This is a genomic window from Vibrio tubiashii, from assembly GCF_028551255.1.
GTDB classification, from domain to species: domain Bacteria; phylum Pseudomonadota; class Gammaproteobacteria; order Enterobacterales; family Vibrionaceae; genus Vibrio; species Vibrio tubiashii_B.
On record NZ_CP117029.1, the window covers coordinates 115,344 to 346,029 of the forward strand.

The following is a 230,686-nucleotide window of genomic DNA, read 5'->3' on the forward strand; positions in this document are numbered from 1 at the left end:
TTCTCCAGTTCTCCAGTTCTCCAGTTCTCCAGTTCTCCAGTTCTCGCCTATCTACCTCTTTTCTGCTACTTTTGAGTCAGTTAAAGGCAGAGAAGTTAGACACTATGCGAGTTTCCCCTGCACGTCGTAGACGTTGGAACAATATCCTGATGTTAGGCATTATCGCGTTTATCGCTTTGCTTAACCTTCCTACTTTGATCAAAACCTATCTACTTGAGCCGACGGTGGTTGAAAGTCCTTATCCGTATTTATTAAACCCTCAGGCAGAGTTACAAGCATTACATTTTTCTGATTGGTCACTGGAGAAAAACCAAGGACGTTGGCGCAGTACTGTCAATACCGCTATTCCGGAACAAGAACTTGCCCAGCGTTGGATTGATTTAGTCGGCACAGAAGTGACTCAAGATAACTTCGATAGCTTAAAGCCTCAGCTTAGTAGCCCCAGTTCAATTGAAGCCTGGTATTTAGATCAGGAAGAGCCACAAAGGATCACTTATTACCAAACCCCACAATTTTGGTTGCTGAAAAACTGGCAAGATAAGTGGATAGCCATTTCAGTTGAACCTCGCTATCTTATGCCTGAGTAAATCCACACTACGTGTTGCATGCGATAGGAAGAATAGATGCCTGAATTACCTGAAGTTGAAGTAAGCCGAATGGGGATTTCACCTCACTTAATTGGTCAAACAGTGGCTAAACTGACATTTCGCACCCCGAAACTGCGTTGGGATATTCCTGCGGAGCTGAAAAAAATGGAAGGGCAGGTCATTCGCGGCATTTCTCGTCGAGCAAAGTATTTATTAATTGAAACAGATGCAGGTAGCGCGATTGTCCATCTTGGAATGTCTGGCTCACTAAGAGTTTTGGATGCTGAGATCTCACCGGCTAAACATGATCATGTTGATCTCAAACTCACTAACGGTAAGGTGCTGCGCTACAACGATCCAAGACGATTTGGCGCTTGGCTATGGACAGAAGATGGTACTCATGCAGCACTAGGTAGTATGGGGCCTGAGCCGCTAACCCCTGAATTCAATGCCGATTATATTGCTGAAAAGGCCGCAAATAAGCGCGTTGCGGTAAAGCAATTTATTATGGATAACAAAGTCGTGGTTGGCGTAGGCAACATCTACGCTAATGAATCGCTATTTAGTTCCAGTATCCACCCAACACGACCCGCTGGAAAGCTTACAGCGAAAGAGTGGGTATTATTAGTCAAAGAGATTAAGCGAGTGCTGGATACTGCAATCAAACAAGGTGGAACGACGCTAAAAGACTTCGCTCAAGCTGATGGAAAACCCGGCTACTTTGCTCAGGAGCTGCAAGTCTATGGTAAATCAGGTGAGCCATGCCCAACCTGTGGTGAACTCATCGAAGAGCAGAAGATCGGTCAGCGCAATACGTTTTTTTGTGGTCAGTGTCAGAAATAAAGGCAGGAGTGCTCCGCTGCGGGAAAGCGGGATCGGGCTCCGCCCTTCTGGAAAACTAGAGTTGACTCTTCAACTATCGCGGAGCAACTTCAGTTATCCATTAAACATGCGCTTTGGTTTTTAGCGCTTCCGCGACTACTTTTGGCACGAAGTTGGTCACGTCACCACCGTGAATAGCCACCTCGCGTACTATGGTTGAAGAGATAAAAGCATGCTCTTCGGCTGGGGTCAAAAATACGCTCTCTAATCCTGGCATAAGGCGGCGATACATATTTGTTAGGCCAAATTCGTACTCGAAGTCGACAGTGGTGCGCAGACCACGAATCAAGACATTAGCTTGCTCTTGCTTGGCAAAGTCGACCATAAGGCCTGAAAAACCCTTAGAGCTGACGTTGTCTAGGTGCTTTGTGACTTGTTGAGCGAATTGAACACGCTCATCCAAGGTAAACATAGTGTTTTTACTTGGGCTGGCTGCAACGGCGATGATGACTTCATCAAACATATCTGCGGCACGTTCAATCAAATCTAGGTGTCCGTTAGTAATAGGATCAAATGTTCCCGGATAGATGACTCGGGATAGGCGTTTTTGGCTCACTTTGCGCGTCTCTAATTTTTCCATCTCCTTCAATGTTAACAAAAAGGCTCACAATTACCCACTGAAGCCGTTATCATTGGAACAAAAGATAGATGTGGATTGAGTGATGAAAAAAATACTGGTGGTGAGAAACGACAAAATCGGTGACTTTATGTTGGCATGGCCGAGCTTTGCCATGCTTAAAGCCTCGCTACCAGATTGTCAGATTACAGCTCTGGTACCTAGTTATACGGTTGCTCTTGCAGAGCTATGCCCATGGATTGACCATGTGCTGGTCGACCCGACAAAGAAATCTTCAAAACATGCGCAGAAAAAGCTGATTGAGCAGATTCGTCACGAACAGTTTGATGCTTCGATTAACTTGTTTTCTACCTCTTATAACGCCAAGTTAGTTTGGAAGGGCAAGGTTCCTTATCGCTTAGCTCCCGCGACTAAGCTCGCGCAGATTTTCTATAACAAGCGCATTAAGCAAAAACGTTCTCAATCGGCTAAGCCAGAGTTTGAATACAACCTAGATCTTATTCGCGCCTTTTTAAGTGATATTGGCAAGCCTATCGTTGAACTTTCAGCGCCTTACTTATCGTTTAGTTCACAGCAGTTAGTGCAGCAAAAAGGCAAGCTGGCACAACAACTCGAATTGGATGTAAACAAGCCTTGGGTCTATGTTCATGCTGGTAGTGGTGGCTCAGCTAATAATCTTTCTTTAGAGCAGTATGCACAGCTTGTCAGTGGTTTAGCGGGTGAATTTGAAGTGGTATTAACCGCAGGGCCAGGTGAAGAACAAAAAGCCGCTGAGTTGCAGCAATTGATGGCTAGCCGCGGCAGAAATGCGGCGCTTTATGATAACAACGATGGATTGGTTGATTTCTCTTGCTCGATTGCTTGTGCCGATATGTTTATCGCAGGCTCAACCGGCCCGTTACATATTGCGGCGGCGATCGATGTGCCAACCATTGGTTTCTTCCCAAGTAAACGTTCTGCCACACCACTACGTTGGCAACCTATAAATTCAGACGGGAATCATATCGCTTTTTGCCCACCACAAGCTGAAGATAAAGCCAGTCAGGAAGATATGGCGCGTATTGATGTCGAAAAGGTGTTGGAAGAGTTACAGCCTTGGGCTAATGAAAAGTTAGTGTAGAAAAAGGCGACCTTATCGGTCGCCTTACAATTCAAGCGTTCAAAATTTTTCAGGCATCTTGTCGGTTTCTGTTCGAATCCATAAATCCGCATATTTGACAAAGGTAGAATGCGCAGAGAGTAGTGACAGCAGGAAGCCCTGTTTACCATCTAAGAAGCCGGCCTTAACGACATACATTTTCAAAAAGCAGCCCAGCGCATGAAGAATACCTTGTGAGATGCTGCTCTTTTTACCCTTTTTCTCTCTCTGCTCTGCCCACGCTTTCGCGTAGCCTGCTGATTTAACCAAGTAATGGTTCATATCATTGTAGGTAAAGTGAATCAGATCACCATTAAGGTTTTCAACCTTCATCTCCCCAGTTACTTCGACTTTCTCATGCACTAAGGCGTCATTGTACTGAGTTAGTTTCGTTGGATATAAGCGAAGAACACGATCTGGGTACCAGCCACAATGGCGAATATAACGGCCAAATACCCAACTTAAGCGCGCGGTTTGATAGATGGTTGAAGGCTCATTACTAGCAACCGCCGCTAAAATGCTCTCTTTCAGTTCAGGCGTGACACGCTCATCAGCATCGAGCCACAGAATGTAATCTGACTCGACATAAGATTGTGCGATACGGCGCTGAGGCCCAAACCCTGGCCATTCTTGATTGACGAAAAATTTGTCGGTAAAGGTTCGTGCCACTTGTTCTGTTTTGTCTGTACTTCCAGAATCGAGGACGACTATCTCATCAACCCAGTCATGGACGGTTTCCAAGCAAGCTTTAAGATGCTGCGCTTCGTTTTTTACGATTAGGGCAACGGCAATGGTTGGTTTACTCACTAGGATACCTCTGGAGTGGATGATGGAAGGTTTAAATCAGAGACTACTTTATCAAACATAGTGATAACTTGCTGAACTTCAATACGTTGCATGGCGTTTTTGTCTTTTACTCGTGCGCGCCAACTCAGTTCTTTAGATGTTTTGCCTGTCTCGGCTTGAATCGCTTCTTCATAAGCGGACACAACATACTGGCGATACTGATAAGGTCCCGTTCGCTCTGGATTATGATGAGCATAAAGGCCAATAATAGGAGTGTTAACCGCATTCGCCATATGGGCAGGGCCTGTATCTGGTGCAACAACGAGATTGGCTTTATCTAATAGCGCTAACATCTCTTTGAGAGAACTTTTGCCAACCAAGTTGTTCACTGGAACATCAATTAAATTCTCGATTTTCGCGGCAAGATCTAGCTCTACCTGAGCAGGGCTTCCCGCTAAAATAATATTCCAGCCTGTTTGATGAGCATGCTGAATTAGCTCTGCATAGCCTTCGGCTGTCCAGTTTTTATAGGCTTTACTTGCTGCTGGAACAATCACGAGGTTTGGCTTGGTCGCGTCAAGTTGAACGGTTGCCCAGGTTAAATCATTAGCAGAGTAGTCAATCCGCCATTTCGGCGACATATCTTGCACACCGAGCGTTTCACCAAAGGCAAGTAGTCCATCGAGAACATGCATGGTTTGCGGGGAAGGGACTTTGACATTGGTAAACAAGCTTTGAAAGTCTTGGCTACGCGTGGCATCAAATCCGAGTTTGTACTTCGCCTTTATTCCTAAAGTTGCAATGCTGGCTCTAAACGCGTATTGCATATGCAGGAGAGCGTCAAAGCGATAATCTTTTAGCTCGCGCCACAGTGATTTATAGCCTGACCAGCCCTCTTTTTTATCAAACACCACTACGGTGATGTTTTCTAAATCTTCAATTAGCTTTGCTTCCAGTTTGCCTGTTATCCAGACGACTTCAGTCTCAGGCCATTGGCGCTGTATCGCTTGTACAGCTGCAACGGTATTACAGACGTCACCAATCGCAGACAAGCGCAGTATGCAGAGAGATTTAGGAGCAGAGGAAAAAAGTGGCATAGTGATTTCAATTAGCATGTATCAGGGTCTATTGACCTTTTGCGGTTAAATTTTGTTCGAGATAAAAGCGTTTTAATCGCGGCGAGAGGTTTGCCGCCTAGTCATTCTAAGCAAAACACCTCTCAACAAAGAGTAAAACGCTTTTAGCCGAACCCTTCAGGCAGCGTTTGTGGCTCCTTTCTGCTGCGCTATCGGCTTATCAGGTAGAGCAACTACAATTCAAAGCCTCTGCCTTGCATAAAGAACCCACAAACTGCTGCAAAAATCAGCTCAAAAGGTCAATAGACCCTAGCCAAGATTATGCAGAGAGGCTCAATAAATGTAAAATGGCGTCGCAAATAAATTGAGAGATCACCACGCATGAAGACTTTGCAGTTTGATAATCAGACCATATGGTATGACGAAGAGCTACTTAAAGAAGACCCTAAACAAGTTTTCGAACCAGGTTACTGGCAGCAAAACGACAAAGTTATTGGTAGCGCTCAAGGACGTGGTACTACGTGGTTTGTACAAACAGAGTCAATGCCTGCAGCGCTGCGGCACTATCGTCGTGGTGGTCTATTTGGCAAACTGGTTAATGATAGCTACCACTTTTCAGGTTGGAAGCAAACGCGCAGTTACCAAGAGTTTCAGCTTTTGAATACGCTAATCCAAGCGGGCGTCAACGTGCCTAAGCCAATTGCTGCTCGTGCGATCAAAAGCAGCTTGAGTTATACCGCGGATTTGTTGAGTGAAAAGATACCCAATGCCAGAGATTTGGTATCGATTCTGGTAGAAAAGCCACTTTCTGCAGAGATATATCAGAAAATTGGCCAAGAAATCCGTAAGATGCATAACGCGCAAGTGAACCACACTGACCTCAATATCCACAATATCTTGCTTGATGAAGACGAAAAAGTTTGGATTATCGACTTCGATAAGTGCTCCCAACAATCTGGCGAAGAGTGGAAGAAAGGTAACTTAGATAGACTGAAACGGTCGTTTTTGAAAGAGGTGGGTAAGTCGGGTATTATTTGGACCAATGAAGATTTTGAGTTTTTGCTGCAGTCCATGGCATAAACTAGTAAAACTAAGAGCATAGTATGTTGAAAGCCTCTGTAATTATCTCCGTTTACAAAGATGTAGAAGCGTTGAACTCTATTTTGTACGCATTAAGTATGCAAAGTGAGCCAAATTTTGAAGTTGTTGTCGCGGAAGATGGTGACTCTAAAGATGTTGCTGATTATCTAAACTCACTCCCTTTTCCTAATCTGAACATTGTCCATGTGACTCAAGAAGATTTAGGATGGAGAAAGATGACCGCGGTGAATAAAGCCGTCGCTAAAGCTACGTCGGACTACCTTATATTTTTGGACGGTGATTGCATCCCTCATTTTAAGCATGTGGAATGTCACATCAAACATAGTGAGCCCGGGAAAACCTTGATTGGCCGTCGCGTGTTTTTAGGACGTCGATACTCAAACTTGGTTCGCACTGAGCCTCAAGAAATCGGCCCACTACAAAAGCCTATTTACTACTTGAGCAAGATATTTTCATTGCACCAAGACAAAGTGAGAAACTATGAGGTGGGCTTTGTTAACCCACTATTGCACGCTCTCTATAAGAAAAAATGGCTCAACTTAGTGGGATGTAACTTCTCTTGTTTCTTAGCTGACTTTAAAACTGTCAATGGCTACAACGAGGAACTACCTGGCGCAGGAGCAGAAGATGATGACTTGTGTCATCGTATGATGGCTATGGGTATTAAGATGAAAAATATTAAATTTCTCACCCCAGTTTATCATTTAGATCATCCAGTTCGTCGTGCGCTTGCTGACGAGAATGCTCGTATCACGGCCGAAAATCTAAAAAATGGCGTGTACTATTGCAAAAAAGGGCTAGATCAACATCTCTAGCCTTAGTCGCCTAGCATCGAAAAGTAATCTTCTGCTTCTGATAAAAACGTTTTTACGCACTCTGTAGAGCGAGCGTGTTCTCGCTCTATATGCTCTTCTACTAAGTGTCTTGTATTTTTGCACCACTCTATCTGCTTATCATCAAAGCCATAGGCTATTCCATATCGATCACTCTCTTTTGGATACCATTGTTCAATTGATACCCCTATCTCAGGGACAACTATGGATTGGCACCCGCAGAGCGTGGCAAAAATAGAATAAGCCGTATAGTCATCATAACTAATAAAGCGCCTAGCTTTTTTGAATACTTTAGCAACATCTTCATGGCTGAGTGAATCGATAAGTATAGAGTCTTCAGGGTGAACTTTTGGCTTGTGCTTTCCTTTCCGTAAAGCATGACAAGTTACGGTACGCTCATCTTTATCAACGCTACCTTGAGTATTATATAGGTCTACAGGGTAATAGATGACTTTAAGCTCATTTTCAGATGTTGTGGAACCTGGCCATTCGAAGTCTTTGATTGCGGAATTAAACTTATAAATAAGTTCCCTTTTTCCATATTCTACTTTGCCGCTGAAGTGTCCCGGTTGGTGCAATAACCATCTAACAACATTGTCAGCTTGCAGAGGATTACCGTTTATTATTTCTGGGTAAACAACGATAGAATCATTTATTTCATTCTTAGTTGGACTAGGTAAGAGCGGTGTTTGCCAAGACGTATTAGTTTGATAGCAGCGCACCTTTCTAATGTGTCTAAGTTTTTTACGCATCCGAGATAGAAGGCTAGTACTTTGAACTGATAAGTCGTAGCTTCTTGGTACTAAAAACGCTTGATGGTCGGTCTCTGAATTTATTAGGTGAGCAAGGCGATGCAGGACGACAACACCGCCATTCTTGCTGTCATATTCGGAAGTATATATTAAAACTTTCACAGCGTATTCTCGGCTTTATTGTTTAGGTAAAGCTTTGTGGACAAGAGTACTTGGCTAAACTCATCATCACTCATATTGAAGTAGAGCGGGAGGCGCACGAGCTTTTCACTCTCGATAGTAGTGTTCTCATCAGATCCATGAAATCGACTATAAGTTTGCCCTGCTTTAGTTGTGTGTAAAGGTAAATAGTGAAATACAGCGAGTATGTTTCTATCTTTCATGTATGAGATAAATTGACTTCGCTCATGTCCATTTTTGAACTTTAAATAAAACATATGAGCGTTATGTTTGCAGTGTTTTGGAATGAGCGGAGATTTTATAGAGTTACGTGATAAGCATTCAGCTAGCTCACTAAAATATTGGTTCCAGCGCTTAAGGCGAGCTTGATTGATTTGTTCTGCTGATTCAAGTTGAGCAAACAAATACGCTGCCTGAATTTCGCTTGGCAGCATGCTGCTACCCATATCAACCCAAGAGTATTTGTCTACCATTCCTTTGAAAAACTTACTTCGGTCTGTTCCTTTTTCACGCAAGATTTCAGCTCTTTCGATGAATTTAGAATCATTAATTAAGAGTGCGCCACCTTCACCACCTGATGTGTAGTTCTTGGTTTCATGAAAGCTGAATGCGGCTAGGTGTCCGATAGAGCCAAGTGGGCGGCCTTTATATTCAGACATCATACCTTGGGCTGCATCCTCAATAACAAAAAGGTCGTATTTGTCAGCAAGGTGCATTATTGTGTCCATTTCACAGCCCACTCCAGCATAGTGCACAGGAACAATAGCTTTGGTGTTTTGAGTTATAGCAGCCTCTATTTTAGATTCGTCTATATTCATGGTGTCAGGTCTAATATCGACAAAGACGATTTTTGCTCCTCGTAATACAAAAGCATTAGCCGTGCTAACAAAGGTATAGCTAGGCATTATCACTTCATCACCAGGCTGAATGTTGACAAGCAACGCAGCCATTTCGAGGGCGTGGGTGCACGAAGGTGTCAGCAAAACCTTTTTGGTTTTTGTCTTGTTTTCTAGCCAGTTTTCACATTTTTTTGCAAAGTGCCCGTCCCCTGATAGTTTCGAACTAGCGATAGCCTGCTCAATATAAGAAAGCTCACGTCCAGTAACAGGAGGGCGATTAAATGGTACAGTTAGTGATTCGGTGGGCTTATTCATCGTAAGTACTGCATTATCTAGAGCAAAATAAGGTACAATCTACCAGATTTATTATGTGATAAGTAGTTTTGATTCCTTAAGTATGAAATATCAAGTTAGAGAGTTCGATAGCGCTTTCTTTGAGCGCAGCATTTATGACGTAGATTGGTCTGGAGTGCATCATAATCTAGCCAATTCAGGTTTGGTTACTACAAAAGTTTCATCATTAGACACAGCTAAAATAGCTCAGCTCAATGAAAGTGAGTTTAAGTTCTGCGAAGGTGAGGTATCCTACTGTAAGGACATTCAGTCAGATAAAAATCGACAAAACTATTGCAACTATTTAGAGCAATCTCACCTAGAGGTTATGTCGGGTTTTCTAGACGACCTATACGTTAATAGCCGCTTCAAAATGCCGTGGTTCACATGTTGTGAGCGTGATAAGTTTTATAACGAATGGCTAAGAAAAGCTGTACTCAGCGAGTTTGATGATATTTGTTTGGCATATTGGGTAGAAAGTGAAATTGCTGGAATTGTAACTTTAAAATTTAACAAAGAATCTGCAACTATTGGTCTAATAGCTGTGTCTCCTGAATTCAATAGACAGGGTATTGGAAGGAAACTACTTGATAGCGCAGAGTTTGTGGCGAATGATATCTATGGGCTAAAAAAGATCTCGGTTGCTACACAGCTGAGCAACATTGGTGCTATGAGACTTTATGCCAAGCAAGGATATCAAGTAGCCACGACAGCTTATTGGTTCTACAAATCGTTATAATCCACGTATGGTTTTTTGTAGAGAGCCCTGAGACAAGCGGTATATCTTGTAGGCGTTTTCTGCCCTCTGTCGTCTTTTGGCTTCATCGCTAAATAGCTCACATACTCTTTTCGCGATTCTGTTTGCGGAGCATTCTACATACAAAGCGTTGTTGTCTATTAACGACTTTGCTATATCACTAAAATTAAAAAAGCTTGGTCCAGTTATGATTGGTTTTTTAAGTGCCGCCGGTTCGATGAAGTTGTGACCTCCCACTTTGTCTCCTATTAAACTCCCTCCCATAAAACAGATATCGCTTGCCCCAATGAGAGTAAGTAGTTCACCCATTGTGTCACCAAGATAAACTTGACTGCGGTTAGCGTCTTTCTGATGCTCAGTTCTTCTAAGAATAGAAAAACCCTGCTCACAACACAGATCAAAAACGGTGTTAAATCTTTCTGGATGTCTAGGTACAAGAATGAGCATTGCATCGGGATAACTCTCTAGTATTTCCTGATGAGCAAGTAATATGTTCTCTTCTTCTCCGGAGTGCGTGCTGGCAGCAATCCAAATCGGGCGTATCGAGCCTAACGCGATTCTTAACAATTCGGCTTTGGTTATAATATCGGCTTCAATGTTGATATCAAATTTTATCGATCCTGTAACACCTACTTTATGAGGTGCTACTCCAAGCTTTATAAAGCGCTCCGCGTCACTGGTATATTGGCATAAGACTTTGTGTAGGTTTTCACTAAGCAGTTTAAATATAGGTTGTACCTTCGCATAGCGTTCACAAGATCTCTCGGAGAGTCGAGCGTTGACAACGCTTATTGGTATGCCATTTTTCGCTACAATATAAAGGGTATTCGGCCATAGTTCAGTCTCCATAATGACCATCTTGCTAGGCTTTATGGCTTTGATAAAACCTCTAACTGCAAAAGGAAAATCGAGAGGCATATATCTATGTGTCGCTAAATCGCGTATTTTTTCTGCTTGTTCAGCTCCAGTTGGGGTCGTCGTAGTCAGGACGATTTCTAAGTCAGGATCTATAGCTTTTAGCTCTTTAATTAATAGTGTTGCTGCTATGGTTTCCCCAACAGATACGGCATGAATCCATATAGGTTGATTATCCGAGGTTAAAGTTGGTGTAATACCAAAATGTTCTTTCCATCGAGAACCAACACTAACTCTACCTTCCTTTTTTTTATACAAGCCAAACAGTAAGAATGGTGATATGCAGGTAAGTACTAATGTATACAACCAACGAATAAGCATTTTATTAAACCCTTACATACTTATTATTTTATTAATTCATTTGGATCTTTATGAATCCACTTTCCACGCGGCTTATCAATGTACTGAAAGTGTTCGTTTGTGAAAGCGCCCTGAATGCAAACGTAGCGACGACGGCGAGAGGTTATTGTTTGTTCGTCCAGTACATCATTAAATACCTTTGGCCCCGTAGTTCCATACACGCCTTTCTCTGGGTCATAGTTATTGATGTTGTACACAATCGCTTCCATCACTGTTTTATATTCGGGGTTATTTGGGGTAGTAGCAAGAAAGTAATTGGTAATTTCAGTGTCGTTTTTTATCTTTATGTATAAAGAGTTGTTCACCTCATTTAAGAGTTTCTTTAATTTCCAAACTAAAGTTGCATCAACATCCATATAAATGCCACCTTCTTGATAGAGCGTTGTTACTCGCCAAAGGTCGGCTTTTGCTGCTCCATCCGTTAGTTTTAGATAGGATTCATATACTTCCTTTGGAGCACGTTCTTTTAAATACTGCTCACAACCGTCGTTGTCTACGTAGTGGTAATCGTATTCCAATGATAACAGCCGATTAAAAAGGTAGTTGCAATAAACAGGTAGAGTCACTTTATTGGTAAAGTTTGTTAGCCATACTTGACGAGGGATATTGTTTGAATCAGACAGTTTGACCCTTGCAGGTGAATAAGAAGGAATAGTGAAACGCTTATTGGGAAACAAGTAGTGGAAAGGGTATGCAAGTACCTTGAAGATATTGCCAGTTAAACGAACTAATCGATTAGTTATCAGAATTGGAAAATTGTTCATATAGAATTACTCTAAAATTGTATTAATTGCGTCAATGACATGATTTGGAGATAGCTTTGTAAGGCACTCCTGATGTCCCAATGGACACTCGCGTTTAAAACACGGCCGACAGTCAATATCAGTATGAATGATGTGCAATTTTTTTGTTAATGGTGGCGTGTAATCGGGAGAACTTGATCCGTAAATAGCAATGACTTCAGTACCAACAGCGGCAGAAACATGCATCAATCCAGAATCATTTGAGACTACTGTGTTGCATGCAGCTAACAGGTCGACAGCCTCATTTAGGGACGTTTTACCTGCTAAGTTAAAACAGAGTTCACGGTGACTCTCTGGTAGAAGGTTACGGATACCCTCTGTTACTTCGTGATCTTTTTGCGAGCCAAACATCCAAATGTGGCCACCTTTTGAGATTACATATTTCGCGACTTCTGCATACTTAGCTTCAGGCCAGCGTTTAGCGGGGCCAAACTCCGCGCCTGGACACAGTCCTACAACTTGTTGATGACGAGAAAGCCCTAGCTTTTCGATGGTGTTTTTTTGGCTAGCTGGATCCTGTTCTAGTTTTGGGAAAGGACAACTATGTTTTATCGATACTTCCCCTTTCATCGAATTACGTGAATAAGCTAAGGCTACGTATCGTTCCACCATAAATTGGAATACTCGTTTGTCCGGTCGTAGGTCATTGAGTAATCCATAGCGCATTTCTCCTTTCCAGCCAGTTCTTACTTTTATACCGGCAAACAGAGGAATAAGGGCAGATTTCGCGGAGTTTGGCAGGATATACGCATGGTCATATCCTCTATTTTTTAGACTTCGACCTATACGCCAGCGCGCTTTAAAGTTAAAGCTACCATGCCCTACGGGCATTTCAATCGCTTCGCTGACTTCTGGCATACGTTCAAGGATGGGTTTACACCAGGCGGGAGCAAGAACATCGATCTGCGCGTCGGGGTATTTATCTTTTAAAGTGATATATAAGCTCTGTGACATCACCATATCACCTACCCAAGATGGCCCAACAATAAGTATTTTCATGGCAAAAAAATTATTATCACATTGTAAATAGAGAACGATTGTAACATAGCCTACTTTACTATGTTTAACCTACCTTATTGGTGTTTCCGAGCTTTGCGAAATACATAGTTGCCTCTTATTTTTCTCCATAAGCCCAAAACATCTGTTTTAGGGAAAATAGCAATTCTGCGAATTTGAAACTTATCTCTATGGGTGGCTAGTGGGCCACTATTGGTAGCCACTGCGAATTTATAGCCCAATTCTTGCACTATCTTTTTTGAATCTTCATTCAGATCTCCATAGGGGTAAGCAAAAGATGTGAGTGGCTCACCTAATAGAGTTTCAAGATGTTTTTTATTCTCTGAAATTTCTTGGTACTGCTCTTGATATGTGAGTTTGCTCAAAAACGGATGAGTTAAGGTATGTCCACCGATCTCTACGCAACCCGAATGGTGAAGTGCTTTGATCTGCGTTTCTTGCATTAATGGAACTGCCTTCTCAGGGTTATCCGGTGACTCAACATCCCAGCGGTTAAAGGCTTCACCTGTTACAGTATATATAACTGCTTTATAACCATACTTTTTCAGAAGAGGTAACATCAGTTCGTAGTTATCTTGGTAACCATCGTCAACCGTTAACATAATATAGCGCTTATTAGCCTGTAGGCGATGTATCAAACCTTTATCTGCTAAATCTTTAAAGGTGAGAGTCTCAAACCCCATCAGTTGTAGTAGCTTAAGGTGCTTCTCTAGCATATCGACATGGAGGTAGGTGCCATGGACCCCCTTTTCGGAATCATCACGAATAAAACGATGATACATAATAATAGGCATCTCTCGCTTTAGCTTGTGTACTATCAGGTCCTGATAAATATCTTCAAGGTGAGAGGCGACAGTATCAATATCGTAGTTCCGTTTGATGGCTTCGGTTACTTTTGCTGAACATGATCGATTAGTCAGCGCTATTTCAATTTGCTGATGAAGAGCCTTAAAATCAATATCTAAGTCTTTAGGCCCTATATCGCCGAAGTTGGTTGACATAGCATGAGTTAAATTGCTTTCATCGACGATACCCACACAGATGGCTTCCCCTATAGCGAGAGTCGGCCTACCGCACAATAAGGATTCCATTGCGACACGACCTGCCCCAATAACGAGATCGGATTGATGAAGGACTCTGGCTACATCATCGGTATAGCCGAGAAAAGAGGCTTTGCTCATGAACTTTTCGAATCTGTCCTCTTTTTGAGAACCTGTCAAAATCCGAACATCGTACTTATTGAGGTCGAGACACTCATTTAACAGCCGATAACACAGGTCACCCTTCGGACCAGTTAGACGTCCCACAATGGTGATAGTTGGTTTGTCGTTGTTTGGCAACTGGCTAGGAAAATAGGCGTTTGTTTCTATACCATTTCGACTGACCGTTAGTTGGGACGGTGGCACATCCAAGTCATTGATTAATTGCTGCTCTATCGCTTCACAAACGGGTAGTGCTTTATCACCCATGGCATGAAATGCTTTACGTGACCGATGCACTGGTTGGCGGCCATGGACCGTTGTAACCATGGGAGTGCTAGTGATTTTGCATGCAACGTGGCAGCTCCAACTGGATGCGCGCGAGTGAGCATGAACCAGTTGAATATTGTACTTTTTGATGAGGTAGACAAGATAAGCGACATGCCAAAAACGGCGAGGGATACTGCGTTTATTGAAGCGAAGTTTAAAGAACTGACCTAAGAATGGCTTAGTTAGTGTATCGGACACATAATGAACAGTATGACCGCGCTTGGTTAGCTGATTACCTACAGTTGTTGCATACACTTCTGCTCCCGTTACTTCTAACTGGGACAGTGCCATTAAAATATTCATTAGTCAGAATCTCTAGTTGAATGTTTAGTCTACGTCTTTAGCTTGATGATAACCATCTAGTGCAATGAATTGCTGGTTAGTTTGTGTCTCTTCAAAAAGCTGTGTCGCACGTTCTAGGCGAGGTAACTCTGGGTGAAGTATGTGGAGAACGATCGCTTGATGAAAAACGTTCTTTATACGTTTTCCTGTATTAACAAGTCGGTATTCAATGTCAGTGTCTTCGCCGACACATGGTACATCGTAGCGATTATCAAAACCATTAACTGCAATAAAGTCTTCTTTATGCAATGAGAAGTTACAGCCGACAATTCCCTTAGCTTTGCGGTTAAGAAACTTTAGTATCGCTTCGTTCGTGAAACGAATTCCCTTTTCGATATTTTTCCCTTTACCAAGCAGATATTTAAGTAGGATGGCTGGCGAGTTCTGCGAAAAAAAACACTCGGGTGTTGTGCTGCTGTATAAGTTAGCCTTGTACTCTGCTGCCATGTCGACACGACGACCATTAAGGAGCACGTTTTTAGCTTTGTTTGCTAAATGGTCGGAAACGAAGTGCTGTTGAGGGATACAGTCGCCATCAATAAAAATAAGATAAGAGCTAGAAGTATGCTTAACTGCTTTGTTGAGAATGCGTGTTTTACGAAATCCGTTGTCTTGTTGCCAGATATGCTTAATCGTTAGACAAGATTCATTTATCAGTGTATCCACTTGCGTTACAACATCTTGTCTAGAACCATCATCAGCGATAATGATCTCAAAATTATCATGTTGATTTTCTAATGAAGTTATAATGCATTTGAGTGCATTGATGTTGTTATAAAATGAAACAATAACACTAGCATCAAACATTAATCACCTCTCTTGCTAATATATAAGTGGTGCTGTGAGTGGCAAAGTACTAATAGCGAAAAAAAGACAGTCGTCTGATACTCGAGGCCACTTGTATAGAACATGGAGTTGACGGAATAGGTTAATATTAAGCATAAGCCACTAAATGCCCATGGGGACTCCTCGCTTTTGCAAAGTCGCACAAAATAACAGAGAACCATCGAGAGAAAAACTAAGTAAATTACCGAATAAACAATGCCTAACTTTGCTGCTAAATCTAAATACGTATTATGAAGATCCGTAAAAGAGAACTGATTCTTTGTTTTTTTTAGGATCAGTTCGATATCGGCATTATTTTCTAAGTACTGTGTGTAATTTTGTTCAAAAGAGCTTATGCCGGTACCTAGGAGAAATTGTTGAGGGGCACGTGAGGCGTTTTCGTATATGAAATGTGCACCTTGCCTCCACATCTCTAGTCGAGCGCTATTTGAAGGGTCGTGATGAAGTTCTGATATACTACTAATCCTTTCTGACACGGCTTTAATCTGTGGGATACCTTTTCCTAAAGTAAGCACTAGTACACTAGCGACCATGATGGTAAAAAAAGTTTTAGGTTTTTTAAATAGCATAAACAGAGATGAGGAGAGCAATACCGCAAGTAAAGGCCCTCTGCCACCAGATAGGAACAGGAATAGAATGCATACTATTAGCACTCCTAAGTTTCGATAGAACGTGCGTTTTTTTTGGCTATCATCAAACAGAAGTGGTATTAGCACCGCAATCATATAGCCTAACATCTCTCCCCAACGTCCAAGATCCCAAAAGCTGTCTATACGCTCTCCATGCCATGTGCCGTTAGCCACTTCAGACAGTTTTAGCGTTGAATATGCGATAGCAATAAATAAACTGATAAAGAGAGATATAGACGCATACCTACTATTTCTATTTACTTGAATTAGTAGTAACGGCAGTAATAGGAAAACTGCTCCTTTTCTAAAAAATAAAAGAGTATCGTGTAGTGAATTTGGGGAGATTAAGGCCGAACATAACCCTAAACTAAACAGCAGTAAACAAATTAATATGGCTTTGTGCTTGAAGATAAGCTTCACTACGTCCTTGTTATTCCACAAAAAGTAAAACTGAAGGAATAAGAGCAAGGCTAAGCTAGCATATATTCCTGCTTTGGAAATAAAGACAGATAAAAACAGCAAACATATAGCGAATGTTTCGCTTAGACGAAATGTATTGGACATAGAAGAAGAAGTTCGACCTTAAAGATATGTATGAAAGTAGACCCAATTAGCACATATTAGTGATTGACATATACTCAGCGACGCCTTCAGCTACAGTTTTGAACTTGTGATCACAGCCAGCAGCACGCAGTTTTGTTAGCTCTGCTTGCGTAAACTCTTGATAGGCACCTTTTAAGTGCTCTGGAAATGGGATGGTTTCAATTGTACCTTTGCCATGGAACTTTATAACAGCTTTAGCCACTTCTTCGAATGACTCAGCGTTACCAGTACCTAGGTTGAAAATACCTGATACACCGTTTCGCATAAACCAAAGGTTAACTGCGGCAACATCTCCAACATAAACAAAGTCGCGTTTGAAATTTTCGCTTCCTGCAAACAACTTAGGGTTTTCGCCAGCGTTCATTTGATTGTTTAGATGGAATGCGACAGAAGCCATTGACCCTTTATGTTGTTCACGAGGGCCGTAAACATTGAAGTAACGGAATCCGGTAACTTGAGATAGCTTCTCTCCGTGTTCTTCTGCGTCTTGCCAAATTCGGCGAACGTAATTATCAAATTGCTGTTTCGAATAACCATAAACATTTAGAGCGCCTTCGTACTCTTTCTCTTCTATGAAAGTCTCTGTCTCGCCGTATGTTGCGGCCGATGAGGCATACAAGAATGGAATCTCACGTTCTAGGCAGTAATGAAGAAGCTCTTTTGAGTACTCATAATTGTTGAGCATCATGTATTTACCATCCCACTCCGTAGTCGCGGAGCATGCACCTTCATGGAATACAGCTTCGATAGGGCCGAAGTCATCACCAGCCATAATCTGTGTAAGGAAGTCGTCACGATCCATATAGTCAGTGATATCGAGATCAACTAGATTCTGAAACTTTTTTCCGTTTTTAAGGTTATCTACAACAAGTATGTCGTTAATGCCTTTTTCATTGAGTGCTTTGATTATGTTGCTGCCAATCATGCCAGCGCCGCCAGTTACGATGATCATAACTTTTCCTTTTAAAGTTGTACTCGGGCATTCTAACAAGATTGCTCTACGGATAACATATCTAATAACTTATGTTCTGAACACAATGCCCAAAGCTCGCATACATATTCTGTATCATGTAAAATCAGACGTTATATTCTAATAGTCGGCCCAGTCTTATATGTAATGTATAGTATATGTTTTTGGTTCCGAATGAAGTAATGAGGAAAATTAGTGAAGATTTTAGTAACAGGTGGCGCTGGTTTTATTGGTTCAGCAGTTGTGCGTCACATAATTGAAAACACTAACGATAGCGTTGTGAACGTTGACTGCTTAACCTACGCTGGTAACTTAGAGTCTTTAGCTAGCGTAGAAAACAATGAGCGATATGTTTTTGAGCGAGTGAATATTTGCGATAGAGCAGAGCTTGATCGAGTTTTCTCTGAACATAACCCAGATGCAGTAATGCATTTAGCGGCAGAGTCCCATGTTGACCGATCTATTACCGGACCAGCCGCTTTTATTGAAACTAATGTAGTCGGTACTTATACATTACTTGAAGCTACTCGTGCTTATTGGAACGTTTTAAGCTCAGATGCAAAGCAATCTTTTCGTTTTCACCACATTTCTACCGATGAAGTGTATGGTGATCTTATGCACCCCGATGAGGTTGACTCTGGAACAGAGTTACCTATGTTCTTAGAGGCAACACCATATGCTCCATCAAGCCCGTATTCAGCTTCGAAAGCATCGAGCGATCACCTTGTTCGAGCATGGTTACGTACATATGGTCTTCCTACAATTGTTACAAATTGCTCAAATAATTATGGACCATATCATTTTCCTGAAAAGCTAATCCCACTTGTTATCTTAAATGCTTTAGAAGGCAAAGAGTTACCGATTTATGGTAAAGGTGATCAGATTAGAGATTGGCTATTTGTTGAAGATCACGCACGGGCTCTTTATAAAGTAGTGACTGAAGGGTGTATTGGTGAAACTTACAACATCGGGGGGCATAACGAAAAACGAAACCTCGAAGTTGTTGAAACTATTTGCTCTATCTTGGATGTTTTAGTGCCGAAAGATTCGCCTTATGCTGAACAAATAACCTATGTACAAGATCGCCCAGGGCATGATCGTCGCTATGCGATTGATTCTTCAAAGATGCAACAAGAGTTGGGTTGGACTCCAGTAGAAACATTTGAAACGGGCCTTAACAAAACTGTTCAGTGGTATTTGGAAAATCAAAAGTGGTGTCAGAATGTTCAGGATGGCAGCTATCAACGTGAACGCTTAGGAGTGGAGTAAAGGTATGAAAGGTATTGTATTAGCTGGTGGTTCAGGCACGCGTTTGTATCCTTTAACTCGAGGTGTTTCTAAGCAACTTTTACCGATTTATGATAAGCCAATGGTGTTTTATCCGATATCTACGTTAATGTTAGCGGGTATTAAAGATATTCTAGTCATTACCACGCCGGAAGATAACGAAGGTTTTAAACGATTATTGGGTGACGGTTCTGATTTTGGTATCAATCTAGAGTATGCCATTCAGCCAAGTCCAGATGGTCTTGCTCAAGCTTTTATTATCGGTGAGAAGTTTATTGGTGATGACTCAGTCTGTTTGGTTCTTGGAGATAATATTTTTTACGGACAGCACTTCTCAGAATCCTTGCAATCAGCCTCTCAAAACGATTTTGGTTCAACGGTGTTTGGGTATCAAGTCAAAGATCCTGAGCGTTTTGGCGTTGTTGAATTTGACAACAATATGAAAGCTGTGTCTATTGAAGAAAAGCCAACAGAACCAAAATCAAACTATGCAGTTACTGGACTTTATTTTTACGATAATCGTGTAGTGAACTTTGCGAAACAGGTTGAGCCCTCAGAACGTGGGGAGTTGGAAATTACGTCAATTAATGAGATGTACCTAAAAGATGGATCATTGAATGTTGAATTACTTGGGCGAGGCTTCGCGTGGCTTGATACCGGTACACATGAAAGCTTGCATGAAGCGTCTTCTTTCGTGCAAACCATCGAGCATGTTCAGGGGTTAAAAGTAGCCTGTTTAGAAGAAATTGCGTGGCGCCAAGGTTGGTTGAGTGACTCGCAGATAGAAAAATTAGCTAAGCCGATGTTAAAGAATGATTATGGCCAGTATCTCATGTCATTACTAGAAGGAAAGTAATCTGATGAAAATAATGATCACTGGTTGTAATGGTCAGGTTGGTACCTGTCTAGTAGAGCAGCTTAAGGGTAAAGCAGAGTTATTGGCTGTTGACTATAAAGATCTCGACATAACTCAACAGGAAGCAGTTATGGAGAGTGTCACGCAATTTAATCCTGATTTTATTATCAATGCTGCAGCGCATACTGCGGTCGATAAAGCAGAAGAAGAAATCGAGTCTTCCTATGCAATTAACCGTGATGGTCCAAAATATCTAGCGGAAGCTGCCCAGCAATGCGGAGCTGTTATGCTGCATATCTCCACAGATTATGTGTTTGATGGCCAAGGAGAGAAGGCTTATAGAGAATCGGATATGACTGGGCCACAAGGTATTTATGGTGAGAGTAAACTTGCAGGCGAGAAAGCTGTAGCTGAAGTCTGTGAGAAATATTTAATTTTGCGTACAGCATGGGTATTTGGTGAGAGCGGTAACAATTTCGTTAAAACAATGTTACGGCTAGCTGAGAGTCGCAGTGAACTGAGTGTTGTTGGTGACCAATTTGGGGGACCGACTTATGCGGGCGATATTGCATCTGCATTAATTAAAATGGCCGAAGTGGTGGACTCAGGGTCTAAAGTCGACTGGGGTATTTATCATTTTTCTGGCATGCCATATGCTAGCTGGTTTGAGTTCGCTAAGGAAATTTTCACAATTGCGCAAACACAAGGGGTTATAGAAAAACAGCCTAGTTTGCTATCTATCCCTACATCTGCTTACCCAACCCCAGCTAAGCGTCCTGCGAATTCACGTATGGATTGTGGTAAAATAGCACAGCAGTTTGATATTAAGCCAAGTGATTGGCAACAAGCTCTACAAAGTATTTCAGATTATAAGTAGTTATTATGAAAGTTATTGACACCAATATACCCGATGTGAAAATTATTGAACCAGCAGTCTTCGGTGATGATCGCGGATTTTTTATGGAAACGTGGCAACAGAAAAAGTTTGAAGAGCTAGTAACAGGCAAACCGACTCATTTTGTGCAAGACAATCACTCAAAATCGAAGAAGGGAATTTTACGTGGTTTACACTATCAAACAGAAAACACTCAAGGAAAGCTAGTAAGGGTTGTGAGTGGTGAAGTTTTTGATGTGGCCGTGGATGTTAGGAAAGACTCCCCGACTTTTGGTCAATGGGTTGGAGTCTATTTATCGGAAGAAAACAAAAGACAACTATGGGTTCCTGAAGGTTTTGCTCACGGATTTTATGTAACAAGTGAGGAGGCTGAGTTTGTGTATAAGTGTACCGACTACTACAACAACTCAGCGGAACACTCTATTTTGTGGAATGATAAAGAGTTAGCTATTACTTGGCCAATAAGCGAGAATGAGCAGCCTATTCTGTCAGCTAAAGATAGTATTGGTAATGTCTTTTTGGAAGCAGCTTACTTGTAATTGGTGTTATTCATGAGAGACGTAGTAAGAGATACAGATCAAAGCTTGCGTAATGGTTTTTTTTCTAAGTATATGAATAGGTGGCACTCTCATACTGGAAAAGATGATATTCAAGTTGGTATTTTTTCATACCATGTTTGGACAACATTGGGTTGGCATGACATAAAACAACGCTATAGACGTTCGGTGTTAGGGCCTTTTTGGTTCACGTTAAGCACATTGATAATGGTTGGTGTACTAGGAGTATTATACTCAACCTTATTAAACCAAGAGATAAAAGACTATTTACCTTATCTGGGGGTAGGCTTAGTAGTTTGGCAATATATTAGTACTTGCTTCAATGAAGGCAGTAATACGTTTATATCCTATGGCTTTATTATGAAGCAAGCAAGGATGCCTATTACGACTCATGTTATGAGAGTGGTATGGAGGAACTTCATTATTCTTCTCCATAGCCTACCTGTAGTAATCTTTTTAATGATTGCATTTGGTCATAATTTAACTATAGATTTTTTGTGGGTTGTACCAGGTTTGATTGTAGTATTACTTAATACAGTTTGGATTAGTATTGTTTTAAGTATTTTATGCGCTAGGTTTAGAGATATATTGCCTATTGTTGCTAATATTATACAGGTGGCATTTTTCTTTACTCCTATTATGTGGTCTAAAGACCTGCTTAAAGACCGATCTTGGGCTGCTGATATTAATCCATTCCACCATATGATAGAAATAGTCAGAGCACCAATTTTAGGTTCTGAATTAGAATTACTCTCATGGGTATTTGCTATTGTTACAATGGTTGTCGGTTTTTTATTCGCTCATTACTTGATGGTTAAATGTCGAGACCGAGTTCCATACTGGTTATAGAGAGATATCTATGAGTGTTAATCTTACAGCAGAAAATCTAACAGTAGAGTTCCCTATTTATGAGAACTCTCATCGTTCTTTGAAAAAAAAGGTTATAAATATGACTACTGGAGGCAAGATTGGCAGTGATGCTGGTAAGCATCCAGTAGTAAGGGCACTGGATGGTTTAAACTTTAATATAAAAGAAGGCGACCGTGTTGGGTTAGTTGGTCACAATGGGTCAGGTAAGACTACGTTGCTCCGTGTTCTCAATGGTGTTTATTCACCAGTACAGGGCAGCCTAAAGGCTACTGGCCGAATAGCATCATTGCTCGATGTTTCTATGGGATTAGACCCCGATGCAACAGGTTTTGAGAACATATTTATTAAGGGATTAATGGATGGTCTTTCCCCTGATGTTATCAAAGGGAAAATAGATGAAATTGCAGATTTTACCGAGTTGGGAGAATACCTAAACTTACCAGTTAAAACATATTCCAGTGGTATGATGCTTCGTTTGGCATTTTCAATATCAACTAGTGTTGAAGCGGATATAATTATCATGGATGAGTGGTTGAGTGTTGGTGATGCAGCATTTAACCAAAAAGCTTCTGAGCGTCTAACCTCACTTATAGATAAATCATCGATTTTGGTGATTGCTTCTCATGATCCAAATTTGATCGAAAATGTATGTAATAGAAAAATACATATGGAACATGGAAAAATAATTTCTGATGAGAGAGTTTAGAGTCTATTCCAAATATAGGTCATCAAATGAAGAGAGATAGCTTTATATTAAAAGCTTCGGAATATGGGTTTTCTAGACCTCCATTAAGTTTCTTAAAAGGTATGGCAAGTGCGTATTTGGCTTATCCAATAGCAGAGAAATTGGAAAAAAGGAATGTTACGAAAAAGCTAAGAGAAATGGAGTGTTATTACAAACTGTCTTTTATCGAAAGAGAGAGCATTCTTAGAAAGAATTTATTTAATACTCTAAGCTTTGCAAAAGAAAATGTTCCATATTATAGAGACTTATTCAAAAAAGTTTCATTTTGCCCTGAAAGTATCAATAAAGATATCAAGTATTTAAACGATGTTCCGTTTTTAACTAAAGATATAATCAGAGAGCAAGGGCCGCGACTTTTATCTAACCCTCTAGAGCAGATTAGACACCACGTTTGTAAAACAGGCGGTTCTACAGGTTTGTCATGTTTTATATACTATGATCAATATGCGGCAGACTATTCTTCAGCAGTAACGCTCTTTTCGAGAGCTAGTATTGGCAACACAAAATCTAAATCTGAATTACACTTTGCTTGTAGGTTTCTCGGTGAAGAGCAGCCTGACTGGCCAAATAGGGAGGATTTCAAGTGTTTTGCAATGAACCGAAGCAATATTTTCTTTTCTTCGCTAGACGAAATTGGCTTAGACGAAATTATTCGAACTTTGAAGAATAGAAGGCCGCACTTAATCCACGCGCACCCCTCAACTATATATTCTTTAGCTTGCTACATTGAAAGAAAACACAAGAGTATGCACCTTTTCGATGTATTTGAATCTAGTGGTGAACTACTAGAAGATTATATGCGAGATAAAATTCAGAAAGTTTTATGCTGTAAAGTGATCAATAGGTATGGGCTGGCTGAATTAGGGGTGATGGCTTATCAGTTTGAGGGGCGCTCTGATATGTTTGTTTATGATTCCGAGGGATACCCTGAAAGTTTTAGGCACGACAATAACCGAAATGAGCTTGTATTTACAGGTTTTCGTAATAGATTAATGCCTTTAATTAGGTATAGGACGGGAGATCTTGCTACCGTAGAAAAGAGGCCTGATGGTTTTTATTTGGCTAATGTAACCGGGCGCATTCACGATGTAGTTATACTTAATGGTAAAGAGTTTCCAACTCATCATATTCAGGATGTTTTAGATCATAGAGTTGGTGGAATTCAAGAGTTTCAGATCGATACGCGAAGCGCAAAACCAATTCTTCGATTAGTGCTGGAATTGACAGCTAACCGAGATGAAACCAAAGCTAAAATAGAGCATTATTGGCCAAACGCTTTTGATATTCAGTTTGTAGGCCATGATGACTTTATTCGTGTCGGACATCGCTCCAAATTCAGACATGTGGTTGATAGATGATAGGTGTAAAAAATACAGGCTCTAACGCCTTTAAATATGTAGTGAGTGCCTTGGTGCGCTCATTCACTAATTCCCAAGTAGTTGAGATCGATAAGCTTACTGATGAGCTTGGAGTGTTAGTACTAATCTCTCCGGACAATGGAGAGCTTAAGGAGGCAATGGCTACTAACAATATTCAGAAGATTGTCGTGTTTGGTACCTTACCCGAGGAATATTCAACTAAACTTGGCTTTGAATATAGATCTTGGCCAAGTGGTAATTGGCCAGATGCACCTACAGCAGAGACATACCAATATTCTGAAAGTCCAGCTAAAATAAACTACGTAAAGAATATAGATACCAATTTTTCGCCTATTGAAAGCAGAGCAATGGAACGCTTTGACTTTACAGACGAGTGGAATAATTTAGGTTTTGGTGCAGTTCGTCATCGAGGCGATATATGGTCACTATCTGCTCCTATCCATTTTGATAGTCAATATACAGTCGCAAATGTAGATGATGGGGGGGCAACTATCTGCACATACAGCGCATTAGTAGATTGTAGTGATAAATCTATATTGTGGTTCAATAGAGAAGTTGGTCCTCTGGACTCGTATGAGTGGCAGCTTGTAGAGATTTTTTTGTCATCCTATAAAGCATCGGCATTAATTTGCTATCCAGCGTTGCTAGAACTGCCTCAAGGGCATGATGCTGTGGTGACTATGCGGTTAGATTGTGATGAAGATATTGAGTCCAGTCGGGATCTTTGGAATGCTTATTGCGAAGAAAAGATCCCATTTTCACTCGCGGTTCATACAAGTAATTTGAATGACACAAGACACTTCGCCTTAATGCAAGAAGTTCAGCAAGGCGGAGGCGCGATCCTATCTCATACCGCCACCCACGCTCCTAACTGGGGAGGGACATATGAGAGTGCATTATCGGAAGCAAAAGTTTCCGCTCAGCTAATCGAAAATGTAATCAAAGAACCAGTTCAGTATGCTGTATCTCCATTCCATCATACTCCAATATATGCGCTTCAGGCTCTGAGCGATGCTGGCTATCTTGGATGTATTGGAGGGATTATTAAGAATGACCCAGAGTTTCTCACTTTTAATGGTGGGAACTTACCAGATCTTCCAAATACTTTTATTGCCCATTCTCAACAAGTGATGTTGCATGGAGATTGCCTTTTAAAGGATGGTGGAGACCCCATTAGAATATACAAAGAAGCATTCGATCTTGCTAAAAGCAGTTACACCATGTTTGGATATCTTGATCACCCTTTTTCAGAAAGATATCAATATGGGTGGGCTAGTGAAGAGCAGCGCGTGAAAGTCCATATTAAGTTAATAGAATACATACGAATGAACTCTACTTCACCTTGTTTTTTAAACGAAGTTCAAGCGATGGAATTCATTCAAGATAAAGCTAAAACTCTTGTGAGCACTCGAAATAATGAGCCTGTTATATATCTTGAGGCCGGGTACCATAAGGTTAGCCCTCTAGTACCAAAGTTATTGTATAAAGGAATTGTAAAAGAGGTCGCTTTTAGTGAAAGCTAGTGAAACCACAATAATACTTTTTTCTACTGCAGACTGGAGTGAACCATACTGGACTAACAAGCAGCATATGGCGCAGACTTTGACCTCTCTTGGTTATTCAGTAGTCTATGTGGAGAGTGTAGGTATACGCTCTCCAAAACTCAATAGCTCCAAAGATATAAAGCGCATCGTTAATCGAGTTGTTAGTGGGCTCAAGACAGTTTTTTTCGGAGGGAAGAGAGAGAAAGGCAACTTTGCTGTTTTATCGCCACTGGTTATTCCTAACCCTAACAACCATCAATTTCTTTCAAAGGTGAATAACACTCTTTTATCCTTTTTGGTCAATCGTGAAGTCAAGGCGTTTAAATTACCCAATATAATAACATGGACATATCATCCTTATATTCTAGATTTGTTAGAAACATTTGATAGTCAAAAAGTTATTTATCATTGTGTTGATGATCTGTCTCAAATTCCTGGGATTGATGAACTAAGCTTTAAGCAGCAAGAGGAACGCTTTCTTCCGGTTTGTGATACGGTATTTGTTACCACTAGAGCCTTAGAGGAAAGGTGTTCAGTATATAACAACTCAGTTCACTACCACGGGAACGTTGTAGATTTTAACCATTTTGCGTATCCAAAAAAAATATCTAATCCAATGCTAGAGTCAATTTCAAGTAACTCAAAGCGTAAGGTTGTATACCATGGCGTTTTATCTGACTTTAAAGTCGACTTTTCTCTATTTTATGATATAGCGCTTAATGCTCCTGAGTATGATTTTTATATCATTGGGCAAGAAAGGGAAGGGCAACGGAATCGTACGCTTCAAAGCATAGCATCATTATCTAATGTTCATCATATTGGATATGTATCTTATGAAGAGCTACCTTCATTCTTGAGCCATATGGACGTGGCTTTACTACCATCACAAATCAATGAATACACGCACTCAATGTTTCCGATGAAATTTTATGAGTATGTTGCAGCAAGGCTTCCAGTGATATCTACTCCACTGGGGTTTACTGAATATACTAAAAATGAAGCTTTAAGTGTTGCTTCCACTGCAAGTGATTTTACTATATTGATTGAACAGCATATTAAAAATGGGAAGCTTGACCAAGTTGTTTCTGAGAGTATTGTCGGTGAGAATACATGGTTAGGTAGGACGAATAAAATGCTAAGTGTTTTGAGGGAAGAGTAAGATGAAAGTTCTCTTTATTACATACCCAATGGCATTTCACACCCCCGGAGGTGGAGAAATTCAGTTATTGGCTTATAAAAGAACGCTAGAAAAAAAAGGTATTCAGGTCGATTTGTTTAATCCATGGGAGCCCAATTTCTTAGATTATGATGTCGTGCATTACTTTTCGTGTGTCGGTGGCTCAATTCATATTTGTAACTTTATAAAAACGCTGGGTATTCCTCTTGTTATTACATCTAGCCTTTGGGTTACAGAGGAAAGTAAACACTTATATCCAGTGGATGAAATTCGACATCAACTTTCTATGGCAGATGCTATTGTCACAAATTCAGATGCAGAGAGCGATGAGTTATCAAATGTATTGGATTTAGAGAGGGCTAAATTCAAGACAGTGTATAATGGGATAGATGATGTTTTTTTTGAGGAAGTCGATGGGAGCCTATTCAAAGATAAGTTTGATATTCAAGATGATTTTGTATTGAACGTAGGAAATATTGAGTCGAGAAAAAATCAGCTTAATCTCGTCAAAGCAATGCATCGAATACCGAATATAAAACTAGTGTTGATAGGGCATGTTAGAGACTCTGGTTATTTCGAGCTTGTAAAGAGCAGCGCGCTTCCGAGTCAGCTTATTTATCTTGGCCCACTTGAGTCTGATTCAGAGTTATTAAGAGCGGCTTACAAAGCCGCTTCAGTTTTTTGTTTGCCAAGTACATTGGAAACGCCAGGGCTTGCAGCACTAGAAGCCATGTCTTTAAGCTGCCCGTCCAGTGTTACCAAGATTGGTGCGACAAGAGAATATTTTGGGGAAAACATAGCTAATATAGACCCTAATGATATTGCTAGTATTAGTGATTCTATAATTAATCGTTTGAATATTGGTAATAACGAATGTGTCTCCGTCGAAAAATTTAGGTGGGATACGGTTGTAGATGACCTTATAGAAGTTTATAAGAGTGTTTTATGAAAAAAGAATTAACGAATGAAGAATTGAAAGAGGCTTTACAAGCTGGTTTTACCCAGGCTCAGGGAGTGAAAGGTTGGAATGTAGACTATGTACCAAAGGCTGAAGAAAAATTCTCACATGAAGAAATGGATGTAAAAGCCATTGCGTATTATTTACCGCAGTTTCACCCTATTGAAGAGAATAATAAATGGTGGGGGAAGGGTTTTACTGAGTGGACTAATGTTACAAAAGCGGTTCCCCAGTTTCTAGGCCACTATCAGCCGCGACTACCAGGAGAGTTTGGTTTCTATGACCTGAGGTTAGCTGATAATATTCGCGAGCAAGCAAAATTGGCAAGACACTATGGCATATATGGGTTCTGTATACATCATTATTGGTTTGATGGTCATAGGTTGTTGGAAACCCCCGTGAATCTTCTTCTAGAAAACAAAGACATTGATATCAATTTTTGTCTCTGTTGGGCAAATGAGAACTGGTCACGTCGTTGGGATGGATTGGATAATGATGTGCTTATTAGCCAAAATCATAGCGATGATGATGATATCGCCTTTATAGAATCGCTCTTTGAAGCGTTCAGAGACCCTAGGTATATTAGAGTTGAAAACAAGCCTGTCCTAGTTTTGTATAGAGCTACTTTGTTGCCAGATGCGAAGAAAACTGTAGAGCGATGGAGAGAAAGAGCGCTTGCTGAAGGTTTTGATGGAATTTATGTTGTAGCGGCTAAGTCGTTTGATATTGAGTCACCTGTAGAATTTGGTTGTGATGCTGCTGTTGAATTTCCTCCACATAAACTCAACCCTAAGATAGTTACGGAAGAACAAGTAATCTTGAATCCTGACTATGAAGGTACTGTATATTGTTATAAAGACGCCGTTAAAAATGCGAAGGCACTAGAACAAGGAAATTATACTAACTTTCGCTGTGTAATGCCTTCTTGGGATAATGAAGCAAGAAAGCCAGGAAAAGGTGTGTCTTTTGTCAATAATACTCCAGAAGAATACGAGGGTTGGTTGGATTTTGCTTGTAAAGAAGCTCAGAAGAATGGAAATGAAGAAAAATTTGTTTTTATTAATGCTTGGAATGAGTGGGCAGAAGGGACGCACTTAGAGCCTTGTAGACGACATGGTTACAGGCATCTTCACATCACAGCGAATACTATTAGGAATAATACCAGTTACCACGATTTCGTAAATAGTGTGAGTGAATTAAATAGTAGCTTTGTTCAGAAGAGTGAGTATGCTCTAATAGTTCATCTATATTATGAAGAATTACTAGAAGAGATAATTGGTAAGGTAAACGAAAATAAAGTTAAACCGGATTTATTTATTACTTTACCAAAATGGACTAAAAAAGCTACGCTGGAAAAAATTCATGAATCAAAGCTTAATTGTTACATACTGCCAGTTGATAATAGAGGTAGGGATATCAAGCCCTTTTTAGAGGCTTACTCTTTAATTCGTGACAAGTTTAACTACAAGGCTTGTTGTAAATTGCATACAAAAAAATCTCTGCATCGTGTTGATGGCGATACATGGAGAAGCAACCTATATTCAACACTTCTAAATTTTGATCAGATGTCTGAACAATTTGCTTCGAATGATAATTTGAAGTTTGCTGCGCCTAGTGATTCTATTCTCGACCTTTCGGTAGAGGCATATAATCTTGGGAATCGAGTTTGGCTTGAAAAGGTATTGTTAGCTTTAGGTTATGAGCAGTACTTAGATAATTATGCTTTTGATTTTTGTGCAGGCTCAATGTTTTGGTTTAAGCCGAGTTCATTAGTTTCTTTGAATAATTTAGAGAAATTTTACGATAGTTTTGAGCCAGAACTCGGACAATTAGACGGCACTTTGGCTCATTCTTTAGAGCGCTTATTCCTTTTAATTGCCACAAAATCAGATAAAGACCAGTTGCTTTTATTGGAAGCTAGCGAAACTTATATTGAACAGTTAGGTTGACTTATAAACTCTGGGTCATGTAAATGATCCAGTTATAATTATTAGGTATCTTATGCAAAGTATTCTTAATTATAAATCTGATGATGGTAAATTGCCTATTCCTGAATTTATGCGTTTTCTTGTCAAGTTTAGAGCGGATCTAAGGATTTACGATGATATGACCCTTGAGGATAGGCTTTGCTTATTATTTTGGTGGCAAGTTTATGGCAGTCATCTATATTCAAGTGTCGAGTGGAATATAGACGACGACTCAGATTTTATCAATTATATTAGATCGTTACGTGCAGGAGAGCTTATAGGAAAGTATCCTAAATTGGTCTTAGCTTGGATGAGATTCCCCTCTAACGGTGGGTTGTTGGTGTCAAAGGAGTCTGAGTTATTTGAAAGTCTTGTTGAAGATTCAACAGGGGTCCCTTGCTTTTTTTCTCTTATTTTTAAATTCAGACCCGACTTGGTGACATTGTCTAGCAATGACTTTAATTCAAAGTGCTCGTTACTTCGCTGGTGGTTTGACTATGGAGTATCTGAATACGTAAGAATGAAAGATGCTGTAAATTCGAAGCAAATATTTGGAATGTTTGATCTTGAAGAACCGTTCAATGAGCTGTCACTTCTTAAACTTGTTTACTCTCAACGAGATGATCTGAAAGAGGCTTTCCCAGACTATAATCTAAATTACACCTCTTTATTAAACTGGTGGAAAGAATACGGTGTTCGTGAATATAAAGTAGTTATCGACTTACTTAACGCCACATCAATCGAGACGGAAAAAACACTAAAGAGTAATGGTGTAAATGTTATAGGGTTTCATAAAGGTGTACTTGGTTTGGGTGAGGATGCTAGATTATCTTGCGCCGCGATACGTGATTCCGGTCGTCAAGTCGCAGCAATTACACCTCCTATTGCCGGACCAAGTAGTATTTTGGATTTAGCTCCAGAGTATATTGATACTAACCATAAATTATTCGATGTTAGTTTGTTTTGCCTCCCTCCTACTGAGATGTTCAGATTGGCTATAGAGGGAGGAAGTGAGTTATTACGTGGAAATGATTACAAAATAGGATTTTGGCCGTGGGAATTACCCGTATGGCCGAAAGATATGGAGTTGATATCTGATTTTGTAGACGAGGTGTGGGCTCAAAGTGAATATGTAAAGAGCTGTTTTGAAAGAATCGAAGGCTTGAAAGTTAAGAAAATGCCTATGGTTGTAGAGGTCCCCAAACCATCCCCACAAGCTTTATGTAGAGATAAATACAAGATTCACGATGATGCTTTTGTTTGCTTTATTATGTTTGATGGAAATTCTTGGCTTACTAGGAAAAACCCTGTAGCGGCAGTAAAGGCATATATTAATGCATTCGTTAGTGATGACTTAGAGAGTAAAACTAAGTTAGTCATAAAAACAATGAACTTGAATCATGATGATGTGAATTGGTTAGAAGTAATAAAACTAATTTCCGGGCGAAATGATGTGATCATCATTGATGAAGTCATGAGTAGACAGGAAACTGTTAATTTAATTAATGCGTGCGATTGCTATATATCATTACACCGTAGTGAAGGTTTTGGACGAATCATCGCTGAAGCAATGTTGCTTGGGAAATCTGTTGTAGTAAGTGACTTTTCTGGCAGTCAAGATTTTTGTAATGAAAATAATAGTTACTTAGTTGAAGGGAAATTAGTCGGCTTGAAAAGGGGAGACTATATCTTCGATGAAGGGCAATTTTGGTTTGATGCAAGTATAGATTCAGCGATTGAGCAACTAAGAATTGTTCATTCCGATGCTATATTACGTGAGAGAAAAGTTAAAGCAGCAAAAGAGTTTATCCAGAAAAAATACTCTTACAATAGTGCAGCTTCTTTTATTCACAATCGCCTTGATACTTTGTCAGAGGATCGTTAGGTATTCATGAAGTTACTCATATATGCTCCAGATATACACAAATTTGACGCTGTAGGTGAGCACTGTATTAGTTTGTTTAAGCTTTTCAAAAGTAATGGGGTTAATGTTTCTATTTTTTCAAAAAATAGTAGTTATGACTGTGGTGATATAGAGGTTTTACATAGCGATAATATGAAGAGCCACTGTTCTGATGAGTCTGTTATTATTTTTGCATATTCCATTTATGACAGCTTTTTAGATGAAATTATTCGTTTTGATGGTAAGAAGATCTGTTATTTTCACAATATAACAGATCCTCTAGTTGTCAAGGATTTAGACCCTAAAACAAAAGATCTATGTAAAAAAGGGTTTGAACAATTAGGTAGATTAACTGATGTTGACTACATCGTTTGTAATTCTAAATTTACCCTTTCCTTAGTTAAAAAGTTTAATAAGCATGTATCTGTATCTCCTCCCTTAGGTCCCGATTTTCTGAGTGAGTTAGATAGCGTTGAAATTCGGCCTGTAAATGATAAGGTCAAACTCGTCTATATTGGTCGAGTTTCTCCCCATAAAAACCTAGAGTGCTTATTAGATATATTAGTAACTCTCAAAGTTAACTATAAAATGAACGCTAGTTTAGAGATATATGGAGATACAATAAACCAAGAATACTTCGAAAAAATAATCAACCTTGCATATGAAAAGGGAATTATTAATGATGTCGCTTTTTTTGGGAAGGTTAGACGTCAGTTTATAACGGATGCAATTGACTGTTCGGATTTTATAGTGACTTCTAGTTTACATGAAGGCTTTTGTCTACCAATGTTGGAGGCTATGTATGCTCACAGAATTCCATTAACCATTTCAGGTACTGCGGCTGAGGAGGTAGTTGGAGATGAGCGCTTGGTGTTCTCTGGTGCAGAGAGAGCCGCAGATATCATTTATACGCTTTCGCACAACAATGATTTGAGAACAAGTATTATTCTCGAGCTAAAGGAACGGGCAAAGAGAATTATTTCTAATACTTCATCGCAATTTTGGGATTCGATCTTAGAAAGAATTTAACCATGTTATAGACGAAGCAAGTAGACAGTAGATTAGTAAACAGCGTATTACAAATATGTTTGCTTTCAATCATACACTATTAATTTAACGTTGCCGAAAAATTGTAGGTTCATTTCTTAACTGTCTAAACCTATGATTTTTAGTTGAATGGCTAGATAGGAGATTTATTATGTTAGTTCCCGTCATTATGGCTGGTGGTACTGGGAGTCGCTTGTGGCCGCTATCGCGTGACCTTTACCCTAAGCAATTTTTAAAGATTGCGGGTGAGCAATCAATGCTTCAACAGACTTGTGCCCGTTTGCAAGGTCTTGAACATCACCCCACACTATTAATTTGTAACGAAGAGCATCGTTTTATCGCAGCGGAGCAGATGCGCTCGGGTGGATTCAATCACTCTGGTATTATTCTGGAGCCCGTAGGTCGCAATACAGCACCTGCGATTGCTCTCGCCGCACTTCAGGCATTGAAGCAGGCGGAGCAAAGCGGTTGTAGCACTGAGCCTTTACTATTAGTTTTGGCTGCAGATCATCTGATAGAAGATAGATTGGCTTTTCAATCCGCAGTTAACACGGCAATGCCATTTGCGGAATCTAATCAATTAGTGACTTTTGGCATAGTACCAACAGTGGCTGAAACAGGGTATGGCTATATAAAGCGTGGTGCATCACACGGTGAATCAGCGTTCAAGGTTGACAGCTTCGTCGAAAAACCAGATTTGTCTACGGCAGAAGCTTACTTGGATTCGGGCGAGTATTATTGGAATAGTGGTATGTTTATGTTCAAAGCGACGCGATATATTGCAGAACTTGAAAAGCATAATCCAGCTATGCTTAAGGCTTGTGAAAAAGCAATGGCCGAAACACAACCCGACTTGGATTTTATCCGCGTTGATAAAGAAGCCTTTTCTGCATGTCCCTCAGATTCAGTTGATTATGCAGTGATGGAACCAGTATGCGCTTCCAATGATTCGGGTAGATTGGTAGTAATTCCTATGGATGCCGGTTGGAGCGATGTAGGTTCGTGGTCGGCATTATGGGATGTATCTGATAAAGACGAGCAAAACAACGTACACAAAGGTGATGTTTTAGCAGTTAATTCAAACAATAATTATGTACAATCAGAAAATAAGCTTGTTGCTACAGTTGGCGTGAGTAATTTAGTTGTAGTTGAAACAAAAGATGCAATATTGGTTGCGGATAAATCACAGGTGCAGGAAGTTAAAGCAATAGTTCAGCAGCTTAAAATCGCCGATCGTAGTGAGTATAGAATTCACCGCGAAGTTTATCGCCCTTGGGGAAAATATGATTCAATTGACTTTGGCTCGCGTGACCAAGTTAAGCGGATTACTGTCAATCCGGGTCAAAAACTGTCTATTCAGAAACATTACCATCGAGCTGAACATTGGATTGTTGTATCTGGAACTGCCCGCGTGACTAATGGCGACGAAGTACTTTTGGTTACTGAAGATCAATCAACGTACATCCCTTTGGGTACTATTCATGCTCTTGAAAATCCAGGGAAAATACCTTTGGAAATGATCGAAGTTCAGACAGGGTCTTATCTCGGTGAAGATGATATAGTGAGATTCGAAGATCGTTATGGGAGAGTTGATTAATGTTAACTAGCTCCCAAGTAATTGAAGATAGTGGCGTTGTCTTTGGCACTAGTGGCGCACGTGGTTTAGTCGAACAGTTTACTCCAGACGTGTGTGGTGCTTTTACCCATGCATTTATACAAACTATGCAAGGACAGGTTAAATTTCGCTCCGTTGCAATCGGTATTGATAACCGACCAAGCAGCCCCTTGATGGCTCAAGCCTGCATTAAAGCTCTAAGTCAGTTAGGTATAGAGGCGGACTATTATGGGGTTGTTCCTACCCCAGCATTAGCGTATGTAGCTATGCAAGATAATATTCCTTGCATAATGGTTACGGGAAGTCATATTCCGTTTGAACGCAATGGTCTAAAATTTTATCGACCAGATGGAGAGATTAGCAAAGCTGATGAACAAGCTATTGTTACTGCTAACGCGCAGTTCGCTCCATTAGATGATTTGCCACAGTTAGTCGTGAACCCAAATGCTGCTAACAAGTATATTGAACGCTATACAAACTTATTTAGTGATGATCTTCTAAGAGGTAAACGCATAGGGATATACGAGCATTCAAGTGCGGGTAGAGATTTGTATGCCACTTTATTTGCTAGCCTTGGTGCTAATGTTATATCGCTAGAACGTAGTGATGAATTTGTACCGATTGATACTGAAGCAGTATCTGAAACTGATAAAGGTAAAGCAAAAAACTGGTCAAAGCAATATAACTTAGATGCTATTTTTTCAACCGATGGAGATGGAGACCGCCCATTGGTTGCCGATGAACATGGAGAATGGTTACGTGGCGATATTCTAGGTTTACTGTGTTCACAAGTAATTGGTATTGAAGCTATCGTGGTTCCTGTTAGCTGCAATAGCATAATAGATGCTGGTGTCGGGTTTAGTCGTGTAGAACGCACCAAGATTGGCTCTCCTTATGTCATAGCTGAATTTGAGGTGTTAAAGGGTTGTTACCAATCAGTTGCGGGCTTTGAGGCGAATGGCGGCTACCTGCTAGGCAGTGATGTCTTGATTAACAACAATACGCTAAAGGCCTTACCAACACGGGATGCGGTGCTACCGGCTTTGATATTAATGTCAGCAGCAAAGGATAAGGGAATTTCACAATTGGTCAGCGCATTACCTAATCGCGTGACATATAGTGATCGGATTCAAAACTTTGCAACCGAGCGAAGTCAACGCATTATAAATCAAGGTATAGAGGATCCTCGGAGATTGCTAGATCAATTGGGCTTTAGGGATTTTGATGTTTTCCACGTGAACACAACTGACGGATTGCGCATAACATCATCAGATGACAGTATTATCCACCTTCGTGCTTCGGGTAATGCGCCAGAGCTTCGCTGCTATGCTGAAGCTGATAGCCTAGATAAAGCGCGCATGTATGTAGACACGAGTCTGCAAAAAATCTGCGATATAGAGCGTTAAGTATACGATAGAAGGAAGTTTAAGCGTCCATGTAGACCTAAATTTACATGGACCTATTTATAATGAGCGGTTAATGCTCAATCCCACCTTCCATTTAGCTGCAGTGTATGTGAACCTCTGTTGTTCGAAGTTTTTCTACCTCTATTCTTTAGTAAGCATTCTCTAGTTATCACAAACTACGAAATTTGCTAAAACACCATTCTTTAAACTCCTCGTGATTATATGAGTTGTGGGTCATATTAGTAGAACAATGCTCTAAGAAGCTCATCTAGTACAAAAATTTACCCCTATCCTTAGCTCAAATAGCCTCTTTCACTGTAGTGCTTGACTATATTCTTTGGTGAGAAAATGTTAGATTATGCACACCATATTGTACCGTTAAAGGGATAGTCGCTTTCATCCTCCTTTAACAAAATAAATTTCTCTGCCAGCCTTAAAAGATCAAAATGTATATTGAGAATAAACTAAAGGTTTTACACGTTTACAGAACGTACTTCCCTGATCCTCCCGGAGGTCTTCAGGAAGCGATTAAGCAAATATGTTTAAGTGTGCTACCTCTGGGTGTAGAGTCAAAGGTCTTCACACTCTCTCCTAAGCCCTACCCTAGTTCAGTTCATTTAGATGAGGGGGAGGTTATACGAGAAAAGTCGCTCATTAGTGTTGCATCTTGTGATATTGGCGGCTGGCAAAGCTTTAAGAAATTTAGAGAATTAGTTGAATGGTGCGATATCGTACAGCTCCACTTTCCTTGGCCGTTTGTTGACCTATTAAACCTTGTGATACCTAAAGATAAGCCAACTATAATGACCTATCACTCTGATATTGTGCGTCAAAAAATCTTAGGCAATATTTATCGGCCTTTGATGCATAAAACATTAAGTAGTGTGGATCGTATTGTTGCGACATCTCAAAACTATGTTGATTCAAGTGCAGTTCTTAGCAGGGAAGAGTATAAAACTAAGATCGAAGTCGCTCCTTTATGCTTAAAGGATAATTCAACAGCGTTTACTTCGCAGTACCAAGACGAAACTCTTTCTAAGTTTGGGCTAAAGAAAAAAAACTATGTCTTAGCTCTGGGTGTACTTCGTTATTACAAAGGTTTTCATACTTTGGTTGAAGCGGCTGTAAATCTAGATACAACCGTTGTTATTGCAGGCTCTGGCCCTGAATCAAAATCGTTAATGTCTTTAGCAGAAAAGCTAAGTTTAACGAATGTAGTGTTTACGGGGCAGTTAGAAGAAGACGAAAAACATGTGCTCATCCAAAATTCGATTTTGTTAACATTACCTTCTCATCTGCGTTCAGAAGCGTTTGGTGTTGTACTTGTAGAAGCTTTGATGCACTCCAAGCCTCTGGTGACATGCGAAATAGGAACAGGAACATCCTATGTGAATCAACATGGAGAGACAGGGTTGGTTGTTGAGCCGGAAAATCCTGCTGCACTCAGTAAGGCGATTAATGATATCCTTGGAAATAGTGATATGCAGCTTGAATTTAGCCAAAATGCACGTAAACGATTTGATAGTACATTTTCGGATAAGGTAGTGTGTGATAAGTATATGAGAATATATAAATCATTGTTACGTTAATGAATATTTATCTATATATGCGTTATTGAAATATACGCTAGATTATATTTTTATTGATATGATTGTATAAGATACATTGAGGTTATGGGTTGGACTTGTATTGCCCAAGTATATATTACATATTAAACTGGTCCGCTTTTTTATAAATAGGTAATTAATATGAAAGATATTGTTGTTTTATTTTTGATTTATACTGATAAACATCTTAATGATGGTATGTCAGAAATAAATAAAATATTAGGCAGAATGTTTGGTTCTTTCAATGCCAATTATGTCATTATCGACAATGCTAATTCTATAGAAGAAAATTCTAATAATAACCAACACTTTATACATGGCGATAATTCTTGTTTTGACTTTTCTGGATGGGATAAAGGGTATAGTTTTGCTAAAGAACAAGGTCTGATAAAAAGTGATTCAATTATTTTATTTGCAAACGACACATTTTTTCAGAGGAACTATGCTGATGGTGAAAACTTCTTGGATGTCTTTGATTCTAATATTATTCAGGGCAAAGATTTAGACGAATCAGCTATTGGGTATTTAGATGATTTCCCTAAAATGGTCACACTCGATGGTATCGAATATGATTCGTGGATAAGAAGTAATATATTTTTCATTCCACAAAAAGTGATGAAAAAACTTGGAACAATGGTTTTTGATTTTCCAAAAACTAGAATATTCTCTGATGATATCAAAAAGTTTTGGAGTGATGACCCCTTAATATCAGATAATTGGAAGGCGTACATTTCTAGCTGGCTTTTTGGTGTGGAAGATGAACAATTCCCTGAATACAAGTTGAATTGGCTCAAATCTCGACCGTTAGATGAGAGTAACTGGTTGTTTTTTCAAAGCAAGGCAATGACGATCTTATCTGAACACTACCTGACCGCTCGACTTTTTGATATGAAAGTTCCTATTATAGATACAAACGTTTTTCCTAAGGATGACCTACGACATATAAAAGATTATTACAAGGCGCAGTGATTATGAATAGTGTTTTAATTACAGGGGCATTTCGAGGTCTTGGAAGGTCGTTGACACAAGTTTTTCTATCTAAAAACTACAAGGTCATTGCTTGTGGTAGAAGTAGGGATAATGAAATAAAACATGAAAATCTGACTTTCTTAGAATTGGATTTAACAGATAATGAATCTATTTCGAGAGCGACTGAGCTGATCGAGAGTAAAAGCATCAATGTTGATATTTTAATTAATAATGCAGGTGTTTATCTTGAGAAGGAGTATGAGGAAACTTCTCCAATTGATATCGATTTTGAGTTGATTGAGAAAAGCATGCAGGTTAATTTTTATGCGCCCATGAAATTAATGCAGTCCGTGTGCAAGGTAATGAAGGAAAATCGAATTGGTAAAGTTGTAAACGTTTCTTCTGCTTGGGGGTCATATAGTCTTTCAGAACAACTTGAAGACTATGGTAAATCATTTGCTTACAGAATTTCCAAGCAGTCTTTAAACTATACAACCTTATTGCTTGCTGATGAGTTGAAAGACTATGAATTGATCGATGTGGTAGCATTTTGCCCAGGGTGGATGCGCACTGATATGGGAGGTGAAGATGGTCCGAAAAATCCTTTAGAATCAGCACAAGAAATCTTTGAACTGGCAACCTCTCATGTTGGAAGTGGCAAATTTTATAAAGGAAAAGAAAAAATTGACTGGTAAAGTTAAGTACTCAATAATTGTGCCATGCTATAACGAAGAGCATTATATTTCCAATATTTTAAAGTCCTTAGAATTGACTAAATACGATGTCGATAAGTTTGAAGTTATTGTGTCGTTAAATAATTGTAAGGATAGAACTGAAGAGGTTGTCTGTAATTATAAGTCAACGTCTAAAATGAATATCAGAGTAGTGCATGAGCGTACACCAGGTGTTTCTTATGCAAGAAATTTTGGAGCCAAATGTGCGGTTGGCGATTATTATATTTTCCTTGATGCTGATAATATAGTCCAAAAGTCTTTCTTCAGAGATGTAGATGATTTTTCTTCGGACCCTAACTTTTCTGTTGCCACAATTAAAACTATGCCCGATAGAAATAGCCTAAGAGGTTTTTTCTTCTTTTTCTTGCTGGAGTGGATAAAGGTAACTTTTCAAAAACCTTTTGGGAAAAGTATTATACGAAAAGATATATTTGAAGAAATCAAAGGGTTTGATACAGATATTAAACTTGGAGAAAATATTGACGTTCTTTTGAAAGCTAAGAGGGCGAGTAAGCAGAATGGCGGAATATACCAACATTTAAGTAACTCTATATACTGCTCATTAAGACGATTTGATGAGCAAGGGTATACAAAGATTGCGTTACCTTGGTTGGTGGCCTATCTAGGGGTGAAAACATTAGACTACAAGACTTTCTCTGAGATCGAAAAAGTTGATGTTAAACGCCGTAAATGGATACTTGATTCGCTTCCCGTTAGATACTTTCACTCATATTTATTGTATCCAGTGTTAGAGAAATTAGAAAATCGTAGTATTTCATCGAAATTGAATTGTTTCTCAGAGTTTGAAGAAGCTTTAGGTGCGAGGCGTGATGAAATCGTAAAGCAAAAACTTTATACGGTCTTAAAAGAAGCAGGTGAACATGTTCCTTATTATAGGCGACTATTTAAGGAATATAACTTCAAAGCGGAGGATATTCTAAAGGATATACGGAATATCGAGAAGCTACCTTATTTAACGAAAGATATAGTTCAGCGAGAAGGCAAGAACCTTATCGATGTTAGATATCAGAGTAATACCTTACATAAACGAAAAACAAGTGGTTCTTCAGGTGTTTCGACGTCGATTTACTATTCTCAAGAGGCGCTAGATTGGAGTTCTGCTTCTCATTTATATGTGAGCTCTTGGTCCGGAAAAAAACCTCATATGAAGGAAATACATCTATCAACTAAGTTCCCTGAGTCATTGCCTCTTCAAGAACGAATTAGAGAGAACGTAAAATGTAAAGCTCTTAATCGTGCCAACATAACGACACATTCTTTTGATGATGTAGATATGGAGCACATACTCAGAAGAATAACAGAAGAGAACGCTTATAGTATTGAAGGCCACCCTTCTACATTATATGCTTTGGCTCTCTATATCAAAAATAAGAACTTATTGTTTTCCAAGCCACCGTTTGATGTATTTGTATCTACAGGTGAAGTTCTTGACAGTAAGAAACGCGATGTGATTAAAAAGTATATTGGTTGTAGTATATACAATCGATATGGTAATGCTGAATTTGGTGTTATTGCACATGAAAGAGAGTGCTGTAATCAGTCTTTGAAAGTCATAGATAACATGGTGCTTCCTGAGTTATACAGTAGTGAACGCGACAATAGCGAACATTCCTCTTTAGGAAAAAGTGAACTTGTCTTGAGCACCTTAACGAATAATGCGATGCCTCTTATTCGATACCGGACAGGTGATTTGGTTGAGAGTTTAGTTAAGAACGACAATGGTTACCTAATTACTAATATTGAAGGTAGAGTTCACGATTTGGTTAATATTGGAAGTAAAATATATCCTACTCATTATATTCAGGATCTCTTTGGCAGACTAGGTGATATTACCGAGTTTCAGATTGAAGCTGTTGATGATAGCAAGATCAATCTTTATATAGTGGCACCTAATGTTGATGAACATCAAACAATAAGGTCAAAAGTCGAAAAGTGGTGGAATGAGTCAGTAGAGGTTCATTTTGTTCAACTCCATCAACTAAAGAAATCAGGGTGGCGTGATAAATTTAGATACGTTATCAGGCAATAAAAAGTATAAACATATGCTCAAGGGTGTACTTTAGTCTAGGTTAGTGTTTTCTCTAGCAAGGAATTTAATGTAGAATCAAGGATGATTTTTGATTCATTATTATATTTGTTTACTATTTAAATTCTTTGTAAATTGACGATCATTATCCTCTGGCGTACTTGTTATCTTCCTAGCAAAAGGCTTATATCGAATTAAGTATGCATTATATGCAGGTGTTTCCCACTAGATCTTGAATTAGGTTTTTATTCCGAAGTACGTTGCTTCATGCGACTCGCTTTGATTTCTAGTTTAAGCACCGAGACGACACGCTATTTCTTTTGTGTGCCCCGTGTTATTTAAGTCAAATAACGATTAACTCTTGAAGAGTGATTTTTCAAAGTATAAAACAAGGCCGATTGTGAAGTTGGATTTATTTTTGCAAGCAACATGCTTCATTGACGATCATGCTGATAATAAGTGAATTTCGGCCTCGTTAAGTTGATTGTCACCGTACATTCATTTAGCGTTTGTAATATGCTGATAGAGTAAATTAGATATTTTTTTTGAAGCAGTACCATCACCATATGGGTTATGTGCTTCACTCATTGTAGTATATGTTTTTTGGTCTTCTAATAATAAAGATACATTTTCGACGATAGATTTTTTGCTCGTACCTACTAGTTTAACTGTTCCTGCTTTTACGGCTTCAGGTCTTTCGGTTGTATCGCGCATAACAAGTACTGGCTTACCTAATGAGGGGGCCTCTTCTTGAATGCCACCTGAGTCAGTTAGAATTATAGATGATTGAGTCATGAGATAAACAAAAGGGCGATAGTCTTGTGGCTCGATTAAGAACACATTCGCTATATCTCCCAAATGCTCCTTAACCACGGATTGGACATTGGGGTTCATATGCACAGGGTAAACAAAATGAACTGTTGGGTGTCTGTGAGCGAGTTGAGCAATAGCGGAGCAAATGTTAATAAACCCTATGCCAAAATTCTCTCTTCTATGTCCAGTGATAAGGACCATCTTTTCACTAACAATATTTGAAAATTTATCAGAAAGTAGTTTGTGTTCATCATCATTACTCTCAATGCTTTTTTTGGTCATTAGCAGTGCGTCAATAACAGTATTTCCTGTTATAAAGCATTGACTAGAATGTATATTTTCACGGATGAGGTTATCCTTAGCTTGCTTTGTTGGAGCAAAGTGAAGATCTGCTATTGCTCCGGTAATGCGCCTATTTCCTTCTTCTGGCCAGGGAGACAATAGGTTTCCTGTGCGTAAGCCAGCTTCGACATGAGCTATTTTGACCTGGTGATAGTATGCAGATAATGAGGCAGCGCTAGTAGTTGAGGTATCCCCATGTACTAGAACATAATCTGGACGAAAAGACTCAAATGTTTGCTCCAATCCTAAAACTATAGCGGAGGTTATTTGAGACAAACTTTGGTTAGTGCTCATTACATTCAGGTCGAAGTCTGGAGTAATATTAAAAAGATTCAGTACCTGATCTAGCATTTCTCGGTGCTGCCCAGTTACGCAAACTCTACTCTCAAAGCGTTTGTCGGCCTCAAGCTGCTTAATTACTGGAGCCATCTTTATTGCTTCGGGGCGCGTGCCGAAGATAGATAAGATTCTGATTTTTCTAAGATTAGTCATTTTATCGCTAGTATTGTTTTGCATACGTAAGCCTTAAGGTAGTGAGTGGTACGAGCTTTATATCAGGCTATTATCTGAACTTTGGCGTTAAAAAGTGTTGAATTAATCATTTCACTTGCTTTCAAACGATATCAAATAAAAATTCTCATTTATTAATTGATTCATATAAAGTCTATGTGATTGACTGGTAAGCGGTTTTAGTGCTAGGGAGTCTCAAGAGTAAGCAATTTTGTATTGCGTTATCTTGAAAGTCTCTATTGAGAGCTTAAAGAAAAATATTTATTACTTTTTATTTTGCATTTGGTCGATAGCCTAGCGGAGCTTTTAATAATATATGTTTTATCCGTTTCACATTAAACTCATGGCAACATTCATTGAGCTCAAATAAGAGCTCCTCCATTTGAGTCCAACTGAGTTTTGCTTCTCTCGCTGTCATGATCTTCTGATGGCCAGTTCCTTCAACATTGTCTCCAATCAATAGTTCTTCATAAAGCTTTTCTCCAGGCCTTAATCCAGTAAATTTGATCTCAATATCTTCCTCTTGATCACTTCCCTCACTGTAACTTCGCATTCCCATTAAGTGGATCATTCTTTTTGCCAAATCGAGGATTTTCACTGGTTCCCCCATATCTAGAACAAAGACTTGACCATTATGACCTAGAGCGCTTGCTTGAATAACTAGTTGAGCTGCTTCAGGTATAAGCATGAAGTATCGAATGATATCAGGGTGTGTAACTGTAACCGGCCCTCCACAGCGTATTTGTTTTTTAAATAGTGGGACTACTGAGCCAGATGAATCAAGGACATTTCCGAACCGAACCATAGTAAATGTCGTACCTGTTTGCTTATCAGCCAGCGCTTGTAATACTAATTCTGCCAACCGTTTACTGGCCCCCATTATATTAGTTGGTCTTACGGCCTTATCTGTCGAAACTAGCGTAAAGTTGTCGACGCCACTGGAAATTGCAGCATTCGCACACGCAAGGGTGCCAAATACATTGTTCCGAATCCCTTCTATGATATTATTCTCAACCAACGGTACGTGCTTATAGGCAGCTGCATGGTAGACAGTCTCAACTTGATGAGTTTGCATTAATTTAGTTAAGCGATTTTCTTTTTGCACAGAACCTAAGGCTGAAACTAGCTCGGTTTTTAGGTTGAGGTTGTTTTTGATTGCGTTGAGTTCATGATCAATTTTATACAAGTTGTATTCATTGAGTTCGAATAACACCAGCTTTCTAGGCTTCTGAATCAAGATTTGGCGACTTAGTTCTGAACCAATTGAGCCGCCAGCTCCAGTCACCATTACACACTTGTCAGAAATGTTTTTCTCTAATAGCTTTTTGTCTGGGTCAACTGGTGCGCGACCGAGCAAGTCAGCGACATCTAGGTCCTTAACGTCTGTCGGACTGCCTTTTCCTGCTGCAATATCTTCAACTGAAGGCACTGACTGAACTTCTATCGGCCAGTTAGATAGTTTCTCTACTAAGCGCAGGCGTCGACCTTTGTTAATGTTGTTGATGGCTAGTAGCAATTTGACAGGCTGGTACAGGGATTGTAACTGGGAAAACTCGTCAGGATGGAAAACGCGAATACCAAACATGACTTGACCTGATTTAGACTTGTCATCATCAAGCATTGCTACTGGATGATATTCATCCCCTTGTATCAGAGCATACGCTAGATCTCTTCCGGTCGCACCAGCACCGTAAATTAACACGTTTGGCTTTTGGCGTTTGTAATAGTGGTAATAGATACTTCTAACAAGGATGCGAGGTCCCCCTAGGGTCAAAATTGCTAGACCTGCATATATAAATGGAACGCTTCTAGGGATAAAAGAGTGAAAAAAGAACCCACTAAGAGCAAGTGTTAGAGCTGATAAGAATACACCCAAAAAGATGTGTCCAACAGCTGGTAACATCATATATCTAAGTACCGCTCTGTACATACCTAGCTTAATAAAGCTATAAATAGTAACGAAGAGTGTCACTAACAAGCTAAAAAACTCATCTAATCCAACTTGAAAACTAGCTGTTCCTAGCCTCAGTGCAATGGCAAGGTACAACGAAAAAATGACAGCGATGATGTCATAACCAATGCTGATTAATCGTTTGTTTTTTCTATTTGTGTTTAGAAGAAGCCTGATCGGAGTGAACATATGCGTAAATAAAACCAGTGAGTGATTATCTTATGTTATTGTCGCCCGTATTTTAGAAAGCTTTAATGTTAATAGCTAGAAGAAAGCTGTATCATTTTTCTAAAGTATGAATGCAGATGTGTGATAGGCGAAGAGAGTAGGTATTGAAACTATTAGTTACAGGTAGTTCGGGGTTTGTTGGAGGTAGACTTGTTGAGCGGTGCGTCAATAACCAATGGGGAGTATGCTCAGTCTCTAGAATTAGGCCTCGAGGTGACAACCTTCCAAACACTTTTATCGTAAATAACATTGATGGTGATACCGATTGGTCTGGTGCATTCGAAAATGTAAACTGTGTGGTCCACTGTGCAGCCCGAGTTCATAAGATGAATGAGTCTAAAATGGACGCTTTGGAAGCCTACAGAGAGATCAATACGGCAGGTACGCTGAACTTAGCTAAGCAAGCAGTTACAGCAGGGATAAAGCGTTTCGTCTATGTCAGTTCGATCAAAGTTAATGGTGAATTTACTAAACCAAAACAACCATTCAGCCCAAGTTTGACTTATTTACCAGATGATCCTTATGGTCTGAGTAAGTATGAAGCGGAAACTCAACTTCACCAGTTAGCTAAAGAAACTGGGCTGGAGGTTGTTATTATCCGCCCTCCGTTAGTCTATGGGCCGGGTGTGAAAGCTAACTTTCTCTCAATGATACGTTGGGTGGAGAAAGGTATTCCGTTGCCGCTGGGTTCAATATATAACCTTCGAAGTCTGGTGTATATTGATAACTTGGTCGATCTTATTTTGACGTGTTGCAGTCACCCCAAAGCTATTGGTGAGACTTTCTTAGTATCTGATGACAAGGATATATCTACCACTCAGTTGCTAAATGCAGTCTCTGTAGCGATGGGTAAAAGCTCCCGCTTGTTGCCTATTCCTATGTCTTTTATTAGTTTCTCAGCCAGTCTTATTGGTATGCCGGAGATATCGAAGCGACTATGTGGTAGCCTACAAGTAGATATTTCTCATACCAAGAATACGTTAACTTGGGCGCCTCCTGTTACTTTTGAAGAAGGTATCAAAAGAACAGTCCAAGCTTATTTAGATTCCAGATAGCTCGCAATCGTTCCTAGAATAACGAGCTTAGGGCTCTTTGCTTTTCTTCATCATTCAGAACAGAGAAGATCGAGCATTATTCAGAATCTCTGTTGAGTTTATTAAAAGGTTTTAAGTTGATTCGTGTAATAGATTTTTTTGCCGCTTTCTTTGGCTTACTTTTTCTGTGGCCTGTTTTTGTAGTGATTTGCGTGTTGGGTTACTTCGATACAGGGTCGCCTGTTTTTAGGCAAACTCGAGTGGGTCGAAATCAACAGCCTTTTACTCTTGTGAAATTCCGTACTATGCCAATCGAAACTAAGTCTGTAGCCACTCATCTGGTAGGTGCTAGTTCAGTGACAAAACTTGGAGGGTTTCTTCGCAAGACAAAGTTAGATGAGTTGCCTCAGTTGTGGAATGTGCTAATAGGAGAAATGAGTTTAGTTGGTCCTCGCCCATGCTTGTTCAATCAAGAAGAGTTGATTAAAGAGCGAGAAGGCCGAGGAGTATTTAAGGTGCGTCCTGGCATTACAGGGCTTGCTCAAGTGAATGAAATTGATATGTCCACTCCTCAGGTTCTTGCTGAATGGGATGAACAAATGATTAGAACATTAACGCTTAAAGGCTACTTTGCTTACATTTTGCAAACAGTATTAGGAAAAGGAGCAGGGGATCGTGTGTAGCAATAGGTATGCTCTCAAGTAGGTGAGTTGGCTCTATCCTCTTTGTGGATAAGGTGATGAAACGGTGAACTTAATCAAAAAAAATGCCGTGTATCTGTATATCGTTCAAGGTGCTCAGTACCTTGTGCCGCTAATTGTGCTGCCGTTGCTAGCTCGTGCTTTAGGAACTGAAGGGGTGGGGTTAGTTTCCGTAGCCTTGTCTGTCTGTGCTCTAACGTTTGTCGTTACCGATTTTGGTTTTTCAATCTCATCTCCTGCTTTGATTGCTCAAAATAAGAAACTTTCTGGTTGGATAGATTGCTATCTTGGCTCGGTACTATTTATAAAGCTATTTCTGCTGACTGTATTGATTTTAGTTTTGCTTATAGTGGGTATGGCATACACTGATTTTGCAGTTGAATCCCCTTTAATATTTTGGTCGGTTATTCTGACTATTTGTCTCCAAGGTTTACAGTTTCAATGGCTTTTTCATGGGCTGGAGAAAATGTACTGTATTGTACTAAGTGTTGGAAGTTCCAAGTTTGTTTATTTGATTTTGGTTATTCTGTTTGTACGTCAACCAGGAGATGAAGGTAAGGTTCTTCTATTCTTCAGTTTTAGTCAGTGTGTGGCTTTGGCGCTAGGTGTCTTTCTACTTTATAAAGCAGGGTTTAAAGTAAAGTTTCCGACAGTTCATCAGTTAATACAGACACTCAAACTATCAGTCCCATTTTTTATGTCTAGAGGCGCAGTTAGCTTGTACACTAGCACTAACCCAATTGTTGTGGGTAGCTTCTCTGGATATCATCAAGCCGCCATATACACTAGTGCAGAGAAACTGTATCAAGCGATTCTCTCAATCTCTGGACCAATTACTCAGGCTCTATTTCCCCACCTAGCGCGAACGCGAGAAGATGAATTACTGATCAGGTTTTTATTGGGGGCATTGCCATTAGTAACGATAAGTGCTCTCAGTATAGGTTACTTTTCTGAGGAAATAATCGAGACTGTATTTGGTGAAGCTTTTATTGAAGCAGAGAAACTACTGAGAGTATTTGCGCTTACGTCTGTAGTTAGCTTTATAGCTGTTAACTTTGGTTACCCTGCGTACTCGACGATCAATCGCTTAGATATGGTTAATAGAAGTGTCTTTATTGGAGGCGGCTTTCAGGTACTTTTGTTGGGCGGGCTATTTATTTTTAACGCTATCAGCGCCATTAGTATCGCGCTTTCTTTTTTGGCTGTTGAAGTGCTGGTAATGCTTTATCGACTGTACTTTTTTTTCAGGTTGAGGGGGCAACATAGTGTTTAAAGTCATTCGCATTATCTTGGCGTTAGCAGACTTATTTTTCAGGAGGAATAGAAAACGAGTTGCTATTCCTTGTATCAATGATGACGAGTGGCAAGGAAACTGCGCTTTCTTGTATCAGCACCTGTTGAAGTATCAAGACAATTGGGGTATTGAAATTGTTGTGTTGTCTGGGCGGTATTCTAAGCTAAAAAACAATGCTGATATTGGTGATAATATTTATTCGCTCTATTCTTTTCGTGGGCTTGTTTACCTGTTCACATCAGGAGTGGTCATTTACCATCATGGACCATTAGCAGGTCGGGTCCCGATACTACCTTGGCGTCGTATTAGCTTTCACATTAATCACGGAGTTCACTATAAGAAAGTTGAATTAGCGTTGGATTCTAAGCCTAAACGTTTAGAACTTTCTTCTTTTGTAAAAACAAAATGGTTTAGTCCTTATCATTCGGTCTCATCTCATATAGATGCTCTATCATGTTGCACCTACTACCATACAAAACTGAAAGATATTTTTGTTACAGGTATTCCTCGAAATGATGCCTTCTTTCAGGGTGAGTCTGCAAATTTCCCAAGTACGCTTAGAAGTGATCTTATTAAGCTTGACGAAATATCACAAGGAAAGAAAATAATAGCATACGCTCCCACGTGGAGAAGCAATGGTGGCGGATATGATTTTTCCGGTGAAGAACTAAAAAAGCTAGTTGGTCTATTGGAGTCAAAAAACGCTATTTTGTGTTATGCGGGCCATCCATATTTGAAGTGTAGAAAGGTGCCAAGTAGTGAAGGTTTTGTTGATTTTAATTTTAATTTCAACGATATACAGTCTTTGCTTGTCAGGGCTGACTTACTGATTACAGATTATTCAAGCGTATGGATAGATTTTCTCTTAAGGGGGAAGCCTGTGGTGAGTTTTCAATTTGATAGAGCTACTTATCGAGATGAACGTGGCTTTCTATTTGACACCGACACAATTTTTCCTGGAGATATAGTTGAAGACTTTTCAGAGTTACTTGAAGCAATAGAAAAAAATTTGGTTCAAGAAAAGATTGAACACCCTCAATATGCTTATGTTAAGCATATGTTCCATGAATTTGAAGATGGAGATAATTGTCAACGCGTTGCTACCGCTATTGCGAGTCTAGCGGGATGGGATAGATGAAAATATTATTGATGACTACAGGCTTAGGGCTGGGGGGAGCAGAGAGGCAGGTTTGTGATTTAGCTGACGAATTTGTGAGGCAGGGTTATCGCGTAATTGTAATATCACTTAATGATAGGTTAGAGATTCGGCCCAATTCTAAGATGGTAAAGTTGTATACTCTTTCAATGCAAAAGTCTCTACTAGGATTTCTTTCATCTTTATGCCGCGCGAGACAAGTGGTGATTGATTTTCAACCTGACGTTGTGCATAGCCATATGTACCATGCCAATATCTTTGCTCGTATCTTACGGTGTATTGTTAGTGTGCCTAGATTGATTTGTACGGTACATAGTTCCTATGAAGGTGGGTGGTTTAGGGGTTTCATCTATCGATTGACCGATAGATTGGCTTCTCAAAATACAATTGTTAGTGATTATGCCCGACATATTTTTATTGAATCACGAGCAATCCCAGCCAATCGATTAATAACACTGAGTAATGGCATTGATACTACAAGATTCAAATTTCGGCCTTACATCAGAAGTGAACTTAGGTCTAAGTTTGGCATTAGTGATGATGACATTCTTTTGTTGTCAGTTGGGCGACTGGAGGAAGTCAAAAATTATCCGGAACTGATTTCTGCAATAGATTTGCTGCTTAATCAAGAAAGAATAGCTAGCAGTATCAAGTTATTTGTTCTGGGCCAAGGAGCGATGTTGGGTGAGTTAGAGCGTCTAGTGAAAGAAAAAGCTTTGAATGAAAGAGTACAGTTTATCGGTGCAAGAAACAATATAGAGGAGTGGCTTTCAGCTTGTGATATGTTGATTCTGCCATCTTTATTTGAGGGTTTTGGTCTCGTTGCTCTTGAAGCACTTTCCTGTGAACGACCAGTTGTGTCCACTAAAAACATAGGTGTTAAAAATGAAGTTGAACGTTTTGGTACTATCTCATCGACACCCTATGCCCCTAAGCTCGCAGAGAGCATTCGAAAGGCGATTCAGAATATCGGGTGTTTCAATGGTCAGGAAGCTAGGCGCTTGATCGTAGAAAAATATTCAATCCAATATGTCGCATCTCGGTGGATAGATGTTTATTTGGGTGCCAAATGATAAAGGTCGCTTTCTTAATTACTAAATCTGAAGTTGGTGGTGCTCAGTCATGGATGGAGCAACTAACGAAATTGCTTGAGAAAGACATAGATCCAATCATTATCACAAACCAACCAGGTTGGCTCTCGACAGTTTTACCAAATAGTCTATTTTATTTTGTTCCTGAAATTGAGCGTAGAGTTTCATTAGTAGCACTTGTTAAGATTAGCCATATCTTGAGCCTGCATAGGGTGGAAACGGTGGTTGCTAGCTCTGCCAATGCGGGACTATATGCTCGGATATTATCACTAAGACAATCATATAAATGTGTTTACGTCTCTCATGGGTGGTCCTGTATTTATAATGGAGGCAAGCTCAAATGGATATATTCTGCTGTGGAATTTCTTTTATCTATGGCTTCAGATGTGGTTTGGTGCATTTCTAGCAGTGATTACTTAAAGGCTAAAAATATTATAAAAGTACCAGAGAGTAAGCTCAGGGTTGCACCGAATGCAGTGTTCCCATTAAAGGTAAACAGTTCAAAAGATCTGATAGACGCGAAAACATTACGCCTAGTATGCGTTGCACGACTATGCCCACCCAAAAGGTTTGATCTCCTGATTGATGCAGTGAGTCGACTATCAGACGTTGACCTGACCATTGTAGGTGGTGGTTCCGAATACAGAGAAATGGTTAGTCGGACTCAATCACCGAACATCTGTTTTCTTGGTGAGGTTGCTGCATTTCGAGACTATGCTCAGTTTGATGCCTTTATCCTACTTTCTGATAGTGAAGGTTTACCTATGTCAGCAATCGAAGCTGGTAGTGCTCGTCTTCCCATGATTTTAAGTAACGTTGGAGGATGCGGAGAACTTGTAAATCTAGACTATCCGAATGGAATATTAGTTAATAACAATGAAGAAAGTGTTTGTAATGCTGTACTTGATCTTAAAAATAGGTTCTCTTTATACAAATTAGGTGCTGAAGCAATGGTAGATAAGTTTGATATACGTATGTATAAATCCGCTTATTTGTCCATACTGCGGTAAACTAAATTGCGCCCTTGCCAGTAACTATAACTCTTATCGTTTTTAGATATATTTCAAAGTCTAGCTGCCAGCTAAGATGCTTTAAGTAGTAGAAATCATAAGCGAGCTTTTCTATAGTGCTTTCAAAGGAGTGAGTGTAACCTTGTGTCACTTGCGCCCATCCAGTTATTCCAGGCTTTACTATATGTCGAAAGTTGTAGAATGGTATATCTTCGGCAAATTGGTTGGCAAAGCAAGGCTGTTCAGGTCTAGGACCGATAATTGACATCTCTCCTTTCAGGACATTGAAAAGTTGGGGGATCTCATCTAAGCGAGTTTTACGTAAAAATCGGCCAAATCTAGATATGCGATGTTGCTCTGTGGAGGCAAATTTAGCACTTCCTTCGCTAACTACGGGCACCATTGTTCTAAATTTATAGATTGTAAAGGTTTGATTGTGCTGACCGATGCGCTTTTGCTTGTATATTGCAGAACCATCTTGTTGAATTTTTATCATAAGATAGATAGTTGCCATTATTGGCAATAAAATCACAATTCCCATGAAAGCCAACAAAATGTCTAGTGTGGACTTTATACGGAAATAGTTAGATTCAGGATTGAGTGCTTGTATAGTTCTATCCGAAAGATGAATGCTCGATACTTTCTGTTCAAGACGTTCTTGAAGTTGGTTGATATGATAGATGGGTATCTGTGCAACTGAGCAATCAATGATTATTTGCTCTTCTTGTTTGGTTATTGGAGTCAGTACATCTATTAAAATGCCGTTTCCTAGTTCTCTTAGTCCTAAATTAGGTGTGTACTTTTTAATTATTAGCTTATCTTCAAATCTCTTATCATTGATATGTATGTTACCGACCATGTACAGAGTGGACTTTAACTTGCTTTCATGCCAAATGTAGAAGCTGATTAGCCAAATACAACTTAACCCTGAACCTATTAATAGTATAGGGCGAGAGTAGTCGATTCTAAAAATTATGAGCGTAAAAAAGGCAACCCCATAGCCTGTAAATAGGGTTGGGATAACCCGACTAACTTGTGAGTTAAGAATAGCTGAAGTTGGTGAAGGAACAATGATTGAAGTGAAAAGATAAACGCAGCCAACGACTACTAGACTGCTCGATATTGTGTTAGGAAAACTTGGAAAAAGAAAGAAGCCCCATAAGGTTAAAAGTGCAAGTATGCCGAAGATAAAACAACAATGAGAAAGTGTGTACTGGTACTTTTGCATACTTGTTAGAAGGGATTATGGGTAGTAGCTAGGATATTAACATAATGAGCTATTTGAAGGTGCTACTTGGACTGAGAGTTAGCTCGATATCTAGTCAAATCGAGCTAATAAAGGCGTTATCACAAAATCTGCTTCAACACCCGATCTGCACTCACCCTAGTAATCTTACGCATCAACTTCTGCACAGCTTCAGGGTAGTCTTCTGCTTTCTCTAACTGTCTGTAAGTACAAATTAGCTGAGTATGCTGGAGAATATTCTCCACCTCTTTCTCAAATTGAGGTGTTAGGTGGTGGAAGTTATCTTGGATAAAGATAGCGTTTTCCAAGTCCAAGCTCCAAGCTCTTGGGTTGAGATTATTACCCGTAATCAGCATGTAGCGCTTGTCTACCCAGATACCTTTTAGGTGAAAACTGTTTTCTTCATGTTTCCATAAATGGATAGACAGTTTACGACTGGCGATATTGGCTTCGTTCGATTTTGCGAACTGGCGCAAATTGCGTTCGTAAAGGTAAGGCAAGCCGCCGATGGTTTTAAACTCTTGCTCAGGTGAGATATAAAAGTCATTCGCAGTTTTATCACCGACGACGATAGTCACTTTCACACCACGCTTTAGTGCTTTTTTAACTTCCTTAGCCACGCTACGGGGAAAGTTAAAATAAGGTGTACAGATGAAAATCTCATCTTTGGCTTGTGCGAGTAACTGGTTGATGCCTTGATTGAGCTTATTGCGTTTTTTACCCACGCCGACGATAGGTGTTACAGCAACCTTTTCTTGAGATACCGTCTGTGACTCAAATTGATAAGAGGATTTAGCAAGAGAAGCTCGCAGTTGGCGAATTTGAGCTTTTATCTCTTTGGTCTCAGGCTTATTTGCACAAGCTAGATTGTTCACTGCAGGGTGGTCTATCATCTCTTTCTGAACGAAGTTGACCATACTATCGGCTAGTGCTTTGTTATTTAGCACATGATAGCGGTCAAAACGATAACGTTCTTGGTAGTTGAGATAGATGTTGTTAAGGCTTGCGCCACTGTAGATAACTTGGTCATCAATAATGAAGCCTTTTAAGTGCAAAACGCCGAATACTTCACGTCCACGAACCGGAACACCAAAGATAGGAATTCTGTGCTCGTAATTATCCGCGAAGCTTTTATACATAGAGGCGTTGGTTTCGCCAGGCTCTGCACCGATTAAGCCTCGCTGAGCACGATGCCAATCAACACATACATTGATTTCTAGACCAGGGTTGCGCTGTTTGGCTTCATAGAGTTCAGTTAAGATCTCTCTTCCTGCTTCATCATCCTCCAAATAAAGAGCAACCAGGTAGATTCGTTTACTTGCCTGACGAATCGCTTCTATTAAGCGAGTTCGAAAATCTTTAGCGGCATAAAGTGTCTCAAACTGAGCAGGGTCTTGCGCCAAAGTAGGAAGTTGTTCGAATAAGTTCCTATTAGTCATCATGTTGGATGGGTTACCTTTACTTAAAGTGGACAAGGATATTAGCAAAATGTGCTAGCAGTTCCTAGTTACCAGATCCTAGTTCGACAATGTGAGTTGTAAAACCTGTGATTTACTGATTAGGACGAAGACTGATTTCACCACCGATGAAGGTTTCTAAGCCATTTTCGGTTTCTAAAAGCACCGCGCCTTGTTCGTTGATGCCTCTGGCGATTCCGCTAATCTCCCTAGGTCCTATAAGCAATTTTACAGGTCGGTTGATAAAGTTATCTAAGCGATTCCATCTCTCGACAAAACCTGCCATCCCATACAGTTCATAATCATCTAAAGCTTTGTGGAGGGTGGTTATCATGATAATCGCCAGTTGGTTTCTATCAATCTGTTGGTTATCTGCAACTTCATCTAGGCTAGCCCAAGGCTGGGTAATGCCTTCTGTGGTCTCTGACATCATTAAGTTGAGGCCCATACCAATGACAAGATTGGCCGCTGCACCAGCTTGGCCTGACATTTCGACCAGAATACCTGCGAGCTTCTTGTCGTGATAATAGAGGTCATTCGGCCACTTTAGTTTTACCCCTGTCAGCCCAATCTCTTCGAGAGACTCAACGATTGCCACGCCAACTACTAGACTTAGTCCCATTGCGGCCGCCATACCAGCATCTAAACGCCAAAACATCGATAAGTATAGGTTTGAACCAAAAGGAGATATCCACTCGCGCCCACGGCGACCTCTGCCTTTGGCTTGATATTCCGCAAGGCATACTGACCCAGATTCTAAGCTATCGACTCGATCAAGTAGATATTGGTTGGTTGAGTCAATAATAGGTATCAGTTCTACTCGGTTCGTTAAACTATTTTGAAGGATCTCTTTGTCAAGCAATTGCATAGGCTTGGCGAGTTGGTAGCCCTTGCCCTGCACGCGAAACACATCGACGCCCCAAGCTTGGATGCCTTTAATATGCTTACTGATCGCGGCTCTGGATACGCCAAGCTTATCCCCTAGTTCTTCTCCGGAGTGAAAGCCGCCTTGTGATAAAGCCTTCAAGATAGCAAGTTTTACGGAATGTTCTTTCATTGCGGGCTCTCTAGTATAGTCTCTAGATTTGTCTCTGCATGAGAACCAATAAATCTCACTTCATGCTCTAATGCAATTTGATATTTTTCCAATATGGTTTGACGCACTGTCGCTGCTAATTTGATCACATCATTTGCTGACGCATCTTTTGTATTCACTAGTACTAACGCTTGCTTAGGGTGGACTTGAGCGCCACCGATTTGATGCCCTTTCAATTGGCATTGATCTATTAGCCAGCCAGCGGCGACTTTTACGCCATTTTGTGTTGGGTAGGCGGCAATATTGGGGAATTGTTTACTCAAACTTTCGAACTGCTGGTTCGAGATAACCGGGTTCTTAAAGAAGCTGCCTGCATTGCCTAGCCTGGCAGGGTCAGGCAGCTTTTCCATTCGAATTTGGCAAACTCGCTCAAACACTTGCTGCGCGGTGAGCGTTTCGCTCTGAAGAGATTGAAGCGGGCCATATTCGATATTTGCTGACCACTGTTTTGGGAGCTTCAAGCCAATTGCGACAACCATGACTTTCTCAAACAGCTCATGTTTAAAAATAGAGTCTCGATAGCCAAACTGACACTCTTCAGCGCTCAGTCGCTTGGTATTGAAGGTTTCTAAACAAAGTACGTCGACATATTCGCAGATATCTTTCAGCTCAACACCATAAGCGCCGATGTTCTGAATAGGAGCGCTGCCCGCACAGCCAGGGATCAGAGCGAGATTCTCTAACCCCAAGTAACCTTGTTCAACACTCCATTTCACTAGGCTTGGCCAATCTTCACCGCCAGCGATATGCAGGTGCCAATGCATGTCGGTTTCACTGACCGCCTTACCGAGCAATTTATTGATTACCACCACACCTTGGTAGGGCTGGGTAAACAAAACATTGCTGCCTTTGCCCAAAATCAGTTTAGGAAGGCTTAACCACTCTTGCTTTTGATAGACATGTTTGATTTCTTCAACGGTTGTGACTTCAACCAGATAAGAACAGGTTTGCGAGATAGAAAAGGTGTGAGAGCGACTAAGATCTGCGTTAGCTAATATTTGCATCGGATTTATCGAGTAATCTAAACTGCCTGCATTCTACCCTAAATTGAAGTTTGGTGATAATGAGCCCAATGCAGATTGAAACCTTAGACCCAATAAAGCTCCCCCTTATCTCGCGTTTGTACAAAGCCTACTATCCTTCAGGCAAGGCGAAAAAGGATGAGCTGACCATTGTTGGTACTATTGAGCAGCAAATCGTCTCACTGGTTCGTTTTAGAAGTATTGAACAATTCCGTTTACTAACCGGAATGCTAGTGATACCTGAACACAGGGGAAATGGCTTAGGGCATCAGTTAATGGCTTACTGCGCTCAGCATGTTTTATCGGAGCATGATTTCTGTTTTGCCTACGCACATCTAGAAACATTTTACGCTCAACATAACTTCAAGACGATTGACGCGAGTCAGTTACCCAACTCGCTAAAAGGACTGTTTGAACGTTATAGCCTTAAGAAGCAACTCGTAGCGATGAAGTACGTCAAACCATCTCGGTAAAGCGTTTGCTTTATAAAGCTGTTGCTCCATAATATTTTAGTGATTGAGGGAGCAAGCATGAAAAGCGCCGACAAAATATTACAAACCATAAAAAGAGAGGGGGCTGTTACCGCTAAGCAGCTTGCTGACGCACTCGATATGACCACCATGGGGGCGCGTCAACACCTACAAACTCTTGAGAATGACGATTTACTTACCTTTGAAGACCTAAAAGTTAAAGTAGGAAGACCTACGCGGCACTGGTCGCTGACAAAAAAAGGTCATGCGCAATTTGCCGATCGTCACAGTGAGCTGACCATTCAAGTCATAGAAGCGGTCGAAAACTTGTTTGGTCAAGAGGGTTTGCAAAAAGTGGCAGATGAGCGAGAAGCGAAAACGTTAGCTCACTACCAAGAAGAACTCAGCCTTTGTTCGGACTCCCTTGCTAAGCTGAAAAGGCTGGTTGAATTACGCCGACAAGAAGGCTACATGGCGGAGCTTGAAAAGACGGATTATGGTTACTTGTTGATTGAAAACCACTGTCCTATTTGTAAGGCTGCGACACGTTGTCCGAGTTTGTGTCGCTCAGAGCTAAGTATCTTTCAGACTCTGCTTGGTGACGAGTTATCTGTCGAACGCACAGAACATATCGTTGCTGGGCAGAGAAGGTGTGTCTATCAGATTAAAGGCATGCCAGTTTAAAGTGTCTCAAATCTGAGAAGGTGATTTGTAGGCTCACCAACTTCGTCTGAATCGTCTATCCTTACATTGCGGTGTTGATAATTTAATCATCACTAAGGGAGGCAGTATGAGTTCACCATTAATCAATCAAACCTTACCTTCTTTCGATGAGCTAATGGCACTGGCAGAGAACAATCCAGAAGGCTTTACTCAGCTAAAGCAGAATATGTGTAAAGAGATGATCCTTTCAGCTTCAGAGGAAATGCAAGACCGACTATGGGCGCAGCAAAGCCATATCGATCGTGTAGTCGGAAGCTGCAAAAACCCTAATCACGCTAATGTGCTTCTTATGCGCGAGCTCGTCTCACAAATGGTAAAATTCCAAGATGTGCTTGATGGTGATGTGAGCGATATGGGCTCTCAGTACAGTGCGCAGGTTATTCCTTTGGATGATTGGCGTTAATAAGGTTTTCTTGACTCAGCATTCCTCCAAGTTGGGGGGCATGCTTTACTTATCGGTTCTTCTCTGAACCAGATCACAAAAATCCACCCGCTCCCCCTTGGGTTTCCTGAATTTATCCCTCATATAGAAAGCACAGACTTTGAAGCCTTGTGCTTTCGTGCAATGCAATCATCAACAACATAATCATTTTCAGGAGAGACGACCGATGAACATTCGTCCATTACACGACCGAGTTATCGTAGAACGCCAAGAAGTTGAATCTAAGTCAGCAGGTGGCATCGTTCTGACTGGTTCTGCTGCAGAGAAATCGACTCGCGGTGTTGTACTAGCTGTGGGTAAAGGCCGCATCCTAGAAAACGGTACAGTGCTACCGTTGGACGTTAAAGTTGGCGACACTGTTATCTTCGCTGAAGGTTACGGCACTAAAACTGAAAAAATCGACGGTAAAGAAGTGCTAGTTATGTCTGAAAACGACATCATGGCAATCGTTGAGTAATAGCAATCATTGAGTAATTTTTTGCTCAGGTTCAGCTGAAAATCAAAACAAAGAATTTAGAAAAGGAAACTAAAGATGGCTGCTAAAGACGTTAAATTTGGTAACGATGCACGCGTAAAAATGCTTGAGGGTGTAAACGTTCTGGCTGACGCGGTAAAAGTAACACTAGGCCCTAAAGGTCGTAACGTTGTTCTAGACAAATCTTTCGGTGCACCAACGATTACTAAAGATGGTGTATCTGTAGCGCGCGAAATCGAACTTGAAGACAAGTTCCAAAACATGGGCGCGCAAATGGTTAAAGAAGTAGCGTCTCAAGCAAACGACGCTGCGGGTGACGGTACAACAACGGCAACTGTACTTGCTCAAGCTATCGTAAACGAAGGCTTAAAAGCGGTTGCTGCGGGTATGAACCCAATGGATCTTAAGCGTGGTATCGACAAAGCGGTTGTTGCTGCTGTTGAAGAGCTAAAAGCGCTGTCAGTTCCATGTGAAGACACTAAAGCGATTGCTCAGGTAGGTACTATCTCTGCGAACTCTGATTCAAGCGTCGGTAACATTATTGCTGAAGCGATGGAAAAAGTCGGCCGTGATGGCGTTATCACTGTTGAAGAAGGTCAGGCTCTACAAGATGAGCTAGACGTGGTTGAAGGTATGCAATTCGACCGCGGTTACCTATCGCCTTACTTCATCAACAACCAAGAAGCAGGTTCTGTTGATCTAGAGAATCCATTCATTCTTCTAATCGACAAGAAAGTTTCAAACATCCGTGAACTTCTTCCGACTCTAGAAGCAGTAGCAAAAGCGTCTCGCCCGCTACTTATTATCGCAGAAGATGTTGAAGGTGAAGCGCTAGCGACGCTAGTTGTAAACAACATGCGTGGCATCGTAAAAGTAGCGGCGGTTAAAGCGCCTGGTTTCGGTGACCGTCGTAAAGCTATGCTACAAGACATCGCTATCCTAACTGGCGGTACAGTGATTTCGGAAGAAGTAGGCCTAGAGCTAGAGAAAGTGGTTCTAGAAGATCTAGGTCAAGCGAAGCGTGTTGCTATCACTAAAGAAAACACAACTATCATCGATGGCATTGGTGAAGAAGCAATGATCTCTGGTCGTGTTGCTCAAATCCGTCAACAAATCGAAGAAGCAACTTCAGACTACGACAAAGAGAAGCTACAAGAGCGCGTTGCTAAACTGGCAGGCGGTGTGGCAGTGATCAAAGTTGGCGCAGCGACTGAAGTTGAAATGAAAGAGAAGAAAGACCGCGTAGAAGATGCACTTCATGCAACTCGCGCTGCGGTTGAAGAAGGTGTTGTTGCTGGTGGCGGTGTGGCACTTATCCGCGCAGCTTCTAAGATCACTGAACTTCAAGGCGACAACGAAGAGCAAAACGTTGGCATCCGCGTAGCTCTACGTGCAATGGAAGCGCCTATCCGTCAAATCACTAAGAACGCTGGTGACGAAGAGTCAGTAGTAGCGAACAACGTGAAAGGTGGTGAAGGTTCATACGGCTACAATGCTGCAACAGGTGAATACGGTGACATGATCGCAATGGGTATCTTAGATCCAACTAAGGTTACTCGTAGCGCACTTCAGTTCGCAGCATCAGTGGCTGGTCTAATGATCACCACAGAAGCTATGGTGACTGACCTACCTCAAAAAGATGCTCCAGCAATGCCTGATATGGGCGGCATGGGTGGTATGGGTGGCATGGGCGGTATGATGTAGCGCGGTAAGTAGTCGTGTTAGCCTACGGCCTCATTTTGTGAGGTCGTTCCCAACAAGCTACTAAATAATATAGTAGCTTGTCCTTGGAATGGGATTCCATATTGGTATCCCATTTGTTCAGTGTCGACACGCACAACTCACTGAACCGCATATCTGCGCTGTGTGTCATTTCAACCCTTCTCTGCTAAAGCAGACTTTTGTGTACGTCCATACACAACAATACCTCCCATACAGGGGCGTGCCTGACACCACGGATCTATCTTAATCCATCTGCTACTTATGTATTAGTGGCAAGAACTAGTAGACGCTGGAGTTTAGGTGAAAGAGTTGGGTCTCTCTCGCGCAAACTGTCCTTTTTAGAGTACTTTGCTACTCAGAACAATACTGACTTCCTTCCTGAAGTAACTCTCGCTAGAGAATCATTTTCCTGACATAACCCAATATGTCATCAAATTTGATGGAATGAGGAAACATGAACACTTGTTTCCTCCTATCAATTTTCTATTGACGAGGACATCTGCTTGAACGCCCGTTCAGTAGATGATTTTAGCTAACACACTTTAAGCTTGTGTTTGTATTGTCTTACTCTCAACAGCAGTTTGAGTTGATAAGACCTGCTTTGTAGCAAGTAGTAGCCTAGGGATAGTGCAACGGACTGGTGCGTAGCTTCCTGACAATGTACTCCCTTTCGAGGTGCGTTATTCGTGTGAGCGAATAGGGTAGATATCGGTAATGACAACCGATCGAGAGGCTTGGCTTGGTTATAAGGTTAACGTATGTGAACTACTGATAAACAACGTCAGCCGTGACGAGCGAAATGTCTTTGTTTGTGGTGATCAACTCTGTTTGAACACTGCAATGACGCTCTGACCAAAAGGTACGTGGACAGGTTATTCCTTTTACATCTGGGAATACGCTACTGTTGTGCCACCGTTGGATAGGTAGAACCTAAGTAACTAATTGTACAAACACAGGAACTTGGTAAGCCCAATTATCTGCCCTAGTGGCAGGCAACCCGTAAGGAGAGCTGTTGGGTAAGTGGGTATGGGAACGATGGATAAAGCGAATGCTTGGCTGTAATCGCCGAGATAGAGGTTCAGACTTTGCCTCAACTCGAAAGAGTGCAGACTTCCATTATGGTCTTTAATCGTAAAAAGGCTTGTAAAGCCGAAGGGCGATAAACGGTAACTATTACCGTTGGTCGATACTAGTCCCTTTAAGGGTGAATGATATTTCACCCTTAGGGGAGAACTGTCATCACTCCTGTAAGGGTCGCAACCTTGAGGAGAGCAAGATGAGTCAGACAAAGTGTCTACCTGCAACCTCATACTCGAATGTTAGCTGGCATACCATTGACTGGAAGCTGTGCTATCAAAGAGTAAAGAAGCTACAAGTTCGGGTTGCGAAAGCATTTAAACAAGACGACAACAGGCAAGTTAGAAGGCTACAGCGCATGCTAGTACGCTCTTTTTCTGCCAAAGCGATTGCGGTGAAACGGGTAACTGAGAACCGCGGAAAGAAAACACCGGGTGTAGACAAAGTACTTTGGAAAACACCTGCTTTAAAGTGGGAAGCGATCCAATCTCTGACGAGCAAAGGCTATAAGCCGATGCCGTTGAGGAGGGTTCATATCCCTAAATCCAATGGTAAAATACGACCTTTAGGAATACCGACAATGTGTGATAGAGCAATGCAGGCACTATACCTGTTAGCACTAGAACCTGTGTCTGAAACCAAAGCGGATCGCAATAGCTACGGATTTCGACCTCATCGCAATTGTGCTGATGCTATCGAACAATGCTTCGTGAATCTCAGTCGCAAGAGCAGAGCTCAATGGGTACTAGAGGGAGATATTAAAGGGTGTTTTGATTTCATAAGTCACGATTGGTTAATCGCCAATATCCCCATGGATAAGGTGATTCTCAAGAAATGGCTTAAAGCTGGGTTCATGGAATCTGGGAGTTGGAAACCTACAGAAGCAGGTACACCACAAGGAGGAATAATTTCTCCGGTGCTTGCGAACATGGCATTAGATGGATTGGAAGCGGTGCTTGAATCGCACTTTGGGAAGAAGAACACCAAAGCCAGTTACAAAACTAAGGTCAATTATGTGCGTTATGCGGATGACTTCGTAATCACTGGCATCTCGAAAGAGTTGTTACAGGATGAAGTTCACCCTCTCGTTGAAGCCTTCATGGCAGAGAGAGGGTTGTCTCTCTCGAAAGAAAAGACACTCATTACTCACATTGAAAAGGGGTTCAACTTTTTGGGTCAGAATGTACGTAAATACAATGGGAAGCTCTTAGTTAAACCGTCGAAGAAGAACGTGAAAACATTCTTAAGCAATATACAAGACTATCTCAATAGCCACAAAACGGCTCCAGTGAGTGCAATTATTGCCAAGCTGAATCCGATGCTCCGAGGGTGGTGTAATTACCACCGATGGGTTTGTGCTAGTGAGGCATTCAAGTATGTAGACTTCCGGCTTTGGAAAATGCTTTGGCGTTGGTGTCGAAGAATACACAATAACCGACGTAAACGCTGGGTTAAAGATAAATACTTTAGAACAGTGGGAACAAGACGTTGGGTATTCAGCGCGCCAAGACCGAAAGGCGAAGATGGCTACTATCGCTTGCTTTACGCAATGCAAGTAAAAATCGAAAAGCATGTAAAGATTATCGCTACAGCCAATTGTTACTTTCCCGAGGATGAACAGTACTTTGAAAGTTTAACGACTAGAAAGCTGAAGAAATCTTTAGGAGGTAGCTTGAGGCTTTGGAGAGTCGCTGAAAGGCAGGACTTTAGGTGTGCGGTATGCCATCAGCAGTTTGGCTCTGAGGATGAATGGGATGTTCACCATATCATTCGACGAGTTGATGGTGGCACTGACAATAGCTCAAATCTGATGTTGTTACATGTTAATTGTCATAGACAAGTGCATAATGATAAACATTATTTAGTTAATCATTAGCAGTTAAAATGACGATAAAGTTTTTGTATAGAGGGTTCAATTTGCATACATCGAAACAACGTGCACTTATTCCAAAGCATCCTGAGGGTGATATGGAACTGGGGGTAGAGTGTGGCGATGAAAGAGCTCAATGTGGAGATAGGGATTTTTCGAGTGGAATAAATATCGGAAATGCCATTCATTCACATGAGTATATGCAAAACGGGGAGAAAACTGCCTATAACGCTATTATCAATGGGGTTTAAGGTATTCTCTGTTAACGAACTAGTGCAAGAACCTGCATGCATAGAAGATAATGAACATTCGGTGTATATAGGTAATGCTGCTTTCCCTGATGAAGCAATCATTGAGGAAATTGAAGTCAGCAGAAACTAAACATGTGGGAAGACGTTGGTATTTGCTTCGGTAAATACTTATAAAGGCTTGAGCCGTATGCGGGGAAACTCGCACGTACGGTTCTTAGGGGGTGGTGGCGCAGCAATGCGCTACTGCTACCCGACATCCCCCGATCTACTTATAGCGATTTAAAAACGGAGACTTCGGTCTCCGTTTTTGTTCATAGACTTAAATCGTTAGCTTAAATACATGGTTATCATTGTTGAAGTATTATAAAGATTCTGACTTTGAGCGTAACTCAAGTGAGTGTCTAGTGGTATGATGCTAGCGTTTTGATTATTAGTGGGAATGTTGCTTAAGCTTTCCATCGCGTATAATGGAGTTTATCGTGAAAATAGCGGTTGCTGGTACAGGTTATGTCGGGCTATCAAATGCAATTTTGTTAGCTCAAAATCATCAAGTTGTTGCACTAGATGTTGTAGAAGACAAAGTAAGACTTTTAAACAACAAGCTTTCTCCAATTGTTGATAAAGAAATAGAAGAATTTTTAGCGAGTAAAGCGTTGTCTTTTCAAGCTACAACGGTCAAAGAAGTTGCATACAAAGACGCGCGTTTTGTCGTGATTGCAACGCCCACAGACTACGACCCAGTAACTAACTATTTTGATACTTCCTCTGTGGAGTCGGTGATTAAAGATGTCATGACGATTAATCCTCAAGCGGTGATGGTGATCAAGTCAACCGTTCCTGTTGGCTATACTGAACGTATCAAACAGGAACTTGGATGTAGCAATATTATCTTTTCGCCAGAGTTTCTTCGTGAAGGTAAGGCCCTACATGACAATTTACACCCTTCACGAATCATTGTCGGCGAGCAAAGCGAAAGAGCTCAAGAATTTGCCAACTTGTTAGTGGAAGGAGCGGAAAAACAAAACATCAAAGTGTTGCTGACTAACTCTACCGAAGCGGAAGCTGTCAAGTTATTCTCGAATACATACCTTGCGATGCGCGTTGCTTATTTCAATGAGCTTGACTCTTATGCTGAAGCTCATGGTTTGGATACTCGACAAATTATTCAGGGTGTTGGCTTAGACCCGCGAATTGGCAATCACTACAATAACCCTTCTTTTGGCTATGGTGGTTACTGTTTACCGAAAGACACTAAGCAATTGTTAGCCAATTACCAAGACGTACCAAACAATATTATTAATGCAATTGTTGAGGCAAACCGAACTCGCAAAGACTTTGTTGCCGAGTCAATTCTGCAATGCAAACCAGAAGTCGTTGGCATCTATCGCTTAATAATGAAAGCAGGTTCAGACAATTTCCGTGCCTCATCTATTCAAGGAATAATGAAGCGCTTAAAAGCAAAGGGCGTGACTGTGGTTGTTTATGAGCCAGTGCTTGACGAGGATGAGTTCTTCCATTCGGCAGTTATTCGTGATCTCGAAGAGTTTAAAGCGCAATCTGATGTCATTGTTTCCAACCGTATGGTCGATGAGCTTGCGGATGTCACAGACAAGGTTTATACCCGAGACCTATTTGGATCAGACTGATACATAACGGAGACTTCGGTCTCCGTTTTTGTTTTTATAGGTCTAATTGTTGGTGCACATAGCTGCGAATAAATGGAACAACTTCAGCTTCAAACCACGGGTTTTTCTTTAACCACAAAGTATTACGTGGTGATGGATGAGGCAGGGGAAGGTAACTAGGTGCCCAGCGTTGCCATTGCTGAACTGTCTCGGTTAGTGTTTTCGGTTTATCTGGCAAATAGTAATTCTGCGCATATTGACCGATGAGTAGTGTCATTCCTATGTTAGGCAGTTGGTCAAGAACGCGCTGGTGCCAGAGTGGCGCGCACTCTTTCCGTGGTGGTAAGTCGCCACTTTTGCCTTTGCCCGGATAACATAAGCCCATTGGCATAATGGCAATCTTATTAGGATCGTAGAATGTTTCTTTGTCGAGCGCTAACCACTCACGCAGCCGATTACCGCTTGGGTCATTCCAAGGTATTGAGGTTTCATGGACTCTTGTTCCTGGCGCTTGGCCTATGATTAATAGTTTCGCAGAACTAGAGGCTTGGATTACAGGGTTGGCCCCCAGTGGCAGAGAAGGCTCGCAGACCTTGCAAGCTCGGATCTCTTTTAGTAGCGGTTCTAACATCAGTAACCTTTATTTAGGTCGACCACGTTCATCAGCCCAAAGCCATCGCGCCAACGCTGATAGTTTTCGGCAAAAATGTCGATAACTTGTTCAGGAAAACTCAAAGCTGCGATATGGGGAGTAATAGTTATTCCCTTATGTTGCCAGAATGGGTGCTCTTTATTCAGTGGTTCTTGTTTGAAGACATCCAGATATGCATGACTGATGCTGCCATTATCAAGCGCTGCGAGCAACCCATCTTCATCGACTGCGCTACCTCGACCGACATTAAACAGAAGAGCACCGGAACAGTGACCCAAACTCTCAGCATTGAGGATATTTTCTGTTTCAGGAGTGTTTGGCAAGGTATTGACGACGATATCCGCCTGTTTTAACGCTGTAGCCAATTCTTGAACATGATAGGTCGCATCAAAAGGGGACTGTTTGGCAGGAATGCCACTTCTGTTTACGCCAATCGGCTCGATGGCAAACCCCTTAGCGACGCTCGCAAGATAAGCGCCTATCGAACCGGTACCAAGGATAACCATCTTCTTTTTCGCCAGAGATAGGTAAGGCTTGGGCTGCCACTGATTTTGTGTTTGCAGCTGTCTATAGTGATTAAAGTGACGATAGTGCTCAATGGTATAACCCAATACGTACTCGGCAATTTGCTGACCGAAGATTCCTTTTACATTGGTTAGTTCGCCTGAGAAGTCGTCTAGTTTGCTTACTAAGGCATCGACTCCAGCATAAATTGATTGAATCCACTCAAGATTCGGGAAATCATCAAGATGCTTAGCAGCGAGCGGGGGCGAAGCAAGTAGGATGGTTGCCTCACTGCGCGATGTAGTGAACTCGAGTTCAGGAAGTGCCGCTTGTTCGAGCAACTGTTGGTAGCGGCCATCATCTTCGGTAAGAAGATAAACTTTATGAGTGAAATTGTTCATCGCCTTGCTTTTTTCCCTGTTGGTTATCAAGTACACTTTCGCTGTCTAATTCAGCAACTAGGTCAACTGACCCAAAGAGTCTCTATGCTACAGAACCCTCTTCAGCTTCGTCTTGAGAAGTTAGAACCATGGCAACAGATTACCTTTATGGCGAGTCTGTGTGAACGTATGTACCCAAACTATGCAATGTTTTGTGATAGCACCGAGTTTGCCGAAGCGCATGTTTACCGTGATATTTTAGACAGCATTTGGGAACAGCTTACTGTCAAAACGGCAAAAGTGAACTTTGAGCGTCAGCTAGAAAAGCTAGAAGAGATCATTCCAAGCTCAGAAGATTTTGATTTTTATGGTGTCTACCCAGCGATTGATGCTTGTGTCGCCTTGTCTAACCTTCTACATGGCTTGCTAGATAGAGATTATCTGTTTGAAAACATGCACAAAGTAAGTCAACAGTCGGTGATGACGGTCGCTCAGCTTGAAGAAGCACAAACAGGTGAAGAGATTACTAACGAGAACCAAAAACAGAATGAAGCTGTGTGTGGTGAATGGGATGTGCAATGGGCGATCTTCCGTCCATTGAGAGAAGCTGAACAGCGTGACATTGAACTGATCAAAGATTTACGTGCTGAGCTTCGTGATGAAGGTGTCAGTAATATTGGGATCGAGCTATAGAGCACTCTTCTATAGTTAGGTAATCCCTACTTGAGTTTATTAAAATAGAAGAGGGTTGACGCTTTCACGTCAACCCTCTTTTTTATTATCCAGTTATCCAGTTATCCAGTTATCCAGTTATCCAGTTATCCAGTTATCCAGTTATCCAGTTATCCAGTTATCCAGTTAACTAGCTCTCGTCTTTATTGTCTTTCGGTTTATCTACTGGTTCTTCAACAACTTCTTCGTCTTCATCGTCATCACGATTTTCGATTACGCCGTGCTTTTCTTTCCACTTCTCCCAGCGGTCAAAAGCAAGTTCTTGCATGTCAGTGGTGCGGTCTGCTTCATCGACAATCTCTTCACCAACTAAGTGTTCAAACACATCTTCCAGAGTCAAAATACCTTGAATGGTGCCGTATTCATCGACGATCATCGCCAATTGCAGGCGCTTCGCCATCATCTGCTCAAACGCTTTTGGCAGTGCCATAGTGTTGAAGAGTACATGCACAGGGCGCATTATTGCTCCCAGTTGTTTGTCACCACAGCCCGCTTGTTGCAGCTTAAATAACTCAAGGCGGTGCACAAAACCAATGATGTTATCTGTCGACTGGCTATAAACCAGAGGGCGTGAGAACGGCGTCTCTTTATGTTTATCGAGAAACTCATTAATCGTCATTTCGGCATCAACGCGGAAAACGACAGGACGAGGCGTCATCACCTGAGTGACGGGTACATCTTGGATGCCGAGCAAGTTAGTCAGAATCTTAGATTCACCTTCCGCAAATTCGCCACTCTCTTTGGCTAAAATGGCCATAGCGGATAGTTCATCACGCATTTTTGGTGCTTCATGCCCACGAGCTAAACGCTTAGTGATCTGCTCTGAGAACCACACAAATGGAGTTAGCGCCCAAACCATCCAACGCAGAACCACAGCTGAAACTGGGGCTAGCTGACGCCAATAAGTGGCACCAATGGTCTTAGGCACGATTTCTGACAGCACTAAGATTCCTAGAGTGAGCACGCCAGAGAAAACGCCTAGCCACTCGCTACCAAATACAACCGCAGCTTGCGCACCTGCACTCGCCGCACCAATGGTGTGGGCAATCGTGTTCAAGGTCAGGATCGACGCCAGTGGGCGGTCAATGTCTGCTTTTAGCTTAGCCAGTTGCTCAGCCGCAGGGTGTCCTTGCTGGCGCAATTGGGCGATATAACTTGGTGAGATACTCAGAAGAACCGCTTCTAATACGGAGCAGATAAACGATACGCCAATCGCAACAGTGACGTATATGGTTAGCAACAACATAAGTGTCCTATGTAGATTTATACCCCTATCAATTCTTGCCGGAAAAGTGTGACTTTTCGTACCTGTGCATTATTGATATGAGTACTTTGTATTCGCTTTAAGTCCCGAAATATCAGGCTTTACGGGCTCTCGCATGTCTATAAATAAGGCCAAAATAGGTTAAAAACAAGTATTAAGTCTTGCTGACAGAGTAACAAATTGTGAGTTAATGCTCAGAATATGGTTAAAAGTGCGTCATGAGAGCTAAAGATCGCTTACAAACCTTTGCCAGATGGGGCATTTATGTTTTAGAGTGAGTTGAATTCGATAACATATGAGAAGGGAAACCTAATGAACAAGACCCAATTAATCGACTTTATCGCAGAGAAAGCAGACCTATCTAAAGCGCAAGCTAAAGCTGCTCTTGAAGCAACTCTTGAAGGTGTGACTGATGCACTTAAAGAGGGTGACCAAGTTCAACTAATTGGTTTTGGTACATTCAAAGTTAACCACCGCGCAGCACGTACTGGTCGTAACCCTAAGACTGGTGCAGAGATTCAAATCGCTGCGGCTAACGTTCCTGCATTTGTAGCAGGTAAAGCACTGAAAGATTCAGTAAAATAATTTATTGCTGATTTCAGAGTTTCAAACTCGGAATTGTATATAATACGCCAAGGTAGCTGCTATCTTGGCGTATATTTGTTTATGACGATGAAAAAACTTCTAGCACCTTCACTAATCGCTTCTTTATTGATTGGATGCTCTTCGAGTATTCCGACTCCCAACCTAGACCAGTTTACTGAGTATACTGGTGGTCAGAGTATGGGGGATGCGACCAGCTTATATTGGTACACCGAACGTTTATCTTTTCCTTACACCGCAGCGGACTATGTGAGCGCCGGAGACTATGGTTGGTATAAATCTGACTATCGATGGGAAGATGGCGAGATTCGAGAACTGATTCGTGAAGGGCAACAGCTAAAAGGCAATCAAGGCTTAGTTCCGTACCGTATTCATGTTCGCTTTAGCAAAGACGGTGAGGCGATCTATCAGCAGTATCGACTCGACGGGAAGGTCCTGCCGCTGAAAGCTGATAAAATTGCTTGGCTTAAGCAAGAAGCATTGACTATTCCAACCCGTACTAAAGAGCAGAGCAATTCAGGTGTTCGTTTGATTCAGGGCTATTGGGATGGCTCAAGCTTTGATACTTGTTCAGGACAAAGCTATGAGCATGTAGAGTTTAACGAGACATTACCTAGCTTTGTGATCAACCGCTTGTCGAGTGTAGACAGTTATGCGGCGTTTTTAGGCACTACGCAAAGCAAAAAGGTTATCGTAAACCAATTACTCATGCTGGCGGAAGACAGTCATGACTGCATCGAACGACCGGCTCTGATCGAAGAGTAATAACCGGTAAAAGATGGATAAAACAAAGGCGCCCAATGAGCGCCTTTTTTACATAAGCCAACTGATGTTGTTATTTACTGTTCTTGCTCGCGCGCAATCGCTCTGTAGCCGATGTCATTGCGGTGGAACATACCATTCCAGCTTACTTGCTTAGCTAGCGCGTACGCTTGCTCCTGAGCCTCAGAAACGCTATTACCAAGTGCTGTTGCACAAAGAACACGGCCGCCGTTTGTCACGATCTCACCTGATGTGTTGTTAGCAGTACCTGCGTGGAAGATTTTCTGACCAGAGACTTCTGTTGCTGGTAGAGAAATAACATCGCCTTTAGCGTAATCCGCTGGGTAACCGCCTGCAGCGAGTACCACACCGATAGAGGCGCGTGGATCCCATTTAGATTCAGCTTCATCTAGCTTCTCATCAATCGCCATTAGGCATAGCTCGACAAGATCAGATTCCATACGCATCATGATAGGTTGCGTTTCAGGATCGCCGAATCGGCAGTTGTATTCGATAACCTTTGGTGTACCGTCTTTATCGATCATTAGACCTGCGTAGAGGAAGCCTGTGTATGGGTGGCCTTCCGCATCCATACCGCGAACTGTTGGGTAGATAACCTCTTCAAGGATACGCTCGTGGATTTCTGGAGTTACAACCGGAGCAGGAGAGTAAGCACCCATACCACCTGTGTTAGGGCCAGTATCTTTGTCACCGACACGTTTGTGGTCTTGGCTGGTGGCCATTGGTAGAACGCTTTTACCATCGACCATCACAATGAAGCTTGCTTCTTCACCGTCTAGGAACTCTTCGATAACCACACGGCTACCCGCTTCACCAAACGCGTTGCCAGCGAGCATATCTTTGATTGCATCTTCAGCTTCTTCTAAAGTCATCGCAACGATAACGCCTTTACCCGCCGCAAGACCATCGGCTTTGACCACGATAGGTGCGCCTTGCTCACGAACGTAAGCCAATGCAGGCTCGATTTCAGTGAAGTTCGCGTAAGCCGCAGTTGGGATGTTATGACGAGCTAGGAAGTCTTTAGTAAACGCTTTTGAGCCTTCTAACTGTGCTGCTGCTTCGGTTGGACCAAAGATTGGCAGACCCGCTTCACGGAAAGCATCAACCACACCGATAACAAGCGGAGCTTCAGGGCCAACAATAGTTAGCTCGATTTTTTTCTCTTGCGCGAAAGCAACCAGTTCAGAAATCGCTTCAACACCAATGTTTACGTTCTCAAGCTTAGGCTCAAGAGCAGTACCTGCGTTACCAGGTGCAACAAATACCGCTTCTACGTTTGGGTTTTGTGCTGCTTTCCAACCTAAAGCGTGCTCACGACCGCCAGAACCAATGATAAGTACATTCATTTATTTATCCTTTGATAGCTGCGCCATATTGCTAATCTCTGTGTCGAGCTTGCTCATTTATACTTATAAACTCCGCGAGCTCTCCTTGACCTTATCAATATGGCTTTGCTCTAAAATGAAAGTTTCTAAAACTAAGAGTATTTCAAATTAGCTAAATTAGATTCGTTTTGCTCTTCTCGGAGCGCTCCCGTTTCCAGAAGCGAAGCGCTCTCGCTTCTTTCTAGTGGCGGAAGTGACGCATACCCGTAAAGATCATCGCCATGCCATGTTCGTCTGCTGCTGCGATAACTTCGTCATCACGCATAGAGCCACCCGGTTGAATCACGCACTTGATGCCCGCTTCTGCAGCCGCATCGATACCGTCGCGGAATGGGAAGAACGCATCCGATGCCATTACACAACCTTCAACTTGTAGACCTTCGTCAGCCGCTTTGATGCCTGCGATCTTCGCTGAGTAAACACGGCTCATTTGGCCAGCGCCAACGCCGATAGTCATGTCACCCTTCGAGTAAACAATCGCATTTGATTTAACGTACTTAGCCACTTTCCAGCAGAATAGGGCGTCTTTTAGCTCTTCTTCTGTTGGTTGGCGCTTAGAAACCACTTTAAGGTCATCTAGGCTCACCATACCTTGGTCACGGTCTTGAACTAGCAGGCCGCCATTAACGCGTTTCACGTCAAAGCCCGTCGTCTTAGTTGTCCACTCGCCACATTCTAGAAGGCGAACGTTCTTCTTCGCTGCAACCACTTCAATTGCTTCAGCAGATACTGATGGCGCAATGATGACTTCAACGAATTGGCGCTCAACGATAGCGGTTGCTGTTGCGGCATCTAGCTCTTGGTTGAAGGCGATAATGCCGCCGAAAGCAGACGTTGGGTCAGTTTTGTAGGCGCGATCATACGCTTCAAGGATGTTACCACCCAGCGCAACACCACATGGGTTAGCGTGCTTAACAATCACACATGCTGGCTCGTCGAACTCTTTAACACACTCAAGTGCTGCGTCAGTATCGGCGATGTTGTTGTAAGAAAGGGCTTTACCTTGGATTTGGCGAGCAGTAGAAACAGAGGCTTCTTCTGGATTAGCTTCAACATAGAAAGCTGCGTCTTGGTGGCTGTTTTCACCGTAACGCATGTCTTGTTTCTTGATAAACTGCTGGTTGAATGTGCGCGGGAACTTGCTCTCTTCGTCACCTTCTTTGTTCTCACCGTAAGATGGAACCATAGTGCCGAAGTAGTTAGCGATCATGCCGTCGTAAGAGGCAGTGTGCTCGAAAGCTGCGATAGCTAGATCAAAGCGCGTCTCTAGAGTCAGAGATGTCTCGTTCGCATCCATCTCAGCGATAACGCGGTCGTAGTCGTGCGCGTTAACGACGATAGTCACATCTTTGTGGTTTTTCGCTGCTGAGCGAACCATAGTTGGACCACCGATATCGATGTTCTCTACCGCATCAGCAAGAGTACAACCTTCTTTCGCTACTGTTTCAGCGAATGGGTAAAGGTTAACCACAACCATGTCGATTGGGTTGATACCGTGCTTTTCCATTACGTCGTCATCTTGACCACGACGACCTAGCACACCACCATGTACTTTAGGGTGAAGCGTCTTAACACGACCGTCCATCATTTCTGGGAAACCAGTGTAATCTGATACCTCAGTTACTGAGATGCCTTTTTCTGCCAGTAGGCGAGCAGTGCCACCTGTTGATAGAATATCAACACCTCGGTTAGCAAGAGCTTGGGCAAACTCAACAATACCAGTTTTGTCTGATACGCTGATTAGTGCGCGGCGAATAGGACGAGCGTTAGTCATGCTTCCATTTCCTCAAAGTCACAGAGTTAATACGTAAGATAAAGATATTTGCCAAAAGTGAACTTGTTCTTATGCTTTGATTGCAATCAGGCAGTAAGATATTGGCCAGTTTTGGTAAAGACCTTTCCAACATTTGTTGGTGGTAAACTAGTCTCTGAGTTTGATGGCGCACATTCTAACTAATTTATTACAAAAAAGCTCGCGCAATCGTTTGGCATCTCAAAAATAATTGTGAAAAGCTCAAGTTTAGGCTTAAAACGTAACGAAACAGTTAATAGGAAAAGTTATGTTCCAGATCGGAGAATTGGCTAAGCGCTGTAATGTCACAGCAGATACATTGCGCTTTTACGAAAAGAATCAGCTAATTAAACCTGCAGGTCGCAGTGATTCAGGTTACCGGCTCTATAATGAAGAAAACCAACATCAAGTCAGCTTTATCCTCAAAGCGAAAGACTTAGGCTTGAGTTTGGATGAGATTCGTGAACTTTTAGAGATAAAACTTGAGGCAACAGAACATAGCTGCGCCGAAGTTAAGGCGATCACTACAGCTAAGCTTTCTGTGATTGATGAAAAGATTATTGAATTAACTCGAATTCGCACCGCACTGAAGAAGATTAATGATGCTTGCTGTGGACACGTTGATGACGATGCTAGCCATTGCTCGATTTTAGGTGCACTTGCGAGCGAAGCACATCAAGACTCTTGCTGTGAGATAGAAAAGGGCGTTTAAGAAGCGCGGCGGATATTGGCTTTCAACTCAGTGGTTGACTTGATGTCCGGAAGATTCTCGTAGTAGAGAGTGACTTGGTTACGACCAGTTTGTTTAGAGTAGTACATGGCTTTGTCTGCTTGTACCATCAGTTCTCTAACGGATGACACATGGCCATTCAACTCGGCAATGCCAATACTCACGGTCGGCAAGATGATGTGGTCATCAACCTGACAGGGGGTTGTCTCAATCGAGTGACGGATGCGCTCCGCAATATCGTACGCTTGAATCGCGTTAGTGCGAGAAAGTACCACACCAAACTCTTCACCACCCAAACGGCCAATATAATCACTGGAGCGAATTAAACCTTGGCAAATATGCGCAACTTGGACGATGACTTCATCACCGGATAAGTGGCCCACTTGGTCATTAATTTCTTTAAAGTGGTCGATATCAATCATCAAGCAAGAGAGGTGCTGCTGGGTTGGACTATCGAACTCTCGTTCCAGTCTTAGCATAAAGGCACGGCGGTTTAATATGCCAGTCAACTCATCGGTTTCAGCCAGTTTCTTTAATTCAACTTGGTGAAGGTGAGCTTTGGTGATCTCTTGCTCTTGCCACAGAACATATTTGGCGCCGCTTGCTAATGTGATGGGCTTGAGAGAGGCTTCAAACCATCTCTCGTCGACGCCATTCCAAGCTTCAAGCTCTTCGATAGAAAGCAGCAGCTGTTGGCAAGGGGTCATTGAGTATTGCAGAGTTTTACGTTGACCTGAGGTTAACACTTGCTTGAAGTGTTGCTCCAAGTTCTCAGCAAGGTTTTCTGGAAGGATCTCGCTAAACGTGCGGTTGAGATACTTGTTGGTTAACTCGGGATCAGATTGAGTTGCTTCGCCAAAGCTATCTACGATACGTCCGTGCTCATCAATGATCAGCAGACGATCAGGTAGCTCGGAGAGCATAAGACTCAGCCATTCTTCCCTTTGCATATCAACCATGTAGATTCGTCCGAACGTAAACGTAATTGATTATTATATCGACCACTTTGAGGTTAGCAATCGCAATAGATCACAGATCGCTGAATATTCGTGCAACTAACACTGGGTCTAATGATAAAAAAACCGGGATTACTGACGTAAGCCCGGCTTCTTAAAATCAAAATATCGAATGAACGATTAGTTCATGCCGTATTTTTTAAGTTTCTTGCGAAGAGTACCGCGGTTGATACCCATCATAGTTGCTGCGCGAGTTTGGTTACCGCGAGTGTACTGCATGATGGTATCTAGTAGTGGCTGTTCAACTTCAGCTAGAACTAATTCATATAGTTCTGTTACTTCTTGGCCATTTAGTTGAGCCAAGTAGTTTTTAAGAGACGCTTTAACAGAGTCACGTAGTGGCTTCTGAGTAATCTGGTCCTGTGACGTTACTGTAGTTACTGTTAATGCTTCTGAAGTCAGATTTTGTTCGAACATATTCGGTCTAGCTCTTCTCTTAATTATGATGCAACGTTTACCTGTCGTAGTTGGGGCGAAAGCACAACTAGTTAGGCTTTATCAAAATACTCTTCAAGCGCTTCAAGCTGCAGCTCAGCTGCCTCAATGGCGTTGAAGGTACGGCGAAACTCACTCGCTTGTTCATGCTCTTTTAGGTACCAACCTACGTGCTTACGCGCGATTCGTGGACCTAAATACTCTCCATAGAAAGCATGCAGTGCATTCACATGGCCAAGCAGGATGTCTTTCACTTCCGAATAAGGAAGCTCAGGCATCGTGGTGCCGTTTTCCAAAAAGTGTTGGATTTCCTGAAAAATCCACGGACGACCTTGGGCAGGGCGTCCAATCATTAAAGCGTCAGCACCGGTATATTCCAGTACATGCTTGGCTTTCTCTGGGCTATCGATATCACCGTTAGCGATAACCGGAATTGAGATAGCTTGCTTGACCGCTTTAATGCTGTCGTATTCGGCCTCACCTTTGTACATACACGCTTTTGTTCTGCCATGCAGAGCAAGAGCCTGAATGCCGCAGTCTTCGGCTAATTTAGCGATTTGGACACAGTTTTTGTTATCTATATCCCAGCCAGTACGGGTTTTCAATGTCACAGGGACATCGACTGCATTGACCACAGCCTTCAGAATATCTTCAATGATATCTGGATACTGAAGCAGGGCAGAGCCGGCTAGCTTCTTATTCACTTTTTTGGCTGGACAGCCCATGTTGATGTCGATGATTTGCGCACCGTTTTCAACACTGAACTGAGCAGCGTCGGCCATAAGCTGTGGATCAGCGCCCGCAATTTGTACAGAGCGAATGCCCGATTCGCCTTCATGTACCATGCGTTGCTTTGATTTGGACGTTTTCCATAGCTTTGGATTGGATGACATCATTTCACTGACGGCCATTCCAGCACCATAGCGGAGACACAACTCACGGAACGGTCTATCAGTCACACCTGCCATAGGGGCAACGATGAGATTATTCTTAAGTTGGTAGTTTCCGATTTTCAAAACGTCTTCACAGCTTAGTACCAGCAAGGGCGCGCATTTTACGCATTTTTTAGCGCTGTGAAAAGACTAATATTTGAGCATTTACAAATTGTTTTCGCAAAATGCCCCAAAATCAGTCAATTAGCTCGCAAAGTCTTGTCTAGCCTTGCTTTCGACCAGAGATGCGACACCATTCACTTTGCTCTTTGATAGGATCAATGTGAAGCTCATCACGGTAATAGTTAGCCACATCTTCAGCTTGAGTATCAAGCACACCTGACATCGCAAGCTCGCCGTTTGGCTTAACTAAAGACTTAATGATTGGTGAAAGTTCGCGTAACGGACCTGCTAAGATGTTAGCAACCACCACGTCAGCAATCAGACCTTCTGGCTGATCTTGAGGAAGGAACACTTCTAGTTGGTCGGCAACACCGTTACGCTCAGCGTTGTCTTTAGAGGCAAGCAGTGCTTGAGGATCAATATCGATCCCGATAACTTTTTCAGCGCCCAGTTTGATCGCAGCGATCGCAAGAATGCCAGAGCCACAACCAAAGTCGATCACGGTTTTGCCCGATAAATCTAAGCCTTCTAGCCACTCAAGACATAAAGCGGTAGTTGGGTGGGTACCAGTACCAAAGGCAAGGCCCGGATCCAGCATCACGTTCACCGCCTCAGGCTCAGGGATCTCACGCCAGCTAGGGCAAATCCACAAACGTTCGCCAAACTTCATTGGGTGGAAGTTATCCATCCACTCGCGTTCCCAGTCTTTATCTTCCAACTGCTCGATTTTGTAAGCGAAATCATCTGCCAGTAGACCGCTGAGTTTGGTTTGCTCAATGATAAAGTTAGTATCCGCTTCCGCGTCATACAGCGCTAGGATATCCGTATCACCCCAAAGACGAGTTTCACCAGGTAGAGGTTCGAATACAGGCGTATCCTGCGCGTCTAAGAAGGTCACAGACAGCGCACCAGTCTCTTCCATTAGCATATCGCCGATCTGTTCAGCGTTTTCATTGGTCGCATTGAGTTTGATTTGAATCCAAGGCATGAGTATGAGCTCTTTACATTGATTGATGTGATTTGGCGCAGAGTGTAGCAGAAAAGGCTAACAAGTGCGCGAAAACAAAAATGCTCACCGAAGTGAGCATTTTCATTATGACTAAAGCGGAAATCGCTTATTGTAGGCCTAGTTTCTTCTCTAGGTAATGAATGTTGGCACCACCGTGTTGGAAGTTCTCATCATTCATAATGCTTTCTTGTAGAGGAACGTTAGTCTTGATGCCTTCAACGATCATCTCGCCTAGTGCGTTCTTCATACGTGCAATAGCCACATCGCGGTTCTCACCGAAAGTGATCAGCTTACCGATCATTGAATCGTAGTGAGGAGGCACTGTGTAGCCTGTGTAGATGTGCGATTCCCAGCGAACACCCATGCCGCCTGGGGCGTGGAAGCGTTCAATCTTACCTGGTGAAGGTAGGAAGCGCTCAGGATCTTCTGCGTTGATACGACATTCGATAGCATGGCCGCGGATCTTGATGTCATCCTGAGTGAATGACAAAGGTTGACCTGCTGCTACACGCAGTTGCTCTTTGATTAGGTCTACGCCCGTTACCATTTCTGTTACTGGGTGCTCAACCTGAATACGAGTATTCATTTCGATGAAGTAGAATTCGCCGTTTTCGTATAGGAACTCAAACGTACCTGCGCCGCGGTAACCGATTTCTAGACATGCACGTGTACAACGTTCACCGATGTACTTACGCATCTCTTCAGTGATACCTGGTGCTGGCGCTTCTTCAACAACCTTCTGGTGACGACGCTGCATAGAGCAGTCACGTTCACCTAGGTGGATAGCACCGCCTTGACCATCAGCAATCACCTGAACTTCAACGTGACGAGGGTTTTCTAGGAATTTCTCCATGTAAACCATGTCGTTGTTGAACGCTGCTTTTGCTTCGGCGCGTGTCATAGCGATAGCTTCAATGAGCTCGCCTTCAGAACGAACAACACGCATACCACGACCGCCGCCGCCGCCAGACGCTTTGATGATTACTGGGTAACCAATGCGCTTAGCGTGTGCTTTGTTTGTTTGCTCATCGTCATCTAGCGGGCCATCAGAACCCGGTACACAAGGTACGCCAGCTTTCTTCATTGCCGTAATAGCTGAAACCTTGTCACCCATAATGCGGATTGTTTCCGCTTTAGGACCAACAAAGATAAAGCCGCTGCGCTCAACTTGCTCAGCAAAATCTGCATTTTCAGATAGGAAACCGTAACCAGGGTGGATTGCCACCGCGCCAGTCACTTCCGCCGCTGAAATGATGCGTGGAATATTTAGGTAGCTATCGATGCCACGTGCAGGACCGATACAAATCGCTTCGTCTGCAAGTAGTACGTGTTTTAGGTCACGGTCAGCAGTTGAGTGAACAGCTACTGTTTTGATGCCCAATTCTTTACATGCGCGAAGAATACGAAGTGCAATTTCACCTCGGTTCGCGATGACTAATTTATCTAGCATAAGAGAGAGCCTCTATTATTCGATAACAACAAGTGGTTGGTCGAATTCAACTGGTTGGCCGTCTTCAACTAGGATAGCGGTTACAACGCCAGACTTGTCTGCTTCGATTTGGTTCATCATCTTCATCGCTTCAACGATACATAGTGTGTCGCCAGCGTTTACTGCTTGACCAACTTCAACGAAAGATTTCGCGTCTGGGCTTGGAGAACGGTAGAAAGTACCTACCATTGGAGAAAGAACTTGGTGGCCAGCTGGAGTTGCAGGAGCCGCTGCCGCTTCTGGCGCTGCTGCAGGAGCAGGTGCCGCTGCTGGTGCAGCCGCTACAGGAGCTGGAGCTGCTGCGTATTGAACTGGTGCTACAGGTGCAGCAGTACCGTTACGGCTGATGCGTACCGACTCTTCACCTTCAGAGATTTCTAGCTCAGCAATGCCAGACTCTTCTACTAACTCGATAAGCTTCTTGATTTTACGGATATCCATCTTTTCTTTCTCTTTTATCTTGTGAATAAGACAGCTCAAAACGAGCTGCAGAGTGTTTATTTACGTTGAGCATCTGCGAAGGACTTCAACGTCAGTTGGGTTACTTTGCCTGCAGCTTATTCAGCGCGGCAGACAGAGCGAATTCGTATCCTTGCGCACCTAAACCACAAATCACGCCCTCAGCCTTATCTGAGAGATAAGAGTGATGACGGAATGGTTCACGAGCATGCACATTGGATAAATGTACTTCGATAAACGGGATAGCCACACCTAATAGTGCATCTCTAAGTGCAACACTGGTGTGGGTAAAGGCGGCAGGGTTGATGATAATAAAATCCACCTTGTCGTATGCCGCATGGATAGCTTCGATCAGCTCATACTCACGATTGGATTGAAGATGTTGGAGTTCAACATTGGCTTCATTCGCTTGCTTAGTTAATGTGTCGATAATCTGTGGTAGTGTTGACGAACCGTAATGTGCGGGTTCGCGTAGACCTAACAGGTTTAAATTTGGACCATTTAAGACAAGAATGCGTGATTTTGCTGTCATTGTGCTGCCATCTTCCTACTTCATGATATGAACTGGAATATTCCCATATTATCTCGGATTCATCATGCAGTTTTTACTAAAAATAGCAGTGAATCTTTGAAATAGACCCAGATTATAGCTAATTCAGCGCATTTAGCAGCAATTTACTGGTCTAATCTCCCAGCTTGAAGCCGGATTTTTGTAACCGAGGTAACATTTTTTGCTCAATGAGAAAGGGCTAGAGAGGAGTACTTTAGACGGTAAAAACACAAAACCGCCACATAGTGTGACGGTTTGAAGTTCTACATAGTGGTGCTGATAATTATGCTAATTCCGCTTTTTCTGCAATCAGCTTATCAACCACACTTGGATCCGCTAGGGTTGAAGTATCGCCTAAGTTGCTAGTATCGCCTGTAGCAATCTTACGTAGAATACGGCGCATAATCTTACCAGAACGAGTCTTAGGTAATGAGTCTGTCCAGTGCAGTACATCAGGTGTTGCGATAGGGCCAATCTCTTTACGCACCCAGTCTTTCACTTCTTTATGCAGTTCTGCACTTGGGAACTCACCGTCATTGAGCGTGATGTAAGCGTAGATTGCTTGGCCTTTAATATCGTGCGGGATACCAACAATCGCTGCCTCAGCAATCTTATCGTGAGCGACGAGCGCCGATTCGATTTCTGCGGTACCCATACGGTGACCAGAGACGTTTAATACGTCATCCACACGACCTGTAATCCAGTAGTAACCATCTTCATCGCGACGCGCGCCGTCACTGGTGAAGTACATGCCTTTAAATGTAGAGAAGTAAGTTTGCTCGAAGCGCTCATGGTCGCCATATACTGTGCGCATCTGACCTGGCCATGAATCAAGGATGACTAGGTTACCGTCAGTCGCACCTTCGATGATGTTACCCATGTTATCAACCAGAGCAGGCTGAACACCGAAGAATGGACGAGTCGCAGAACCTGGTTTAAGGTCCGTTGCACCTGGTAGTGGAGCAATCAAAATGCCGCCTGTTTCGGTTTGCCACCAAGTATCGACAATAGGTGAATCTTCATTACCGATGGTTTTGTAGTACCACTCCCACGCTTCAGGGTTAATAGGTTCACCTACCGAGCCCATTATACGTAGGCTGCTACGTGACGTTCCTTCTACCGCTTCATTGCCTTTCGCCATAAGTGCACGAATCGCTGTTGGTGCCGTGTAGAGGATATTGACTTGGTGTTTATCAACCACTTGGCTCATGCGGTTTGTGCTTGGATAGTTAGGCACACCTTCGAATAGGATTGTTTTTGCACCGTTGGCCAGTGGGCCGTAAATCAGATAAGTGTGGCCGGTAATCCAACCCACGTCAGCGGTACACCAGAAGGTTTCGCCTGGCTGATAATCAAATACGTACTTGAATGTCATGGTAGCGTAGACAAGGTAACCGCCTGTGGTGTGCAGAACACCTTTTGGTTTACCTGTCGAGCCAGAGGTGTAGAGGATGAAAAGAGGATCTTCTGCTTTCATCTCTTCTGGTGGGCAGTCAGCAGAAACATTTGCGGTTGCTTCATGCCACCAAACATCACGATGCTCATGCCAATCAATGTCACCGCCAGTACGTTTCATGACGATGACTTTTTCGATGGTTTTGACTTCTGGGTTAGTCAGTGCTTCATCAACATTCTTTTTCAGAGGAACAGCACGACCACCACGCACGCCTTCGTCAGCGGTAATCACCACTTTAGCGTCTGAATCAATAATGCGGCCAGATAGCGCTTCTGGAGAGAAGCCACCGAATACAACAGTATGTACCGCACCAATACGGGTACAGGCTAGCATGGCAACCGCTGCTTCAGTCACCATTGGCATGTAAAGACAAACCACATCACCTTTACGCACACCTTGCTCTTTCAGTGCGTTCGAAAACTTACACACTTCTTTATGCAGTTGGTTAAAGGTCAATGTTTTATCGTCGTTTGGATCATCACCTTCCCAGATGATGGCGACATCATCACCACGTTCAGCAAGGTGACGGTCAATACAGTTTGCAGATACGTTTAGCGTACCGTCTTCGAACCAACGGATATCAACGTGGCCAGTATCAAATGACGTGTTCTTTACTTGAGTGAAAGGCTTCATCCAATCGACGATTTTTCCGTGCTCACTCCAGAAACCAACAGGATCTGTCACAGATTGTTGGTACATAGCTTGGTAGGTATCGTTATCCGCGTGGGTATTTTTTTTGATGTTTTCTTTTACCGGATAAATATGGGCTTCACTCATTGCTTATCTCCTTGTGCTTAATTCCTTGTGAATTGAGCAAGTGTCCGTTTAAAACGATAAGGTCACCTGACCCTGACGTTGTAAAATCCCTATACCCATAACTTTCAAGCACAGGCGAGAATTCGACAATTAGACTTTAGGATGAGAGAGATAGATCTGCTTTGAAATGAAGGAATTAAAACGCAAATTGAGAACTTGGTCGTAAGTTGGGTTAGCGGGTATAGGGCAGATTTAAGCTAGGGAGGTCACCTTTTGTTAATCGAACAAACACCAAGGCGGCAGAAATCGCATCTTGTAGGGCATCGTGTTTATCCTGCAAAGGCAAGTCAAGGTGCTTACAAATGGCGTCCAAGCTGAGGTCAAAGTAAGCGTTAGGTAGGTGCTTTTCTAGCTTGTCATGATAGATCTGGCTGACTTCGATTAAAGGGTTGGGTAGAGGAAAGCCCAGCTGTTTGCGACAAGCGAGATCGAGAATTTTTTTATCATAGCGAATGTGATAGCCGACTAATGGACGGTTACCAATAAACTCTAGCAGTTGCATCAAGGCTTGTTTTTCATCAATACCATCAACGAGATCCTGATGGCGGATGCGGTGGATTTTGATTGAGCCAGAATCCAGTGATTGCGGGGCTCTAAGCCTGACTTCAAACGGTTTGCTGGTAATAATGCGATTGTCGATGATTTTGGTCGCCGCAATGGTGACGAGTTCGGCACGATTAGGGTCGAGGCTAGTGGTCTCACAATCTAACGAGACGTACTCACCTTTTTGCACCGAGGCAAAAAGAGGCTGGTAAGGAGAGCCCTTGAGTTTGTAAAACCAATAACGGCGTTGCAACCAATTCATACACCAGCCTCTAATCTCTTATCTGATAATGATAGCCCAAGAACTGCTTAAACTTTTTCACTACATGCAAACTATGACGTAGTAAATCTCGCTCGGTACGCTCTATCTGTTTCAGGTCGATGCGATTGTGGCTGTGTTGATTTGTCAGTTGTTGATTAAGGCGCAGCTTGAATAGCAACTTGAGTGCTTCACTGAGGTTGTCGGCGGTCTCTGGTTCGAGTATCCGCTTCAATCTTAAAGCTTCTATGCGTTCAAAGGTGTTTTTCTCTTCAATGCCGTATTCTAGCGACAAGGTACGGATACCATGAACGATAGGGAAGATACCGCCACTTTTTACGTCCACACCTTGTTTGTCTTTCTTAACATTGCCAAATAGCGTCAATGGTAGAGAAAACTGCAACGCAGGACGCGAGAAGTCTTGCAGCGCGAGCATGTTGTTGAGCATGGTTTGCTTAAGGTGTTGCGTGATGGGTTCGAGTAACGTTTTGTTGCCTGCGACTGCATGAGCATCGGTGAAAATCGCTAGATCCATGATGTTTTCTGCACTGCTAGGCTTAGACCATTGGCTGATAGTGCTTTTCCATTCTGACTGGGTTTTGACCCACTTAGGGTTATTGACCATGACATTGCCAGGGCAAAGTGGATAGCCAAGTTGTTGTAGCGTATGGGTTAGTTGACCCATAACTGTTTCACATTGGTGCCAATGGAGACCATCTTTGATGATCAGTGCGTTGTCTTGGTCAGTTTTCAGTATTTGTTCCCCACGCCCTTCTGAGCCTAGAACGACCAAACAGCAGTGATCGTGAAGGGCAGGAGGAACAATCAGTTCAAAGGCTTTCTCTATGATCTGCTCGTTGACCGCTGAGATCAGTTCCATGATAAAGCGGGTGCGAATGCCGTTGTTCAGTAGACTTTCGACTAAGTTTCGCTGCCTGTTGGAGGCGAGGGCCAACTCTTCAATACTGGTCGAGCGGGCAATACTTAACGTTAATACGTGCGAGTGGGTTGAGAAAGCGCTGAGGATCTGGGTCATATCGAGCATACCGACCGCTTCTTTACCATCGGCGACCATCACGCGTTTCATTCGATGACGAGTCATTTTAATCATCGCATTAAAAAGAAACTCACCGTCCTCAACGTGCACCACAGGGAAAGTGGCAATTTTGCCTACTGGAGTGTCGAGTGGATGACCTTCAAGCATAACGGCATGCAGCATATTGGTTCGAGTAATGATCCCATACGGCATTGAGTGCTCATCTTCAACGAGGCGGATGTCAGAGTCGTTTAGTCGCACTAAAGCAGAGTCGATACCATTTTGCTTGAGTGTCTGCGTGACTTCATTCAGCGGCTGTTCGGGAGAGAGTATCATCGGCGGGTGATAGATCTCTTTGTCGACTTTGGTCAGGATAAACTCAGCTAGGTTCTGTTGTTGCTGGGCCGCATCGATCAGCTCTTGGCGCTTGGCAAGGTTGTTGTCGAAATAGGCGGCAAACTGACCATTCTCGTTATATAGCTCAATGAAAACGGACTTGGGCAATAGATAGCAAAGGGTATCTTCTAATGCGATGTAGCGATGTTTTACCGTCTCTTCAGATAGAGCACGCACATCAAACAAATCATCATTAGCGTAGTGAGCAAAGATTTCTTTGTCGTCTTCCGAACGCTCTTCGACTGCTCCCTTGATCAGGATGTGAAGATGCTGGCTCTGTGTGCCGGGCTGAAGTAAGGTTTCTTTGGCACGGAAGTAAGCAACATCCAATGAGCTACGCAGCCGGTTCTGCTGCTGGCTGTCCAATCGATCAAACGGTGGGGAGTGCATATTAAATTTATCTGGCATTGCGGACCCTACTTCATTGCCACTCTATAGGTTAAGTGTGCAGGATTGGCATAATTGTTCCAGACGACTTTGGTCGAATCTATTAATGAAACAAGTCCGGCCACTTCGTTGCTAATGATGAAAATAGTGAGAATAGGGAAACGCAGTTGTGACGATTATTCCCTTTTTATTCTCAGCAAAGCAAACGATAATATCGCCGCTTTGTTCCAATTTATTCACGCATTCAGAGGTAATGATGCTCACCCCATCTCCATATGGCTGGATTTCCCAGTATTTTGTCGGTTTCTTTTTCGCTTATGGTGTTTATCTACCATTTTGGGCGTTGTGGTTTGAAGAGCAGGGGGTATCGGCAACAGATATCGGATTACTGGTCGGTATTGGTTTTGCTACCCGATGTGTCGCCAACATGGTGCTAACACCACGTATCCATAAAGTCGAACACTTGATGCCAGCACTGCGATGGCTCAGCTTTGCCTCTATTCTTTTTGTTGGTTTCCACTTCTTTACAGGTGGTAGCTTTTGGTTAATGGCATTGGCGACTGTGTTGTTCAACTTGTGCTGTGGCCCTATTGTTCCCTTGTCTGATGCGATGGCGAACTACTATTCACGTTTGCAAATGTTGGATTATGGCCGCACTCGCCTGTGGGGTTCGATTGCCTTTATTGCGGGTTCAACGGTGGTTGGCTTCTTAGTTGCGCAGTATGGCAGTGACATGATTATCTTCACCGCGCTGGCTGGTGTAGTTGTGGCTTTGTTGTTCTCGATGCGCAACATCAATCCAATGCCCGTTACGACGGAAGATGAAGATGCCGAGCGTCCTAAGTTGACAGAGCTGCTGCGTGAACTTCCCGTGGTAAAGTTCCTGGTTTTGGTTTCTCTTATTCAAGGTAGTCACGCTGCGTACTACAGCTTCAGTTCGATTTATTGGAAAGAGGCGGGCTATTCGGAAGATATCATCGGCTATTTATGGAGCTTAGGTGTCGTGGCTGAGGTGGCGATTTTTGCTTTGAGTAAACGTCTGTTCTCGGGTTGGACGCTTCGAGCATTGTTTATGGTCGCTGCACTTGGTGTGGTGGTACGTTGGGGTTTGACGGCTTCTACAACAGCTTTAGTAGCATTGGTAATGATCCAGCTTCTGCACGGTGTGACCTTCGCAATCGCACATATTGCCGCGATTCAATATATCCAACACTCTGAGCAAAGAAAAATGGTGGCGCTGCAAGCGCTGTACAATGCGATTCCTTTAGGGGCATTCATCGCCTTGATGACCACGTTAAGTGGTTGGGGCTATGAAAACTGGGGGGCAAACGTCTTCTGGGCGATGGCCGCTATGGGTGTCTTGGCTCTATTTATCAAAGTTGACCCTCAAAAACATCAAGTTAGCGATATGTCGAAAGCGGAGCCTAATGCACAGAATTAAGCCTAGCTGATTGAGTTGATAGCATATCCTTAGTTAAATGAAACCTCTCCAATATGGAGAGGTTTTTGATTGGCGCATGATAAGGATATCTGATGCAAGGCTGGCTAGTGATCACCGTATCACTGATGTATCTCGGACTACTGTTCCTCATTGCTTGGTATGGCGATAAACAGCATAACTGGTTGGCGAAATGGCGACCTTGGATTTACAGCCTATCTATCGCAGTGTACTGCACATCGTGGACATTTTACGGCACCGTCGGACAGGCCAGTAACAATCCTTGGGCATTCCTGCCTATCTATATTGCTCCAATACTCGTCTTTACGCTTGGTTGGCGAATTCTGGCTCGACTGATTATTACCGCCAAACGAGAACATATTACCTCTATTGCTGACTTTATCGCTGCGCGTTATGGCAAATCACAAGGCTTAGCGGTGGTCGTTACCTTGATTGCAGTGGCTGGTATTTTGCCTTACATCGCCCTGCAACTGCGCGGTATTACCATGGGGTTAGAGATCATTTCACCAGAACTGCCGCGAAGTTTCGAAGGCTCAAGCCTTGATGTATCTTGGTTCGTGGTCGGGGCATTGGCCATTTTTACCATGCTGTTTGGTACTCGCCATATTGATAACACTGAGCATCACCGTGGCATGATGATGGCGATTGCGTTTGAATCTATTATCAAGCTGGTGGCATTTCTAGCCGTTGGTCTGTTTATTCTGTTCTTGGCACTGAATCGCAATGACGTTGAACTGGCACAGATTGCACGTCAGACCTACCAATCACCGAACATACCGACTCTAGTTATTCACACCGTGCTAACCATGTTGGCGATTGTCTGTCTGCCACGCCAGTTCCATACCATGGTGGTGGAAAACGAACGCGCGCAAGACCTGCATACTGCGCGTTGGTTGTTTCCTCTTTATTTGATTTTGATGGGCATTTTTGTCTTGCCGATTGCTTGGGTCGGGCAATCTCTGCTGACTGACGCCAGCCCAGATACTTATGTGATTAGCTTACCTATGGCGGTTGGTGCGCAGGATATCGCCTTGCTCGCTTTTCTCGGCGGCACGTCTGCGGCCAGTGGCATGGTGATTGTTTCAACCATCGCTTTGGCAATCATGGTTTCCAATGATTTAGTCATGCCATTGCTGCTGCGCCGAATGCGACTCTCACAGCGCAATCACAGGCACTTCTCTGGTCTGCTACTGATTATTCGCCGTGGGCTCATACTGTTGCTACTGCTCGGAGCTTGGGGTTTTTATCAAGCTCTGGGTAATATTCACTCCCTTTCTGCGATTGGTTTCCTCTCCTTTGCGGCGATCACTCAGTTTGCCCCCGCTTTGATAGGTGGCATGTATTGGCGTCAGGGTAACCGCAAAGGGGTATACGTTGGTTTGGCGGTCGGCTTTACCTTATGGCTGATTACCTTAATGAGCCAAACAGATATGTTGGCGGGTAGCGCGCAAGACAACTTCCTATTGTGGGTGATCACTCCGCCTGAATGGCTGCAAAACCTTAATGTTAAGAATTCAGACTGGGGTATTGTGCTCAGTGTCGCGCTCAACACGCTTTGTTACGTCGTTGTCTCGCTGCTTACTCGTGCCAGTCTAAGTGAGCGCTTGCAGTCGGCTTCGTTTGTGGGTACGCCTCTACCTGAAAGTGAAAACATGAGCTTGTATCAAAGCCGTGTCACAGTGGGTGAGTTAGAGATGCTGGCGTCGCGTTTTGTTGGCAGGCAACGGGTGCGAAGTGCATTTAGGCAATATTGGCAACAGCAAAGAGAAACCTTACTGCCCAACCAACAAGCACCTTCTACTTTAATTCGCCATACCGAAAGGGTGTTGGCTGGGGTTTTTGGTGCCTCATCGGCTAAGTTAGTCCTTACTTCTGCGCTACAAGGCAGAAACATGCAGCTGGAAGAAGTCGCTACCATTGTCGATGAAGCTTCAGAGCTGTATGACTTTAGCCGAGGACTACTGCAAGGGGCGATTGAACATATCGGTCAAGGTATTGCTGTGGTCGATAAGCAGCTTCGTCTTGTGGCATGGAACCAACGTTACTTAGAGCTGTTTACGTTTCCGGCCGGCTTGATTCAGGTAGGTAGGCCGATTGCCGATGTGATACGACACAATGCTGAGTGCGGGTTGTGTGGCCCGGGTGACCCTGAGGAGCATGTGCGCCGACGGGTTTATCATCTTGAACAAGGGACGCGTCATACTTCTTCGCGTGTACGACCTGACGGTCGAGTGATTGAAGTACAGGGCAACCCAATGCCAGGTGGCGGGTTTGTGATGAGCTTTACCGATATCACCGTCTTCCGCGATGCTGAACAAGCCCTAAAAGATGCTAACGAAACCCTTGAAGAACGCGTCCAAGAGCGTACTCAAGAGCTAGAGCAACTGAACAAAAAACTGGTCTCAGCCACTCAACGCTCTGAACATGAATCACAATCCAAATCGCGCTTTTTAGCGGCCGTAAGCCATGACTTAATGCAGCCACTCAATGCTGCTCGTCTGTTCGCCTCATCTTTATCGGAAGTGGCAAAAGAGCCTGAGACCAAGCAGCTTTCCCATCATATTGAAAGTGCCTTAGGGGCCGCTGAAGATTTGATTGGCGATTTACTGGATATCTCGCGTCTAGAATCTGGCAAGCTAGATATCAACGTACATGGTTTTGCGATTAACGATGTTTTATCCAACCTCAATGCGGAGTTTAGTGCGCTTGCCAAGCAGCAGGGTATTGAGTTCACCATGATTCCGAGTCAGCTATTGGTTCAGTCTGACCCGAAACTCTTACGTCGTGTGGTACAGAACTTCTTAACTAATGCGTTTCGCTACAGTCCAAAAGGTAAAGTGGTTCTCGGCGTAAGACGAGTGGGAAGCCAAGCGCGCATCGATGTGTGGGACAATGGCATGGGCATTGATGAGGACAAGCAGCAAGAGATATTTGAAGAGTTTAATCGTGGGACTCAAGTCCGTTCTGATCAGGGCTTAGGACTTGGTCTGGCAATTTCTAAAGGGATAGCTCATGTTCTTGGTCACCAAATCACTATGCGTTCGTGGCCGGGTAAAGGCAGCGTGTTCTCGATTACACTCGCGCGCAGCGAAAAAGCCCTTGAACCTGTAAAAGCTGCACCGGCAAGTTCTACTTCAGACTTGAGTCATTTGAAAGTTCTGTGTGTGGATAACGAAACCGATATATTGGTTGGTATGGAAACCTTGCTCGGCCGCTGGGGGTGCGACGTACGCACTGCTGTTGACTTGGTTAATAGCTTGCAGGCAATAGAAGAAACCTGGGTGCCGGATGTGATTTTGTCTGATTATCGACTCGACAATGGACGCACAGGCTTAGAAGTGCTGCAGCAATGTCGCCTGCGTTTAGGCGATAGCTTTATCGGCGTCATTATTAGTGCAGACCGCACTGATGATATGCTAGATGGTATCAAGTCGAATGGATTTAGCTTTATTCCCAAGCCTGTCAAACCGCTAAAACTCAGGGCGGTGTTGAATAGGGTTTAGAGGAAACAGAACCGGGAACGGGCTGCGCCCTATGGAAGGTTGGATCGCTACGCTGCTGGATAACGGGGTCGGGCTTCGCCCTTCTAGAAACCTAGAGTTGATCTCTTAACCATTGCGGAGAACTTTAGTTATCCAGTTATCCAGTTATCCAGTTATCCAGTTATCGTAAGACAAAGTCCTTTCCCGTATCCAACGAAAAAGGGTTGACGCAAAACGCCAACCCTGAAAAATTCTCCAGCTCTCCAGCTCTCCAGCTCTCCAGCTCTCCAGCTCTCCAGCTCTCCAGCTCTCCAGCTCTCCAGCTCTCCAGCTCTCCAGCTCTCCAGCTCTCCAGCTCTCCAGCTACTCCGTAAACAAAGTCTCGTATTTAACAAACGCAGTTTGAGTTTCGCCGTAATACAAGGTGCCTTCAGACTGAATCGCGACGCGTAGCCAGCTTTCAGCGGATGTTGGTTTCGCTACAGAGATTGCCCAGTGTTGGCCAGTACTATCTGTTGGCTGCATATCCAAAGGTTGAGCACTTTGTTCTTGGCTATCGACAATGGATAGCTTTACACCTTCTAAAGGGAAAGCCGCTTTTAAAGATAAGTCCAAACCGTTCGCGGTTAACTTCTCGGAACGAAACTGCACTTTAAAGTCGCCGTTGGTCATATCACACAGTCCACTGGTGTAGCGGCAGTTAGATTTGGCGGCTAACTTATAGGTTTCGCCTTCTTTCGCGGCATGAGGCTTTTCACTCAGCGCCATATCTGTCCCAAAGTAGGCAATCAGAGAAAGAATTGGGGCAATCAATAATGCGATTAGAAAGTGCTTATTTTTGAACATAAAATACTAATTCCATCAATTATCTGTTCATTTTTACTGGCTAAAATCGCTGATAACTTCGTTAAAGATTTTGAAGGTAGAGCAACTAGCTTGCTGCAATCTTTGCCTTGTTCTAAGCGATTTTTTCTGCGTAACCCCTGAACTTCTAATGAATGGCATTAGTATGCGTCCTTGCTACGGCTCAGGGAATTTCTAATTATTAGAATAAGTTAAGCGAATAAAAAAGCCCCCGAGGGGGCTTTTGTGGCTTAGGTATTATTTTAGTGGTCTACTGCACCGCCAGCGCCTGCTGGTACACGTACGTGTTCAACCAAGTCTTTCACTTCTTGTGGTGTTTCTGCTGTTACTTTCGATACAGCGAATGCGACTGCGAAGTTAAAGACTGCACCAATTGCACCGAATGCGTTTGGTTCAATGCCTAGGAACCAGTTGCTGCCCCAGCTTTCTAGGTAAGTCCAGTCAGCAACAAACAGGATGCCTTTGTGCTGGAATACGTAGAATAGAGTGATACTGATACCTGCAATCATACCCGCGATTGCGCCTTCCTTGTTGATACCCTTGCTGAAGATACCCATCATCAGTGCCGGGAAGATTGAGGAGGCCGCAAGACCAAATGCCAGTGCTACCGTACCTGCTGCAAAGCCTGGCGGGTTGAGGCCGAGATAGCCTGCCACCGCAATCGCCACCGCCATGGAAATCCGACTGGCGAGCAGCTCTTTCTTCTCGGATATATTCGGATTGATGACGCCTTTGATTAAATCATGGGATATCGCAGAGGATATTGCGAGCAATAGACCTGCCGCCGTTGATAGTGCTGCTGCCAGACCACCGGCTGCCACCAAGGCAATCACCCAGTTTGGAAGCTTAGCAATCTCAGGGTTAGCCAGTACCATGATGTCACGGTCAACTTTCAGTTCGTTAGTCGCTGGGTTTGACGTGTATTCAATCAGACCATCACCGTTCTTATCATCAAAGCCTAGTAGACCTGTTTTCTCCCAGTTTTTGAACCAGTCAGGACGCTCATCATAAGCTAGGTGCTGACCTGGAGCTGGGTTTACGGTATCCATTAGGTTTAGACGAGCCATCGCTGATACTGCTGGTGCAGTTGTGTATAGGATAGCGATGAAGACTAGTGCCCAACCTGCTGAAGTACGTGCGTCACGCACTTTAGGTACCGTGAAGAAACGGATGATTACGTGTGGTAGACCCGCAGTACCGATCATTAGCGACATGGTGTAAACAAACATATTGAGTGTGTCGCCACGGACTTGAGTGGTGTATTCACTAAAGCCGAGTTCGGTGACCACTTGGTCGAGCCTATCGAGTAGATAGACGTCGGTGCCTTGGATGGTACTACCGAGACCAATCTGAGGAAGAGGGTGACCAGTCAGTTGCAGAGAGATAAAGATTGCAGGAATAGTGTAAGCTAAAATGAGTACGCAATATTGAGCAATCTGCGTGTAAGTAATCCCTTTCATGCCACCCATTACAGCGTACATGAATACGATACACATACCGATCAGAAGACCAGTAGAGTAATCAACTTCTAGGAAACGACCGAACGCAACACCAACGCCTTTCATCTGACCGATAACATAAGTGACCGACGCGATGATAAGACAGACAACTGCTACGATACGTGCTGCGTTTGAGTAGAAACGCTCACCTACGAACTCTGGTACAGTAAACTTGCCGAACTTACGTAGGTAAGGTGCAAGTAGTAGTGCAAGAAGTACGTAACCGCCAGTCCAACCCATTAGGAATACGGAACCGCCGTAACCCATAAATGCAATCAGACCTGCCATAGAGATAAATGATGCGGCTGACATCCAGTCTGCTGCGGTTGCCATACCGTTGGCGATTGGGTTTACACCACCGCCTGCAACATAAAACTCTTTAGTTGACCCAGCACGTGCCCAAATCGCAATACCGATGTAAAGGATAAAGGTCGCACCAACAACGAGGTAAGTGATAGTTTTCAAATCCATCTGAGTTACTCCTTACTCATCTACGCCGAATTCACGGTCGATTTGGCGCATTTTCCACGCGTAGTAGAAAATAATACCCAGGAAGGCATAGATAGAGCCTTGTTGAGCAAACCAGAAACCAAGCTTGTACCCGCCTAGTTGAAATTGATTGAGTTCATCTACAAATAAAATGCCGCAGCCGAAAGAAACGACAAACCAGATAACCATAAGGCTAACCATTAGTTTTACGTTCTTATCCCAGTAGGCTTTGGCTTTATCCTGACTTTCAAACGCCATTGCCGTCTCCTTACGTGTTCGTTGTTAAGAAAATGTTTCAATATCTACATTAGCAAGGGTGGGGCAAGAACTCTTTTCAACTTTAGTCGCGGTGAGAAAAACAAAAAGCGCCTAAAAATAAGGCGCTTAAGTATTAATGATAGATTTTTGTGATGTTAATGGTGTGTTAAATTAGCCTAAAGTCTAACGTTTTATTGTTAGTCTTATCGATTTTCGTTATCCGGCGTAAAAATCTTTGATCCCCATCAGCAGGTTGCTTACTGCTACAGCCGCAAGAATAAGCCCCATAACACGACTGATAATGGCGGCACCGACATTGCCAATCCACTTCTGAATATGTGTCGCACCAAGAAGTAACAATAGGGTGATAAGTAAAACCGTCACCATGACAGCGGCAGTAATTCCCTGATCGACAAGTGCGTATCTATGATTGTCCGTCAGCATGACAATCGCCATCATCGCTCCCGGAGAAGCGATAGAAGGAATAGCTAAAGGGTAAACCGCCAAATCAGCGAGATCGGAATGACTCACTTCTTCAGAAAGCTTGGTTTCTTGTTCAGGTTTAGACTCGCCAAAGATCATGGTTAGGGCAAACAGTAGTAGCACTAAGCCACCTGCCGCCTGAAATGCAGGCAGAGGTATCTGCATCGCTTCAAGGAGCAACTGACCTGCGACGAGGAAAAACAGTAGTACGCCCGTTGCAATAGCTACGGCCTTTAACGCGACCAAACGGCGCTGTTTAGCGGTGAGATGCTGAGTTTGAGATAAGTAAACCGGGACTGAGCCAATAGGATCGATGACAGCCCACAGGACGACGAATTGAGTAATTAGAACGCTTAGCAAGAGAAGTACTCCCAGAGTTTGTTGAACAGAGGGGTAAATCAGATTGTTGCCTGATTCCTCAAGTGTAGCAAAATTCTAGGAGTAACTTTGTCAGAAACTGGTGAGTTAAGCCTCTGATTCGAGTTGTTGAAGTAAAATAACCGCTTGAGTACGATTTTTTACACCTAACTTACGGAATATCGCCGTCATATGAGCCTTTATTGTTGCTTCTGATACATTTAACTCATAAGCAATCTGCTTATTCAGCAAGCCATCAGATAGCATTCCTAAGACTTTATATTGCTGTGGGGTCAAAGTGGCAATTTTTTCTGCTAAATCATTACACGCTGCGTTGTTGGTAATGGAACCTTCAGGGAAGAAAGGTTCGCCATTGAGCACCTGATTGAGAGCACTGACGAGCTCACGCATATCACTGGATTTAGGAATAAAACCGAATGCGCCATGACTCTTAACCTGAGTCACTACTGACGGTTCTTCACTAGCTGAGACGACCACAATGGGTAAATCAGGATATTCAGCACGCAGTTGAATCAAGCCTGACATGCCGTTTGCTCCAGGCATCTTTAAGTCGAGCAGAAGTAGGTCCGGTTCGTCTTCTTTAGCGAGCAGGGTAAGAAGGGCATCTAACGAGTCGGCTTCTAGCAGATTTGCGCCACTCACCGCCATATGCACCGATTGAAACAGAGCATTGCGAAACAGCGGATGATCATCCGCAATGATAATGGTGTAGGTCGAATCCATGACGTTAACTACTTATGACGGTTTAGTTAATAGAATTATTGTCATCTTTGCGATTGTGGACAATGTTTATCCGCTAAAAGTCTGAACTGTATCGGGTTTTATTAGCGAAATTGCATATAAATGTATGTTGTGACGGAGGAATCTGGAGTGCATCATTGTTCAATGAAAAATTGAAGCGCCAGTGGATAACTGGCGCTGTTTGAAAGCTTAGAGGTTATGGGTGTCCAAATGCTGCAAGAATGTCTCTGCGTTCATAAAGCCAGTAATGCGAGCGTTTGAAACGGACTCTCCATTAGTATCCCAGAACTCGATAGTAGGAAGCCCTAGCACGCTCATCTCTTTCAATAAGGCAATGTCTTGTGGTTGGTTTCGTGTCACGTCTGCTTGCAGTAACACAAAATCCTTGAGGCGCGACTCAACATCAGGCTGGTGGAAGGTGTATTTCTCAAACTCTTTACAGGCGACACACCAGTCGGCGTAGAAATCGAGCATGACCGCTTTGCCGTCCGCTTTTGCTTTAGCAAGTTGTGTGTTGAGCTGTTCAACATTGGCGATACGGATAAACTCTATCTGATTTTGTTTCTGTGCTGTGCTGATCGCGCTCTTACCAAAGTAGTGGTTCAATGCAGGTTGAGCTGAGGCAAATAGACCCAGCACGGCGATGATTCCTACCACGCTCTGTTTCCAGCCACCAAATGGCAGTGAGTTCTTAACATGATATAGCCAACCAAACGCTGCGATGCCGAGCACTGACCATAATCCTGTCGCCCACACCTCAGGCAAGATGCGCTCAAGTAAGAATATTGGCGCAGCCAGTAGAATGAAGCCAAACAGAGTCTTGACTCGGTCCATCCAATTGCCCGCTTTTGGTAGCAGCTTGTTGCCAAAGACAGCGACTAGCATCAATGGGATCCCCATACCTATAGCTAGTGCGTATAGAGCGATACCACCAGTGAGTAGATCGCCACTTTGTGCAACGTACAACAGAGCACCAGAGAGCGGCGCAGTGGTACAAGGTGAACAAACTAAGCCAGAAATCGCTCCCATGGCGAATACGCCCAGTGAACTTCCACCTTGCTGTTTATTGCTTAAATTGTTCAACCATGTCTGAACGCTGCTAGGCAGTTGCAAGCTATAGAGACCAAACATGGAGAGTGCCAGAGCGACAAATAAAACACTTAAACCAACTAAGACATAAGGGTGCTGCATGGCCGCTTGAAATTGCATACCAGCTGACGCAACAACTAGGCCGAGTAAGGTATAAGTCAGTGCCATGCCTTGCACGTAGATAAAGGCCAACCCTAGGGCACGTCCATGGCTAAGCTTACCGCTACCCAAAACAATACTGGTTAAAATTGGGTACATTGGCAGTACGCATGGTGTAAAGGCAAGACCAACACCTAAAGCCAAAAATAGTAGAGGCGTCCACCAGTTGTCACTGAGCTTAGAAGCAAGGTTTGATTCGCTTGAGACAGGTGTTTGCTTTGTTGCTGTTGTTGAATTTGCCGGTTCTTTTTGAGTTGGAATGACAGCATTCGCTTCTTGGAAGTCGAAGCTAGTGACGTCGATAACTCGGGTTTCTGGTGGGTAGCAAAAACCGGCTTTGGCACAGCCTTGGTATTGAACGATCAGGCGTGCCCCATCTTGGTAATTTGCGATCGGAACTTCGACAAACAGTGGTGTCGTGTAAATATTTACTTCACCAAAGAACTCATCTTTGTAAGGTTCTCCATCTCGCATTTCAATATCACCCAGAGTGATATTTTCGCCACTGACAGAAATACGATGTTGATAGAGGTAGTAATCTTCTTTGACTTGCCAATCGAGGAAAACGCGATTCCCTTGTTGGAAAGAATTGAATGGAAAAGCTTGGTCTACCGGAACAAAAGTATTGTTGCTAACGCCAAAGCTTGGTGCGGAGTTTGATTGCTCAAAAACGGCCAAAGCAGGTGCAGAAACAATAGAAAAACACAGCAGAATTAGAGATAAAGCGAAGCGCATAGAAGAGTCACTTAAGTTAAATTTTCATCATTTTAACTCAATCAGACAGAGGAAAGGGGGAATAAGTTTCAACTCGCTATCATTTAGTACATTTTTTGTGTGATGCCTCCCCAAAGAAATGGGGCTCTTAGAGGAGGCAATAAAGTACTAAGCGACACCTAATCGCGCACGAACCACACGTTCACACGCATCAATGTTGTCAGTATCTTTCGGGATGACAAGTACCGTGTCGTTACCGCCAACCGTGCCTAAGATCTCGGTGTGAGGATCAATATCGACTAAACGAGCAACAAGTTGTGCGCTACCTGGGTGGGTTTTGACCACCACCATGGCTTGGTTATGAGTAATGAATTCTATCTGGGAAGAGATAGAAGACTCGACACGTACCGGAGCCGTTTCAACGGTAATGCAGTAAACCTTCTTACCACACGCATTCTGGACTTTCACTACACCTAACTGAGACAGCAATCTAGAGACGGTTGATTGACTGATACCCTCGAAACCAATATCTACTAAGGCTTCACGGAGCTCATTTTGAGTGCTAAAACTTTGCTGTTGCAGCAGACGTTTGCATGCCGCGGTTAGCGTTTTGTCTTCACTGTAGTCAATAGTGGTTGCGTTTAGAGTTTCACTCATGGGAACTCCTTAAAAAACATGACGTAGGGATGATTCGTCCATGTAACTATCAGCACTTAACTCCATCTAGGTGCCGTACTATTTGATTGAGCGGTCACTTCTTTTTTTTTGGTGACTTATATTTGATGCGATCATAATACCACCAAAGTATATGTGGCTTTGTGAGAGTGATCGCCAAATAAATAACTGCTTTAACGGATGTTTTTTGGATAAATGTTCTGATGGAAAGTGGATATTTATTCCTGATTGGGAATAAATATCCAGCTTAATTTTAGAGGGAGCGTAGCGAGATTAAGCGCTGATTGCTTAGCGCGCTTCCGTCATGATTTCGCGTGAGAATACTTTTTCACAGTAATGGCATTTTAGCTGCACATTCTCTTTCTTTTGCTGCACATTAAAGCGACTTTCTACTGGTTCTCCGTGTGAAATACAGTTGCTATTCGGGCACTCAAACACACTTTCAATGCTTTCTGGAAGCACAAGATTAAGCTTGTTGACGACCTTGTATTCTTCAATCTGATTCACTGTTGCTTTTGGAGCGTAAAGCGCCAGTTGGTTCGCTTGCTCTTTAGTCAGGTAGATGTTTTCAATCTTGATCAGGTCTTTAGCACCTAGCGCTGAAGAAGGCAGGTTTAAACCTATCGTAATACGCTCATTTGACTTGTGCATCTTGAACAGTTTCAGTACCTTGATGCCAATGTTTGCAGGAATATGGTCAATGACAGAGCCGTTGCGAATCGCTTCTACTTGTAGTTGAGTTTCTTTTACCATGATAGTTCTCCTGCGGATTAAAGAGTTTCGTTCAAGACTAGGGCTAGCAGAGCTTCGCGCGCATAAACGCCATTTTCAGCTTGCTCGAAGTAGTAAGCGTGTTTGGTCTTATCGACATCTGTGGTGATCTCGTCAACACGTGGTAGTGGGTGAAGCACTTTTAGGTTGTCGCGCGCGCCTTCTAGAGTTGCTGCTGTAAGGATGAAGGCTGATTTCATGTGGGCGTACTCTGACTCATCAAAACGTTCTTTTTGCACTCGCGTCATGTAAAGCACATCCAGCTCAGGAACCACTTCTTCAATGTTGTTGTGCATACTGAACTTGATACCCGCTTCCTCTAACTCTTCGCAGATGTAGTCAGGCATAGCCAACGCATCTGGCGCGATAAAGAAGAAGCGCACATTGTTAAATTTTGCCAGTGCTTGAGTCAGTGAGTGCACAGTGCGGCCATATTTAAGGTCCCCTACGAAAGCAACGTTGAGGTTATCAAGCGTGCCTTGCGTTTCGTGGATAGAGAATAAGTCGAGCAGAGTTTGGGTTGGGTGTTGGTTTGCGCCGTCGCCACCGTTAATGATTGGCACACCATTAGAGAACTCAGACGCTAAACGCGCAGCTCCTTCTTGAGGATGGCGCATCACAAAGGCATCAACATAGGAAGCGATGACTTGTACCGAGTCAGCCAAGGTTTCCCCTTTTTTAGCCAGAGAGGTGTTACCCCCGTTATCGAAGCCAATCACGCTGCCGCCTAAACGCTCAACGGCGGTTTCAAACGACAGACGGGTACGAGTCGATGGTTCGAAGAAGCAACTCGCCACGACTTTGTTTTTTAGTAGCTCAGGGTTTGGTTCTGCTTTTAAGCGTGCTGCAGTATCGACGATAAGTTCAAGCTCGTTGCGGCTGAGCTCAGGGATGGAGATGATGTGCTTGTTAAATAACGAATGCGCCATAGCTGTATTTCCTCGCCTCATAGATGACAGACAAAAAAAAGCCCCCTAACAATAGGAGGCTGATAAAGGATCGATGGAGAACAAAAATAAAACAGCTGACGTCCCTGATTCAGGGCGCGTTTTGTAGCAACGATGGGTTACTAGTAGCTGAAACATTTTGTACTCCTTAGACAAATTGCGGAGGATTATACGGACAAAATTACGCGACGCAAGCGTTTGCGCAAAGTATCCAGGAATTGGATTTTTATGCGAAATTGACTGTTTTTGATGAGCTTTTCGCAGCCGTTGTCGGAACTTGTTTGGAGGGTGGTTGAGAGGTTTTTTGTAGTCAGCGGAATGAAAAAAAATGCGGGCTTTATTCAGAGCCTCTGAATGCCACCCGCATTTCCCTGCAAACCACTCGTGATACCTATGGATTAATTCCGTGATATAGAGTGTTCGCGATTAATATCTTTGAGTGATATTAGTCGCCTAGTGTTGCTACCATCACTGCTTTGATAGTGTGCATACGGTTCTCTGCTTCATCGAAGACGATAGAGTGTTTAGATTCAACAACTTCATCTGTTACTTCTACGCCATCTTTAAGTTGTGGGTACTCAGCCGCTAGCTGTTTACCAACGGTAGTATCTTCGCCATGGAATGCAGGTAGACAGTGCATGAATTTCACATGTGGGTTACCTGTAGCTTTTAGCATTTCCATGTTCACTTGGTAAGGCATCATTAGGTTGATACGCTCAGCCCATGCTTCTTTCGCTTCACCCATAGATACCCATACGTCTGTGTATAGGTAATCACAGCCTTGAACGCCTTCTTGTACGTCTTCAGTCAGAGTGATTTTCGCACCAGTTTCTTCAGCGATTTCGCGGCAAGTCGCTACTAGCTCTTCTTCTGGCCAGAACGCTTTAGGAGCCACTAGGCGGATGTCCATACCCATCTTCGCCGCACCAACCATTAGAGAGTTACCCATGTTGTTGCGAGCGTCGCCTAGGTAAGCAAACTTCATTTCATGTAGCTGTTTACCGCGGCCGTGTTCCATCATAGTTAGGAAGTCAGCTAGGATTTGCGTTGGGTGGAACTCGTCTGTTAGGCCATTCCATACAGGAACACCAGCGTACGCGCCTAGCTCTTCAACGATTTCTTGACCAAAGCCGCGGTACTCGATGCCGTCGTACATGCGACCAAGAACGCGAGCAGTATCTTTCATTGACTCTTTGTGACCGATTTGAGAACCCGATGGGCCTAAGTAAGAAACTTGAGCGCCTTGGTCAAATGCTGCAACTTCAAATGCACAACGAGTACGAGTAGAGGTTTTCTCGAAAATTAGAGCAATGTTTTTGCCTTTTAGACGAGGTTGTTCATAGCCGTTGTATTTCGCTTTTTTAAGTTCCGCAGATAGATCCAACATGTGTTGAATTTCACGTGGAGTAAAGTCTAATAGTTTTAGGAAGTTACGGTTGCGTAGGTTAAAAGCCATGATGTTTTCCTTCTTTGTTTTGATTGCGCTCTCTTGGTTGCAGGGAAAGAGGTAAGAAAGCGCATAAATAAGTAATGTTTGTATAACTTTTGCTTCCACAGTGGGGAGCGAGATAGAATCACCTTAAGTTCAACGAGGGTCTGGTTATTCAATCTCGCTCCAGTTGTGGAGTTACGAGTCGGTTAGCCTTTGGTGATATTGGTACCCGCGGTGCCTTGAAGAATGCGTAAACCATCTTCTAGAGAACCAATGCCGACCACTTTGCCACCTTGTTTAATGAACTCGCATGACGCTTCGATCTTCGGTCCCATTGAGCCAGCATCAAATTGGTACTGAGCCAGTTCAGATGGATTAGTGCTGCGGAGAGCATGTTGAGTTGGTTTGCCCCAATCTAGGTAAACTGCATCAGCGTCAGTCAGGATAAGTAGCGCATCGGCGTCTAGTTGTTTTGCTAGGAATGCAGCAGACATGTCTTTGTCGATAACCGCTTCAACACCAACTAATTTGCCGTTTTCGCGTTTGACTGGAATACCGCCACCGCCAGTACAGATAACCAAGTGGCCTTGCTCGATAAGTGCAGTAATCGCTTCATGTTCAATGATGCCTGTAGGCTGTGGGCTTGGGACTACGCGGCGGAAGTGTTGGCCGTCTGGCTTGATTGTCCAGCGGTACTTCTCTGCTAGCTCACGCGCTTCTGCTTCTTCGTAAATTGGGCCGATAGGCTTGGTTGGATCGGCGAATGCAGGATCGCTTGGGTCAACCGTCATTTGAGTCAACATGCAAGTCGCGTTGACGTTAGGCATTTGGTTTTTAAACTCTTGCATCAGCATGTAGCCGATCATGCCTTGAGTTTCACTGCCCAGTACATCGAGTGGGTACGGAGCGACTTTTTTGTATTCCAAACCTTGTAGAGCAAGTAGGCCAACTTGTGGGCCGTTACCGTGCACAAGCACTACGTTGTACTCTTGCGCGATTTCAGAAATTGTCTTAACCGCAATCTCAATGTTTTGGCGCTGAACTTCAGCTTCTAATGGCTCGCCGCGGCGAAGGAGGGCGTTACCGCCAAGTGCTACAACTACTGTTTGTTTAGTCATTGCTTTAATCTCTCTGCAGGGGGCAGGAGCAAAAGGGCTCCCGCCAACTAATCACTTACTTAAATACCGTCACGCTCGATTGGGCAGCTCATGCAGCGAGCGCCACCACGACCACGGCCTAGCTCGTCACCTGGGATAGGTAGAACAGTGATGCCCGCTTTGTCGTATTTCTCGTTGGTGTAAGTGTTGCCTTCGTAGCCAACAACCACGCCTGGCTTCACAGTCAGTACGTTGTTTGCATCGTTCCACTGCTCACGTTCTGCGTGGAAGTTGTCACCACCTGTTGTGATAAGGTTGAGCTTGTCGACACCAAGTGCTTTCTCGATAGCGGTTACGAAGTAGCCCTCTTCTTTCACATTCACCGCACCAGACTCATCGCCAGTTAGGCTCCAACATTTCACGTCTTTACGAACCACTTCTGGGTAAACAGAGAAGGTATCTTCGTTCATGTGAGTCATAACGGTGTCTAGGTGCATGCAAGAGCGGTGTTTAGGTAGCTCCATCGCAATGATTTGTTTCGCTTGGCCGTGCTTGAATAGACCAGAAGCTAGGTGCTCAACACCTTGTGCGGTTGTACGCTCAGACATACCGATAAGTACCGTGCCACGACCAAGAACCAATACGTCGCCGCCTTCGATAGTTGAGTTGTCGTAGTTGATTGTCTCTTCGTCGCCGAAGTACTTAATGAAGTCTTGGCCTGCGAAGGTTGGGTGCCAGCGGTAAATCGCACGAACATGGTTTGTTTCACGTTGACGAGCAGGTTTTGCCATTGGGTTGATTGATACGCCACCGTATACCCAGCAAGAAGTGTCACGAGTAAATAGGTGGTTTGGTAGAGGCTCAATGATGAAATCAGTTGGAGCGTGCAGACCTTGCATCATTGAAGAAGATTTCATTGGCATTTCAGCGTAAGAAAGGCCACCAGTCAGAATTTTCGCTAGCTCTAGATTAGGTAGGTCACCTAAGTAGCAGCGTACATCGTTAGCGAAGGTTTTGCCTAAGCGGTAATCTGATACTTGGCGGCTAAGTAGCCAGTCTTTGGCTTCTGGAACAGCAAGCGTGTCTGCTAGTAGGTCTGTAAGAAGTAGCACTTCCACACCTTGATCACGCAATGTTTGAGTGAATACGTCGTGCTCTTTACCTGCACGCTCAACTGCCAATACGTCATCAAATAGCAGATCGTGACAGTTAGAAGGTGTCAGGTGAGTCAGAGCTCGTCTAGGGCGGTGAACAAGAACGCGACGTAATTGACCGATTTCAGAACCTACGTATAACTTACTCATGATCGTATCTCTCTTATATTTAAATTAGTCTTAATATTTAAAAACTAATATTTAATTTGTAGGGAATAGAAGCGTGAATTTATTTATTCACTTATTTTGTTTCTGGAACTCATATTACGCCTGTTGGCGGGGGAATCTTAGAGATCAATCACAGTTCGATTTTTATGCTCCAGGCCTTGATTTACAAGGGTTTTAACAATATCTATGCAGTTGTTATTGAGCTGTAACACCCCTAATTAGCCACTCAGTGTGGAACTTTATGCAGGTAAATATCCAAGATGCTAGATAAATAATAACTAGTCGGAAAAATATGCACTAAAAATTTAGTGACAATAAATTGAATAAAGCGGAAATATGCAATGAATCTTTCTAGATAATTGCTTTTGAGGTGTGAATTAATCGTTTTATAACAAAATATTTGGTAATAATTGTTGTGCTGATCACATATTAATATTTGCACCGATTTAATTAGAGGGATTTATTTAATTAATAAAGTTTATTGGTTGGGATACTTTTTCTAATTCAAATGATTGAAATGGGAACGGACTACGTCCTAGGAAGAACTGGATCGCTACGCTGCTGGATAACGGGATCGGGCTTCTTATTTGAGAGGAGGAGCGGTGCTATATCCCGTCATTCCCTAGACTGACGAAGGAAGGAGTAGGGAATCTCTATAGGTCATCTACTTGCTTGAAGAGATCCCCAACTCGCTCGTACCTCGCTCTTGAGGATGACAGGATAACCTATTGAATAAAAGGGTTGACCTTAAGTGCCAACCCTCAACAATGTCTCCAGCTCTCCAAACACAAGAAAAGCCGCACTATGGCGGCTTTGAGGGCGGCTCACTTCCTGTGAGCCAGGGTAAGGAAAAGAAAGTTTATCTATTAGATAAGAGCACCAATACTTAGAACCAGGATGCAGAACAGAGTCAGAATCGCGAGTAGCGGTGCGACCCATTTCACCCAGCGTACGTATGGGACGCGAGCGATAGCCAAACCACCCATAACCACAGCTGAAGTTGGTGTAATTAAGTTAACCAGGCCTGACGCTGATTGGTATGCAGTGATAACGAGTTCACGACCAACACCTGCAAAGTCTGCGAGTGGCGCCATGATTGGCATAGTAAGTACCGCTAGGCCTGACGTAGAAGGTACAAGGAATGACAGTAGAATTTCGAGGAAGAACATCACGTTGATGAACACCACAGACGATAGACCCGTTACCATTTGTTCTGCTGAGAACAGGATAGTATCTGTGATCATACCGCGGTCCATCACCACGACGATACCACGTGCGATACCGATAATCAGTGCAACACCAAGTAGGTCACGGGCGCCATCAATAAAGCTGCTTGTAAACTCTTCTTCACTCATGCGTGCGACTAGGCCAACAATGATAGTTGCGGCTAGGAACATTGCAGAGATCTCTGCCATCCACCAACCTGCAACCGATACGCCGTAGATCATCACACCAAATGAGCCACCGAAGATAGTTAGGATAATCTTACGAGTAGTCGTGAACTCCATGCCTTCTTCAGATTGGTTACCAAGGAAGTGAGCTTTGTTTTCTTCGTACTTATCGTAAACGATAGATTTAGATTGGTCGGCGCGAACCATGCGTGCATAGCGCATAACGTAAGCAACACAGATAGCGTAACCAATCACTAGCATGATAACGCGCAGCATGATGCCGTCAGTGAATGGAATGCCTGAAGCGTTAGCTGCGATAACCGTTGCGAATGGGTTAATGGTTGAACCGAGCACACCGATACCTGCGCCTAGTAATACCGTAGCGGCTGCAACTAATGGGTCAAAGCGAGCTGCCATCATCACAGGAACAAGCAAGGTGTAGAAAGGTAGTGACTCTTCCGCCATACCGTAGACAGTACCACCTGCAGCAAACAGTGCCATCAGAATAGGTATCATCATCTCTTCACGCCCTTCAAGGCGATGGGTTACACGCTCGATACCCGCGTCAATTGCCCCGGTTTTGGTTACTAGACCTAAGAAGCCACCGATAACAAGGATAAATAGCGAAACGTCGATAGCGGCTGCTTCATAGCTGTTGTGGTCGTAGAAGCCATCAATTGGTGCGAGCAGAACATCAATCACGCCTTGTGGGTTGCCTTCAACTGCCTGATAAGTACCTGTTACAGGAACTTCACGACCAAGATCTTCGTTCATTGCTCGGTCGTATTGGCCAGCAGGAACTATCCAGGTCAGCATTGCTACAAGTGCAATTAAGACAAAAAGAATCGTATATGCAGAAGGGAACTTAAAGTTGGCAAAGAAGCCGCCTTTTTTTTCTTCAGTCGGTACAGTTTGGGTTGTCATGGCTATCTCCTTACTTTTATTTATATACCAATAAATAAAAGTGAATCAGCGACTCATAGTTATTAGGAATTAAATAACTTATGTAGGGTAAGTTATTGGTATTCGATTTATAGATTGGGCTTCACTGTCAAATCCGCCCTTTGACGCTATTTTAAAAGCACTCTTAACGACTAACTTTGGTGATCTTCACAAATTAAATCGATAAAAAAATAGGGGTTATTAAGTGAAAAAAATTACTCGATTAATTGTTTGAAAAGGGTGGATTAATATTCTAGAAAAATAGGATGAGATGAGGAGTAATCAGGTGAAATGGCAATGGTTTAAATTTGACGGGAATTTTATTCAAACGTTGGGATTAAAATGCATAAAGAGTTTTTGAACACTTTATTGATTAAAGTCAAAAATAAAATGTGAGCCAAGATTTTTTACACTATATAAAATAAAAAAGGGAGCCGAAGCTCCCTTTAAACAATAAGGTTATTTAGATAAATAAACCACCAAATGTAAAGCCTAGTGCCACTGCAGAAGCAATCGTCACCACACCTGGAATAAAGAACGGATGGTTGAAGACGTACTTACCGATACGTGTCGAGCCTGTATCGTCCATTTCTACTGCTGCAAGCAGTGTTGGGTAGGTAGGCAGTACGAACAGCGCACTTACTGCTGCGAAAGATGCAACCGCTGTTAGAGGCGCGACACCAATAGCCAGTGCTGCTGGCATTAGTGCTACGGTTGTTGCCCCTTGTGAGTAAAGTAGCATTGAAGCAAAGAACAGCACCATAGCTAGCATCCATGGGTAATCTGAAAGCAGTGCCCCCGCCACTTCTTTAATGCCGTCTACGTGTGCGTTAACAAAGGTTGAACCAAGCCAAGCAACACCAAGTACACAAACACATGCTGTCATACCTGAGCGGAAGGTTGCCGCTGAAGGGATCTTAGACGCATCAATCTTAGTCACGAGAACGATAGCTGCCGCTGCTGCCAGCATCACTGTCATGATCGCTTCATTTCGGCCTAGCGCCGGATCCTTGATAAGGCCAATCGAGCCGGAAATTGCTGCTGCGTAGCAAACAACAAAACCGATCGCGGCAAGGAAGATGTAAGTTGCAGTTTTTGCTGTAGGTAGAATTTCACGCTGCTTTTCAGTTGCTAGCTTGATTAAGCCTTTTTCCAGACGCTCTTGATAGATAGGGTCATCTTTAAGCTCGCTGCCCATAAAGTTAGCAACGAATGCACCAATCATACATGCGATGAAAGTGGTTGGAATACATACCGCTAACAGGGTTAGGTAATCAACCCCCATAGGTGCTAGCATTGCTGCAAACGCAACAACAGCCGCTGAAATTGGTGAAGCGGTAATAGCAATTTGTGAAGCAACAACTGCAATAGACAGTGGGCGAGATGGGCGAACCCCTTGGCCTTTTGCTACTTCAGCGATAACAGGCAGAGTTGAGAATGCAGTGTGTCCTGTTCCTGCCATTAGCGTCATTAAGAAAGTCACAATCGGCGCATAAAAGGTGATGCGCTCAGGGTGTTTACGCAAAAAGTTTTCAGCCACTTGTACTAACCAGTCCATGCCGCCAGCAACCTGCATGGCTGCGATCGCGGTAATGACCGACATAATGATAAGAATAACGTCTACTGGAATAAAAGCTTGGCTAGTGGGTACACCAAGTACCAAAGAAAGTGCGATAACACCTGCACCACCTGCTAAACCAATGCCAATACCACCAATTCTTGCTCCTAAATAGATAAAGAGCAGAACGACAAAGAGTTCGACTGCCACCATATTGATACCTCATAAAGTTTATTTTGATTCTGATTATCTAACGACTCAGCGTCTAAATGGTTAGATAATAGGAATGAAGAGAGACCTTGATAAAACTGTGGTTAACCGTATTGAGTGCCAAAAAAGGGCTCCGAAGAGCCCTTTCTTACTGCGATTATTCGTAGCGCTTCGCTTTATACGTTGGGTGCATAAAGTTTTCAACACAAAGAATCTCATCAAGCTCTTCTTCGGTTAGTAGACCGCGCTCAAGCACGACTTCGCGAACACTCTTACCTGTTTCTGCACAGATCTTACCGACGATGTCACCTTCGTGGTGGCCGATGTAAGGGTTTAGGTAAGTCACGATACCAATAGAGTTGTATACATAGCTTTCACACGTCTCTTTGTTGACTGTGATGCCATCGATACACTTGTCACGCAGGTTGACACATGCGTTGGATAGGATTGAGATTGACTCAAACATGCTTTGAGCAATCACAGGTTCCATCACGTTAAGCTGAAGCTGACCGCCTTCTGCTGCAAACGAGATAGTGTTGTCGTTACCTAGCACTTTGAAACAAACTTGGTTAACTACTTCTGGAACTACTGGGTTTACTTTCGCTGGCATGATTGACGAGCCTGCTTGAAGCTCAGGCAGGTTCAGTTCGTTCAAACCTGAACGAGGACCAGATGAAAGCAGACGTAGGTCGTTACAGATCTTAGACAGTTTAACCGCTAGACGTTTTAGTGCGCCGTGCGTCATTACGTATGCACCACAGTCAGACGTTGCTTCGATCAAGTCTTCTGCAGGAACCACTTCTAGACCTGTTACTTCCGCTAGGTGTTTCACAGCTGATGCTTGGTAACCTTGCGCAGCGTTTAGGCCTGTGCCAATTGCTGTTGCACCTAGGTTGATTTCTAGTAGTAGTTTTGATGTGTACTCAAGTGCACGAATTTCTTCGTTTAGAGTGACTGCCCAAGCATGGAACTCTTGACCGACTGTCATTGGCACTGCGTCTTGAAGCTGAGTACGACCCATCTTCAATACATCTTTAAACTCTTGGCTCTTAAGCTCAAAGGCACCTTTTAGGTATTCAATCGCTTCAATCAGTTTTGCTACGCTGTTATATACCGCGATACGGAAGCCCGTTGGGTATGCACAGTTTGTTGATTGGCTCTTGTTTACGTGATCGTTCGGGTTAACGATGTCGTACTGACCTTTCTCTTTGCCCATTAGTTCAAGAGCAACGTTAGCAATCACTTCATTGGTGTTCATGTTGACTGAAGTGCCCGCACCACCTTGGAATACGTCTGATGGGAACTGATCCATGCACTTACCTGTTTCAAGGATCAAATCACACGCTTCGATGATGTAGTTAGCAACATCTTTAGGGATAACACCTAGTTCTTTGTTTGCTAGTGCAGCGGCTTTCTTTGTCATCACCATACCGCGTACAAATTCAGGTACGTCAGAGATGGTCATGTTAGAGATATTGAAGTTTTCAATCGCGCGAAGAGTATGAATGCCGTAGTAAGCGTCAGCCGGTACGTGGCGCTCGCCGAGTAAGTCTTCTTCGATACGGGTTGCTTGGTTAGCCACTTGAGAGGTTTCAGTTAGGGTAGCCATACAGGATCCTTAGATATTTATTCTGATAATAAAGTTGCTTTATAGCCAATCTGTAGTCTAAGAATCCATTCGACAGAATTTTTGGCTGTATAATCCGTCCTGACTTATGTGGCACATGATACTGTACCTGCGGTATAAAAATAGTAAGTGGATCACCTTTTTTGCTTTTGTTGAGTTAAAGTTTTGTAAGATATGAATAGGTTATTAATAACCCTTTAGTGGTAGGGTTTTATTGAGTGTTTTATCATGATTTTTTACAGCTTCAATTTGAGCTAAAACCGTGGAACACGTACACTGAACCCAACAAAGGAGGGCGTGTGTTTCCTATCTTATTATTGCTGTTTATCTTCGTTCCTATTATTGAAATAGGCCTATTTATTCAAGTCGGTGGTTTTCTGGGTTTGTGGCCTACCATCGGCTTGGTACTGATCACCGCATTTGTTGGTGCCTCGTTAGTTCGTAGCCAAGGGCTGCAAACATTGATGTCAGTGCAAAATCGCCTTCAGCAGGGAGAGTTACCTGCTCAGCAGATCTTTGAAGGCGTGATGTTGGCGGTTGCCGGCGTGCTGCTTCTTACCCCAGGTTTTATGACCGATGCATTCGGTATGCTGGTTCTACTTCCTGCTCCTAGGGCGGTTATCGCTAAGTACTTGATGAGCAAAATGGTGGTGAAATCAGTGGGTGGTGGATTCCAAGGTGGTTTTCATGGTGAGCAGTTTGGTCAGAACCCATTTGAACAAGGTCCTTTCCACAAAGGGGACTCTAAGCAAGGCTCGACTTTCGAAGGGGAGTTTGAGCGCAAAGATGATGATGACCAAAACCGACTAAACTAATCCGTTTAACTCTCTTTCCAAAGGCGCTCTCACAGCGCCTTTTTTGTTTCTGTCTAACGCTGAATATCTCTAAAGTAGTTACTCTATTTATTAGCAAAAACTTAAATAATTCAACCTCCTCGTCTCAAAGTTGAAACTTCTGTTACCACCATGTGTTGAAAATTTGACGACGCTTCAATTATTCATCATGCCTATGAGATCGAAATCTCACTGTCACTGAATGTAATTTTTAGTTTCATAAAAAACATCAACACTGGACATGATTTATTAAAAAGTAGTCACGAAAAAAGTGATTTGGAACACGCTTTCTCGTTGTGGAGCAACATTGAAAGCGATGCATGGTGGATAACATGAAACAAAAACTAACCCCAACGCTACTTGCAGCAGTGGTAGCAGGTGCTCTGTCTTCTCCAGCAATGGCAGACATTATTATTTCTCAGTATGTAGAAGGTGGCAGCAACAACAAAGCAATCGAGATTGCTAACACAGGTGATGCTTCTGTCTCTCTTGATGGCTATGAGCTAGCCAAATCAACCAATGGCAATGGTGAGTGGGGCAGCAAGCTGTCACTCAACGGCCAAGTGCTAGCAGCGAAAAGCGTACTGGTTGTTGCTCATACTAGCGCCAGCGACGACATTAAAGCGGTTGCGGACATCCTTAATGGCTCAGTAACGGGTTTCAACGGTAATGACCCAATGGCACTGCTGAAAGATGGCAGTGTGCATGATCTGCTGGGTGAAATGGGTGGCTCTGACTTTGCAAAAGACACCACTTTAGTTCGCAACTCAGATGCGATGACACCTTCTACAGCGCATAATGCTGCACAGTGGTCTTCACTGCCGAAAGATAGCATTGTAGGGTTAGGCACGTTGGATGGTGGCACAGCTCCAGAGCCATTCGCTTGTACTCAAGATGGCGCAGCGCCAACCTTTACTTCTATTCAAGAAATCCAGGGTGAAGGCGATACCTCTCCATTTATTAATGGCTACCCTTACATCACAGACGAAGACTTCTTTGTTAAAGGTGTGGTTAGTGCAGTAACTACAGGCCTAACCAAAGGTTTCTACCTACAAGCACTAACTGATGACTACAACCCACAAACATCAGAAGGTTTGTTCGTTCACACTAACCAGTCTAGCTCAGAGCTAAAGCCGGGCGATGTGGTGTGTGTGAAAGGTAAAGTTCAAGAATACTACAACCACACTCAGCTAAAGACAGAAAACAACAACTGGGTTAAGCAAGGCGAACAAGCAGCGCCAACGGCAACGGATATCGAGATCCTGCCAACAGATAAAAACTTCGATCGCACGCTAGAGCGTTACGAAGGCATGCTAGTCAGAACAACTGAAGCGCTCGATATGCGTGTGACGCGTACTTTCGGCTACGATTACGCTGCGCGTCGTAACAACATGGTACTGGCGCAAGGTCGTATCAGCATGCAGCCAAACCAAAACTTTGCTGCGGGTTCAGAGCAAGCGAAACAGCAGAGCATCGAAAACGCGGAGCGTCGTCTATACGTAGAATCTGATGCCAAAGCGCCAAACGGCTCTATCCCTTACTACCCAGATTTTGGCCGCACTGACGCAGACCAAGATGGTTCAACAGAAGATTACATCCGTGTTGACGATACGATTGTTGGCCTAGAAGGTGTGATCACCTACAGCTACGGCGATTACCGCCTAATCCCTACCAACACGCTAACTAGTGAAAGCTTCGTACGTAACGACCCACGTACTCAAGATATTGATATGAAAGAAGGCGACCTACGTATTGCGACTTTCAACGTCTTGAACTACTTCAACTCGCCGTTTGGTGGTGACACGAACCCACATGGTAACAACCGTGGCGCGAACAACTTTGAAGAATTTGAAGTACAGCAAGCGAAGATCGTTAATGCGATTCTACGTCTAGATGCTGACATCATTGGCCTGATGGAAATCGAGAACAACGGCTTTGGTGAAAGCGGTGCGATTCGTCAGCTTGTTGACCAGCTAAACGCACGCATTGAAAACAAGAAAGATCGTTACGACATCGTCGCTATCGACAGCAATGGCGACAAAGTGACGGACGAAAATGACTACATCGGCACCGACGTTATCACAACAGGCGTTATCTACCGTCCTAAAGTGGTTAAGCTAAAAGAGTCTCGTGTTATCGCAATGCCAAGTCAGCAAGCGCCTGAAGTAGTGGATGAAAACGGCAAAGTGATTGAAGACGGTAAGAACTACCAGCGTGATTCTCTAGCACCAACCTTTAAGGTGAAAGGGACCAAAGAGAAGATCACAGTGGCGATTAACCACTTCAAATCAAAAGGTTCTAAGTGTTGGGAAGATGCAGCACCGGTTGAGCAAGGCGGTCAGGGTGGTCAAGACCTAGACAAGCAAGGCTCATGTGAAAACTTCCGCGTTGCAGCGGCAGTGGCACTGGGTGATGCACTGAAAGAGATTAAAGGTCACAAAGTTATCTTGGGTGATATGAACTCGTACGGCATGGAAGACCCAATGCTTGTTCTGACGGATTACAGCCAAGAGAAGTACGGTAAGACAATCAAAGCGGCACGTAATACATACATCGGCGGTGAAGTGCAGTACGGTGATGACGGTGCAGTGATTAATCACAACTACGGCTACATCAATGCCGTAGCAAAAGCGCATCCAAACAGCTGGAGCTACTCATTCAATGATGAAGTGGGCGCACTTGACCACCTATTGATCAGCCCAAGTCTAGAGAAGCACTTTGTTGATGCAACAGACTGGCATATCAATGGCGGCGAATCGACGTTGTTCGATTACAACGATGAGTACAAAGGTGACCTACCTAAGTACCAAGATCACTTCCGTTCTTCTGACCACGATCCAGCAGTTCTAGAGCTAAACATGGCCGGTTCATTCGGCTTCGGCGCAATGATGTCTCTGTTCGGCCTAGCGCTATGGCGTCGTCGTAAGTAATAACCCTCAAAAAGTACTGTAAACTAATAAGGTCGGTGAAAGCCGACCTTATTTTTATCGTTTGCTCTTGCCTTTCTTGCCCTGTATTGCACAATACCGCCCCTAACCAAGAAATTTATCAACGCTAGTCTCCGAGTAATGCTGTTAATCATCGATAATTACGACTCTTTTACCTACAACCTGTACCAGTATTTTTGTGAGCTGGGCGCAGAGGTTAAGGTAGTGCGTAATGATGAAGTCACGCTTGAAGAGATAGATGCGCTGAATCCTACCCATTTGGTTATCTCTCCGGGGCCCTGTACGCCCAATGAAGCGGGTATTTCGTTAAGTGCGATTGAGCATTTTGCGGGAAAGCTGCCGATTCTTGGTGTTTGCTTAGGCCATCAGGCGATTGCGCAGGTGTTTGGCGGAGAAGTGGTACGTGCTCGTCAGGTAATGCATGGCAAAACGTCCCCAATTCGTCACAATGATCGCAGTGTGTTTTCCACGCTCAATAATCCGCTGACGGTAACGCGTTACCACTCGCTTGTGGTTAAGAACGACTCTCTGCCTGATTGCTTTGAGCTTACCGCCTGGACAGAGCTTGAAGATGGCTCGATGGATGAGATCATGGGCTACCAGCACAAAACCTTGCCGATTGATGCGGTGCAGTTCCATCCTGAGTCGATTAAAACAGAGCAAGGCCACCAGATCCTCGCTAACTTTTTGGCTCGCCAGCCACTTTAAAACGCTCTCTTTGACCGTCTTTTGTCTGGTTAAAGCCTGACTCAGATCACTATTTTTAACATTTCCTTCATAATTCAGCGTGCGGATATTTTGTGAAAAAGTATGCGCAGAGTTTGTTGCGCCTACGCTAGAGCCCTTATCCGGACTATGATTAACCATAGCTTATCTTAGCTATAAGAATATATTGCTTCATAAAAGTAGAAGCGTGATGCATAAATACTCAGAGGTAGTGACTATCAGACTCCGCAGTGGGCACTAAAAAGAATAAATCACTATTGAAATGGTTAATTAAATGTAAATACAATGCCGTGATTGCTTAATAGCAAAACAATATCTTATTTCATTGAATAGAAGTAAGGACACCATATTCGCTATGCATGCGGTATCAAGAGGGAATGTGCAATGACTGTAGAAAATAACGTAGAACGCGGTTTGTTTGATGAGGTAATGGTTCCTTGTTATAACCCAATGGAAATGATTCCAGTAAAAGGCGAGGGTGCTCGCGTTTGGGATCAGCAAGGTAAAGAATACATCGACTTTGCTGGTGGTATCGCCGTGAGCTGTCTAGGTCATTGTCACCCTGCAATGGTGAATGCGTTAACTGAACAAGGTCAAAAGCTTTGGCATTTAAGTAACGTAATGACTAACGAACCTGCGCTTCGTCTAGCGAAAAAGCTTACTGAAGTCAGCTTTGCGGAGAAAGTGTTCTTTGCAAACTCAGGTGCTGAGGCAAACGAAGCGGCTCTGAAACTGGCGCGTCGTTATGCAGCTGATAAGTTTGGCCCAGAAAAATCTGAAATCATCGCTTTTAAACAAGGCTTCCATGGCCGTACTTTCTTTACTGTAACTGTTGGTGGCCAAGCGGCTTACTCTGATGGTTTTGGTCCTAAGCCAGGTGATGTCACTCACTTGCCATACAATGACGTTGAAGCACTTCGTGAGCATATCTCAGATCGCACTTGTGCCATCATGATGGAACCACTTCAGGGCGAAGGCGGCATCATTTCTCCAACTGACGAATTTGTTCAGACAGTTCGTGAGCTATGTGACAAGCATAATGCCCTACTGATTTTTGATGAAGTGCAGACAGGTAACGGTCGTACTGGTCAATTCTACGCATATCAAGGTCTGGGTGTAACTCCAGATATCCTAAGCACAGCTAAGTCTCTAGGTGGCGGTTTCCCTATTGGCGCAATGCTAACTACTACTGAGCTATCTAAGCACTTGAAAGTCGGCACTCATGGTTCGACTTACGGTGGTAACCCTCTAGCGTGTGCGGTTGCTGAAGCCGTGGTTGATGTTGTAAGTGCACCAGAAACATTGGCTGGCGTTGCAGAGCGTGAAGCCCTGTTCCGTGAAGGCCTAGCTAAACTGAATGATAAGTACAACATGTTCGCGGAAGTTCGCGGCAAAGGCCTTCTTTTAGGTGCTGCGCTTAACGATGAGTGGCAAGGCCGCGCACGTGATGTGTTAGTCGCTGCAGGTAAAGAAGGTCTGATGGTTCTAGTGGCAGGTGCAAACGTAGTTCGTTTCACACCATCACTAGTGATCAGCACGGAAGAAATTAACGAAGGACTTGCGCGACTAGATAAAGCTCTAGCGACGCTAGTTAAATAAGAAATACCTAGTCTAGTACTCATATCGATATAAACAGTGTCATCCTCAAGAGGGAGGCACGACCGAGTTGGGGATCTCTTGCATCGTGTTGAGAGATTCCCTATCACGTTCGTTCCTCACTGTAGGGAATGACAAAAGTGAAAGTAAAAAACGATAACCAATGAGTACTAGCGCTCACTACATCAGGAGGGAGTTTTGATGCTGGTTGTTCGCCCTATCGCAATGTCGGATTACGATGCGCTGCACACATGCGCAGTGGAATCGGGTCACGGATTTACATCTCTACCGGTTAACGAAGAACTGTTAACCAATCGCATTACCCATTCAGAATATAGCTTTACTAAGCCGGACGTAAACGAGCCGGGTGATGAAGGCTATCTCATGGTTGGCTTTGATAATGAGACTGGCGAAGTCGCTGGTTGTACCGGGATTGAAGCTTCCATTGGTTGGGATGTGCCTTTTTACTCTTACCATATCAGTACGGTTGTTCACTCATCGCCAAAACTGGGTGTGAATAACGTGGTTAAGCTACTGACTTTCGGTAACAACTACACTGGTTGTAGTGAAATTTGTACTCTGTTCTTAAGACCTTCTTTCCGTCAGGGCTTGAATGGCCGCTTGATGTCGAAGTGTCGTTTTCTAATGATGGCGGAGCATCCTGAAAGATTTTCGAAAACGGTCTTTGCTGAGATGCGCGGTGTTTCTGATGCTGAAGGTAACTCACCATTCTGGCAATGGCTACAAGAGCATTTCTTCTCGATTGATTTCACTATGGCTGATTACCTCACTGGTATCGGCAAGAAAGGCTTTATTGCTGACCTTATGCCTAAGCTGCCAATCTACATCAACCTCTTGAGCAAAGAGGCTCAAGAAGTGATTGGTCAAGTACATGAAAACACCAAACCTGCTTTACGCCTGTTGGAAAAAGAAGGTTTCACTTGTCGTAACTACGTCGACATCTTTGATGGCGGCCCAACGGTTGAGTGTGATGTACGCAATATCGAGTCAGTTCGTCACTCATTTAGAGCAAAAGTCACTATCGCGGAACACACCAGTTCTCAAGACTACTTGATCTCAAACACGTCGTTTGAAGACTTCCGCGCAACTGCGGCGAAAGCGGCTTACGATCAGGCTTCAGAGTCAGTGATTTTGTCTCCTGAAGTGGCGAATGCCCTCAAAGTTAACGAAGGCGAATTCGTTCGCATGTTGGCTCAATAGAGCTTTGTATTAAGGAAAATGTGAAGGAACAAGCTATGACACATTGGATTGCTGGCGAATGGGTTGCAGGTCAAGGTGAGTCGATGAACTCACAAAGCCCATACAACAACGAAGTTATCTGGCAAGGCGACAGCGCAACACCGCAGCAAGTTGAGCAAGCGGTATCAGCGGCACGCAGTGCATTCGTTGGCTGGAAAAAATTAAGCTTTGCTGAGCGTGAAGCGATCGTTCTCGCTTTTGCTGAAAAGGTAAAAGAGAACAGCGAACAAATCGCAGAAATCATCGCCAAAGAAACCGGTAAGCCAATTTGGGAAACACGCACTGAAGCGGCGGCAATGGCAGGTAAGATTGCGATTTCAATTCGAGCTTACCATGACCGTACTGGTGAAGCTCAGCGTGAAGCTGCAGGTAACCAAATCGTCCTTCGTCATCGCCCATTAGGTGTCATGGCGGTGTTTGGCCCATACAACTTCCCAGGGCATTTACCAAACGGTCACATCGTACCTGCGCTACTGGCAGGTAATACTGTGGTATTTAAGCCGTCAGAGCAAACACCGCTAACCGGCGAGTTTGCCATGAAACTGTGGGATCAAGTTGGTCTGCCGAAAGGGGTGATCAACCTAGTGCAAGGCGCTAAAGAAACTGGTATCGCACTGGCTGATTCTAAAGGCTTAGATGGCGTGTTGTTCACAGGCAGCGCGAATACAGGTCATATCCTGCATAAGCAGTTTGCCGGTCAACCGGGCAAGATGCTGGCGCTAGAAATGGGTGGTAATAACCCAATGGTGATCTCTGAAAATTACGGAGAGTTGGACGCGACCGTCTACACCATCATTCAATCAGCGTTTATCAGCGCGGGCCAACGTTGTACTTGTGCACGCCGTTTGTATGTTCCAGCTGGTGACAAAGGTGACTTACTGGTCAGCAAGCTAGTGGAAGCAACCAATAAGATTCGTGTCGATCAGCCATTTGCTGAGCCAGCACCATTTATGGGCCCTCAGATCTCTAAAGCGGCTGCTGACTTTATTCTTGCTGCTCAAGCAAATCTACAAAAGTTAGGTGGCGAGAGCTTAATTGAAGCTAAAGCTGGAGAAGCTGCATTTGTAACACCAGGCATTATTGATGTCACTGCAATTGCTGAGCTGCCAGATGAAGAGTACTTCGGCCCACTACTGCAAGTGGTACGTTACCAAGGTCTAGAGAAAGCGGTTGAGTTAGCCAACGATACTCGCTTTGGTCTATCAGCAGGCTTAGTTTCTACTGACGATGGTGAGTGGGAATACTTTGTTGACCATATTCGTGCTGGTATCGTAAACCGCAATCGCCAGTTAACAGGTGCAAGCGGTGATGCGCCATTTGGTGGTCCGGGCGCGTCAGGTAACTTACGCCCAAGTGCTTATTACGCGGCAGATTACTGTGCTTACCCTATGGCTTCGATGGAAGGAGGAGAAACACTTCTTCCTGCAACGCTAAGCCCAGGTGTTGAACTATAAAAAACGATAAATTTTAGGGAATTCCCTTCTCGCCTCCCCGAGCCGGGAGGCATTTGAAACGTCACAGGCTGAAGGCTATCTGATCAAACTTTCTGGACACATTTGGTTAGATGGCCTTTTTTATAATTAAACAAATAATTACTCATACTCCATTTACGTAAACCACCCCTACAAGGAGGCGTTATGACGCCAGATGTTTTATTCCAACAGTTATGGAATGACTATATTCAACGCTTATGTCCCTCTGCTGAACAAGTCCACCAACTTCTGCAAGAAGACGAAGCGCTGATCAATGACCACATTGCTCTGCGCACTTTCAATGTAGAACCTCTGGGCATTGCGACCCTTGCACAACCATTCTTAGACGTAGGCTACAAGCCGTGCGGTGACTATGTGTTTGAAAGCAAGAAGCTTGTTGCTAAACACTATGAACACCCAGACCCAAAACAGCCTAAAGTGTTTATCAGTGAACTGAAGGTTGAAGAGTGTTCTGCCGAGCTACAAACTATTGTCGCTAAGCTTGTCGAGCAATTGGACACCAGTAAGCTAAAAGGTCATGAGTTCTTGTATGGCGGTCGTTTATGGGATATCAGCTTCTCTGACTTCCAGACGTTAGCGAAAGAAAGTGAGTACGCTTCTTGGCTGGCAGCACATGGTTATGGCGCCAACCACTTTACGGTTAGCGTCAATCAGCTTAACGCTTTTGAAGAAGTGAAAGGTGTCAATGATCACCTACGCGATTCCGGCTTTACCATCAATGAGTTTGGTGGCGAAGTGAAGGGGTCTCCTGATGTGCTGCTAGAGCAATCTTCAACGATGGCGGATAAAGTAGCGGTAACCTTCACGGAAGGTACAGAGATTATCCCGGGTGGTTTCTACGAGTTTGCTAAGCGATACCCAATGAGCAACGGTGAACTTTATCCAGGGTTTGTCGCTGCCTCTGCTGATAAGATCTTCGAGAGTACTAACGGCTAGGAAGAGCTGAGAACGGGCTGCGCCCTAGAGATGCGGGAACGCTGCGCTTCGAGAGAGTTTGATCTCGGATGTGGAAAGGTGTTCTATCTCGAAGGACGAAGTCCGCTCCGTAGCGTAGCGTTCTCGATTCTCGCATCCGATATAAACAAAAAGCCACCAATGTCTCCATTGGTGGCTTTTAAAATTTTAGCGGTTAATCGAAATTAACGAGTACCGTAAACCACGATAGTTTTACCGTGTGCAGAAATTAGGTTCTGCTCTTCTAGCATTTTCAAGATACGACCTACTGTCTCACGAGAACAGCCAACGATTTGACCGATTTCTTGACGAGTGATCTTAATCTGCATGCCATCTGGGTGAGTCATCGCATCTGGTTGCTTCGCTAGGTTTAGTAGCGTTTGAGCAATACGGCCAGTTACGTCTAGGAATGCTAGGTCACCTACTTTTTGGCTAGTCACTTGTAGGCGGCTTGCCATTTGCGCAGATAAGCGCATTAGGATATCTGGGTTCACTTGGATAAGCTGACGGAATTTCTTAAATGAGATTTCCGCAACTTCACAAGGGGATTTAGCACGAACCCATGCTGTACGCTCTTGGTCTTCTTCGAATAGACCAAGTTCACCGATAAAGTCACCTTGGTTTAGGTAAGAAAGGATCATTTCCTTACCTTCTTCGTCTTTAATAAGAACCGCTACTGAACCTTTTACGATGTAGTACAAAGTTTCAGCTTTCTCGCCCGCGTGAATTAGCGTGCTTTTTGAAGGGTACTTATGAATATGACAATGTGAAAGAAACCACTCTAATGTTGGGTCGGTTTGAGGTTTACCTAGAACCATAATATCTCACTTCCTCTGCAGGGTACGCTTGCCGCTTTCCATATTTTAGCTAAGCCTTAATCAAGACTTACTAGGATAAGAGCACTTTACAAATGCTGCAAGCCAACTTGTGTTTCGGTAAGAAATAGTATCCTTTTTCGAAAACGATTTCTTGATTTTAATCGGGTACAACTGGGGTTTTAGTACGCAAAACTGTGCACATGATCACGGTATGAAAAGTAATCGTGTTCTAGCTGTGGGTATTATCCAATTTTGCCCGTTTCGATGAGCTGTTGAAGTATCGGTTTAACGATTAGCTCCATGGCAAAACTCATCTTACCGCCAGGGACAACAATCGTGTTATGACGCGACATAAATGCCCCATCAATCATTGCCAGTAGATATGGGTAATCTACGTTTTTAATGCCTCGTAATCGGATAACAACAAAACTCTCATCTAAACTCGGAATGCCTTTGGCGTTAAGCGGGTTAGATGTGTCGACAGTAGGGACACGCTGAAAGTTAATATGAGTACGAGAAAATTGGGGAGTAATGTAGTTCAGGTAGTCATCCATTGAACGGACGATAGAGTCCATCACCGCTTCACGTGAGTGACCACGATCACGGGTATCTCGAACGAATTTCTGAATCCATTCAAGGTTCACGATAGGCACCATGCCAATCAGAAAATCAACATGCTGTGATACGTTAACCTCGCCATCGACAACACCGCCATGTAGACCTTCATAAAACAGTACGTCGGAGTTTTCTGGCAGATCTTGCCAAGGCGTAAAGGTGCCTGGCATTTGGTTGTATGGAACCGCTTCATCGAACGTATGCAGGTAACGGCGGATTTGACCGACGCCTTCTTGACCGTATTTGCGGAAGAACTCTTCAAGTCCATTGAAGTCGTTCGCCTGAGGGCCAAAGTAACTGATATGGCGACCTTGCTCACGTGCCTTACGGATTTCAACATCCATCTCAGGGCGCGTAAAGCGGTGGAAGCTATCGCCTTCAACCCATGCAGGTTTAACGTTCATCATATTGAACATCTTGCGGAAAGCTTCAGAAGTCGTTGTGGTACCAGCTCCAGAGGAACCAGTAACCGCAATAATCGGGTGTTTTGCTGACATGACAAACCTTGTCGTAATCTAATCCTTTAAACGAAAACCACTATAGCACGCTTTAGTGGTCAGTCACTGTATGCGATGCGCTAAAGTACTAAAACTTTCGTTTGAGTTGAATATCAACGGTTTCGTGCAGTTCAGAGAACACAACAACCGCTTCCCCTGATTCCAACTGGGTACGTATTTGATCGACTTTGTCTTGCAGCGAGATCTCGACATCCCCGTAGTCAGTCCCTTCACGCAGGACGAACTCACGAATGAGATTTTCTAGTGTTGCTGGCTCGATTTGTTGCCATGGAACGATCATAAATACCTCTTTATTTTATGATTTAGGCCAAGGTGATTGGCTACGCAGAGAGAGCCAAACTTTCATAGTATGCAGGTAGTGCCTCTTCGAGCCAAAACCTCGGTTTTAACGCACTGCCGGTAACAAAACCAACATGCCCACCTTGTTCAAACAGTCGGTAGTCAATGTTATCAGGCAAGACATATTTTGGAATCACAGCATCGGTCATGAACGGATCGTCTTTCGCATGGATGATCTGTGTGGGTAGAGTGATTTCTTTTAGGCGATGGATGCCCGAGCAGCGCTGATAATAGTCTTCTGCGTCCTTGAAACCATGTAGCGGGGCGGTGATCAGGTCATCAAACTCGTACAGTTTAGTCACGCGCTTGATGTTTTGATAGCTCAATCCAAGCTCCCCTTTCAGCAGTTGATGCTTTTGCAGTGCGCTTTTCTTCAGCGATGATAGGAGATAGTTTTTATACAGCTTGGAAAAGCCTTGTTCGATGCGCTCAGAGCAGGCAGACAGGTCGAGTGGCGCAGACACTATAGTGGCGGCATCAAGCAAAGGATCTTGATTGTATTTAGCGAGGTAGTTGGCCAGCATATTACCGCCAAGAGAAATCCCGACCGCGACTTTGGTTTGTTGTGGGAACAGCGAATCTAGATGCTCAAGGAAGAAACGGGCGTCTTCAACTTCTCCTGAGTGATAGGCGCGAGCAAGTTTGTTGGGCTTACCGCTACAGCCACGAAAATGCATCATCACCGACAGCCAGCCTTGCTTAGCAAAAGCATCCATCAAACCATTAGCATACGGGCTGTAGAAACATCCTTCCAAACCGTGGAACAAAACAAAAATCGGCTTGTTTTTGGCTGACTTGCCATTGATATCTTCACTCCAAGCGATATCGAGGAAGTCTCCATCCGGAGTATCTAAGGTTTGCCAGATTGGTTCAAACAGGGCTTTTTTGCGAATAAAGCGCGGAGCAAGCGTTTGTAGGTGTGGGTTGGCTAATCCTTTAGCGGCAACAAAATGAGTCATAACGGTTCCAAAGCTTAGGGCTTAGAGATTGGCAATATCGTCGATAGGTTCAGCGAAAGCCTCATACAGCTGTTCACCGCCTAATTGGCGGCAGTAACGTAAAGTAAGGGGCTCTGCGTGATTCACTGTAAGTTCAATACTGTTGATGCAATCGACCAGATCAGATTGTTGCTGCTTTTCTAATTGCAGCTCAAATTGCAGTGATTCACGATACAAGGTATCTGGGAGGTGGAGCTTGAGTTTTCGTCTTAGCTCGCGGTAACTGTGCAGTAAGGCTTCTGAGCGCCCAAGACATTCTTCAACCTTGTGCCAGTCTTGCTCTTGAAAGCAAACCTGCTGCTCGTCGAGCCATTTAAGCAGCAGGAGTAGGTTAACGTTACCTTTGAAATGGTTTTGCAGATGGAGGCACGCCTCTTTTACTTCTCGCACACTGTAGTACTGCAAGCTAAATTGCCACAACCGTTCCAGTGTTAAAGAAATAGCGACGTGCTTTGAACTCATTGGCTATTGAACTCCTGCTCCATATTCTCTAGCTCTTCTTGCAGAGCCATCCATTCCATTTCGACATCTTCTAGCTCACTTTTGCTATTGGCCTGAATAGCTAACACTTCGTTAAGTTTAGCTTTATTTTCGGCATCATAAAGTGAGTTATCTGATAATTGCGTTTCTGCTTCCGCAAGTTTAACGCCCAACTTATCCATTTTTTCTTCAAGTTTTGTCAGGTTTTTGCGAATTGGTGCCGTTTGCTTGCGGAACTCGGCTTCACGACGTTTTTGGTCTTTCTTTGCCGCCGCGCTGTTTACAGAGCTTTTCTCTGGTTGCTGAGCTTGAGCCTCTCGGCGCTCGGCTTTTTGTTGTTCCGTCAACCACTTGTAGTAATCAGCTAGGTCGCCATCAAATGGTGCAACTTGGCGGTCATGTACAAGATACAAGTCATCTGTGGTTGCACGTAACAAGTAGCGGTCGTGCGAAACAATCACCATGGCACCTTCAAAGGTTTGCAGAGCCATCGTGAGCGCTTGACGCATATCCAAGTCAAGGTGGTTAGTTGGTTCATCGAGAAGCAACAGATTAGGCTTTTGCCATACGATTAAAGCCAGTACTAGGCGTGCTTTCTCACCACCAGAAAATGGTGCGACTTTTTCTAGCGCTTTTTCACCTTGGAAGCCAAAACTGCCTAAATAGTTACGCAGTTCAAGCTCGTTCTTATCTGGGGCGATTTGCATCATATGTTGCAGTGGTGTTTCTTCAGGGTGCAGCGTTTCCAACTGGTGCTGAGCAAAGTAGCCAATCTTGACGCCTTGTGAGTAGGTTAAATCGCCGCCCTGAGGAATAAGTTCACGCGAGAGCAATTTGATGAGCGTTGATTTACCTGCACCATTTCGACCGAGAAGACCAATGCGACTACCAGGGACTAGGTTAAGGCGAATCTTTTCTAAAATCAGATTGTCACCATAGCCCGCCGACACTTCATCCATCATGATGATTGGGTTTGGCAATGCCTCGGGATCGCGGAACTGGAAACTGAACGGGTTATCAAGCTGCGCAGGTAGCACTTTTTCCATACGCTCAAGAGCTTTAATACGGCTTTGTGCTTGGCGAGCTTTTGAGGCTTTATAGCGGAAGCGGTCGATATAACTTTGCATATGCGACATTTGCTTTTGCTGCTTTTCAAATTGAGCTTGCTGCAAGATAAGCTTTTGCGCGCGCTGATCTTCGAACGAAGAGTAGTTACCCGTGTACTCATTGAGTTGCTGGTTTTCGACATGAATAACGCGACCCACGATAGGATCTAGGAAATCACGGTCGTGAGAGATAAGGACAAGCGTGCCAGGGTAGTTCTGTAGCCAGCGTTCGAGCCACATAACAGCATCAAGATCTAAGTGGTTGGTTGGCTCATCGAGTAGCAAAAGATCCGAGCGACAAAGCAGTGCTTGTGCAAGGTTAAGGCGCATACGCCAACCACCGGAAAACTGAGTGAGGTTCCAGCTCATCTGAACTTGGCTAAAGCCTAAACCATCGAGTAGCTCTGCGGCGCGTGCGCGAATACTGTAGCCACCAATGGTTTCAATCTTGCCATGGATTTCGGCGACCAAAGTGCCTTTATCCTGTTGCTCTGCCGTCTCCAGTTCTGATTCTAAGCGGCGGTATTCACGGTCACCATCAATGACATACTCAATCGCACTGCGCTCCAGTGCAGGGGTTTCCTGTGCCACCCAAGCCATTTCCCAGTGCGCCGGCTTACTGAAGTTACCCGCGTCAATAGAGAGTTCGTCTTTGATGAGGGCGAATAGGGTCGATTTACCACAACCGTTTTTGCCGACTAGACCGACTTTATCGCCTGGGTGAATGGTCGCCGAAGCTTGATCTAAAAGTGGTTTGCCACCTCGAAGAAGCTGGATGCCAGAGAAGGTAATCATAATCTTTTGCTTTGTCTTTGCTCGTATTGCGACGAATAGTAGGTTAGTTAACGAGTTATGTCGATCGTTGCGTTATTGCCACTAACAACGTATAACAAACTGATAACGATAAATGACAATAAAAACAGTCATAATTGGCTATTCATAACATTAAGGATTGCTGTCGAAGGAATGCAGACTTTATCATCCGACAAGCCTAAAGTGTTGGTGCTTTATGCCCACCCAGAGTCACAGACCTCTGTGGCTAATCAAATGATGATCAAGAAGATTGAATCGCTTGATCACGTCCTCGTGCACGATCTTTACGCGCATTACCCAGATTTTTTTATTGATGTTCCGGCAGAGCAGCAATTGCTTGAAGAACACGATGTGATTGTGTTCCACCATCCTCTTTATATGTACTCTTGCCCCGCTTTGCTTAAAGAGTGGTTCGACCGAGTTCTCGGTAAGGGGTTCGCCTACGGCAAGGGGGAAGCGCTGAAAGGAAAATACTGGCGCAGCGTGATTACCACCGGAGGCAAAGAAGAAGCTTTTGGGCGCTCCGGTTACAACCGTTATCCGCTCGATGAAATTCTGCAGCCGTTTGAGCTAACAGCGGCGCTGTGTCAGATGGAGTGGATTGAGCCTTTGGTGCTCTATTGGGCGCGTAATGTCAGTGAAATGGAACGCTATCAACATGCGGAGACCTATCGTCAATGGCTGAATAATCCATTGCTAACCTATACTGAACAAGTAGTAGGGGGTGGGAATGGCGCTTGAAAGTGATTTTCTCCAGAGTAGTGTGATCTTTCTGACGGCTGCGGTAATTGCCGTGCCGATTGCTCAGCGATTGGGTCTTGGCTCAGTGCTGGGCTATTTGCTTGCGGGTGTTGCTATTGGTCCTTGGGGGCTAGGTTTGATCCGCGATGTTGAGGCCATTCTCCATTTTGCTGAGTTTGGTGTCGTCCTGCTGCTGTTTCTGATCGGTTTGGAACTGAACCCGAAAAAGCTCTTACAAATGAAAGGCCCCATATTAGGGCTTGGCGGGGCGCAAGTTGTTGTCACTACTTTAGTTTTGTCATGTGTTGCTTATCTGGCAGGAACGTCTTGGCAAACCAGTCTTGTGATTGGCATGGGCTTAGCGCTGTCTTCTACCGCTATCGCCCTACGAGTCATCGAAGAACAAGGGTTAGCAGGTGGCGAGACCGGACAGTCTGGTTTTGCGGTTCTGTTATTCCAAGATATTGCGGTCATTCCCATGCTCGCGATTCTTCCGGTCCTAGCCGGGAATACAGCAGGTAACTGGCTCGATGCGTTGTGGATGCTAGGTGGTGTCGGTGGACTGCTGGTTGGTGGTCATTTCCTACTAAGACCTCTATTTCGTTATGTGGTGCTCAGTGGCGTTAGAGAATTGTTCACAGTCGCGGCACTGTTATTGGTCATTGGTATCGCGCTGCTGATGAAACAATTAGGTCTGTCTATGGCACTTGGCACCTTCTTAGCAGGAGTGCTGCTAGCAGAAAGCGAATATCGTCATGAACTTGAGATAGCGATTGAACCATTTAAAGGTTTACTACTCGGTTTGTTCTTCATTGCAGTTGGTATGGCGGTCAACTTAGGACTATTGGCTTTAGAGCCTTTCACTGTATTAGCTGCCGTTGTCGGATTAGTTATCGTTAAGGGATTGATTCTTTACCTTCTGGCACGACTAGCGGGCAGCAGCGCCAAAGCTCGCAGCAAGATGGCAGCAATACTTAGCCAAGGTGGTGAGTTTGCTTTCGTTATCTTTACTGCCGCAAGCAGCGAAGGCTTAATCAACCAAGAGCAAACCGCCTTTTTGTTAGTGGTAGTGAGTTTGTCTATGGTCACGACGCCACTGCTGCTGATGGCACAAAATAAATGGTATGCCCGTGGCTTAAATACAGAATCAGTTGAGGCTCTGCGCAGTGATGTGATTAATAAGCAGCCAAGAGTCATCATCGCAGGCTTCGGTCGTTTTGGTCAGATCATTGGCCGTTTGATGTATGCCAACAAGATCAAAGTGACCGTCCTAGAAAGTGATGCCAGCCAAATCCAGTTGCTGCGTAAATATGGCTATAAAGTCTTTTATGGCGACGCGACTCAGCTCGATTTACTTCGTGCGGCGGGGGCAGATAAAGCAGAGGCCATGGTTATCTGTACTGATTCGCCAGACGAGATCATGCAAATAGTTGAGTTGTGCCAAACCCATTTCCCTGATTTGAAATTGCTGGCACGTGCTCGAAGTCGCGTCGAAGCTTATCAACTTCTGAGTCATGGGGTAGACAACTACTCCCGAGAAACCTTCTTAGGTGCCTTGGATCTTGGTCGTCAAACCTTGATCAATTTAGGCATGCATCCGTATCAAGCAAAGCGAGCGGAAGCGCATTTTAGAAAGCTTGATAATGCTATGCTCAAAGAATTGCTGCCTCAGCACAATGATGACAAACAATTGGCCCAAAGAGCCAAAGAAGCCCGTAAAGAACTGGAAGAGATATTTGGTCGAGAGCTAGAGAGCGATCAACAAGCCAAAAACTTCTGGGATTAAACTAGTGAAACAAAACAGATGAAAAAAAGATTTATCGCAGGCGCCAGCTGCCCTAAGTGTTCAGCACAAGACACTTTGCGCTGGTGGATAGAGAATAATATTGAGTTAGTAGAATGTGTTGAATGTGGTCACCAAGACCAACGTCAGCCTCAGTCCGTTGAGAAAACAGAGCATGGCGGTCAAGAAATGATCGGCATTTTTAAGCCCGATTGATTGTGTTTCTATAAATCATCCCCATAATACCCCCCGTAGAAAGTTAATAGACCTTAGTTTGGGCTAAGGTCCTTTATTCTCCTTGGAGTAAATATGAAAATTGAAAAGAACGTAGTTGTAAGCCTTGCTTACCAAGTGAAATTGGAAGACGGTGTTGTTGTTGATCAGTCTACGGCTGATGCGCCACTAGATTACCTACATGGCAACAACAACCTAATCACTGGTCTTGAAACAGCACTAGAAGGTAAGGAAGCAGGCGCTAAGTTCTCTGTAACCGTTTCTCCAGAAGAAGCATACGGTGAGCACAACGACGCACTTGTACAACGTGTTCCTGCAAATGTATTCCAAGGTGTTGAGCAAATCGAAGTAGGCATGCGTTTTCTAGCGGATACTGACCAAGGCCCAATCCCTGTAGAAGTGACTGAAGTTGATGGCGACGAAGTGGTTGTTGATGGTAACCACATGCTTGCGGGTCAAACTCTGACTTTCGACGTTGAAGTTGTAGCGGTACGTGAAGCGACAGCAGAAGAAGTTGAGCACGGTCATGTTCACCAAGCTGGTGGCTGTGGTCACGACCACGATCACGAAGGTGGTTGTTGTGGTGGCGAAGGCCATGATCACGGTGAAGAGAAGAAAGATGGCTGCTGCGGTGGCGGTAGCTGCGGTTCTCATTAATCCGTTAGCTTAGAACTAGATTGTAAAAGGCGTTTCCCGCTGTACGGGAAACGCCTTTTTTGTTATTAACTTATCAGTCAACTCGTTGTTAGGAGAGCCGTCGATGACTCAACCATTCTCAATCGCCATTCATGGCGGAGCCGGAACTATATTACGTGATCAAATGAGCGAAGAGTTAAAGGCTTCCATCCTAGCTGACCTTGAAGCATCGGTTCGCGCTGGGCATAGCATTCTAGCTCAGTCGGGTGATGCGCTTGATGCGGTCGTTGCCGCGGTTAAAGTGCTCGAAGACTCACCTAACTTTAATGCAGGCAAGGGCTCTGTCTTAACTCATAAAGAGATGGTTGAAATGGACGCCTCTATCATGCACGGCAAAGATAAAAATGCCGGTGCCGTGGCAGGTGTTCGTCATATCAAAAATCCTATCGAGCTTGCACGAGATGTGATGAACAAGAGCAACCATGTCTTACTGATTGGTGAAGGGGCCGAGGAGTTTGCATTCGAGCATGGTTACGAGTTCACCGAGCAGGACTATTTTTTCACTGACCGCCGCTATGAGCAGCTGCTATCGATGAAAGAGAAAGGCTTGTTTGCTTTGTCGGAGTCTAAATACCCCGATGATAAGAAATACGGCACTGTAGGGGCGGTAGCACTGGATCAGCAAGGCAATATTGCGGCGGCAACCAGCACTGGGGGTGTGACTAACAAGAAATATGGCAGGGTAGGTGACTCTTCGATCATTGGCGCTGGGACATTTGCTGAAAATGGCAATGTTGCTGTTTCCACCACAGGAATGGGAGAGTTCTTCATTCGTCAAACTGTCGCGGGCGATGTTGCCGCAAGAATGCGTTACTTGAAAGAAGATTTAGCCACTGCATGTGAGACGATTATTCAAGGAGAGCTCAAAGAGATGGGCGGAGAAGGTGGTCTGATTGCCGTTGATGCCCAAGGACAGCTCCATTTTGCGATGAACAGCAGTGGCATGTACCGAGCAGGCATCGACGCAAATGGTCGCTTTAGCGTGAAAATCTACGCAGATGAGTAGCTAGTAAGCGACTTGAATCCAGCAAGAGTGCTATTAAGTCGCTGATATCATTCGACGTTAGCTGAGTCGCCCCTTTATTTAAGCGGTATTACGCTTAGATGATTAAAAAATGACTGCAAGAAATGTGATTCAGTGCTAGAATCCATTTTTAACTAGCAACAGATACTGGAAAGATGGGAAATAACGTAGTCGTTCTGGGCACCCAATGGGGTGACGAAGGTAAAGGTAAAATTGTTGACCTTTTAACTGAAGATGCAAAGTATGTGGTTCGCTACCAAGGCGGTCACAACGCAGGTCACACTCTTGTAATTGACGGTGAAAAAACCGTTCTTCACTTAATTCCATCAGGCATCCTACGCGATAACGTAAAATGTGTTATCGGTAACGGCGTTGTACTATCGCCTGAAGCACTTCTTAAAGAAATGAAGCCTCTTGAAGCGCGTGGTATCCCGGTTCGTGAGCGTCTTTTCGTTTCTGAAGCTTGTCCTCTAATTCTTCCTTACCACATCGCTATCGACAACGCGCGTGAAATCGCTCGTGGTGCTAAAGCGATTGGTACAACTGGTCGTGGTATCGGTCCAGCTTACGAAGATAAAGTTGCTCGTCGCGGTCTTCGCGTTGGTGACCTTTTCGATAAAGAAATGTTCGCTGAGAAACTAAAAGAAGTAATGGAATTCCATAACTTCCAACTAGAGCACTTCTACAAAGCTGAAACAGTAAGCTACGATGAAGTTCTTGAGCAGTGCATGGGTTACGCTGACCTACTAACCTCTATGGTTATGGACGTAACTGACGAACTAGACGCAGCACGTAAGCGCGGCGACAAGGTAATGTTCGAAGGTGCTCAAGGTACTCTACTAGACATCGACCACGGTACATACCCATACGTAACTTCATCTAACACGACTGCTGGTGGTGTTGCTGCAGGTTCTGGTTTCGGTCCTCGCCACATCGGTTACATCCTTGGTATTACTAAGGCTTATTGTACTCGCGTTGGTTCAGGTCCATTCCCAACTGAGCTTTACGATGGTCAAGACAAGCAAGACCCAGTAGGTAAGCACCTAGGTGATGTTGGCCACGAGTTTGGTGCAACAACAGGTCGTCTACGTCGTACAGGTTGGTTCGATGCAGTGGCAATGCGCCGTGCAATCCAAATCAACTCTCTAACAGGTATGTGTCTGACTAAACTAGACGTTCTTGATGGTCTAAAAGAGATCAAGATCTGTACTGGTTACAAGATGAAAGATGGCTCTATCCTAGAAGTTTCTCCAATGGCTGCAGAGTCATTCGAAGAAGCGACGCCAATCTACGAAACTATGCCAGGTTGGTCTGAGACAACATTTGGTGCTAAGTCTCTAGACGCGCTTCCACAAGCAGCTCTAGATTACATCAAGCGTATCGAAGAGCTAACGGGTGTACCTGTAGACATCATTTCTACTGGTCCAGACCGTAACGAAACAATTATTAAGGTTCACCCTTACCAGGCTTAATCCCTGATTGTTCAGCAATTTTAAAAACCGGCGTTTATCGCCGGTTTTTTTATAACCAATTTTTCTTGCGATTCCCTTAACTTACGGCAACAATTTGCCATAGAACGGCAATTTTGATTAAAGAGTTAGCATTGATTGCCGATACTAGTATCAAGCTTGCCGTGTTTGCGGCAAATCTGATGTTGACGAAAAAACATCAATGGTCGAAGTTAAGAGTGCAGAAAATGAAGCTAAGAAAATTAGCTGCTTCGATGGTGTTGGCGTTAAGTGCCTCATGGGTACAGGCAAATGAGTTGCCTGATATCGGTGAGCCAATACCTATATATACCGAAGCCGAACTAATTAAACTCATCAACAACAACCAACATTTAGAGCGTGTAAAAGCCGATAACTGTCAGCTTGTTGAAGATATTGTGGCTCGTGCGACTCGAATCAGCTTGCCTGCGTATGAATTTTTATACGGAGATATGTTGGCGTGGGGCGTGTGTGTCAATCAAGATGTAGAGCTAGGTCTCTACTACATGGAAAATGCTGCCCACCAAGGTTTGCCGGCTGCTCTAGAGCAGATTGGTCGTTATTATTCGCGTGGTACCTTAGTTCAGCAAGATAAAGAGCGCGCGATTCCTTACTTGCGTGAAGCGGCGGCTATGGGCAATCTCAATGCGCGTATTCACTTAGCAGAGCTGCTGCTACGTGATTATGGTAGTCCGCTTGATTATGAAGACGCCTATCGTTGGCTTTATAATTCAGTCACGGCTGATCAGCGGGTACACAAACGCATTAGTGTGTTAAGGCAAGGCTTAGAGAGGCGCATGCCTCAGAACATCATCGCCAGAGCGAAAAAGCGCGATACCTTCTGGTAACTGCTAAATAGTTAAAATGCACCTGACTTACTGCACTCGGTCGGTTGCGATAGAAACTAAATTGCCCAGCACTTGCTGGGCAATTTTATTGCGCTTAGATAGCGGAGCTCTCTTTTACTACGCGTGAAAAACAACGAAATTAAAGTAACTTACCTGTAGCTTACCTCTGGACTCGGATATACTAGGATTAAATCCTTCCTTGTTAGTTAGGCGTGCCTATGTCAGACAATATCCATAATGACCCATTTGCAGCTCGTGAATCGGAAAATTATGAAAACCCGATCCCAAGCCGTGAGTTTATACTTGAGTTCCTCAGCCAAGCTGGCGTTCCAATGAACCGCAATGATCTCTTTGAAGCTTTAAAGCTGAAAGGAGAAGATCATTACGAAGGCTTACGTCGTCGACTGCGTGCCATGGAGCGTGATGGGCAACTGGTCTTCACTCGCCGTCAATGCTACGCCTTACCAGAGAAGCTAGAAATGGTGAAAGGCTATGTGATTGGTCATAAAGATGGTCATGGCTGGGTGCGTCCTGAGGGAAGCGTCGGCAAAGATAACGACATCGTACTTCCTCATCACCAAATGAAAAACATCATCCACGGTGACTATGTCTTAGTCCAACCCACAGAGAACTCAAAGCGAGGCCGTAAGGAAGGGCGCCTAGTTCGGGTACTTGAAGAGCGCGTGACGCAAATCGTTGGCCGCTTCTTTATGGAATATGGATACTCATATGTGGTGCCCGATGATTCGCGTATTAGCCAAGACATCCTGATCCCGAATGACTTACGTGCAGGGGCGCGTATGGGTAATGTTGTGGTGATTGAAATTACCGATCGTGGCTCTCGTTCTCGCGGCATGATGGGTAAAGTGGTTGAAGTCTTGGGTGAAAACATGGCACCTGGGATGGAGACACAAATTGCGATCCGTACTCACCAAATTCCTCATGAGTGGCCTGAAGCGGTCGATAAGCAAATCGAAGGACTTGGTGAAGAAGTTCCAGAAGAGGCAAAAGCTGGCAGGGTAGACCTGCGCGAGCTGCCACTGGTGACTATCGATGGTGAAGATGCTCGCGACTTTGACGATGCTGTTTTCTGTGAGAAAAAGAAAAGCGGTGGTTGGAGACTTTGGGTCGCTATAGCTGATGTCAGCTATTACGTTCGCCCAGACAGCGCACTAGATAAAGAAGCGATTAACCGCGGTAACTCGGTTTACTTCCCATCGCAAGTGGTTCCAATGCTTCCGGAAGTGTTATCCAATGGCTTATGTTCTCTCAACCCACAAGTCGATCGCCTATGTATGGTGTGTGAGATGACCATCTCCGAGACGGGTAAGTTATCTGGCTATAAGCACTACGAAGCGGTGATGAACTCTCATGCTCGCCTGACCTATAACAAGGTACACCATATCCTTGAAGGGGATGAAGAGCTGCGCCAAAGATACGAACCGCTCGTTCCTCACTTAGAAGAGCTGCATAAGATGTACAAAGTACTTAAGCATGCTCGTGATAACCGTGGTGCGATTGAATTTGAAACGGTGGAAACCAAGTTTATCTTCAATGCGGAACGCAAGATTGACAGTATTGAACCTGTGATTCGCAACGATGCGCATAAGATTATTGAAGAGTGTATGATCCTAGCCAATATCGCTTCTGCTTCTTTGGTTGAAAAAGCAAAAGAACCGGCACTGTACCGAATTCACGAATCTCCGGGTGAACTACGTTTGCAAGGTTTCCGTGACTTCTTGGGTGAGCTAGGCCTGCACTTAAATGGTGGTTTAGAGCCATCACCAACCGATTACGCTGACTTAGTTAAGCAAATTGGCGAGCGCCAAGACAAAGAGCTGATTCAAACCATGCTGTTGCGTTCGATGAAGCAAGCGGTCTACAACGCAGATAACTGCGGTCACTTTGGCTTGGCACTAAAACGCTACGCGCACTTTACCTCGCCAATTCGTCGCTACCCAGACTTGCTATTGCACCGCGCGATTAAATATCTAATTGCCAAAGAAAATGGCACATTGAAAGATCGCTGGACACCAACCGGTGGTTGCCACTATTCATTTGATGACATGGATTTCTACGGTGAGCAATGTTCGATGACTGAACGCCGTGCCGATGATGCGACCCGCGAAGTTTCTGATTGGCTCAAATGTGAATACATGCAAGACCATGTTGGCGAGGAACTCGAAGGCGTTATCGCCAATGTGACTGGTTTTGGTTTCTTCGTTCGTCTTAGCGATCTGCATATTGATGGTTTGGTGCATATTTCAGCACTTGCGAATGACTACTATCAATTTGACCCTATTGGTCAGAGACTTATCGGTGAAAGCTTTGGTGCTATCTATCGATTAGGTGATGCAGTGAAAGTCAAAGTGCTTTCCGTTAATCTCGATGATCGTCAAATTGACTTTGAATTAGTTGAAACAAGTCGTAAGCTACGCGGCGAAGGGAAGACGGCTAAGAAGCGCGCAGCAGAGGCGAAAAGAAAAGCCAAAGAGAAAAAACGTGCCGCAACCAAAGGTGGCAAAGCAGGCCGTAAAGCCAGCCCTGACGTTGAACCAACCAAACGTCCGGAGCCATCAGAGTCGAGAGCTGGCAAGAAGCCGAAAGTGACCAAGGCGCGTAAGAAAAAGCCGGGCGCAAAACCTAAGAAAGCCAAGCGTCCTAAGAAAGCTGCGCAGTAAGAATTTAACCCAACAGGTTTTTAAATGAGTAACGAATTTATCTATGGTATTCACGCAGTCAAAGCAGTTCTAGAGCGTGAACCTGAGCGTTTCATTGAAGCGTTCGTACTAAAAGGTCGTCAAGATGACCGTCTAATGCCGATTCTGAATGAGCTACAAGTGTGTGGTGTTTCAATTCAGCAAATGACTCGTAAAACGTTAGATGACAAAGCACGCGGTGCTAACCATCAAGGTATTATGGCGCGTGTTAAACCCGCTAAACAGCTTAATGAAAATGACTTAGATAACATTCTTGCTAAGCATGAGTCACCACTACTGTTAGTTCTTGATGGTGTCACAGACCCGCACAACCTAGGTGCCTGTCTACGTAACGCTGATGCGGCAGGTGTTGCGGCGGTTATTGTGCCTAAAGACAAATCAGCGAACATTACTGCGACAGTCAGTAAAGTGGCTTGTGGCGCAGCAGAGACTGTACCTTTGGTTCGCGTGACTAACCTAGCTCGCACCATGCGTGCGTTGCAAGAGCAGGGGGTATGGTTTGTTGGTACAGCAGGTGAAGCGACACACGACATATATCAAGCAAAGCTAACAGGTTCGCTAGCTATCGTCATGGGCGCAGAAGGTGACGGTATGCGCCGACTGACTCGCGAAACTTGTGATGACTTAATCAAGATCCCAATGGCAGGCAGTGTCTCAAGTCTAAACGTCTCTGTTGCATCAGGCGTATGTCTATTTGAAGCGGTGCGCCAGCGCCTAGCTTAAAAATCCGGAACGCTGCGCTCCTAGATAACGGGAGCGCGACGCTACGAGAAAACTGAAGTTGACCTCTTGAACTAGGACGGTCAACTTTAGCTCTCCAGCTCTCCAGCTCTCCAGCTCTCCAGCTCTCCAGCTCTCCAGCTCTCCAGCTCTCCAGCTCTCCAGCTCTCCAGCTCTCCAGCTCTCCAGCTCTCCAGCTCTCCAGCTCTCCATAGGACGAAGTCCGTTCCCGCATCCCGATTCCCAACACCCATTCCCTCTACTGCGTTTATTTTTCAAACAGCACTTGCAAGTAAAATTGTGATCTGTATAATGCGTCGCACTGGTTAAGCCAGTTGTGAACCAATGAGCGAAGAGGAGCTGATTTATCTCTTTGATATTTCAGGTAATGTAGACTCAGCTTATGTTCGCGGTTAATACAATTAGCTACTTATTCTTCGGAATAACTATCCCCAGACGTGATTCTGGTATGTAGGGGTAGTTAATCGAAAATTAACTGACAATACTTCCTAATCTTGGAAGTTACGGTTTCACATAAATCAATCGGCATTCTCTCGTCTTTACGAGTTTGAGTGGCGATATTGTTTGTGTAATTTTTAATATTGGAGCTCTGTCTCATGCAGAACCAACGTATCCGTATCCGCCTAAAAGCTTTCGATTACAAACTAATCGATGCTTCTACAGCGGAAATCGTTGAAACAGCTAAGCGCACTGGCGCACAGGTTCGTGGTCCAATCCCACTACCTACTCGTAAAGAGCGTTTCACAGTTCTTATCTCTCCACACGTTAACAAGAAAGCACGTGACCAGTACGAAATCCGTACTCACAAGCGTCTAATCGACATCGTTGAGCCAACAGACAAAACTGTTGATGCTCTAATGCGTCTAGACCTTGCTGCGGGCGTTGACGTTCAAATTAGCCTAGGTTAAGGGAGATTAGAAGAATGATTGGTCTAATCGGTCGTAAAGTGGGCATGACCCGCGTATTTACTGAAGAAGGCGTTTCTATCCCAGTAACTGTTGTTGAGGTTGAAGCTAACCGTGTTTCTCAAGTTAAAACTCTTGAGACAGATGGCTACGCTGCAATCCAGGTTACTACTGGTGCTAAGAAAGCTAACCGCGTAACTAAGCCAGAAGCAGGTCACTTTGCTAAAGCAGGTGTTGAAGCTGGTCGTGGTCTTTGGGAATTCCGTTTGGAAAACGGTGAAGAGTTTGCAGTTGGCGCTGAGCTAACAGTTGAACTATTCAACGAAACAAAGAAAGTAGACGTTACTGGTACATCTAAGGGTAAAGGTTTCCAAGGCGCTGTTAAGCGTTGGAACTTCCGTACTCAAGATATGACTCACGGTAACTCATTGTCTCACCGTGCTCCTGGTTCTATTGGCCAATGTCAAACTCCAGGTCGCGTATTTAAAGGCAAGAAAATGGCAGGTCACATGGGTGCTGAGCGTGTAACGACTCAAAACCTAGAGATCGTACGTGTTGACGCTGAGCGCAATCTGCTTCTTATTAAAGGTGCAGTCCCAGGCGCAACTGGCGGTAACGTGATCGTTAAACCAGCTGTTAAAGCATAACGTCTCAGGAGTAAGTAATGGAACTAATGGTTAAAGGTGCTGATGCACTAACTGTTTCCGAAACTACTTTCGGACGTGAGTTTAACGAAGCTCTTGTACACCAAGTAGTTGTTGCGTACGCAGCAGGTGCTCGTCAAGGTACTCGTGCTCAGAAAACACGTTCAGAAGTTTCTGGCGGTGGCGCTAAGCCATGGCGTCAAAAAGGTACTGGCCGTGCACGTGCTGGTACAATCCGTAGCCCAATCTGGCGTACAGGTGGTGTTACTTTTGCTGCGAAACCACAAGATCACAGCCAAAAAGTAAACAAGAAAATGTACCGTGGTGCTATGAAGAGCATTCTTTCTGAGCTTGTTCGTCAAGAGCGTCTAATCGTTGTTGATAACTTCTCAGTAGAAGCACCAAAGACTAAAGAACTAGTTGCTAAGCTTAAAGAGCTTGAGCTAACTGACGCTTTAATCGTGACTAGCGAAGTAGATGAGAACCTATTCTTAGCTGCTCGTAACCTATACAAAGTTGACGCTCGTGACGTTGCTGGTATTGACCCAGTTTCTCTAATCGCGTTCGACAAAGTTGTAATTACTGCTGACGCAGTTAAACAAGTAGAGGAGATGCTAGCATGATCACTGAAGAGCGTATCCTAAAAGTTCTACGTGCACCGCACATCTCTGAAAAAGCAACTATGGCAGCTGAGAAAGCGAACACTATCGTTTTCAAAGTAGCTAAAGATGCAACTAAAAAAGAGATCAAAGCAGCTGTAGAAAAGCTATTTGAAGTTGAAGTTAAGTCTGTAAATACTCTTATCACTAAGGGTAAGACCAAACGTCAAGGTCTACGCCAAGGTCGCCGCAGCGACGTTAAGAAAGCGTACGTTACTTTGAAAGAAGGTCAAGATCTTGACTTCGTTGGCGGCGCGGAATAACAGGAGTAGTTAAGAATGGCTATTGTTAAATGTAAGCCGACTTCCCCTGGTCGTCGTCACGTTGTTAAAGTTGTTAACGCTGACCTACACAAGGGCAAGCCATACGCACCTCTTCTAGAGAAAAACTCTAAGAACGGTGGTCGTAACAACAACGGTCGTATCACAGTACGTCACATCGGCGGTGGTCACAAGCACCACTACCGTGTAATTGACTTCAAACGTACTAAAGACGGTATCCCAGCGAAAGTTGAGCGTCTTGAATATGATCCAAACCGTAGCGCTAACATCGCTCTAGTTCTGTACGCAGACGGTGAGCGTCGTTACATCCTAGCACCTAAAGGTGTTAACGCAGGTGATGCTATCCAGTCTGGTGTTGATGCACCAATCAAAGCTGGTAACACTCTACCAATGCGTAACATCCCAGTAGGTTCAACTGTACACAACGTTGAACTTAAGCCTGGTAAAGGTGGTCAGCTAGCTCGTTCGGCTGGTGCATATGCTCAAATCGTTGCTCGCGACGGTGCATACGTAACTATCCGTCTACGTTCTGGCGAAATGCGCAAAGTACTTTCTGAAGGCCGTGCAACAATCGGTGAAGTTGGTAACTCTGAGCACATGCTACGTGAACTTGGTAAAGCTGGTGCTAACCGCTGGCGCGGTGTTCGTCCTACCGTTCGCGGTGTGGTAATGAACCCAGTAGACCACCCACACGGTGGTGGTGAAGGTCGTACTTCTGGTGGCCGTCACCCAGTTTCACCATGGGGTCAGCCAACTAAAGGCTTCAAGACTCGTAAGAACAAACGCACTGACAAGTACATCGTACGTCGTCGTAACAAGTAATCTATATTAAAGAGGAATCGCCATGCCACGTTCTCTCAAGAAAGGTCCATTTATTGACCTACACTTGCTGAAGAAGGTAGAGAAAGCGGTGGAAAGCGGAGACAAAAAGCCTATTAAGACTTGGTCCCGTCGTTCAATGATCATCCCTACGATGATCGGTTTGACCATCGCTGTCCATAATGGTCGTCAGCACGTACCAGTATTCGTAACCGAAGAAATGATCGGTCACAAACTGGGCGAATTCGCACCAACACGTACTTACCGCGGCCATGTCGTGGATAAGAAAGCTAAGAAGCGTTAAGGAGTAGATAATGGAAGCATTAGCTAAACATAACTTTGCTCGCATTTCGCCTCAGAAAGCTCGCTTAGTTGCGGATCAAATTCGTGGAAAATCTGTAGACCAGGCTCTAGAAATTCTAACGTTCAGCAACAAAAAAGCTGCTGATCTAATCAAGAAAGTTCTTGAGTCAGCTATCGCTAACGCGGAGCACAATGAAGGCGCAGATATTGACGATCTAAATGTCGCAAAAATCTTCGTAGATGAAGGCCCTATCATGAAGCGTATTATGCCTCGTGCTAAAGGTCGTGCGGATCGTATCTTGAAGCGTTCAAGCCACATCACTGTTGTTGTAGCAGATCGCTAAGAGACTAGGAGAGTAAGCAATGGGTCAAAAAGTACATCCTAATGGTATTCGTCTAGGCATCGTTAAGCCTTGGAATGCTACATGGTTTGCTAACACCAAAGATTTCGCTGACAACCTAGACGGCGACTTCAAGGTACGTCAGTTCCTTACAAGTGAACTGAAAAAAGCATCTCTTTCACGCATCGTTATCGAGCGTCCAGCTAAGAGCATCCGTGTGACTATTCACACTGCTCGTCCTGGCGTTGTAATCGGTAAGAAAGGTGAAGACGTAGAAAAACTACGCACAGCTGTAGCTAAAATTGCAGGTGTACCAGCGCAAATCAACATCGCTGAAGTACGTAAGCCTGAACTTGATGCACAGCTTGTAGGTGATAGCATCGCGTCTCAGCTAGAGCGTCGTGTTATGTTCCGTCGTGCTATGAAGCGCGCGGTACAAAACGCAATGCGTCTAGGCGCTAAAGGTATCAAAGTAGAAGTAAGCGGTCGTCTAGGCGGCGCTGAAATTGCACGTTCTGAGTGGTATCGTGAAGGCCGTGTGCCTCTACACACTCTACGTGCTGACATTGATTACGCAACTTCTTCGGCTCACACTCAATACGGTGTGATCGGCATTAAAGTTTGGATCTTCAAAGGTGAGATTCTAGGCGGTATGCCAGCAGCTAACGCTGTAGAGCCTAAAGGCGACAAGCCTAAGAAGCAGCGTAAAGGCCGTAAGTAAGGAGTCGACAGATGCTACAACCTAAACGTACTAAGTTCCGTAAGGTTCAGACTGGTCGTAACCGTGGTCTAGCTAAAGGTACTGATGTAAGCTTCGGCGAATTCGGTCTTAAAGCTACTGGCCGTGGTCGTCTAACTGCTCGTCAAATCGAAGCGGCACGTCGTGCAATGACACGTCACGTTAAGCGTCAAGGTAAAATCTGGATCCGTGTGTTCCCAGACAAACCTATCACAGAAAAACCACTTGAAGTTCGTCAAGGTAAGGGTAAAGGTAACGTTGAGTACTGGGTAGCCCAAATCCAACCTGGTAAGGTTATGTACGAAATGGGTGGTGTACCTGAAGAATTGGCTCGTGAAGCGTTCCGCCTAGCGGCTCGTAAACTGCCATTCAAAACTACGTTTGTAACTAAGCAGGTGATGTGATGAAAGCACAAGATCTACGCGAAAAAAGCGTTGAAGAGCTTAACGCTGAGCTTTTGAATTTGCTACGTGAACAGTTCAACTTGCGCATGCAAGCTGCTACTGGTCAACTACAGCAAACTCATACTCTGAAAGCTGTACGTCGTGATATCGCACGTGTGAAAACCGTATTGACTGAGAAGGCAGGCGCATAATGAGCGACAAAATTCGTACTTCATTTGGTCGTGTAGTTAGCAACAAAGGCGATAAGTCTATCACTGTTGCTATCGAGCGCATGGTTAAACACCCAATTTACGGCAAGTTCGTAAAGCGCACGACTAAAGTTCACGCACATGACGAGAACAACGAGTGTGGCCTAGGCGATACTGTTGAAATTCGTGAGTGTCGTCCACTGTCTAAGACTAAGTCTTGGACTTTGGTAAAAGTTGTAGAAAAAGCGAAAGGCTAATCCCTTAGCTAATTCTATGATATTAAACGGCTCCAAAATTATTTTGGGGCCGTTTATTTTTTGACTACCCAATCACAAAAAAGGGTGGTACAATTCGCGTCCCTTTTAAAGAGGCAGCCCGACCCGTGATGGGTCTAGTTATTAATATTTAGCGGAGCACTAACAATGATCCAAATGCAAAGTACACTTGACGCAGCTGATAACTCTGGCGCGCGCAAGGTAATGTGTATTAAGGTCCTGGGTGGCTCACACCGCCGTTATGCACATATCGGTGACGTTATCAAAGTTACTGTGAAGGAAGCAATTCCTCGCGGTAAAGTTAAAAAAGGTGACGTTCTGAAGGCGGTTGTTGTGCGCACTCGCAAAGGCGTTCGTCGTCCAGACGGTTCTGTCATTCGCTTCGACCGTAATGCTTGTGTATTGTTGAACGACAATACTGAGCAACCAATCGGTACACGTATCTTTGGCCCTGTGACGCGTGAACTTCGTGGCGATAAGTTCATGAAGATCGTTTCACTGGCTCCAGAAGTTCTGTAAGGAGCACGTAGAAATGGCAGCTAAAATCCGTCGTAATGACGAAGTAATCGTTCTTGCTGGTAAAGACAAAGGCAAGAAAGGTAAAGTAACTAAGGTTCTAGCAACTGGTAAAGTTATCGTTGAAGGTATCAACCTTGTTAAGAAGCACCAAAAGCCGGTTCCGGCTCTAGGTCAACAAGGTGGCATCGTTGAACAAGAAGCAGCTATTGATGCTTCTAACGTTGCAATCTTTAACGCAGCTACTGGTAAAGCTGACCGTATCGGTTTCCGTTTTGAAGATGGTAAGAAAGTTCGTTTCTTTAAATCTAACAACGAAATCGTTTCTAACTAATAGAAGTAATTTGGAGTTCTACTATGGCGAAACTGCATGATTACTACAAGTCGTCTGTAGTCGCTGAACTGACCAAACAGTTTAGCTACACAAGCGTCATGCAAGTCCCTAGAATCGAGAAAATCACCCTAAACATGGGTGTTGGTGAAGCAATCAACGATAAGAAACTGCTAGAAAACGCAGCTGCTGATATGGCAACGATCTCTGGTCAAAAGCCACTTATCACTAAAGCGCGTAAATCTGTTGCAGGTTTCAAAATCCGCGAAGGCTACCCTATCGGTTGTAAAGTAACCTTGCGTGGCGAACGTATGTGGGATTTTCTTGAGCGTTTAATTAACATCGCTCTTCCACGTGTACGTGACTTCCGTGGCGTTAGCGCTAAGTCTTTTGACGGACGCGGTAACTACAGCATGGGCGTTCGCGAGCAAATCATCTTCCCGGAAATCGACTTTGATAAAGTTGATCGAGTACGCGGTCTAGACATCACTATTACGACGTCTGCTGGTACTGATGAGGAAGGCCGTGCTCTGCTGGCTGCCTTTAACTTCCCATTCCGTAAGTAAGGTGAAGGGTTACTGTTATGGCTAAAAATTCAATGAAAGCACGTGAAGCAAAACGTGCGAAGCTAGTAGCTAAGTTCGCTGAAAAGCGTTCTGCGCTTAAAGCTATCATCAGCGATGTAAACGCATCTGAAGAAGATCGTTGGAACGCAGTTCTTAAATTGCAATCTCTTCCACGTGATTCAAGTGCATCACGTCAGCGCAACCGTTGTAACCAAACTGGTCGTCCACACGGTTACCTACGTAAGTTCGGTCTAAGCCGTATCAAAGTTCGTGAAGCTTGCATGAAAGGCGAGATTCCTGGACTTCGTAAGGCTAGCTGGTAATTGCCACTTAATCATTTGGAGTAAATCATATGAGCATGCAAGATCCGATTTCGGATATGCTGACCCGCGTTCGTAACGGTCAGGCAGCAAACAAAGTTGCTGTTAAAATGCCTTCTTCAAAGCTTAAAGTTGCAATTGCTGCACTACTAAAAGCTGAAGGTTACATCACTGATTTCGCTGTAGAAGGCGAAGCAAAACCTGAGCTAGAAGTAACTCTTAAGTACTTCCAAGCTAAACCAGTAATCGAGCAACTTAAACGTGTTTCTCGTCCAGGTCTACGTGTTTACAAGAAGAAAGATCAACTTCCTTCTGTAATGGGTGGTCTTGGTGTTGCTATCGTTTCAACTTCCAAGGGTCTGATGTCAGACCGCGCTGCACGTAAAGCAGGTCTTGGTGGTGAAATCATCTGCTACGTAGCTTAATAGGAGTAGACTATGTCTCGTGTTGCTAAAGCACCTGTCGCTATTCCAGCTGGCGTAGAGGTGAAACTAAACGGCCAAGAAATCACTGTAAAAGGTGCTAAAGGCGAACTATCTCGCGTTCTTAACGCTGCGGTAGTTGTTGCTCAGGAAGAAAACAATCTTACTTTCGGTCCACGCGAAGGTGTTGTTAACGCATGGGCACAAGCAGGTACTGCTCGCGCTCTAGTTAACAACATGGTTGTTGGCGTTACTGAAGGCTTTACTAAGAAGCTAACCCTTAAGGGTGTTGGTTACCGTGCTGCTATCAAAGGCAACGCTGTAGGCCTAACTCTTGGCTTCTCTCACCCAGTTGAGCATGAATTGCCAGCGGGTATTAAAGCTGAGTGTCCAAGCCAAACTGAAATCGTGATCACTGGTTGTGACAAACAACTTGTTGGTCAGGTTGCGGCTGACATTCGTTCTTACCGTGAGCCTGAGCCTTATAAAGGTAAAGGTGTTCGTTACGCAGATGAAAATGTGCGTACTAAAGAAGCTAAGAAGAAGTAAGGTAACACTATGGATAAGAAAGCATCTCGCATCCGTCGTGCTACACGCGCACGTCGTAAGATTGCAGAACTGGGTGCAACTCGCCTAGTAGTACACCGTACTCCTCGTCACGTGTACGCTCAGGTTATCGCATCAAACGGCTCTGAGGTTATCGCAGCAGCTTCTACTGTAGAAAAAGCGATCCGTGAGCAAGTTAAGAACACTGGTAACATCGATGCAGCTAAAGCAGTAGGTAAAGCTGTTGCTGAGCGCGCTCTTGAAAAAGGCGTTGAGTCAGTTGCATTTGATCGTTCTGGTTTCCAATACCACGGTCGAGTGGCGGCGCTAGCAGAATCTGCTCGCGAAGCTGGTCTGAAATTCTAAGGTAGGGTTGGAAGATGGCTAAAGAACAACAAGTTCAAGCGAATGATTTGCAAGAAAAGCTAATCGCAGTTAACCGTGTATCTAAGACGGTTAAAGGTGGTCGAATCATGAGCTTTACTGCACTAACAGTAGTTGGTGACGGTAACGGTCGTGTAGGTTTCGGTTACGGCAAAGCCCGTGAAGTACCTGCAGCGATCCAGAAAGCAATGGAAAAAGCGCGTCGTAACATGACTACGATCGCTCTAAACGAAGGCACTCTTCACCACCCGGTGAAAGGTCGTCATTCGGGCTCTAAAGTTTACATGCAGCCTGCTGCTGAAGGTACTGGTGTTATCGCAGGTGGTGCGATGCGTGCAGTACTAGAAGTTGCTGGTGTACACAACGTACTATCTAAAGCATACGGTTCTACGAACCCTATCAACATCGTTCGTGCAACGATCGATGCACTAGGTAGCATGAAGTCGCCAGAAATGGTTGCTGCTAAACGTGGTCTAACTGTTGAATCTATTTCGGAGTAAGAACACCATGGCAACTATTAAAGTAACTCAAACTAAAAGCTCAATTGGTCGTCTACCTAAGCACAAAGCGTGTCTTAAAGGTCTAGGCCTTCGTAAAATCAACCACACAGTAGAACTTGAAGATACTCCGTGCGTACGCGGTATGATCAACAAGGTTTACTACATGGTTAAAGTTGAGGAGTAATCAGAATGCGTTTGAATACTCTATCACCAGCTGCTGGTGCTAAGACTGCTGCAAAGCGCGTTGGTCGTGGTATCGGTTCTGGCCTAGGTAAGACTGGTGGCCGTGGCCACAAAGGTCAAAAGTCACGTTCTGGCGGTTCAGTTCGTCCAGGTTTTGAAGGCGGTCAGATGCCTCTAAAACAACGTCTACCAAAATTCGGTTTCACTTCTCGTAAGAGCCTAGTGTCTGCTGAAGTTCGTCTAGCTGAGCTAGCGAAAGTAACTGGTGACGTAGTAGATCTAAACAGCCTTAAAGCTGCTAACGTTATCACTAAGAACATCGAATTTGTAAAAGTTGTTCTATCTGGTGAGCTTAACAAAGCAGTGACTGTAAAAGGTCTACGTGTGACTAAAGGCGCTAAAGCTGCAATCGAAGCTGCAGGCGGTAAAATCGAGGAATAATCTCGAGGAACGAGGTACAGATGGCTAAGAAACCAGGACAAGATTTTCGTAGTGCTCAGAGCGGCTTAAGTGAACTAAAGTCGCGCTTGTTATTCGTAGTGGGTGCACTTTTAGTATTCCGAGCCGGCTCTTTTGTGCCGATTCCTGGTATTGACGCTGCTGTACTTGCCGAATTGTTCGAACAGCAAAAAGGTACCATCGTAGAAATGTTTAACATGTTCTCCGGTGGTGCTCTTGAGCGTGCATCTATATTAGCGTTGGGCATCATGCCGTATATTTCGGCATCTATTGTTGTCCAACTGCTAACTGTAGTTCATCCAGCGTTAGCTGAACTCAAAAAAGAGGGTGAAGCAGGCCGTCGTAAGATCAGCCAATATACACGCTACGGCACGCTTGTACTTGCAACATTCCAAGCTATTGGTATTGCAACAGGCTTACCAAACATGGTCGATAATCTGGTTGTTATCAACCAAACCATGTTTACGCTAATTGCTACCGTAAGTTTAGTAACCGGCACCATGTTCCTAATGTGGTTAGGTGAACAAATTACAGAGCGCGGAATCGGTAACGGCATTTCGTTACTAATCTTTGCAGGTATTGTTGCTGGATTGCCTTCTGCAATCGGTCAAACAATCGAGCAAGCGCGTCAAGGTGAATTGCATGTACTTCTTCTGCTGTTGATTGGTGTACTTGCTTTTGCAGTTATTTACTTCGTTGTTTTCATGGAGCGTGGTCAGCGTCGAATCGTTGTTAACTACGCGAAGCGTCAACAAGGTCGTAAAGTATTTGCTGCGCAAAGCACTCACTTGCCACTTAAAATTAATATGGCAGGTGTTATTCCAGCAATCTTCGCATCGAGCATTATCCTGTTCCCAGGAACACTGGCTCAGTGGTTTGGTCAGAACGGTGAGAGCAGCGCGTTCGGTTGGTTAACTGACGTGTCTTTGGCTCTTAGCCCAGGTCAACCTCTGTATGTAATGCTATATGCAGCAGCGATTATTTTCTTCTGTTTCTTCTACACGGCGTTGGTTTTCAACCCGCGTGAAACAGCAGATAACTTGAAGAAGTCCGGTGCATTCGTACCCGGCATCCGCCCAGGTGAGCAGACAGCTAAGTATATTGATAAAGTAATGACGCGTTTAACCTTAGCAGGTGCGTTATACATTACCTTTATCTGTCTGATTCCGGAGTTCATGATGGTCGCGTGGAACGTACGTTTCTACTTCGGCGGTACATCTCTACTAATCGTAGTGGTTGTTATCATGGACTTTATGGCACAGGTACAGACTCATCTGATGTCTCAACAGTATGATTCTGTGTTGAAGAAAGCAAATCTGAAAGGCTATGGCCGTTAATTCGGCGGTAGACTCAGATTTCATTTACGGAGTTTAGCAATGAAAGTTCGTGCTTCCGTTAAAAAAATCTGCCGTAACTGTAAAGTTATCAAGCGTAACGGTGTCGTTCGCGTGATTTGCAGTGAGCCAAAGCACAAGCAACGCCAAGGCTAATTAGCAGAAATTTTTACTTGTAATATAAGGTAGTGTCGAGTATATTCCTCGGCCTACCTTTTGCGTGCAAAAGAAGTAGTATTCCGCAGCGTATCCATAACGGGCTTTGCTGCGGCTAATTCTTTTATGAAACACTAGGAGTGAATAATGGCCCGTATAGCAGGCATTAACATTCCTGATCAAAAACATGCTGTGATTGCACTAACGTCAATCTACGGCATCGGTAAGACTCGCTCTCAAGCTATCCTAGCTGAAGTGGGTATTGCTGAAGATGTTAAGATCAGTGAACTATCTGAAGAGCAGATCGATCAACTGCGTGATGGTGTAGCTAAATACACTGTAGAGGGTGATCTACGTCGTGAAGTATCAATGAACATCAAGCGTCTTATGGACCTTGGCTGTTACCGTGGTCTTCGTCATCGTCGCAGTCTACCACTACGTGGACAGCGTACTAAAACCAATGCTCGCACCCGTAAGGGTCCGCGTAAGCCGATCAAGAAATAATCGGGAAGGTAGAGTACAATGGCTAAACAACCAACTCGCGCGCGTAAACGCGTTCGCAAACAAGTTGCAGACGGTGTTGCGCACATCCATGCTTCTTTCAACAACACAATCGTAACCATCACTGACCGTCAAGGTAATGCTCTTGCATGGGCAACTGCAGGTGGTTCAGGTTTCCGTGGTTCTCGTAAGTCTACTCCGTTCGCTGCACAGGTTGCTGCTGAGCGTTGTGCTGAAATGGCTAAAGAATACGGTCTAAAGAACTTGGAAGTTATGGTTAAGGGTCCAGGTCCAGGTCGTGAATCTACTGTTCGCGCACTGAACGCTGCTGGTTTCCGCATCACAAACATCGTTGATGCTACACCAATCCCTCATAACGGTTGTCGTCCACCTAAGAAACGTCGCGTATAACGTTTTTTAGATTACTGGAGAAAGATCATGGCAAGATATTTGGGTCCTAAGCTGAAGCTTAGCCGTCGCGAAGGTACTGACTTATTCCTTAAGTCTGGTGTACGCGCGATCGATACCAAGTGTAAAATTGATAACGCACCAGGTGTACACGGCGCTCGTCGCGGTCGTCTATCTGAGTATGGCGTTCAGCTTCGTGAGAAGCAAAAAGTTCGTCGTATGTACGGCGTTCTAGAAAAACAATTCCGTAACTACTACAAAGAAGCTGCTCGCCTTAAAGGCAACACTGGTGAAAACCTACTTCAGCTTCTTGAAGGTCGTCTTGATAACGTAGTTTACCGCATGGGCTTTGGCGCAACTCGCGCAGAAGCACGTCAGCTAGTTAGCCACAAAGCTATCCTAGTTAACGGTAAAGTTGTAAACATTCCTTCTTTCAAAGTTGCGGCTAACGACGTTGTTTCTATCCGCGAGAAAGCTAAACAGCAATCTCGTATCAAGGCTGCTCTAGAAGTTGCTGAACAACGTGAAAAACCAACTTGGATTGAAGTAGATGGTGGTAAGATGGAAGGTACGTTCAAGCGTTTGCCTGAGCGTTCAGATCTATCTGCTGACATCAACGAACAATTGATCGTCGAGCTTTACTCTAAGTAAGGTTTAAACTAAAGAGAGGACACAATGCAGGGTTCTGTAACAGAATTTCTTAAGCCACGTCTTGTTGACATCGAACAGGTTAGCACGACTCACGCAAAAGTAACTCTTGAGCCATTAGAGCGTGGTTTTGGCCATACTCTTGGTAATGCACTTCGCCGTATTCTTCTATCTTCTATGCCAGGTTGTGCTGTAACAGAAGTAGAAATCGAAGGCGTACTTCATGAGTACAGTACTAAAGAAGGCGTTCAAGAAGATATTCTTGAAATCCTACTTAACCTTAAAGGTTTGGCTGTACGTGTTGCCGAAGGCAAAGATGAAGTGTTCATTACTTTGAACAAATCAGGCTCGGGCCCTGTGGTTGCAGGTGACATCACCCATGATGGTGATGTAGAGATCGCTAACCCTGAACACGTTATTTGTCACCTAACAGATGACAACGCTGAGATCGCAATGCGCATCAAAGTTGAACGTGGTCGTGGTTATGTTCCAGCTTCGGCTCGTATCCATACTGAAGAAGATGAGCGTCCAATTGGTCGCCTACTGGTTGACGCTACGTACAGCCCAGTAGACAAGATTGCTTACTCTGTTGAAGCAGCTCGTGTAGAGCAGCGTACAGACTTAGACAAGCTTGTTATCGATATGGAAACGAACGGTACTCTAGACCCTGAGGAAGCAATCCGTCGTGCAGCTACTATCCTAGCTGAGCAATTGGATGCGTTCGTAGATCTACGTGATGTACGTGTACCTGAGGAGAAGGAAGAGAAGCCAGAATTCGATCCGATCCTACTGCGTCCTGTAGACGATCTTGAACTAACAGTTCGCTCTGCTAACTGTCTGAAAGCAGAAGCGATTCACTACATCGGTGATCTTGTACAGCGTACTGAGGTTGAGCTACTTAAAACGCCTAACCTGGGTAAAAAATCTCTTACAGAGATCAAAGACGTACTTGCATCACGTGGTCTTTCTCTTGGCATGCGCCTAGAAAACTGGCCACCAGCGTCTATCGCTGAAGATTAATCGATAAAGTTAGAAGGATTAGGTCATGCGCCATCGTAAGAGTGGTCGTCAACTCAACCGCAACAGCTCACATCGTAAAGCGATGTTTAGCAACATGGCTAGCTCTCTAGTACGTCATGAAGTTATCAAGACTACACTGCCAAAAGCAAAAGAGCTACGTCGCGTAGTTGAGCCTTTGATTACACTAGCTAAGACTGACAGCGTTGCTAACCGTCGTCTAGCATTTGCACGTACTCGTGACAACGAAGTAGTTGCAAAACTATTTAACGAACTAGGTCCACGTTTTGCTGCTCGTCAGGGCGGTTACACTCGTATCCTAAAAGCTGGTTTCCGTACTGGTGATAAAGCTCCAATGGCTTACATTGAGCTTGTAGATCGCCCAGCTGCTGAAGAAGCTGCTGAGTAATCAGGTTCGTAAGAACGAAAAAGCCGAGCATTAGCTCGGCTTTTTTGCGTCTGAAAGGTGGAGAAGGAACGGGCTGCACCCTATGGAACGCTGCGCTTGTGGAAAACGGGATCGGGCTTCGCCCTTCTGGAAAAATAGAATTGACCCTAAATCACTTCGGAGCAACGTTAGTTATCCAGTTATCCAGTTATCCAGTTATCCAGTTATCCAGTTATCCAGTTATCCAGTTATCCGTAGGACGAAGTCCGTTCTCAAATCCCGCATCCACAAAAAGGGTTGACACTAAGCGCTAACCCCGAAAATTTCTCTAGCTCTCTAGCTCTCTAGCTCTCTAGCTCTCTAGCTCTCTAGCTCTCTAGCTCTCTAGCTCTCTAGCTCTCTAGCTCTCTAGCTCTCCAGCTTTTACTGCCAGATTGTGCCCAAGCTACCTAACAACCCGCTGCTTGCGCCTTGGCTTTGTAGAGCACTTAAGATGATAGGAGTGAAGGTTGATATTAGAGAAGGGTCCATGCCTAATGCTGAAAACGCGCTCTTAACGGATTCGTTGTTAGCAATCATGGCGCTTAAGCCACTCGATTGAAGAGAGTCAAACCCTGGAATAAGGTTTGCCATCTCACTGGTTTCGCTGCTATTTAACGAGTTTTGCGCTAAGGCTAACATTGAGCCCAATCCGCCTATGGCTTGTTCAGAAGAAACATTGGCATTGCTTTGCAGGGCTGAAACTAAATTTGTCTCCGCTGCACCTTGCGTAGACCAAGCCTGAACCGCTCCCATTAAAGCGGCATTGGCGATTGTGCCGTAATTGCTTTCAGTCGTACTTGCCTGACCATCGCTTGAAGTACTTTGGCATCCTATTAAAGCAAGACTTGCTAAAGTCGCTACTGCTAATTTCTTGTACATTGTCTCTCCTTGTTTCAATAGTACCTATACGCGTTGTTTTGATAAGTATCATACATAAAAAACGGCGACACAATGGTCGCCGTTATACATGCTTAAATTTCTTAAGAAATTAAAGAATGTCTAGAAGTTCTACTTCAAATACTAGAGCAGCAAATGGAGGGATAGCTGCACCTGCGCCACGCTCACCGTATGCTAGGTCTTGTGGGATGTATAGTTTCCACTTAGAACCTACAGGCATTAGTTGAAGTGCTTCAACCCAACCTTTGATTACGCCAGTTACTGGGAACTCAGCAGGTTGACCGCGAGATACAGAGCTGTCGAAAACAGTGCCGTCAGTTAGCTCACCGTGGTAGTGAACACGAACTTGCTTGTCAGAAGTTGGGATTTCGCCAGTACCTTCAGTGATGATTTCGTACTGTAGGCCAGACTCAAGAACAGTCACTTCTGGACGTAGAGCGTTGTCTTTTAGGAACGCTTCACCGTCAGCTGCTGCTACTTTAGCTGCTTCTTGACGTGCTGCTTCAACGCGAGTGTGTAGCTCTTGTAGTGCGTTGTTGATCTCGTCGATTTCGATAGCTGGTTGATCACCAACTAGTGCAGTTGCGATACCAGCAGCGATAGCGTCAACGTTTAGACCTTCAAGACTAGAACCAGCAAGTTGCTGACCCATTTGTAGACCGATACCGTAGCTAGCTTTCTGCTCTACAGTCTCAAATTTAACTTCAGACATGTTGTCTCTCTTTATATGGTGTATAAAGGTTAAAGGATACCAGTTATAGCTTTGTTATGAAACGGTCGAGCCTAGATAGTCTTTCGCCACTTTGTGCGATTAAGATCGACTTTCCGCGACATTTTATCGAAATTTTACTGGGCTATTACCTTCAATGCTTAAAAATCCTATACTCATAAGCGCTTGGTTTTTATACTTGTAGCGAAGGCCGTTTGGAGACAAGGTGCGATGAATCGCAGAAAGAAAAAGAAACAGCAGCAGGTGGATTACGTTGAACTGGCAAAAGCCAAGCTCAACCAGATTGATTGGCAGCAGATTAAGCAGACTATTCTAGATAAATGGAACTTGTTACCTAGACTGCATCAACGTGCACTTATGGTGCTTACTCCTTTGCTATTGGTGTTACTTGTTATCCCAATCCCTGAGGCTCAAACCGAAACAGAGCAGGCAGTTTCTTCTAATACTCAACGTGTCGAAGTGGATATCAATACCCGTAGCCTAAGTGAGCAAAAAAGCGCAGAGCAGGACTCACTGGTCTCTAAAGCTTGGAACGAGTATGAAGTTAAAAGTGGTGATACTTTAGCTCAAGTCTTTCGGAGTAACGGCTTAGCCATGGCTGACCTTAATGCCTTGGTAAAGGTCGAGGGTTCGGATAAGCCTTTGAGTAGAATTAAAAAAGGTCAGCTCGTGCGATTTAAACTAGCCGAAAACGGCCAGCTTGATATCTTACAGCTTGAAAAAAGCAATCAGTCCGTTATGTTCTTCCGACTCTCAGATGGCGGATTTGGTCGCAGTAAGTGATTGACTCTAAATAGTTTCAACACCGCTTTCCATGGCATTAGGGGGAGGATAATCATCACTATCCCTAATGCTGTTAGCCAATCTGGCACTTCATCAAACCACATCACACCAAACAGCGCGACAAACACTAACCCAGAATTTTCGGCCACTGCGATTGAGCTGGCTGGCGAGCGTTGGTAGGCCATCACCGCAAAACCATTGTAGGTCAGAATCAAGGCAGCACTGGCTAAGATTAGCAGTAAGTGGTTATTCGATATCGGCTGCCAGTAAAGCAGCGCCAGTATACCTGATACTGGCAGTGACAGGACTGATGTCCAAAACAGGGTACTGACGACCGTTTGTTGGCTAGGTAACTTTCGTGCGCTTATGTTAAACAGGGCGAGAGTGAAGGTTGTTCCGAGTGCAAACAGTGCTGCCCAGTGAAACTCCGATGGCCTTAGCACCACCATCACTCCAGCAAAGCCAAAAATGGTTGCCGCACTACGCTGGAGTGTTGGTTTCTCTCCAAGTAACACAATCGCTAACGGCAGCATGAGTAGGGGGGCTGCATAGAAGACTGCATTGGCCGTTGCCAAGGTTAAGTGGGTGATAGCGACAACCATGCATCCGCTGCCAATTAAGATTAGATGCGCTCTGAGCAAATTTAACTTGGGGCTGTACATCTTTCTTTGTGGCTGGGATTGTTTCCACCATAAAGGGAAAATAACCACAGCGGAAAGCAATTGGCGAATGAAGATGTACTGAAAGGTTGATACCTCACCGTCAAGCAGTTTCACAGCGACATCGGAAAGAGAAGCTGCGAAGTTGCCAATTACTAGCAGTAGGATAGCGACGTAGGTTGCAGAGAGAGCCAAGGCTACTTTTCCAATTTCATATCAATATGTGGGATGTCATCTTCTAAGTACATAGCGGATGTTTGAACAAAACCGTGATGTTGATAAAACGAGGCTAAGTGTTCTTGTGCGCCAATTTCAATCGACTCACTTGGCCATAATGATTCACAATCTGCCAATGCTTGTTGCAGTAGTTTATGGCCTAAACCACCACCTCTGTGACTTTCCTTAGTGGCAACGCGACCAATGCTCACCGACGGATAACTGATTCCTTTTGGTAACAAACGTGCGCAAGCTATTAGCTCATCATCTTGATAACCGAGTAGGTGGAAAACGCCCAATTGGTGGTCTTTATCATCCAGCTCTGGGTAAGGACAAGTTTGCTCGACGACGAAGACGTCGACTCGAAGTTTTAGCAGTGTATACAGTTGCTCTGTGGTGAGGTCGGAAAAAGGTTTGAGTTGCCAAGTAATCATTGTTTATCTGTCTTGCTGTTGTTGATAACGCCAATGTAGCAAGACAGTTTTCGATGGGCATTAACAATTGTTAACTTTGGCTGCGCTTTTTAATTCGGCTTAGGCTAATTGGAGTAATCCCAAGATAGGCTGCGATTTGATAATCGTTGAGGCGTTCAAGTAAGTTTGGGTAATGCTGGCAGAACAGTTCATAACGCTCTTCCGGGCTGTAGAGCAACATAAAGCGTTCTTTGTTTTCTTTATACATCAGCTGAGTTTCAAGCAGCTTGAGGTAAATACCGTGTTTTTGCTCGCGCCATACCCTTAAGGTCTCAATAGGTAGAGAGAGTAAGGTGCACTGGGTCAAAGACTCAAGCAAGTAAGGGGAGGGTTGTTGGTTGACCAAGCTTTCAAAACCGATGATCCAGTCATTCTCCCAATAGAACTCTTTACTGAACTCTTTGCCTTTATCGGTTAGATACGCCGAGTGGCACATGCCATCTAACAAAAAGAAAATCTCTTCAGCGACTTCCCCTTGATGCAACAAAATATGGCGAGTAGGCAGTTCAATCAATTGCGCTGATTGAGTGAGTTGTTCTATTTCAGGTTGCGTGAATCCGTTTTGTGACAGTTGCTGATGGAAAGCGTCGAACATAATGGCAAAAATCTTACGTAGATGAAGAGCTGTCATTTTAAGATAAACGTTAACCAATAAAAAAGCCGCAATTTTCATCGCGGCTTTCAGCTAGTCTAACGAAGTGTTACTTCTGTAGATCGATTTGGTACACACCAAAGCCAACATCATCCGTCGCGACACGTTTCATTGGGTACTGCCCTTTCGCTTCAATGAATTTCGCTGCTTTTTCACTTGGTGATGTTTCAAAGCGAATATCAAGTTTGTTGTCAGACTTGATTGGAGCAAATGACCAGTTATTGTCAGCGCTTGGCGTTACTTCGCCTTTCTCTTGGCTTACACGAGTGATGTAGGCTGCGATAACTGAACGGTTTTCATCTGGTGAATCAAATGCGACAAACTCTGCGCCTGTTCCTGGGAACTTGTTGCTGTATGCACGGTAGTTGTTGGTTGCGATGATGAAGTCTTGCTTCATATCGATTGGCTTACCTTGGTAAGTTAGGCCAACAATACGCTCGGCACCTTGGTTAACGACTTTACAGTTACCATCGTATTTCGCTGGTTGAGTGACGTCGATTTGGTAGTTTACACCGTCGATAACATCGAAGTTGTAAGTACGGAAGCCGTCCCAGTCTATAAGTTGCTGTGGTGCAGTGCTGTTGACGTCGATTTGCTTAAACTGTCCAGCAGTACACTCTAGCCACTCTTTGACTTCTTTACCGGTGACCTTCATCGCTACTAGCGTGTTCGGGTACAGGTATAGGTCTGCTGCGTTACGGAAGGTTAGCTGACCAGATTCAACTTCAGTGAAGTTTGCAGGATCATTCTTACGGCCACCCGCTTTAAATGGTGCTGCTGCAGAAAGTACTGGAATATCAGAGAGATCTGGGTCGCCTTGGATAAAGCGCTCAACATAATCTTTTTGCGCTAGGTTGACGATTTGAACCGTTGGATCATCTTGAACGAGAGCTAAGAAGCTGTACATGACGTCATTCGCTTTACCAATCGGTTGGTTAACGAAATCGCGAGTACCTTTGTGGTCAGCTTCAAGCGCTTTGACCATCTCTATATCTGCTTCAGCCAGTGACTTCTTGTTTACTTTATCGAAGATTGGGCGCGCTTCTGATTGGCCATTAACCACAACCCATTTGCCATCTTTCTCTTTAAGTTCTAGATCGATTACACCAACATGGCTACCCCAGCGGCCTGGCATGACTGAGGCTACGCCATTGATAGTGCCTTTTTGGTTATCAACACCTTGAATATTGTCGAAGCCTTTACCCGGGAATACCGCGTGCGAGTGACCAAATGCAATTGCGTCAATGCCTTCAACTTCAGCTAAGTAGTATGTAGAGTTTTCAGCGCCATGTTTGTATGGGTCTGCTGCTACACCTGAGTGAGGAATCGCAACGATAACGTCGGCACCCTCTTTTTTCATCTGTGGAACAAGCTCTTCTGCTGTTTCCTTGATGTCTTTAGCGAACACCTTACCTTCTAGGTTCTTCTTATCCCAAACCATGATCTGTGGTGGAACAAATCCGATGTAACCTACTTTGATTTCATGCTCAACACCGTCAACGTCTTTGAATTTGTGAGACTTAATGATGTATGGCTTAAAGTAGTGCTCACCGGTTTTTTGATCAAATACGTTAGCGCTGATGTAAGGGAAGTCTGCATCGTTGATGGTTTCAGCTAGGAACTCAAGGCCGTAGTTGAATTCATGGTTACCAATGTTGCCCACATCGTAGTCTAGTTGATTCATCGCTTTGTACACTGGGTGTACTTCACCAACTTTGATGCCTTTAGCTGCCATGTAGTCACCCATAGGGCTACCTTGGATTAAGTCACCGTTATCAACCAAGACACTGTTCTCAACTTCAGCGCGAGCCTGTTTTACTAAAGTAGCAGCACGAGTCAGACCAATCTTTTGCGATGGCTTATCTTTGTAGTAGTCATAATCCATGACGTTAGTGTGAATATCAGTTGTTTCGACAATACGAAGTTTGATCGTATCTGCCATTGCTGGGCCTGCCATGGTTAACATGCCACCCAGTACAGCAAGAGATAGGGGTTTCACTGCTACTTTCATTTTTTGATGCTCCGATAGCGTTTAGTAAGACGCTGCATAATGTAACAAAATGAAATGAAACAATGATTTCATTGAAAGACAAAGTGTGATGTTGAGCAATTACTTTATAGCGTTCTGCTGAGAATATCTCAAAACCGAACAAAGCTTGAACAATCTTAAAATATTCGCTTATCAGAAATTGATATAAAAAATGAAATTTTAGAATTTCAGGTAATATAACTAGAGCGCCATAATGCCTTCATAGATTAGGTAAGGGTGACATTATGGCGAGCAAGGATAAGATTTCTCAATTTCCTCTGAGCAATCAGCACGCACAGCGTAGCAAGCAAGCAGATCTCAATACAGTGGGTCACAGTCTGCTCGGTAAAGGTGAAGTTGCACTCGTTGGCGCAGGACCGGGTGATGTAGAACTTCTGACCTTGAAAGCGCTGCGTTTCCTCCAGCAAGCTGATGTCGTGCTTTATGACTACCTAGTATCGGATGACATTATCTCTTTGGTGCCAAGCGATACCATCTTAGTGTGTGTCGGTAAACGCGCCGGTCACCACAGTGTACCTCAAGAAAAAACCAATCAACTACTACTAGACTTCGCGCTGCAAGGCCATCGCGTGGTACGCATAAAAGGTGGCGATCCGTTTATCTTTGGTCGTGGTGGAGAAGAGCTAGAAATCCTTGCGGATGCAGGCGTCTCTTTCCACGTCGTGCCAGGCATCACTGCCGCAGCTGGCGCAACCGCTTATGCGGGCATTCCCCTCACACACCGCGACTATGCTCAGTCGGCAATGTTTATCACCGGTCATTTAAAAGCAGAAAGTGATCAGATGGATTGGTCGACGTTAGCGCGCGGAAATCAGACTCTAGTGATCTACATGGGTTTGATGAAGTCGGAATACATCCAAAGCCAACTGATTGAACATGGTCGTCAGCCAGAAACACCCATCGCGATTATTGAGCGCGGTACGCACAGTAAACAGAAAGTATTTAAAGGTCAGCTCAATGAGCTTGCTGATCTCGCAAAAGACGCTCAGTCACCTTCACTTATCGTTGTTGGTGAAGTAGTGGCATTGTCCGAAAAGCTTGCATGGTTTGAACCCCAAGCAGAACAAGTCACCGCCCAGCGTCAGTCAGCCTAACGCCATTTTAACTAGATTAGCCATCGGCTCTATGAGCCATAAAGGAAGCAATTAACATGGATCAAGAACGTTTAACCCATCTTAAGCAGCTTGAAGCGGAGAGTATTCACATCATTCGTGAAGTTGCCGCTGAGTTCGATAACCCAGTGATGATGTATTCAATTGGTAAAGACTCATCGGTCATGCTGCATCTGGCACGTAAAGCTTTTTACCCAGGTAAAATTCCTTTCCCGCTACTTCATGTCGATACCGACTGGAAGTTTAAGGAAATGATTAAGTTCCGTGACCGTACTGCTGAGAAATACGGCTTTGAGCTTTTGGTTCACAAGAACCCAGAAGGTCTTGCGATGGGATGTAGCCCATTCACACATGGCTCATCTAAGCATACTGACATCATGAAGACTCAAGGTCTTAAACAAGCTTTGAACAAGTATGGCTTCGATGCAGCTTTTGGTGGCGCGCGTCGTGATGAAGAGAAATCTCGTGCGAAAGAGCGTGTTTACTCTTTCCGTGACAAGAACCATACGTGGGACCCAAAGAATCAGCGTCCTGAGTTATGGCGTACTTACAACGGCCAAATCAATAAAGGTGAGAGTATTCGTGTCTTCCCACTTTCAAACTGGACTGAGCTAGATATCTGGCAATACATCTATCTAGAGAACATCGAGATTGTGCCACTTTACCTAGCCGATAAGCGACCAGTTGTTGAGCGTGATGGCATGCTAATCATGGTGGACGATGACCGTATGGAGCTTCAGCCAGGTGAAAAAATCGAAGAGAAAAGCGTTCGCTTCAGAACACTCGGTTGTTACCCACTGACTGGCGCGATTGAGTCTGAAGCCAATACGCTCACAGGCATTATTGAAGAGATGTTGGTGGCGACATCCAGTGAACGACAAGGCAGAGCGATCGACCACGATCAGTCTGGATCGATGGAACTTAAGAAACGCCAAGGTTACTTCTAAGGATTGAGGATAAACAAGATGAATAGCGCAGTTGAAGCTCAGCTTGAAGAGCTTGGTATTGAAGGATACCTAAAACAACACCAATACAAATCACTACTTAGATTCCTCACTTGTGGTTCAGTAGATGATGGTAAAAGTACCTTGATCGGTCGCTTACTGCATGACTCTAAGCAAATTTATGAAGATCAATTAGCAGCCGTTCATAACGACAGCCAACGCGTTGGTACCACTGGAGAGCGTCCAGACCTTGCTTTGCTTGTCGATGGACTTCAGGCAGAGCGAGAGCAAGGGATCACTATCGATGTAGCTTACCGTTACTTCTCAACACAGAAACGTAAGTTCATCATTGCGGATACTCCGGGGCATGAGCAGTACACGCGTAATATGGCGACAGGGGCATCGACCTGTGATCTCGCAGTGATCTTGATTGATGCACGTAAAGGCGTACTGGATCAAACTCGCCGTCACTCATTTATCTCAAACCTACTTGGTCTTAAGCACTTTGTGGTTGCGGTAAACAAAATGGATCTTGTTGACTATTCGCAGCAGCGTTTTGAAGAGATTCGCGATGAGTATCTTGAGTTCTCCAAAAACCTGCAAGGCGAAACCGATATTCAAATCATCCCGCTTTCTGCACTTGAGGGTGATAACGTTGTTGAGCCTAGCCCGAAAATGGCTTGGTTCGAAGGTTCGCCGTTGCTAGAGATTCTAGAAAACGTGGATGTTGACCAAGACAAAGAGATTGGTGAGTTCCGTTTCCCTGTCCAATACGTTAACCGTCCGAATCTAGATTTCCGTGGCTTTGCTGGCACGATTGCTTCCGGTAGCGTCAAAGTGGGTGATGAAGTTAAGGCATTGCCTTCAGGTAAAACGTCGAAAGTTGCACGTATCGTTACTTTTGACGGTGACCTTGAACAAGCTCAGGCAGGACTAGCCGTCACGTTAACGCTTGAAGATGAGATTGATATCAGCCGTGGTGATTTGATTGTGCTAGAGAATGCGCAAGTTGAGTCGAGTAACCACTTGCTTGCTGATGTCGTGTGGATGACAGAGCAACCACTTCAGCCAGGCCGCGATTATGACGTGAAGATTGCTGGTAAGAAAACGGTCGGTCATGTCGAGGCGATTCGCCACCAATATGACATCAACAATCTATCAACGCACAGCGCAGTTGAGCTACCTCTTAATGGTATCGGCTTGTGTGAGTGGACGTTAACAGAGTCTGTAGCGCTTGATGACTATCTTGCTAGCCAAGACACTGGTGGTTTCATCATCATCGATCGCCTAACCAATGTAACAGTTGGTGCTGGTCTTGTGCGCGAAAGCCTATCAAGTGTTGAACTGAAAACCTCTGATATCTCTGCATTTGAACTAGAACTAAATGCTTTAGTTCGCAAGCACTTCCCACACTGGGAAGCAAAAGATATTAGTCAGCTACTTAAATAGCTGATTGCTAGAGTAGGGAAGCGTTATGTGGCAGCAAGGATTTGTGTTGGCAATTTTACTCGGCATCGTAGCATACTTGGTAACAACACGAATTAAACCTAGTTATATCTTCGCTGGAGCAGCTTTTATTGCTTTCCTTGGTGGCATGATAGAGCTAGGTGAAGTGGCTACCAATTTCACCAACTCTTCGCTACTCACTTTAGTGCTGCTGATCTTAGCATCAGCAGCACTAGAAAAGACTCGCCTGATTAGTTGGGTAAGCCGCTCACTTTCAACCGGCAGGTTGGGTACTGTTGTTGCCAAACTGGGTGTCTCAACAGCGCTACTTTCATCTTTTACCAATAATACTGCGGTCGTGGTCTCTTTGATTGGCGCCATTAAACGTAACCAGCAGCATGCACCGTCAAAGCTATTGATCCCGCTTTCTTACGCCGCGATCTTAGGTGGCACACTGACCTTGATCGGTACGTCGACCAACTTGATCATTAACAGCTTTGTTGAAGATGCCGGACTACCTAGTCTTGGTTTCTTTGCTCCAACTATGATCGGCTTGTCTGTCTTGCTTGGTGGTATGTTGATCTTGATCCCGCTCAGTTACCTGTTGCCCAATTATGAAGATCATAGCCAAGATGAGTTGCCCTATTTTCTTGAAGCGAGAGTCGAGCCAGGTTCGCCATTGGTCGGTCGTAGCATTAGCGAGAACAACCTACGCGCACTGCGTAAATTGTTCTTAGCCGAAGTGGTACGAGATGGTGAAACCATGCCTTCTGTTGAACCGGACTTTGTGCTTCAAGCTCGTGACCGATTGCTGTTTTGTGGTGATATTGAAAGTGTCGCAACGCTGCAAGAAATTCAGGGGCTGACCTTATTTGGCCAGCATCACCTCAACGGCCAAGGCTTTGTCGAAGTAGTGGTGAGCTCTTCAGCAAGCTTTTGTAATAAAACGCTTAAATCGAGCCACTTCCGCGATCGCTTTGATGCGGTTGTTGTTGCCATACGCCGCGGGCATGAGCGCTTACAGGGCGGGTTAGGGAATATTACACTCAATGCGGGTGATACCTTAGTCCTTGTTCCGGGTAAACGCTTTGAGCAAGAACGTCGTGCGCATCGCAAAGAGTTTGTCCTAGTGAATGACTTAGATTCGAGTGCGCGTTTGGATGCCAATAAGTCGGCCATGGTGTTAGTCGGTTTTGCTAGTGTCATTGCCCTTGCGCTGCTTGAGATCGTGCCGCTGATTAAGGGGTTATCCGTTTTTCTCTTGGCTGCACTGTTTTTTGGTGTGGTTCAGCTCGGTGAGCTTCGCAGACGTTTTCCCGTTGATATCGTAGTGATTGTTGGCTCGGCGCTCTCTATTGCTCAACTGATGCTGTCGACAGGTTTGTCTGTTAGCTTAGGCCAGATGTTTATTGAAGGCTTCAATGGTTGGGGTGTGTTTGGTGCCTTGGTTGCCACTTACTTACTAACCCTGATTTTAACTGAGCTTGTAACCAATAATGCAGCGGCGGCGTTGTCGTTTCCTATCGGCTACAGCATGGCGATTGGCTACGGTGTCGACCCAATGCCATTCATTATGGCAGTGCTTTTTGGCGCTAGCGCGAGCTTTATTTCTCCCTACGGTTATCAGACCAATCTCTTGGTTTACAGCGTAGGCAATTACAAATTAACAGATTACGTTCGAGTGGGAATTCCTCTTTCTATTGTTTACTCCGTATTGGTGTTAACGCTAATTCCACTCTTCTTTCCGTTTTAAAAGGACTGAATTATGACTACGGAAACGCCAACTAAAGATGAAAATGTCGTATGGCATCAACACTCTATTGATAAGGCATTTCGCTCTCAGTTAAAGAAGCAAAAGCCAGTAGTGTTATGGTTTACCGGTCTTTCTGGTGCAGGTAAATCTACCGTGGCGGGAGCGTTAGAGACGCGTCTTGCACAAGCAGGTTTTCATACTTACCTGCTAGATGGAGACAATGTACGTCACGGCCTATGTAGTGATTTGGGCTTTTCAGAGCAAGATCGTCGCGAGAACATTCGACGCATTGGTGAATTAGCTAAGTTGATGGCAGATGCTGGCTTAATTGTTTTATCAGCGTTTATTTCACCACATCGCGCGGAAAGACAGTTGGTCAGAGAGATGCTACCTGAGGGAGAGTTCCTTGAAGTCTTCGTCAACACCTCGCTCGAAGTTTGCGAGCAGCGTGACCCTAAAGGTTTGTACAAGAAAGCGCGAGCAGGGGAAATTGCAAACTTCACCGGTATTGATTCTGAATATGAAGCACCATTGCAGCCAGAAATCGATCTACTGGCTGGTGAGAAGTCGATAGAAGATCTGGTAGAAGATTGTTTACAAGCTCTCAAGGAAAGACAAGTTATCGCATAAAACAAAAAACGCTTCCCTAGAGAAGCGTTTTTTATTGATTCACTTGAGTGATTTACTACTCGAAACAGATCTCAATAAAGGCGTTACCCCATTGAGATGTGAAAGGCATAATGATGATAGAGCCTTCACACTTGTGACGAATAGTATGGCCTTTACCAGATACAACAACCGGTGTAGCCATATCAAAATCAAAGCCACTTTCTGCAAGAATACGTTTTGCACCACCAGTAACCATATTGGTGATTTCACCCACCATGTCCGTTACTTCATCGTTAAGACCGTTCGGGCGCTCGCCGAGCATATTTTGCATAATTTCTAATGCAAGACTCTCATCAAACGTAATAGACATAGAGCCACGGCTTTGTGGGCCAACCATCCCTATTAAACCTGAAACATCCCCACGCGCGATTTCATCTTTTTTCACACGAGGTTTCTGTGGCTTCAATTCCAGCGAAGCCATCGTTTTTAATACGTTCATCAATGAAGCTAAAAACGGGTTTACAAATTCAGCGCGCATAATCTTCTTCTATATCTTTAATTCGTACTGTCAGATGAGCATGACTGACAAATACCGTGTGACTCAATTACGTGATTATTGATGGCAAAGCCATTTGCTTTTGCATTGTTAGCTAGCAAGGCTACCAAACTATCATCTTGAAATTCAATAACACTCCCACATTTATCGCAAATCAGTAGATGCGAAAAATGATTGTGGGCGTTACACGAAACACATTGAATGTAGCTATTGGTTGATTCAACTCGATGAATAAAGCCTTGCTCTAGCAAAAAATCCAACGCGCGATAGACGGTCGGTGGTTTTGCTTGAGGTTCACTTTGTTTCAACTCTTCAAGAAGCTCATAAGCACTAGAGGCTTTTGGGCTAGAGCATATCAGTTCAAATACTCGCTTGCGTTGAGTTGTGAGTCGTACACCTCGTGCAGAGCATATATCTTCAATTTGCTTCACTAACTGCAGGTCCAAACTTATCACCATTGCCATTGGACATTTTTAATAATATACCATTTCTTGCGGTTTATCGTCGCTAAGTAGGTAATATCTTATAGCTTTGTCAGCAAGTTACTTATTCTTAATACGAATATTATCTTACTTAGCTGGAACGTTATAAGGTACCTTATCTACGTAAAAAACGATACCAATAACAGCGTTTTAGCCATTTCTTATCATTGAGCTGTGTCCAAGATCTGCAAACCACGCTCAAAATCAAACTCTTCAACAGCTCTAGACAGCTCGGATAACTGAGCGCTGCTTAAGCCAATCTGTTTACCAGAGACAATGTCATTGATAATGGTGACGGCCTCAGTATCGCTTTGCTCAATGGCCGAGTAGAGCTTTTCGTATGTCGCTTGGTCATAATTTTGAGCCGAAGTTTGCGCCGTCTTCGTTTCTGGTTGTGCGTTGGCAAGAGCTTGCTCTATCTGGTCAATTAATTGCTTAAGTTGCTCAATTAACTCTTTACGTAAGGTGCTGTTATCTAGATCTTGTTCCAGTGAAGCACTTAGCTGGTGGAGTTCACTAGCACCAATGTTTCCAGATACCCCTTTGAGAGAGTGAACATTGCGCTTTCTTACCTCTTTATCTTGATCTGAGAGTGCCAGCAAGACTGCATCCGTGTCGCGATATGTTGTGGCAAAACGCTCAAGAAGCTTTTTGTACAAGTTGCCATTACCACTTGAACGAATCAGCCCAGCTTGTGTATCGACACCTTCAATCTGAGGAATGTCCAAGCTGTGCTGAGCAGACTGGATAACAAATTGTTGCGGATGTTTTGGCGTAATCCATTTGGCCAGAGTGCTAAACATACTTCCGACATCAATCGGTTTGGCGATAATGTCGTTCATTCCTGCTTCTGTAGCTTTGACCTTATCTCGCTCCATCACGTTAGCAGTCATGGCGATAATGGGTATCGAATGGTCATTGAGTTTAGTACGAATATATTGGGTCGCTTCATAGCCATCCATAATTGGCATTTGGCAATCCATCAAAATGCCATCGAACTCATTGGTCTTGTACAGATCGAGAGCGACCTGACCATTCTCCGCTACGGTGACATGCATTTGTTGACCCTCAAGAAGCTCAATAGCCAACTCTTGGTTGATTTCATTATCCTCAACTAATAGCAGTTGCGCGCCAGCCAGTTGCTGAACATTGGCTAGTTGGTTCTGCTCTTCTGCCTCACTGCGACTTAAACGGGCATGGTCAACGCCGTAGAGAGAAACAATCGCATCAAATAGGTGAGATGCTGTTATCGGCTTATCGAGAATGCTAGGAACAGTAATGCCTCTTTGTTCAATGATTTCGGTGAGTTCCTCTCGACCGAAGGCGGTCAACATAAGTGATTTTGGCTGTTGAGATTGAGAAATCTGAGCTTTAACCATCTCAAGTAAATCGATGCCATCTTTACCAGGCATTTGCCAGTCGGTAATGAGCAGATCATAAGGTTGTTCATTGCCGAGCGCTTGGTTGAGCTCAGAGAGTGCTTCATCTGCACCGCTTACGCTGTGGGCGTCAAATCGTAGTGATTCAAGGATATCTTCAACAATGATTCTAGCGCTGGCATTGTCATCGACGACAAGCACTCTCAGCTTTCCTAGCTCGACAGGAACCGCGATCTCTTCTTGTTTCAGAGCGTGACTGACTTTGGAGGCTACAGTAAAAGTAAAGCATGAGCCTTTACCTGCTTCACTTTCGACACGGATATCCCCGCCCATTAACTGGCTAAGTTCTTTACTGATGGCTAACCCTAATCCGGTACCACCATATTTCCGTGTGGTTGAGCTGTCAGCTTGAGTGAACTTGCTAAACAACTTAGCGGTTTGCTCCGCTGTCATGCCTATACCACTGTCTTCAACACTAAATTCTAGTACTAGGTCATCGCCATTACGTTCGGCAACACGAATGGAGATTTTGATTTCCCCTTTCTCTGTAAACTTGACTGCGTTATTGGCAAGATTAATTAAGATCTGCCCAAGGCGCAGAGGATCTCCGACTAAGGTGGTAGGTACATCTCGATCAATGTGGATCAGAAGCTCAAGCCCGCGCTCCGAAGCACGTAAACCAACAAGGTTCGAAATATTGTCGAGTACGTTCTCTAAATGGAAGTCGACGTTTTCAATATCTAGCTTACCCGCTTCAATTTTAGAAAAGTCGAGGATGTCATTGATCAGCCCCAGTAGGGAGTCTGCAGACAGCTTAACTTTATGAATGTAGTTACGCTGCGCTTTAGTTAAGTCGGTTTTGAGCGCCAAGTAGCTCATACCTATAATCGCATTCATCGGGGTGCGGATTTCGTGGCTCATATTCGCTAAGAAATCCGACTTAGCGCTGTTCGCTGAATCGGCGTCATCACGCGCAATCGCGAGCTTTTCGGCAAATCGCTCTAAGGCAGAGTGAGATTTATTGGCTAGAAAACCTAGGAGTAAAAGTGTAACTAGGAAGATTGCACCACCAATGGCTAGATTACGTGCGATACTGCCAGAATCTTCCACTGTGGCTAGCTGTGCTTCATAGCTAGGTAAGATTAGATCAATGATAGCTTGATGCTGCTGTTTGAGTGCTTGGATTTGACGGTTTTTCTCACCACGTAAGTTTGTAAGCTGATTAAACAGAGTTAGGTAATCTTGCGTCGCGTCTTGCAGCGTACTGATTTGGATTTGTTCATCTTCAGTAATAACTTGCTCATAAAGGTTTTCTAACAGCTCAATAGCCGCACTAAGGTTGTTCTCAACTTCCGTTTTTAGTTGGAGTTGTCGCTCAATCTGCTGAGTAATGGCGTAGTCTTTGTCACTTTGCTGTGCATTACTAATCTCAGTGTGTAATACCAATAAGTTGGTGCTGATAGAAAGCTTATCGCTAATAGAGAGCTGTACACTGGTTACGGCTTGCTGGGCGAGCTTAAGTTTTTGTTGGAGGTGAGACCGCAGCTCGATTGAGACCCGAGTCAGCTCAGTGACTGATCTTTCTATCTGTGAAGAGATATTCGCTTGCAGAGGTTTAGACAGCTTTGGCCAACTGCGAAGTTGGACTAAAGCTGAGCTGTAACGGTTTTTTGCGTTCTTGATTAGAATGATAGTCTGTTGGCTTTCGCTATCGGTTGCCTCGCGCTCAAGTTTATTGATCAATTGCTCTGCTTTCTTTAACTCCAACTGAGCCAGGTTCAAAGATTCTTGTTGATTGGTAACGATGTAGGTTTTCTGCTCTGCTTGAGAGTTCGCAATCAGGCTGACTAACCAGTGCGCTTGAATCGCAAGATCAGACTCGCGGTCGACTTTGTCTCTCAGTTCATCAATCGACACGATACTCGACTCAATGAACTGCTCATGCTCAAGCTGAATCTCTTGCACTAAGCTCTCTACGTAGTCTCCCGTTTCAGACAGCTCCGTACGTGTTTGACCAGACTTCTCACTTAGCTCCACATAGCTTTCAAATTGCTGGTGATAGTGAGCGAGTGAGCTTTGAATCTGCGAGTCAGCGCCATTGCTTACAGCATCACTGGCAATTAACTGAGCTTTACTGACCGCCTGCGACAATTGATTTTGCAGTTGGGTATCTGGCTGGCGAATATAGCTTTGCTCTATGACTTTAATACCATCTAAGGTTGAGAGTAGCTGAGCGTTATTGGCATATTGCTCAACGGTGTTGAAGCGTTGAGTGAGGCTCAGCCAACCGATAATACCTGCAATGAGCAGCATCACTGACGCGATAACAAAGCCAATAAGAATACGTTTTGAATCGAGAGCGTAGTTTTTTACAGAGTCCATTCAAGCCTCAGTGGTTGATTAGAATTCATCTTTAAAAGATTCTTTAACTTTCAAAATCTCATCGAGTTGTTGGAGAAAGATTGGGACCAGCGTTGGATCGAAATGTGAGCCCGCTTCTTCTTCGAGCAAAGCGGTCGCTTTTTCAATCGGCCACGCCTGTTTGTAAGGGCGCTCACTGGTTAAGGCATCGAAGACATCTGCAATAGCAACAATTCTCGCACTAAGCGGGATATCTTCTCCTTTTAATCCGTGCGGATAGCCGCTGCCATCCCACTTTTCGTGGTGATAAAGCGCGATCTCTTGTGCCATCTGCATCAATCGTGTGTCGCTGTCTGCAATGATATCTGCGCCGATTTTTACGTGGGTTTGCATTACTGCCCACTCTTCGGCATCCAATTTGCCCGGTTTGCGCAGCACGGCGTCAGGGATACCTATCTTACCAATATCATGCATAGGGGAGGCTTGGAACACTAATTCCACCCATCGCTCACTCACATCTAACTGCTGAGCGAGGATTCTCGAATAGTGACTCATGCGAATAACGTGCATGCCTGTTTCGTTATCTTTATATTCCGCCGCTCGGCCAAGACGCTGGATGACCTCAAGGCGTGTTTTTTCCAGCAGCGCAGTGCGCTCTTTCACTTTGTTGGCTAATGAAAGGTTTTGGTCATAGAGAGAAATATGTGTTTTTACCCTAGCTTGAACGATAGGCGGGCTAATTGGTTTGGTTATATAGTCAACAGCGCCTATTTCGAAGCCTTTTTGCTCATCGACCACTTCCGCTTTGGCGGTAACAAAAATAACAGGAATTTCAGCGGTGACCGGATTAGCTTTAAGTTTTTCACATACCTCGTAACCGTCCATTTCCGGCATCATAATGTCGAGTAGGATGAGGTGTGGGTAAGGTTTGGTACCCGCAATTTGTAAGGCTTTTGCGCCGCTTGTTGCCGCTTTTATACGGTAGTCATCAGAAAGAATGCCTGACAAAGTATGGATGTTGTCGGGGATATCATCGACAACCAGAATTACAGGTTTTTCATGCTGTTCAATTGGCATTGCGGTAAATCCTTTACTGCAGAATCATTGACTTATTAATCCATAGAATAGTTATTTTTTATAAATTTTGGCACTCAATAGTTCAGTGGTCGTATAACTCGTCCTAGATAACGTGACCTACGTTTGAATAATCGTTACTGATTACCGACGGTATTTAACCTGAATCTTTTCCCACAGAGGTGTATAATCGCGCGATTATTTTTGATGCCGCGTTGGAAATAGGGACGTTATTTGAAAGCGGTACTGACTGTTTAGAGGTAGCTTCGTGTCGAACACTGAAACGAAACAACAATTTCCAATGCAGCGCTTTTCCATTGCGCCCATGCTCGATGGAATTGATGCTTAACTTAAGTTTTTGATATTAAGGAACTTAAATTTCATTTTGGCTGGGTAGGGGACAAATAAGGGACAGTTCAGTAAAAAATCACTTCACAGTACACTATCGACGATAGTACCCACCTTTTCGCTTTTTTCAAAAAACTTTCCCAAAACACGCGGTAAAAACAGTTGCTTTTGTTGATGCAATACTCTTGCGCATTGCAAAATTGAGTTATGAAAGCAGAAAGCAGCACCTATAACAATACCCATGACGACTCACAAACTATTGGCAGAACAGTTCAACAACAAACCTTTAATTCCTCTTGAAGAACTTGCGGAGCTCTATCTGGGTCTAACCCCAAGTACTGCAAAGAGAAAGGCTCGTGATAACCTTTTGCCTTTTCCTGTAATGAGGTTGGGAGATTCACAGAAGTCCCCTTGGGTTGTGTCGTTTGAGCACTTTGCTAGGTATGTTGATCAGCAAGCAGCGCAAGCTCATGAGAGCTGGAAGAGATTGCAATGCTAAATTGTGATTCGTCCAGAATTTGAAAAACTATGGTATATCGTTTATTAGCTGAGCAACATGGCTAGTTAACGTAACTGGTTCTTTATTTTAGACACCTGTTCAGTTTGCTTCTTAGATAGTGATAGCTTTTGTAACCGTTCATAGTTTTTAGTTAATCGATTCTTTTGGCGGATTAATTGCCTCTTGTTATTTTCAGTCTTTGCTTTAAGCCATTTGTCAGTTTGAACTTGCATCTGTCTGAGGATTTTTTCTATCTCGAGTGAAGCCTTCGAGTTCTCATACTCGTATTGCCAAGTACTCAGTCTTCTACCTCTTTTTGCTTCGGCTACTTCGTGATGCTTGTAATTGATATCTGCATATCTCAACGTCGCAGCGTTAAAAGCTTGCTTTATAACCTTCGTAGCTTTCTTTTGCTGAAGTTCGTTGAGAACCCTAGTACCTGCTACTTTTCCGATAATTAAATGGACATGATCGCCACTTCCTTTTCTTGCGGTTTGTTCTTGTTGGTGCAAAACGGCACGAATACGTTTTTGGAAGTCACCTAACTCGAGTTGATTTAGATTACATAGCTTAGCAAGCGCCAAGCAACAATCTTTTACGATGAGTTGCCACTGCTGTGGCTTAGGGCGATACCCTTTTGGGAGAGTTAAACAAAACTCCATCGCGTAGCTTGATAGCGGGCGCCCCCCTTTTGGGTTGCTCATTTGGCGTAATCTGAACTCTTCACCTGAAAGTGCAATTTGCTTTGACGTTTCTAAGCTGCCAACTATAGATAGAATTTTTTCTGTGTGTTTATGATTGTTATGTTTCTTGTTTAGCAAATAGCGTTCGCGGATTAGTACGCCATCTGCGCCTAGACGAACAGGCTGAGTGATTACGGTCCAGTTTTTTAGCATGGTCGTTATTGTTTAATTTAAAGCTAAGAAACTTAGAAAGTTTTTTCAAATAACATCAACATAACCTACTAATTTTGGAGGGTTTCCAGATAGGTAAAGAACGGCTTCGCTGAGTTCTTTACCACTGGCAAAAAGGGAGACCCTTCTTGACAACCCCAAATTAGCAACAAGCGGTAACCCTATTGAGACAGGTATAAATAATTTATATCGTTATAGAAAAATCATGTTTAAACATCTCTCGACAATTGAAAAGTCACTAGTTTTAGAAAGGTATGAAGAAGTGGGGCTCCATAGGCTTATCGAAGATTTGGTTATTGAATTATGTGTTAATGCCAATTTCATTAGCGATGATGATGTTGCTGATAGTTCTACCAGATTTAAATGGATTCAAAATGCAGCGTCTTGCGCAATAAAGTCATATGCGTTAATTGATGAAGTCGAAGGGCGGAGTGAAATTGAGGCTAGCTTAAGTTCTTTCGATGAGTTGATAGAGTTTTGCCAGTGTAGAGCGCAAGAAGTAGTGGAGTTTTTGTCAGACAAATCTTTGGAGTCTGCACCATATTTGGATAGTGAGGAAGGATCCGAAACAACTACTGATACTTCACCAAGGCTTAAATTGAAGGGGCCTAGTCTTTTTTGATTCTTGATATGCATTACGGTGAATGAACCTTGAATTGTTGTACAATCAGCACAATTCGACTTTGTGCTGATTTCTTATGAATAGTAAAAACTTATCTCCAACTGCTGCCCTAATCTGGTCGGTAGCTGACCTGCTTCGCGGTGATTTTAAACAATCTCAATACGGTCGTGTAATCCTTCCTTTTACTCTGCTTAGACGTCTTGAGTGTGTGCTTGGACCAAGCAAGGACACAGTGTTAGCTGAGTATGAGCGACTCAAAGTGAACAATCTTCCAGAAGAAGTACAGGAAAAGCGCTTACTAAGTGTAATGCAGCCTGATGGATTGACGTTCTTCAACACATCTCCAATAAACTTAAGTGAGATTAGTCGTGAACACACTAAAGCTGATTTAGAAAAGTATGTTCAGTCGTTCTCCAAAAATGTACGTGAAATCTTCGAGCACTTTAAATTTGATGACTTTATAGGGTTGCTGGAAGATTCTCATTTGCTTTATAGGGTTGTACAAAAGTTTGCTGCTACTGACCTTAGTCCTAGAGTTTTTACAAATCTAGAGATGGGGTTGATTTTTGGTGAGCTTAATCGTCGTTTTGCAGAGTCTTCAAACGAAACAGCAGGGGAGCATTTTACCCCTCGAGATATAGTCAATTTGACAACTTCGCTTGTACTTTATGGAGATAGGTTACTCTCATCGAGAGACGGTGCTGTACGTAGCATTTATGATCCTACTGTGGGAACGGGCGGGTTTCTCTCATCTAGTATCGAATATGCTAATGAACTCAGTCCTACGGCTACGATACGAGCATTTGGACAAGAGGTGAATCCAGAATCCTATGCCATTTGTCAAGCTAACATGTTGATAACAGGTCAGGAATTTAGCAATGTAAAACTCGGCGATACTTTATCTAACGATAAACTTCCTAGTGAAAAGTTCGACTATTTAATGTCTAACCCACCGTTTGGTATGAATTGGAAAAAGATCGAACGCGAGATAAAAGATGAGCATGACATAAAACGTTTTGCGGGGCGCTTTGGACCCGGTTTGCCGCGTGTCTCAGATAGTTCACTTCTTTTCTTGATGCACCTTATCAGTAAAATGCGAAACGGAGTTGATGGTAGCCGTATTGGAATTATTTTAAACGCATCCCCACTCATTACTGGCGGGGCTGGAAGCGGTGAGAGCGAGATACGTCGTTATATTCTGGAAGAAGACTTGCTCGAGACAATAGTCGCGTTACCAACTGACATGTTCTACAACACTGGTATTGCTAGTTATGTTTGTATTCTGACCAATAAGAAAAAAGCCGAGCGTAAAGGTAAGGTGCAACTTATTAATGGCACTAGTCTCAGCAATAAAATGAGAAAATCATTAGGCTCTAAGCGCCATTTTCTGACCGAGGAAAATATTCAATCGATAACAGCAAGCCTCCAGGATTTTGCAGATATGGATACTTTTACAAATAACGGGAAGCCATTAGCCGCAAAGGTTTGTGATACTTATAATTTTGGTTACCGTCGTCTTACCATCGAGCGCCCACTTCGAGTTTCGGCACAGATCACTGATGCCGCGATAAAGTCTCTTCGATTTGGAGTGAAACCCCTTAATTCTGTTATGCAGGCAGTGTACGAAAAGTTTGGAGGTGGGTGGACTGAAGATACATATGGTTCATTAGATGAAGCTGCTGTTCGGGTTCTCATCAAGACTGATTTTCCAGAATTGAAAGCACAGCAAATCAAAAAGGTAATGGATCGAGAGCAGTGGTTAAAGCAAAAAGCATTGTTCGAGAGCGCAAAAGTGATTCAAGCGGCTTTTGGTGAATCTCAAGGAGGAAAATCTAGACAGTCAAATGATTTCAATCAATTTGAATTGAATCTGAAAAGTGCTCTGAAATCCACCGATGTTAAGTTGGACAATGTTCAAAGAAAACAGTTTATCGATGCGGTCTCTTGGAAAAACCCAGATGCGGAACCTGTCATCAAAAATGTTAAGAAGACAAGCGCTCAGCCACAGTATGGCTTTTTCGAGTACAAAGGCAAAGTTGTCGAGTTTGAGCAAGATAGTGATTTTCGTGATTATGAGAATGTACCGTTAAATCCTAGCTTAACTACAGAAGAGCTTGTAGAGAGCTATTTCATGGCGGAAGTTCGCCCATATGCTCCTGATGCATGGATTAATGCAGAAAAGTTAGATAAACACGATAAGGAAATTGGGATTGTAGGTTATGAAATTAACTTCAAGTCATATTTCACGAAAAATCATGCAAGAGATCAATTACTTCAAGGGAGCTTATTGAGGTTTAAAGAGATTGTTATACAGGATAACGCTGGCCTTTACGTTCTAGAGCCCACGTCGGGAAAAATTGTTGAATATTCTAGTCTTTCTGAACAAAGAAAACAGACCAATCCAGCGCGCTTTAATCTTCTTCCAGAGAGACTTCTTGTGGAATTTTACAATATATTTTTGACTCAAGAAGAGGGGAAGGACTGGCTAGAGAGTAACTTTATAACTGGAGGAACATGGCGAAGCATTTCAATGACTACTTGGCTAAATGCTCGTATTTCACTACCACCTATAGGAAATCAGAGTGACCTTATAGACTTCTGGGGAGAATGTGATGCAGTTCTAACCAGAATTAGTTTGCTCAAAAAGTCTGCGTTCGCAAACTTTCAATCAGCCCAAGAACAAATCTTACCTTTTCAGAGCGTAGCGAGTAGATACGAACATGAGTTTTCATCCATGTTACCTACTCCTCTTGCTATATTATGGGAGCTGGCAGAATCAAAATTTCATGAGCGCGATAGATGTGAGGCATTTATCAAGTTTTTTGAATACTTAGGGTTGTATTTGGTTTCATTGGTTTTCGGACAAAGTAAACCACATGAAAAATGTTTTTATAAAAGAGGTGGCTTAATAGGCCTTTCGATGGCCTTTAGCCACAATCGGTTGAAAGACTATCAGGATATAATAACGTCGACAGATGGGATTACCACTACGCTATGTCGCAATGAAGTGATTGATTTTCTTAAAAAAGCTACTGAACTTAGAAATGATATTGCGCATAGAGGATTGCCATCTGCAGCATCGGTTTCTGCAGCAAAAGATGTTATCGACAACTTAAAGGATACGATGCAGTCGGAGCTAAGATCCTTTTTTGACACATCTACATTAATAAAACCTATGCAGGCCAAGTTTGATGGCAGTTCATATATCTATGAAGTAGAGGTCTTAAAGGGACTAGGTATTAACCCTAGTAAAACGGCACTTATAAAAACATCTGAACCAATGGTCTTTGGTGAGTTGTATTTATCTCATGGAGAAGTTACTACTGATGAAAGCGTAAGGGTTTCTAAGTTATTTCCACTATTACTAGTTAGTGAAACAGTTCCATCCAGTGAGATCATGGGGTTTTATTTTTACAGTGATACAAGAGATGACAAATTACGTTTTGTGTGCCCCTATCCAAATGTAGAAACATACAAGTTTCTTCCTGAAAAACTTATAAAAGAAAACTTAAATAATGACTAACAACAACTTCTCCCAAACCGCTGCCTTCATCTGGTCGGTGGCTGACCTGCTTCGCGGTGACTTCAAACAATCTCAATACGGCCGTGTGATCTTGCCGTTTACCCTGCTTCGTCGCCTTGAGTGTGTGCTTGAGCCAAGCAAAGATTCCGTGGTTGCTGAACATGAGCGCATCAAAGAGATGAACCTGCCAGAAGAGGCGCAGGAAAAGTTCTTGCTACGTGCAACGCAATCACCAGCGCAGCCTGATGGCTTGTCATTCTTCAATACCTCGCCAATGAACCTTGGCAAGATGGGGCAAAGCAACATCAAAGCGAACCTTGAAAAGTACGTCCAGTCATTCTCCAAAGATGCGCGTGAAATCTTCGAGCACTTCAAGTTCGATGAATTTGTTGGTCTGCTGGAAGATGCCAACCTGCTTTACAAAGTAGTGAAGAAATTTGCCACCACCGACCTCAGCCCAAACAGCATTTCCAACCATGATATGGGCTTGGTGTTTGAAGAGCTGATCCGCCGCTTTGCGGAAAGCTCGAATGAAACCGCTGGTGAACACTTTACCCCGCGTGACATCGTGCGCCTGACCACCTCATTGGTGTTTATGGAAGACGATGAAGCCCTAACCAAAGATGGCATCATCCGTACCATCTATGACCCAACAGCGGGTACAGGTGGCTTCCTCTCTTCAGGCATGGAATACGTGCATGAACTCAACCCGAAAGCGGTGATGCGTGCGTTTGGTCAGGAGCTAAACCCAGAGTCCTACGCTATCTGTAAGGCAGATATGCTGATCAAAGGGCAAGATGTTAGCCGCATCAAGCTTGGTAACACCCTATCGAATGACCAACTGCCAGCGGACAAGTTTGACTACATGCTGTCTAACCCGCCGTTCGGTGTCGATTGGAAAAAGATTGAGGGCGAAATCAAGGACGAGCACGAGCAAAAAGGCTTTGATGGACGCTTTGGCGCAGGCTTACCGCGAGTTTCTGACGGTTCGCTGCTGTTCTTGATGCACCTTATCAGCAAGATGCGTGACAAGAAAAATGTTGATAACCAAGTTACCGATGGTGGTCGTATTGGCATCATCCTAAACGGCTCACCGCTGTTCACGGGCGGTGCAGGTAGTGGTGAAAGTGAAATTCGTCGCTACATCTTAGAAGCCGACCTGCTTGAAGCCATTGTCGCGCTGCCAACTGACATGTTCTACAACACTGGTATTGCGACCTATGTTTGGGTGCTGACCAACAAGAAAGACCCAGAGCGTAAAGGCAAAGTGCAACTTATCAATGGTGCCAACTTAAGCCAAAAAATGCGCAAGTCGCTTGGTTCTAAGCGTCACTTCCTGACCGATGATGAAATCCGCGCCATCACCAAAAACTTTGGTGAGTTTGTTGAGGTCGATACCCTGACTGAAAGCGGCAAACCACTAACGGCTAAGATTTTTGATACGCATGAGTTTGGCTACCGCCGCCTGACCATCGAACGCCCATTGCGTTTGTCTGCGCAAATTACCGATGATGCGGTGGAATCACTGCGCTTTGCTCCTAAGCCATTCAACGCCGTAATGCAGGCTGTCTTTGAGCAGTTTGGCACGGAATGGGATGACAACACCTACGGCACGCTTATTGAAGTGGAAGCCGAAGTGCGTGCATTGATCAAAGCAGACTTCCCAGAGCTGAAAGAAAAGCAAATCAAAGACGTGCTGGACAGCAAACTGTGGCTAAGCCAAAAATCCTTGATGGAAGATGCTAAAGCCCTGCAAGTTGCCCTTGGCGACAAGCTTGGCGGTAAAGCGCAGCAATCTGATGACTTCAACCAATTTGAACTGACTCTGAAAGGCGCGTTCAAAGCGACTGGTATCAAGTTCGATGCCAAGCAGAAGAAACAGTTTATTGATGCGATCACTTGGAAGAACCAAGACGCTGAACCTGTGATCAAGAAAGTGCTGAAAGAAGACGCTCAACCGCTATACGGTGCTTTTGACTATAAAGGTAAGGTCGTTGAGTTCCAACAAGATGGCGACCTGCGTGATAACGAGAATGTGCCGCTTGATCCAAGCGTGACTTCATCAACCCTGATTGAAAGCTACTTCGAGCGCGAAGTGCAGCCACACGTTGCTGATGCGTGGATCAACGCAGATAAGCGCGATGACAAAGACAATGAAATTGGCGTGGTGGGTTATGAAATTCCATTCAATCGCCATTTCTATGTTTATCAGCCACCACGTGCGCTGGAAGCCATTGATGCCGATTTGGATGCAGTGAGTGCAGATATTATGAAGCTACTGCAGGAGGTGCATTCGTAATGGAACTATCGGTTTATGATCATTACTCGGAATCGGACATATTGTGGGTTGGTCAATATCCAAGCCATTGGAATCTCACGCGTGTTAAATATGAAGCATACGTAAAGGCTAGAGTAGGCTGGCATGGTTTAAAGTCCGATGACTTTACTGATGAAGGGCCATACCTCGTAACAGGGAGCGACTTCAAGGGACCTCGAATTCGTTGGAGTGATTGCTATCATTGTGATCTTAAGCGATATGAGCAAGACCCTTACATTCAGCTTACGAATGGAGATCTGCTAATCACCAAAGATGGAACTATTGGTAAAGTCGCTTTGGTGGACGGGCTAGGAGATGATGAAAAAGCGACACTCAATAGTGGAGTTTTTGTTGTTAGACCTTTGAGAGATAACTTTTTAACGAAGTTCTATTTTTGGCTGCTTCAGTCTCGTGTGTTCACAGATTTTGTTAATTACAACAAAACAGGAAGTACGATAGTTCATTTATACCAAGATACATTCGTGAATTTTGCTTATGCGTCCCCTGATATCGCAGAACAAACCCAAATTGCCAATTTCCTAGATCACGAAACCACCAAAATCGACACCTTGATCGAAAAGCAGCAGCAACTGATTAAGCTGCTGAAAGAAAAGCGCCAAGCGGTGATTAGCCATGCGGTGACCAAAGGTTTGAACCCGCAAGCACCAATGAAAGACTCAGGTGTTGAGTGGTTAGGGGAAGTACCAGAGCATTGGGTGGTTTCACCAATAAAACATCTGCTAAGACAAAAGAAAGGTGCTGTTAAAGCGGGTCCTTTTGGTAGTCATTTAAAAAATTCCGATATGGACGGCGGAGATGTCAAAGTTATCACCCAAAAGAATGTGATCAAGAAAAACCTTTCTATAGGTGATTCATTTATATCTGAGCAGAAGTATCGAGAGCTTTCTGGATTTACAATCGAAAAGGAAGACGTTCTTATAACTACAAGAGGAACCATCGGTAGGACTTGCGTATATAGTGATGAAGCAGTTGCAATACTACATCCATGTCTTATTAGAATGCAGTGTGATGAGACGAAGGTCATTCCTGAATTACTTGCGCTAATAATTCAAGATAGCGGATATGCGATGGAGCAAATTTTAGTTAAGAGTAATGCGACAACAATTGAAGTTATATATTCAGACAACTTAGTGAATACCGAAATTTGCGTGCCAAAAACCATAGATGAACAGGTGAGGTTGCTAGAGTTTGTTGAGCTTGAAACTGATAAGTTTGATTCATTGGTTCGAAAAGCTGAAAGTGCTATTTCATTAATGCAAGAACGCCGCACTGCTCTCATCTCTGCCGCGGTTACTGGCAAAATCGATGTGCGTAATTGGCAAGCACCAACATCTGAAAATCAAGCGTTGGAACAAACCGCTTAAACATATTGCCACTCTCGCTGAGTAAAGAGAAAGTAGAGTGGCTTTTTCGCCTTGGTTGGCAGCAAAGAATATTAGCCAAAGTAATTGGTGAGGCAGGTAGGCGACAAGTGCGCGAGACCCATGAGCATAGTGCGCTATGTGATTGGGCGAGAGAACACAGGCAACACCGCTGCATCGCCAAGTACGAAGGATAAAAGAAGAAGTAAGGTATGAAAGACACCACACAAGAACGGGTATTTCAGGATGACATCATCAGCCAGATGGTTGCCAATGGCTGGGTGCAAGGCACTGGCGAAGGCTATAACCGCGAATCCGCGCTTTTCGAGGCGGATGTGCTGACCTTTATCAAACAGACGCAGCCGAAAGAGTGGGAGAAGTTCTGCAAAGTATTCCCTACCGACTCAGAACGCCACTTCCTTGATGCCTTGGTGACGCAGCTAAAAAAAGCTGATGAGAACGCCACCGACCGCGCTTCACGTACCTTTGGCACCTTAGGTGTGCTTCGCCATGGTTTGAAAATCCGCAATGCCCGTTTTGATTTGTGTCAGTTTAAGCCAGAGCATAACCTCAACCCTGAAACCTTGGCGCGTTACCAGCACAACATCTGCCGGATTGTACCAGAGTTGGTTTACAGTCCTTATGCAACGCAAGCTGAATTCGATGCGACAGGCAAACAGGCTAAGAAATGGCGCATTGACTTGGTGCTGTTCGTCAATGGTTTGCCTGTCTCTACCCTTGAGCTGAAATCCGAATTCAAACAAGCAGTAGAAAACGCCATTGCGCAGTACAAACTGACCCGTTTACCGAAAGATCCAGCCACCAAAAAACCAGAGCCACTACTGAGCTTTAAACGCGGTGCATTAGTGCATTTCGCGGTAAGTCAGTATGAAGTTCACATGGCAACCAAGCTGGCGGGTGAAGAGACATTCTTCTTACCGTTTAACAAAGGCACACATGATGGCGGTAAGGGCAATGACATTCCCGAAGATGAAAACCGCTACGCTACCGATTACCTGTGGAATGAGGTATTAACGCCAGACAATCTGCTCAATATCATCGGGCGCTTTATCCATCTTCAAATCGAAGAAAAGGAAGACTGGGAGGGGCGTAAGACCAAGAAAGAAACCCTGATCTTCCCGCGTTACCACCAATGGGATGTGGTAACCAAACTGGTTAATGCCGCGATTGAAGAGGGCACAGGCAATAAGTATCTCATCCAGCACAGTGCAGGTTCGGGGAAATCCAACTCGATTGCATGGACAGCGCACCAACTCTCGACCTTGCATGACGCTAACGGCAACAAGCAGTTTGATTCGGTGATTGTGGTGACTGACCGCACCGTACTGGATGACCAGCTACAAGACACCATCTATCAGTTTGAACATGCTGATGGCGTGGTGGGGCGCATCAACCGCAAAGAGGGCGATGGCTCGAAATCAGAGAAGCTGGCAACGGCACTGGAAACCTCTCAACCTATAATCATCGTGACCATTCAAACGTTCCCGCATGTGTTAAAGGCGATTGAGAACTCAACGTCACTCAAAGAGCGCCGTTACGCCATCATTGCCGATGAAGCGCATTCATCACAAACAGGTGCAACCGCTCGCCAGCTTAAAGAAGTGCTGATGACGGATGAAGCAGACGATGACACAGAACTGTCATCTGAAGATATTCTGGATGCCACCATTGCTGCGCGTCGAGGCAGTGCCAACCTAAGCTATTACGCCTTTACCGCGACACCCAAGCCAAAAACACTGGAGCTGTTTGGTCGTAGACCCGATCCAGAGCAACCCGCGTCTAGACGCAACTTGCCAGTGGCTTACCATATCTATTCCATGCGTCAGGCAATTGAAGAGGGCTTCATTCTTGATGTACTGAAGAACTACACCAACTACAAGGTGATCTATCAGCTCAAGCAAAAACTGGAAGCCGAAGACAAAGAAGTGGATTCAGGCAAAGCCAAGGTGAAGCTCAACAACTGGGTGCGCCTGCATGACCACAACATTTCACAGAAAGTGAAAGTGATTGTTGAGCACTTCAAAAAGAACGTCATGGGCTTGTTGGGTGGTCAAGCCAAAGCAATGGTCGTCACAAGCTCACGCAAAGAAGCGGTTCGCTATAAGCTGGCGTTTGATAAGTACGTGTCTGAACATAGTTACGCAGGCATTCGTGCAATGGTCGCGTTTTCTGGTGAAGTGGAATTTAATGCCGCTGACCCAGACAGCACTGCGTTTATGGATCAGAAGTTCACTGAGCACAACATGAACCCTGATCTTAAAGGTCGTGAGATGCGCAAAGCTTTCAACACCGATGATTATCAAGTGATGTTGGTTGCCAACAAATTCCAAACGGGCTTTGACCAACCGAAGCTCTGCGCGATGTATGTTGATAAGAAGCTTGCTGGCGTTGAGTGTGTGCAGACTCTCTCTCGCTTGAATCGTACTTATCAAGGTAAAGCAGAGTGCGGCACCTTTGTGCTCGACTTCTACAACGACCCGCAAGACATTCTCGATGCTTTCCAACCTTATTACCAAGTGGCCGAGCTTGAGGATGTATCTGACCCCGACAAGATCTTTGACCTATCAGAAAAGCTGCGTGCCAGCGGTATCTTCTTATGGACAGAGGTGGAGCAGTTCGTTGATGCCTTCTTTACCAAGAACAAGTCCAATGCGGCGATCAGCAACATCTGTAAGCCTGCGGTAGACCGTTGGCGTAAGCGTTACACTTCAGCGGTAGAAGAATACCTTCACGCCAAGAACGTGTTTGAACGCACCAAAAAAACAGGCGACGCGGTGCTAATCGCTAATGCGGAAAACACCTTCAAGGAATGCAAGCAAGAGAAAGACCGGCTTGAGATTTTCAAAAAGGATTTAGGCAGTTTTGTACGCTTCTATGAGTTCATGTCGCAGATTGTCGATTACGACGATAAAGAGCTAGAAAAGCTAAGCTTGTATGCGCGTCACTTACGCCCAATGCTGCGCGAGAAAGTCATCGAAGAAGACGAGCTTGATCTTGGCAACGTGGTGATGAGCCACTATCGCTTATCAAAAATTCGTCAGCAGGACATCCAGCTCCAAGAGAACACGCCAGAGTACAAACTCCAGCCGAGCAATGACGTGGGCACCGCTAAGCCAAAGGACAAGAAAGAAGAGTTCCTATCCCACATCATCGAGCGACTGAACGAGGTGTTTGTTACCGACAACCTGACCGACAAAGACATGATCAACTATGCCTTCACGGTACGCGACAAGCTCACAGAGAACGAAACGGTGATGAACCAAATCGCCAACAACACACGCGAACAAGCCATGCTGGGCGATTTCCCTCGTGCGATTGACGATGCGATTATGAATAGTAACGAAGCGCATCAAGAGCAAATGATGCAGTTGCTGTCAGATCCCAACAAAACTAAGCAATTTGCGCGCGTTATCTTTGATATGTTGAGTGGGGTAAAGTAATAGCGATTTCTAGGTTAGGTGTTGTGAGAGAAACTCTTCATTTACCGAAAGTGACAAGTGACGTACATATATATGTACGTCACTTGTCACTTATAAAGCATGTTTGGATTTAATGGTGGGAACTGCCATATTCTTTTGGTTTAACTAAGTCATTGCTACTAGCATTATCCCCCTTTTGATGGATAGTAATTAATCCGGACTCAACTAGGGCATTTAAGCTACGTTTGAATCTCTGATTCATTGCGTTACTGGATAAACCCTCTTCAGTAGGGAAGTGTTTACGTAGCTCTGCTCGGGTGCAGCCTTCTGAACCGTAACTCTTTAATGCTCTTAACAGTGGGTTATCAGTCGAGTTAATCTCTTTTTTAAATGATGGGGGGGCCGTTAAGACTAGGGATGTAATTGGTTTCCTTTCATGGCCTGATTGATCTAGAGTAATGCTGGTAAATTGCATGTTTAGGTCTGGCATTGGTTCCGAGTCTTTTTGTTTAGTTGTTTGCAATGTTGTGAGTTGTGTCTGATTGCTATGAATTACCTGAAACTCGAAGTCGCACGCACAGAGCAAGGAATTACTTCCTCTAGCTCCACTCCGTGCGTCTTTGCCGCTGTGATGAATACAGAGGACGGAACTCTTTGTTGATTGACGCAAATTATCACACCCTCTAACGAAATCGCCCATGGAGTCTGAGTTGTTCTCATTTCCAATAAAGTTGCGAGCTAGTGTGTCGAAAACAATCAGTTGAACTTTAACACCATCTTTTTCCTCTATTTCTTGAATTGCTTCTATGAGGTGTTTCTGAGCCATATCCTCCGATACAAACACACTTTCTCCAAGAATATATAAATTATGCACGGAGACTCCATTTACTTGCTCCCAAGCTTTTACTCGTCTTGCGATCCCCATTTGTCCCTCTGCCGCTATGTAAACCACAGCTCCATGGCTCACATTGTAGCCATGCCATTTTTTTCCAGTTGCAATGGCGCAACTAATATCAATTGCTAAGAACGACTTTCTAGCACCTGGTTTTCCATATAAAACACCAAATGAGAAGCTTGGAAAGAAATTCTCTACAACCCATGATTGCGAAGCTTCATAGCCACTTGAGCCTTTTGTAAATGCTAATGAGCCATAGGTATTTTTAATTACTTCGATAATTTCATTATTTTTCATGTTGCTTCCAAATTTTGGATGTAAAAGTTCCCTCAGATAGTCCTGAGTATTAGAGTTAATTTGATTACTTGGGTTATTTGTTAATAGTGATTGTTTGGATACAATCGAAGGTAAAAGTTGTTAAGCACGTTTAGGTCTCTATGACCTGATGTTTTGGATATTTTGGCAAGGGACCAGCCCTTGTTGTACATACGGCAAATCCCTTCTGCACGAAGGTCGTGAAATTTTAGATCTGTAATGTCTAGCTGTTTCATCAAACTCCGCCATGCAGTTCCTACCGTTTTCGGATTGTAAGGAAAAATTGGGTCTCCTTTATCACCTCTAGGTTGACGAGTAATTATTTCAATCGCTTTAGGGGAAGGCTTGAACCGTGAAGTATTAAGTGTTCCTTTTTTAGGGGACTTACGCCTATTGATTGTTAGTATCTGGTTTTTCTCATCCCAGTCGTTCCAAGTTATTTTAGTCCCACAGATTTCTCCTATCCGTGCTGCTGTTTCTGCTGCAAACTCAATAATGTCCATCAATGGAAATCTATGTTTTTTGGCAATGTTTTCTTCTTTTAAGGCCCTAGTGATTTTGTGCCATTCTTCTGGACTCGGACATCTATTGCGCTCATTGCTGCGCGCAATAAAGCCGTGACGTTTTGCTGTTGAAAGACCTGAAGAGTATGAGTCTTTGGCCATTTTTAGATCAAAGATCGTTGCGCAGTCTTTGAGTGTAGAGTTTAGGGTCGAAAGATAGTTAGCGGTTGTTTGAGGCTTTACATTCCAATGGACGTTCATCTCCAAGGCCAGCATGTACCAGTCGTTAGGCTTTAGGAGCTCTACAGGTGCTTTTCCAAACGATGTATTTGAAACACGCTTGAGTAGGTTTTTATGAGACTCTTTCACTTTCGTTTGAAAGATCGGGTTTTCAATATAGTCATTGATAACAGTTTCGACCGTACAAGAAACATTGTTTCTAGTGTTTTTTAAGAAACTGTAGTCACCATTTGCAAAGTTTTTTTGTACTTTTTGCTTGAATGCTTTTGCTTGTGAGATTGTTTTAAATGTTAGAGTCCGCTGTTTAAGGAATGTTTCTTTTGTTAGCGGGCGAACACGCACTTTGTGCTTTTTGCAGTTTTTGTCATCAGGTGAGACTTTTTCAATGGTAACTGACGGCATACAAACCTCTCTCTCAATGGGGCGATGAGGTATATGCTAGAACATGATTTTGCGCTTGGTAAAGCTATGATTATTATGCAATTTATCCATCAAAAGCGTGTTGAATAGCTTAATTCCTAGGTCGTACAATTTCTATTTTTCAATGAAGTAGGACGAAAAAAAACAAGTATTTGGTTGTTTTTTGAACGCTGCTTTTATTGTTATTTTTGTGGCATTGATCTTGTTTTTTAGTGCAGTAGAAAACAAGATCTCCCACTGCACGTTGCTTATCTATTTCTGATGGAGGTTTTTAGTCCCGAGGCGTAAGTAAATATTGTTTAGTACGTTGATGTCCCTGTGACCAGTTATCTTGGATATCTCTACGATGTTCAAGCCTCGTTCAAATAGACGGCATGCCCCTTCAGCTCTAAGGTCATGGTAGTGGAGATCCGTAATGCCATTTTCTTTACACACCCTTTGCCAAGCTGCACCTATTGAAGCTGCTTTATATGGGAAAATACGGTCACTAATTTGTGGTTGGCGCTTAATAATTTCAATAGCTTCAGGAAATAGCGGTATTACGGAATTGTTCCCTTGCTTTCGTCGAGGATCTTTTCTATCTCTGATCGTTAGTGTTGCTTTATCTAGATCTAGATCTGTCCATGTGACTCTAGTTATCTCCCCTAATCTCATACATGTGAAAAGTGATATATGGAAAATATCGACTAAGGGAATATGGGATGCCCTATGACTTTCTCGCTGTCTCAAGCCCTGCTCTGCAAGTTGAAGCTCTTCTTTCTTTGGGCGTCGTTCTCGAGTGTTGCTTCGTCCTATCAACCCATATTTTACTAGTGTAGGAATAGCCTCTTGATGAGCGTTGATGTTGGCTTCATAACCAAACATTGGCATGGCAACATTTATAACACTACGCAGGTAAGTTATGTCTTGATAAACCGTTTGAGGGAGTGGGGATGTGTCGTCATTTAATCTATCTCTGCAATGCTTGACAAGATGAGTTGCAGTGAGCTGATCTGCTTTCACTAAGGCAATATCATAGGTTCTGAGACGTCGCAAGACCGCGGCTTTTGAACGACCAATATCTCTTGAAGTGATTTCGTCATCTAGATAGAGGCTAATGAGATCACCAATTAAGATGCTTTTCTTTTTTATTAGGTTAGTTGGTATGGACTCATGTTGATCTAGATTACTAACAAACTCCTTAGCCCATTGTTGAGCATGTGTTTTTTTATCGAAGGTTTTTGATTTTTCAAAGACGCGTCTGCCATTACTAGATACGCGAATGCGCGCTTTGTATTTTACTCCTGATTTACGTTGAATTTTCTCAATGTTAACTGTTGCCATGTTTACCTCTCAATCGTTGCTATAGAGGTACTGCTTATGATTTTTGTTTTGCGTTGAAGCCGTAGCGAACGATAGCTATAATTCGCGGCTTGTTGATGGTTTAGTGAGGTTAGTCTGTCCCTCACGCTGTCCCTTGTTTTGTCCCCTGCGACCGAAATCAGCCGAAATAGAACAGATTATGTTGCAATGCCCCTTAGTGGTATTTGCCTTAAGCTTTTGATACTAAAGGAGTATTGTAATATGTATCCATCATCCCGATTCTCAATAGCACCCATGCTCGATTGGACGGATCGCCATTGTCGATACTTCCATCGCTTGCTGACCAGTGAAACGCTGCTGTACACCGAGATGGTGACAACCGGTGCAATCATTCACGGTAAAGGTGACTTCTTAGCCTATAACCAACAAGAGCATCCAGTGGCGCTTCAGCTTGGTGGTTCGAACCCTCAGGATTTGGCTACGTGTGCTAAGTTAGCGGCAGAGCGCGGTTATGATGAGATTAACCTTAACGTCGGTTGTCCGTCAGACAGAGTTCAAAACGGTCGTTTTGGTGCGTGCTTAATGGCAGAGCCGGAGCTGGTGGCTGATTGTGTTTCTGCAATGCGTGATGTGGTTGATGTCCCAGTCACGGTGAAAACTCGTATTGGTATCGATGACCAAGACTCTTATGAGTTTCTAACTGACTTTGTATCAATTGTCTCTGAGAAGGGCGGTTGTGAGCAGTTCACGATTCACGCGCGTAAAGCTTGGTTATCTGGTTTGAGCCCGAAAGAGAACCGCGAGATCCCGCCACTTGATTATCCGCGTGCTTATCAGCTCAAGAAAGACTTCTCGCACCTGACTATTGCGATTAATGGTGGCGTTAAGACACTGGAAGAGAGCAAGGAGCACCTTCTGCACCTTGATGGTGTTATGGTTGGGCGCGAAGCGTATCAAAATCCATATATCCTAGCTAATGTTGATCAAGAGATCTTTGGTTTGGATAAGCCAGTGAAGAAACGCAGCCAAGTGGTTGAAGAGATGTACCCATACATTGAGCAGCAGCTAGCTCAAGGTGCGTATCTTGGTCATATTACTCGTCATATGTTAGGTCTATTCCAAAATATGCCAGGTGCTCGTCAGTGGCGTCGTTACATCAGTGAAAACGCGCACAAACCAGGTTCGGGTATTGAAGTGGTTGAAGCTGCACTGGCGAAAATTCCTAAAGAGTTGGATGTGTAAAAAATACCTAGTTACTTGGTTAATTTTACCTCGTCGAAGGTTTTTAAAGAGCACTCAAATAGAGTGCTCTTTTTTATTTGTTATTTATCAATGTCTTAAGTTTAAGTGTGAGTTTGGCACGTATCCTGATAGATATTCTAGGTCAACTAAGGAGAATCGTATGTTTGAACTGATCTTTATCATGGTATTTGCTGCTACATTGCTAGTCACTGGCGTGACTATGGTGACAGTGCTTGCTGGTGTAGCGTTTTCTTTGGTGGTCATGGTACTGCTTGGCATGGTAGGAGCAGTCCTTAATTTGTTGCCTTGGCTCATTGTTATTGCAATCGGTATTTGGTTCTTTAAATCCTATGTGGCTCAGCCTAGATAAATAGATTGAAAGACAAATACTTGATGGCTAGTCGCACAAATATGCATTAGTATTTGACGCATACCATACTTGTCTAGCTAAGGCAGCACAGCGAGGTGCTGCCTATTGCGATTAACTGGAGAGTCAAATTTATGGGTTTAAAAACCGCAATTGCGTTGGCAGCTGTTGTTTCTACGTCTGCATTGGCAGAATCGTCTCTAACCACTAAGTTTGGCGCCGAAATGTGGTTTCCCAAGACTGAAGTAAATGAAGTCAACCGAGAAAGCGATACCACACCGAGCTTCTATGCTGCGATAGAACATGATGTTAAATATGTTCCAGATGCACGCGTTCGCTATTCTACGGTCGATGCCGACTATATGGCATTCAACAAATTAGATCTGACTTTGTATTACCGTATTCTGGAGCATGACTTAATGCACTTTGATGCGGGTATGACCTTCAGTGATTTGAGTAATACTAAATACGTCAACGCGGATACTAATGACGTAAAGAACTTTGATGAGATGATTTGGGCTTGGTACGGCTATGCAGAAATTACGGTGCCGAATACCAATCTTGATGTGATTGGTGAAATGAACTTTGGCAATAATAGCGGGATTAAGAGTACTGACTTGATAGCTGGAATGCAGTATCGACTGCCGCTTGGGAGCAGCACACTGGCATTGCGTGGCGGTTACCGAGTGATAGACCTTGAAGCTGAAGAAATCTTTAAGCCTGCAGAAGGCTCAAACCTAGGTAAACCATTCATTTTCGCTAATGGCTTCTTTGCTGGAGCAGAGTTCTCGTTCTAACGAAGCTTTCATACTGATTTTTAAAACGCTGCCTTCTAAGGTGGCGTTTTTTTATACCTATTGATTATATTCACACAATTCATTTAGCACTTTCTTGTCGATTGACCATGCTTAAAGAGGAATAGTGTTTTTAGCCAGAGAAAGGAATCTCATGACTATCAATGAACTTAGACATCTTTATCGAGAGCAGCAATTGGTTGAAGCCATCATCGAGCCTTCGGCTCAGGAAGGCAGTTGGATCGTTGAGTTTCGTCATGCCCGTGGAGGCTTTGTTCTTTTAACCGACTCTCATGGTGAAGAATGTCACTATATGAACTTAGACCTCGCGTCGAAGTCAGCAATGGCGGTAGGTTTCAAACAAGTCAGAGTCGAAGCCAAGTAGGTGAGTTAGTTCAATTCTTCTCCTTTCTTTAATTCGAAAAGTTATAAAACATTCACTTCTATTCTTTCTTGTTATTAAAGAGAGTGGTTAATCTATCATCACGCAATGAATAGGGATGTCGAGACCATGTCTTTGAACAAGAACGTGTCCTCTCAAGGAAACACACCACAAGAATTACCATCAATCGCTGCTCCTCTTAATGATCAACAGCTTAGCTCGCTACAACAGACGGTTACCGATCTGTCGGCGCAGCAGTTAGCTTGGGTGAGCGGTTATTTCTGGGGATTAGCTCAAGCTCAACCAGCGGCAGCTTCTGCTCCAATTAATCAAGCGGCAGCTGCCGTTGCGGCTAAACCTGCTGGAAAACTGTCAATTATCTTCGCATCGCAAACGGGCAATGCTAAAGGTGTTGCTGAAGCGCTAGAGCAAGAAGCAAAAGCACAGGGCATTGCCGTTGAGCTGTTTGATGCCAGTGACTACAAAGGTAAAAACCTTGCCAAAGAAACGCACGTAATTTTCGTGGCATCAACCAATGGTGAAGGTGAAGCACCAGACAATGCTATCGAGTTGCATGAGTTCTTACAGTCGAAGAAAGCACCGAAATTGCCAAATCTGCAATATGGCGTGATTGGCTTAGGTGACTCAAGCTACGAGTTTTTCTGTCAGACAGGTAAAGACTTTGATGCATTTTTGTCTAAGTTAGGTGCAACTTCATTTATCGATCGTGTTGATCTCGATGTTGACTATGAAGCGCCAGCCGCTGAGTGGCGTGCTTCAGCGTTAGAGAAAGTTAAAGAAGCGCTATCGTCTGGTGCTGAAGCTGAAGTAGTGCAACTTCCGGTAGGCCAAGCGGCACCAGGGCATTCTCCATATAACAAGCAAAACCCTTATACAGCGACATTGCTGACGAGCCAAAAAATAACTGGCCGCGATTCAGGTAAAGATGTTCGCCATGTAGAGATCGATCTCGAAGAGTCTGGTTTAACTTACCAACCGGGTGATGCGCTTGGTGTATGGTTTGAAAACAGCAGCGATCTCGCTAATGCCATTTTAGCTAAAGTAGGCCTATCAGGTGTAGAAAGCGTTGAAGTTGATGGCGAGAGCCTATCGATTCATAGCGCTTTGGTCAGCAAGTTCGAGATCACAGCAGCTAACCCTCAGCTAGTAACTAAGTTTGCAGAGCTGTCTGGCAGTAAAAAACTACAAAAGCTGGTGGAAGACAAAGACAAGTTACGTGAATACGCTGGGAATACGCAGGTTGTTGATGTACTTGCTGAGAAGAAGACCAAGTTATCTGCACAAGAGTTGATTGGTTTATTGCGTCGCTTAACTCCGCGTCTTTACTCTATCGCATCTAGCCAAAGTGAAGTGGATGAAGAAGTTCATCTAACGGTAGGCTTAGTTGAATACGACAAAGGAGATGAAAAGCGTTACGGAGGGGCATCGAGCTTCTTATCACAGCGCTTGGAAGAAGGCGGCGAGGTGAAAGTCTTTATTGAGAACAACAATAACTTCAAGTTACCTCAAGATGACAACACCCCTGTGATCATGATTGGCCCTGGTACAGGTATCGCGCCATTCCGTAGCTTTATTCAAGAGCGTGACAACCGAGATGCAGAAGGTAAAAACTGGTTGTTCTTCGGTGATCGCACCTTTACTCAAGATTTCCTCTACCAAGTGGAGTGGCAGAAGTACCTAAAATCTGGATTACTCAATCGCCTTGATGTGGCATTCAGCCGTGATCAAGCAGAGAAAGTCTATGTCCAACACCGCATTCTAGAAAATGCCGAGCAAGTATGGCAGTGGATCCAAGAAGGCGCTTACATCTATGTTTGTGGCGATGCAACGCGCATGGCGAAAGATGTGCATGAAGCCTTGATTCACGTTGCTGAGCAACAAGGCAAGCTATCACGCGATGATGCGGAAGAATTTATTAACGAACTACGTAAAGCGAAACGTTATCAAAGGGATGTGTACTAATGACTTTTTCTACTGAGAATAATAAGCAGGTTGTATTAGGCGAAGAGTTAGGAAAGCTTTCTGATAACGAGCGTCTAAAAACGCAAAGTAACTTCTTACGTGGTACGATCGAGCAAGACCTACAAGACAGAATTACGGGCGGTTTTACCGCTGACAACTTTCAGCTGATTCGTTTCCACGGCATGTATCAGCAAGATGACCGTGACATTCGTAACGAACGTGCAAAGCAAAAACTTGAGCCGCTACATAATGTCATGCTGCGTGCTCGTATGCCGGGTGGCATTATCAAACCGGATCAGTGGCTAGCGATTGATAAGTTCGCGACTGAGCACTCTCTTTACGGCAGTATTCGCCTGACGACTCGTCAAACCTTTCAGTTTCACGGAGTTCTTAAGCCGAACATTAAGTTGATGCACCAAACCCTAAACAGTATTGGTATTGATTCGATTGCAACAGCGGGTGATGTGAACCGTAACGTTTTGTGTACCACTAACCCAATCGAGTCAGAGTTGCATCAAGAAGCCTATGAGTGGGCTAAGAAAATCAGTGAGCATTTGCTACCTAAGACTAAGGCATACGCAGAAATTTGGCTAGATGGCGAGAAAGTAGAGACAACAGAAGGTGACGAGCCAATCCTAGGTAAGACTTATCTTCCTCGTAAGTTTAAAACGACGGTAGTGATTCCGCCGCAAAATGATGTTGATGTTCACGCTAATGATCTTAACTTTGTGGCGATAGGTGAGAACGGCAAGCTGGTGGGCTTTAATGTTCTTGTCGGTGGTGGCTTGGCAATGACCCACGGTGATACCTCTACTTATGCTCGTCGTGCTGATGACTTTGGGTTTGTTCCGCTAGAGAAAACGCTTGATGTTGCAGCGGCAGTTGTTACCACTCAGCGTGACTGGGGTAACCGCTCGAACCGTAAGAATGCCAAAACCAAGTACACCTTAGATCGCGTCGGTATCGACGTGTTCAAGGCAGAAGTAGAAAAGCGCGCAGGTGTTGAGTTTGCTGAAAGTCGACCTTATGAATTTACTGACCGCGGCGATCGTATCGGTTGGGTTGAAGGTATCGATGGTAAACATCACTTAGCACTGTTTATCGAGAATGGACGCTTATTGGATTTCCCAGGTAAACCTCTTAAGACAGGGGTTGCCGAAATTGCCAAGATCCATAAAGGTGACTTCCGCATGACAGCCAACCAAAACTTAATTGTTGCGGGCGTCTCGAAAAGTCAAAAAGCCAAGATCGAAAAGATCGCACGTGAACACGGTTTGATTGATGATAGCGTGAGTGAACAGCGTAAGAGTTCGATGGCATGTGTCGCTTTCCCAACTTGCCCACTTGCTATGGCTGAAGCTGAGCGCTTCTTACCTCAGTTTGTAACAGACGTAGAAGGCATACTTGAGAAACACGGTTTGCCAGAAGAAGAAAATATCATCTTACGTGTGACTGGTTGTCCGAATGGTTGTGGTCGTGCAATGTTGGCTGAAATCGGCTTAGTCGGTAAAGCTCCAGGGCGCTATAACCTCCACCTAGGTGGTAACCGAGCGGGTACACGCATTCCAAAGATGTACAAAGAGAACATTACCGATAAGCAGATTCTTGAAGAAATCGATCAATTGGTTGGTCGTTGGGCGCAAGAGCGTGAAACGGGTGAAGGGTTTGGTGATTTTGCAATTCGTGCCGGAATCATCCAAGAGGTAAAAGTATCGAAGAGGGATTTACATGCTTGATTCTGTCGCTTCTAAACCTCAGTTAGCGAAACTTCTCTCATTAACTAAGACGGAACAAATACTCCAGCTTGGTCAAATTAATGCAGAGTTAGAGCAGCTAACTGCGCAGCAAAGAGTTGCTTGGGCGCTTGAAAACCTTGAAGGTCAGTTCGCTGTTTCCTCTAGTTTCGGTATTCAGGCTGCTGTTATGTTGCACCTAGTTACTGAGCAAAAGCCTGATATCCCCGTTATCTTGACGGATACTGGTTATCTGTTCCCAGAAACCTACCGCTTTATTGATCAGCTAAGTGAGCAGTTGACGCTCAACCTTAAGGTCTATCGTGCAAAAGAAAGTGCTAATTGGCAGGAAGCGCGTTATGGAAAATTATGGGAACAAGGTATAGAGGGAATAGAGAAATACAACAAACTAAATAAAGTCGAACCGATGAGGCGAGCTTTAGATGAGCTTGAGGTAGGGACTTGGTTCTCAGGTTTACGTCGTGAGCAATCTAAATCACGAGCAAGCTTACCTATCTTATCGATTCAAAATGGTGTGTTTAAGTTCTTGCCTGTGATCGATTGGACAAATAAAGATGTTCATTATTACCTAGAGCAAAACGGACTTTCTTATCATCCCCTAAGAGATGAAGGTTATCTATCTGTTGGTGATACCCATACAAGCAAAAAGTGGGAGCCGGGTATGAGTGAAGAAGAAACTCGTTTCTTTGGATTGAAGCGTGAATGTGGTCTTCACGAAGACGATAGTGAGCAAGATGGTTCGGGGATTTAGTTTTTCCCTCTATATATAGATAAAAAGGTCGCGAGAGCGGCCTTTCTTTTTGCGTGAAAAACAGCGAATGTGGATAACTCTGTGAATATTTTGTTGGCTTGATTTGGGTAAAGTTGGATAAATAAGGCTTTGGGCGAAAGTTAGCCTGTTAAATGTTATTTTTGCAATTTTTTCAAAATAACGCTTGCCAATGTAAGCGCGATCTCTATAATGCCTCCTCGTCGACAGGGCAAGGGCTCACAAGGGTTCAAGCGAAATCGACAGGTTAACTAGCTAAGCGGAAACGCTTAAGAAAAAAGTTTAAAAAAGTGGTTGACACTAAAACTTAAAACGCTAGAATGGCCGCCTCTTCCGGAGTGACGCGAATCACAAAGAAGAGAAGCTCTTTAAAAATATAGACCTATCAATCTGTGTGGGCACTCGTTGATGATAATCCAAATAGATACTTCGGTATCAATTTAGGTTTCAATGATACGAAGTGACCATTGAATCTTCGGATTCAGCACAGTCAATTCAAACATTACTTATGTAATGTTCAGTATTCATTGAGCCGAACAAAATCTTAAATTGAAGAGTTTGATCATGGCTCAGATTGAACGCTGGCGGCAGGCCTAACACATGCAAGTCGAGCGGAAACGAGTTAACTGAACCTTCGGGGAACGTTAACGGCGTCGAGCGGCGGACGGGTGAGTAATGCCTGGGAAATTGCCCTGATGTGGGGGATAACCATTGGAAACGATGGCTAATACCGCATGATAGCTTCGGCTCAAAGAGGGGGACCTTCGGGCCTCTCGCGTCAGGATATGCCCAGGTGGGATTAGCTAGTTGGTGAGGTAAGGGCTCACCAAGGCGACGATCCCTAGCTGGTCTGAGAGGATGATCAGCCACACTGGAACTGAGACACGGTCCAGACTCCTACGGGAGGCAGCAGTGGGGAATATTGCACAATGGGCGCAAGCCTGATGCAGCCATGCCGCGTGTATGAAGAGGCCTTCGGGTTGTAAAGTACTTTCAGCAGTGAGGAAGGTGGTAGTGTTAATAGCACTATCATTTGACGTTAGCTGCAGAAGAAGCACCGGCTAACTCCGTGCCAGCAGCCGCGGTAATACGGAGGGTGCGAGCGTTAATCGGAATTACTGGGCGTAAAGCGCATGCAGGTGGTTTGTTAAGTCAGATGTGAAAGCCCGGGGCTCAACCTCGGAATTGCATTTGAAACTGGCAGACTAGAGTACTGTAGAGGGGGGTAGAATTTCAGGTGTAGCGGTGAAATGCGTAGAGATCTGAAGGAATACCGGTGGCGAAGGCGGCCCCCTGGACAGATACTGACACTCAGATGCGAAAGCGTGGGGAGCAAACAGGATTAGATACCCTGGTAGTCCACGCCGTAAACGATGTCTACTTGGAGGTTGTGGCCTTGAGCCGTGGCTTTCGGAGCTAACGCGTTAAGTAGACCGCCTGGGGAGTACGGTCGCAAGATTAAAAAAACTCAATGAATTGACGGGGGCCCGCACAAGCGGTGGAGCATGTGGTTTAATTCGATGCAACGCGAAGAACCTTACCTACTCTTGACATCCAGAGAACTTTCCAGAGATGGATTGGTGCCTTCGGGAACTCTGAGACAGGTGCTGCATGGCTGTCGTCAGCTCGTGTTGTGAAATGTTGGGTTAAGTCCCGCAACGAGCGCAACCCTTATCCTTGTTTGCCAGCGAGTAATGTCGGGAACTCCAGGGAGACTGCCGGTGATAAACCGGAGGAAGGTGGGGACGACGTCAAGTCATCATGGCCCTTACGAGTAGGGCTACACACGTGCTACAATGGCGCATACAGAGGGCGGCCAACTTGCGAGAGTGAGCGAATCCCAAAAAGTGCGTCGTAGTCCGGATCGGAGTCTGCAACTCGACTCCGTGAAGTCGGAATCGCTAGTAATCGTGGATCAGAATGCCACGGTGAATACGTTCCCGGGCCTTGTACACACCGCCCGTCACACCATGGGAGTGGGCTGCAAAAGAAGTGGGTAGTTTAACCTTCGGGAGGACGCTCACCACTTTGTGGTTCATGACTGGGGTGAAGTCGTAACAAGGTAGCCCTAGGGGAACCTGGGGCTGGATCACCTCCTTATACGATGATTATTGCGATGAGTGTCCACACAGATTGATATGTCTTATTAAGAGCCCTTATTAGTGTCCCGTTCGTCTAGAGGCCTAGGACACCGCCCTTTCACGGCGGTAACAGGGGTTCGACTCCCCTACGGGATACCATCTTTAAGCGTACTTAGTTAAGTACTTTTAAAAATGGTTACCTCATTGAGGTGATTTGCTCTTTAACAATTTGGAAAGCTGACGAATAACAACAATCCCCATCTCTATGAGATGCGTTGTTATTCAATTAAAAGTTCTCAAATCCTAAAACTATGTTTTAGGTACCAACACACATTCAAGTGTTCTTGGAAATTTGAGTCCGGCAAAATCGTGTCTGCACATGTATAAAATGCAGACAACTTTGGTTGTTTAAACAGAGACCCTTTGGGGTTGTATGGTTAAGTGACTAAGCGTACACGGTGGATGCCTTGGCAGTCAGAGGCGATGAAAGACGTAGTAACTTGCGATAAGCCCAGATTAGGTAGTAACAACCATTTGAGTCTGGGATTTCTGAATGGGGAAACCCAACTGCATAAGCAGTTACTGTTAACTGAATACATAGGTTAACAGGGCGAACCGGGGGAACTGAAACATCTAAGTACCCCGAGGAAAAGAAATCAACCGAGATTCTGAAAGTAGCGGCGAGCGAAATTGGACTAGCCCTTAAGCTTTTTAATGAGACAGGTGAAGGCTCTGGAAAGTGCCGCGATACAGGGTGATAGCCCCGTAACCGACATCTCATCATCAGTGAAATCGAGTAGGGCGGGACACGTGATATCCTGTCTGAATATGGGGGGACCATCCTCCAAGGCTAAATACTACTGACTGACCGATAGTGAACCAGTACCGTGAGGGAAAGGCGAAAAGAACCCCTGTGAGGGGAGTGAAATAGAACCTGAAACCGTGTACGTACAAGCAGTAGGAGCACCCTCGTGGTGTGACTGCGTACCTTTTGTATAATGGGTCAGCGACTTATATTCAGTAGCAAGGTTAACCATCTAGGGGAGCCGTAGAGAAATCGAGTCTTAACTGGGCGTCGAGTTGCTGGATATAGACCCGAAACCAGGTGATCTAGCCATGGGCAGGTTGAAGGTTGAGTAACATCAACTGGAGGACCGAACCGACTAATGTTGAAAAATTAGCGGATGACTTGTGGCTAGGGGTGAAAGGCCAATCAAACCTGGAGATAGCTGGTTCTCCCCGAAATCTATTTAGGTAGAGCCTCGGACGAATACTACTGGGGGTAGAGCACTGTTAAGGCTAGGGGGTCATCCCGACTTACCAACCCTTTGCAAACTCCGAATACCAGTAAGTACTATCCGGGAGACACACGGGGTGCTAACGTCCGTCGTGGAGAGGGAAACAACCCAGACCGCCAGCTAAGGTCCCAAATTATAGCTAAGTGGGAAACGATGTGGGAAGGCTTAGACAGCTAGGATGTTGGCTTAGAAGCAGCCATCATTTAAAGAAAGCGTAATAGCTCACTAGTCGAGTCGGCCTGCGCGGAAGATGTAACGGGGCTAAGCTATAAACCGAAGCTGCGGCAATGCAATTTATTGTATTGGGTAGGGGAGCGTTCTGTAAGCCGTTGAAGGTGAGTTGTAAAGCTTGCTGGAGGTATCAGAAGTGCGAATGCTGACATGAGTAACGATAAAGGGGGTGAAAAACCTCCTCGCCGGAAGACCAAGGGTTCCTGTCCAACGTTAATCGGGGCAGGGTAAGTCGACCCCTAAGGCGAGGCCGAAAGGCGTAGTCGATGGGAAACGGGTTAATATTCCCGTACTTCTTACAATTGCGATGGGGGGACGGAGAAGGCTAGGGCCTGGCGACGGTTGTCCAGGTTCAAGTGCGTAGGCTTGAGAGTTAGGTAAATCCGGCTCTCTTTAGGCTGAGACACGATGTCGAGCATCTACGGATGTGAAGTCATTGATGCCATGCTTCCAGGAAAAGCCTCTAAGCTTCAGATTGTAAGGAATCGTACCCCAAACCGACACAGGTGGTCGGGTAGAGAATACCAAGGCGCTTGAGAGAACTCGGGTGAAGGAACTAGGCAAAATGGTACCGTAACTTCGGGAGAAGGTACGCTCTTGACGGTGAAGTCCCTTGCGGATGGAGCTATTGAGAGTCGCAGATACCAGGTGGCTGCAACTGTTTATTAAAAACACAGCACTGTGCAAAATCGTAAGATGACGTATACGGTGTGACGCCTGCCCGGTGCCGGAAGGTTAATTGATGGGGTTAGACGTAAGTCGAAGCTCTTGATCGAAGCCCCGGTAAACGGCGGCCGTAACTATAACGGTCCTAAGGTAGCGAAATTCCTTGTCGGGTAAGTTCCGACCTGCACGAATGGCGTAATGATGGCCACGCTGTCTCCACCCGAGACTCAGTGAAATTGAAATCGCTGTGAAGATGCAGTGTACCCGCGGCTAGACGGAAAGACCCCGTGAACCTTTACTACAGCTTGGCACTGAACATTGACCCTACATGTGTAGGATAGGTGGGAGGCTTTGAAACCGGTACGCCAGTATCGGCGGAGCCGTCCTTGAAATACCACCCTTGTAGTGTTGATGTTCTAACTTAGACCCGTTATCCGGGTTGAGGACAGTGCCTGGTGGGTAGTTTGACTGGGGCGGTCTCCTCCCAAAGAGTAACGGAGGAGCACGAAGGTGGGCTAATCACGGTTGGACATCGTGAGGTTAGTGCAATGGCATAAGCCCGCTTGACTGCGAGAATGACAATTCGAGCAGGTGCGAAAAGCAGGTCATAGTGATCCGGTGGTTCTGTATGGAAGGGCCATCGCTCAACGGATAAAAGGTACTCCGGGGATAACAGGCTGATACCGCCCAAGAGTTCATATCGACGGCGGTGTTTGGCACCTCGATGTCGGCTCATCACATCCTGGGGCTGAAGTCGGTCCCAAGGGTATGGCTGTTCGCCATTTAAAGTGGTACGCGAGCTGGGTTTAGAACGTCGTGAGACAGTTCGGTCCCTATCTGCCGTGGGCGTTGGAAGATTGAAGGGGGCTGCTCCTAGTACGAGAGGACCGGAGTGGACGAACCTCTGGTGTTCGGGTTGTGTCGCCAGACGCATTGCCCGGTAGCTAAGTTCGGAATCGATAACCGCTGAAAGCATCTAAGCGGGAAGCGAGCCCTGAGATGAGTCTTCCCTGACTCCTTGAGAGTCCTAAAGGGTTGTTCGAGACTAGAACGTTGATAGGCAGGGTGTGTAAGCGTTGTGAGGCGTTGAGCTAACCTGTACTAATTGCCCGTGAGGCTTAACCATACAACACCCAAAGGGTTTTGATGGACTCAAAGCAAGAACAGAATTGAATGTGTAGAGAACACAATAACAGCTTTCCGAATTAAAGAATTTGCTTGGCGACCATAGCGATTTGGACCCACCTGATTCCATGCCGAACTCAGAAGTGAAACGAATTAGCGCCGATGGTAGTGTGGGGCTTCCCCATGTGAGAGTAGGACATCGCCAGGCTTTAATTTCGACTTTGTCTACTTTGTAGACAAGTCACCATAAGATTCTAAAAAAGTTTAGAGTCTTATGTTGACTTACCGAGTCAATAGCGTATTATACGCGTCCTGCTTAAGTGCTAAGGCACTGAAAGCAAAGCTCTTTAACAATATAAACCTATCAATCTGTGTGGGCACTCGTTGATGATAATCCAAATAGTTTCTTCGGAAACAATTTAGGTTTCAATGAAACGAAGTGACCATTGAATCTTCGGATTCAGCACAGTCAATTCAAACATTACTTATGTAATGTTCAGTATTCATTGAGCCGACAAAATCTTAAATTGAAGAGTTTGATCATGGCTCAGATTGAACGCTGGCGGCAGGCCTAACACATGCAAGTCGAGCGGAAACGAGTTAACTGAACCTTCGGGGAACGTTAACGGCGTCGAGCGGCGGACGGGTGAGTAATGCCTGGGAAATTGCCCTGATGTGGGGGATAACCATTGGAAACGATGGCTAATACCGCATAATAGCTTCGGCTCAAAGAGGGGGACCTTCGGGCCTCTCGCGTCAGGATATGCCCAGGTGGGATTAGCTAGTTGGTGAGGTAAGGGCTCACCAAGGCGACGATCCCTAGCTGGTCTGAGAGGATGATCAGCCACACTGGAACTGAGACACGGTCCAGACTCCTACGGGAGGCAGCAGTGGGGAATATTGCACAATGGGCGCAAGCCTGATGCAGCCATGCCGCGTGTATGAAGAAGGCCTTCGGGTTGTAAAGTACTTTCAGCAGTGAGGAAGGTGGTAGTGTTAATAGCACTATCATTTGACGTTAGCTGCAGAAGAAGCACCGGCTAACTCCGTGCCAGCAGCCGCGGTAATACGGAGGGTGCGAGCGTTAATCGGAATTACTGGGCGTAAAGCGCATGCAGGTGGTTTGTTAAGTCAGATGTGAAAGCCCGGGGCTCAACCTCGGAATTGCATTTGAAACTGGCAGACTAGAGTACTGTAGAGGGGGGTAGAATTTCAGGTGTAGCGGTGAAATGCGTAGAGATCTGAAGGAATACCGGTGGCGAAGGCGGCCCCCTGGACAGATACTGACACTCAGATGCGAAAGCGTGGGGAGCAAACAGGATTAGATACCCTGGTAGTCCACGCCGTAAACGATGTCTACTTGGAGGTTGTGGCCTTGAGCCGTGGCTTTCGGAGCTAACGCGTTAAGTAGACCGCCTGGGGAGTACGGTCGCAAGATTAAAACTCAAATGAATTGACGGGGGCCCGCACAAGCGGTGGAGCATGTGGTTTAATTCGATGCAACGCGAAGAACCTTACCTACTCTTGACATCCAGAGAACTTTCCAGAGATGGATTGGTGCCTTCGGGAACTCTGAGACAGGTGCTGCATGGCTGTCGTCAGCTCGTGTTGTGAAATGTTGGGTTAAGTCCCGCAACGAGCGCAACCCTTATCCTTGTTTGCCAGCACGTAATGGTGGGAACTCCAGGGAGACTGCCGGTGATAAACCGGAGGAAGGTGGGGACGACGTCAAGTCATCATGGCCCTTACGAGTAGGGCTACACACGTGCTACAATGGCGCATACAGAGGGCGGCCAACTTGCGAAAGTGAGCGAATCCCAAAAAGTGCGTCGTAGTCCGGATTGGAGTCTGCAACTCGACTCCATGAAGTCGGAATCGCTAGTAATCGTGGATCAGAATGCCACGGTGAATACGTTCCCGGGCCTTGTACACACCGCCCGTCACACCATGGGAGTGGGCTGCAAAAGAAGTGGGTAGTTTAACCTTCGGGAGGACGCTCACCACTTTGTGGTTCATGACTGGGGTGAAGTCGTAACAAGGTAGCCCTAGGGGAACCTGGGGCTGGATCACCTCCTTATACGATGATTATTGCGATGAGTGTTCACACAGATTGATATGTTTATACACGTTAAGAGACGATACTGGGTCTGTAGCTCAGGTGGTTAGAGCGTTCGCCTGATAAGCGAGAGGTCGGTGGTTCAAGTCCACTCAGACCCACCAATCTTCCTCCCAGAAGAATTGGCACACAGTATCAACACCTGATGGGGCTATAGCTCAGCTGGGAGAGCGCCTGCCTTGCACGCAGGAGGTCAGCAGTTCGATCCTGCTTAGCTCCACCATCTTTAAGTGTTTTCTCGATAGAGAATATTTAAAAATGGTTCTTAAATGAATCTAGCTCTTTAACAATTTGGAAAGCTGACGAATAACAACAATCCCCATCTCTTTGAGATGCGTTGTTATTCAATTAAAAGTTCTCAAATCCTAATTCTATGAATTAGGTACCAACACACATTCAAGTGTTCTTGGAAATTTGAGTCCGGCAAAATCGTGTCTGCACTCATGATTTGTCTTCACTTTTTAAAAGTGAAAATAAATAGAAAAATGCAGACAACTTTGGTTGTTTAAACAGAGACCCTTTGGGGTTGTATGGTTAAGTGACTAAGCGTACACGGTGGATGCCTTGGCAGTCAGAGGCGATGAAAGACGTAGTAACTTGCGATAAGCCCAGATTAGGTAGTAACAACCATTTGAGTCTGGGATTTCTGAATGGGGAAACCCAACTGCATAAGCAGTTACTGTTAACTGAATACATAGGTTAACAGGGCGAACCGGGGGAACTGAAACATCATAAAGTACCCCGAGGAAAAGAAATCAACCGAGATTCTGAAAGTAGCGGCGAGCGAAATTGGACTAGCCCTTAAGCTTTTAATGAGACAGGTGAAGGCTCTGGAAAGTGCCGCGATACAGGGTGATAGCCCCGTAACCGACATCTCATCATCAGTGAAATCGAGTAGGGCGGGACACGTGATATCCTGTCTGAATATGGGGGGACCATCCTCCAAGGCTAAATACTACTGACTGACCGATAGTGAACCAGTACCGTGAGGGAAAGGCGAAAAGAACCCCTGTGAGGGGAGTGAAATAGAACCTGAAACCGTGTACGTACAAGCAGTAGGAGCACCTTCGTGGTGTGACTGCGTACCTTTTGTATAATGGGTCAGCGACTTATATTCAGTAGCAAGGTTAACCATCTAGGGGAGCCGTAGAGAAATCGAGTCTTAACTGGGCGTCGAGTTGCTGGATATAGACCCGAAACCAGGTGATCTAGCCATGGGCAGGTTGAAGGTTGAGTAACATCAACTGGAGGACCGAACCGACTAATGTTGAAAAATTAGCGGATGACTTGTGGCTAGGGGTGAAAGGCCAATCAAACCTGGAGATAGCTGGTTCTCCCCGAAATCTATTTAGGTAGAGCCTCGGATGAATACTACTGGGGGTAGAGCACTGTTAAGGCTAGGGGGTCATCCCGACTTACCAACCCTTTGCAAACTCCGAATACCAGTAAGTACTATCCGGGAGACACACGGCGGGTGCTAACGTCCGTCGTGGAGAGGGAAACAACCCAGACCGCCAGCTAAGGTCCCAAATTATAGCTAAGTGGGAAACGATGTGGGAAGGCTTAGACAGCTAGGATGTTGGCTTAGAAGCAGCCATCATTTAAAGAAAGCGTAATAGCTCACTAGTCGAGTCGGCCTGCGCGGAAGATGTAACGGGGCTAAGCTATAAACCGAAGCTGCGGCAATGCGATTTATCGTATTGGGTAGGGGAGCGTTCTGTAAGCCGTTGAAGGTGAGTTGTAAAGCTTGCTGGAGGAGGTATCAGAAGTGCGAATGCTGACATGAGTAACGATAAAGGGGGTGAAAAACCTCCTCGCCGGAAGACCAAGGGTTCCTGTCCAACGTTAATCGGGGCAGGGTAAGTCGACCCCTAAGGCGAGGCCGAAAGGCGTAGTCGATGGGAAACGGGTTAATATTCCCGTACTTCTTACAATTGCGATGGGGGGACGGAGAAGGCTAGGTGGGCCTGGCGACGGTTGTCCAGGTTCAAGTGCGTAGGCTTGAGAGTTTAGGTAAATCCGGCTCTCTTTAAGGCTGAGACACGATGTCGAGCATCTACGGATGTGAAGTCATTGATGCCATGCTTCCAGGAAAAGCCTCTAAGCTTCAGATTGTAAGGAATCGTACCCCAAACCGACACAGGTGGTCGGGTAGAGAATACCAAGGCGCTTGAGAGAACTCGGGTGAAGGAACTAGGCAAAATGGTACCGTAACTTCGGGAGAAGGTACGCTCTTGACGGTGAAGTCCCTTGCGGATGGAGCTATTGAGAGTCGCAGATACCAGGTGGCTGCAACTGTTTATTAAAAACACAGCACTGTGCAAAATCGTAAGATGACGTATACGGTGTGACGCCTGCCCGGTGCCGGAAGGTTAATTGATGGGGTTAGACGTAAGTCGAAGCTCTTGATCGAAGCCCCGGTAAACGGCGGCCGTAACTATAACGGTCCTAAGGTAGCGAAATTCCTTGTCGGGTAAGTTCCGACCTGCACGAATGGCGTAATGATGGCCACGCTGTCTCCACCCGAGACTCAGTGAAATTGAAATCGCTGTGAAGATGCAGTGTACCCGCGGCTAGACGGAAAGACCCCGTGAACCTTTACTACAGCTTGGCACTGAACATTGACCCTACATGTGTAGGATAGGTGGGAGGCTTTGAAACCGGTACGCCAGTATCGGCGGAGCCGTCCTTGAAATACCACCCTTGTAGTGTTGATGTTCTAACTTAGACCCGTTATCCGGGTTGAGGACAGTGCCTGGTGGGTAGTTTGACTGGGGCGGTCTCCTCCCAAAGAGTAACGGAGGAGCACGAAGGTGGGCTAATCACGGTTGGACATCGTGAGGTTAGTGCAATGGCATAAGCCCGCTTGACTGCGAGAATGACAATTCGAGCAGGTGCGAAAGCAGGTCATAGTGATCCGGTGGTTCTGTATGGAAGGGCCATCGCTCAACGGATAAAAGGTACTCCGGGGATAACAGGCTGATACCGCCCAAGAGTTCATATCGACGGCGGTGTTTGGCACCTCGATGTCGGCTCATCACATCCTGGGGCTGAAGTCGGTCCCAAGGGTATGGCTGTTCGCCATTTAAAGTGGTACGCGAGCTGGGTTTAGAACGTCGTGAGACAGTTCGGTCCCTATCTGCCGTGGGCGTTGGAAGATTGAAGGGAGCTGCTCCTAGTACGAGAGGACCGGAGTGGACGAACCTCTGGTGTTCGGGTTGTGTCGCCAGACGCATTGCCCGGTAGCTAAGTTCGGAATCGATAACCGCTGAAAGCATCTAAGCGGGAAGCGAGCCCTGAGATGAGTCTTCCCTGACTCCTTGAGAGTCCTAAAAGGGTTGTTCGAGACTAGAACGTTGATAGGCAGGGTGTGTAAGCGTTGTGAGGCGTTGAGCTAACCTGTACTAATTGCCCGTGAGGCTTAACCATACAACACCCAAAGGGTTTTGATGGACTCAAAGCAAGAACAGAATTGAATGTGTAGAGAACACAATAACAGCTTTCCGAATTAAAGAATTTGCTTGGCGACCATAGCGATTTGGACCCACCTGATTCCATGCCGAACTCAGAAGTGAAACGAATTAGCGCCGATGGTAGTGTGGGGCTTCCCCATGTGAGAGTAGGACATCGCCAGGCTTACATTTAGTTTTTAGATTTTAGAAAAATCTAAAGGCAAAAACTTAGACTTTAGAGTCTAACCAGTGCGGAGCGGTAGTTCAGTTGGTTAGAATACCGGCCTGTCACGCCGGGGGTCGCGGGTTCGAGTCCCGTCCGCTCCGCCACTTATTTAAAAACCCAGTCGCTTGACTGGGTTTTGTCGTTTTAGAAGCCCGTTGCTGACGCAACGGGCTTCTTGCGTTTATGGGAGAGATGGAACGGACTGCGTCCTCGGGAACGCTTCGCTATAGATGCGAGAACAGGCTTCGCCCTACGAGAGGTAACTGTTGATATTAAGTTGGTAGAGCCGATGATTTTGTAGGTGTTGACAGGGCTTGTCTCCTAGAAGACACAATCAACCAGTTTTCCAGTTTTCCAGTTTTCCAGTTTTCCAGTTTTCCAGTTTTCCAGTTTTCCAGTTTTCCAGTTTTCCAGTTTTCCCAGTTTTCCAGTTTTCCAGTTTTCCAGTTTTCCAGTTTTCCAGTTTTCCAGTTTTCCAGTTTTCCAGTTTTCCAGTTTTCCAGTTTTCCAGTTTTCCAGTTTTCCAGTTTTCCAGTTTTCCAGTTTTCCAGCTCTCTAATCTTGACGATTAAACATCGCATTTGCAGTCAATGTCTATGAGAGATACAAAAAGAAGTTACTTATATCTAACTGAGGAAACGGTATGTTAGATGCGATTCTTTCGGTCTTGATTGCCTTGTGGAATCAGGATTTTTCAATCCTGCAGAATTCTGAAAGTGCACTGATGATTTATTGCGTTGTCGGAGCCTTGATCTTCCTTGAAAGTGGCTTTATTCCTGCCGCTCCTTTTCCATGTGATAGTGTAGTGGTTCTTTCAGGGACACTTGCTGCAGTTGGAGTTTTGAATCCGATAGCGATATTGCTGTTGATTTGTATTTGTGCTGCTCTTGGTAGTTGGACTGCTTATTTACAAGGGGCTTGGCTAAATCGACTACCTAAAGTTCAAGGGTGGGTAAAAGCAGTACCACAGAATCGCTTAGATCAGGTTGATACGCTTTTAGGTAAACATGGTTTAGTGGCTCTGTTTAGTGCTCGATTTATCCCAGTTGTACGCTCTTTACTGCCATTAATGATGGGGATGAGGGCCAGAACTGTGGTGAAGTTTCATTATTTCTCTTGGCTTAGTGCGATCTTATGGACGCTACTTCTCTGTTCTTTCGGTATGTTGCTACCATCGCTTCCTGAATCTATAAGTAAATACATCACAGCGGGGCTTATGGCAGCGCCAGTCATTACTTTATGCGCTGCACTTTCAAGCATTATTGTCATCAAGCTGCGTAAATCGATGATGAAACCTGTCACGGAAAATGCTCAAAAATAGCTTTAGGTTACCTATGATCCAAAAGCTTTAGATACTAAAAAGGCAGCTTAGTTAGCTGCCTTTGCGGTATAGATGTTTCCAAACCCTATTCTTGCTCTGCTTCTCTATTTTCAGAATCCATCTCTTTTTGGGCAAGCTTAGCCTTTTCAATCATTGGCGTAATGGTCGAGCCTTGAATTAAGATTGAGAACACCACTACCGAGTAGGTCATGACTAGGACAATCTCTTTTACATCGATCAGTTTATCTTGAATAACCCAGATACCAGACGGAATTGACAGTGCCATGGCTAATGCCAATCCGCCTCTTAACCCACCCCAAGTAAGAATCTTGACCGACCAAGGGTTATATTTTCGAAAACGCTTAAAGCCAATGTATGACAAGAAAACACTTAGGTAGCGAGCTGACAAGACTAGAGGTACTGAGAAAGCCATTAGAATCCAGTCTTCTTTATGGAATTCAAACAACAGCATCGACATACCAATCAGCAGGAATAGAACTCCATTAAGGAATTCGTCAACGAGTTCCCAGAAGTGATCGAGGTGATCTTCACTCTCTTTGGAGAAACCAATAAATCTGGTCCAGTTACCAATCATAATGCCAGATACGACCATCGCTAATGGTCCAGAAACATGCAGAACTTCGGCGAAGGCATAGCCTGCTGTCGGTATACCTATGGTCAGTAGGAGCTCCATCGAGTGATCGTCGGTAGCACTGATTAAATAGTGGAACAGTAACCCTAAAGCAAAACCATATAAGATGCCGCCCAGAGCTTCTTGGATAAACAGCATGGTAACACTGCCAACGGTAGGTGCTTCGGTGCCAAAGGCGATGGTAAAGATGGTGACAAAGATAACGAGACCAAAGCCATCGTTAAATAGAGATTCGCCTTCGATTTGAGTTGAGATTCGTTTAGGAGCGTCGAGTTTTTTAACTATGGCCAATACAGCAATTGGATCGGTTGGTGAGATAAGCGCACCAAACAGTAAGCAATAGACTAGGTCGAACTGTATGCCGATAAACTGACAGAAACCATAAAGGACAAAGCCAATAAAGAAAGTCGAGAATAGAGTCGCGCCCAGAGCTAAGGCAGTGATTTCCCATTTTTGATCTTTGAGGTTGGGTAATTTGATACCAAGGCCACCGGCAAAAAGAAGAAAACCCAATATCCCTTTTAGTAGGAAATCTTCAAAGTTAATGCTCGCCACTGTGTTTGAAGCGATTTCTGTTAAATGAAACCAATCGTTTTGACCTGCTACAAGAATCAACAGCGACAGCATCATCGAGCCTGCAGTAATCGCGATGGTGGTTTGCATTTTACCTATCTTGCTGTTTACAAACGCAATCAACATAGCGGCAGCTGATAGGAAACAGAGCGTGTAATAGACCGACATTATAATCTCGACATGTAACAAATTGTGAATGGGAATTTTCTGCCTACTATGTACAAATAGCAAACATTTTTTTGTCATAACTAAGTCATCAATTAACTCTTTTAGACGTCTAGACTCCTTTTTAATGTGTGATAGGATGGAGTGATAACTAAAGGAATGAGGCTGTACCGTGGGAAGTAATGTAAGGCAACAGATTGAAGCTCAATTAAAACAACGTATCTTGCTGATTGATGGTGGTATGGGCACCATGATTCAAGATTACAAACTAGAAGAGCAAGACTATCGAGGTGAGCGCTTTGCTGACTGGCATTGCGATTTAAAAGGCAACAATGACTTACTTGTTCTTTCTCAGCCTCAACTTATTAAAGATATCCATTCTGCTTATCTAGAAGCAGGTGCAGATATCCTCGAAACCAACACCTTCAACGCAACCACTATTGCAATGGCTGACTATGAAATGGAAAGCCTAAGCGAAGAGATCAACTTCGCTGCAGCCAAACTCGCACGTGAAGCGGCTGATGAGTGGACGGCAAAAACGCCACAAAAACCTCGTTACGTTGCAGGTGTATTGGGCCCAACTAACCGCACATGTTCTATTTCACCCGATGTAAACGATCCCGGTTATCGAAACGTTAGCTTTGATGAGCTTGTCGAAGCGTATTCAGAGTCGACGCGCGCTCTGATTAAAGGTGGCTCAGATTTAATTCTGATCGAGACCATCTTCGATACCTTGAACGCTAAAGCGTGTGCCTTTGCAGTTGAAACTGTGTTTGAAGAGTTGGGGCTTAAACTGCCAGTGATGATATCGGGCACCATTACCGATGCTTCAGGTCGAACGCTTTCCGGTCAAACAACCGAAGCTTTCTACAACTCCCTTCGTCACGTCAATCCAATCTCATTTGGTTTGAACTGTGCGCTTGGTCCTGATGAGCTACGTCCGTATGTGGAAGAGCTCTCACGTATCTCAGAGACATTTGTTTCTACTCACCCTAATGCGGGGTTACCTAACGCCTTTGGTGAGTATGATTTATCACCTGAAGATATGGCGGTGCATGTTAAAGAGTGGGCGGAAAGTGGTTTCTTAAACCTGATTGGCGGTTGTTGTGGTACGACTCCAGAGCATATCCGCCAAATGGCTATCGCGGTAGAGGGAGTAAAACCGCGCGCATTACCAGAATTAATCACGGCTTGTCGTCTATCTGGTCTTGAGCCACTGACAATCGAAAAAGAAACCCTGTTTGTTAACGTTGGTGAACGGACTAACGTAACCGGTTCTGCGCGCTTTAAACGTCTGATCAAAGAAGAGCTTTATGATGAGGCGTTAGAGGTTGCACGCCAGCAAGTCGAGAATGGTGCGCAAATCATCGATATCAACATGGATGAAGGCATGCTTGATGCAGAAGCATGTATGGTGCGTTTCCTCAACCTGTGTGCCTCTGAGCCAGAAATTTCCAAAGTGCCTATCATGGTCGACTCCTCTAAGTGGGAGGTTATCGAAGCTGGCTTGAAGTGTATTCAGGGTAAAGGCATTGTTAACTCTATCTCACTCAAGGAAGGTAAAGAGAAGTTTGTTGAGCAAGCTAAGCTGATTCGTCGCTACGGTGCGGCTGTTATCGTGATGGCGTTTGATGAAGTTGGACAGGCAGAAACGCGTGAACGCAAACTTGAAATCTGTACTAATGCCTACAATATCTTGGTTGATGAAATTGGCTTCCCACCTGAAGATATCATCTTCGACCCGAACATATTTGCTGTTGCTACCGGTATCGAAGAACATAACAACTATGCAGTAGACTTTATTGAAGCGGTTGCGGATATCAAGCGCGACCTGCCTTACGCGATGATCTCTGGTGGCGTATCTAACGTCTCTTTCTCATTCCGCGGCAACAACTATGTACGTGAAGCGATTCACGCCGTATTCCTTTATCACTGTTTTAAAAACGGTATGGATATGGGAATCGTAAATGCTGGTCAGCTTGAGATTTACGACAACGTACCCGATAAGTTGCGTGAAGCGGTAGAAGATGTGGTTTTAAACCGACGTGATGATGGTACAGAGCGACTGCTCGATATTGCTGCTGAATATGCAGGTAAAGGCGTCGGAAAAGAAGAAGATGCCTCGGCGCTTGAATGGCGTACTTGGTCAGTTGAGAAGCGTTTAGAGCATGCGCTAGTTAAAGGTATCACCGAGTTTATTGTCGAGGATACCGAAGAGGCGCGAGTTAATGCTAGCAAGCCGTTAGAAGTGATTGAAGGTCCACTTATGGACGGCATGAACGTGGTTGGTGACCTATTTGGCGAAGGTAAGATGTTCTTACCTCAGGTGGTTAAGTCAGCTCGCGTGATGAAGCAGGCGGTTGCTCATTTAGAACCTTTTATTAATGCCTCTAAGCAAGCGGGTTCGTCGAACGGTAAGATTCTGCTAGCGACAGTAAAAGGTGATGTTCATGATATTGGTAAGAACATTGTTGGCGTTGTTCTACAGTGTAATAACTACGAGATCATCGATCTTGGTGTAATGGTGCCGTGTGAGCAGATCCTCAAAGTCGCCAAAGAAGAGAATGTCGATATTATTGGTCTGTCCGGCCTGATTACTCCTTCATTGGATGAAATGGTTCATGTGGCAAAAGAGATGGAGCGTCTCGACTTTGACTTGCCACTGCTTATTGGTGGCGCGACGACATCGAAAGCCCACACTGCGGTTAAGATTGAGCAAAACTACAAACATCCCGTGGTGTATGTAAACAATGCTTCGAGAGCAGTAGGTGTGTGTACTTCACTACTGTCAGATGAGCTGCGTCCTGCTTTCGTCGAGAAGTTAGATGCTGACTACGTCCGTGTTCGTGACCAACACAATCGTAAGAAGCCAAGAACTAAGCCTGTGACTCTTGAACAAGCGCGTGCTAACAAAGTGGCGATTGATTGGGAGAGCTATACACCTCCAGAGCCTGCTAAGCCGGGTGTTCATGTGTTCGATGATTTTGATGTTGCCACACTGCGCAACTACATTGACTGGACGCCTTTCTTTATGACTTGGTCGCTTGTCGGTAAGTACCCAGCGATCTTAGACCATGAAGAAGTCGGCGAAGAGGCGAAGCGCCTGTTTAAAGATGCCAATGATCTGCTAGACCGAGTAGAGAAAGAAGGGCTACTTAAAGCTCGCGGTATGTGTGCGCTGTTCCCTGCTGCAAGTGTTGGTGATGATATTGAAGTGTACACCGATGAGTCACGCACTGAAGTGGCCAAAGTGTTGTATAACCTGCGTCAGCAAACAGAGAAGCCAAAAGGCTTTAACTACTGTTTATCAGATTATATTGCTCCTAAAGAGTCAGGTAAGAAGGACTGGATTGGTGCGTTTGCGGTGACTGGCGGTATTGGTGAGCGCGAACTTGCTGACCAATATAAAGCGGCTGGTGACGACTATAACGCTATTATGATTCAGGCGGTGGCCGATCGCTTAGCTGAAGCGTTTGCCGAGTACTTACATGAACAGGTACGTAAAGACATCTGGGGCTATTCTGCCGATGAGAACTTATCGAATGATGAGTTGATCCGTGAGAAATATCAGGGGATTCGTCCTGCTCCGGGTTACCCAGCTTGTCCGGAACATACTGAGAAAGGCTCTCTATGGGAGTTGCTTAAAGTTGAAGAGACCATCGATATGTCACTGACGACAAGTTATGCGATGTGGCCAGGCGCGTCTGTTTCTGGTTGGTATTTCTCTCACCCAGACTCCCGCTATTTCGCGATCGCTCAGATCCAACAGGATCAAGCGCAAAGCTACGCGGATCGCAAAGGTTGGGATATGCTTGAAGCAGAGAAATGGTTAGGGCCAAACCTTAACTAGTTCTAGATTAGCAACAAAAAGCGCAGCTTATAAGCTGCGCTTTTTAGTCTCTGAGAGTTATGATTAAATCATGATGGTTGCTAAGCCAAGGAAGACTGAAAGGCCGATAACATCGGTCACAGTTGTGAGCGCCATGCCTCCTGCCAGTGCAGGGTCGATGTTCATCTTCTTGAGCAGAATAGGGATGGTTACCCCAGCCACACCAGCGACCAGTAAATTGGTCAGCATTGCGGCGGAAATAATGCCACCTAACATCCAATTTCCTTTCCAAGCGACAACGATACCGCCAATAATCAATGCCCACATGATGCCATTGAGCAGGCCGATTGCAGCCTCTTTCATCAGCAGTTCACGTTTGTTGGCATCACCGATATGACCAAGAGCTAAACCACGGATTACAAGAGCAACAGTTTGGTTACCCGCCACACCGCCCATAGAAGGGACTATGGTCATCAAGACAGCAATTGCCGCCATTTGGTCAAGCGTTGCTTCAAACATGTTTGAGACGGATGCGGCAGCAAGGGCGGCGAGAACGTTAGCACCTAGCCATATACTGCGTTTACGCGCTGATTTTACTACAGGGGCGAAAGTATCTTCGTCATCATCCATACCCGCCATACTCATCATGGAGTGCTCAGCGTCTTCACGGATAACATCGACCACGTCATCGATAGTGATACGACCGACCAAGTGTTGGTTCTCATCGATAACAGGCGCCGAGACCCAGTTACGACGTTCGAATAGGCTAGCAATGTCAGAGTCGCTCATGGTGACATCGATAGCTTCATCGGCATCCTCCATGACATCGCTGATCTTAACGTCAGGCTGAGTGGTTAGAAGGGTTGTGATCGGAAGTTCACCAATCAAACGGCTCTCTTCGTCAATCACGTATAAAGCATCGGTGGCTTCTGGAAGCTCTCCTTTCATACGCAAATAACGAAGCACAACATCGACATCGACATCACCACGAATAGTGATAACGTCGGTGTTCATCAAACTACCAGCAGTGTCTTCCGGATATGAAAGGGCCGTTTCAACCAATAGACGCTCAGCAGCATCCATTTGGGACAAGACTTCGCGAGATACGTCATCAGGAAGGCTTCGGAGTACGTAAGCAACGTCATCCGTTTCCATACCTTCAGTGGCTTCAGCAAGCATCTCCGGCGCCATCTTAGACACCAGATCATCTTTAACGTCTTCGTTTAATTCATCAAGAATTTCACCGTAATCTTCCGGATCGGTGAGTTGCCAAAGGACTTCACGACTTTTACGTGGAGAGGCTTCTAAGAGATGGGCAATATCTTCTGGTTCCATGTCCTGAAGTTGGCGACGGACATGGACAAAACGACCATTTTCTAGAGCTTCGGTAACTTCTTGGAGGGCTTGGTGAGCTTGATCGAATTCTATTTGCTCTGCCATTCATTCCCCCTGACTCTCTATGCTTACAATGCTGTGAATAGTAACTTAATTTTAGAATGTATTTAATAAGTTATTGTGAAGGAGGGTTATTTAGTGCTAATTGGTCGGCGAATTACTCGTCTTCGTCAAACTTGTCTTCAATAAGATGACAAACGGCTTCAAGTGCAGGATGCGCATCGCTACCTTCAGCGCTGATAGTGACATGTTCGCCTTGCGCTGATTCGAGCATTAGCAGCCCCATCACGCTGTCAGCTGTCGCTTCTTTGCCTTCATGATTTTGAATGGTGAGAATGGCATCAAAGGATTGAGCCAGTTCGACTAGTTTTACAGCAGCACGAGCGTGAAGACCTAAACGATTTTGGATTAAGACAGTACGGCTTTGCTGCTGCATAAACTATTCCTTGTGGTTTTTCTCTAGTGAAGCGTGACGAATCTGAACTTGATGCCCCATCTGTGCAAAGTATTCGCCAATTTGCTGAGTCAGGTAGACGGAGCGATGCTTGCCGCCAGTACAACCAATCGCAACGGTGAGATAGCTACGATTGTTTTTCTCAAGCATTGGCAGCCAGTGTTCAATGAACTTTTGAATCTGTTGCTTGAGTTCCATTACTTCATGATGACCTTCCAAGAAGGATTTGATTGGCGCATCTAAGCCAGTTAATGGCCTTAAATCCGGTTCCCAGTGCGGGTTAGGTAAGAAGCGCACATCAAACACGTAGTCTGCATCGCTTGGCAGACCATACTTGAAACCAAAGGACTGAAAGACCATCACAAGATCTTTGCGTTCTCGCCCTTCAACGCGCATACGTACTGTTTCACTCAGTTCATGCAGAGATTGATTACTACTGTCGATCACTAAGTCAGCATGCTCTTTGAGAGGAGAGAGGATACAGCGTTCTTTCTCAATCGCCTGCTCTAACGAGGTGTTTTCAATACTGAGTGACAAAGGATGAATACGACGAGTCTCGCTATAGCGCTTTAATAGCGTCTCTTTGTTGGCATCCAAAAATAGCACGCTGACGTCAGAGCTTTTCTTAAGCTTAGTTAACACGTCTTCGACTAAGTTTGGTTCAGTCGGTAGGTTACGGATATCGATGCTAACGGCGACATTCTGTTTGCTGGTCTGTACCGATTGAACAAAGACTTCAAGCAGGTCGACTGGCAGGTTATCTACGCAGTAGTAACCTAAGTCCTCCAGTACGCGTAACGCAACGCTTTTACCTGCACCGGACTGACCGCTAACAACGATAAGGCGCATTATTGATTAACCATGATGTCGTAGAGCTCTTGGTCTGATTGAGCTTTACGCAGTTGTTTGAGGATCTGTTTGTCGTTTAGACGTTCCGCCATACTCGAAAGTGTTTTTAGGTGCTCTTTACATTGTGCATCTGGCACGAGTAGAGCAAAAAGTAGGTCGACAGGGCGATTGTCAATAGCGTCAAACTCAACAGGCGATTCACACTGTAGCAATACCGCCACAGCTTTATCGCTTGATTGCATACGAGCATGGGGAATGGCTATTCCATTTCCAATGCCAGTACTGCCCATTTTCTCGCGACTGAGCATACATTCAAAAAGTTCGGTTGAGTTTTGCCCCGTTTGTTCAGCAACAAGTTCACTGATCATTTCAAGGGCTCGTTTTTTACTAGTACATTGAACTGCACTTTTGGTGCAGTTCAATGTAAGGATTTCGCTTAGTTGCATGGTTTTAGTGGGCGTTTAGCTTTTCTTTGTGCTTGTTAAGCTGTCGAACAAGTTTGTCGACGAGCGAATCGATCGCTGCATACATGTTTTCATCTTCTGAAGAGGCATGGATTTCAGCTTGATTTACGTGAAGGGTAGCTTCCGCGATTTGACGGAGTTTTTCAACTTTTAATACCACATGAATACTGTTGATATGGTCAAAAAAGCGTTCGAGCTTCTGAAACTTTTCGTTTACGTAGTCTTGCATTGAATCGGTTAGATCAACGTGGTGGCCATTAATATTGATTTGCATAGACTTTCCTTCTCGGTTGTAGGCCTAAAGCAGGCGTTTGCGCTGACTTGAAGGGGCTATTCCTAAAGACTCTCGGTATTTCGCTATCGTCCTACGAGCGACCTGAATCCCTTGGTCAGCGAGTAGAGCTGCAATCTTACTGTCACTGAGTGGTTTCGCACTGTTCTCTGCAGCGACGAGTTTTTTAATCAGTGCGCGGATTGCAGTTGATGAGCACTCTCCGCCATTGTCGGTGCTGACATGGCTTGAAAAGAAGTACTTCAGTTCAAAAATGCCACGAGGGGTATGCATATACTTCTGCGTTGTCACCCTAGAAATGGTGGACTCATGCATGTCGACAGCTAACGCAACATCATTAAGCACCATTGGTTTCATGGCTTCTTCACCATACTCAAAGAAATCGCGTTGATGTTCAACAATACACTTAGCAACTTTGAGTAACGTCTCATTTCTACTTTCTAAGCTTTTAATTAGCCATTTTGCTTCTTGCAGATTACTGCGAATGTACTGGCTATCCGCATTATTACCTTTACCCAGCGCGGCATATTGCTGGTTGACCTTCAATCTTGGTACTGAATCTGGGTTGATGGTAACCACCCATTTTCCATGGTCCTTAAATACGGACACATCTGGAATGACATATTCAGCATGGTCAGGGGCAATGCGACTTCCCGGTCTTGGGTCAAGCTGTTGAATTAGCTTGAGCACTTCACGTAGCTCTGCTTCTTTTAGCTTAGTCTCTTTTATGACCAGTTTGTAATCACGATTACCTAACTGATCAATATGGTTGGTAAGTACTAACTTAGCTTCTGTTAGCCAAGGTGTATCTTCTGGGAAGGTAGCTAACTGAAGTAACAAACAGTCTTGGAGATTATTAGAGGCAACGCCGAGTGGATCAAATTGTTGGATACGTTTACGTACCGCTTCAATCTCTTCGATCTCAATCTCTTCGTTATTGAAACTTTCAAGGATGTCCTCAGTTGACACCGTTAAGTAACCATAGTCATCAATGGCATCGATCAGTGCTAAGGCGATAGTACGGTCTGTTTCACTAAATGGCGTAAGGTCTAATTGCCAGATCAGGTAGTCTTGCAAAGACTGAGTGGTTTCACCTTGGTAAACAGGGGCGTCATCATCAAGAGCAATACCGGTACTGCCTGTGTTAGCACTGTAGACATCTTCCCAAGTGGTATCAATTTCGAGGTCGTTACTGATTTCAGACTTTTCAATCAGCTCTGAGCTGTCTTTAACATCAGGTTCTGCTGTTTCTGCCAGCTCAACGGTGGGCTCTTTCTCTTCATTGCGGCTTGTTTCTTCAGCAGACGGCTCATCACTGGTTTCTTCAACCTCTAGTAGAGGGTTTGAATCCAAAGCTTCTTGAATCTCTTGTTGAAGATCTAGCGTCGACAGCTGCAACAAACGAATCGCTTGCTGCAATTGAGGTGTCATCGCTAACTGCTGTCCTAGCTTGAGTTGTAATGAGGGTTTCATTCAGTATTACTTGCCTTAATGCTGGAGAATCTTACCGTTCTTCCCTTTAATCATAGACGGAATTGTTCGCCGAGATAAACTTGTTTCACTTGCTCGTTGTTTAGCACTTGATCTGGTGTACCTTCTGCGATGAGGTGGCCTTGGCTTACAATGTAAGCTTTTTCACATACATCCAGTGTTTCACGAACGTTGTGGTCAGTAATCAGTACACCTAGTCCACGATCTCTTAAATGTTCAATGATCTTTTTAATGTCGATAACAGAGATCGGGTCAACACCTGCAAACGGCTCATCCAACAGAATGAATTGAGGGTTGGCTGCTAGGGCGCGTGCAATTTCTACACGGCGACGCTCACCCCCTGATAATGCCATACCCGCGCTGTGGCGTATGTGCTGAATGTGGAATTCTTCTAACAAATCTTCTAGCTTGTCTTGGCGCTCTTCGCGAGTCATCTCTTCACGAGTTTCCAAAACCGCCATAATGTTGTCTTCAACTGACAATTTACGGAAGATAGAAGCTTCCTGAGGAAGATAGCCAATACCCATACGTGAGCGGCTATGCATCGGCAGGATACTGATGTCTTCGCCGTCGATAGTAATCGCACCTTGGTCACGAGCCACTAGGCCGACAATCATATAAAACGAGGTCGTTTTACCTGCACCGTTTGGGCCTAAAAGGCCAACAATCTGCCCCGATTCCACTTGCAAACTTACATCGGTAACAACGGTACGGTTGCCGTAAGTTTTGGCTAAGTGTTCAGCTTTAAGTATTGCCATAATTATTCTTGTACTGCTTGTGGCTGAAGTACGGTAGAGACGCGATCGCCTTTCTGTTTACCGTCAGCAATCAGCTTTTGAGATGAAATTTTGTAGCGAATTTTCGTACCGCGAATCACGCTGTCATCTTGTGAAAGCATGGCTTCATCGATCATGGTCAATTGGTCATCAACCATAACGTAGTAAAGCTCTTTTGCTTCACCGTAAAGCGTTTTTCCATCATCCGTTAACTGAGAAAACGTTGCTAGGTCTCCGTACCCTTCAATCTCTTGGATTGAACCATCTTTGGGATCACGGATAACAATAACTTTGTCAGCATTGATATTGATACTGCCTTGTTTGAGTTTTACGTCACCAAGGAAAGTAACTTTATTGCTCTGCATATCTAGCTGTTGGCTATCTGAGTCGATATAAACCGGTTGGTCTTGGTCGGTCGACAAAGCCATCGCTTGGCTAGACAGTAATAAACAAGAAATCAGACTAAGGTGTGAGAGTTTCATATCTACTTTGTACGTGATTGTAGAGGGTAGCGTGATTATCGGCGAAATTCCCCGTCATCGCTTGCCCTACTGTTTCAAATTGAGGCCCAACCATGATTACTTGGTTGTCTGCCCAAAAGTCTCTGCTGTCTAACTGGATATTCATAACATCGGTAGACAGGGTGTCAAAGCCTGAATCAGGTAGTAAGTTTGTCGCTAAAACATCTTCATAGAGCGTCAAAACATGATCTTGGCTTAAAACACCGCGGACTGCTGTCACTTCCCACTCTTGAGTGGTGCCTTCCTTATAAACTTTAAGGACTGGCTGATAAAAAATGGTATCGCCACTTCTTGCGAAGTGGTCAAGATTTACCGATGTGATTACGTAGCTGCGAATGCCTTCCTCATTGTATGAGGTATTGACTAGACCTTCACCACTGAACATCGGGAGCTCTGTATCTGGTTCTACCTGAATATCATAACCCTGCTGCTTATCGAAAAGATAGTAAGCAGACCAGCATATTATGAAAGTCAGGATGAGATATCCAATACGAGATAGACTCATATACTTAGACCTTTATGAACATCGAGTTCGTTTCGTGCTTGTAGAATTAGGTCGCAGACTTCTCTTACTGCTCCATGTCCACCTCGAATAGAGGTCACGTAGTTTGCTCGACGTACCAGTAGTGGGTGTCCATCAGCCACACATACTTTTAAAGCAACTTGCTCCATCACTGGCCAATCAATTAGGTCATCACCAATATAGCCAGTTTGTTCAGGTGCAATGTCGAGCTTGGTACAAATATCCTGATAGGCTTTGATTTTGTCATCTTGGCCTTGGTAAATCAGGTTTATACCTAATGCCTTCATACGGTTTTCGACGATCTGAGAGCGTCGACCAGTAATAATGGCGATTTCAATCCCCGCATTCATTAGCGATTTTACGCCATAGCCATCACGGGTATGAAATGTTTTCAGTTCTTCACCATTGTTGCCCATGTAAATCAGGCCGTCAGAGAAGACGCCATCGACATCACAGATCAACAGCTTAATGTCTTTGGCAATATCTAGAATGGATTGTTCCACTGGTTGATATAAAGTTTCAATCATTTTCGACATTACATCACTCCAGCTTTTAATAAATCGTGCATGTTGAGCGCGCCAACCACTTTGCCATCGTCACATAGGATAAGGCCATTAATGCTTTTATCTTGCATTAAGTTTAGTCCCTCAGCCGCGAGCATATTAGGCGCAGCAACCGTTGGGTTTACTGTCATCACTTCACCGATAAGCGCAGTGTGAATATCAATGCGCTTATCTAATATTCTGCGCAAATCACCATCGGTAAAAATGCCAACCAGTTGCTGGTGGTCATCGACAACAGCCGTCATACCCAGCCCTTTTTGGCTGATTTCGAGCAGCGCATCACGAACAACAGTGCTCGGAGTGACGAGTGGTAAGGCTTCACCTACGTGCATGATATCAGATAGCTTAAGCAGCAGCTTTCTTCCCAACGCACCGCCTGGATGTGATAGGGCAAAATCTTCAGCTGTGAAACCGCGCGCCTGCATCAGTGCCATTGCCAACGCATCACCCATTACAAGAGTGGCTGTTGTGCTCGATGTTGGCGCAAGTTGGATTGGACAAGCCTCTTTTGGCACTGTGATTTGCAGATGAATATCTGCTAGTTTTGCCATGTTCGACTTGGGCTTGCCAGTCATACTGATGATTTTAATATTGAGGCGTTTTAATACTGGGAAAAGCCCAAGGATTTCTCCAGATTCACCCGAGTTGGAAATCGCTAGCACAATATCGCCAGGTTCAATCATGCCTAGATCGCCATGAGCCGCCTCGCCTGGATGAACAAAAAAGGACGAGGTACCTGTACTGGCAAGTGTTGCCGCAATTTTATTGCCGATATGACCTGATTTACCCATCCCCATGACTACGACCTTGCCATCTTTATTAGCAAGGATAAGCTCACACGCTTTGATAAAGTCTTGGTTTAGGTATTGGTCGAGCTGTTCTAGTGCTGCGATCTCAGTTTTTAATACTTCTAGTGCCGCAGAGCGATAGTCAAACATACAGAACTCCAACAGGGGTTAGGCGGTCATGTTCATAATTAAGTAGGCTTGGTAGCCAATAAAGCAGCAAAATAGCGCTGCGCCTTCAAAACGGTTAATGCTACGAGACTTACCTAGCGCCATTGCAACAAGTAATAGTGATACGCCAAGCATGACCCAAAAATCACGTCCCATCGCATACTCACTCAAAATTGAAGGGTTTAGAATGCCAGGGATGCCCATAACTGCGAGAATATTGAATACGTTTGAGCCGATGATGTTACCGACTGCCATGTCATCTTCACCTTTCATTACGCCAGCAAGAGAGGCTGCTAGTTCAGGCAAACTAGTACCAACCGCAATGATCGTCAAACCAATCACTAGGTCGCTCATGCCGAAGTGCTGAGCAATAATTACCGCATTGTCGACTAGTACATCAGCAGCCAGAGGCAAAACAATCAGGCCGATCACTACCCACATCGCCGCTTTGCCGTTACTTACGCCTTCCGGAACTTCGGATTCTTGCTCTTCAATGAATGCATCGCCGTTCTTTTTCTCGTTGCGGCTGATGCGCAGCATAGTGAGGATGAAAGCGCCAAAAAGAGCAAACAGCAATACACCTTCATAGAAGCCTAAGTGGCTATCCCACAATAGAACACCTGCTAAAAGCGTTACCCCAATCATCAAAGGTAATTCACGGCGTAGAACGCCTGAACTGATTGAGAGTGGCTTGATTAGTGCGGTGATACCTAAGATTAACGCAATGTTGGCAATGTTTGAGCCTAAGACGTTACCCACTGCTGTATCGGTTTTACCGTCGAGAGCAGCGGTGGCAGAAACCATCATTTCAGGCGCTGAAGAGCCCATAGCAAGGATGGTCATACCGATAACAAGAGGAGAAATACCTACGTTACGAGCCAGGGCTGCAGCACCAAATACCAGTTTGTCGGCACTCCAAACCAAAAATACCAATCCAATAATGAGAAACACAACGGCTTCAAGCATGATGATTCCTAATCAATATACAACGAGAGAATTTAACCGTTAATTTTGACGGTTTGGGGGTAAAAAGAAAAGCAGATCATTCAATTAATTGTTAACCAAATACGTAGTAATGACGGATAAGGTAGAGTAGGCGGGCGTTAGAGTGATAATTCGAATAACTCACATTTAATTGAACGGTGCTTTAAATTCGATTTGAATGTGCTTATGATTGCCCATTCTTAAAGGAACAAATATGAGTCCAGCATGGAATCTGAAGACCTAGTTACCGTTAAGCAGCTAACGTTTTCTCGTGGCGAGCGCAAGATTTTTGATAACGTCAGTCTACGTGTACCTAAAGGTAAAGTGACTGCGATCATGGGTCCATCAGGGATTGGTAAAACAACCTTGTTGCGTCTTATCGGCGGCCAAATCTACCCTGAAAGTGGCGATATTTGGTTTGATGGTAACAATATCCCCACTTTAGGCCGACGCAAGCTCTATCAAGAGCGTAAGAAAATGAGCATGCTGTTCCAATCTGGTGCCTTGTTTACCGACTTGTCAGTGTTTGACAATGTTGCCTTTCCATTGCGCGAACATACCGAGTTAGACGAGTCGATTATTCGCACTTTAGTTCTACTTAAGTTAGAAGCGGTAGGTTTACGCGGCGCGGCTCAGCTAATGCCAAGCGAACTCTCTGGTGGAATGGCAAGACGTGCGGCGTTAGCTCGTGCGATCGCACTCGACCCAGAACTGATTATGTATGATGAACCTTTCGTTGGCCAAGACCCGATAACGATGGGCGTGCTGGTGGAGCTGATTCGTAACTTAAATCAGGCGTTAGGTGTTACCTCTATCGTCGTGTCGCATGATGTTCCCGAAGTGATGAGTATTGCGGACTGGGTGTATATCTTGGCCAACGGTAAAGTGATTGCGAGCGGAACACCACAAGAGTTGCGAGACAATATGGATCCACAAGTACAGCAGTTTCTTAAAGGAGATGCTGATGGTCCAGTACCATTTCGCTTCCCGTCTCAACCATTAGCTAAGGAGCTGTTCTTATAATGGGCCTAGCGAATTTTGTAGCTTCGATTGGCCGCCGTACTATGTCGGTGTGTGAAGCATTTGGTAGAGCAAGCTTGATGCTGTTTGGCGCATTGGCGAGTCGACCTCAGCCAATCAAGAACTTACCTCTACTGGTTAAGCAGCTCTACAGTGTGGGTGTTCAGTCCCTGATTATTATTGTTTTGTCTGGTCTTTTCATCGGTATGGTGTTGAGTCTGCAAGGTTATGTCATCTTGGTCGACTTTGGCGCTGAAGGCGCTTTAGGCCAAATGGTTGCGCTCTCTTTGCTTCGAGAGCTAGGCCCAGTGGTAACTGCACTATTGTTTGCTGGGCGTGCAGGCTCTGCATTAACGGCTGAAATTGGTCTGATGAAAGCGACTGAGCAGCTGTCGAGCATGGAAATGATGGCGGTTGATCCTCTTAAACGAGTCATCGCGCCACGGTTCTGGGCTGGGGTTATCTCTATGCCACTGTTAGCGATGATTTTTATGGCTGTCGGTATCTGGGGTGGTCAGCTGGTCGGGGTTGATTGGAAAGGGATTGACCACGGTAGCTTCTGGTCGGCAATGCAAGCTTCCGTCGAACTCGGACAAGATATTGGTAACAGTATGATTAAGAGCTTAGTGTTCGCGATAACTGTTACTTGGATAGCACTTTTTAATGGATACGATGCGATTCCCACTTCGGAAGGGATCAGTCGCGCGACGACTCGCACCGTTGTCCACTCTTCTTTGGCTGTACTTGGTCTAGACTTCGTACTAACTGCCTTGATGTTTGGTAATTAAATGATGTTTGGGAACTAATCATGCAACAAACTCGAAAGATAGAATTATGGGTTGGTAGCTTCGTTCTCGCTGGAATTTGCGCAATTCTGGTGATGATTTTTCAAGTTGCTGACGTAAAGGGGCTCGGCTCCAACGATACTTATACTCTCAAGGCTGAGTTCGATAACATCGGCAGCTTAAAAGTACGTTCCCCAGTTAAAGTAGGCGGAGTGGTTGTTGGACGCGTGACCAGTATTGGTCTCAATAGTGAGTCTTTACTGCCTGTGGTTTCCATGGCAATCAGCAGCACCTACAACCAGTTTCCGGAAACGTCGAGCGTGAAAATTTTAACGTCAGGTTTAATTGGCGAGCAATACATTGGTTTAACACCGGGTTTTGTATTTGAAGATGAGCAGATGCTGGTGGAAGGCGACTATATTGAAGATACCAAATCTGCTTTGGTGCTAGAAGATTTGATTGGTCAGGTCTTGTATAGCGTTGGTGGCTCTGAAGAGTAAGGAGAGAATGATGTTGAAAAAGTTAGTACTTACTCTGTTTTCTATGCTTTTGGCGTTTAATGTTTCTGCACAGCCAATTGATAAGACCCAACCCTATCAAATGATGAAGCAGGTATCAGAGCACGCTTTTGCTCGTTTGAAAGCAGAGCAAGATCAGGTGCAGCAAGATCCTAATCATCTAAAAGTGATTGTTGATGAAGAACTAATGCCTTACGTCAACGAAAAGTATGCGGCTTTGAAATTGCTTGGGCCGAACTTAAAAGGGGCCAAGCGCGAGGATGTAGGTCAGTTTATCGTTGCATTTCGCGCCTATTTAGTCAGCTCTTATGCGCAAGTATTGACTCAGTATACTGACCAGACAATCGAGTTTGGTCCAGAGCCAAAGCTTGACCCTAAAAAGAGCATTACTAGCATTAAGGTCGACATCGTCGATACGCCGCGACCAAATATTAAGTTGGAATTTAAGCTGCGCCGTGACAAGAAGAGCGGCGAATGGCAAGCATTTGACATGATTGCGGAAGGAATCAGCCTTCTGTCTAGCAAGCAGTCTGAGTGGAGCACTCAGCTTCGCCAAGAAGGTATTGTGTCGGTCGCTCAAGAGCTCGAAGAGCTTGCCAAGCAACCGATTCGTCTTGAGAGTAAAGCTCAATGATGGAACCCAAATGGCAGCAAGATAATGATGGTCAGTACTTACTAACAGGTGATCTTAATCGAGATACTGTGCCTAAGTTATGGCAGTCTATTCAAACATCGCAGCTAGCTAGTGAGCAGGTTGAAGTTTCGTTAGAAGCCGTAACACGAATAGACTCTGCTGGAATGGTGATGCTAATTCATCTAATTGAGAATGCAAAAAAACAAAACTGTCATATAATGCTCAGTTTCGTGCCGGAACAACTGCGCACATTATTTCAGTTGAGCAATGTCGATGAACTCATTGCAGGGCATTTAAAGAATACTACAGGGGTGAATTGTGGATAGCGCAAAAGTACAACAGATTTTAAACGAAGCACTTAAATTAGAAGAACTGCACGTGAAAGGCGAAGGCAGTCATTATGAAGTAGTTGCTGTTGATGCTTGTTTCGATGGAATGAGTCGCGTTAAAAAACAACAGCTAATTTATGCACCACTGATGGAATACATCCAAAGAAATGACATCCACGCTGTCTCTATCAAGGCATACACTCCTGAAGAGTGGGCTCGTGATAAGAAGTTGATGTCACTGTAAGGTTTAATAATGGAAAAGTTTCGAGTTACTGGTTCTAACAAGCCTCTTGTAGGTGAAGTAACCATTTCTGGTGCAAAAAACGCTGCACTGCCAATTTTATTTGCGTCTATCTTGGCTGAAGAGCCAGTTGAAGTGGCTAATGTGCCTCGCTTGCGTGATATCGACACAACGATGGAGCTACTAGAGCGACTCGGTGCTAAAGTCGAGCGCAATGGCTCTGTTCATGTTGATCCAAGCTGTATTAATGAATACTGCGCACCTTACGACTTAGTTAAAACGATGCGTGCTTCAATTTGGGCACTAGGTCCATTAGTGGCGCGCTTCGGTCAAGGTCAGGTTTCATTACCTGGTGGCTGTGCGATTGGTGCTCGTCCGGTTGATTTGCACATTCATGGTCTAGAGCAGCTAGGTGCGACGATTACGCTTGAAGACGGCTACGTTAAAGCGAATGTTGATGGTCGCCTTAAAGGTGCTCACATTGTTATGGATAAAGTCAGTGTTGGTGCGACGATTACGATTATGTGCGCGGCAACTTTGGCGGAAGGTAAAACAGTTTTAGATAACGCTGCGCGTGAGCCTGAGATTGTTGATACTGCTGACTTCCTTAACAAGCTGGGAGCCAAAATCTCTGGTGCAGGTACAGATACCATCACGATTGAAGGCGTCGAGCGCCTAGGTGGTGGTAAGCACTCTGTAGTTGCAGACCGTATTGAAACGGGTACTTTCCTAGTCGCGGCAGCGGTCTCAGGCGGCAAAGTAACGTGTCGTAACACTAAAGCGCACTTGCTTGAAGCGGTACTGGCTAAGTTAGAAGAAGCTGGTGCAATGGTTGAGACAGGTGAAGACTGGATCACTGTCGATATGACGGGCAGAGACCTAAAAGCAGTGACAGTTCGCACTGCGCCACACCCAGGCTTCCCTACCGATATGCAGGCTCAGTTCACGCTGCTAAACCTAATGGCGAAAGGCGGCGGTGTTATTACCGAAAACATCTTCGAGAACCGCTTTATGCATGTACCAGAGCTGATGCGTATGGGCGCTAAAGCAGAGATTGAAGGTAATACCGTAATTTGTGGTGACGTTGACGAGCTAAGCGGCGCACAAGTGATGGCAACTGACCTTCGTGCTTCAGCAAGCTTGGTTATCGCTGGTTGTATTGCGAATGGCGAAACCATTGTTGACCGTATCTACCACATTGATCGTGGTTACGACAAAATTGAAGACAAGCTGTCTGCTTTGGGCGCAAATATTGAACGTTTTCGCGATTAAAGATAGAATCAGCTAACGCTTGTAAGCCGAAACGCGAGTTTCGGCTTTTTTATGAATGATAGATCAGTTAGAGTCTGCTCAACTGATAAATGACTCTCTATTTTGGAGAACCACAATGATTGCACTATTACGTGTATTGGCTGTTGCGATATTTGCAATTGTGATGTTTATTTTTGGCTGTGGCTATTGCTTACTGAGCCCGCGTAATCCAAAGCACGTGTTTACCTTTGGTCGTCTTTTTGGAAAGATGTCGAGAGTGTTCGGTATTAAGCTTGAGCTGCGCATTCCTGAAGACGCTTACAAACGTGGTCAGCATATTTACATTGCCAACCACCAGAATAACTGGGATTTGTTTACGGTCTCATCGGCGGTAACACCAAAAGTTGTGACAGTAGGTAAAAAGAGCCTAGCTTGGATGCCTTTATTTGGTCAGTTGTACTGGCTAACGGGTAATATTCTTATCGACCGTGCGAATCGCTCTAAAGCAAAAGGCACTATTGATCAGGTAGTCGATAGCCTAAACAACAGTGATGTGTCTGTATGGATGTTCCCAGAAGGGACGCGTTCACGCGGTCGTGGTCTATTGCCTTTCAAAACAGGTGCTTTCCATGCTGCTATTGGCGCTAAGCTACCTATCATTCCTATCGTATGTAGTTCAACAGGTGGCGTGAAGCTTAACCGCTGGAACAATGGCCACGTTATTATTGAAATGTTGCCTCCAGTACAAGTCGAAGATTACGGCAAAGAGAATGTTCGTGAACTCGCGAATATATGTCGTGAGCAGATGAAAGCTAAGCTAGAGTCGCTTGATAAAGAGGTTGCAATGCTCAACCAACAGCAAGGTGTGAAGGCCTAGCCTAGAGCAAGCGAATAGAGAGAGCCAGTCCAGTGAGTGACTGGCTTTTTTGTATCTAGTCGTCTATACCGCAATACCCACATCGAGTTCATCAAGCCAAGCTAAGAAGCATTGGACATTATCACCTTTAAAAATCCCACCGTGCTGCGGACAAATCATATCGATATCAAGATTTCGCACTCGTTCAATCCAAGCACTCTTAGCCTTATTTGAGGGCATCCAACGTCGATGGAAGTATTCCATCTTTGGAATATGAGCTTCAAAGTCTTCGACAAACAAGGGGGCATTGGGCACATCGAGCGCCGCCCCAATATCCCCTGACATTAATATCTTGGCTTTACGATCATAGACGGAGAAATTACCGGATGAGTGCATGTAGTGAGCGGGAATAAATTCGATATCTATATCAGCAAGCGATAAGCGTCCACCTTCATCTTTGATCGGAGAAAAGGAGATAGACTCCATACCAAAGTGACGGATAAAGCCTTCCCATAGCCAAGGAGAGTATAGGGTCGCGCTTGGCAAAGCTTTATCCCATAAACCGAGAGATGAGATGATGTCCGGATCTTGGTGAGAAGCAAACAGATACTTAATTTGATCCGTTGGTACTTCCTTGACCACGCTGCTGAGCATGGAAGAGAACATCTCAATACCACCGGGATCAAGCAGAATCGCTTGCTGCTTGTTGACGATCATATATTGATTGGTATCGATGATCTTTTCCGGTTTGTGAGGATCACGGGCAAACATGATCCAACGGTGTTCATCATCTCTAAATAAGACTTTTGATTGCATAGTATTCCTTTACTCGAACAACGAGAATAATTTGAGGGATTGCAGAACATGGCTACGGATAGCTTCCGCAGACTCTTGGACACTGTCGGCAATGGAGTTCAGTTGCCCTTTAAAACGCTCTTCTACTTGGGAGGCTTCAACGCTTAGCAAGGTTGAAATAATTAAGGCAACTCTCAGCTCGCTATGAAGCGTATTAAGAAGTGTGCTGAGCTCTTTAGAATCTTGGACAAAGGTCTGGCTGAGCTGCTCTGCTTCTTCAAAACATCGAGAGCGGGTAGCATCAAGGCTATGGAGGTAAACAGCGCCTTGTGAGCGCGTATAGACGGTTTCAAAATGGTTCAGGACAGTACGCGAGCGCGCTTCAGCAGTGGCTATCTTGCTGAGCCTTTGCGCCTTTAAATTGATGCTGCTAGAAGCATTGAGAGTAAGGCGGACAAGTTCGTCAATGGAATCGGTGATAGGGTGGAAACCAGCCGCACTTTCTCCTGCTCGCAAAGCCAAGGCGCGCGCATTGCTTGCAACAAGCTGGAGCTGCTTCGCAATAAGCACACCACGATTAAGTTCTGCAGAGATCTCCGCAGCAATGACAAACAGTTGCTTCCTAGCCATGATATTTCCTTATAAATATTATGGAGTAAATATAGGAAGCGAAGATGGCTTTTTCCACTGAGCTTGAGGAATTACCGACAACGGGGTAGGTGAGTCGGCTAGGTCTGAGACATTGGTTTGGAACAAACTAGGAGCAGTAGAAACGAAAAAGCCTCATCTTGCGATGAGGCTTATTCTAATATGGCTCCCCCTGCGGGACTCGAACCTGCGACATACGGATTAACAGTCCGCCGTTCTACCAACTGAACTAAGGGGGAATTATGCTTTAAGAACGAGTTCTTAAAGATAATAAATGGTGCCGACTACCGGAATCGAACTGGTGACCTACTGATTACAAGTCAGTTGCTCTACCTACTGAGCTAAGTCGGCACACTAAAAGTGGCTCCTCCTGCTGGGCTCGAACCAGCGACCTGCGGATTAACAGTCCGTCGCTCTACCAACTGAGCTAAGGAGGAATTGTCCATTAGGAAAAGAAATGGTGCCGACTACCGGAATCGAACTGGTGACCTACTGATTACAAGTCAGTTGCTCTACCTACTGAGCTAAGTCGGCGCACGTTATTTCTTTTCTTGTTGTTGTCTAGCTTAGACACCAACAAATAAATTGTGGTGCCCGGAGGCGGAATCGAACCACCGACACGAGGATTTTCAATCCTCTGCTCTACCGACTGAGCTATCCGGGCGACGAGGTGTATTAAACGGCTTTTCGTGCTTTAGGTCAACATTAAAATGCAAAAAAAATATCGTTTGTTGTTTTTCTATACTTAATGGGCTGTTTTTATCCATTTTGGATATTAAATGTATAGAGGACAACAGGCGTTATACGCTCTGATAGGTGAAATAGTCCAGTTTAGACAACAAAAAAGCACGCGAAGAAGCGTGCTTTTTGCTACTCCAAGCCGAATTAGTGCTTAACAGTAAACTTGCTTACCCAGTTTTCTAGCTCATTCGCTAATCTTGCTAGGCTTTGAGTGCTGTTATGACTCTCAGTAACGACGCCACTTAACTGGTTGCCGCTCTCTTCGATCATATTGATTCTCTGAGAAATATCATCACTCACTTGGGTCTGTTCAGCCGCTGCAGTGGCAATTTGTTGACTCATTTGAGTAATAGACTCTAGAGCGACAACGATTTGCTGCAATGCCTCAGAAGCATTTTGCGACTCTTGAACAGTGCTTTCACTGGTTTCTGCACAGACTTCCATAGTCTGGATTGCGTTGCGTGAGCCTTCTTGCAGGTTGCTAATCATCTGCTGAATTTCTTTGGTGCTGTCTTGGGTTCGACCCGCTAGGTTACGAACCTCATCGGCAACCACTGCGAAACCACGGCCTTGCTCACCAGCGCGGGCTGCTTCGATAGCCGCATTAAGCGCTAGCAGGTTAGTTTGCTCGGCAATATCACCAATAACATCGAGAACCTTAACGATATTGTTTACATCGTTATCTAGGTCAGCGACTGCTTGGCTCGCTGTACCAAGTTGAGTGGCTAAGCCTTGAATATTATCGACGGTATTGTGGATCAGGTGCTGAGTATGCTGGCTCTGTTTATCCGCTTCATCAGTGTTTCTTGCAGTATCACTGGCTGAATCGGCAACATTGCTTGCCGAAGAGGCCATTTCTGTCATTGCCGTTGCGATCATAGCGGTAGATTGCTGCTGAGAATCAGTAAGCTGAGCAATACTTCCCGCGCGATCTTCTACACTTGCCAACTCGCTGCGTAAGTCATGCATTGAACCTTCAAGATTACTCACTAATTGAGCCAAAGACTGACTCATCTGCTGAACCGCTTGATAGATGCTGCCGTCATCGGCTTGATTTTCAAACGTTGTCTGGATGTTGCCTTTCGCAACTTCTTGAACTGCTCGGCGTACTTCTTGTGGCTCGCCCCCAAGAAGAGTGAGCATGCGGCGGATTGACACAATTAATGTGGCTAAGATAGCGCCCGCAATACCCAAACAGAGCACCAGCTGCCATTGCGCCGTAGACCAGAAGCGAGCATTGACTTCATTAAAGCCGATACCGGTTCCTACCACCCAGCCCCAATGAGGCGTTTTTTCCGCGATAGAAAGCTTCTCTTCGATGCTGCCGTCTGGCAGTTTTTGTGTCCAAGTATACTCGACCATCTGCCCAGTTTTACGACCTAGCACGTCAAGAATGAGTTGGCCAACGCTGTTACCGTCGCCATCTTTGAAGTCATGGAAGCTTGTTCCATGAAGCTGCGGATCAAGAGGGGTGGCAACAAAGGTCATCTTCTCATCGGCAACATAAACATACTCATTGTCTTTGTAGATGTTGTTGCGCAGCAAGCGCGTTGCCAGTTCTTTGGCTTGTTGCTCTTCAAGTGTGCCGTCGATCGCCATCTGCTCGACTTCAGTAAGGATACTGTAGGCGCTGCGGAACAATTCAGTTACGCGAGCCTTGTTGTCTAAGTTACTTGCCACGCGCAGAGTCCACAGACCTGTTGCGGTTAACGCAAGCAAGGCGATCAAGATAATTCCTGATAATAAATAAGCTTGTGTCTTAAGTTTCATAAAAATTGCTCATCAATAGGTCGATTTCTAACGAAAACGAAGTTGGTGTCTTATTGTAATATTGTTGTCATCTTATTTTAGATGCTCTAAGCCTAATAGCAGGCTGAGTTCAAACTATGATTTAGATTAAATTTTTGTCGTGAAATAAGTCGTTTTTTACGACATCACAAGCATAAACTCGGCTTAGGTGGCAATTTTAATAGTAGGAGACTTGAGTAGAACGACAAGCAAGGCGAAACCAGGACAGTGAATTTTTGCAATAGGAGATGAGTTCTTGGGATATATACGAAAAAAGCCAAGTCTTTCGTCGGGGACGCCTAGTTTTGGCTTCTTGAAAGTGGCTCCCCCTGTCGGAACTCAACGCGGCCGGCTGGGACGGTCCGACGCTTCGGCTGAGACATTGGTTTGGAACAAACCAGGAGCAGTAGAAACGAAAAAGCCTCATCTTGCGATGAGGCTTTCTCTAATATGGCTCCCCCTGCGGGACTCGAACCTGCGACATACGGATTAACAGTCCGCCGTTCTACCAACTGAACTAAGGGGGAATTATTTGTGTTAACAACAGGTCTTTAAGACCACTATTTGTTAAGCACCAAATAATGGTGCCTCGAGGCGGAATCGAACCACCGACACGAGGATTTTCAATCCTCTGCTCTACCGACTGAGCTATCGAGGCAAAAGAATGGTGCCGACTACCGGAATCGAACTGGTGACCTACTGATTACAAGTCAGTTGCTCTACCTACTGAGCTAAGTCGGCACACTAATATTCTTTTTGCTAACTTATTGATGTCTTAGACACCAACAATCAAATTGTGGTGCCCGGAGGCGGAATCGAACCACCGACACGAGGATTTTCAATCCTCTGCTCTACCGACTGAGCTATCCGGGCGACGGAGCGCTATTAAACGGATTTTCGGTCTTGCCGTCAACTTGTTTTTAGAAAAAAATTCAAAAAAGTGGTTGAGTGCCGATTATTTAGGCGTTTTTGATGATTATGTTTTGCCTGAGTTAAAATCCTTTTTGAATTTGGTAACTTTTTCGAGATAACGACGTGCTTCCGCATTAGGGTGCTTTTTGGTTAGTGCCCAATAAACTTGATTAGGTTGCAGTGAGTTAAGATCGCGCATTGCACGTTTACGGTCATTGCGATTGAAGGTATTGAGTACGCCCCCAGTGCCTCCGTTATAAGCAGAAATCATGCTGTACTCCAATGAAAGTGGGTGGCTGACATCCTTCAGATAGCGATTTTTGAGAATATAGAAATAGGCGGTACCGGTATCGATATTGTTCTCTGGGTTAAATAGGTATTCCGGTGACGGTTGCCCTGACTTTTTCTTTACTAATTTGAAGACGTCTTTTCCGGCTGTTTTGGGCACGACTTGCATCAAGCCATACGCATTCGCCCAGCTCACCGCATATGGATTGAAGCTACTTTCTGTTTTGATGATTGCGTAGATCAGGTCTTCTGGAATGTCATACTTACGAGAAGCGCGCTGAACAATGTCGGCGTATTTGTAACTACGAATCTCAAATTGCTCTTCGACCATCGGAATTTCGACGTAATAAGCTTTTTTAAAGTCGACATTTTTCACTTTTAGCTTATTCGCGATCAGATAATCAGCGAAACGATTGGCGCGCCAAGACCATTGAATCGCTTTCTTGTCTTGATCGACCACTTGTCGGTAGAGAAAAGGTTGCCCTTCAAGTTTGACGTCTTTGGAAGAGAACAGATCGACGTTAGCGGGATCGTCAGGCGTGAGTAGGGTAGTGACGATCGCGTTTTTAAGGTGTCTCTTTGGGTCAGTCGGAGAGACGGTTTCTATAGTAATCAAGCCTTTATCAAAGTTGACATCGGAGCGGCTAAGATAGTTATCGATGTACTTTACGTAATTGCTTTTACCAGCAAATTTAATTTCGCCTCGTCCCCAGCGTTTTTCAATGTTGCCAGAAAAGCTGCTGATGAGCGCATCGAGAGCTGCAGTGTCTTTCTGAAATTGCCCGGGTAGCTCTGCAAGGTTCTTTGCAAATCTATTGGTCGGTTCGTAATTGACATCATAAAGGCTTTCTACAAACTCGCGGCTACAGCCTGTCAGTGTCACTGCAATTAAAAAGTACGCTAACTTTCTCATAACTCTCCTAAAAAAATGACATCACTGCAGGCAATGATGTCATTTCTCTGTTTCAACTTGGGCTATTCGTTACTCGCTTGGTGGAGTGTAGCCTTCGATATGAACGTCTTTACCTTCAAACAGGAAGTTAACCATTTCAGTTTCGATCAACTTGCGGTGCTCAGGATCCATCATGTTGAGCTTCTTTTCATTGATCAACATGGTCTGCTTGTGTTGCCACTCAGCCCAAGCTTGCTTTGAAATGTTATCAAAAATACGTTTGCCTAGCTCGCCTGGATAAAGTTGGAAATCTAATCCATCGGCTTCTTTTTGTAGTCGAGCACAAAATACAGTGCGGCTCATAACGACTCCTTAACAATAATTAGCTTTGAAGTTCGAATGGTAAGCTTTCCAGTAACTGTTTTACTGGTGCGGCTAAGCCAATCTCTTCAGGTTGCGATAAGTTATACCAAAGACCTTTGCTTCCTTCCATTATCACATTAGGTTGCTTTGATAGGTCTACCAAAATTGGTGTGATATCGAGGTGGTAATGGCTAAAGGTGTGGCGAAAGGCAATCAACTGAGTTTGCTGCTGAACCATATTCGAGGACACTCCTCGAATATCAAGCTGATGCGCAAGCTCTGCATCTGGATTTTCAGGGAAGCAGAACAAACCTCCCCAAATGCCGGATTGAGGACGTTGTTCTAGCCAAACTTGCCCTTGGTAGTGCAGCATGACAAACCAAGTTTCTTTGATTGGTTTGTCTTTCTTAGGTTTTTTACCTGGATAATCGAGTGGGTTACCTTGCTTATTAGCAATGCAATAAGATTCAACAGGGCACAATGTACATTTGGGCTTACTGCGCGTACAGACCATCGCCCCCATATCCATCATGGCTTGGTTATACTTATCGACATCGATATCCGGTGTATGTTCTTCGGCGTATTGCCAAAGTTGGTTTTCGACCTTCTTTTGCCCCGGCCAACCTTCGACGGCAAAACTTCGCGCTAGGGTTCTTTTGACGTTGCCATCTAAAATAGCGTGAGGCTGTTTGTAAACCGATGATAGGACAGCTGCAGCGGTAGATCGGCCGATTCCCGGTAGGGCATTCATCTGCTCGATATCTAATGGAAACTGTCCATCATACTCTTGCGCGACAATTTTGGCGGCTTTGTGCAGGTTTCTAGCACGAGCGTAATAACCTAAACCGGTCCAGAGGTGAAGAACCTCATCTTGCTCTGCATTGGCAAGATCAACCACGGTCGGAAAGCGCTCTAGAAACCGTTGGTAATAGGGAATCACGGTCGCAACTTGAGTTTGCTGCAACATGATTTCTGATAGCCATACGCTATAAGCAGTTTTATCTTGCTGCCAAGGTAGGCTCTTACGTCCATAGTTTTCGTAC

General features: G+C 44.3%; 204 protein-coding genes, 13 tRNA genes, 6 rRNA genes and 1 pseudogene (1 of these 224 running past the window's edge). 127 read left to right on the top strand and 97 right to left on the bottom strand.

All coding sequences use genetic code 11. The features are described from left to right. Positions 1-104 precede the first annotated feature (104 nt). Together LYZ37_RS00560 and mutM are read left to right on the top strand one after the other, a co-directional pair. Complete coding sequence (locus LYZ37_RS00560) at positions 105-587, top strand: hypothetical protein (protein ID WP_272786076.1); 483 nt, start codon at positions 105-107, stop codon at positions 585-587. A 36-nt stretch (positions 588-623) separates the two neighbouring features. Beyond that, a complete protein-coding gene (gene mutM / locus LYZ37_RS00565; RefSeq protein WP_272786077.1) occupies positions 624-1,430 on the top strand; it encodes a bifunctional DNA-formamidopyrimidine glycosylase/DNA-(apurinic or apyrimidinic site) lyase in 807 nt (268 codons plus the stop codon). A gap of 100 nt (positions 1,431-1,530) precedes the next feature. On the opposite strand, the gene coaD is transcribed toward mutM, so the two are convergent. After that, positions 1,531-2,025 carry a pantetheine-phosphate adenylyltransferase gene (gene coaD, locus LYZ37_RS00570; protein ID WP_004742888.1) on the bottom strand — a complete coding sequence of 165 codons (495 nt, stop codon included), beginning with the start codon at positions 2,023-2,025 and terminating at the stop codon, positions 1,531-1,533. A gap of 106 nt (positions 2,026-2,131) precedes the next feature. On the opposite strand from coaD, the gene LYZ37_RS00575 reads away from it, so the two are divergent. Next, positions 2,132-3,166, top strand: a complete 1,035-nt coding sequence (locus tag LYZ37_RS00575; RefSeq protein ID WP_272786078.1) for a glycosyltransferase family 9 protein — start codon at positions 2,132-2,134, stop codon at positions 3,164-3,166. A 39-nt stretch (positions 3,167-3,205) separates the two neighbouring features. Here LYZ37_RS00575 and LYZ37_RS00580 read toward each other — a convergent pair whose 3' ends face one another. Both LYZ37_RS00580 and LYZ37_RS00585 read right to left on the bottom strand, forming a co-directional pair. Further along, the gene (locus LYZ37_RS00580; protein WP_272786079.1) at positions 3,206-3,991 is read right to left on the bottom strand and encodes a glycosyltransferase family 2 protein; all 786 of its coding nucleotides are present in this window, start codon (positions 3,989-3,991) and stop codon (positions 3,206-3,208) included. Further along, on the bottom strand, positions 3,991-5,067 hold the full coding sequence (locus tag LYZ37_RS00585) for a glycosyltransferase family 9 protein (protein ID WP_272786080.1): 1,077 nt from the start codon (positions 5,065-5,067) through the stop codon (positions 3,991-3,993). The genes LYZ37_RS00580 and LYZ37_RS00585 overlap by 1 nt, the downstream gene beginning before the upstream one ends. A gap of 360 nt (positions 5,068-5,427) precedes the next feature. On the opposite strand from LYZ37_RS00585, the gene LYZ37_RS00590 reads away from it, so the two are divergent. Then, positions 5,428-6,126, top strand: coding sequence for a 3-deoxy-D-manno-octulosonic acid kinase (locus tag LYZ37_RS00590; RefSeq protein WP_272786081.1), 699 nt, complete (start codon positions 5,428-5,430; stop codon positions 6,124-6,126). Between the two features lie 23 nt (positions 6,127-6,149). Further along, the gene (locus LYZ37_RS00595; protein ID WP_272786082.1) at positions 6,150-6,962 is read left to right on the top strand and encodes a glycosyltransferase; all 813 of its coding nucleotides are present in this window, start codon (positions 6,150-6,152) and stop codon (positions 6,960-6,962) included. Between the two features lie 2 nt (positions 6,963-6,964). Here the strand turns inward: LYZ37_RS00595 and LYZ37_RS00600 are convergent, their stop codons facing one another. Both LYZ37_RS00600 and rffA read right to left on the bottom strand, forming a co-directional pair. After that, positions 6,965-7,894, bottom strand: coding sequence for a WavQ (locus LYZ37_RS00600; RefSeq protein ID WP_272786083.1), 930 nt, complete (start codon positions 7,892-7,894; stop codon positions 6,965-6,967). After that, positions 7,891-9,066: a dTDP-4-amino-4,6-dideoxygalactose transaminase gene (gene rffA, locus LYZ37_RS00605; RefSeq protein WP_272786084.1), complete on the bottom strand. Its 1,176-nt coding sequence runs from the start codon at positions 9,064-9,066 to the stop codon at positions 7,891-7,893. Before rffA ends, LYZ37_RS00600 begins: the two co-directional genes overlap by 4 nt. An 82-nt stretch (positions 9,067-9,148) precedes the next feature. On the opposite strand from rffA, the gene LYZ37_RS00610 reads away from it, so the two are divergent. Continuing rightward, entirely contained in the window at positions 9,149-9,823 is a 675-nt protein-coding gene (locus tag LYZ37_RS00610) for a GNAT family N-acetyltransferase (RefSeq protein WP_272786085.1), read from the top strand. On the opposite strand, the gene waaA is transcribed toward LYZ37_RS00610, so the two are convergent. From waaA to rfaD, 7 genes are all read right to left on the bottom strand, one after another. Beyond that, positions 9,818-11,077, bottom strand: a complete 1,260-nt coding sequence (gene waaA, locus LYZ37_RS00615) for a lipid IV(A) 3-deoxy-D-manno-octulosonic acid transferase (RefSeq protein ID WP_272786086.1) — start codon at positions 11,075-11,077, stop codon at positions 9,818-9,820. The genes LYZ37_RS00610 and waaA overlap by 6 nt on opposite strands. Positions 11,078-11,100: 23 nt before the next feature. Next, complete coding sequence (locus LYZ37_RS00620; protein ID WP_272786087.1) at positions 11,101-11,880, bottom strand: glycosyltransferase family 32 protein; 780 nt, start codon at positions 11,878-11,880, stop codon at positions 11,101-11,103. A gap of 6 nt (positions 11,881-11,886) precedes the next feature. Further along, complete coding sequence (waaF, locus tag LYZ37_RS00625) at positions 11,887-12,918, bottom strand: lipopolysaccharide heptosyltransferase II (RefSeq protein WP_272786088.1); 1,032 nt, start codon at positions 12,916-12,918, stop codon at positions 11,887-11,889. Between the two features lie 74 nt (positions 12,919-12,992). After that, positions 12,993-14,768, bottom strand: a complete 1,776-nt coding sequence (locus tag LYZ37_RS00630) for a polysaccharide deacetylase family protein (protein WP_272786089.1) — start codon at positions 14,766-14,768, stop codon at positions 12,993-12,995. A gap of 24 nt (positions 14,769-14,792) precedes the next feature. Beyond that, positions 14,793-15,614, bottom strand: coding sequence for a glycosyltransferase (locus LYZ37_RS00635; protein WP_272786090.1), 822 nt, complete (start codon positions 15,612-15,614; stop codon positions 14,793-14,795). Then, positions 15,614-16,702 carry an O-antigen ligase family protein gene (locus LYZ37_RS00640; protein ID WP_272786091.1) on the bottom strand — a complete coding sequence of 363 codons (1,089 nt, stop codon included), beginning with the start codon at positions 16,700-16,702 and terminating at the stop codon, positions 15,614-15,616. Before LYZ37_RS00640 ends, LYZ37_RS00635 begins: the two co-directional genes overlap by 1 nt. A gap of 190 nt (positions 16,703-16,892) precedes the next feature. Beyond that, positions 16,893-17,837, bottom strand: coding sequence for an ADP-glyceromanno-heptose 6-epimerase (gene rfaD / locus LYZ37_RS00645; RefSeq protein WP_272786092.1), 945 nt, complete (start codon positions 17,835-17,837; stop codon positions 16,893-16,895). Between the two features lie 213 nt (positions 17,838-18,050). Here rfaD and rfbB point away from each other — a divergent pair, with 213 nt between their 5' ends. The 19 genes from rfbB to LYZ37_RS00740 all read left to right on the top strand — a co-directional run bounded on the left by rfbB (position 18,051) and on the right by LYZ37_RS00740 (position 41,421). Further along, positions 18,051-19,124, top strand: coding sequence for a dTDP-glucose 4,6-dehydratase (rfbB, locus tag LYZ37_RS00650; RefSeq protein ID WP_272786093.1), 1,074 nt, complete (start codon positions 18,051-18,053; stop codon positions 19,122-19,124). Positions 19,125-19,128: 4 nt separating this feature from the next. Then, the gene (rfbA, locus tag LYZ37_RS00655) at positions 19,129-19,998 is read left to right on the top strand and encodes a glucose-1-phosphate thymidylyltransferase RfbA (protein ID WP_272786094.1); all 870 of its coding nucleotides are present in this window, start codon (positions 19,129-19,131) and stop codon (positions 19,996-19,998) included. A gap of 4 nt (positions 19,999-20,002) precedes the next feature. After that, positions 20,003-20,875, top strand: a complete 873-nt coding sequence (gene rfbD, locus LYZ37_RS00660) for a dTDP-4-dehydrorhamnose reductase (protein ID WP_272786095.1) — start codon at positions 20,003-20,005, stop codon at positions 20,873-20,875. Between the two features lie 5 nt (positions 20,876-20,880). Then, on the top strand, positions 20,881-21,432 hold the full coding sequence (rfbC, locus tag LYZ37_RS00665; protein ID WP_272786096.1) for a dTDP-4-dehydrorhamnose 3,5-epimerase: 552 nt from the start codon (positions 20,881-20,883) through the stop codon (positions 21,430-21,432). A 12-nt stretch (positions 21,433-21,444) separates the two neighbouring features. After that, positions 21,445-22,299 carry an ABC transporter permease gene (locus LYZ37_RS00670; RefSeq protein WP_272786097.1) on the top strand — a complete coding sequence of 285 codons (855 nt, stop codon included), beginning with the start codon at positions 21,445-21,447 and terminating at the stop codon, positions 22,297-22,299. 10 nt (positions 22,300-22,309) lie between these two features. Beyond that, positions 22,310-23,026, top strand: coding sequence for an ABC transporter ATP-binding protein (locus LYZ37_RS00675; protein WP_272786098.1), 717 nt, complete (start codon positions 22,310-22,312; stop codon positions 23,024-23,026). Between the two features lie 26 nt (positions 23,027-23,052). Further along, on the top strand, positions 23,053-24,423 hold the full coding sequence (locus LYZ37_RS00680) for a phenylacetate--CoA ligase family protein (RefSeq protein WP_272786099.1): 1,371 nt from the start codon (positions 23,053-23,055) through the stop codon (positions 24,421-24,423). Next, entirely contained in the window at positions 24,420-25,967 is a 1,548-nt protein-coding gene (locus LYZ37_RS00685; RefSeq protein ID WP_272786100.1) for a hypothetical protein, read from the top strand. The genes LYZ37_RS00680 and LYZ37_RS00685 overlap by 4 nt, the downstream gene beginning before the upstream one ends. Next, complete coding sequence (locus tag LYZ37_RS00690; RefSeq protein ID WP_272786101.1) at positions 25,957-27,147, top strand: glycosyltransferase; 1,191 nt, start codon at positions 25,957-25,959, stop codon at positions 27,145-27,147. The genes LYZ37_RS00685 and LYZ37_RS00690 overlap by 11 nt, the downstream gene beginning before the upstream one ends. Position 27,148: 1 nt before the next feature. Continuing rightward, a complete protein-coding gene (locus LYZ37_RS00695) occupies positions 27,149-28,114 on the top strand; it encodes a glycosyltransferase family 4 protein (RefSeq protein WP_272786102.1) in 966 nt (321 codons plus the stop codon). After that, positions 28,111-30,072 carry a glycoside hydrolase family 99-like domain-containing protein gene (locus tag LYZ37_RS00700; protein WP_272786103.1) on the top strand — a complete coding sequence of 654 codons (1,962 nt, stop codon included), beginning with the start codon at positions 28,111-28,113 and terminating at the stop codon, positions 30,070-30,072. Before LYZ37_RS00695 ends, LYZ37_RS00700 begins: the two co-directional genes overlap by 4 nt. Before the next feature lie 52 nt (positions 30,073-30,124). Further along, positions 30,125-31,975 (top strand): glycosyltransferase, encoded by a 1,851-nt coding sequence (locus LYZ37_RS00705; RefSeq protein ID WP_272786104.1) that lies wholly within the window; start codon positions 30,125-30,127, stop codon positions 31,973-31,975. A gap of 6 nt (positions 31,976-31,981) precedes the next feature. After that, positions 31,982-33,022 (top strand): glycosyltransferase, encoded by a 1,041-nt coding sequence (locus LYZ37_RS00710; RefSeq protein ID WP_272786106.1) that lies wholly within the window; start codon positions 31,982-31,984, stop codon positions 33,020-33,022. A gap of 169 nt (positions 33,023-33,191) precedes the next feature. Then, a complete protein-coding gene (locus LYZ37_RS00715; protein ID WP_272786107.1) occupies positions 33,192-34,637 on the top strand; it encodes a mannose-1-phosphate guanylyltransferase/mannose-6-phosphate isomerase in 1,446 nt (481 codons plus the stop codon). Continuing rightward, positions 34,637-36,061 (top strand): phosphomannomutase, encoded by a 1,425-nt coding sequence (locus tag LYZ37_RS00720; protein WP_272786108.1) that lies wholly within the window; start codon positions 34,637-34,639, stop codon positions 36,059-36,061. The genes LYZ37_RS00715 and LYZ37_RS00720 overlap by 1 nt, the downstream gene beginning before the upstream one ends. Positions 36,062-36,507: 446 nt before the next feature. Continuing rightward, on the top strand, positions 36,508-37,650 hold the full coding sequence (locus tag LYZ37_RS00725; RefSeq protein ID WP_272786109.1) for a glycosyltransferase: 1,143 nt from the start codon (positions 36,508-36,510) through the stop codon (positions 37,648-37,650). Between the two features lie 159 nt (positions 37,651-37,809). Further along, positions 37,810-38,637: a hypothetical protein gene (locus tag LYZ37_RS00730; RefSeq protein ID WP_272786110.1), complete on the top strand. Its 828-nt coding sequence runs from the start codon at positions 37,810-37,812 to the stop codon at positions 38,635-38,637. A 2-nt stretch (positions 38,638-38,639) separates the two neighbouring features. Beyond that, positions 38,640-39,332: an SDR family NAD(P)-dependent oxidoreductase gene (locus LYZ37_RS00735; RefSeq protein ID WP_272786111.1), complete on the top strand. Its 693-nt coding sequence runs from the start codon at positions 38,640-38,642 to the stop codon at positions 39,330-39,332. Continuing rightward, a complete protein-coding gene (locus LYZ37_RS00740) occupies positions 39,283-41,421 on the top strand; it encodes a glycosyltransferase (protein ID WP_272786112.1) in 2,139 nt (712 codons plus the stop codon). The genes LYZ37_RS00735 and LYZ37_RS00740 overlap by 50 nt, the downstream gene beginning before the upstream one ends. Before the next feature lie 495 nt (positions 41,422-41,916). Here LYZ37_RS00740 and wecB read toward each other — a convergent pair whose 3' ends face one another. Both wecB and LYZ37_RS00750 read right to left on the bottom strand, forming a co-directional pair. Continuing rightward, positions 41,917-43,089, bottom strand: a complete 1,173-nt coding sequence (gene wecB, locus LYZ37_RS00745) for a non-hydrolyzing UDP-N-acetylglucosamine 2-epimerase (protein WP_272786113.1) — start codon at positions 43,087-43,089, stop codon at positions 41,917-41,919. Between the two features lie 265 nt (positions 43,090-43,354). Beyond that, a complete protein-coding gene (locus tag LYZ37_RS00750) occupies positions 43,355-45,223 on the bottom strand; it encodes a polysaccharide biosynthesis protein (protein WP_272786114.1) in 1,869 nt (622 codons plus the stop codon). Positions 45,224-45,366: 143 nt separating this feature from the next. On the opposite strand from LYZ37_RS00750, the gene LYZ37_RS00755 reads away from it, so the two are divergent. From LYZ37_RS00755 to LYZ37_RS00780, 6 genes are all read left to right on the top strand, one after another. Then, a complete protein-coding gene (locus LYZ37_RS00755; protein WP_272786115.1) occupies positions 45,367-46,317 on the top strand; it encodes a UDP-glucose 4-epimerase family protein in 951 nt (316 codons plus the stop codon). Between the two features lie 116 nt (positions 46,318-46,433). Beyond that, on the top strand, positions 46,434-46,979 hold the full coding sequence (locus LYZ37_RS00760) for a sugar transferase (protein ID WP_272787129.1): 546 nt from the start codon (positions 46,434-46,436) through the stop codon (positions 46,977-46,979). 64 nt (positions 46,980-47,043) lie between these two features. Next, positions 47,044-48,270, top strand: a complete 1,227-nt coding sequence (locus LYZ37_RS00765) for an oligosaccharide flippase family protein (RefSeq protein ID WP_272786116.1) — start codon at positions 47,044-47,046, stop codon at positions 48,268-48,270. Continuing rightward, positions 48,263-49,429, top strand: coding sequence for a CDP-glycerol glycerophosphotransferase family protein (locus LYZ37_RS00770; protein ID WP_272786117.1), 1,167 nt, complete (start codon positions 48,263-48,265; stop codon positions 49,427-49,429). Before LYZ37_RS00765 ends, LYZ37_RS00770 begins: the two co-directional genes overlap by 8 nt. After that, a complete protein-coding gene (locus tag LYZ37_RS00775; protein ID WP_272786118.1) occupies positions 49,426-50,520 on the top strand; it encodes a glycosyltransferase in 1,095 nt (364 codons plus the stop codon). Before LYZ37_RS00770 ends, LYZ37_RS00775 begins: the two co-directional genes overlap by 4 nt. Continuing rightward, positions 50,517-51,548, top strand: a complete 1,032-nt coding sequence (locus LYZ37_RS00780; protein WP_272786119.1) for a glycosyltransferase — start codon at positions 50,517-50,519, stop codon at positions 51,546-51,548. Before LYZ37_RS00775 ends, LYZ37_RS00780 begins: the two co-directional genes overlap by 4 nt. A 1-nt stretch (position 51,549) precedes the next feature. On the opposite strand, the gene LYZ37_RS00785 is transcribed toward LYZ37_RS00780, so the two are convergent. The 4 genes from LYZ37_RS00785 to murB all read right to left on the bottom strand — a co-directional run bounded on the left by LYZ37_RS00785 (position 51,550) and on the right by murB (position 56,351). Next, the gene (locus LYZ37_RS00785) at positions 51,550-52,407 is read right to left on the bottom strand and encodes a sugar transferase (RefSeq protein WP_272786120.1); all 858 of its coding nucleotides are present in this window, start codon (positions 52,405-52,407) and stop codon (positions 51,550-51,552) included. Between the two features lie 488 nt (positions 52,408-52,895). Then, positions 52,896-54,236, bottom strand: coding sequence for a CDP-diacylglycerol--serine O-phosphatidyltransferase (gene pssA / locus LYZ37_RS00790; RefSeq protein ID WP_272786121.1), 1,341 nt, complete (start codon positions 54,234-54,236; stop codon positions 52,896-52,898). Between the two features lie 109 nt (positions 54,237-54,345). Beyond that, complete coding sequence (gene birA, locus LYZ37_RS00795; RefSeq protein ID WP_272786122.1) at positions 54,346-55,308, bottom strand: bifunctional biotin--[acetyl-CoA-carboxylase] ligase/biotin operon repressor BirA; 963 nt, start codon at positions 55,306-55,308, stop codon at positions 54,346-54,348. Then, entirely contained in the window at positions 55,305-56,351 is a 1,047-nt protein-coding gene (gene murB / locus LYZ37_RS00800) for a UDP-N-acetylmuramate dehydrogenase (RefSeq protein WP_272786123.1), read from the bottom strand. Before murB ends, birA begins: the two co-directional genes overlap by 4 nt. A gap of 68 nt (positions 56,352-56,419) precedes the next feature. Here murB and LYZ37_RS00805 point away from each other — a divergent pair, with 68 nt between their 5' ends. The 7 genes from LYZ37_RS00805 to LYZ37_RS00835 all read left to right on the top strand — a co-directional run bounded on the left by LYZ37_RS00805 (position 56,420) and on the right by LYZ37_RS00835 (position 65,045). Continuing rightward, positions 56,420-56,842: a GNAT family N-acetyltransferase gene (locus tag LYZ37_RS00805; protein WP_272786124.1), complete on the top strand. Its 423-nt coding sequence runs from the start codon at positions 56,420-56,422 to the stop codon at positions 56,840-56,842. Between the two features lie 57 nt (positions 56,843-56,899). Then, positions 56,900-57,523 carry a helix-turn-helix transcriptional regulator gene (locus LYZ37_RS00810; protein ID WP_272786125.1) on the top strand — a complete coding sequence of 208 codons (624 nt, stop codon included), beginning with the start codon at positions 56,900-56,902 and terminating at the stop codon, positions 57,521-57,523. 106 nt (positions 57,524-57,629) lie between these two features. Next, entirely contained in the window at positions 57,630-57,965 is a 336-nt protein-coding gene (locus LYZ37_RS00815) for a DUF3135 domain-containing protein (protein ID WP_272786126.1), read from the top strand. A gap of 205 nt (positions 57,966-58,170) precedes the next feature. After that, complete coding sequence (locus LYZ37_RS00820; RefSeq protein ID WP_004410737.1) at positions 58,171-58,461, top strand: co-chaperone GroES; 291 nt, start codon at positions 58,171-58,173, stop codon at positions 58,459-58,461. A gap of 75 nt (positions 58,462-58,536) precedes the next feature. Beyond that, the gene (gene groL / locus LYZ37_RS00825) at positions 58,537-60,183 is read left to right on the top strand and encodes a chaperonin GroEL (RefSeq protein WP_004742940.1); all 1,647 of its coding nucleotides are present in this window, start codon (positions 58,537-58,539) and stop codon (positions 60,181-60,183) included. Positions 60,184-61,477: 1,294 nt separating this feature from the next. Next, positions 61,478-63,154: a group II intron reverse transcriptase/maturase gene (gene ltrA, locus LYZ37_RS00830; protein ID WP_272786127.1), complete on the top strand. Its 1,677-nt coding sequence runs from the start codon at positions 61,478-61,480 to the stop codon at positions 63,152-63,154. A 724-nt stretch (positions 63,155-63,878) separates the two neighbouring features. Continuing rightward, positions 63,879-65,045, top strand: coding sequence for a nucleotide sugar dehydrogenase (locus LYZ37_RS00835; RefSeq protein WP_272786128.1), 1,167 nt, complete (start codon positions 63,879-63,881; stop codon positions 65,043-65,045). Positions 65,046-65,079: 34 nt separating this feature from the next. Here the strand turns inward: LYZ37_RS00835 and LYZ37_RS00840 are convergent, their stop codons facing one another. Together LYZ37_RS00840 and LYZ37_RS00845 are read right to left on the bottom strand one after the other, a co-directional pair. Further along, positions 65,080-65,655 (bottom strand): uracil-DNA glycosylase family protein, encoded by a 576-nt coding sequence (locus tag LYZ37_RS00840; RefSeq protein ID WP_272786129.1) that lies wholly within the window; start codon positions 65,653-65,655, stop codon positions 65,080-65,082. Beyond that, entirely contained in the window at positions 65,655-66,581 is a 927-nt protein-coding gene (locus LYZ37_RS00845; protein WP_272786130.1) for a D-2-hydroxyacid dehydrogenase, read from the bottom strand. The genes LYZ37_RS00840 and LYZ37_RS00845 overlap by 1 nt, the downstream gene beginning before the upstream one ends. Positions 66,582-66,665: 84 nt before the next feature. Between LYZ37_RS00845 and LYZ37_RS00850 the strand changes: the two genes are divergently transcribed. Then, entirely contained in the window at positions 66,666-67,253 is a 588-nt protein-coding gene (locus tag LYZ37_RS00850; RefSeq protein ID WP_272787130.1) for a YjaG family protein, read from the top strand. Between the two features lie 169 nt (positions 67,254-67,422). Here the strand turns inward: LYZ37_RS00850 and LYZ37_RS00855 are convergent, their stop codons facing one another. Beyond that, positions 67,423-68,538: a hemolysin family protein gene (locus LYZ37_RS00855; RefSeq protein WP_272786131.1), complete on the bottom strand. Its 1,116-nt coding sequence runs from the start codon at positions 68,536-68,538 to the stop codon at positions 67,423-67,425. A 330-nt stretch (positions 68,539-68,868) separates the two neighbouring features. On the opposite strand from LYZ37_RS00855, the gene hupA reads away from it, so the two are divergent. Further along, complete coding sequence (gene hupA, locus LYZ37_RS00860; RefSeq protein ID WP_004742945.1) at positions 68,869-69,141, top strand: nucleoid-associated protein HU-alpha; 273 nt, start codon at positions 68,869-68,871, stop codon at positions 69,139-69,141. 81 nt (positions 69,142-69,222) lie between these two features. Next, positions 69,223-69,924 carry a DUF1481 domain-containing protein gene (locus tag LYZ37_RS00865; RefSeq protein ID WP_272786132.1) on the top strand — a complete coding sequence of 234 codons (702 nt, stop codon included), beginning with the start codon at positions 69,223-69,225 and terminating at the stop codon, positions 69,922-69,924. 74 nt (positions 69,925-69,998) lie between these two features. Here LYZ37_RS00865 and purD read toward each other — a convergent pair whose 3' ends face one another. Next, the gene (gene purD, locus LYZ37_RS00870) at positions 69,999-71,288 is read right to left on the bottom strand and encodes a phosphoribosylamine--glycine ligase (protein WP_272786133.1); all 1,290 of its coding nucleotides are present in this window, start codon (positions 71,286-71,288) and stop codon (positions 69,999-70,001) included. A 220-nt stretch (positions 71,289-71,508) separates the two neighbouring features. Continuing rightward, on the bottom strand, positions 71,509-73,101 hold the full coding sequence (purH, locus tag LYZ37_RS00875) for a bifunctional phosphoribosylaminoimidazolecarboxamide formyltransferase/IMP cyclohydrolase (RefSeq protein WP_272786134.1): 1,593 nt from the start codon (positions 73,099-73,101) through the stop codon (positions 71,509-71,511). Positions 73,102-73,387: 286 nt separating this feature from the next. Here purH and zntR point away from each other — a divergent pair, with 286 nt between their 5' ends. Continuing rightward, a complete protein-coding gene (gene zntR, locus LYZ37_RS00880; protein ID WP_004742949.1) occupies positions 73,388-73,831 on the top strand; it encodes a Zn(2+)-responsive transcriptional regulator in 444 nt (147 codons plus the stop codon). Here the strand turns inward: zntR and LYZ37_RS00885 are convergent. The 10 genes from LYZ37_RS00885 to LYZ37_RS00930 all read right to left on the bottom strand — a co-directional run bounded on the left by LYZ37_RS00885 (position 73,828) and on the right by LYZ37_RS00930 (position 84,776). Beyond that, a complete protein-coding gene (locus LYZ37_RS00885) occupies positions 73,828-74,808 on the bottom strand; it encodes a sensor domain-containing diguanylate cyclase (RefSeq protein WP_272786135.1) in 981 nt (326 codons plus the stop codon). The genes zntR and LYZ37_RS00885 overlap by 4 nt on opposite strands. A gap of 177 nt (positions 74,809-74,985) precedes the next feature. Beyond that, on the bottom strand, positions 74,986-75,282 hold the full coding sequence (fis, locus tag LYZ37_RS00890) for a DNA-binding transcriptional regulator Fis (RefSeq protein WP_000462885.1): 297 nt from the start codon (positions 75,280-75,282) through the stop codon (positions 74,986-74,988). A 71-nt stretch (positions 75,283-75,353) separates the two neighbouring features. Beyond that, complete coding sequence (dusB, locus tag LYZ37_RS00895; protein WP_272786136.1) at positions 75,354-76,316, bottom strand: tRNA dihydrouridine synthase DusB; 963 nt, start codon at positions 76,314-76,316, stop codon at positions 75,354-75,356. A gap of 139 nt (positions 76,317-76,455) precedes the next feature. Beyond that, positions 76,456-77,343, bottom strand: coding sequence for a 50S ribosomal protein L11 methyltransferase (prmA, locus tag LYZ37_RS00900; RefSeq protein WP_272786137.1), 888 nt, complete (start codon positions 77,341-77,343; stop codon positions 76,456-76,458). A 127-nt stretch (positions 77,344-77,470) separates the two neighbouring features. Continuing rightward, a complete protein-coding gene (accC, locus tag LYZ37_RS00905) occupies positions 77,471-78,814 on the bottom strand; it encodes an acetyl-CoA carboxylase biotin carboxylase subunit (RefSeq protein ID WP_272786139.1) in 1,344 nt (447 codons plus the stop codon). 15 nt (positions 78,815-78,829) lie between these two features. Further along, the gene (accB, locus tag LYZ37_RS00910) at positions 78,830-79,294 is read right to left on the bottom strand and encodes an acetyl-CoA carboxylase biotin carboxyl carrier protein (RefSeq protein ID WP_239826950.1); all 465 of its coding nucleotides are present in this window, start codon (positions 79,292-79,294) and stop codon (positions 78,830-78,832) included. 100 nt (positions 79,295-79,394) lie between these two features. Then, positions 79,395-79,844: a type II 3-dehydroquinate dehydratase gene (gene aroQ, locus LYZ37_RS00915; protein WP_004742955.1), complete on the bottom strand. Its 450-nt coding sequence runs from the start codon at positions 79,842-79,844 to the stop codon at positions 79,395-79,397. Positions 79,845-80,145: 301 nt separating this feature from the next. Further along, positions 80,146-82,095 (bottom strand): acetate--CoA ligase, encoded by a 1,950-nt coding sequence (acs, locus tag LYZ37_RS00920; RefSeq protein WP_272786140.1) that lies wholly within the window; start codon positions 82,093-82,095, stop codon positions 80,146-80,148. A gap of 211 nt (positions 82,096-82,306) precedes the next feature. Further along, entirely contained in the window at positions 82,307-82,939 is a 633-nt protein-coding gene (locus tag LYZ37_RS00925) for a 3'-5' exonuclease (RefSeq protein WP_004742957.1), read from the bottom strand. A gap of 10 nt (positions 82,940-82,949) precedes the next feature. Next, positions 82,950-84,776 (bottom strand): DUF294 nucleotidyltransferase-like domain-containing protein, encoded by a 1,827-nt coding sequence (locus tag LYZ37_RS00930; protein ID WP_272786141.1) that lies wholly within the window; start codon positions 84,774-84,776, stop codon positions 82,950-82,952. A 235-nt stretch (positions 84,777-85,011) separates the two neighbouring features. Here LYZ37_RS00930 and LYZ37_RS00935 point away from each other — a divergent pair, with 235 nt between their 5' ends. Further along, positions 85,012-86,196 (top strand): 3-phenylpropionate MFS transporter, encoded by a 1,185-nt coding sequence (locus tag LYZ37_RS00935; protein WP_272786142.1) that lies wholly within the window; start codon positions 85,012-85,014, stop codon positions 86,194-86,196. 92 nt (positions 86,197-86,288) lie between these two features. Next, on the top strand, positions 86,289-89,717 hold the full coding sequence (locus LYZ37_RS00940) for a PAS domain-containing hybrid sensor histidine kinase/response regulator (protein WP_272786143.1): 3,429 nt from the start codon (positions 86,289-86,291) through the stop codon (positions 89,715-89,717). A 342-nt stretch (positions 89,718-90,059) separates the two neighbouring features. Here the strand turns inward: LYZ37_RS00940 and LYZ37_RS00945 are convergent, their stop codons facing one another. From LYZ37_RS00945 to aspA, 15 genes are all read right to left on the bottom strand, one after another. Beyond that, positions 90,060-90,542, bottom strand: coding sequence for a hypothetical protein (locus LYZ37_RS00945; RefSeq protein WP_004742961.1), 483 nt, complete (start codon positions 90,540-90,542; stop codon positions 90,060-90,062). A gap of 260 nt (positions 90,543-90,802) precedes the next feature. After that, on the bottom strand, positions 90,803-92,530 hold the full coding sequence (locus LYZ37_RS00950) for a sodium:solute symporter family protein (protein WP_004742962.1): 1,728 nt from the start codon (positions 92,528-92,530) through the stop codon (positions 90,803-90,805). 12 nt (positions 92,531-92,542) lie between these two features. After that, positions 92,543-92,806, bottom strand: coding sequence for a DUF4212 domain-containing protein (locus LYZ37_RS00955; protein ID WP_272786144.1), 264 nt, complete (start codon positions 92,804-92,806; stop codon positions 92,543-92,545). 216 nt (positions 92,807-93,022) lie between these two features. Continuing rightward, positions 93,023-93,649: a MarC family protein gene (locus LYZ37_RS00960; protein WP_004742964.1), complete on the bottom strand. Its 627-nt coding sequence runs from the start codon at positions 93,647-93,649 to the stop codon at positions 93,023-93,025. Between the two features lie 105 nt (positions 93,650-93,754). After that, positions 93,755-94,390, bottom strand: a complete 636-nt coding sequence (locus tag LYZ37_RS00965; protein ID WP_239826959.1) for a response regulator transcription factor — start codon at positions 94,388-94,390, stop codon at positions 93,755-93,757. 207 nt (positions 94,391-94,597) lie between these two features. Beyond that, positions 94,598-96,391, bottom strand: coding sequence for a protein-disulfide reductase DsbD (locus LYZ37_RS00970; RefSeq protein WP_272786145.1), 1,794 nt, complete (start codon positions 96,389-96,391; stop codon positions 94,598-94,600). A gap of 147 nt (positions 96,392-96,538) precedes the next feature. Next, positions 96,539-97,027, bottom strand: a complete 489-nt coding sequence (locus LYZ37_RS00975; RefSeq protein ID WP_004742967.1) for an arginine repressor — start codon at positions 97,025-97,027, stop codon at positions 96,539-96,541. Between the two features lie 306 nt (positions 97,028-97,333). After that, entirely contained in the window at positions 97,334-97,798 is a 465-nt protein-coding gene (pyrI, locus tag LYZ37_RS00980; protein WP_004742968.1) for an aspartate carbamoyltransferase regulatory subunit, read from the bottom strand. Positions 97,799-97,815: 17 nt separating this feature from the next. Continuing rightward, positions 97,816-98,745 carry an aspartate carbamoyltransferase gene (gene pyrB, locus LYZ37_RS00985; protein WP_272786146.1) on the bottom strand — a complete coding sequence of 310 codons (930 nt, stop codon included), beginning with the start codon at positions 98,743-98,745 and terminating at the stop codon, positions 97,816-97,818. Positions 98,746-99,208: 463 nt separating this feature from the next. Continuing rightward, on the bottom strand, positions 99,209-100,219 hold the full coding sequence (locus LYZ37_RS00990) for an ornithine carbamoyltransferase (RefSeq protein WP_004742778.1): 1,011 nt from the start codon (positions 100,217-100,219) through the stop codon (positions 99,209-99,211). A 182-nt stretch (positions 100,220-100,401) separates the two neighbouring features. Next, positions 100,402-101,313: a carbamate kinase gene (arcC, locus tag LYZ37_RS00995; protein ID WP_004742779.1), complete on the bottom strand. Its 912-nt coding sequence runs from the start codon at positions 101,311-101,313 to the stop codon at positions 100,402-100,404. Positions 101,314-101,372: 59 nt separating this feature from the next. After that, on the bottom strand, positions 101,373-102,596 hold the full coding sequence (gene arcA / locus LYZ37_RS01000) for an arginine deiminase (RefSeq protein ID WP_171323699.1): 1,224 nt from the start codon (positions 102,594-102,596) through the stop codon (positions 101,373-101,375). Positions 102,597-103,480: 884 nt separating this feature from the next. Then, positions 103,481-104,929, bottom strand: coding sequence for a YfcC family protein (locus tag LYZ37_RS01005; RefSeq protein WP_272786147.1), 1,449 nt, complete (start codon positions 104,927-104,929; stop codon positions 103,481-103,483). A gap of 481 nt (positions 104,930-105,410) precedes the next feature. Next, the gene (locus LYZ37_RS01010; protein ID WP_272786148.1) at positions 105,411-106,718 is read right to left on the bottom strand and encodes an anaerobic C4-dicarboxylate transporter; all 1,308 of its coding nucleotides are present in this window, start codon (positions 106,716-106,718) and stop codon (positions 105,411-105,413) included. Positions 106,719-106,872: 154 nt separating this feature from the next. Then, the gene (gene aspA / locus LYZ37_RS01015; RefSeq protein ID WP_004742783.1) at positions 106,873-108,324 is read right to left on the bottom strand and encodes an aspartate ammonia-lyase; all 1,452 of its coding nucleotides are present in this window, start codon (positions 108,322-108,324) and stop codon (positions 106,873-106,875) included. Between the two features lie 317 nt (positions 108,325-108,641). On the opposite strand from aspA, the gene LYZ37_RS01020 reads away from it, so the two are divergent. The 7 genes from LYZ37_RS01020 to LYZ37_RS01050 all read left to right on the top strand — a co-directional run bounded on the left by LYZ37_RS01020 (position 108,642) and on the right by LYZ37_RS01050 (position 118,134). Beyond that, positions 108,642-109,157, top strand: a complete 516-nt coding sequence (locus LYZ37_RS01020) for an FxsA family protein (protein ID WP_004749081.1) — start codon at positions 108,642-108,644, stop codon at positions 109,155-109,157. 350 nt (positions 109,158-109,507) lie between these two features. Beyond that, positions 109,508-112,105 carry an ExeM/NucH family extracellular endonuclease gene (locus tag LYZ37_RS01025; protein ID WP_272786149.1) on the top strand — a complete coding sequence of 866 codons (2,598 nt, stop codon included), beginning with the start codon at positions 109,508-109,510 and terminating at the stop codon, positions 112,103-112,105. A 138-nt stretch (positions 112,106-112,243) separates the two neighbouring features. Continuing rightward, a complete protein-coding gene (locus LYZ37_RS01030; protein WP_272786150.1) occupies positions 112,244-112,831 on the top strand; it encodes an aminodeoxychorismate/anthranilate synthase component II in 588 nt (195 codons plus the stop codon). 402 nt (positions 112,832-113,233) lie between these two features. Next, complete coding sequence (locus LYZ37_RS01035; protein WP_004745848.1) at positions 113,234-114,448, top strand: aspartate aminotransferase family protein; 1,215 nt, start codon at positions 113,234-113,236, stop codon at positions 114,446-114,448. A 198-nt stretch (positions 114,449-114,646) separates the two neighbouring features. Then, positions 114,647-115,666 (top strand): arginine N-succinyltransferase, encoded by a 1,020-nt coding sequence (astA, locus tag LYZ37_RS01040; protein ID WP_272786151.1) that lies wholly within the window; start codon positions 114,647-114,649, stop codon positions 115,664-115,666. Between the two features lie 35 nt (positions 115,667-115,701). Further along, positions 115,702-117,159, top strand: coding sequence for a succinylglutamate-semialdehyde dehydrogenase (gene astD, locus LYZ37_RS01045; RefSeq protein ID WP_272786152.1), 1,458 nt, complete (start codon positions 115,702-115,704; stop codon positions 117,157-117,159). Positions 117,160-117,342: 183 nt separating this feature from the next. Next, positions 117,343-118,134, top strand: coding sequence for a DUF1338 domain-containing protein (locus LYZ37_RS01050; protein ID WP_272786153.1), 792 nt, complete (start codon positions 117,343-117,345; stop codon positions 118,132-118,134). 203 nt (positions 118,135-118,337) lie between these two features. Here LYZ37_RS01050 and crp read toward each other — a convergent pair whose 3' ends face one another. The 6 genes from crp to LYZ37_RS01080 form a co-directional block, all read right to left on the bottom strand. Further along, positions 118,338-118,970: a cAMP-activated global transcriptional regulator CRP gene (gene crp / locus LYZ37_RS01055; RefSeq protein ID WP_004410522.1), complete on the bottom strand. Its 633-nt coding sequence runs from the start codon at positions 118,968-118,970 to the stop codon at positions 118,338-118,340. 242 nt (positions 118,971-119,212) lie between these two features. Further along, positions 119,213-120,082 carry a phosphoribulokinase gene (locus LYZ37_RS01060; protein ID WP_171323674.1) on the bottom strand — a complete coding sequence of 290 codons (870 nt, stop codon included), beginning with the start codon at positions 120,080-120,082 and terminating at the stop codon, positions 119,213-119,215. 88 nt (positions 120,083-120,170) lie between these two features. Further along, complete coding sequence (locus tag LYZ37_RS01065; protein ID WP_171323672.1) at positions 120,171-120,383, bottom strand: YheU family protein; 213 nt, start codon at positions 120,381-120,383, stop codon at positions 120,171-120,173. Between the two features lie 40 nt (positions 120,384-120,423). Beyond that, a complete protein-coding gene (locus LYZ37_RS01070) occupies positions 120,424-121,401 on the bottom strand; it encodes a hydrolase (RefSeq protein WP_272786158.1) in 978 nt (325 codons plus the stop codon). A gap of 21 nt (positions 121,402-121,422) precedes the next feature. Next, positions 121,423-121,902 carry a TIGR02444 family protein gene (locus tag LYZ37_RS01075; protein ID WP_004745855.1) on the bottom strand — a complete coding sequence of 160 codons (480 nt, stop codon included), beginning with the start codon at positions 121,900-121,902 and terminating at the stop codon, positions 121,423-121,425. Continuing rightward, on the bottom strand, positions 121,899-123,821 hold the full coding sequence (locus tag LYZ37_RS01080; protein WP_272786159.1) for an ABC transporter ATP-binding protein: 1,923 nt from the start codon (positions 123,819-123,821) through the stop codon (positions 121,899-121,901). The genes LYZ37_RS01075 and LYZ37_RS01080 overlap by 4 nt, the downstream gene beginning before the upstream one ends. A gap of 171 nt (positions 123,822-123,992) precedes the next feature. On the opposite strand from LYZ37_RS01080, the gene kefG reads away from it, so the two are divergent. From kefG to rplQ, 37 genes are all read left to right on the top strand, one after another. Continuing rightward, positions 123,993-124,580: a glutathione-regulated potassium-efflux system ancillary protein KefG gene (gene kefG / locus LYZ37_RS01085; RefSeq protein WP_272786160.1), complete on the top strand. Its 588-nt coding sequence runs from the start codon at positions 123,993-123,995 to the stop codon at positions 124,578-124,580. Continuing rightward, positions 124,570-126,366 (top strand): glutathione-regulated potassium-efflux system protein KefB, encoded by a 1,797-nt coding sequence (gene kefB / locus LYZ37_RS01090; RefSeq protein WP_272786161.1) that lies wholly within the window; start codon positions 124,570-124,572, stop codon positions 126,364-126,366. Before kefG ends, kefB begins: the two co-directional genes overlap by 11 nt. A gap of 18 nt (positions 126,367-126,384) precedes the next feature. Continuing rightward, entirely contained in the window at positions 126,385-126,579 is a 195-nt protein-coding gene (locus LYZ37_RS01095; protein WP_004745859.1) for a YheV family putative zinc ribbon protein, read from the top strand. A 93-nt stretch (positions 126,580-126,672) separates the two neighbouring features. Continuing rightward, on the top strand, positions 126,673-127,254 hold the full coding sequence (slyD, locus tag LYZ37_RS01100; protein WP_004745860.1) for a peptidylprolyl isomerase: 582 nt from the start codon (positions 126,673-126,675) through the stop codon (positions 127,252-127,254). Positions 127,255-127,357: 103 nt separating this feature from the next. After that, the gene (locus LYZ37_RS01105) at positions 127,358-128,299 is read left to right on the top strand and encodes an isoaspartyl peptidase/L-asparaginase family protein (RefSeq protein WP_272786163.1); all 942 of its coding nucleotides are present in this window, start codon (positions 127,358-127,360) and stop codon (positions 128,297-128,299) included. Positions 128,300-128,472: 173 nt separating this feature from the next. Further along, positions 128,473-129,789, top strand: a complete 1,317-nt coding sequence (locus tag LYZ37_RS01110) for an adenylosuccinate synthase (protein ID WP_272786164.1) — start codon at positions 128,473-128,475, stop codon at positions 129,787-129,789. A gap of 224 nt (positions 129,790-130,013) precedes the next feature. Further along, complete coding sequence (motX, locus tag LYZ37_RS01115; RefSeq protein ID WP_004745868.1) at positions 130,014-130,652, top strand: flagellar protein MotX; 639 nt, start codon at positions 130,014-130,016, stop codon at positions 130,650-130,652. Positions 130,653-130,870: 218 nt separating this feature from the next. Then, a complete protein-coding gene (gene rnr / locus LYZ37_RS01120; RefSeq protein ID WP_272786165.1) occupies positions 130,871-133,333 on the top strand; it encodes a ribonuclease R in 2,463 nt (820 codons plus the stop codon). Positions 133,334-133,357: 24 nt separating this feature from the next. Continuing rightward, positions 133,358-134,095, top strand: a complete 738-nt coding sequence (rlmB, locus tag LYZ37_RS01125) for a 23S rRNA (guanosine(2251)-2'-O)-methyltransferase RlmB (protein WP_272786166.1) — start codon at positions 133,358-133,360, stop codon at positions 134,093-134,095. A gap of 614 nt (positions 134,096-134,709) precedes the next feature. Continuing rightward, entirely contained in the window at positions 134,710-135,021 is a 312-nt protein-coding gene (gene rpsJ, locus LYZ37_RS01130; RefSeq protein ID WP_004410492.1) for a 30S ribosomal protein S10, read from the top strand. Between the two features lie 14 nt (positions 135,022-135,035). Next, entirely contained in the window at positions 135,036-135,665 is a 630-nt protein-coding gene (gene rplC, locus LYZ37_RS01135; protein WP_004745874.1) for a 50S ribosomal protein L3, read from the top strand. A 17-nt stretch (positions 135,666-135,682) separates the two neighbouring features. Next, positions 135,683-136,285 (top strand): 50S ribosomal protein L4, encoded by a 603-nt coding sequence (rplD, locus tag LYZ37_RS01140; protein ID WP_004745875.1) that lies wholly within the window; start codon positions 135,683-135,685, stop codon positions 136,283-136,285. Beyond that, positions 136,282-136,584 carry a 50S ribosomal protein L23 gene (rplW, locus tag LYZ37_RS01145; RefSeq protein WP_004398471.1) on the top strand — a complete coding sequence of 101 codons (303 nt, stop codon included), beginning with the start codon at positions 136,282-136,284 and terminating at the stop codon, positions 136,582-136,584. Before rplD ends, rplW begins: the two co-directional genes overlap by 4 nt. Before the next feature lie 15 nt (positions 136,585-136,599). Then, positions 136,600-137,424: a 50S ribosomal protein L2 gene (rplB, locus tag LYZ37_RS01150; RefSeq protein ID WP_004410474.1), complete on the top strand. Its 825-nt coding sequence runs from the start codon at positions 136,600-136,602 to the stop codon at positions 137,422-137,424. 22 nt (positions 137,425-137,446) lie between these two features. Continuing rightward, positions 137,447-137,725: a 30S ribosomal protein S19 gene (rpsS, locus tag LYZ37_RS01155; protein ID WP_004745876.1), complete on the top strand. Its 279-nt coding sequence runs from the start codon at positions 137,447-137,449 to the stop codon at positions 137,723-137,725. A gap of 10 nt (positions 137,726-137,735) precedes the next feature. Continuing rightward, positions 137,736-138,068, top strand: coding sequence for a 50S ribosomal protein L22 (gene rplV / locus LYZ37_RS01160; protein WP_004745877.1), 333 nt, complete (start codon positions 137,736-137,738; stop codon positions 138,066-138,068). A 19-nt stretch (positions 138,069-138,087) separates the two neighbouring features. Next, positions 138,088-138,786 carry a 30S ribosomal protein S3 gene (rpsC, locus tag LYZ37_RS01165; protein WP_004745879.1) on the top strand — a complete coding sequence of 233 codons (699 nt, stop codon included), beginning with the start codon at positions 138,088-138,090 and terminating at the stop codon, positions 138,784-138,786. An 11-nt stretch (positions 138,787-138,797) separates the two neighbouring features. After that, positions 138,798-139,208 carry a 50S ribosomal protein L16 gene (gene rplP / locus LYZ37_RS01170; RefSeq protein ID WP_004410459.1) on the top strand — a complete coding sequence of 137 codons (411 nt, stop codon included), beginning with the start codon at positions 138,798-138,800 and terminating at the stop codon, positions 139,206-139,208. Next, positions 139,208-139,399: a 50S ribosomal protein L29 gene (rpmC, locus tag LYZ37_RS01175; RefSeq protein ID WP_004410456.1), complete on the top strand. Its 192-nt coding sequence runs from the start codon at positions 139,208-139,210 to the stop codon at positions 139,397-139,399. Before rplP ends, rpmC begins: the two co-directional genes overlap by 1 nt. Further along, positions 139,399-139,653, top strand: coding sequence for a 30S ribosomal protein S17 (gene rpsQ, locus LYZ37_RS01180; RefSeq protein WP_004745881.1), 255 nt, complete (start codon positions 139,399-139,401; stop codon positions 139,651-139,653). The genes rpmC and rpsQ overlap by 1 nt, the downstream gene beginning before the upstream one ends. 165 nt (positions 139,654-139,818) lie before the next feature. Then, complete coding sequence (gene rplN / locus LYZ37_RS01185; protein ID WP_004745883.1) at positions 139,819-140,190, top strand: 50S ribosomal protein L14; 372 nt, start codon at positions 139,819-139,821, stop codon at positions 140,188-140,190. Positions 140,191-140,203: 13 nt separating this feature from the next. After that, the gene (rplX, locus tag LYZ37_RS01190) at positions 140,204-140,521 is read left to right on the top strand and encodes a 50S ribosomal protein L24 (protein WP_004745885.1); all 318 of its coding nucleotides are present in this window, start codon (positions 140,204-140,206) and stop codon (positions 140,519-140,521) included. A gap of 23 nt (positions 140,522-140,544) precedes the next feature. After that, complete coding sequence (rplE, locus tag LYZ37_RS01195; protein ID WP_004745887.1) at positions 140,545-141,084, top strand: 50S ribosomal protein L5; 540 nt, start codon at positions 140,545-140,547, stop codon at positions 141,082-141,084. Positions 141,085-141,101: 17 nt separating this feature from the next. Further along, entirely contained in the window at positions 141,102-141,407 is a 306-nt protein-coding gene (rpsN, locus tag LYZ37_RS01200) for a 30S ribosomal protein S14 (RefSeq protein WP_004745888.1), read from the top strand. Between the two features lie 29 nt (positions 141,408-141,436). Further along, positions 141,437-141,829: a 30S ribosomal protein S8 gene (gene rpsH, locus LYZ37_RS01205; RefSeq protein WP_004745890.1), complete on the top strand. Its 393-nt coding sequence runs from the start codon at positions 141,437-141,439 to the stop codon at positions 141,827-141,829. Positions 141,830-141,841: 12 nt separating this feature from the next. Then, positions 141,842-142,375: a 50S ribosomal protein L6 gene (gene rplF / locus LYZ37_RS01210; protein ID WP_006963210.1), complete on the top strand. Its 534-nt coding sequence runs from the start codon at positions 141,842-141,844 to the stop codon at positions 142,373-142,375. A gap of 9 nt (positions 142,376-142,384) precedes the next feature. Beyond that, a complete protein-coding gene (gene rplR / locus LYZ37_RS01215; protein WP_004745893.1) occupies positions 142,385-142,738 on the top strand; it encodes a 50S ribosomal protein L18 in 354 nt (117 codons plus the stop codon). 14 nt (positions 142,739-142,752) lie between these two features. Then, positions 142,753-143,256 carry a 30S ribosomal protein S5 gene (gene rpsE / locus LYZ37_RS01220; protein ID WP_004745894.1) on the top strand — a complete coding sequence of 168 codons (504 nt, stop codon included), beginning with the start codon at positions 142,753-142,755 and terminating at the stop codon, positions 143,254-143,256. Positions 143,257-143,263: 7 nt separating this feature from the next. Then, positions 143,264-143,440, top strand: coding sequence for a 50S ribosomal protein L30 (rpmD, locus tag LYZ37_RS01225; RefSeq protein ID WP_004410429.1), 177 nt, complete (start codon positions 143,264-143,266; stop codon positions 143,438-143,440). Positions 143,441-143,445: 5 nt separating this feature from the next. Continuing rightward, entirely contained in the window at positions 143,446-143,880 is a 435-nt protein-coding gene (gene rplO / locus LYZ37_RS01230; protein WP_004745896.1) for a 50S ribosomal protein L15, read from the top strand. 20 nt (positions 143,881-143,900) lie between these two features. Then, positions 143,901-145,235 (top strand): preprotein translocase subunit SecY, encoded by a 1,335-nt coding sequence (secY, locus tag LYZ37_RS01235; protein WP_171323656.1) that lies wholly within the window; start codon positions 143,901-143,903, stop codon positions 145,233-145,235. Positions 145,236-145,274: 39 nt separating this feature from the next. Then, complete coding sequence (gene rpmJ, locus LYZ37_RS01240; RefSeq protein ID WP_000868186.1) at positions 145,275-145,388, top strand: 50S ribosomal protein L36; 114 nt, start codon at positions 145,275-145,277, stop codon at positions 145,386-145,388. Positions 145,389-145,535: 147 nt separating this feature from the next. Further along, complete coding sequence (gene rpsM / locus LYZ37_RS01245; RefSeq protein ID WP_004410414.1) at positions 145,536-145,892, top strand: 30S ribosomal protein S13; 357 nt, start codon at positions 145,536-145,538, stop codon at positions 145,890-145,892. An 18-nt stretch (positions 145,893-145,910) separates the two neighbouring features. Next, positions 145,911-146,300: a 30S ribosomal protein S11 gene (gene rpsK / locus LYZ37_RS01250; RefSeq protein ID WP_001118870.1), complete on the top strand. Its 390-nt coding sequence runs from the start codon at positions 145,911-145,913 to the stop codon at positions 146,298-146,300. 27 nt (positions 146,301-146,327) lie between these two features. Next, positions 146,328-146,948: a 30S ribosomal protein S4 gene (rpsD, locus tag LYZ37_RS01255; RefSeq protein ID WP_006878395.1), complete on the top strand. Its 621-nt coding sequence runs from the start codon at positions 146,328-146,330 to the stop codon at positions 146,946-146,948. Between the two features lie 24 nt (positions 146,949-146,972). Next, positions 146,973-147,965 carry a DNA-directed RNA polymerase subunit alpha gene (locus tag LYZ37_RS01260; protein ID WP_004410407.1) on the top strand — a complete coding sequence of 331 codons (993 nt, stop codon included), beginning with the start codon at positions 146,973-146,975 and terminating at the stop codon, positions 147,963-147,965. A gap of 25 nt (positions 147,966-147,990) precedes the next feature. After that, the gene (gene rplQ, locus LYZ37_RS01265; RefSeq protein WP_004410405.1) at positions 147,991-148,371 is read left to right on the top strand and encodes a 50S ribosomal protein L17; all 381 of its coding nucleotides are present in this window, start codon (positions 147,991-147,993) and stop codon (positions 148,369-148,371) included. A 402-nt stretch (positions 148,372-148,773) separates the two neighbouring features. Here the strand turns inward: rplQ and LYZ37_RS01270 are convergent, their stop codons facing one another. Further along, positions 148,774-149,271, bottom strand: coding sequence for a DUF2780 domain-containing protein (locus tag LYZ37_RS01270; protein ID WP_272786170.1), 498 nt, complete (start codon positions 149,269-149,271; stop codon positions 148,774-148,776). Between the two features lie 109 nt (positions 149,272-149,380). Next, entirely contained in the window at positions 149,381-150,001 is a 621-nt protein-coding gene (locus LYZ37_RS01275) for an FKBP-type peptidyl-prolyl cis-trans isomerase (protein WP_272786171.1), read from the bottom strand. A 228-nt stretch (positions 150,002-150,229) separates the two neighbouring features. Between LYZ37_RS01275 and LYZ37_RS01280 the strand changes: the two genes are divergently transcribed. Next, a complete protein-coding gene (locus tag LYZ37_RS01280; RefSeq protein ID WP_272786172.1) occupies positions 150,230-150,802 on the top strand; it encodes a LysM-like peptidoglycan-binding domain-containing protein in 573 nt (190 codons plus the stop codon). Here LYZ37_RS01280 and LYZ37_RS01285 read toward each other — a convergent pair. The 4 genes from LYZ37_RS01285 to cpdB all read right to left on the bottom strand — a co-directional run bounded on the left by LYZ37_RS01285 (position 150,748) and on the right by cpdB (position 154,813). Beyond that, positions 150,748-151,656 carry a DMT family transporter gene (locus tag LYZ37_RS01285; RefSeq protein WP_272786173.1) on the bottom strand — a complete coding sequence of 303 codons (909 nt, stop codon included), beginning with the start codon at positions 151,654-151,656 and terminating at the stop codon, positions 150,748-150,750. The genes LYZ37_RS01280 and LYZ37_RS01285 overlap by 55 nt on opposite strands. A gap of 2 nt (positions 151,657-151,658) precedes the next feature. Continuing rightward, positions 151,659-152,111: a GNAT family N-acetyltransferase gene (locus LYZ37_RS01290; RefSeq protein WP_272786174.1), complete on the bottom strand. Its 453-nt coding sequence runs from the start codon at positions 152,109-152,111 to the stop codon at positions 151,659-151,661. A 70-nt stretch (positions 152,112-152,181) separates the two neighbouring features. Next, positions 152,182-152,745 (bottom strand): Crp/Fnr family transcriptional regulator, encoded by a 564-nt coding sequence (locus LYZ37_RS01295; RefSeq protein ID WP_239855663.1) that lies wholly within the window; start codon positions 152,743-152,745, stop codon positions 152,182-152,184. 106 nt (positions 152,746-152,851) lie between these two features. Further along, a complete protein-coding gene (cpdB, locus tag LYZ37_RS01300) occupies positions 152,852-154,813 on the bottom strand; it encodes a 2',3'-cyclic-nucleotide 2'-phosphodiesterase (RefSeq protein WP_272786175.1) in 1,962 nt (653 codons plus the stop codon). Between the two features lie 263 nt (positions 154,814-155,076). Between cpdB and cobA the strand changes: the two genes are divergently transcribed. Genes cobA through cysC form a run of 5 tightly spaced genes read left to right on the top strand, consistent with a single transcriptional unit; the run spans position 155,077 to position 160,737 of the window. Beyond that, positions 155,077-155,946 (top strand): uroporphyrinogen-III C-methyltransferase, encoded by an 870-nt coding sequence (gene cobA, locus LYZ37_RS01305; RefSeq protein ID WP_272786176.1) that lies wholly within the window; start codon positions 155,077-155,079, stop codon positions 155,944-155,946. A gap of 56 nt (positions 155,947-156,002) precedes the next feature. Then, on the top strand, positions 156,003-156,911 hold the full coding sequence (cysD, locus tag LYZ37_RS01310) for a sulfate adenylyltransferase subunit CysD (protein ID WP_069667847.1): 909 nt from the start codon (positions 156,003-156,005) through the stop codon (positions 156,909-156,911). Positions 156,912-156,929: 18 nt separating this feature from the next. Then, complete coding sequence (cysN, locus tag LYZ37_RS01315; protein ID WP_272786177.1) at positions 156,930-158,357, top strand: sulfate adenylyltransferase subunit CysN; 1,428 nt, start codon at positions 156,930-156,932, stop codon at positions 158,355-158,357. A gap of 25 nt (positions 158,358-158,382) precedes the next feature. Further along, a complete protein-coding gene (locus tag LYZ37_RS01320; RefSeq protein ID WP_272786178.1) occupies positions 158,383-160,107 on the top strand; it encodes an SLC13 family permease in 1,725 nt (574 codons plus the stop codon). 12 nt (positions 160,108-160,119) lie between these two features. Continuing rightward, positions 160,120-160,737, top strand: coding sequence for an adenylyl-sulfate kinase (gene cysC, locus LYZ37_RS01325; RefSeq protein WP_272786179.1), 618 nt, complete (start codon positions 160,120-160,122; stop codon positions 160,735-160,737). Positions 160,738-160,792: 55 nt separating this feature from the next. Here cysC and LYZ37_RS01330 read toward each other — a convergent pair whose 3' ends face one another. The 4 genes from LYZ37_RS01330 to LYZ37_RS01345 all read right to left on the bottom strand — a co-directional run bounded on the left by LYZ37_RS01330 (position 160,793) and on the right by LYZ37_RS01345 (position 166,571). Beyond that, positions 160,793-161,254 carry a chemotaxis protein CheX gene (locus tag LYZ37_RS01330; RefSeq protein ID WP_038209130.1) on the bottom strand — a complete coding sequence of 154 codons (462 nt, stop codon included), beginning with the start codon at positions 161,252-161,254 and terminating at the stop codon, positions 160,793-160,795. Positions 161,255-161,271: 17 nt separating this feature from the next. Beyond that, the gene (gene zur, locus LYZ37_RS01335) at positions 161,272-161,736 is read right to left on the bottom strand and encodes a zinc uptake transcriptional repressor Zur (protein WP_272786180.1); all 465 of its coding nucleotides are present in this window, start codon (positions 161,734-161,736) and stop codon (positions 161,272-161,274) included. Between the two features lie 182 nt (positions 161,737-161,918). Further along, the gene (locus tag LYZ37_RS01340) at positions 161,919-165,515 is read right to left on the bottom strand and encodes a response regulator (RefSeq protein WP_272786181.1); all 3,597 of its coding nucleotides are present in this window, start codon (positions 165,513-165,515) and stop codon (positions 161,919-161,921) included. Positions 165,516-165,533: 18 nt separating this feature from the next. Further along, positions 165,534-166,571, bottom strand: a complete 1,038-nt coding sequence (locus LYZ37_RS01345) for an HD-GYP domain-containing protein (protein ID WP_272786182.1) — start codon at positions 166,569-166,571, stop codon at positions 165,534-165,536. Between the two features lie 586 nt (positions 166,572-167,157). On the opposite strand from LYZ37_RS01345, the gene LYZ37_RS01350 reads away from it, so the two are divergent. After that, complete coding sequence (locus LYZ37_RS01350) at positions 167,158-167,415, top strand: pyocin activator PrtN family protein (protein ID WP_242603614.1); 258 nt, start codon at positions 167,158-167,160, stop codon at positions 167,413-167,415. 65 nt (positions 167,416-167,480) lie between these two features. Here LYZ37_RS01350 and LYZ37_RS01355 read toward each other — a convergent pair whose 3' ends face one another. Further along, positions 167,481-168,236 carry a hypothetical protein gene (locus LYZ37_RS01355; protein ID WP_336314489.1) on the bottom strand — a complete coding sequence of 252 codons (756 nt, stop codon included), beginning with the start codon at positions 168,234-168,236 and terminating at the stop codon, positions 167,481-167,483. A gap of 298 nt (positions 168,237-168,534) precedes the next feature. Between LYZ37_RS01355 and LYZ37_RS01360 the strand changes: the two genes are divergently transcribed. The 5 genes and pseudogenes from LYZ37_RS01360 to LYZ37_RS01380 all read left to right on the top strand — a co-directional run bounded on the left by LYZ37_RS01360 (position 168,535) and on the right by LYZ37_RS01380 (position 179,634). Next, entirely contained in the window at positions 168,535-168,951 is a 417-nt protein-coding gene (locus LYZ37_RS01360; RefSeq protein ID WP_130253468.1) for a hypothetical protein, read from the top strand. A 76-nt stretch (positions 168,952-169,027) separates the two neighbouring features. Beyond that, positions 169,028-171,196, top strand: a pseudogene (locus LYZ37_RS01365) (type I restriction-modification system subunit M); the annotation flags it as partial. Between the two features lie 1,270 nt (positions 171,197-172,466). Then, positions 172,467-174,773: a type I restriction-modification system subunit M gene (locus LYZ37_RS01370; RefSeq protein WP_272786183.1), complete on the top strand. Its 2,307-nt coding sequence runs from the start codon at positions 172,467-172,469 to the stop codon at positions 174,771-174,773. Continuing rightward, the gene (locus LYZ37_RS01375) at positions 174,773-176,176 is read left to right on the top strand and encodes a restriction endonuclease subunit S (protein WP_272786185.1); all 1,404 of its coding nucleotides are present in this window, start codon (positions 174,773-174,775) and stop codon (positions 176,174-176,176) included. The genes LYZ37_RS01370 and LYZ37_RS01375 overlap by 1 nt, the downstream gene beginning before the upstream one ends. Positions 176,177-176,385: 209 nt before the next feature. Then, positions 176,386-179,634, top strand: coding sequence for a type I restriction endonuclease subunit R (locus LYZ37_RS01380; protein WP_272786187.1), 3,249 nt, complete (start codon positions 176,386-176,388; stop codon positions 179,632-179,634). Between the two features lie 109 nt (positions 179,635-179,743). On the opposite strand, the gene LYZ37_RS01385 is transcribed toward LYZ37_RS01380, so the two are convergent. From LYZ37_RS01385 to LYZ37_RS01395, 3 genes are all read right to left on the bottom strand, one after another. Beyond that, positions 179,744-180,805: a helicase RepA family protein gene (locus tag LYZ37_RS01385; RefSeq protein WP_272786188.1), complete on the bottom strand. Its 1,062-nt coding sequence runs from the start codon at positions 180,803-180,805 to the stop codon at positions 179,744-179,746. Between the two features lie 80 nt (positions 180,806-180,885). After that, a complete protein-coding gene (locus tag LYZ37_RS01390) occupies positions 180,886-181,968 on the bottom strand; it encodes a site-specific integrase (protein WP_272786189.1) in 1,083 nt (360 codons plus the stop codon). 270 nt (positions 181,969-182,238) lie between these two features. Then, the gene (locus LYZ37_RS01395; RefSeq protein WP_272786190.1) at positions 182,239-183,309 is read right to left on the bottom strand and encodes a site-specific integrase; all 1,071 of its coding nucleotides are present in this window, start codon (positions 183,307-183,309) and stop codon (positions 182,239-182,241) included. Positions 183,310-183,549: 240 nt separating this feature from the next. Here LYZ37_RS01395 and dusA point away from each other — a divergent pair, with 240 nt between their 5' ends. The 17 genes from dusA (at position 183,550) to LYZ37_RS01480 (ending at position 201,878) form a co-directional block, all read left to right on the top strand. Then, a complete protein-coding gene (gene dusA / locus LYZ37_RS01400; protein ID WP_272786191.1) occupies positions 183,550-184,530 on the top strand; it encodes a tRNA dihydrouridine(20/20a) synthase DusA in 981 nt (326 codons plus the stop codon). Between the two features lie 160 nt (positions 184,531-184,690). Continuing rightward, positions 184,691-184,900: an envelope stress response protein PspG gene (gene pspG, locus LYZ37_RS01405; RefSeq protein WP_272786192.1), complete on the top strand. Its 210-nt coding sequence runs from the start codon at positions 184,691-184,693 to the stop codon at positions 184,898-184,900. Positions 184,901-185,031: 131 nt separating this feature from the next. After that, positions 185,032-185,694 (top strand): TIGR04219 family outer membrane beta-barrel protein, encoded by a 663-nt coding sequence (locus tag LYZ37_RS01410; RefSeq protein ID WP_004749436.1) that lies wholly within the window; start codon positions 185,032-185,034, stop codon positions 185,692-185,694. Between the two features lie 151 nt (positions 185,695-185,845). After that, positions 185,846-186,076, top strand: coding sequence for a hypothetical protein (locus LYZ37_RS01415; RefSeq protein ID WP_004743374.1), 231 nt, complete (start codon positions 185,846-185,848; stop codon positions 186,074-186,076). 126 nt (positions 186,077-186,202) lie between these two features. Beyond that, on the top strand, positions 186,203-188,056 hold the full coding sequence (locus LYZ37_RS01420) for an assimilatory sulfite reductase (NADPH) flavoprotein subunit (RefSeq protein ID WP_272786194.1): 1,854 nt from the start codon (positions 186,203-186,205) through the stop codon (positions 188,054-188,056). After that, positions 188,056-189,792: an assimilatory sulfite reductase (NADPH) hemoprotein subunit gene (gene cysI / locus LYZ37_RS01425; protein WP_272786195.1), complete on the top strand. Its 1,737-nt coding sequence runs from the start codon at positions 188,056-188,058 to the stop codon at positions 189,790-189,792. Before LYZ37_RS01420 ends, cysI begins: the two co-directional genes overlap by 1 nt. After that, positions 189,785-190,561, top strand: a complete 777-nt coding sequence (locus LYZ37_RS01430; RefSeq protein WP_004743371.1) for a phosphoadenylyl-sulfate reductase — start codon at positions 189,785-189,787, stop codon at positions 190,559-190,561. The genes cysI and LYZ37_RS01430 overlap by 8 nt, the downstream gene beginning before the upstream one ends. Before the next feature lie 564 nt (positions 190,562-191,125). After that, positions 191,126-192,679: ribosomal RNA gene (locus LYZ37_RS01435) — 16S ribosomal RNA — on the top strand. A gap of 64 nt (positions 192,680-192,743) precedes the next feature. Further along, a tRNA-Glu gene (locus LYZ37_RS01440) sits at positions 192,744-192,819 on the top strand. Between the two features lie 276 nt (positions 192,820-193,095). Continuing rightward, positions 193,096-195,981, top strand: a 23S ribosomal RNA gene (locus tag LYZ37_RS01445). Between the two features lie 91 nt (positions 195,982-196,072). After that, positions 196,073-196,188 (top strand): 5S ribosomal RNA (gene rrf, locus LYZ37_RS01450). A gap of 316 nt (positions 196,189-196,504) precedes the next feature. Further along, a 16S ribosomal RNA gene (locus LYZ37_RS01455) occupies positions 196,505-198,057 on the top strand. A 66-nt stretch (positions 198,058-198,123) separates the two neighbouring features. After that, a tRNA-Ile gene (locus LYZ37_RS01460) sits at positions 198,124-198,200 on the top strand. A 43-nt stretch (positions 198,201-198,243) separates the two neighbouring features. Beyond that, a tRNA-Ala gene (locus LYZ37_RS01465) sits at positions 198,244-198,319 on the top strand. A 309-nt stretch (positions 198,320-198,628) separates the two neighbouring features. Then, positions 198,629-201,525: ribosomal RNA gene (locus tag LYZ37_RS01470) — 23S ribosomal RNA — on the top strand. A 91-nt stretch (positions 201,526-201,616) separates the two neighbouring features. Continuing rightward, positions 201,617-201,732: ribosomal RNA gene (gene rrf, locus LYZ37_RS01475) — 5S ribosomal RNA — on the top strand. Together the 16S, 23S and 5S rRNA genes with 4 tRNA genes alongside form the textbook arrangement of a ribosomal RNA operon. 69 nt (positions 201,733-201,801) lie before the next feature. Then, positions 201,802-201,878 (top strand) — tRNA-Asp (locus LYZ37_RS01480). A 168-nt stretch (positions 201,879-202,046) separates the two neighbouring features. Here the strand turns inward: LYZ37_RS01480 and LYZ37_RS01485 are convergent. Then, positions 202,047-202,355, bottom strand: a complete 309-nt coding sequence (locus LYZ37_RS01485) for a hypothetical protein (RefSeq protein WP_272786196.1) — start codon at positions 202,353-202,355, stop codon at positions 202,047-202,049. Positions 202,356-202,417: 62 nt separating this feature from the next. On the opposite strand from LYZ37_RS01485, the gene LYZ37_RS01490 reads away from it, so the two are divergent. Further along, positions 202,418-203,095 carry a DedA family protein gene (locus tag LYZ37_RS01490; protein ID WP_272786197.1) on the top strand — a complete coding sequence of 226 codons (678 nt, stop codon included), beginning with the start codon at positions 202,418-202,420 and terminating at the stop codon, positions 203,093-203,095. 85 nt (positions 203,096-203,180) lie between these two features. Here the strand turns inward: LYZ37_RS01490 and LYZ37_RS01495 are convergent, their stop codons facing one another. Next, positions 203,181-204,488 carry a cation:proton antiporter gene (locus tag LYZ37_RS01495; RefSeq protein ID WP_272786198.1) on the bottom strand — a complete coding sequence of 436 codons (1,308 nt, stop codon included), beginning with the start codon at positions 204,486-204,488 and terminating at the stop codon, positions 203,181-203,183. A 169-nt stretch (positions 204,489-204,657) separates the two neighbouring features. Between LYZ37_RS01495 and metH the strand changes: the two genes are divergently transcribed. After that, entirely contained in the window at positions 204,658-208,335 is a 3,678-nt protein-coding gene (metH, locus tag LYZ37_RS01500; protein WP_272786199.1) for a methionine synthase, read from the top strand. 63 nt (positions 208,336-208,398) lie between these two features. Here metH and mgtE read toward each other — a convergent pair whose 3' ends face one another. The 12 genes from mgtE to LYZ37_RS01560 all read right to left on the bottom strand — a co-directional run bounded on the left by mgtE (position 208,399) and on the right by LYZ37_RS01560 (position 217,564). Continuing rightward, positions 208,399-209,754 carry a magnesium transporter gene (gene mgtE, locus LYZ37_RS01505; RefSeq protein WP_004748609.1) on the bottom strand — a complete coding sequence of 452 codons (1,356 nt, stop codon included), beginning with the start codon at positions 209,752-209,754 and terminating at the stop codon, positions 208,399-208,401. 112 nt (positions 209,755-209,866) lie between these two features. Beyond that, positions 209,867-210,145, bottom strand: a complete 279-nt coding sequence (locus LYZ37_RS01510; protein WP_004409805.1) for an HPr family phosphocarrier protein — start codon at positions 210,143-210,145, stop codon at positions 209,867-209,869. 3 nt (positions 210,146-210,148) lie between these two features. Next, on the bottom strand, positions 210,149-211,012 hold the full coding sequence (gene rapZ / locus LYZ37_RS01515; RefSeq protein WP_272786200.1) for an RNase adapter RapZ: 864 nt from the start codon (positions 211,010-211,012) through the stop codon (positions 210,149-210,151). Beyond that, positions 211,012-211,458 (bottom strand): PTS IIA-like nitrogen regulatory protein PtsN, encoded by a 447-nt coding sequence (ptsN, locus tag LYZ37_RS01520; RefSeq protein ID WP_171326059.1) that lies wholly within the window; start codon positions 211,456-211,458, stop codon positions 211,012-211,014. Before ptsN ends, rapZ begins: the two co-directional genes overlap by 1 nt. Before the next feature lie 4 nt (positions 211,459-211,462). Continuing rightward, complete coding sequence (hpf, locus tag LYZ37_RS01525) at positions 211,463-211,750, bottom strand: ribosome hibernation promoting factor (RefSeq protein WP_069667687.1); 288 nt, start codon at positions 211,748-211,750, stop codon at positions 211,463-211,465. A 24-nt stretch (positions 211,751-211,774) separates the two neighbouring features. Next, positions 211,775-213,241, bottom strand: a complete 1,467-nt coding sequence (locus LYZ37_RS01530; protein ID WP_171326062.1) for an RNA polymerase factor sigma-54 — start codon at positions 213,239-213,241, stop codon at positions 211,775-211,777. 50 nt (positions 213,242-213,291) lie between these two features. Continuing rightward, the gene (lptB, locus tag LYZ37_RS01535; RefSeq protein ID WP_004748600.1) at positions 213,292-214,017 is read right to left on the bottom strand and encodes an LPS export ABC transporter ATP-binding protein; all 726 of its coding nucleotides are present in this window, start codon (positions 214,015-214,017) and stop codon (positions 213,292-213,294) included. A 2-nt stretch (positions 214,018-214,019) separates the two neighbouring features. Further along, entirely contained in the window at positions 214,020-214,517 is a 498-nt protein-coding gene (gene lptA, locus LYZ37_RS01540) for a lipopolysaccharide transport periplasmic protein LptA (protein WP_171382701.1), read from the bottom strand. Then, a complete protein-coding gene (gene lptC / locus LYZ37_RS01545; protein ID WP_171382702.1) occupies positions 214,498-215,061 on the bottom strand; it encodes an LPS export ABC transporter periplasmic protein LptC in 564 nt (187 codons plus the stop codon). Before lptC ends, lptA begins: the two co-directional genes overlap by 20 nt. Beyond that, positions 215,058-215,615: a 3-deoxy-manno-octulosonate-8-phosphatase KdsC gene (gene kdsC, locus LYZ37_RS01550; RefSeq protein ID WP_272786201.1), complete on the bottom strand. Its 558-nt coding sequence runs from the start codon at positions 215,613-215,615 to the stop codon at positions 215,058-215,060. The genes lptC and kdsC overlap by 4 nt, the downstream gene beginning before the upstream one ends. Continuing rightward, positions 215,615-216,580: a KpsF/GutQ family sugar-phosphate isomerase gene (locus LYZ37_RS01555; protein ID WP_272786202.1), complete on the bottom strand. Its 966-nt coding sequence runs from the start codon at positions 216,578-216,580 to the stop codon at positions 215,615-215,617. Before LYZ37_RS01555 ends, kdsC begins: the two co-directional genes overlap by 1 nt. An 18-nt stretch (positions 216,581-216,598) precedes the next feature. Beyond that, positions 216,599-217,564 (bottom strand): calcium/sodium antiporter, encoded by a 966-nt coding sequence (locus LYZ37_RS01560; protein ID WP_272786203.1) that lies wholly within the window; start codon positions 217,562-217,564, stop codon positions 216,599-216,601. Between the two features lie 243 nt (positions 217,565-217,807). Here LYZ37_RS01560 and mlaF point away from each other — a divergent pair, with 243 nt between their 5' ends. The 8 genes from mlaF (at position 217,808) to LYZ37_RS01600 (ending at position 223,237) form a co-directional block, all read left to right on the top strand. Next, positions 217,808-218,605 carry a phospholipid ABC transporter ATP-binding protein MlaF gene (mlaF, locus tag LYZ37_RS01565; protein WP_171326073.1) on the top strand — a complete coding sequence of 266 codons (798 nt, stop codon included), beginning with the start codon at positions 217,808-217,810 and terminating at the stop codon, positions 218,603-218,605. Then, positions 218,605-219,390, top strand: a complete 786-nt coding sequence (gene mlaE, locus LYZ37_RS01570; protein WP_272786204.1) for a lipid asymmetry maintenance ABC transporter permease subunit MlaE — start codon at positions 218,605-218,607, stop codon at positions 219,388-219,390. The genes mlaF and mlaE overlap by 1 nt, the downstream gene beginning before the upstream one ends. 20 nt (positions 219,391-219,410) lie before the next feature. Beyond that, positions 219,411-219,887, top strand: coding sequence for an outer membrane lipid asymmetry maintenance protein MlaD (gene mlaD / locus LYZ37_RS01575; protein ID WP_004748590.1), 477 nt, complete (start codon positions 219,411-219,413; stop codon positions 219,885-219,887). A 10-nt stretch (positions 219,888-219,897) separates the two neighbouring features. Beyond that, positions 219,898-220,539, top strand: a complete 642-nt coding sequence (gene mlaC / locus LYZ37_RS01580; RefSeq protein WP_272786205.1) for a phospholipid-binding protein MlaC — start codon at positions 219,898-219,900, stop codon at positions 220,537-220,539. Continuing rightward, entirely contained in the window at positions 220,536-220,865 is a 330-nt protein-coding gene (locus tag LYZ37_RS01585) for an STAS domain-containing protein (protein ID WP_004748588.1), read from the top strand. The genes mlaC and LYZ37_RS01585 overlap by 4 nt, the downstream gene beginning before the upstream one ends. Further along, complete coding sequence (ibaG, locus tag LYZ37_RS01590) at positions 220,858-221,112, top strand: BolA family iron metabolism protein IbaG (protein ID WP_004748587.1); 255 nt, start codon at positions 220,858-220,860, stop codon at positions 221,110-221,112. Before LYZ37_RS01585 ends, ibaG begins: the two co-directional genes overlap by 8 nt. Before the next feature lie 9 nt (positions 221,113-221,121). Continuing rightward, a complete protein-coding gene (gene murA / locus LYZ37_RS01595) occupies positions 221,122-222,381 on the top strand; it encodes a UDP-N-acetylglucosamine 1-carboxyvinyltransferase (RefSeq protein WP_004748585.1) in 1,260 nt (419 codons plus the stop codon). A 115-nt stretch (positions 222,382-222,496) separates the two neighbouring features. Next, positions 222,497-223,237: a 1-acylglycerol-3-phosphate O-acyltransferase gene (locus LYZ37_RS01600; RefSeq protein WP_272786206.1), complete on the top strand. Its 741-nt coding sequence runs from the start codon at positions 222,497-222,499 to the stop codon at positions 223,235-223,237. 63 nt (positions 223,238-223,300) lie between these two features. On the opposite strand, the gene LYZ37_RS01605 is transcribed toward LYZ37_RS01600, so the two are convergent. From LYZ37_RS01605 to mutY, 15 genes are all read right to left on the bottom strand, one after another. Next, positions 223,301-224,032 carry an MBL fold metallo-hydrolase gene (locus LYZ37_RS01605; protein WP_069667672.1) on the bottom strand — a complete coding sequence of 244 codons (732 nt, stop codon included), beginning with the start codon at positions 224,030-224,032 and terminating at the stop codon, positions 223,301-223,303. A gap of 9 nt (positions 224,033-224,041) precedes the next feature. Then, positions 224,042-224,641: a chemotaxis protein gene (locus tag LYZ37_RS01610; protein WP_171326086.1), complete on the bottom strand. Its 600-nt coding sequence runs from the start codon at positions 224,639-224,641 to the stop codon at positions 224,042-224,044. A 181-nt stretch (positions 224,642-224,822) separates the two neighbouring features. After that, positions 224,823-224,898, bottom strand: a tRNA-Asn gene (locus LYZ37_RS01615). Between the two features lie 36 nt (positions 224,899-224,934). After that, positions 224,935-225,010 (bottom strand) — tRNA-Thr (locus LYZ37_RS01620). A gap of 10 nt (positions 225,011-225,020) precedes the next feature. Further along, positions 225,021-225,096: transfer RNA gene (locus tag LYZ37_RS01625), tRNA-Asn, on the bottom strand. A 21-nt stretch (positions 225,097-225,117) separates the two neighbouring features. Then, positions 225,118-225,193, bottom strand: a tRNA-Thr gene (locus tag LYZ37_RS01630). A 54-nt stretch (positions 225,194-225,247) separates the two neighbouring features. Then, a tRNA-Phe gene (locus tag LYZ37_RS01635) sits at positions 225,248-225,323 on the bottom strand. Positions 225,324-225,544: 221 nt separating this feature from the next. Continuing rightward, positions 225,545-227,170 (bottom strand): methyl-accepting chemotaxis protein, encoded by a 1,626-nt coding sequence (locus tag LYZ37_RS01640; RefSeq protein ID WP_171326088.1) that lies wholly within the window; start codon positions 227,168-227,170, stop codon positions 225,545-225,547. A gap of 469 nt (positions 227,171-227,639) precedes the next feature. Continuing rightward, positions 227,640-227,715, bottom strand: a tRNA-Asn gene (locus LYZ37_RS01645). A 55-nt stretch (positions 227,716-227,770) separates the two neighbouring features. Next, positions 227,771-227,846: transfer RNA gene (locus LYZ37_RS01650), tRNA-Phe, on the bottom strand. A 7-nt stretch (positions 227,847-227,853) separates the two neighbouring features. Then, positions 227,854-227,929 (bottom strand) — tRNA-Thr (locus LYZ37_RS01655). A gap of 56 nt (positions 227,930-227,985) precedes the next feature. After that, positions 227,986-228,061, bottom strand: a tRNA-Phe gene (locus LYZ37_RS01660). Between the two features lie 103 nt (positions 228,062-228,164). After that, on the bottom strand, positions 228,165-229,301 hold the full coding sequence (gene mltC / locus LYZ37_RS01665; RefSeq protein WP_272786207.1) for a membrane-bound lytic murein transglycosylase MltC: 1,137 nt from the start codon (positions 229,299-229,301) through the stop codon (positions 228,165-228,167). A 69-nt stretch (positions 229,302-229,370) separates the two neighbouring features. Further along, entirely contained in the window at positions 229,371-229,643 is a 273-nt protein-coding gene (locus LYZ37_RS01670; protein ID WP_004742501.1) for an oxidative damage protection protein, read from the bottom strand. A gap of 19 nt (positions 229,644-229,662) precedes the next feature. After that, on the bottom strand, positions 229,663-230,686 hold the 3' portion of the coding sequence (gene mutY / locus LYZ37_RS01675; protein WP_272786209.1) for an A/G-specific adenine glycosylase. 32 nt of this gene lie beyond the right edge of the window; the window shows 1,024 of its 1,056 coding nt (coding positions 33-1,056); the start codon falls outside the window, past its right edge — the gene reads right to left on this strand; the stop codon is at positions 229,663-229,665.

Bases quoted from the DNA above. Each gene is read 5' to 3' on its own strand.
- LYZ37_RS00700 (WP_272786103.1), top strand. From the start codon at position 28,111: ATGAAAAAAGAATTAACGAATGAAGAATTGAAAGAGGCTTTACAAGCT.
- LYZ37_RS01600 (WP_272786206.1), top strand. From the start codon at position 222,497: ATGATTGCACTATTACGTGTATTGGCTGTTGCGATATTTGCAATTGTG.
- LYZ37_RS01385 (WP_272786188.1), bottom strand. From the start codon at position 180,805: ATGAAAAATAATGAAATTATCGAAGTAATTAAAAATACCTATGGCTCA.
- wecB (WP_272786113.1), bottom strand. From the start codon at position 43,089: ATGCAAAACAATACTAGCGATAAAATGACTAATCTTAGAAAAATCAGA.
- purD (WP_272786133.1), bottom strand. From the start codon at position 71,288: ATGAATGTACTTATCATTGGTTCTGGCGGTCGTGAGCACGCTTTAGGT.
- LYZ37_RS00925 (WP_004742957.1), bottom strand. From the start codon at position 82,939: ATGAATTGGTTGCAACGCCGTTATTGGTTTTACAAACTCAAGGGCTCT.
- LYZ37_RS01070 (WP_272786158.1), bottom strand. From the start codon at position 121,401: ATGACTCATTTTGTTGCCGCTAAAGGATTAGCCAACCCACACCTACAA.
- waaF (WP_272786088.1), bottom strand. From the start codon at position 12,918: ATGAAAATACTTATTGTTGGGCCATCTTGGGTAGGTGATATGGTGATG.
- murB (WP_272786123.1), bottom strand. From the start codon at position 56,351: ATGCAAATATTAGCTAACGCAGATCTTAGTCGCTCTCACACCTTTTCT.
- rpsM (WP_004410414.1), top strand. From the start codon at position 145,536: ATGGCCCGTATAGCAGGCATTAACATTCCTGATCAAAAACATGCTGTG.
- LYZ37_RS01530 (WP_171326062.1), bottom strand. From the start codon at position 213,241: ATGAAACCCTCATTACAACTCAAGCTAGGACAGCAGTTAGCGATGACA.
- LYZ37_RS00970 (WP_272786145.1), bottom strand. From the start codon at position 96,391: ATGCGCTTCGCTTTATCTCTAATTCTGCTGTGTTTTTCTATTGTTTCT.
- cysN (WP_272786177.1), top strand. From the start codon at position 156,930: ATGAATAGCGCAGTTGAAGCTCAGCTTGAAGAGCTTGGTATTGAAGGA.
- rpsN (WP_004745888.1), top strand. From the start codon at position 141,102: ATGGCTAAAAATTCAATGAAAGCACGTGAAGCAAAACGTGCGAAGCTA.
- LYZ37_RS00955 (WP_272786144.1), bottom strand. From the start codon at position 92,806: ATGGCGTTTGAAAGTCAGGATAAAGCCAAAGCCTACTGGGATAAGAAC.
- slyD (WP_004745860.1), top strand. From the start codon at position 126,673: ATGAAAATTGAAAAGAACGTAGTTGTAAGCCTTGCTTACCAAGTGAAA.
- LYZ37_RS00930 (WP_272786141.1), bottom strand. From the start codon at position 84,776: ATGCCAGATAAATTTAATATGCACTCCCCACCGTTTGATCGATTGGAC.
- rpmD (WP_004410429.1), top strand. From the start codon at position 143,264: ATGGCAACTATTAAAGTAACTCAAACTAAAAGCTCAATTGGTCGTCTA.
- rfbC (WP_272786096.1), top strand. From the start codon at position 20,881: ATGAAAGTTATTGACACCAATATACCCGATGTGAAAATTATTGAACCA.
- LYZ37_RS01360 (WP_130253468.1), top strand. From the start codon at position 168,535: ATGTTTAAACATCTCTCGACAATTGAAAAGTCACTAGTTTTAGAAAGG.
- LYZ37_RS01380 (WP_272786187.1), top strand. From the start codon at position 176,386: ATGAAAGACACCACACAAGAACGGGTATTTCAGGATGACATCATCAGC.
- LYZ37_RS00730 (WP_272786110.1), top strand. From the start codon at position 37,810: ATGAAAGATATTGTTGTTTTATTTTTGATTTATACTGATAAACATCTT.
- LYZ37_RS01060 (WP_171323674.1), bottom strand. From the start codon at position 120,082: ATGTCAGCAAAACACCCGATTATTGCGGTTACTGGTTCCTCTGGAGCT.
- rpsK (WP_001118870.1), top strand. From the start codon at position 145,911: ATGGCTAAACAACCAACTCGCGCGCGTAAACGCGTTCGCAAACAAGTT.
- mlaC (WP_272786205.1), top strand. From the start codon at position 219,898: ATGTTGAAAAAGTTAGTACTTACTCTGTTTTCTATGCTTTTGGCGTTT.
- kdsC (WP_272786201.1), bottom strand. From the start codon at position 215,615: ATGTCGAAAATGATTGAAACTTTATATCAACCAGTGGAACAATCCATT.
- LYZ37_RS00785 (WP_272786120.1), bottom strand. From the start codon at position 52,407: ATGGTCGGTAACATACATATCAATGATAAGAGATTTGAAGATAAGCTA.
- LYZ37_RS01350 (WP_242603614.1), top strand. From the start codon at position 167,158: ATGACGACTCACAAACTATTGGCAGAACAGTTCAACAACAAACCTTTA.
- cysD (WP_069667847.1), top strand. From the start codon at position 156,003: ATGGATCAAGAACGTTTAACCCATCTTAAGCAGCTTGAAGCGGAGAGT.
- LYZ37_RS01495 (WP_272786198.1), bottom strand. From the start codon at position 204,488: ATGTCGGTCTATTACACGCTCTGTTTCCTATCAGCTGCCGCTATGTTG.
- LYZ37_RS01295 (WP_239855663.1), bottom strand. From the start codon at position 152,745: ATGTTCGACGCTTTCCATCAGCAACTGTCACAAAACGGATTCACGCAA.
- LYZ37_RS01555 (WP_272786202.1), bottom strand. From the start codon at position 216,580: ATGTTTGACTATCGCTCTGCGGCACTAGAAGTATTAAAAACTGAGATC.
- rpmJ (WP_000868186.1), top strand. From the start codon at position 145,275: ATGAAAGTTCGTGCTTCCGTTAAAAAAATCTGCCGTAACTGTAAAGTT.
- rplQ (WP_004410405.1), top strand. From the start codon at position 147,991: ATGCGCCATCGTAAGAGTGGTCGTCAACTCAACCGCAACAGCTCACAT.
- LYZ37_RS00720 (WP_272786108.1), top strand. From the start codon at position 34,637: ATGTTAACTAGCTCCCAAGTAATTGAAGATAGTGGCGTTGTCTTTGGC.
- LYZ37_RS00670 (WP_272786097.1), top strand. From the start codon at position 21,445: ATGAGAGACGTAGTAAGAGATACAGATCAAAGCTTGCGTAATGGTTTT.
- rplX (WP_004745885.1), top strand. From the start codon at position 140,204: ATGGCAGCTAAAATCCGTCGTAATGACGAAGTAATCGTTCTTGCTGGT.
- LYZ37_RS00780 (WP_272786119.1), top strand. From the start codon at position 50,517: ATGATAAAGGTCGCTTTCTTAATTACTAAATCTGAAGTTGGTGGTGCT.
- waaA (WP_272786086.1), bottom strand. From the start codon at position 11,077: ATGCTTATTCGTTGGTTGTATACATTAGTACTTACCTGCATATCACCA.
- LYZ37_RS00865 (WP_272786132.1), top strand. From the start codon at position 69,223: ATGACGATGAAAAAACTTCTAGCACCTTCACTAATCGCTTCTTTATTG.
- LYZ37_RS01610 (WP_171326086.1), bottom strand. From the start codon at position 224,641: ATGGCTAGGAAGCAACTGTTTGTCATTGCTGCGGAGATCTCTGCAGAA.
- LYZ37_RS01345 (WP_272786182.1), bottom strand. From the start codon at position 166,571: ATGCCAATTGAACAGCATGAAAAACCTGTAATTCTGGTTGTCGATGAT.
- pyrB (WP_272786146.1), bottom strand. From the start codon at position 98,745: ATGGCGCATTCGTTATTTAACAAGCACATCATCTCCATCCCTGAGCTC.
- LYZ37_RS01270 (WP_272786170.1), bottom strand. From the start codon at position 149,271: ATGTACAAGAAATTAGCAGTAGCGACTTTAGCAAGTCTTGCTTTAATA.
- LYZ37_RS00575 (WP_272786078.1), top strand. From the start codon at position 2,132: ATGAAAAAAATACTGGTGGTGAGAAACGACAAAATCGGTGACTTTATG.
- rapZ (WP_272786200.1), bottom strand. From the start codon at position 211,012: ATGCGCCTTATCGTTGTTAGCGGTCAGTCCGGTGCAGGTAAAAGCGTT.
- LYZ37_RS01330 (WP_038209130.1), bottom strand. From the start codon at position 161,254: ATGCGCGCTGAATTTGTAAACCCGTTTTTAGCTTCATTGATGAACGTA.
- rfbA (WP_272786094.1), top strand. From the start codon at position 19,129: ATGAAAGGTATTGTATTAGCTGGTGGTTCAGGCACGCGTTTGTATCCT.
- LYZ37_RS01105 (WP_272786163.1), top strand. From the start codon at position 127,358: ATGACTCAACCATTCTCAATCGCCATTCATGGCGGAGCCGGAACTATA.
- LYZ37_RS01485 (WP_272786196.1), bottom strand. From the start codon at position 202,355: ATGCGATGTTTAATCGTCAAGATTAGAGAGCTGGAAAACTGGAAAACT.
- arcA (WP_171323699.1), bottom strand. From the start codon at position 102,596: ATGAGTAAGTTATACGTAGGTTCTGAAATCGGTCAATTACGTCGCGTT.
- LYZ37_RS00685 (WP_272786100.1), top strand. From the start codon at position 24,420: ATGATAGGTGTAAAAAATACAGGCTCTAACGCCTTTAAATATGTAGTG.
- rplB (WP_004410474.1), top strand. From the start codon at position 136,600: ATGGCTATTGTTAAATGTAAGCCGACTTCCCCTGGTCGTCGTCACGTT.
- lptA (WP_171382701.1), bottom strand. From the start codon at position 214,517: ATGAAACTCTCACACCTTAGTCTGATTTCTTGTTTATTACTGTCTAGC.
- LYZ37_RS00965 (WP_239826959.1), bottom strand. From the start codon at position 94,390: ATGGATTCGACCTACACCATTATCATTGCGGATGATCATCCGCTGTTT.
- LYZ37_RS01035 (WP_004745848.1), top strand. From the start codon at position 113,234: ATGACTGTAGAAAATAACGTAGAACGCGGTTTGTTTGATGAGGTAATG.
- crp (WP_004410522.1), bottom strand. From the start codon at position 118,970: ATGGTTCTAGGTAAACCTCAAACCGACCCAACATTAGAGTGGTTTCTT.
- LYZ37_RS01670 (WP_004742501.1), bottom strand. From the start codon at position 229,643: ATGAGCCGCACTGTATTTTGTGCTCGACTACAAAAAGAAGCCGATGGA.
- rplO (WP_004745896.1), top strand. From the start codon at position 143,446: ATGCGTTTGAATACTCTATCACCAGCTGCTGGTGCTAAGACTGCTGCA.
- LYZ37_RS00975 (WP_004742967.1), bottom strand. From the start codon at position 97,027: ATGAGTGAAACTCTAAACGCAACCACTATTGACTACAGTGAAGACAAA.
- LYZ37_RS01280 (WP_272786172.1), top strand. From the start codon at position 150,230: ATGAATCGCAGAAAGAAAAAGAAACAGCAGCAGGTGGATTACGTTGAA.
- LYZ37_RS01585 (WP_004748588.1), top strand. From the start codon at position 220,536: ATGATGGAACCCAAATGGCAGCAAGATAATGATGGTCAGTACTTACTA.
- rfaD (WP_272786092.1), bottom strand. From the start codon at position 17,837: ATGATCATCGTAACTGGCGGCGCTGGCATGATTGGCAGCAACATAATC.
- LYZ37_RS01510 (WP_004409805.1), bottom strand. From the start codon at position 210,145: ATGCAGCAGCAAAGCCGTACTGTCTTAATCCAAAATCGTTTAGGTCTT.
- acs (WP_272786140.1), bottom strand. From the start codon at position 82,095: ATGAGTGAAGCCCATATTTATCCGGTAAAAGAAAACATCAAAAAAAAT.
- LYZ37_RS00855 (WP_272786131.1), bottom strand. From the start codon at position 68,538: ATGTTGTTGCTAACCATATACGTCACTGTTGCGATTGGCGTATCGTTT.
- LYZ37_RS00945 (WP_004742961.1), bottom strand. From the start codon at position 90,542: ATGTTCAAAAATAAGCACTTTCTAATCGCATTATTGATTGCCCCAATT.
- LYZ37_RS00885 (WP_272786135.1), bottom strand. From the start codon at position 74,808: ATGGTTGATATGCAAAGGGAAGAATGGCTGAGTCTTATGCTCTCCGAG.
- LYZ37_RS01605 (WP_069667672.1), bottom strand. From the start codon at position 224,032: ATGCAATCAAAAGTCTTATTTAGAGATGATGAACACCGTTGGATCATG.
- LYZ37_RS00935 (WP_272786142.1), top strand. From the start codon at position 85,012: ATGCTCACCCCATCTCCATATGGCTGGATTTCCCAGTATTTTGTCGGT.
- LYZ37_RS01415 (WP_004743374.1), top strand. From the start codon at position 185,846: ATGACTATCAATGAACTTAGACATCTTTATCGAGAGCAGCAATTGGTT.
- LYZ37_RS01340 (WP_272786181.1), bottom strand. From the start codon at position 165,515: ATGGACTCTGTAAAAAACTACGCTCTCGATTCAAAACGTATTCTTATT.
- LYZ37_RS00815 (WP_272786126.1), top strand. From the start codon at position 57,630: ATGAGTTCACCATTAATCAATCAAACCTTACCTTCTTTCGATGAGCTA.
- LYZ37_RS00585 (WP_272786080.1), bottom strand. From the start codon at position 5,067: ATGCCACTTTTTTCCTCTGCTCCTAAATCTCTCTGCATACTGCGCTTG.
- rpsH (WP_004745890.1), top strand. From the start codon at position 141,437: ATGAGCATGCAAGATCCGATTTCGGATATGCTGACCCGCGTTCGTAAC.
- LYZ37_RS01075 (WP_004745855.1), bottom strand. From the start codon at position 121,902: ATGAGTTCAAAGCACGTCGCTATTTCTTTAACACTGGAACGGTTGTGG.
- LYZ37_RS01410 (WP_004749436.1), top strand. From the start codon at position 185,032: ATGGGTTTAAAAACCGCAATTGCGTTGGCAGCTGTTGTTTCTACGTCT.
- purH (WP_272786134.1), bottom strand. From the start codon at position 73,101: ATGACTAACGCTCGTCCTATTCGCCGCGCACTAATCAGCGTATCAGAC.
- LYZ37_RS00750 (WP_272786114.1), bottom strand. From the start codon at position 45,223: ATGTTCACTCCGATCAGGCTTCTTCTAAACACAAATAGAAAAAACAAA.
- rplC (WP_004745874.1), top strand. From the start codon at position 135,036: ATGATTGGTCTAATCGGTCGTAAAGTGGGCATGACCCGCGTATTTACT.
- LYZ37_RS00695 (WP_272786102.1), top strand. From the start codon at position 27,149: ATGAAAGTTCTCTTTATTACATACCCAATGGCATTTCACACCCCCGGA.
- ptsN (WP_171326059.1), bottom strand. From the start codon at position 211,458: ATGCAACTAAGCGAAATCCTTACATTGAACTGCACCAAAAGTGCAGTT.
- LYZ37_RS00940 (WP_272786143.1), top strand. From the start codon at position 86,289: ATGCAAGGCTGGCTAGTGATCACCGTATCACTGATGTATCTCGGACTA.
- murA (WP_004748585.1), top strand. From the start codon at position 221,122: ATGGAAAAGTTTCGAGTTACTGGTTCTAACAAGCCTCTTGTAGGTGAA.
- astD (WP_272786152.1), top strand. From the start codon at position 115,702: ATGACACATTGGATTGCTGGCGAATGGGTTGCAGGTCAAGGTGAGTCG.
- rpsC (WP_004745879.1), top strand. From the start codon at position 138,088: ATGGGTCAAAAAGTACATCCTAATGGTATTCGTCTAGGCATCGTTAAG.
- kefG (WP_272786160.1), top strand. From the start codon at position 123,993: ATGCAGACTTTATCATCCGACAAGCCTAAAGTGTTGGTGCTTTATGCC.
- LYZ37_RS01005 (WP_272786147.1), bottom strand. From the start codon at position 104,929: ATGACAACCCAAACTGTACCGACTGAAGAAAAAAAAGGCGGCTTCTTT.
- LYZ37_RS01095 (WP_004745859.1), top strand. From the start codon at position 126,385: ATGAAAAAAAGATTTATCGCAGGCGCCAGCTGCCCTAAGTGTTCAGCA.
- LYZ37_RS01030 (WP_272786150.1), top strand. From the start codon at position 112,244: ATGCTGTTAATCATCGATAATTACGACTCTTTTACCTACAACCTGTAC.
- LYZ37_RS01080 (WP_272786159.1), bottom strand. From the start codon at position 123,821: ATGATTACCTTCTCTGGCATCCAGCTTCTTCGAGGTGGCAAACCACTT.
- LYZ37_RS01025 (WP_272786149.1), top strand. From the start codon at position 109,508: ATGAAACAAAAACTAACCCCAACGCTACTTGCAGCAGTGGTAGCAGGT.
- LYZ37_RS01390 (WP_272786189.1), bottom strand. From the start codon at position 181,968: ATGCCGTCAGTTACCATTGAAAAAGTCTCACCTGATGACAAAAACTGC.
- LYZ37_RS00820 (WP_004410737.1), top strand. From the start codon at position 58,171: ATGAACATTCGTCCATTACACGACCGAGTTATCGTAGAACGCCAAGAA.
- rlmB (WP_272786166.1), top strand. From the start codon at position 133,358: ATGAGTAACGAATTTATCTATGGTATTCACGCAGTCAAAGCAGTTCTA.
- rplE (WP_004745887.1), top strand. From the start codon at position 140,545: ATGGCGAAACTGCATGATTACTACAAGTCGTCTGTAGTCGCTGAACTG.
- LYZ37_RS00680 (WP_272786099.1), top strand. From the start codon at position 23,053: ATGAAGAGAGATAGCTTTATATTAAAAGCTTCGGAATATGGGTTTTCT.
- hpf (WP_069667687.1), bottom strand. From the start codon at position 211,750: ATGCAAATCAATATTAATGGCCACCACGTTGATCTAACCGATTCAATG.
- LYZ37_RS00630 (WP_272786089.1), bottom strand. From the start codon at position 14,768: ATGAATATTTTAATGGCACTGTCCCAGTTAGAAGTAACGGGAGCAGAA.
- LYZ37_RS01065 (WP_171323672.1), bottom strand. From the start codon at position 120,383: ATGATCGTTCCATGGCAACAAATCGAGCCAGCAACACTAGAAAATCTC.
- accC (WP_272786139.1), bottom strand. From the start codon at position 78,814: ATGCTAGATAAATTAGTCATCGCGAACCGAGGTGAAATTGCACTTCGT.
- LYZ37_RS00610 (WP_272786085.1), top strand. From the start codon at position 9,149: ATGAAATATCAAGTTAGAGAGTTCGATAGCGCTTTCTTTGAGCGCAGC.
- astA (WP_272786151.1), top strand. From the start codon at position 114,647: ATGCTGGTTGTTCGCCCTATCGCAATGTCGGATTACGATGCGCTGCAC.
- rplW (WP_004398471.1), top strand. From the start codon at position 136,282: ATGATCACTGAAGAGCGTATCCTAAAAGTTCTACGTGCACCGCACATC.
- LYZ37_RS01420 (WP_272786194.1), top strand. From the start codon at position 186,203: ATGTCTTTGAACAAGAACGTGTCCTCTCAAGGAAACACACCACAAGAA.
- LYZ37_RS00560 (WP_272786076.1), top strand. From the start codon at position 105: ATGCGAGTTTCCCCTGCACGTCGTAGACGTTGGAACAATATCCTGATG.
- aspA (WP_004742783.1), bottom strand. From the start codon at position 108,324: ATGGCTACCCTAACTGAAACCTCTCAAGTGGCTAACCAAGCAACCCGT.
- birA (WP_272786122.1), bottom strand. From the start codon at position 55,308: ATGAAAGAACATTCCGTAAAACTTGCTATCTTGAAGGCTTTATCACAA.
- rpsS (WP_004745876.1), top strand. From the start codon at position 137,447: ATGCCACGTTCTCTCAAGAAAGGTCCATTTATTGACCTACACTTGCTG.
- LYZ37_RS01290 (WP_272786174.1), bottom strand. From the start codon at position 152,111: ATGATTACTTGGCAACTCAAACCTTTTTCCGACCTCACCACAGAGCAA.
- LYZ37_RS01260 (WP_004410407.1), top strand. From the start codon at position 146,973: ATGCAGGGTTCTGTAACAGAATTTCTTAAGCCACGTCTTGTTGACATC.
- mlaF (WP_171326073.1), top strand. From the start codon at position 217,808: ATGGAATCTGAAGACCTAGTTACCGTTAAGCAGCTAACGTTTTCTCGT.
- LYZ37_RS00705 (WP_272786104.1), top strand. From the start codon at position 30,125: ATGCAAAGTATTCTTAATTATAAATCTGATGATGGTAAATTGCCTATT.
- rffA (WP_272786084.1), bottom strand. From the start codon at position 9,066: ATGAATAAGCCCACCGAATCACTAACTGTACCATTTAATCGCCCTCCT.
- rpsE (WP_004745894.1), top strand. From the start codon at position 142,753: ATGGCTAAAGAACAACAAGTTCAAGCGAATGATTTGCAAGAAAAGCTA.
- rplD (WP_004745875.1), top strand. From the start codon at position 135,683: ATGGAACTAATGGTTAAAGGTGCTGATGCACTAACTGTTTCCGAAACT.
- mgtE (WP_004748609.1), bottom strand. From the start codon at position 209,754: ATGGCAGAGCAAATAGAATTCGATCAAGCTCACCAAGCCCTCCAAGAA.
- fis (WP_000462885.1), bottom strand. From the start codon at position 75,282: ATGTTCGAACAAAATCTGACTTCAGAAGCATTAACAGTAACTACAGTA.
- LYZ37_RS00850 (WP_272787130.1), top strand. From the start codon at position 66,666: ATGCTACAGAACCCTCTTCAGCTTCGTCTTGAGAAGTTAGAACCATGG.
- secY (WP_171323656.1), top strand. From the start codon at position 143,901: ATGGCTAAGAAACCAGGACAAGATTTTCGTAGTGCTCAGAGCGGCTTA.
- hupA (WP_004742945.1), top strand. From the start codon at position 68,869: ATGAACAAGACCCAATTAATCGACTTTATCGCAGAGAAAGCAGACCTA.
- motX (WP_004745868.1), top strand. From the start codon at position 130,014: ATGAAGCTAAGAAAATTAGCTGCTTCGATGGTGTTGGCGTTAAGTGCC.
- cobA (WP_272786176.1), top strand. From the start codon at position 155,077: ATGGCGAGCAAGGATAAGATTTCTCAATTTCCTCTGAGCAATCAGCAC.
- LYZ37_RS01560 (WP_272786203.1), bottom strand. From the start codon at position 217,564: ATGCTTGAAGCCGTTGTGTTTCTCATTATTGGATTGGTATTTTTGGTT.
- LYZ37_RS00725 (WP_272786109.1), top strand. From the start codon at position 36,508: ATGTATATTGAGAATAAACTAAAGGTTTTACACGTTTACAGAACGTAC.
- arcC (WP_004742779.1), bottom strand. From the start codon at position 101,313: ATGACTAAACAAACAGTAGTTGTAGCACTTGGCGGTAACGCCCTCCTT.
- LYZ37_RS00810 (WP_272786125.1), top strand. From the start codon at position 56,900: ATGAAAAGCGCCGACAAAATATTACAAACCATAAAAAGAGAGGGGGCT.
- cpdB (WP_272786175.1), bottom strand. From the start codon at position 154,813: ATGAAAGTAGCAGTGAAACCCCTATCTCTTGCTGTACTGGGTGGCATG.
- LYZ37_RS00635 (WP_272786090.1), bottom strand. From the start codon at position 15,614: ATGTTTGATGCTAGTGTTATTGTTTCATTTTATAACAACATCAATGCA.
- pspG (WP_272786192.1), top strand. From the start codon at position 184,691: ATGTTTGAACTGATCTTTATCATGGTATTTGCTGCTACATTGCTAGTC.
- LYZ37_RS00590 (WP_272786081.1), top strand. From the start codon at position 5,428: ATGAAGACTTTGCAGTTTGATAATCAGACCATATGGTATGACGAAGAG.
- rnr (WP_272786165.1), top strand. From the start codon at position 130,871: ATGTCAGACAATATCCATAATGACCCATTTGCAGCTCGTGAATCGGAA.
- LYZ37_RS01640 (WP_171326088.1), bottom strand. From the start codon at position 227,170: ATGAAACTTAAGACACAAGCTTATTTATTATCAGGAATTATCTTGATC.
- pssA (WP_272786121.1), bottom strand. From the start codon at position 54,236: ATGATGACTAATAGGAACTTATTCGAACAACTTCCTACTTTGGCGCAA.
- LYZ37_RS00845 (WP_272786130.1), bottom strand. From the start codon at position 66,581: ATGAACAATTTCACTCATAAAGTTTATCTTCTTACCGAAGATGATGGC.
- LYZ37_RS01110 (WP_272786164.1), top strand. From the start codon at position 128,473: ATGGGAAATAACGTAGTCGTTCTGGGCACCCAATGGGGTGACGAAGGT.
- LYZ37_RS01275 (WP_272786171.1), bottom strand. From the start codon at position 150,001: ATGTCTGAAGTTAAATTTGAGACTGTAGAGCAGAAAGCTAGCTACGGT.
- LYZ37_RS00595 (WP_272786082.1), top strand. From the start codon at position 6,150: ATGTTGAAAGCCTCTGTAATTATCTCCGTTTACAAAGATGTAGAAGCG.
- rplV (WP_004745877.1), top strand. From the start codon at position 137,736: ATGGAAGCATTAGCTAAACATAACTTTGCTCGCATTTCGCCTCAGAAA.
- lptB (WP_004748600.1), bottom strand. From the start codon at position 214,017: ATGGCAATACTTAAAGCTGAACACTTAGCCAAAACTTACGGCAACCGT.
- LYZ37_RS00710 (WP_272786106.1), top strand. From the start codon at position 31,982: ATGAAGTTACTCATATATGCTCCAGATATACACAAATTTGACGCTGTA.
- LYZ37_RS01320 (WP_272786178.1), top strand. From the start codon at position 158,383: ATGTGGCAGCAAGGATTTGTGTTGGCAATTTTACTCGGCATCGTAGCA.
- pyrI (WP_004742968.1), bottom strand. From the start codon at position 97,798: ATGGTAAAAGAAACTCAACTACAAGTAGAAGCGATTCGCAACGGCTCT.
- aroQ (WP_004742955.1), bottom strand. From the start codon at position 79,844: ATGACAGCAAAATCACGCATTCTTGTCTTAAATGGTCCAAATTTAAAC.
- rpsQ (WP_004745881.1), top strand. From the start codon at position 139,399: ATGAGCGACAAAATTCGTACTTCATTTGGTCGTGTAGTTAGCAACAAA.
- mlaD (WP_004748590.1), top strand. From the start codon at position 219,411: ATGCAACAAACTCGAAAGATAGAATTATGGGTTGGTAGCTTCGTTCTC.
- groL (WP_004742940.1), top strand. From the start codon at position 58,537: ATGGCTGCTAAAGACGTTAAATTTGGTAACGATGCACGCGTAAAAATG.
- rplF (WP_006963210.1), top strand. From the start codon at position 141,842: ATGTCTCGTGTTGCTAAAGCACCTGTCGCTATTCCAGCTGGCGTAGAG.
- cysC (WP_272786179.1), top strand. From the start codon at position 160,120: ATGACTACGGAAACGCCAACTAAAGATGAAAATGTCGTATGGCATCAA.
- LYZ37_RS00735 (WP_272786111.1), top strand. From the start codon at position 38,640: ATGAATAGTGTTTTAATTACAGGGGCATTTCGAGGTCTTGGAAGGTCG.
- kefB (WP_272786161.1), top strand. From the start codon at position 124,570: ATGGCGCTTGAAAGTGATTTTCTCCAGAGTAGTGTGATCTTTCTGACG.
- lptC (WP_171382702.1), bottom strand. From the start codon at position 215,061: ATGAGTCTATCTCGTATTGGATATCTCATCCTGACTTTCATAATATGC.
- LYZ37_RS01430 (WP_004743371.1), top strand. From the start codon at position 189,785: ATGCTTGATTCTGTCGCTTCTAAACCTCAGTTAGCGAAACTTCTCTCA.
- mlaE (WP_272786204.1), top strand. From the start codon at position 218,605: ATGGGCCTAGCGAATTTTGTAGCTTCGATTGGCCGCCGTACTATGTCG.
- mltC (WP_272786207.1), bottom strand. From the start codon at position 229,301: ATGAGAAAGTTAGCGTACTTTTTAATTGCAGTGACACTGACAGGCTGT.
- LYZ37_RS01490 (WP_272786197.1), top strand. From the start codon at position 202,418: ATGTTAGATGCGATTCTTTCGGTCTTGATTGCCTTGTGGAATCAGGAT.
- LYZ37_RS00950 (WP_004742962.1), bottom strand. From the start codon at position 92,530: ATGGATTTGAAAACTATCACTTACCTCGTTGTTGGTGCGACCTTTATC.
- rplP (WP_004410459.1), top strand. From the start codon at position 138,798: ATGCTACAACCTAAACGTACTAAGTTCCGTAAGGTTCAGACTGGTCGT.
- LYZ37_RS01375 (WP_272786185.1), top strand. From the start codon at position 174,773: ATGGAACTATCGGTTTATGATCATTACTCGGAATCGGACATATTGTGG.
- LYZ37_RS00715 (WP_272786107.1), top strand. From the start codon at position 33,192: ATGTTAGTTCCCGTCATTATGGCTGGTGGTACTGGGAGTCGCTTGTGG.
- dusA (WP_272786191.1), top strand. From the start codon at position 183,550: ATGTATCCATCATCCCGATTCTCAATAGCACCCATGCTCGATTGGACG.
- LYZ37_RS01050 (WP_272786153.1), top strand. From the start codon at position 117,343: ATGACGCCAGATGTTTTATTCCAACAGTTATGGAATGACTATATTCAA.
- cysI (WP_272786195.1), top strand. From the start codon at position 188,056: ATGACTTTTTCTACTGAGAATAATAAGCAGGTTGTATTAGGCGAAGAG.
- zur (WP_272786180.1), bottom strand. From the start codon at position 161,736: ATGGCAATGGTGATAAGTTTGGACCTGCAGTTAGTGAAGCAAATTGAA.
- prmA (WP_272786137.1), bottom strand. From the start codon at position 77,343: ATGCCTTGGATTCAAATCAAACTCAATGCGACCAATGAAAACGCTGAA.
- accB (WP_239826950.1), bottom strand. From the start codon at position 79,294: ATGGATATCCGTAAAATCAAGAAGCTTATCGAGTTAGTAGAAGAGTCT.
- rpsJ (WP_004410492.1), top strand. From the start codon at position 134,710: ATGCAGAACCAACGTATCCGTATCCGCCTAAAAGCTTTCGATTACAAA.
- rplR (WP_004745893.1), top strand. From the start codon at position 142,385: ATGGATAAGAAAGCATCTCGCATCCGTCGTGCTACACGCGCACGTCGT.
- mutM (WP_272786077.1), top strand. From the start codon at position 624: ATGCCTGAATTACCTGAAGTTGAAGTAAGCCGAATGGGGATTTCACCT.
- LYZ37_RS00990 (WP_004742778.1), bottom strand. From the start codon at position 100,219: ATGGCTTTTAACCTACGCAACCGTAACTTCCTAAAACTATTAGACTTT.
- LYZ37_RS01395 (WP_272786190.1), bottom strand. From the start codon at position 183,309: ATGGCAACAGTTAACATTGAGAAAATTCAACGTAAATCAGGAGTAAAA.
- LYZ37_RS00675 (WP_272786098.1), top strand. From the start codon at position 22,310: ATGAGTGTTAATCTTACAGCAGAAAATCTAACAGTAGAGTTCCCTATT.
- LYZ37_RS01010 (WP_272786148.1), bottom strand. From the start codon at position 106,718: ATGGTGGCAGTCGAACTCTTTGTCGTTCTGCTCTTTATCTATTTAGGA.
- rfbD (WP_272786095.1), top strand. From the start codon at position 20,003: ATGAAAATAATGATCACTGGTTGTAATGGTCAGGTTGGTACCTGTCTA.
- LYZ37_RS00805 (WP_272786124.1), top strand. From the start codon at position 56,420: ATGCAGATTGAAACCTTAGACCCAATAAAGCTCCCCCTTATCTCGCGT.
- rpsD (WP_006878395.1), top strand. From the start codon at position 146,328: ATGGCAAGATATTTGGGTCCTAAGCTGAAGCTTAGCCGTCGCGAAGGT.
- LYZ37_RS00620 (WP_272786087.1), bottom strand. From the start codon at position 11,880: ATGAACAATTTTCCAATTCTGATAACTAATCGATTAGTTCGTTTAACT.
- LYZ37_RS01370 (WP_272786183.1), top strand. From the start codon at position 172,467: ATGACTAACAACAACTTCTCCCAAACCGCTGCCTTCATCTGGTCGGTG.
- LYZ37_RS00740 (WP_272786112.1), top strand. From the start codon at position 39,283: ATGTTGGAAGTGGCAAATTTTATAAAGGAAAAGAAAAAATTGACTGGT.
- LYZ37_RS00840 (WP_272786129.1), bottom strand. From the start codon at position 65,655: ATGTTAGAACCGCTACTAAAAGAGATCCGAGCTTGCAAGGTCTGCGAG.
- rplN (WP_004745883.1), top strand. From the start codon at position 139,819: ATGATCCAAATGCAAAGTACACTTGACGCAGCTGATAACTCTGGCGCG.
- ltrA (WP_272786127.1), top strand. From the start codon at position 61,478: ATGAGTCAGACAAAGTGTCTACCTGCAACCTCATACTCGAATGTTAGC.
- LYZ37_RS00775 (WP_272786118.1), top strand. From the start codon at position 49,426: ATGAAAATATTATTGATGACTACAGGCTTAGGGCTGGGGGGAGCAGAG.
- zntR (WP_004742949.1), top strand. From the start codon at position 73,388: ATGTTCCAGATCGGAGAATTGGCTAAGCGCTGTAATGTCACAGCAGAT.
- rpmC (WP_004410456.1), top strand. From the start codon at position 139,208: ATGAAAGCACAAGATCTACGCGAAAAAAGCGTTGAAGAGCTTAACGCT.